214 protein-coding genes, 1 tRNA gene, 1 pseudogene and 1 riboswitch (1 of these 217 cut by a window edge) are annotated in these 228,061 nt (G+C 71.5%); of the genes and pseudogenes, 139 read left to right on the top strand and 77 right to left on the bottom strand.

The window, feature by feature from the left end; all coding sequences use genetic code 11:
* Together FH610_RS15710 and FH610_RS15705 are read left to right on the top strand one after the other, a co-directional pair.
* Positions 1–898, top strand: partial view of a chorismate-binding protein gene (locus FH610_RS15710; protein WP_139575161.1) — the 3' portion only. It extends 143 nt beyond the left edge of the window; 898 of the gene's 1,041 nt are visible here — the last part of the coding sequence; the start codon falls outside the window, past its left edge; its stop codon occupies positions 896–898.
* A 15-nt stretch (positions 899–913) separates the two neighbouring features.
* Positions 914–1,744: an aminotransferase class IV gene (locus FH610_RS15705; RefSeq protein WP_139575160.1), complete on the top strand. Its 831-nt coding sequence runs from the start codon at positions 914–916 to the stop codon at positions 1,742–1,744.
* A 4-nt stretch (positions 1,745–1,748) separates the two neighbouring features.
* On the opposite strand, the gene FH610_RS15700 is transcribed toward FH610_RS15705, so the two are convergent.
* Positions 1,749–3,128 carry an LVIVD repeat-containing protein gene (locus FH610_RS15700; RefSeq protein WP_240808989.1) on the bottom strand — a complete coding sequence of 460 codons (1,380 nt, stop codon included), beginning with the start codon at positions 3,126–3,128 and terminating at the stop codon, positions 1,749–1,751.
* 83 nt (positions 3,129–3,211) lie between these two features.
* Here FH610_RS15700 and FH610_RS15695 point away from each other — a divergent pair, with 83 nt between their 5' ends.
* Positions 3,212–3,826, top strand: a complete 615-nt coding sequence (locus tag FH610_RS15695) for a DUF305 domain-containing protein (protein WP_240808988.1) — start codon at positions 3,212–3,214, stop codon at positions 3,824–3,826.
* Here FH610_RS15695 and FH610_RS15690 read toward each other — a convergent pair.
* A complete protein-coding gene (locus FH610_RS15690; protein WP_139575157.1) occupies positions 3,823–4,239 on the bottom strand; it encodes an SsgA family sporulation/cell division regulator in 417 nt (138 codons plus the stop codon). The genes FH610_RS15695 and FH610_RS15690 overlap by 4 nt on opposite strands.
* A gap of 465 nt (positions 4,240–4,704) precedes the next feature.
* On the opposite strand from FH610_RS15690, the gene FH610_RS15685 reads away from it, so the two are divergent.
* Positions 4,705–4,776 (top strand) — tRNA-Val (locus FH610_RS15685).
* Positions 4,777–4,867: 91 nt separating this feature from the next.
* On the opposite strand, the gene FH610_RS15680 is transcribed toward FH610_RS15685, so the two are convergent.
* Entirely contained in the window at positions 4,868–5,386 is a 519-nt protein-coding gene (locus tag FH610_RS15680; protein WP_205825803.1) for a tyrosine-type recombinase/integrase, read from the bottom strand.
* Positions 5,387–5,541: 155 nt separating this feature from the next.
* A pseudogene (locus FH610_RS45475) lies at positions 5,542–6,130 on the bottom strand (replication initiator); the annotation flags it as partial.
* A 58-nt stretch (positions 6,131–6,188) separates the two neighbouring features.
* Between FH610_RS45475 and FH610_RS15670 the strand changes: the two are divergent.
* The 3 genes from FH610_RS15670 (at position 6,189) to FH610_RS15660 (ending at position 8,636) form a co-directional block, all read left to right on the top strand.
* The gene (locus FH610_RS15670) at positions 6,189–6,422 is read left to right on the top strand and encodes an NUDIX hydrolase (RefSeq protein ID WP_139575155.1); all 234 of its coding nucleotides are present in this window, start codon (positions 6,189–6,191) and stop codon (positions 6,420–6,422) included.
* A gap of 195 nt (positions 6,423–6,617) precedes the next feature.
* The gene (locus FH610_RS15665) at positions 6,618–7,043 is read left to right on the top strand and encodes a hypothetical protein (RefSeq protein WP_205825802.1); all 426 of its coding nucleotides are present in this window, start codon (positions 6,618–6,620) and stop codon (positions 7,041–7,043) included.
* Positions 7,044–7,394: 351 nt separating this feature from the next.
* Entirely contained in the window at positions 7,395–8,636 is a 1,242-nt protein-coding gene (locus tag FH610_RS15660; RefSeq protein WP_139575153.1) for an IS256 family transposase, read from the top strand.
* Between the two features lie 942 nt (positions 8,637–9,578).
* Here the strand turns inward: FH610_RS15660 and FH610_RS15655 are convergent.
* Positions 9,579–10,055: a hypothetical protein gene (locus FH610_RS15655; RefSeq protein ID WP_139575152.1), complete on the bottom strand. Its 477-nt coding sequence runs from the start codon at positions 10,053–10,055 to the stop codon at positions 9,579–9,581.
* A gap of 166 nt (positions 10,056–10,221) precedes the next feature.
* Here FH610_RS15655 and FH610_RS45210 point away from each other — a divergent pair, with 166 nt between their 5' ends.
* Both FH610_RS45210 and FH610_RS15645 read left to right on the top strand, forming a co-directional pair.
* Positions 10,222–10,350, top strand: coding sequence for a hypothetical protein (locus tag FH610_RS45210; protein WP_276607671.1), 129 nt, complete (start codon positions 10,222–10,224; stop codon positions 10,348–10,350).
* Positions 10,351–10,579: 229 nt separating this feature from the next.
* On the top strand, positions 10,580–11,854 hold the full coding sequence (locus FH610_RS15645; RefSeq protein WP_139575151.1) for a hypothetical protein: 1,275 nt from the start codon (positions 10,580–10,582) through the stop codon (positions 11,852–11,854).
* 51 nt (positions 11,855–11,905) lie between these two features.
* Here the strand turns inward: FH610_RS15645 and FH610_RS15640 are convergent, their stop codons facing one another.
* Positions 11,906–12,418 (bottom strand): isochorismatase family protein, encoded by a 513-nt coding sequence (locus FH610_RS15640; RefSeq protein ID WP_139575150.1) that lies wholly within the window; start codon positions 12,416–12,418, stop codon positions 11,906–11,908.
* A 110-nt stretch (positions 12,419–12,528) separates the two neighbouring features.
* On the bottom strand, positions 12,529–13,122 hold the full coding sequence (locus FH610_RS15635) for a TetR/AcrR family transcriptional regulator (RefSeq protein WP_139575149.1): 594 nt from the start codon (positions 13,120–13,122) through the stop codon (positions 12,529–12,531).
* Positions 13,123–13,370: 248 nt separating this feature from the next.
* Between FH610_RS15635 and FH610_RS15630 the strand changes: the two genes are divergently transcribed.
* The 3 genes from FH610_RS15630 (at position 13,371) to FH610_RS15620 (ending at position 14,905) form a co-directional block, all read left to right on the top strand.
* A complete protein-coding gene (locus tag FH610_RS15630) occupies positions 13,371–13,781 on the top strand; it encodes an organic hydroperoxide resistance protein (protein WP_139575148.1) in 411 nt (136 codons plus the stop codon).
* A gap of 136 nt (positions 13,782–13,917) precedes the next feature.
* Positions 13,918–14,493 carry a TetR/AcrR family transcriptional regulator gene (locus FH610_RS15625; RefSeq protein WP_139575147.1) on the top strand — a complete coding sequence of 192 codons (576 nt, stop codon included), beginning with the start codon at positions 13,918–13,920 and terminating at the stop codon, positions 14,491–14,493.
* Positions 14,486–14,905: a thioesterase family protein gene (locus FH610_RS15620; protein WP_205825801.1), complete on the top strand. Its 420-nt coding sequence runs from the start codon at positions 14,486–14,488 to the stop codon at positions 14,903–14,905. Before FH610_RS15625 ends, FH610_RS15620 begins: the two co-directional genes overlap by 8 nt.
* A 356-nt stretch (positions 14,906–15,261) precedes the next feature.
* Here FH610_RS15620 and FH610_RS45205 read toward each other — a convergent pair whose 3' ends face one another.
* Both FH610_RS45205 and FH610_RS15615 read right to left on the bottom strand, forming a co-directional pair.
* Positions 15,262–15,384 carry a hypothetical protein gene (locus FH610_RS45205; RefSeq protein WP_276607670.1) on the bottom strand — a complete coding sequence of 41 codons (123 nt, stop codon included), beginning with the start codon at positions 15,382–15,384 and terminating at the stop codon, positions 15,262–15,264.
* A 61-nt stretch (positions 15,385–15,445) separates the two neighbouring features.
* Complete coding sequence (locus FH610_RS15615) at positions 15,446–16,072, bottom strand: TetR/AcrR family transcriptional regulator (protein WP_205825800.1); 627 nt, start codon at positions 16,070–16,072, stop codon at positions 15,446–15,448.
* 98 nt (positions 16,073–16,170) lie between these two features.
* Between FH610_RS15615 and FH610_RS15610 the strand changes: the two genes are divergently transcribed.
* Both FH610_RS15610 and FH610_RS15605 read left to right on the top strand, forming a co-directional pair.
* A complete protein-coding gene (locus FH610_RS15610; protein WP_139575145.1) occupies positions 16,171–16,758 on the top strand; it encodes an NADPH-dependent FMN reductase in 588 nt (195 codons plus the stop codon).
* Positions 16,755–17,897 carry an erythromycin esterase family protein gene (locus FH610_RS15605; protein ID WP_139575144.1) on the top strand — a complete coding sequence of 381 codons (1,143 nt, stop codon included), beginning with the start codon at positions 16,755–16,757 and terminating at the stop codon, positions 17,895–17,897. Before FH610_RS15610 ends, FH610_RS15605 begins: the two co-directional genes overlap by 4 nt.
* Before the next feature lie 25 nt (positions 17,898–17,922).
* Here the strand turns inward: FH610_RS15605 and FH610_RS15600 are convergent, their stop codons facing one another.
* A complete protein-coding gene (locus FH610_RS15600) occupies positions 17,923–18,309 on the bottom strand; it encodes a winged helix-turn-helix transcriptional regulator (RefSeq protein WP_139575143.1) in 387 nt (128 codons plus the stop codon).
* Positions 18,310–18,412: 103 nt separating this feature from the next.
* On the opposite strand from FH610_RS15600, the gene FH610_RS15595 reads away from it, so the two are divergent.
* Both FH610_RS15595 and FH610_RS15590 read left to right on the top strand, forming a co-directional pair.
* Positions 18,413–19,036 carry an NAD(P)-dependent oxidoreductase gene (locus tag FH610_RS15595; RefSeq protein ID WP_139575142.1) on the top strand — a complete coding sequence of 208 codons (624 nt, stop codon included), beginning with the start codon at positions 18,413–18,415 and terminating at the stop codon, positions 19,034–19,036.
* A gap of 100 nt (positions 19,037–19,136) precedes the next feature.
* Positions 19,137–21,398, top strand: coding sequence for a catalase (locus FH610_RS15590; RefSeq protein ID WP_139575141.1), 2,262 nt, complete (start codon positions 19,137–19,139; stop codon positions 21,396–21,398).
* Between the two features lie 69 nt (positions 21,399–21,467).
* Here FH610_RS15590 and FH610_RS15585 read toward each other — a convergent pair whose 3' ends face one another.
* Positions 21,468–22,304: a helix-turn-helix transcriptional regulator gene (locus FH610_RS15585; RefSeq protein WP_139575140.1), complete on the bottom strand. Its 837-nt coding sequence runs from the start codon at positions 22,302–22,304 to the stop codon at positions 21,468–21,470.
* Between the two features lie 74 nt (positions 22,305–22,378).
* Between FH610_RS15585 and FH610_RS15580 the strand changes: the two genes are divergently transcribed.
* Together FH610_RS15580 and FH610_RS15575 are read left to right on the top strand one after the other, a co-directional pair.
* Positions 22,379–23,155, top strand: coding sequence for a dienelactone hydrolase family protein (locus FH610_RS15580; protein WP_205825799.1), 777 nt, complete (start codon positions 22,379–22,381; stop codon positions 23,153–23,155).
* 91 nt (positions 23,156–23,246) lie between these two features.
* Positions 23,247–24,596 (top strand): ammonium transporter, encoded by a 1,350-nt coding sequence (locus FH610_RS15575; protein WP_240808987.1) that lies wholly within the window; start codon positions 23,247–23,249, stop codon positions 24,594–24,596.
* A gap of 18 nt (positions 24,597–24,614) precedes the next feature.
* Here FH610_RS15575 and FH610_RS15570 read toward each other — a convergent pair whose 3' ends face one another.
* A complete protein-coding gene (locus FH610_RS15570; RefSeq protein WP_139575139.1) occupies positions 24,615–25,757 on the bottom strand; it encodes an ROK family transcriptional regulator in 1,143 nt (380 codons plus the stop codon).
* A gap of 105 nt (positions 25,758–25,862) precedes the next feature.
* On the opposite strand from FH610_RS15570, the gene FH610_RS15565 reads away from it, so the two are divergent.
* Genes FH610_RS15565 through FH610_RS15545 form a run of 5 tightly spaced genes read left to right on the top strand, consistent with a single transcriptional unit; the run spans position 25,863 to position 30,861 of the window.
* Complete coding sequence (locus FH610_RS15565) at positions 25,863–27,158, top strand: ABC transporter substrate-binding protein (RefSeq protein ID WP_139575138.1); 1,296 nt, start codon at positions 25,863–25,865, stop codon at positions 27,156–27,158.
* 3 nt (positions 27,159–27,161) lie between these two features.
* A complete protein-coding gene (locus tag FH610_RS15560; protein WP_205825798.1) occupies positions 27,162–28,109 on the top strand; it encodes a carbohydrate ABC transporter permease in 948 nt (315 codons plus the stop codon).
* On the top strand, positions 28,106–28,951 hold the full coding sequence (locus tag FH610_RS15555; RefSeq protein WP_205825797.1) for a carbohydrate ABC transporter permease: 846 nt from the start codon (positions 28,106–28,108) through the stop codon (positions 28,949–28,951). The genes FH610_RS15560 and FH610_RS15555 overlap by 4 nt, the downstream gene beginning before the upstream one ends.
* A 24-nt stretch (positions 28,952–28,975) precedes the next feature.
* Positions 28,976–29,977, top strand: coding sequence for an SIS domain-containing protein (locus FH610_RS15550; protein WP_139575137.1), 1,002 nt, complete (start codon positions 28,976–28,978; stop codon positions 29,975–29,977).
* Positions 29,974–30,861 carry an N-acetylglucosamine kinase gene (locus tag FH610_RS15545; RefSeq protein WP_139575136.1) on the top strand — a complete coding sequence of 296 codons (888 nt, stop codon included), beginning with the start codon at positions 29,974–29,976 and terminating at the stop codon, positions 30,859–30,861. The genes FH610_RS15550 and FH610_RS15545 overlap by 4 nt, the downstream gene beginning before the upstream one ends.
* 65 nt (positions 30,862–30,926) lie before the next feature.
* Here the strand turns inward: FH610_RS15545 and FH610_RS45200 are convergent, their stop codons facing one another.
* Both FH610_RS45200 and FH610_RS15540 read right to left on the bottom strand, forming a co-directional pair.
* Positions 30,927–31,061: a hypothetical protein gene (locus FH610_RS45200; protein ID WP_276607669.1), complete on the bottom strand. Its 135-nt coding sequence runs from the start codon at positions 31,059–31,061 to the stop codon at positions 30,927–30,929.
* A 23-nt stretch (positions 31,062–31,084) separates the two neighbouring features.
* Complete coding sequence (locus FH610_RS15540; RefSeq protein ID WP_205825796.1) at positions 31,085–31,726, bottom strand: TetR/AcrR family transcriptional regulator C-terminal domain-containing protein; 642 nt, start codon at positions 31,724–31,726, stop codon at positions 31,085–31,087.
* Positions 31,727–31,797: 71 nt separating this feature from the next.
* On the opposite strand from FH610_RS15540, the gene FH610_RS15535 reads away from it, so the two are divergent.
* Together FH610_RS15535 and FH610_RS15530 are read left to right on the top strand one after the other, a co-directional pair.
* Positions 31,798–32,046: a hypothetical protein gene (locus FH610_RS15535; protein WP_139575135.1), complete on the top strand. Its 249-nt coding sequence runs from the start codon at positions 31,798–31,800 to the stop codon at positions 32,044–32,046.
* Positions 32,043–33,002, top strand: coding sequence for a quinone oxidoreductase family protein (locus FH610_RS15530; RefSeq protein ID WP_139575134.1), 960 nt, complete (start codon positions 32,043–32,045; stop codon positions 33,000–33,002). Before FH610_RS15535 ends, FH610_RS15530 begins: the two co-directional genes overlap by 4 nt.
* A 108-nt stretch (positions 33,003–33,110) precedes the next feature.
* Here FH610_RS15530 and FH610_RS15525 read toward each other — a convergent pair whose 3' ends face one another.
* From FH610_RS15525 to FH610_RS15515, 3 genes are all read right to left on the bottom strand, one after another.
* On the bottom strand, positions 33,111–34,292 hold the full coding sequence (locus FH610_RS15525; RefSeq protein WP_139575338.1) for a cytochrome P450: 1,182 nt from the start codon (positions 34,290–34,292) through the stop codon (positions 33,111–33,113).
* A 135-nt stretch (positions 34,293–34,427) separates the two neighbouring features.
* Positions 34,428–35,516: a M20 family metallopeptidase gene (locus tag FH610_RS15520; protein ID WP_139575133.1), complete on the bottom strand. Its 1,089-nt coding sequence runs from the start codon at positions 35,514–35,516 to the stop codon at positions 34,428–34,430.
* A gap of 18 nt (positions 35,517–35,534) precedes the next feature.
* A complete protein-coding gene (locus FH610_RS15515) occupies positions 35,535–36,551 on the bottom strand; it encodes a LacI family DNA-binding transcriptional regulator (protein WP_139575132.1) in 1,017 nt (338 codons plus the stop codon).
* 201 nt (positions 36,552–36,752) lie between these two features.
* Here FH610_RS15515 and FH610_RS15510 point away from each other — a divergent pair, with 201 nt between their 5' ends.
* From FH610_RS15510 to FH610_RS15450, 12 genes are all read left to right on the top strand, one after another.
* Positions 36,753–37,733, top strand: coding sequence for a substrate-binding domain-containing protein (locus FH610_RS15510; protein ID WP_139575131.1), 981 nt, complete (start codon positions 36,753–36,755; stop codon positions 37,731–37,733).
* A gap of 17 nt (positions 37,734–37,750) precedes the next feature.
* Positions 37,751–38,530 carry an ATP-binding cassette domain-containing protein gene (locus tag FH610_RS15505; protein ID WP_139575130.1) on the top strand — a complete coding sequence of 260 codons (780 nt, stop codon included), beginning with the start codon at positions 37,751–37,753 and terminating at the stop codon, positions 38,528–38,530.
* Positions 38,527–39,540 carry an ABC transporter permease gene (locus FH610_RS15500; protein ID WP_139575129.1) on the top strand — a complete coding sequence of 338 codons (1,014 nt, stop codon included), beginning with the start codon at positions 38,527–38,529 and terminating at the stop codon, positions 39,538–39,540. The genes FH610_RS15505 and FH610_RS15500 overlap by 4 nt, the downstream gene beginning before the upstream one ends.
* Positions 39,537–40,607 (top strand): phosphotriesterase family protein, encoded by a 1,071-nt coding sequence (locus FH610_RS15495; protein ID WP_139575128.1) that lies wholly within the window; start codon positions 39,537–39,539, stop codon positions 40,605–40,607. Before FH610_RS15500 ends, FH610_RS15495 begins: the two co-directional genes overlap by 4 nt.
* 31 nt (positions 40,608–40,638) lie before the next feature.
* Complete coding sequence (locus FH610_RS15490; RefSeq protein WP_139575127.1) at positions 40,639–41,388, top strand: glutamine amidotransferase; 750 nt, start codon at positions 40,639–40,641, stop codon at positions 41,386–41,388.
* 1 nt (position 41,389) lies between these two features.
* A complete protein-coding gene (locus tag FH610_RS15485; RefSeq protein ID WP_139575126.1) occupies positions 41,390–42,331 on the top strand; it encodes a nucleoside hydrolase in 942 nt (313 codons plus the stop codon).
* Between the two features lie 41 nt (positions 42,332–42,372).
* Positions 42,373–43,314: a ribokinase gene (locus tag FH610_RS15480; RefSeq protein ID WP_139575125.1), complete on the top strand. Its 942-nt coding sequence runs from the start codon at positions 42,373–42,375 to the stop codon at positions 43,312–43,314.
* A 346-nt stretch (positions 43,315–43,660) separates the two neighbouring features.
* Positions 43,661–44,833, top strand: a complete 1,173-nt coding sequence (locus tag FH610_RS15475) for a YVTN family beta-propeller repeat protein (RefSeq protein WP_240808986.1) — start codon at positions 43,661–43,663, stop codon at positions 44,831–44,833.
* Positions 44,834–45,323: 490 nt separating this feature from the next.
* Entirely contained in the window at positions 45,324–45,806 is a 483-nt protein-coding gene (locus FH610_RS15465) for a hypothetical protein (protein WP_139575124.1), read from the top strand.
* Positions 45,807–46,139: 333 nt separating this feature from the next.
* Positions 46,140–46,289, top strand: a complete 150-nt coding sequence (locus FH610_RS44455) for a dienelactone hydrolase family protein (RefSeq protein ID WP_240808985.1) — start codon at positions 46,140–46,142, stop codon at positions 46,287–46,289.
* A gap of 283 nt (positions 46,290–46,572) precedes the next feature.
* Positions 46,573–46,986 (top strand): YchJ family protein, encoded by a 414-nt coding sequence (locus FH610_RS15455; protein WP_139575123.1) that lies wholly within the window; start codon positions 46,573–46,575, stop codon positions 46,984–46,986.
* Positions 46,987–47,317: 331 nt separating this feature from the next.
* The gene (locus tag FH610_RS15450) at positions 47,318–47,647 is read left to right on the top strand and encodes a hypothetical protein (protein WP_139575122.1); all 330 of its coding nucleotides are present in this window, start codon (positions 47,318–47,320) and stop codon (positions 47,645–47,647) included.
* Between the two features lie 191 nt (positions 47,648–47,838).
* Here FH610_RS15450 and FH610_RS15445 read toward each other — a convergent pair whose 3' ends face one another.
* Complete coding sequence (locus FH610_RS15445) at positions 47,839–48,144, bottom strand: hypothetical protein (protein ID WP_139575121.1); 306 nt, start codon at positions 48,142–48,144, stop codon at positions 47,839–47,841.
* Between the two features lie 443 nt (positions 48,145–48,587).
* On the opposite strand from FH610_RS15445, the gene FH610_RS15440 reads away from it, so the two are divergent.
* The gene (locus tag FH610_RS15440; protein WP_205825795.1) at positions 48,588–49,835 is read left to right on the top strand and encodes an ROK family transcriptional regulator; all 1,248 of its coding nucleotides are present in this window, start codon (positions 48,588–48,590) and stop codon (positions 49,833–49,835) included.
* Positions 49,836–49,985: 150 nt separating this feature from the next.
* Here the strand turns inward: FH610_RS15440 and FH610_RS15435 are convergent, their stop codons facing one another.
* Entirely contained in the window at positions 49,986–50,672 is a 687-nt protein-coding gene (locus FH610_RS15435) for an STAS domain-containing protein (RefSeq protein WP_338104550.1), read from the bottom strand.
* A gap of 119 nt (positions 50,673–50,791) precedes the next feature.
* On the opposite strand from FH610_RS15435, the gene FH610_RS15430 reads away from it, so the two are divergent.
* Together FH610_RS15430 and FH610_RS15425 are read left to right on the top strand one after the other, a co-directional pair.
* Positions 50,792–51,808 carry a chemotaxis protein CheB gene (locus FH610_RS15430; RefSeq protein ID WP_161628009.1) on the top strand — a complete coding sequence of 339 codons (1,017 nt, stop codon included), beginning with the start codon at positions 50,792–50,794 and terminating at the stop codon, positions 51,806–51,808.
* Positions 51,809–51,817: 9 nt separating this feature from the next.
* Positions 51,818–53,665 carry a CheR family methyltransferase gene (locus tag FH610_RS15425; protein ID WP_139575118.1) on the top strand — a complete coding sequence of 616 codons (1,848 nt, stop codon included), beginning with the start codon at positions 51,818–51,820 and terminating at the stop codon, positions 53,663–53,665.
* Positions 53,666–53,671: 6 nt separating this feature from the next.
* Here the strand turns inward: FH610_RS15425 and FH610_RS15420 are convergent, their stop codons facing one another.
* The gene (locus tag FH610_RS15420) at positions 53,672–54,526 is read right to left on the bottom strand and encodes an SAM-dependent methyltransferase (RefSeq protein WP_139575117.1); all 855 of its coding nucleotides are present in this window, start codon (positions 54,524–54,526) and stop codon (positions 53,672–53,674) included.
* Between the two features lie 155 nt (positions 54,527–54,681).
* Here FH610_RS15420 and FH610_RS15415 point away from each other — a divergent pair, with 155 nt between their 5' ends.
* Entirely contained in the window at positions 54,682–54,867 is a 186-nt protein-coding gene (locus FH610_RS15415; protein WP_139575116.1) for a DUF6343 family protein, read from the top strand.
* Positions 54,868–54,920: 53 nt separating this feature from the next.
* A complete protein-coding gene (locus tag FH610_RS15410; protein WP_139575115.1) occupies positions 54,921–55,802 on the top strand; it encodes a TIGR03619 family F420-dependent LLM class oxidoreductase in 882 nt (293 codons plus the stop codon).
* A gap of 22 nt (positions 55,803–55,824) precedes the next feature.
* Here FH610_RS15410 and FH610_RS15405 read toward each other — a convergent pair whose 3' ends face one another.
* Complete coding sequence (locus FH610_RS15405; protein ID WP_139575114.1) at positions 55,825–57,474, bottom strand: WD40 repeat domain-containing protein; 1,650 nt, start codon at positions 57,472–57,474, stop codon at positions 55,825–55,827.
* A 240-nt stretch (positions 57,475–57,714) separates the two neighbouring features.
* Here FH610_RS15405 and FH610_RS15400 point away from each other — a divergent pair, with 240 nt between their 5' ends.
* Complete coding sequence (locus tag FH610_RS15400; protein ID WP_139575113.1) at positions 57,715–58,188, top strand: nuclear transport factor 2 family protein; 474 nt, start codon at positions 57,715–57,717, stop codon at positions 58,186–58,188.
* Here FH610_RS15400 and FH610_RS15395 read toward each other — a convergent pair.
* Positions 58,160–59,107, bottom strand: a complete 948-nt coding sequence (locus tag FH610_RS15395) for an IclR family transcriptional regulator (protein WP_139575112.1) — start codon at positions 59,105–59,107, stop codon at positions 58,160–58,162. The two genes, FH610_RS15400 and FH610_RS15395, sit on opposite strands and share 29 nt — an antisense overlap.
* 88 nt (positions 59,108–59,195) lie before the next feature.
* On the opposite strand from FH610_RS15395, the gene FH610_RS15390 reads away from it, so the two are divergent.
* From FH610_RS15390 to FH610_RS15380, 3 genes are all read left to right on the top strand, one after another.
* Entirely contained in the window at positions 59,196–60,365 is a 1,170-nt protein-coding gene (locus tag FH610_RS15390; RefSeq protein WP_139575111.1) for a hypothetical protein, read from the top strand.
* A complete protein-coding gene (locus FH610_RS15385) occupies positions 60,365–61,141 on the top strand; it encodes an SDR family oxidoreductase (protein WP_139575110.1) in 777 nt (258 codons plus the stop codon). The genes FH610_RS15390 and FH610_RS15385 overlap by 1 nt, the downstream gene beginning before the upstream one ends.
* A 68-nt stretch (positions 61,142–61,209) precedes the next feature.
* Positions 61,210–62,361, top strand: a complete 1,152-nt coding sequence (locus FH610_RS15380) for a sulfotransferase family protein (protein WP_139575109.1) — start codon at positions 61,210–61,212, stop codon at positions 62,359–62,361.
* Between the two features lie 2 nt (positions 62,362–62,363).
* Here the strand turns inward: FH610_RS15380 and FH610_RS15375 are convergent, their stop codons facing one another.
* From FH610_RS15375 to FH610_RS15360, 4 genes are all read right to left on the bottom strand, one after another.
* Positions 62,364–65,342: a caspase, EACC1-associated type gene (locus tag FH610_RS15375; protein ID WP_139575108.1), complete on the bottom strand. Its 2,979-nt coding sequence runs from the start codon at positions 65,340–65,342 to the stop codon at positions 62,364–62,366.
* A 3-nt stretch (positions 65,343–65,345) separates the two neighbouring features.
* Positions 65,346–65,762 carry an effector-associated constant component EACC1 gene (locus FH610_RS15370; protein ID WP_205825794.1) on the bottom strand — a complete coding sequence of 139 codons (417 nt, stop codon included), beginning with the start codon at positions 65,760–65,762 and terminating at the stop codon, positions 65,346–65,348.
* Between the two features lie 143 nt (positions 65,763–65,905).
* Positions 65,906–67,402, bottom strand: coding sequence for a sugar ABC transporter ATP-binding protein (locus tag FH610_RS15365; RefSeq protein ID WP_240808984.1), 1,497 nt, complete (start codon positions 67,400–67,402; stop codon positions 65,906–65,908).
* A 66-nt stretch (positions 67,403–67,468) separates the two neighbouring features.
* On the bottom strand, positions 67,469–68,269 hold the full coding sequence (locus tag FH610_RS15360) for a DeoR/GlpR family DNA-binding transcription regulator (protein WP_205825793.1): 801 nt from the start codon (positions 68,267–68,269) through the stop codon (positions 67,469–67,471).
* A 342-nt stretch (positions 68,270–68,611) separates the two neighbouring features.
* Here FH610_RS15360 and FH610_RS15355 point away from each other — a divergent pair, with 342 nt between their 5' ends.
* From FH610_RS15355 to FH610_RS15335, 5 genes are all read left to right on the top strand, one after another.
* A complete protein-coding gene (locus tag FH610_RS15355) occupies positions 68,612–71,161 on the top strand; it encodes a PA14 domain-containing protein (protein ID WP_205825792.1) in 2,550 nt (849 codons plus the stop codon).
* 129 nt (positions 71,162–71,290) lie between these two features.
* Positions 71,291–72,364: an ABC transporter substrate-binding protein gene (locus tag FH610_RS15350; protein WP_139575106.1), complete on the top strand. Its 1,074-nt coding sequence runs from the start codon at positions 71,291–71,293 to the stop codon at positions 72,362–72,364.
* A gap of 88 nt (positions 72,365–72,452) precedes the next feature.
* On the top strand, positions 72,453–74,003 hold the full coding sequence (locus FH610_RS15345) for a sugar ABC transporter ATP-binding protein (RefSeq protein WP_139575105.1): 1,551 nt from the start codon (positions 72,453–72,455) through the stop codon (positions 74,001–74,003).
* Positions 73,996–74,946, top strand: a complete 951-nt coding sequence (locus FH610_RS15340) for an ABC transporter permease (RefSeq protein WP_139575104.1) — start codon at positions 73,996–73,998, stop codon at positions 74,944–74,946. The genes FH610_RS15345 and FH610_RS15340 overlap by 8 nt, the downstream gene beginning before the upstream one ends.
* Entirely contained in the window at positions 74,943–75,908 is a 966-nt protein-coding gene (locus FH610_RS15335) for an ABC transporter permease (protein ID WP_139575103.1), read from the top strand. The genes FH610_RS15340 and FH610_RS15335 overlap by 4 nt, the downstream gene beginning before the upstream one ends.
* Before the next feature lie 151 nt (positions 75,909–76,059).
* On the opposite strand, the gene FH610_RS15325 is transcribed toward FH610_RS15335, so the two are convergent.
* Positions 76,060–76,512 carry a winged helix-turn-helix transcriptional regulator gene (locus tag FH610_RS15325; protein WP_139575102.1) on the bottom strand — a complete coding sequence of 151 codons (453 nt, stop codon included), beginning with the start codon at positions 76,510–76,512 and terminating at the stop codon, positions 76,060–76,062.
* Between the two features lie 91 nt (positions 76,513–76,603).
* Between FH610_RS15325 and FH610_RS15320 the strand changes: the two genes are divergently transcribed.
* Positions 76,604–77,197, top strand: a complete 594-nt coding sequence (locus FH610_RS15320) for a dihydrofolate reductase family protein (RefSeq protein WP_139575101.1) — start codon at positions 76,604–76,606, stop codon at positions 77,195–77,197.
* Between the two features lie 51 nt (positions 77,198–77,248).
* Here the strand turns inward: FH610_RS15320 and FH610_RS15315 are convergent, their stop codons facing one another.
* Both FH610_RS15315 and FH610_RS15310 read right to left on the bottom strand, forming a co-directional pair.
* On the bottom strand, positions 77,249–79,495 hold the full coding sequence (locus FH610_RS15315; protein ID WP_139575100.1) for a glycoside hydrolase family 3 C-terminal domain-containing protein: 2,247 nt from the start codon (positions 79,493–79,495) through the stop codon (positions 77,249–77,251).
* A gap of 176 nt (positions 79,496–79,671) precedes the next feature.
* The gene (locus tag FH610_RS15310) at positions 79,672–82,029 is read right to left on the bottom strand and encodes a beta-xylosidase/alpha-l-arabinosidase (RefSeq protein ID WP_139575099.1); all 2,358 of its coding nucleotides are present in this window, start codon (positions 82,027–82,029) and stop codon (positions 79,672–79,674) included.
* Positions 82,030–82,336: 307 nt separating this feature from the next.
* On the opposite strand from FH610_RS15310, the gene FH610_RS15305 reads away from it, so the two are divergent.
* On the top strand, positions 82,337–83,380 hold the full coding sequence (locus FH610_RS15305) for a LacI family DNA-binding transcriptional regulator (protein WP_139575098.1): 1,044 nt from the start codon (positions 82,337–82,339) through the stop codon (positions 83,378–83,380).
* A gap of 491 nt (positions 83,381–83,871) precedes the next feature.
* Here FH610_RS15305 and FH610_RS45195 read toward each other — a convergent pair whose 3' ends face one another.
* Positions 83,872–84,219, bottom strand: a complete 348-nt coding sequence (locus FH610_RS45195) for an SDR family NAD(P)-dependent oxidoreductase (protein WP_276607668.1) — start codon at positions 84,217–84,219, stop codon at positions 83,872–83,874.
* Here FH610_RS45195 and FH610_RS15295 point away from each other — a divergent pair.
* On the top strand, positions 84,168–85,427 hold the full coding sequence (locus FH610_RS15295) for an MFS transporter (RefSeq protein WP_139575096.1): 1,260 nt from the start codon (positions 84,168–84,170) through the stop codon (positions 85,425–85,427). The genes FH610_RS45195 and FH610_RS15295 overlap by 52 nt on opposite strands.
* 9 nt (positions 85,428–85,436) lie before the next feature.
* Here FH610_RS15295 and FH610_RS15290 read toward each other — a convergent pair whose 3' ends face one another.
* Complete coding sequence (locus tag FH610_RS15290; protein ID WP_139575095.1) at positions 85,437–86,072, bottom strand: class I SAM-dependent methyltransferase; 636 nt, start codon at positions 86,070–86,072, stop codon at positions 85,437–85,439.
* A gap of 234 nt (positions 86,073–86,306) precedes the next feature.
* Between FH610_RS15290 and FH610_RS15285 the strand changes: the two genes are divergently transcribed.
* The 4 genes from FH610_RS15285 (at position 86,307) to FH610_RS15270 (ending at position 90,949) form a co-directional block, all read left to right on the top strand.
* Entirely contained in the window at positions 86,307–87,002 is a 696-nt protein-coding gene (locus FH610_RS15285; RefSeq protein ID WP_139575094.1) for a peroxiredoxin, read from the top strand.
* 165 nt (positions 87,003–87,167) lie between these two features.
* Positions 87,168–88,520, top strand: coding sequence for a D-arabinono-1,4-lactone oxidase (locus FH610_RS15280; protein WP_240808983.1), 1,353 nt, complete (start codon positions 87,168–87,170; stop codon positions 88,518–88,520).
* A 58-nt stretch (positions 88,521–88,578) separates the two neighbouring features.
* Positions 88,579–90,354, top strand: coding sequence for a glycoside hydrolase family 15 protein (locus FH610_RS15275; protein WP_139575092.1), 1,776 nt, complete (start codon positions 88,579–88,581; stop codon positions 90,352–90,354).
* Between the two features lie 124 nt (positions 90,355–90,478).
* Positions 90,479–90,949 carry an SPW repeat protein gene (locus FH610_RS15270; RefSeq protein WP_139575091.1) on the top strand — a complete coding sequence of 157 codons (471 nt, stop codon included), beginning with the start codon at positions 90,479–90,481 and terminating at the stop codon, positions 90,947–90,949.
* Between the two features lie 76 nt (positions 90,950–91,025).
* Here the strand turns inward: FH610_RS15270 and FH610_RS15265 are convergent, their stop codons facing one another.
* From FH610_RS15265 to FH610_RS45640, 6 genes are all read right to left on the bottom strand, one after another.
* The gene (locus FH610_RS15265) at positions 91,026–91,583 is read right to left on the bottom strand and encodes a DUF421 domain-containing protein (protein ID WP_139575090.1); all 558 of its coding nucleotides are present in this window, start codon (positions 91,581–91,583) and stop codon (positions 91,026–91,028) included.
* 107 nt (positions 91,584–91,690) lie between these two features.
* On the bottom strand, positions 91,691–93,313 hold the full coding sequence (locus FH610_RS15260; RefSeq protein ID WP_139575089.1) for an amidohydrolase: 1,623 nt from the start codon (positions 93,311–93,313) through the stop codon (positions 91,691–91,693).
* 14 nt (positions 93,314–93,327) lie between these two features.
* A complete protein-coding gene (locus tag FH610_RS15255) occupies positions 93,328–94,449 on the bottom strand; it encodes an extracellular solute-binding protein (RefSeq protein WP_139575088.1) in 1,122 nt (373 codons plus the stop codon).
* Positions 94,450–94,455: 6 nt separating this feature from the next.
* Positions 94,456–95,274 (bottom strand): ABC transporter permease, encoded by an 819-nt coding sequence (locus FH610_RS15250; RefSeq protein ID WP_205825791.1) that lies wholly within the window; start codon positions 95,272–95,274, stop codon positions 94,456–94,458.
* Complete coding sequence (locus tag FH610_RS15245) at positions 95,271–96,290, bottom strand: ABC transporter permease (RefSeq protein WP_205825790.1); 1,020 nt, start codon at positions 96,288–96,290, stop codon at positions 95,271–95,273. The genes FH610_RS15250 and FH610_RS15245 overlap by 4 nt, the downstream gene beginning before the upstream one ends.
* Entirely contained in the window at positions 96,287–97,414 is a 1,128-nt protein-coding gene (locus tag FH610_RS45640) for an ABC transporter ATP-binding protein (RefSeq protein ID WP_139575087.1), read from the bottom strand. Before FH610_RS45640 ends, FH610_RS15245 begins: the two co-directional genes overlap by 4 nt.
* A 167-nt stretch (positions 97,415–97,581) precedes the next feature.
* On the opposite strand from FH610_RS45640, the gene FH610_RS15235 reads away from it, so the two are divergent.
* Entirely contained in the window at positions 97,582–98,274 is a 693-nt protein-coding gene (locus FH610_RS15235) for a TetR/AcrR family transcriptional regulator (RefSeq protein ID WP_139575086.1), read from the top strand.
* 868 nt (positions 98,275–99,142) lie between these two features.
* Entirely contained in the window at positions 99,143–99,322 is a 180-nt protein-coding gene (locus tag FH610_RS15230) for a hypothetical protein (protein WP_139575085.1), read from the top strand.
* A 357-nt stretch (positions 99,323–99,679) separates the two neighbouring features.
* Here FH610_RS15230 and FH610_RS15225 read toward each other — a convergent pair whose 3' ends face one another.
* Positions 99,680–99,985 (bottom strand): NYN domain-containing protein, encoded by a 306-nt coding sequence (locus FH610_RS15225; protein WP_139575084.1) that lies wholly within the window; start codon positions 99,983–99,985, stop codon positions 99,680–99,682.
* A 330-nt stretch (positions 99,986–100,315) separates the two neighbouring features.
* Between FH610_RS15225 and FH610_RS15220 the strand changes: the two genes are divergently transcribed.
* The 3 genes from FH610_RS15220 to FH610_RS15210 all read left to right on the top strand — a co-directional run bounded on the left by FH610_RS15220 (position 100,316) and on the right by FH610_RS15210 (position 105,364).
* Positions 100,316–102,907 carry an MXAN_6230/SCO0854 family RING domain-containing protein gene (locus tag FH610_RS15220; RefSeq protein WP_139575083.1) on the top strand — a complete coding sequence of 864 codons (2,592 nt, stop codon included), beginning with the start codon at positions 100,316–100,318 and terminating at the stop codon, positions 102,905–102,907.
* A gap of 329 nt (positions 102,908–103,236) precedes the next feature.
* Entirely contained in the window at positions 103,237–103,959 is a 723-nt protein-coding gene (locus FH610_RS15215; RefSeq protein WP_205825789.1) for a GNAT family N-acetyltransferase, read from the top strand.
* Positions 103,960–104,274: 315 nt separating this feature from the next.
* A riboswitch (cyclic di-AMP (ydaO/yuaA leader) is annotated at positions 104,275–104,417 on the top strand.
* A 167-nt stretch (positions 104,418–104,584) separates the two neighbouring features.
* The gene (locus FH610_RS15210; RefSeq protein WP_205825788.1) at positions 104,585–105,364 is read left to right on the top strand and encodes a CHAP domain-containing protein; all 780 of its coding nucleotides are present in this window, start codon (positions 104,585–104,587) and stop codon (positions 105,362–105,364) included.
* An 85-nt stretch (positions 105,365–105,449) separates the two neighbouring features.
* Here FH610_RS15210 and FH610_RS15205 read toward each other — a convergent pair whose 3' ends face one another.
* The 3 genes from FH610_RS15205 to FH610_RS15195 all read right to left on the bottom strand — a co-directional run bounded on the left by FH610_RS15205 (position 105,450) and on the right by FH610_RS15195 (position 108,629).
* Entirely contained in the window at positions 105,450–106,079 is a 630-nt protein-coding gene (locus tag FH610_RS15205) for a DUF305 domain-containing protein (protein ID WP_139575081.1), read from the bottom strand.
* A gap of 74 nt (positions 106,080–106,153) precedes the next feature.
* Positions 106,154–106,813 (bottom strand): hypothetical protein, encoded by a 660-nt coding sequence (locus FH610_RS15200; protein ID WP_139575080.1) that lies wholly within the window; start codon positions 106,811–106,813, stop codon positions 106,154–106,156.
* Between the two features lie 43 nt (positions 106,814–106,856).
* On the bottom strand, positions 106,857–108,629 hold the full coding sequence (locus FH610_RS15195) for a M48 family metalloprotease (protein WP_161628008.1): 1,773 nt from the start codon (positions 108,627–108,629) through the stop codon (positions 106,857–106,859).
* A 334-nt stretch (positions 108,630–108,963) separates the two neighbouring features.
* Between FH610_RS15195 and FH610_RS15190 the strand changes: the two genes are divergently transcribed.
* Positions 108,964–109,758, top strand: a complete 795-nt coding sequence (locus FH610_RS15190) for an ArsR/SmtB family transcription factor (protein WP_139575078.1) — start codon at positions 108,964–108,966, stop codon at positions 109,756–109,758.
* A 366-nt stretch (positions 109,759–110,124) separates the two neighbouring features.
* On the top strand, positions 110,125–110,925 hold the full coding sequence (locus FH610_RS15185) for an IclR family transcriptional regulator domain-containing protein (RefSeq protein WP_139575077.1): 801 nt from the start codon (positions 110,125–110,127) through the stop codon (positions 110,923–110,925).
* 21 nt (positions 110,926–110,946) lie between these two features.
* On the opposite strand, the gene FH610_RS15180 is transcribed toward FH610_RS15185, so the two are convergent.
* The 5 genes from FH610_RS15180 to FH610_RS15160 form a co-directional block, all read right to left on the bottom strand.
* The gene (locus FH610_RS15180; protein WP_139575076.1) at positions 110,947–111,912 is read right to left on the bottom strand and encodes a quinone oxidoreductase family protein; all 966 of its coding nucleotides are present in this window, start codon (positions 111,910–111,912) and stop codon (positions 110,947–110,949) included.
* 158 nt (positions 111,913–112,070) lie between these two features.
* Positions 112,071–112,430, bottom strand: a complete 360-nt coding sequence (locus FH610_RS15175) for a hypothetical protein (RefSeq protein WP_139575075.1) — start codon at positions 112,428–112,430, stop codon at positions 112,071–112,073.
* Positions 112,427–113,290, bottom strand: a complete 864-nt coding sequence (locus tag FH610_RS15170; RefSeq protein ID WP_139575074.1) for a DODA-type extradiol aromatic ring-opening family dioxygenase — start codon at positions 113,288–113,290, stop codon at positions 112,427–112,429. The genes FH610_RS15175 and FH610_RS15170 overlap by 4 nt, the downstream gene beginning before the upstream one ends.
* A complete protein-coding gene (locus FH610_RS15165; protein ID WP_240808982.1) occupies positions 113,283–114,128 on the bottom strand; it encodes a citryl-CoA lyase in 846 nt (281 codons plus the stop codon). Before FH610_RS15165 ends, FH610_RS15170 begins: the two co-directional genes overlap by 8 nt.
* Complete coding sequence (locus FH610_RS15160; protein WP_139575073.1) at positions 114,121–115,302, bottom strand: CaiB/BaiF CoA transferase family protein; 1,182 nt, start codon at positions 115,300–115,302, stop codon at positions 114,121–114,123. Before FH610_RS15160 ends, FH610_RS15165 begins: the two co-directional genes overlap by 8 nt.
* Before the next feature lie 253 nt (positions 115,303–115,555).
* Between FH610_RS15160 and FH610_RS15155 the strand changes: the two genes are divergently transcribed.
* Both FH610_RS15155 and FH610_RS15150 read left to right on the top strand, forming a co-directional pair.
* Positions 115,556–117,016 carry an amidohydrolase family protein gene (locus FH610_RS15155; protein ID WP_139575072.1) on the top strand — a complete coding sequence of 487 codons (1,461 nt, stop codon included), beginning with the start codon at positions 115,556–115,558 and terminating at the stop codon, positions 117,014–117,016.
* 154 nt (positions 117,017–117,170) lie between these two features.
* Positions 117,171–117,758, top strand: a complete 588-nt coding sequence (locus tag FH610_RS15150) for a hypothetical protein (protein WP_139575071.1) — start codon at positions 117,171–117,173, stop codon at positions 117,756–117,758.
* A gap of 173 nt (positions 117,759–117,931) precedes the next feature.
* Here the strand turns inward: FH610_RS15150 and FH610_RS15145 are convergent, their stop codons facing one another.
* Together FH610_RS15145 and FH610_RS15140 are read right to left on the bottom strand one after the other, a co-directional pair.
* Complete coding sequence (locus tag FH610_RS15145) at positions 117,932–118,435, bottom strand: MarR family winged helix-turn-helix transcriptional regulator (protein ID WP_139575070.1); 504 nt, start codon at positions 118,433–118,435, stop codon at positions 117,932–117,934.
* Positions 118,436–118,554: 119 nt separating this feature from the next.
* Positions 118,555–118,962 carry a four-helix bundle copper-binding protein gene (locus FH610_RS15140; RefSeq protein ID WP_139575069.1) on the bottom strand — a complete coding sequence of 136 codons (408 nt, stop codon included), beginning with the start codon at positions 118,960–118,962 and terminating at the stop codon, positions 118,555–118,557.
* 238 nt (positions 118,963–119,200) lie between these two features.
* Here FH610_RS15140 and FH610_RS15135 point away from each other — a divergent pair, with 238 nt between their 5' ends.
* Entirely contained in the window at positions 119,201–119,380 is a 180-nt protein-coding gene (locus FH610_RS15135) for a DUF4236 domain-containing protein (protein WP_139575068.1), read from the top strand.
* Positions 119,381–119,447: 67 nt separating this feature from the next.
* Here FH610_RS15135 and FH610_RS44440 read toward each other — a convergent pair whose 3' ends face one another.
* On the bottom strand, positions 119,448–119,777 hold the full coding sequence (locus FH610_RS44440; protein ID WP_139575067.1) for a DUF3140 domain-containing protein: 330 nt from the start codon (positions 119,775–119,777) through the stop codon (positions 119,448–119,450).
* A gap of 1 nt (position 119,778) precedes the next feature.
* Positions 119,779–120,006 (bottom strand): hypervirulence associated TUDOR domain-containing protein, encoded by a 228-nt coding sequence (locus FH610_RS44435; RefSeq protein WP_139575066.1) that lies wholly within the window; start codon positions 120,004–120,006, stop codon positions 119,779–119,781.
* A 177-nt stretch (positions 120,007–120,183) separates the two neighbouring features.
* Between FH610_RS44435 and FH610_RS15120 the strand changes: the two genes are divergently transcribed.
* From FH610_RS15120 to FH610_RS15100, 4 genes are all read left to right on the top strand, one after another.
* Complete coding sequence (locus FH610_RS15120) at positions 120,184–120,408, top strand: type II toxin-antitoxin system HicB family antitoxin (protein WP_139575065.1); 225 nt, start codon at positions 120,184–120,186, stop codon at positions 120,406–120,408.
* Between the two features lie 245 nt (positions 120,409–120,653).
* Entirely contained in the window at positions 120,654–121,280 is a 627-nt protein-coding gene (locus FH610_RS15115) for a hypothetical protein (RefSeq protein ID WP_139575064.1), read from the top strand.
* 159 nt (positions 121,281–121,439) lie between these two features.
* Positions 121,440–122,099: a fasciclin domain-containing protein gene (locus FH610_RS15110; RefSeq protein ID WP_139575063.1), complete on the top strand. Its 660-nt coding sequence runs from the start codon at positions 121,440–121,442 to the stop codon at positions 122,097–122,099.
* Positions 122,100–122,879: 780 nt separating this feature from the next.
* A complete protein-coding gene (locus tag FH610_RS15100) occupies positions 122,880–123,632 on the top strand; it encodes a hypothetical protein (RefSeq protein ID WP_139575062.1) in 753 nt (250 codons plus the stop codon).
* A gap of 65 nt (positions 123,633–123,697) precedes the next feature.
* Here FH610_RS15100 and FH610_RS15095 read toward each other — a convergent pair whose 3' ends face one another.
* A complete protein-coding gene (locus FH610_RS15095) occupies positions 123,698–123,898 on the bottom strand; it encodes a transposase (protein WP_139575061.1) in 201 nt (66 codons plus the stop codon).
* A 154-nt stretch (positions 123,899–124,052) separates the two neighbouring features.
* On the opposite strand from FH610_RS15095, the gene FH610_RS15090 reads away from it, so the two are divergent.
* The 4 genes from FH610_RS15090 (at position 124,053) to FH610_RS15075 (ending at position 128,581) form a co-directional block, all read left to right on the top strand.
* Complete coding sequence (locus FH610_RS15090) at positions 124,053–126,230, top strand: amylo-alpha-1,6-glucosidase (protein WP_139575060.1); 2,178 nt, start codon at positions 124,053–124,055, stop codon at positions 126,228–126,230.
* 30 nt (positions 126,231–126,260) lie between these two features.
* Positions 126,261–126,716, top strand: a complete 456-nt coding sequence (locus FH610_RS15085) for a DUF6157 family protein (RefSeq protein WP_139575059.1) — start codon at positions 126,261–126,263, stop codon at positions 126,714–126,716.
* A 194-nt stretch (positions 126,717–126,910) separates the two neighbouring features.
* Positions 126,911–127,579, top strand: coding sequence for a dienelactone hydrolase family protein (locus FH610_RS15080; protein WP_139575058.1), 669 nt, complete (start codon positions 126,911–126,913; stop codon positions 127,577–127,579).
* Positions 127,580–127,603: 24 nt separating this feature from the next.
* A complete protein-coding gene (locus FH610_RS15075; RefSeq protein WP_139575057.1) occupies positions 127,604–128,581 on the top strand; it encodes an aldo/keto reductase in 978 nt (325 codons plus the stop codon).
* Between the two features lie 113 nt (positions 128,582–128,694).
* Here the strand turns inward: FH610_RS15075 and FH610_RS15070 are convergent, their stop codons facing one another.
* A complete protein-coding gene (locus FH610_RS15070; RefSeq protein WP_139575056.1) occupies positions 128,695–128,964 on the bottom strand; it encodes a hypothetical protein in 270 nt (89 codons plus the stop codon).
* Here FH610_RS15070 and FH610_RS15065 point away from each other — a divergent pair.
* From FH610_RS15065 to FH610_RS15055, 3 genes are read left to right on the top strand one after another with little or no spacing between them, the layout of a single operon-like run.
* Positions 128,945–129,685, top strand: coding sequence for a carotenoid biosynthesis protein (locus FH610_RS15065; protein WP_240808981.1), 741 nt, complete (start codon positions 128,945–128,947; stop codon positions 129,683–129,685). The two genes, FH610_RS15070 and FH610_RS15065, sit on opposite strands and share 20 nt — an antisense overlap.
* A complete protein-coding gene (locus FH610_RS15060) occupies positions 129,673–131,217 on the top strand; it encodes a phytoene desaturase family protein (protein WP_240808980.1) in 1,545 nt (514 codons plus the stop codon). Before FH610_RS15065 ends, FH610_RS15060 begins: the two co-directional genes overlap by 13 nt.
* Complete coding sequence (locus FH610_RS15055; protein WP_240808979.1) at positions 131,214–132,512, top strand: glycosyltransferase family 2 protein; 1,299 nt, start codon at positions 131,214–131,216, stop codon at positions 132,510–132,512. Before FH610_RS15060 ends, FH610_RS15055 begins: the two co-directional genes overlap by 4 nt.
* On the opposite strand, the gene FH610_RS15050 is transcribed toward FH610_RS15055, so the two are convergent.
* Positions 132,463–133,077 carry a glycerol-3-phosphate acyltransferase gene (locus FH610_RS15050; RefSeq protein WP_240808978.1) on the bottom strand — a complete coding sequence of 205 codons (615 nt, stop codon included), beginning with the start codon at positions 133,075–133,077 and terminating at the stop codon, positions 132,463–132,465. The two genes, FH610_RS15055 and FH610_RS15050, sit on opposite strands and share 50 nt — an antisense overlap.
* On the opposite strand from FH610_RS15050, the gene FH610_RS15045 reads away from it, so the two are divergent.
* On the top strand, positions 133,034–133,786 hold the full coding sequence (locus FH610_RS15045; RefSeq protein ID WP_240808977.1) for a spheroidene monooxygenase: 753 nt from the start codon (positions 133,034–133,036) through the stop codon (positions 133,784–133,786). The genes FH610_RS15050 and FH610_RS15045 overlap by 44 nt on opposite strands.
* A gap of 74 nt (positions 133,787–133,860) precedes the next feature.
* On the opposite strand, the gene plsX is transcribed toward FH610_RS15045, so the two are convergent.
* From plsX to FH610_RS15025, 4 genes are read right to left on the bottom strand one after another with little or no spacing between them, the layout of a single operon-like run.
* Entirely contained in the window at positions 133,861–134,922 is a 1,062-nt protein-coding gene (gene plsX, locus FH610_RS15040) for a phosphate acyltransferase PlsX (RefSeq protein WP_420813696.1), read from the bottom strand.
* A 1-nt stretch (position 134,923) separates the two neighbouring features.
* Positions 134,924–135,853, bottom strand: a complete 930-nt coding sequence (locus FH610_RS15035) for a phytoene/squalene synthase family protein (RefSeq protein WP_139575054.1) — start codon at positions 135,851–135,853, stop codon at positions 134,924–134,926.
* A complete protein-coding gene (locus FH610_RS15030) occupies positions 135,850–137,316 on the bottom strand; it encodes a phytoene desaturase family protein (RefSeq protein ID WP_139575053.1) in 1,467 nt (488 codons plus the stop codon). The genes FH610_RS15035 and FH610_RS15030 overlap by 4 nt, the downstream gene beginning before the upstream one ends.
* Positions 137,316–138,530 (bottom strand): polyprenyl synthetase family protein, encoded by a 1,215-nt coding sequence (locus FH610_RS15025; protein ID WP_161628007.1) that lies wholly within the window; start codon positions 138,528–138,530, stop codon positions 137,316–137,318. The genes FH610_RS15030 and FH610_RS15025 overlap by 1 nt, the downstream gene beginning before the upstream one ends.
* A gap of 175 nt (positions 138,531–138,705) precedes the next feature.
* Between FH610_RS15025 and FH610_RS15020 the strand changes: the two genes are divergently transcribed.
* The 4 genes from FH610_RS15020 to FH610_RS15005 all read left to right on the top strand — a co-directional run bounded on the left by FH610_RS15020 (position 138,706) and on the right by FH610_RS15005 (position 141,882).
* Entirely contained in the window at positions 138,706–139,725 is a 1,020-nt protein-coding gene (locus FH610_RS15020; RefSeq protein WP_240808976.1) for a MerR family transcriptional regulator, read from the top strand.
* Positions 139,726–139,850: 125 nt separating this feature from the next.
* Complete coding sequence (locus FH610_RS15015) at positions 139,851–140,372, top strand: RNA polymerase sigma factor (RefSeq protein WP_139575050.1); 522 nt, start codon at positions 139,851–139,853, stop codon at positions 140,370–140,372.
* Between the two features lie 2 nt (positions 140,373–140,374).
* Complete coding sequence (locus FH610_RS15010; RefSeq protein WP_139575049.1) at positions 140,375–141,355, top strand: YbgA family protein; 981 nt, start codon at positions 140,375–140,377, stop codon at positions 141,353–141,355.
* A gap of 29 nt (positions 141,356–141,384) precedes the next feature.
* A complete protein-coding gene (locus FH610_RS15005; protein ID WP_139575048.1) occupies positions 141,385–141,882 on the top strand; it encodes a TspO/MBR family protein in 498 nt (165 codons plus the stop codon).
* Between the two features lie 3 nt (positions 141,883–141,885).
* Here FH610_RS15005 and FH610_RS15000 read toward each other — a convergent pair whose 3' ends face one another.
* Positions 141,886–143,046, bottom strand: coding sequence for a pyridoxal phosphate-dependent aminotransferase (locus tag FH610_RS15000; protein WP_139575047.1), 1,161 nt, complete (start codon positions 143,044–143,046; stop codon positions 141,886–141,888).
* 56 nt (positions 143,047–143,102) lie between these two features.
* Between FH610_RS15000 and FH610_RS14995 the strand changes: the two genes are divergently transcribed.
* Complete coding sequence (locus FH610_RS14995) at positions 143,103–143,651, top strand: helix-turn-helix domain-containing protein (protein WP_240809005.1); 549 nt, start codon at positions 143,103–143,105, stop codon at positions 143,649–143,651.
* An 81-nt stretch (positions 143,652–143,732) separates the two neighbouring features.
* Here FH610_RS14995 and FH610_RS14990 read toward each other — a convergent pair whose 3' ends face one another.
* On the bottom strand, positions 143,733–144,239 hold the full coding sequence (locus FH610_RS14990; RefSeq protein ID WP_139575045.1) for a MarR family winged helix-turn-helix transcriptional regulator: 507 nt from the start codon (positions 144,237–144,239) through the stop codon (positions 143,733–143,735).
* 86 nt (positions 144,240–144,325) lie between these two features.
* Between FH610_RS14990 and FH610_RS14985 the strand changes: the two genes are divergently transcribed.
* The gene (locus FH610_RS14985) at positions 144,326–146,626 is read left to right on the top strand and encodes a phosphoketolase family protein (RefSeq protein WP_139575044.1); all 2,301 of its coding nucleotides are present in this window, start codon (positions 144,326–144,328) and stop codon (positions 146,624–146,626) included.
* Positions 146,627–146,762: 136 nt separating this feature from the next.
* Positions 146,763–148,739 carry a threonine--tRNA ligase gene (gene thrS, locus FH610_RS14980; protein ID WP_139575043.1) on the top strand — a complete coding sequence of 659 codons (1,977 nt, stop codon included), beginning with the start codon at positions 146,763–146,765 and terminating at the stop codon, positions 148,737–148,739.
* 157 nt (positions 148,740–148,896) lie between these two features.
* Here thrS and FH610_RS14975 read toward each other — a convergent pair whose 3' ends face one another.
* Positions 148,897–149,436 (bottom strand): Asp23/Gls24 family envelope stress response protein, encoded by a 540-nt coding sequence (locus FH610_RS14975; protein ID WP_161628006.1) that lies wholly within the window; start codon positions 149,434–149,436, stop codon positions 148,897–148,899.
* Between the two features lie 230 nt (positions 149,437–149,666).
* Here FH610_RS14975 and FH610_RS14970 point away from each other — a divergent pair, with 230 nt between their 5' ends.
* The gene (locus FH610_RS14970) at positions 149,667–150,263 is read left to right on the top strand and encodes an HIT family protein (RefSeq protein ID WP_139575041.1); all 597 of its coding nucleotides are present in this window, start codon (positions 149,667–149,669) and stop codon (positions 150,261–150,263) included.
* 36 nt (positions 150,264–150,299) lie between these two features.
* Here the strand turns inward: FH610_RS14970 and FH610_RS14965 are convergent, their stop codons facing one another.
* The 3 genes from FH610_RS14965 to FH610_RS14955 all read right to left on the bottom strand — a co-directional run bounded on the left by FH610_RS14965 (position 150,300) and on the right by FH610_RS14955 (position 156,600).
* Positions 150,300–152,450, bottom strand: a complete 2,151-nt coding sequence (locus FH610_RS14965; RefSeq protein ID WP_152313699.1) for a thioesterase domain-containing protein — start codon at positions 152,448–152,450, stop codon at positions 150,300–150,302.
* A gap of 170 nt (positions 152,451–152,620) precedes the next feature.
* Complete coding sequence (locus FH610_RS14960; protein ID WP_139575039.1) at positions 152,621–154,222, bottom strand: glycoside hydrolase family 10-like protein; 1,602 nt, start codon at positions 154,220–154,222, stop codon at positions 152,621–152,623.
* Positions 154,223–154,470: 248 nt separating this feature from the next.
* Complete coding sequence (locus FH610_RS14955; RefSeq protein ID WP_139575038.1) at positions 154,471–156,600, bottom strand: elongation factor G-like protein EF-G2; 2,130 nt, start codon at positions 156,598–156,600, stop codon at positions 154,471–154,473.
* A 268-nt stretch (positions 156,601–156,868) separates the two neighbouring features.
* On the opposite strand from FH610_RS14955, the gene pgsA reads away from it, so the two are divergent.
* From pgsA to FH610_RS14860, 19 genes are all read left to right on the top strand, one after another.
* Positions 156,869–157,474 carry a phosphatidylinositol phosphate synthase gene (pgsA, locus tag FH610_RS14950; RefSeq protein WP_139575037.1) on the top strand — a complete coding sequence of 202 codons (606 nt, stop codon included), beginning with the start codon at positions 156,869–156,871 and terminating at the stop codon, positions 157,472–157,474.
* The gene (locus FH610_RS14945) at positions 157,471–158,445 is read left to right on the top strand and encodes a phosphatidylinositol mannoside acyltransferase (protein ID WP_139575036.1); all 975 of its coding nucleotides are present in this window, start codon (positions 157,471–157,473) and stop codon (positions 158,443–158,445) included. Before pgsA ends, FH610_RS14945 begins: the two co-directional genes overlap by 4 nt.
* On the top strand, positions 158,442–159,575 hold the full coding sequence (locus FH610_RS14940; RefSeq protein ID WP_139575035.1) for a glycosyltransferase family 4 protein: 1,134 nt from the start codon (positions 158,442–158,444) through the stop codon (positions 159,573–159,575). Before FH610_RS14945 ends, FH610_RS14940 begins: the two co-directional genes overlap by 4 nt.
* Before the next feature lie 40 nt (positions 159,576–159,615).
* The gene (locus FH610_RS14935; protein WP_139575034.1) at positions 159,616–160,155 is read left to right on the top strand and encodes a hypothetical protein; all 540 of its coding nucleotides are present in this window, start codon (positions 159,616–159,618) and stop codon (positions 160,153–160,155) included.
* A 135-nt stretch (positions 160,156–160,290) separates the two neighbouring features.
* Positions 160,291–161,292, top strand: coding sequence for a DUF3048 domain-containing protein (locus FH610_RS14930; protein ID WP_139575033.1), 1,002 nt, complete (start codon positions 160,291–160,293; stop codon positions 161,290–161,292).
* Between the two features lie 107 nt (positions 161,293–161,399).
* Entirely contained in the window at positions 161,400–162,314 is a 915-nt protein-coding gene (gene pdxS / locus FH610_RS14925; protein WP_276607667.1) for a pyridoxal 5'-phosphate synthase lyase subunit PdxS, read from the top strand.
* Between the two features lie 222 nt (positions 162,315–162,536).
* Positions 162,537–164,231, top strand: coding sequence for an alkaline phosphatase D family protein (locus FH610_RS14920; protein WP_139575031.1), 1,695 nt, complete (start codon positions 162,537–162,539; stop codon positions 164,229–164,231).
* A 96-nt stretch (positions 164,232–164,327) separates the two neighbouring features.
* Positions 164,328–164,753 (top strand): MarR family winged helix-turn-helix transcriptional regulator, encoded by a 426-nt coding sequence (locus tag FH610_RS14915; RefSeq protein WP_139575030.1) that lies wholly within the window; start codon positions 164,328–164,330, stop codon positions 164,751–164,753.
* 66 nt (positions 164,754–164,819) lie between these two features.
* Positions 164,820–165,410, top strand: a complete 591-nt coding sequence (gene pdxT / locus FH610_RS14910; RefSeq protein ID WP_139575029.1) for a pyridoxal 5'-phosphate synthase glutaminase subunit PdxT — start codon at positions 164,820–164,822, stop codon at positions 165,408–165,410.
* 3 nt (positions 165,411–165,413) lie between these two features.
* A complete protein-coding gene (locus tag FH610_RS14905; RefSeq protein WP_139575028.1) occupies positions 165,414–166,166 on the top strand; it encodes a YebC/PmpR family DNA-binding transcriptional regulator in 753 nt (250 codons plus the stop codon).
* Positions 166,167–166,283: 117 nt separating this feature from the next.
* Positions 166,284–167,471 carry a GNAT family N-acetyltransferase gene (locus tag FH610_RS14900; RefSeq protein ID WP_139575027.1) on the top strand — a complete coding sequence of 396 codons (1,188 nt, stop codon included), beginning with the start codon at positions 166,284–166,286 and terminating at the stop codon, positions 167,469–167,471.
* 110 nt (positions 167,472–167,581) lie between these two features.
* Complete coding sequence (gene ruvC, locus FH610_RS14895) at positions 167,582–168,184, top strand: crossover junction endodeoxyribonuclease RuvC (protein ID WP_139575324.1); 603 nt, start codon at positions 167,582–167,584, stop codon at positions 168,182–168,184.
* A complete protein-coding gene (gene ruvA, locus FH610_RS14890; RefSeq protein WP_139575026.1) occupies positions 168,181–168,801 on the top strand; it encodes a Holliday junction branch migration protein RuvA in 621 nt (206 codons plus the stop codon). The genes ruvC and ruvA overlap by 4 nt, the downstream gene beginning before the upstream one ends.
* A gap of 114 nt (positions 168,802–168,915) precedes the next feature.
* Positions 168,916–169,965 (top strand): Holliday junction branch migration DNA helicase RuvB, encoded by a 1,050-nt coding sequence (gene ruvB, locus FH610_RS14885; protein ID WP_139575025.1) that lies wholly within the window; start codon positions 168,916–168,918, stop codon positions 169,963–169,965.
* 263 nt (positions 169,966–170,228) lie between these two features.
* Positions 170,229–170,585, top strand: a complete 357-nt coding sequence (gene yajC, locus FH610_RS14880) for a preprotein translocase subunit YajC (protein ID WP_139575024.1) — start codon at positions 170,229–170,231, stop codon at positions 170,583–170,585.
* Positions 170,586–170,674: 89 nt separating this feature from the next.
* The gene (gene secD / locus FH610_RS14875) at positions 170,675–172,423 is read left to right on the top strand and encodes a protein translocase subunit SecD (RefSeq protein ID WP_338104548.1); all 1,749 of its coding nucleotides are present in this window, start codon (positions 170,675–170,677) and stop codon (positions 172,421–172,423) included.
* Positions 172,423–173,469, top strand: coding sequence for a protein translocase subunit SecF (gene secF, locus FH610_RS14870; protein ID WP_139575023.1), 1,047 nt, complete (start codon positions 172,423–172,425; stop codon positions 173,467–173,469). The genes secD and secF overlap by 1 nt, the downstream gene beginning before the upstream one ends.
* Before the next feature lie 300 nt (positions 173,470–173,769).
* On the top strand, positions 173,770–174,276 hold the full coding sequence (locus FH610_RS14865; protein ID WP_139575022.1) for an adenine phosphoribosyltransferase: 507 nt from the start codon (positions 173,770–173,772) through the stop codon (positions 174,274–174,276).
* A gap of 278 nt (positions 174,277–174,554) precedes the next feature.
* Positions 174,555–176,735 (top strand): RelA/SpoT family protein, encoded by a 2,181-nt coding sequence (locus tag FH610_RS14860; protein WP_139575322.1) that lies wholly within the window; start codon positions 174,555–174,557, stop codon positions 176,733–176,735.
* A 176-nt stretch (positions 176,736–176,911) separates the two neighbouring features.
* Here FH610_RS14860 and FH610_RS14855 read toward each other — a convergent pair whose 3' ends face one another.
* Both FH610_RS14855 and FH610_RS14850 read right to left on the bottom strand, forming a co-directional pair.
* Entirely contained in the window at positions 176,912–178,141 is a 1,230-nt protein-coding gene (locus tag FH610_RS14855) for a DUF349 domain-containing protein (RefSeq protein ID WP_139575021.1), read from the bottom strand.
* A 59-nt stretch (positions 178,142–178,200) separates the two neighbouring features.
* Complete coding sequence (locus tag FH610_RS14850) at positions 178,201–179,049, bottom strand: peptidylprolyl isomerase (RefSeq protein WP_139575020.1); 849 nt, start codon at positions 179,047–179,049, stop codon at positions 178,201–178,203.
* Positions 179,050–179,318: 269 nt separating this feature from the next.
* Here FH610_RS14850 and FH610_RS14845 point away from each other — a divergent pair, with 269 nt between their 5' ends.
* The 3 genes from FH610_RS14845 to aspS are packed head-to-tail and all read left to right on the top strand — an operon-like array spanning position 179,319 to position 183,006.
* Positions 179,319–180,002, top strand: coding sequence for an MBL fold metallo-hydrolase (locus FH610_RS14845; RefSeq protein ID WP_139575321.1), 684 nt, complete (start codon positions 179,319–179,321; stop codon positions 180,000–180,002).
* A complete protein-coding gene (gene hisS, locus FH610_RS14840; RefSeq protein WP_139575019.1) occupies positions 180,002–181,258 on the top strand; it encodes a histidine--tRNA ligase in 1,257 nt (418 codons plus the stop codon). Before FH610_RS14845 ends, hisS begins: the two co-directional genes overlap by 1 nt.
* On the top strand, positions 181,255–183,006 hold the full coding sequence (gene aspS / locus FH610_RS14835; RefSeq protein WP_139575018.1) for an aspartate--tRNA ligase: 1,752 nt from the start codon (positions 181,255–181,257) through the stop codon (positions 183,004–183,006). Before hisS ends, aspS begins: the two co-directional genes overlap by 4 nt.
* 58 nt (positions 183,007–183,064) lie before the next feature.
* Here aspS and FH610_RS14830 read toward each other — a convergent pair whose 3' ends face one another.
* Complete coding sequence (locus tag FH610_RS14830) at positions 183,065–183,985, bottom strand: peptidylprolyl isomerase (protein WP_139575017.1); 921 nt, start codon at positions 183,983–183,985, stop codon at positions 183,065–183,067.
* Positions 183,986–184,200: 215 nt separating this feature from the next.
* Here FH610_RS14830 and FH610_RS14825 point away from each other — a divergent pair, with 215 nt between their 5' ends.
* The 18 genes from FH610_RS14825 to FH610_RS14745 all read left to right on the top strand — a co-directional run bounded on the left by FH610_RS14825 (position 184,201) and on the right by FH610_RS14745 (position 201,913).
* Complete coding sequence (locus FH610_RS14825) at positions 184,201–184,668, top strand: DUF2231 domain-containing protein (protein ID WP_139575016.1); 468 nt, start codon at positions 184,201–184,203, stop codon at positions 184,666–184,668.
* A 16-nt stretch (positions 184,669–184,684) separates the two neighbouring features.
* Positions 184,685–186,004 (top strand): replication-associated recombination protein A, encoded by a 1,320-nt coding sequence (locus tag FH610_RS14820; RefSeq protein WP_139575015.1) that lies wholly within the window; start codon positions 184,685–184,687, stop codon positions 186,002–186,004.
* Positions 186,005–186,131: 127 nt separating this feature from the next.
* Entirely contained in the window at positions 186,132–186,614 is a 483-nt protein-coding gene (locus tag FH610_RS14815; RefSeq protein WP_139575014.1) for a DUF948 domain-containing protein, read from the top strand.
* On the top strand, positions 186,611–186,880 hold the full coding sequence (locus FH610_RS14810) for a hypothetical protein (RefSeq protein ID WP_139575013.1): 270 nt from the start codon (positions 186,611–186,613) through the stop codon (positions 186,878–186,880). Before FH610_RS14815 ends, FH610_RS14810 begins: the two co-directional genes overlap by 4 nt.
* A 1-nt stretch (position 186,881) precedes the next feature.
* Positions 186,882–189,554: an alanine--tRNA ligase gene (alaS, locus tag FH610_RS14805; RefSeq protein WP_139575012.1), complete on the top strand. Its 2,673-nt coding sequence runs from the start codon at positions 186,882–186,884 to the stop codon at positions 189,552–189,554.
* Positions 189,555–189,561: 7 nt separating this feature from the next.
* Entirely contained in the window at positions 189,562–190,065 is a 504-nt protein-coding gene (gene ruvX, locus FH610_RS14800) for a Holliday junction resolvase RuvX (protein WP_139575011.1), read from the top strand.
* The gene (gene mltG / locus FH610_RS14795; RefSeq protein WP_139575010.1) at positions 190,062–191,096 is read left to right on the top strand and encodes an endolytic transglycosylase MltG; all 1,035 of its coding nucleotides are present in this window, start codon (positions 190,062–190,064) and stop codon (positions 191,094–191,096) included. Before ruvX ends, mltG (FH610_RS14795) begins: the two co-directional genes overlap by 4 nt.
* A 198-nt stretch (positions 191,097–191,294) precedes the next feature.
* The gene (gene mltG, locus FH610_RS14790; RefSeq protein ID WP_139575009.1) at positions 191,295–192,449 is read left to right on the top strand and encodes an endolytic transglycosylase MltG; all 1,155 of its coding nucleotides are present in this window, start codon (positions 191,295–191,297) and stop codon (positions 192,447–192,449) included.
* On the top strand, positions 192,446–193,285 hold the full coding sequence (locus FH610_RS14785; RefSeq protein WP_139575008.1) for a shikimate dehydrogenase: 840 nt from the start codon (positions 192,446–192,448) through the stop codon (positions 193,283–193,285). The genes mltG (FH610_RS14790) and FH610_RS14785 overlap by 4 nt, the downstream gene beginning before the upstream one ends.
* A gap of 8 nt (positions 193,286–193,293) precedes the next feature.
* Positions 193,294–193,470, top strand: coding sequence for a hypothetical protein (locus tag FH610_RS42860; RefSeq protein WP_161628005.1), 177 nt, complete (start codon positions 193,294–193,296; stop codon positions 193,468–193,470).
* Positions 193,471–193,604: 134 nt separating this feature from the next.
* Entirely contained in the window at positions 193,605–194,279 is a 675-nt protein-coding gene (infC, locus tag FH610_RS14780; RefSeq protein ID WP_276607675.1) for a translation initiation factor IF-3, read from the top strand.
* Between the two features lie 141 nt (positions 194,280–194,420).
* Positions 194,421–194,615: a 50S ribosomal protein L35 gene (gene rpmI, locus FH610_RS14775; protein WP_030504936.1), complete on the top strand. Its 195-nt coding sequence runs from the start codon at positions 194,421–194,423 to the stop codon at positions 194,613–194,615.
* A gap of 22 nt (positions 194,616–194,637) precedes the next feature.
* The gene (gene rplT, locus FH610_RS14770) at positions 194,638–195,018 is read left to right on the top strand and encodes a 50S ribosomal protein L20 (protein ID WP_139575007.1); all 381 of its coding nucleotides are present in this window, start codon (positions 194,638–194,640) and stop codon (positions 195,016–195,018) included.
* A gap of 71 nt (positions 195,019–195,089) precedes the next feature.
* Positions 195,090–195,923: a TrmH family RNA methyltransferase gene (locus tag FH610_RS14765; protein ID WP_139575006.1), complete on the top strand. Its 834-nt coding sequence runs from the start codon at positions 195,090–195,092 to the stop codon at positions 195,921–195,923.
* 96 nt (positions 195,924–196,019) lie between these two features.
* The gene (locus FH610_RS14760; protein ID WP_139575005.1) at positions 196,020–197,114 is read left to right on the top strand and encodes a sensor histidine kinase; all 1,095 of its coding nucleotides are present in this window, start codon (positions 196,020–196,022) and stop codon (positions 197,112–197,114) included.
* Positions 197,115–197,384: 270 nt separating this feature from the next.
* The gene (gene pheS / locus FH610_RS14755) at positions 197,385–198,485 is read left to right on the top strand and encodes a phenylalanine--tRNA ligase subunit alpha (protein ID WP_139575004.1); all 1,101 of its coding nucleotides are present in this window, start codon (positions 197,385–197,387) and stop codon (positions 198,483–198,485) included.
* Positions 198,485–201,055 carry a phenylalanine--tRNA ligase subunit beta gene (locus tag FH610_RS14750; RefSeq protein ID WP_139575003.1) on the top strand — a complete coding sequence of 857 codons (2,571 nt, stop codon included), beginning with the start codon at positions 198,485–198,487 and terminating at the stop codon, positions 201,053–201,055. Before pheS ends, FH610_RS14750 begins: the two co-directional genes overlap by 1 nt.
* A 195-nt stretch (positions 201,056–201,250) precedes the next feature.
* Positions 201,251–201,913 carry a response regulator transcription factor gene (locus FH610_RS14745; protein WP_240809002.1) on the top strand — a complete coding sequence of 221 codons (663 nt, stop codon included), beginning with the start codon at positions 201,251–201,253 and terminating at the stop codon, positions 201,911–201,913.
* A 4-nt stretch (positions 201,914–201,917) separates the two neighbouring features.
* Here the strand turns inward: FH610_RS14745 and FH610_RS14740 are convergent, their stop codons facing one another.
* Genes FH610_RS14740 through FH610_RS45470 form a run of 4 tightly spaced genes read right to left on the bottom strand, consistent with a single transcriptional unit; the run spans position 201,918 to position 205,266 of the window.
* Positions 201,918–203,144, bottom strand: a complete 1,227-nt coding sequence (locus tag FH610_RS14740) for a sensor histidine kinase (protein ID WP_139575001.1) — start codon at positions 203,142–203,144, stop codon at positions 201,918–201,920.
* The gene (locus tag FH610_RS14735; protein WP_139575000.1) at positions 203,137–204,507 is read right to left on the bottom strand and encodes an FtsX-like permease family protein; all 1,371 of its coding nucleotides are present in this window, start codon (positions 204,505–204,507) and stop codon (positions 203,137–203,139) included. The genes FH610_RS14740 and FH610_RS14735 overlap by 8 nt, the downstream gene beginning before the upstream one ends.
* Before the next feature lie 5 nt (positions 204,508–204,512).
* The gene (locus tag FH610_RS14730; protein ID WP_338104547.1) at positions 204,513–205,025 is read right to left on the bottom strand and encodes an ABC transporter ATP-binding protein; all 513 of its coding nucleotides are present in this window, start codon (positions 205,023–205,025) and stop codon (positions 204,513–204,515) included.
* A complete protein-coding gene (locus FH610_RS45470; RefSeq protein ID WP_338104546.1) occupies positions 204,916–205,266 on the bottom strand; it encodes an ATP-binding cassette domain-containing protein in 351 nt (116 codons plus the stop codon). The genes FH610_RS14730 and FH610_RS45470 overlap by 110 nt, the downstream gene beginning before the upstream one ends.
* Before the next feature lie 288 nt (positions 205,267–205,554).
* On the opposite strand from FH610_RS45470, the gene FH610_RS14725 reads away from it, so the two are divergent.
* Positions 205,555–205,800, top strand: coding sequence for a hypothetical protein (locus tag FH610_RS14725; RefSeq protein WP_139574999.1), 246 nt, complete (start codon positions 205,555–205,557; stop codon positions 205,798–205,800).
* An 8-nt stretch (positions 205,801–205,808) separates the two neighbouring features.
* Here the strand turns inward: FH610_RS14725 and FH610_RS14720 are convergent, their stop codons facing one another.
* From FH610_RS14720 to FH610_RS14700, 5 genes are all read right to left on the bottom strand, one after another.
* Positions 205,809–208,988 carry a penicillin acylase family protein gene (locus tag FH610_RS14720; RefSeq protein ID WP_139574998.1) on the bottom strand — a complete coding sequence of 1,060 codons (3,180 nt, stop codon included), beginning with the start codon at positions 208,986–208,988 and terminating at the stop codon, positions 205,809–205,811.
* A gap of 185 nt (positions 208,989–209,173) precedes the next feature.
* Positions 209,174–209,680 (bottom strand): Uma2 family endonuclease, encoded by a 507-nt coding sequence (locus FH610_RS14715; protein ID WP_420813693.1) that lies wholly within the window; start codon positions 209,678–209,680, stop codon positions 209,174–209,176.
* A 249-nt stretch (positions 209,681–209,929) separates the two neighbouring features.
* Positions 209,930–210,964: a polysaccharide deacetylase family protein gene (locus FH610_RS14710; RefSeq protein ID WP_139574996.1), complete on the bottom strand. Its 1,035-nt coding sequence runs from the start codon at positions 210,962–210,964 to the stop codon at positions 209,930–209,932.
* A gap of 335 nt (positions 210,965–211,299) precedes the next feature.
* Positions 211,300–212,403 carry a polysaccharide deacetylase family protein gene (locus tag FH610_RS14705; RefSeq protein ID WP_139574995.1) on the bottom strand — a complete coding sequence of 368 codons (1,104 nt, stop codon included), beginning with the start codon at positions 212,401–212,403 and terminating at the stop codon, positions 211,300–211,302.
* 197 nt (positions 212,404–212,600) lie between these two features.
* Positions 212,601–213,914 (bottom strand): MFS transporter, encoded by a 1,314-nt coding sequence (locus FH610_RS14700; RefSeq protein ID WP_139574994.1) that lies wholly within the window; start codon positions 213,912–213,914, stop codon positions 212,601–212,603.
* A 145-nt stretch (positions 213,915–214,059) separates the two neighbouring features.
* Between FH610_RS14700 and FH610_RS14695 the strand changes: the two genes are divergently transcribed.
* Positions 214,060–215,289, top strand: a complete 1,230-nt coding sequence (locus FH610_RS14695; RefSeq protein WP_205825784.1) for a serine hydrolase domain-containing protein — start codon at positions 214,060–214,062, stop codon at positions 215,287–215,289.
* Between the two features lie 4 nt (positions 215,290–215,293).
* On the opposite strand, the gene FH610_RS14690 is transcribed toward FH610_RS14695, so the two are convergent.
* Both FH610_RS14690 and FH610_RS14685 read right to left on the bottom strand, forming a co-directional pair.
* A complete protein-coding gene (locus tag FH610_RS14690; RefSeq protein WP_139574993.1) occupies positions 215,294–215,659 on the bottom strand; it encodes a nuclear transport factor 2 family protein in 366 nt (121 codons plus the stop codon).
* Between the two features lie 106 nt (positions 215,660–215,765).
* Positions 215,766–217,421 (bottom strand): class I adenylate-forming enzyme family protein, encoded by a 1,656-nt coding sequence (locus tag FH610_RS14685; RefSeq protein ID WP_139574992.1) that lies wholly within the window; start codon positions 217,419–217,421, stop codon positions 215,766–215,768.
* 192 nt (positions 217,422–217,613) lie between these two features.
* Between FH610_RS14685 and argC the strand changes: the two genes are divergently transcribed.
* The 9 genes from argC to tyrS all read left to right on the top strand — a co-directional run bounded on the left by argC (position 217,614) and on the right by tyrS (position 227,424).
* Positions 217,614–218,636, top strand: a complete 1,023-nt coding sequence (gene argC / locus FH610_RS14680) for an N-acetyl-gamma-glutamyl-phosphate reductase (protein WP_139574991.1) — start codon at positions 217,614–217,616, stop codon at positions 218,634–218,636.
* 28 nt (positions 218,637–218,664) lie between these two features.
* Positions 218,665–219,819, top strand: a complete 1,155-nt coding sequence (gene argJ / locus FH610_RS14675; protein ID WP_139574990.1) for a bifunctional glutamate N-acetyltransferase/amino-acid acetyltransferase ArgJ — start codon at positions 218,665–218,667, stop codon at positions 219,817–219,819.
* On the top strand, positions 219,816–220,769 hold the full coding sequence (gene argB / locus FH610_RS14670) for an acetylglutamate kinase (RefSeq protein WP_139574989.1): 954 nt from the start codon (positions 219,816–219,818) through the stop codon (positions 220,767–220,769). Before argJ ends, argB begins: the two co-directional genes overlap by 4 nt.
* A gap of 41 nt (positions 220,770–220,810) precedes the next feature.
* Positions 220,811–221,956 carry an acetylornithine transaminase gene (locus FH610_RS14665; RefSeq protein WP_240809001.1) on the top strand — a complete coding sequence of 382 codons (1,146 nt, stop codon included), beginning with the start codon at positions 220,811–220,813 and terminating at the stop codon, positions 221,954–221,956.
* Positions 221,949–222,956 carry an ornithine carbamoyltransferase gene (argF, locus tag FH610_RS14660; protein WP_139574987.1) on the top strand — a complete coding sequence of 336 codons (1,008 nt, stop codon included), beginning with the start codon at positions 221,949–221,951 and terminating at the stop codon, positions 222,954–222,956. The genes FH610_RS14665 and argF overlap by 8 nt, the downstream gene beginning before the upstream one ends.
* Positions 222,953–223,537: an arginine repressor gene (locus tag FH610_RS14655; RefSeq protein WP_139574986.1), complete on the top strand. Its 585-nt coding sequence runs from the start codon at positions 222,953–222,955 to the stop codon at positions 223,535–223,537. The genes argF and FH610_RS14655 overlap by 4 nt, the downstream gene beginning before the upstream one ends.
* Before the next feature lie 412 nt (positions 223,538–223,949).
* Positions 223,950–225,362 (top strand): argininosuccinate lyase, encoded by a 1,413-nt coding sequence (gene argH, locus FH610_RS14650; protein WP_139575318.1) that lies wholly within the window; start codon positions 223,950–223,952, stop codon positions 225,360–225,362.
* Positions 225,344–226,027, top strand: a complete 684-nt coding sequence (locus FH610_RS14645; protein ID WP_139574985.1) for a DNA-3-methyladenine glycosylase — start codon at positions 225,344–225,346, stop codon at positions 226,025–226,027. Before argH ends, FH610_RS14645 begins: the two co-directional genes overlap by 19 nt.
* A gap of 131 nt (positions 226,028–226,158) precedes the next feature.
* The gene (gene tyrS, locus FH610_RS14640; RefSeq protein ID WP_139575317.1) at positions 226,159–227,424 is read left to right on the top strand and encodes a tyrosine--tRNA ligase; all 1,266 of its coding nucleotides are present in this window, start codon (positions 226,159–226,161) and stop codon (positions 227,422–227,424) included.
* The last annotated feature ends 637 nt before the right edge of the window (positions 227,425–228,061 follow it).

The following is a 228,061-nucleotide window of genomic DNA, read 5'->3' as shown; positions in this document are numbered from 1 at the left end:
GGGGAAGGTCGTCTGCGCGCGGTTCGACACGGTGCGGCCCGCTCCGCTGCCTCCGCCGCGCGGCCCGTGGCGGGGACCCGCCCGCGACGCCTGGGCCACGTCCCTCGACCGGGAGGGATACGAGCGGGGCGTCCAGCGGATCAGGGACTACATCGAGCGGGGAGAGGTCTACCAGGCCAACCTCTGCCGCGTCCTGTCTGCGCCGCTGCCCTCGCCGGACGTGGACCCCCTCGCCCTCGCCGTACGGCTGGCCGAGGGGAACCCCGCGCCGTACGCGGCCGTCGTGGGCGTGCCGGGACTGACGGTCGTGTCCGCCTCGCCGGAGCTGTACCTGTCCAGGAGCGGCGCGGTGGTCGAGTCGCGGCCGATCAAGGGCACGGGCGTGACGGCGGACGATCTCCTCGACAAGGACTACGCCGAGAACCTCATGATCGTCGACCTCGTTCGCAACGACCTCGGCCGTGTGGCGGAGGTAGGCTCTGTGACTGTGCCCTCGCTGTTCGCGGTCGAGGAGCACCCCGGGCTCGTGCACCTGGTGTCCACGGTGCGGGCGCGGCTGGCCGGCGGCGCCGGCTGGCCGGAGATCTTCGCCGCCACCTTCCCCCCGGGTTCGGTGACCGGAGCGCCGAAGTCCTCGGCGCTGCGGATCATCAACGAGCTCGAACCGGAGCCCCGCGGGCCGTACTGTGGGGCCGTGGGTTGGGTCGACGCCGACCGGCGCGAGGGGGCGCTGGCGGTCGGCATCCGCACCTTCTGGATCGAGCACGACACGATCCGGTTCGGTACGGGCGCGGGCATCACTTGGGGGTCCGACCCCCTGAGGGAATGGCACGAGACCGAGCTCAAGGCCGCTCGGCTCATCGGCCTCGCGTCCGCGGGCGGGCCGCGACATCGGTAACGAACGGAGCAGGAGATGTCTGTACCCATCTGGGTGAACGGAGAGCTGTACGAGCCCGACAAGGCCGTGGTCTCGGTGTACGACCACGGGCTGATGGTCGGCGACGGCGTGTTCGAGACGGTCAAGGCGGTGAACGGGGAGTCCTTCGCGCTGACCCGCCACCTCGACCGGCTGGCGCTGTCGGCCAAGCGGATGGACCTGCCCGAGCCCGACCTCGCCGCGATCGCCGACGGCGTGCGCCGCTGCCTGGCGGCCGCGCCGAAGTGGCCGCTGGCGCGCATCAGGATCACCTACACCAGCGGCCCCGGACCGCTCGGCTCCGACCGGGGGTCAGCCGGCACGAACGCGATCGCCATCGTGGGCGAGCAGGCGCCGTTCCCCGCCACCGCCGACGTCGTCGTGGTGCCCTGGCCCCGCAACGAGCGCGGCGCGCTGTCCGGCGTCAAGAGCACCTCCTACGGCGACAACGCCAAGGCCCTGGCGTACGCCAAGGAGCGCGGCGGCGCCGAGGCGATCTTCGAGAACCTCGCCGGAAACCTGTGCGAGGGCACCGGGAGCAACATCTTCATCGTCACCGGCGGGCGCCTGATCACCCCGACGCTCTCCTCCGGCTGCCTGGCCGGCGTCACCCGCGCGCTCACCCTCGAATGGTGCGGCGGCGAGGAGGCCGACGTGCCGATCTCGGCGCTGTACGAGGCCGAGGAGGCGTTCCTCACCTCCACGACCCGCGACATCCAGCCGATCAGGGCCGTGGACGGGAAGGTGCTGCCGCAGGCGCCCGGGCCGGTCACGCTGGAGGCCATGAAGGTCTTCGCCGAGCGTTCGGCGGCCGACCTCGACCCGTGATCCGTCAGTAGGCGTGCTGGCTCTGGGCGTTGAGCTCCTTCAGACGCACGGCCTTGGCGGGATCGGTGCGGCGGTCGTCCAGGCGCAGCACGTCGAGGCCCTTGGTGATGTCGCTGGAGTAGATGTAGCCGTTGTAGTAGTAGGCCGACCAGGAGCCGCCGAGATGAAGATCCGGCGGCAGCGGCCCGCGCTCGAAGTAGGCGATCTCCCGGGGATGGGCGGAGTCGGTGAAGTCCCAGACCGAGACTCCGCCCATGTACCACCCCTGCACCATCACGTCGCGGCCCGGGACGGGCACCAGCGCGCCGTTGTGGGCCACGCAGTTCTCCTCGGCGCTCTGGACCCGGGGGATCTTGAAGTAGCCCTGGCGGACGAGCCTGCGCTCCGGCGTCAGCGTGTAGATCGCGTCCGCGCCCTTGGTCGCGCTGACCGAGGGCAGGCAGGTGGCGGCCATCCCGCCGCCCATCTCGTCGCTGAAGACGACCTTGGTGCCCTCGTTGTTGAACGTGGCCGAGTGCCAGATGGAGAAGTTCTTCTCGTCGCGCACGGTCTGCAGCAGCGTGGGATGCACCGGGTCGGAGATGTCCAGCAGGACGCCGTCGCCGAAGCAGGCGCCCGCGGCCAGGTGTTTGTCCGGGTAGACGGTGATGTCGTGGCAGCCGCCCGTCTCCTCCTCGCCCGCCGGCCTGCCCGCGAACAGCTCGGGCTTGGCCACAACCCGCGCCTTCCCGGGATCGGCGACGGGAACCTCCACGATCGAGATGTTCTGGTGGGGCGGCCGGCAGTTCGTCGTGTCCGGCTCCGGGCCGGGGGAGGAGACGTACAGGTAGACCGTCCCGGCGTCCCTGCCCGGCACGACGGCGTGCGTGTGGGAGCCGCACTCCGTGCGTACCGACTTCAGGTAGCGCGGGTGGGCCTTGTCGGAGATGTCGAAGACGCGGATGCCCTCCCACGCCCCCGCGGCCGCCGGGTCTCCGGCGTCGCTCGCGCAGGTGTCGTCGGTGCGGGGCTCGTCCACCGACAGGAACAGCAGGTCGCCGGAGACCGAGACGTCGTTCTGCCCGCCGGGGCACTCGACCCGGGCGACGGCCTTGGGGTGTTGGGGGTCGCCGATGTCGTGCACCGTGAAGCCCCCGTAGTTGCCCACGAACGCGTAGCGGCCCTGGAAGGCCATGTCGGTGCCCCAGTCGTCCGGGCCGTCGAACGGCGCGGCCAGGGGGACGTTGGCGACCAGTGTCATGTTGGGGCTGTGCCTGATCTCGTCCTGGGCGGGGATGCCGGTCGGGGCGGCCGCCGGGGACGGCGCGGGCTCGCCGGAGGCGCAGGCCGGGGCCAGGAGGAGGACGGACGCCACCAGCGCGGCCTTCAGCCTCGGTCTGCTCACGTCGCCCCCATGTCCGCGGATCATCGCCCACTATGGAAGTTATGTCGAGCCCGCGGCCGGTGTGGACCGGATTGGTAACGGTTGTGCTGGCAGTTGCGCCGGCGCTGGCCGCCTGCTCGCCCGAAGCCGCTCCACCGGCGCGCGCCGACGCCCCGGTGATCGTCCCCGGCGCCCCCGGACAGTCCGGTTCCGGGCCGGCCCGCTCACCGGCGGAGGCGGGGCCCGTGGCCGCGGACGTACGGTTCGCCGAGGCGATGATCCCGCATCACCGGCAGGCGCTGGAGATGGCGGGGCTGGCCGCGGCGCGGACCGGCGATCCGCTAGTGACGGCGGTGGCGGACCGTGTGGCGGACGGGCAGCGCCCGGAGATCGCCGTGATGGAGTCGTGGCTGCGGAGCCTGGGCCGCACCCCGCCGCCCGCGCACGACCACGGCACGGGTGATCACGGGATGAGCGGCTACGGCATGGCGAGCGAGGAGGACCTCACCCGGCTGCGTACGGCGCGGGGGCGCGCCTTCGACACGCTGTTCCTCACGCTGATGATCCGGCACCACGAGGGCGCGGTGGGCATGGCGGCACAGGAACTGCGCCGGGGACGGGACCGGGCCATGCGGGCGATGGCCCAGGACGTCGTCTCCGGTCAGCAGATCGAGATCGCGCGGATGCGGGGAATCCAGCGGAGGCTGGCTAGTCCCTAAGAGCTCCAAAGCATGTTGGTGAGCTCCTCGTCCAGGTCCATGAAGTCGGTCTCACGGCCGGCGGAGACGAGCTCGTAGGTCCGATGCAGGAACTCGGTGAGGGGGGCCAGGGGCACCTCGAACAGGGCCTGGCCGAAGGGCGAGGTGAGACTGATGTTGAGCGTCCGCTCGCCGTCCGAACGGGCCGGCCACACCTGGACGTCTCCGTCTCCCACGCGCCGCACGATGCCCACGGTCAGCAGCTCGCGGGCGAAGATCCACTCGACCGGCTCGTCATTCCCCACGTGGAAGGCCATCCGGATGGCGTACGGATCCTCGGCCGTGTAACTCAGGCCGGCGAGCAGGGGGACGGTCGTACGGTCGGGGACCACAAGCCGAAGGCCTAGCTCGGCAGAGACGGTGGTGCTGTTCATCGTCAGCCAAACCTTTTCGTCGTCGGGTCCCCTGTCAGGGGCTTTCACTGCGTCTTCACTGTGCGGTCGGGCCTCGCCGGGCGCTCGTGCTACGAGACGAACGAAGAGACCCGTAGGAAAGATTCCGCCTCCAGGCCCTTCTGTAACGCACATCACAGCTTGACATTCGGTCATCTACCAGCTCAAACATCACCAACAGGCTTGTCCTTACCTCTGCTTTGCGTGTCGGCGGGGCCGCGCCGGCGATGCCATTGCGGGCGAATGATCTCAGGTCGTGCGTATAGGTCGAGCATGGAGCATCACGATGCTATGACACCACACCCCCACGCCGGGGAGGGTCTGGCGAACCTTTCGAAGGTGTTGACGAAGGCGGGACGATCGAGCCGACCGGCCCGTGCTTTCGCCATCACCCCCTCGAGTGCGGTATGGTTTTCCCCGTCGGCGCCGCAAGGCGCAGGCGATCCCGGGCGATTAGCTCAGCGGGAGAGCGCTTCGTTCACACCGAAGAGGTCACTGGTTCGATCCCAGTATCGCCCACACGATCAAGGCCCGTCGGAGACACGTCTCCAACGGGCCTTTTCGCTGTTCAAAGCTTTGGCGCTAGCTCGGGCCGTCCTCGCCGTGGAGATCAGCGGCGAGGAGGATTGTCCGGTTTCTGAAGCAGATCTGGAGCAGAAGTCAGCGAGAAGTCAGCGAAGACCGCCCGAGCCCTGCCGTAGCGGTCGCGCGAGGAGTGCGTGTAACGGTTGAGCGTCGTGGACATCTGCTCGTGCCCGAGGAGGCGCGCCACGTCGTTCACGGGGACGCCGTCGGAGACGAGCCACGTGGCGTAGCAGTGGCGCAGATCGTGGAACCTCAGCCCCTCGGCCGCGTGCTTGGCGACGTGAGCCACGGCCTCCGTGCACAGCGAGCAGTTCGACGACGAAGGGCGGAAGGGGGACTTCCCGCCGGCCGGCCTTGGACTTGGGTAGGGCTTGTGCGTCACCGTGCCCGCCACCTCGACGGCCACCCGCTCCACCCGTACGGTTCCGGCGTCGAGGTCGACGGCGTCCCAGCGCAGGCCCATGCATTCACCCCAGCGAAGGCCGGTGTCGGCGGCGAGGCCGACGAGCGCCCGGTAGCGGCCAGGGACGTGGGGGAGTAGCACGGCCAGGTCCTCACGGCTGATGATCCGGTCGTCGCCCGCCTTGCGCCGCCGCTTGGGCAGCCGTACGGGTGGTCGAGTAGGTGCGGCTCTTGGTGGAGAAGTGTGCGGATGAGCCGGGCCGCGTGCTCGGAGACGCCCTGCTCGTGGACCGTGGGCAGGTCGTGCGGCTTGACCCGCCGGTCAAGCGTGCCGGAGGTCTCCGCCGCCTTGGTGGCGTACTTGGCGACGTAGGTCGCCACGGCGCGCCCGGACAGGTGATGTCCGTCGTGAAGCTCGCCGGGGTCGATCCGCCGTACGTCGACCTGATCGCTCCACACCAGGTGCCGGGTCGGCTGGCCGAGGTCGGGAGCATCCAGCCGTACGGCCTTGACGGCGGTGCGGATGGCGTCGCTGAGCAGGTCGACGGTGGCCCAGGCCGGAGGCGGGATGACGCCTTCGTCCTTGGCGGAGGACACCCGAACCATGCGGTCGAAGTCCTTGCGAGTGAGCCCGGCCGAGGCCGCCAGGTGGCGGCGCAGGTAGATCGTGAAGCGGCGCCACAGGTTCCCGGGGTGGGCGTTCCACGACACGCGGCCGGTGTAGTCGTAGGTGTCCGGGTCGAGGGGTTGGCCGATGCACGGGTCACCCGCGTCGTGCCGTTCGAAGCGGGCCCAAGCTCGGGGCGGTCAGGGTGGCGAACACACGTGGGTGGGTGCGGACGGTTTCGGGTACGCCCTTGTCTCCGCCGAGCAGGCCGGGGCGGATGAGGCGGAAGGTGTCGCGGCGGTAGACCTCGGCGCAGGCGGGGCAGCGGGCGGTCGCTTTGACCGGCGTCTACAAGAACATGGCCCGCGGCATCGTCGCCTTGGTCTTTCGCTGCAAGGCCACCGGCGGACAACTCTCCCTCAATAATGAGGTCCAGCGGTTTCATTGGGCTACGCCCGCCGAAGTGGCTGAAATGGTCACCGAAGCCTTCGCGGTGCGAGTGCTCGACGCCCTGCACGACCGCGCACCAGCGGTCAGACAGCACGACGGTGTGCATCTTGTCTACTCGTAGTGATATCCCGGCCCTACCCCCTCCGGAAGGGCGGGACCCGTCAATGGTCGCCTCGTCGTGCAATCTCCTCAGCAGATCACCATCCTGTGACGCAGCATCTTCACAGCGGACAATGCGGATTACAGCTACGGCCAGAATCCCGTGAAGACCCTCCGCGGGGGTACGTGATCTACTTCCTATGTGGGGAGCTCGAACATGGACTACCGCGGGTCTGGTTTCTGGGTGCACGACTATCAGGCAGAAGTGTGGCTGTACCTCCTGGCGCAGGAGGTCAAGACGATCCCCGAGCCTCCCGCATGGCTCGCTGGCGCCCGAACTGACTGGGAGATACAGGCCACGGCCGGCTTCATGGGATGCGTGTCCTCCTGCATGGACAAGCATCTCGGAACAGAGCCCGATCGCGTCGCACTTGCCCTTGACCTGTCGGAGCGAGTCCAGCGGCGGCTGCTCGCGTGGTCTCCGGCGATCCCGAAGGATCTGGCGAACTCCTTCGGCACGGGCGGCGAACAGGAGTCATTCAACGCGGACCTACCCACCGGCCCGCTGCTGGCATGCGGTCGTGCCTTCATCAGCCTGCTCCGCGGAGAGTTCCCATCCGGATACGACAGGTGGGCGCACTGAGATCGGGGTGCAAAGCATCAACCGAAGCTGCTGTGCCAAGCATCGAGGTAGGACAACCCGCAGGTCCAGTGTCTAGTCCCATGAGATCCAGCCGCGCCCGGCGCAAGCCCAGCAGACCGGCTCCTCCGGCTCATGGCCGGCCGTGACCGATGGCATCCGATGACCGAGGAACCGCGACCAGGTTGACGTACACGCGAGGCCGGCCTTGCCCCTCCGTCCCCCGGGGCCCGGGTTGCGTCCACGGAAGTGGTGTAAGAGTTTCCGCTGGTAGAGGCGTGGCGTCGTGAAATGAGGACGGCCATCGCGTGATCCTTCGTGATTGCGAAGTCAAGATCGAAGGAGAAGAAAGCGATGGCCGTGAACGACAGTGTGGACCCTGCCGCCTGGCTGGCGGAGCAGATTCAGGCGCAGGATCCGGATCTGTTGCGATCCATGGTGAAGACCATGGCTCAGGCGTTGATGTCGGCCGAAGCCGACAACCTGTGTGGGGCCTCCTACGGCGAGCGCAGCAGCGAGCGGACCAACTCCCGCAACGGTTACCGCAAGCGGGAGTGGGACACCCGCGCCGGCACCGTCGAGCTCGAGATACCCAAGCTGCGGCAGGGCTCGTACTTCCCCAACTGGCTGCTGGAACGCCGCCGCCGGGCTGAACAAGCCCTGATCAGCGTCGTCGCCACCTCCTACCTGCTGGGCGTGTCAACGCGGCGGGTGGACAAGCTGGTCGAGCAGCTCGGGATCGGCGGAATCTCCCAAAGCCAGGTCTCGGCCATGGCCAAGGTGCTGGATGAGCAGGTGGAGGCCTTCCGCACCCGGGCGCTGGACGCAGGCCCGTACACCTTCGTGTGGCTGGATGCCCTCACCCAGAAAGTCCGCGAAGGCGGCCGGACGGTCAACGTGCACGCCCTGGTCGCCACCGCGGTCAACGCCAACGGCCAGCGGGAGATCCTCGGGCTGGAGGTCACCTCACGTGAGGACGGCGCGGGCTGGCTGGCATTCCTGCGCGGCCTGGTGGCCCGCGGCCTATCCGGCGTTCAGCTGGTCATCTCCGATGCCCACCTCGGCCTGGTGGAGGCGATCGGCGCCACCCTGCCCGGCGCGTCCTGGCAGCGCTGCCGCACCCACTACCTGCGCAACCTGCTGACGACCGTGCCCAAATCGGCCCAGCCGTGGGTGGCCACCCTGGTGCGGACCATCTTCGACCAGCCGACCGCAGAGCAGGTGCGTACCCAGCACGCCTGGGTCATCGACGCCCTGGCGGCCAAGTACCCGGCCGCCGCTGACCACCTCGACGGCGCCCGCGACGACCTGCTGGCATTCGCCCAGTTCCCCAGGGAGATCTGGAAGCAGATCTGGTCCAACAACCCCCAAGAGCGGCTGAACAAGGAGATCCGCCGGCGCACCGACGTTGTGGGCATCTTCCCCGACCGCGCCGCCATCATCCGGCTCGTCGGCGCCGTACTCGCCGAGCAGACCGACGAATGGACCGAAGCCCGCCGCTATATCGGCCTGGACATTCTCGCCAAAGCACGCCTCCGCGTGATCTGCGGCGACACACCGAACCAGGAGCAACTCCCTGGCACCCTCACCGCTTAACCTGCAGAAACGGATCACGCGGTGGCAGACTCATACACCACCTCCGTGGACGTGACCCCGGCCCGCTGCCGCTCCGCGATGGGTCGACGGCGTACGAGGTGATCAGGGGCAGGGGTATGCGAAGGCCGGGCAACAGGGCAACATGTAGTGCCATGGGTTTCTGGGGAGCGCTTGTTGTCGCACGGTGTGACGTCCGGGTGCCCGAGTTGGAGGCGTTGAAGGGTTACGACGGCTATACCCACGAATGTAATCATCCAGCGGGCGGGTGGCAGGTCTGGCAATTGGACGCTGTGGACTCCTTGCCAAGTCCAAGAGTTCTTGCGCAGAACCTGGTTCAGGAAACTGGTGCACCCGCTCTTGTTGGTTTCGTGATGGACAGCGACTGTGTAGCGTTAGAGGCTTCCAGTCGTTCGACTGGTTCATGGTCAGCTTGCCTGGCCCCGCATTCCATGGCTGGATACCTCCGGGAGGACGGCATCGAAATGGGTCAACTGTTCCTCTCACCTGAGGAGGCGGCTGAGGCGGCAGTAAGGTGGGCGGCTGATGCGGGATATCACACTTCAACTGATCCGATTGCGGAGATCCTACGTCGTGAAGCAGACCCTCTCGCAGAGGATCTGTTCTTTGAATTGCTTGAGCGAGTTGGGCTTTCGTACTCGGATAGTAAGTGAGAGTGGGCAAAGGCCGGTACGGTCGCGAGCACATTTGCACCCTTCGTCGGCGGAGAGGGACCGGCCGGCTGGCGCAGGAGTCAGCGAAAAGTCAGCGAACCCCGTGATCCGGGACCGTCCGATCAGGCACTGGTCGGGACGGCGCCCGCACTAACGACACGCAATGGCGCTCGCAGAATCGCAGACGGAGGCGCAACCCGCGTTCACACCGAAGAGGTCACTGATTCGATTGAGGAATCGCCAAGACCTGTGGTGGACTAAAACGAGTTGGCTACCGGCGTTCCTCGGCGAGCCGGCGGTCGGCGGCGGTGCGAATACGTCGTGTCCTTCCATCGCCGGCGAGCAGCCGCAGAGCAGTCGGTGACGTCAGGATCTGCACAGCCGTGCGCTGGAACCAGTCGGAGGCGGCAAGGACATCCTCCGGCTTCCAAGGGGCGTTGACGGCGATCGACCTGAGCAACGTCCATTCGTACAGGCGGCGCCCGAGGAACCCCTGCTCTCCCACCTCGGTTGCCATGGTGTGGAACCAGTCGCCGAATCCGGGGTCGGTGAGCAACTGGTGTGCCCGTCGGTCCAGATGCCGGGCCACCGCCGACTGCGCCATCACCTCATCGGGATCGCGCAGGATCACCCGCACCATCTCGGCTTCGTCTTCTTGGCAGACATCCGCCAGCTGCTGAAGGTAGCGGTTGAAGCGCTGATGTTCGTCCTCGTCCGGCTGCTTGCCGGTGTCGCTCCAGCCGCTCACGCTGCGACTCCTTCGGGGCGTTCGACAACGCTCCCCACCTTTCCAGGTACCGTCCTGGTCCCGGCATTTGGTGATCACGTGTCAGACGCGCTCTAGGCGAGATTCATGTGGCGACCTGGACGGCGGCCTACGCCGGTTTCTCCGCCCGGAATTCTCCGTCGAAGGCGTGAGACAACGGCGCACCAAGTGGCGCAACGTGCTGACCGGGGAGCAGGGCAGCGTCATGCTCGCCGCGCTGGACGCGCGCCCGCCGAGTGGCATCGGCCACGTACGACTGCGTGAAACACCGCGGTAACGCCGTTTCTACGCCGTGTGCGGCTTCATGGAGTCGAGTGCGGCACGAAGGCACGACTTCGGCGACGGCCGTCCGGTCGACCAGGTCGAATACCACCTCACGTTCTCTCTGACGCAGAGGCCGACGCGCCGGTCTTCTGGCCGATTGACGCGATTCCGGAAAGGGGTGGATGCGATGCGCGATCGCGAACATACTCACGGTTGTCTATCCCCCGACCGAAGGGTGCGTCATGGGCTTCGAAGCAGGCTGGATCACCAATCCTCCGTACCCCGGAAGGCCCAAGGTCAAGAAGGCACTCCCCGCGTACGAGAAGGACGATACGGGTGGCCTGGGCGCCGCCTCGGACAACGACCTCGGGGCCTCCTTCGACTACGGCTTCATCGAGGTCGATCCGGAGGCGTGGCTGGAGGGGCCGGACCGCACTCTCTACGTGTGCGGCAGCTACCAGGGGCTCATGGAGTACTGGATCGAGCGTGGCGCCTTGGGCGACCCCGCCTACAAGGCAACCGCGGCAAGTATCGGCGAGAGCTACGCAGCCGAGGCCGAGGCACTACTTCCGTTCTGGGAGAGCAGGCGGGCCGAGTACGAGCCGGGCGAGCGGGGTGATCAGACCGTCACTCTGGGACGCATCCTGAAGGGCATCGACGACACCGGGCAGCAGGTCACTGTGCCGCCCGGGACCTATCTTTGCCGGGGCACCGAGTCGAGACAGATCCCCGGCGAGACACAGTTGTCACCCTTCAGCGTCTCGATCACAGTCGGCGGCAAATCCGTCCTGATCAACCCCGACACGCTGTCGGGGTACGTGGACGAGCACGTCGTCGAGGCCAAGAGCCTGGGGCTCGCGAACACGCTCAAGGCGGAGACCATCAGGGCACTCTTCGCGGAGACCAAGTCGCTCATCAGCGCCTACGTCCCACAGGACGAGTGGCTCCAGGACGAGCACGTGCACTACGTGACCTCCGACGAGATGGGAGCTGTCTTCGTGCTGGAGAAGATGCCCGCCTCGGCCGAGGCGGTGGAGGAGGCGCGGAGGAAGGACGACGATTTCTTCGAATACGGTGCGAACACCCCGGGCGTGTGCTTCGGCGACCACATCTTCATCCAACTCGACCAGCTCGGCATCGGAGTCGAATATCACGAGGCCGTGCATAGCCTGGCGCATCCGGCGACCCTGAAGATCCTCGGCTGGGGCTTCAACGAGGGCGCTACCGAATACTTCACGCGCATGCTGGTCGCCGGGGCCGGTGACAGCCACAAGCTGGTCCGCCCTAAAGAGCAGTACCAGTCCGAGCGTGAGGGGGTAGAGGCGCTGATCGACCTGGGCGTCTTCACCGCGGAAGACCTCGCCAAGGCCTACTTCGCGGGGCAGATGCAGGCCCTCTTCGCCAAGGCGGCGCAACGGCTCGGGAAGGGCTTCAGCCTGCAGGCGTACGCGCTGCACCTGCAGGGCGGGTACGCCTCCGCGGCACGGCAGACGCTGCAGGGCCTGCTGTCCCACTAGACATCCGTCTCGGCCGGGCCTGGAGCGCGCCCGGCCGCTTACTGCTTGCTCTCACTCCAGTGCTGCCACGACCTCGGCGGTGGTGCTGACAGTGGCGATGCGCGGGAAGATGTAGTCGAAGGCGAACTCATGGGCGTGTGCGTCGAGTGCGGTGACCGCGTCCTCGGGCAAAATCACCGTGAAGCCGAACTCGTCGGCGAAGCGCGCGGTCTGCTCGACGCCGAAGTTCGTGGCGATCCCGGTGATGATCAAGGTGTCGACGGCGTGCTTACGCAATGCCTCCTCCAACCCGGTGTTGTGAAATGCGCCCCAGGTGTGCTTCACGATCTCCAGGTCGCCGAGCACCCCTTCCACCAGTTCGCTGCCCGGTGGCTGCTCCGCAACGCCTGGCCGCTCGACCCGCACGGCGACGACGAGACCTCCTGCCTTTCGCACCGCGTCGGCCAGCGCGAGGGAGCGGGCGACCACGGCGGATCCGGCATGTGGTGCCGTGGGTTGCTCGACGATGCGCGTCATGAGATCGATAAGGAGCAATGCGGTGCGGCGAGGATCCGGTTTCTCCATGATCGGCATGGTAGCGATCCGGATTCGTTCACCTGATGGCGGTCGCCGTCGCTCCGGGCGGCCAGTCGTGGTGTCGACCGGCGGTTCTTGACCACGCGACCGTCCTGACCTCACGATGCGCTGGCGTGTGCCGGAATGTGCTGATCGATGAGGATGCGGGCGGCGGCGACGGAACGTGAGACAGGGCCGGAGGGGCCGAGCGTGGCCGCGTTGGCGTACAGGCCGGAGATGACGAGCATCAGCATGTCGGCCAGGGCGCCGGGGTCGGTGGCGCGTGCGGTGGCGGCGAGGGCGCGCAGCCGTTCGCGTAGCTGGTCGAGGTGGGCGACGGCCTCCCGGCGGCCGGGATGGTCGGGATCGCGATACTCCGCCGAGGTGTTGTAGAAGGTGCAGCCATGGGCGTCCGAGGTCCGGGCGGTCTCCTGAGCGTGTTCCACGATGGCCAGGAGTTGGCGGGCGGGATCGCCCTCATGGCGAGCGATCGCACTGTCGAGTTGTGACCAGGCATGGTCGTGCAACTCGCCCACCCATGCCTTCACCAGATCGTCCTTGCCGGTGAACTCGCGGTAGAGCACGCTCTTGCCGAGCCCCGTCTCCTCGACGATCTGCTGCATGCCCACGGCCCGCGCGCCCTGCTCGCCGAACAGGCGCGCTGCCGTCTGGAGGATGCGTCGCCGGGTGCCGGGGGCCGGTCTGCGCGTCACCGTCTGTCCTTCCCGTGTTGAGCAATCTTGGTTGACAGCCTACCGCCCTGCCCTCAGTATTGGGACCGATCGGTCCGGACCGATCGGTCCGTAAAGAGTGCCCGCTGCCGCTTAGCCGGCGCGCGCCATCGCCGCTGTGGCGGGGGCGGCTATCGGGCCGGCCTCTGAACGGTCACCGTCGTGACCCTGGCCGTCGCGCTGCTGCCGGCCCTGGGCGCGAGAACCCCGCAATCACGAAGGGAAAACCCATGCGGATTTACACTGCCACCGCCACCGCACAAGGCCGCGACGGCCGGGCGGTCTCCTCGGACGGCCGGCTGGACGTCCAGCTCGCCCTGCAGAAGGAGCTGGGCGGCAACGGCGACGGCACCAACCCCGAGCAGCTCTTCGCCGCAGGCTACGCCGCCTGCTTCGCCACCTCCATGAAACTCGTGGCGGGTACGCAGGGCCTCGACGTGTCCGACGCCTCGGTCACCGCGGAGGTCGGCCTGTCGCCCAACGGCAAGGGCGGCTACCAGCTGGACGCCGTCCTGCGCGTGGAGCTGCCCGGCGATCTCACCGAGGAGCAGGCGCGGAATCTGGTGGACGCCACCCATCAGGTGTGCCCGTACTCCAACGCCACCCGCGGCAATATGCCTGTCGAACTGCTCGTCGAGTAACGAGCCCCGACGTACGGCCCGGCCGGCGAAAGCCTGCCGGGTAGTACGTATCCCGCGTTCGATCGGCGCGGGGATGGACACGGTGGGCCGGCTCCGACCTCTTGTGTTCGGTTTACAGACCTGTCAGTATCCGACCATGGAAGATCGCCCGTTGAGTCCCAGCGGGGAGCGACTGCTGGAAGTGGCTGCCGAGGTCTACTACGCCGAGGGCATCCGAGCGACCGGTGTCGACACCCTGGTGGAACGAGCCCAGGTGTCCAAGCCGACGTTGTACGCCCAGTTCGGGTCGAAAGAGAACCTGGTGGCCGCTGTGCTCGACCGGCGCAGGCGATCGTGGCAGGCCGCCCTGACCGCCTTCCTCGCCGAATGCCGTGCCGATGACCCCAAGACGGTGCTGGCGGTCTTCGACTGGCTGGCGCGGGGACACGGGCGCGAGGGGTTTCGAGGCTGCCCGTTCACCAACGCCGCCGTCGAACTGCCCGATCCCGGCCATCCGGCCCGCGCGGTGATCTCCGCCTACAAGGACTGGCTGCGCCGGACCCTGACCGAACTGGCCGAGCGGGCCGGCCTGCACCGGCCGGAGGAGGTGGGTTACGCGTTGTTGCTGCTCATCGACGGCGCCAACGCCCGGGTGGTGGTCGACGACGACCGCCAGGCGATGCTCCGGGCCAAGGAGGCCGCGGCCCGGCTGATAGGAGTGGATGATGCGTGAGGTGCCGATCGGGCTGGAGCACGAGTTCACCTTCGAGATTCCGCACACCAAGATCGTCGCGGCGTTGTACCCCGAGTCGCCGGAGTTCGCGACCATGCCGCCGGTGCTGGCCACCGGATTTCTCGTCGGGCTGCTGGAGTGGACATGCGTACGGGCGCTGATGCCCTACCTGGACTGGCCGCGCGAGCAGACGGTCGGCACCCACATCGCCGTCAGCCATCAGGCGGCCACCCCGCCCGGCCTGAGCGTCACCTGCCACGCCCGGCTGAGCGGCGTCGACGGCCGGCGCCTGAGCTTCGAGGTGACCGCCCACGACGGCCAGGACCTGATCAGCACCGGAAGCCACGAGCGCGCCCTGATCGACGCGGCCCGCTTCACCCGGCATGTTCTGAGCAAAGGTGGCTCTCGATGAGCCGGATCTCCCTGACCCGCCTCCGTCGCTGAGGCATGACGGCCGATCCGGTGCATCACGCCGAGGACGACCCGGCGGGGATCTTGGGTGTGCTGCCGGAGCGGTGGCACGAGCTTCCTTAGCGAGCACCACAGCCTTGAGGGGCGGCTCAGCTCCCTCGGCGGCCGACACCGGGGGTGCCGTCGCTCTGGGGTTCGGCCGTTGTCGGGTGAGACGCTTGCCTGAGCGTAAGCGCGGCGACGACGGTGGCGCCCAGCGGTGCCCCGAGGCCGGCGACGACCGCCAGGACGAGCGCGATGAAGATCGGCGCCGGCACCAGCATGCGCCCGCGGCCGTGGCCGTCGAAGTGCCGGTGGTCATCGGTCCGCCTCGGTGGTCAGGTGCGTGAACAGTCCGGCCTGGATGCGGGTGGTGGCTCGACATGCCCAATCGGCGTCGATCTCCGGGCTCACGAGGGCGGCGTCGGTGTTGAACAGCATGCAGGGCCTCTTCCGCCGGTGCGGGCGGCTCGGGGTGTCGGTCCGGACCGGCCGGCCGTGCTCAGCGCTTGTAGCCGTAGAGGAAGGTGCGCACCCCCGCGGTGACCATCGCTCTGACCGCGTCCTCGTCCTGCAGGGCGGCTCGATCGGTCAGATTGTCGGCGGAGATGAGCAGCATCAGGTGCCCGGCGGCGCGCGCAGGATCATCGATCGCGAGTTCACCGCGCTCGGCGACGCGGCGTAGCCGTTCGGCCAGTTCCCGCCGGGTGCGGCCGGGGCCGCTGTCCTGCCAGAACGTGAGCGCGGCCGGCGGGATGTGCTCCACCTCGGCGTGTATCTGGCGGATGAGCGCGAAGTGCGGGGCCAGGTCGGAGGTCAGCAAGGAGAGCCAGGCCAGCCCGAAGTCGACCAGGTCCGTCTCCAGGTCGACGACCTTGCTCAGATGGCGGTCGATGATGTCGACCATGGTGTCGGCGACGCGCTGCGTGCTCTCCTGGATAACCGTCTGGAACAACTCGGCCTTGTCGGAGAAGTGGTTGTAGATGGTGCGGTTGGATACGCCTGCCTCGGCGGCGATCGCGTCCAGGCCGGCGCGGGTGTAGCCGTCACGGGCGAAGAGTGTCAGCGCCCCGGCCACGATCGCCCGGCGCTTGTCGGGCAGGCCGGCCGATTTCCTTCTCTCCGTCACGTTCGCTGAGACTACTCGGTTACACCGACGCTTGCATCGATTGCACCGATCGACGTAATCTCTGCATCGATCGGTGTAAATGGCGTCGAGGAGGCATCATGCCCAAGATCGGGATCATCGTCGGCAGCACACGCCCCGGCCGTCGCGGCCGCGCCGTGGCCGAGTGGGTCGCCTCGGTGGCCGCTCAGGAGCGTCCGACGGCCGACTTCGAGATCGTCGACCTGGCCGACTTCGCGCTGCCTCTGCTGGATGAGACACACCCGGCGGCATCCGGTCTGTACGGCAACGCGCACACCACCCGCTGGGCCGAGGTGATCGCCCGCTACGACGGGTTCGTGTTCGTCACACCCGAGTACAACCGCTCGATCCCGGGGGCGCTGAAGAACGCCCTGGACTTCATCTATGCGGAGTGGAACAACAAGGCGGCCGGCATCGTCGGCTACGGCCTGCACGGCGCGACGAGGGCCGCCGAACACCTCCGGCTGATCCTGGCCGAGCTGAAGGTCGCCACCGTACGCACCCAGGTGGCGCTGTCCCTGCACGACGACTTCACCTTCTCCGTCCCCACCGAGCCGGGCGTCCTCGCTCCCGGCCCGCACCAGCGCAAGACCCTCGCCGCCCTGCTGGACGACGTCGTGGTCTGGTCGCGGGCGCTTCAGCCGGTCCGCGAAGGAGCCCTGGCATGACCGCCGCACCCGGCCCTCTGTCCGAAACCGCCCTCGACGAGTTGGCGGAGGCGATCGCCGCCGGCGCGACGATCGCCGGGCTCGGGGAGTCCACGAGGTTCGCCCACGAGACCTTCGGCGTACGCGACGAGCTCTTCCACCGGCTGGTCCGCAGGCATGGTTTCCGGGCACTGGCTCTGCAGGACGACGCCGCAGTCGGTGCGACGCTCGACGCGTACGTCACCGGCGGCGCGGGCACGGCCGCATCCGCTCTCGAGAGCGCCTGGCGTCCCTGGCGCACCGCCGAGATGGCCGCGGCGCTCGACTGGATCCGCACATTCAACCAGGACCATCCGGACGACCCTGTCCGGATCCTGGGGGTCAAGCCCGCGCAGGCATGGCCCGACGACTACGACGCCGTGCTCGAACACGTCCGCCGCACGGCCCCACACCTGCTGGCCGAGCTGGCCTTCCACCTGGAGCCGATCCGTAGCGCCCACAAGATCGAAGAACATGTGCAACGCGCGCGAGGCCTGCACCCCGGCCGGCCCTTCGCGGAGCACGCCCGCGACGCGCTCGCGATCGTCGAGCGACTGCCCGGCGACGCCGTCCTGGCCAGAATGCGCCTCATCGTGGGCTTCCACGAACGCAGCGTCGCCGGACGGGACGACTACGCGGGCGACGCCCGGACGTGGGCGGAGACGATCAGCGATCATCGGCGCAGGACCGGCCACCGTGTGGCCTACTGGGACGGCATCGCGCACACCTCGGCGGCCCCGACGACCCTGGGCCTGGCTCCCCACCGCGGTCCCCGGCCCACAGTCGGCAGCGTGCTGCGCCAGCGCCACGGTGTGGGGTACGTCTCCGTCGCCATCGGCTTCCACCACGGCGATCTCGGCGTCGCCACCGTGCCGGAGCCGGACCCGAACTGGCTCGACGCCCGGCTGGACGCGGCCGGCCGCCCCGCCCAGTGGCTGGACCTGCGCTCCGGCGACCTGCGCCGCCGATGGGAGGGCCCCGCGAAGACACGCGTCATCAGCGGCGTTTACGACTCCTCTCGTGACGCCGCCGAACACCTCGCCGTCGCCTCGCTGCCCGACGCGTTCGATGTTCTCGTGCACCTGCGCCGCGTGTCCCCGGTGCGATGGCTGCCCGCGTAGCCCGGGTCGGCTTCCGCCGCCCGCGTCAGCCGGTGCGGTCGAGGCGGGCGGTGTCGTCGTACGACTCGCGGGCGTCGAGCAGTTCGTCCCAGTGCTCCGCCGCCCAGGCGCAGGCGGCCGCCAACGGTTCGAGCAGGCTGCGGCCGAGGGGGGTCAGTTCGTACTCGACATGCGGGGTGGCCTCGGCGTAGACGGTGCGCTTGACGAGACCGTCCCGTTCGAGGGACCGCAGCGATTGGGTGAGGACCTTGGGAGTGACGCGGTTCAGCGGTATGCGCAGCTCGGAGAACCGGCGCGGCCCGTGCTCGAGGCAGCGGATGATCAGCGGCGCCCACTTGTCACCGAATCGGATCGGATTGAGCGAGGACGGACACAGCTCGTCGAACATGTCGGCGGGCAGGGGTTCCCTCATGGCCTCACGATAGCCGGTATCCCGGTGGTAACCGCGGCTCCGGATAGCGTCCGGGGCATCGGCCGGGCACACGGGCTCCGGCCCTGGTGAGAGGTGGTTCGCCATGAACATCGTGGTCTTCGGCGCGGGTGGCCGGGCCGGGCGGCAGGTGGTCGCGGAGGCGTGCCGGCGCGGTCATGAGGTCACCGCCGTGGTGCGCGACCCCGCACGCCACAGCGACTTGGGCGACGTGCGGGTGGTGGCGGGCGACGTCACGGACCCGGCGAGCATCGAGCGTGCGGCCGCCGGGCACGACGCCGCCATCAGCGCCGCCGCGGACCTGTCCGTGGCACCGCACGACTTCTTCACCGCGTCGGCCCGCGCCCTGTCCACCGGCCTGGCGAAGGCGGGCGTACCCCGCCTGGTGGTGGTCGGTCTCGCGTCGGTCCTGCCCGGGGCGTCCGGTGCTCCCCTGATGGACGAGCCGGGCTACCCCAACGAGTACCGCGCCTTCTACCTGGGGCACGCCGCAGGCCTCGATGAGCTTCGGACCTGCGACCTGGACTGGGCGTATGTGGCACCCGCGGGCGACTTCGACCATGGCGGCACGCGCACCGGCCGGTACCTGCTCGCCGATCACGGCGACATGACCAGCCGGATCACGTACGCGGACTTCGCGATCGCGCTGCTCGACGAGGTCGAGGCGCCACGCCACCACCGCGCCGCCATCAGCATCCGGGAGGCGTGACAGCCCGGGCGTCCGGCGGCGCGGGCCGATGTTTCGGCCTCCTACCTGCGGGTATTGCGGCGCGGACCTGTCCGTGCCGCTCCATGGAGGAACTCGCCGAATGGATGCCAGCAAGCCTGCCAAGGCCGTCAAGGACGTCGTGGAGAACGCCGCCGAGAAGGTGGCCGACCTCCTGACGCCGGACGTTCCCGGCTCGCCGGGCAGTGCCCCGGCGACCGTCGAGGAGCCGGCGACGCCGCGCGACCCGCTGCCGCCGAAGAAGGAGCAGGGCGCTCCCGCGACCGTCACGCCGACCGGAGCGGAGACCGGCGCGCCCGCCACGTCGAAGGGCCAGCAGGGCGCCCACCTCACCACCGCGCAGGGGGCGCGGCTGCGCGACACCGACCACTCGCTGAAGGCGGGCGAGCGCGGCCCGACCCTGCTGCAGGACCACCACCTGCGCGAGAAGATCACGCACTTCGACCACGAGCGCATCCCCGAGCGCGTCGTCCACGCCCGGGGCGCGGGCGCCCACGGCGTGTTCGAGGCGTACGGCACCGCCTCGGCGGTGACCAGGGCCGGCTTCCTCAAGAAGGGGAGGAAGACCGACGTCTTCGTGCGGTTCTCCACCGTCCTCGGCTCGCGCGGCTCGGCCGACACGGTCCGCGACACCCGCGGCTTCGCGACGAAGTTCTACACCGACGAGGGCACCTTCGACCTCGTCGCCAACAACATCCCGGTGTTCTTCATCCAGGACGGCATCAAGTTCCCCGACGTGATCCACGCGGGCAAGCCGCACCCGGACAGGGAGATCCCCCAGGCGCAGAGCGCCCACGACACGTTCTGGGACTTCGCCTCCCTGCACACCGAGGCGCAGCACCACACCATGTGGAACATGTCCGACCGGGGAATCCCGCGCTCCTTCCGCATGATGGAGGGCTTCGGCGTCCACACCTTCCGGCTGGTCGACGAGGCCGGGGAGACGGTGCTGGTCAAGTTCCACTGGAAGCCCAAGCTCGGCGTGCACTCCCTGACCTGGGAGGAGGCGCAGATGCTCGGCGGCATGGACCCCGACTTCCACCGCCGCGACCTGTACGACGCGATCGAGGCCGGCGCCTACCCCGAGTGGGAGCTCGGCATCCAGGTGTTGCCCGACACCCCCGACCAGACGTTCGAGGGCATCGACCTGCTCGACCCGACCAAGATCGTGCCAGAGGAGCTCGCGCCGGTGCAGCCCATCGGGCGGATGACGCTCAACCGGACGCCCACGAACTTCTTCGCCGAGGTCGAGCAGGTCGCCTTCCACGTCGGCCACCTGCCGCCGGGCATCGACGTCACCAACGACCCGCTGCTGCAGACGCGGCTGTTCTCCTACCTCGACACGCAGATCACCCGGCTGGGCGGCCCGAACTTCGCGCAGATCCCGATCAACCGGCCGCACTGCCCGGTCAACGACATGCTCCGGGACGGTTTCCACCAGCACGCCGTGCACGCCGGGGTCGCGCCGTACCGGCCGAACTCCCTGGACGGCGGCAACCCGTTCGTCGCCGGTGACGCGGAGAACGCGTTCGTCGACACACCGGTCGAGGTCGCCCGGGCGAGGAAGGTCCGCGCCAACCCCGTCTCCTTCGACGACCACTTCAGCCAGGCCCGCCTGTTCTGGCTGAGCATGTCGCCCGTGGAGAAGGAGCACATCATCCGCGCCTACACCTTCGAGCTGGGCAAGTGCTACGAGCAGGCGATCAAGGAGCGTCAGCTCCAGTGCCTGGCGAACATCGACCCGGTTCTCTGCCGGGAGGTCGCCACCGGGCTGGGCCTGCCCGCGCCGGAGCCGGCCCTGCCGCTCGCCGACCCGGCGCCGAGCCCCGCGCTCTCGCAGGTGGGCAAGGAGTGGCCGGCCGACGGCCGCATGGTCGGCATCGTCGTGGACGACGGCGCCGACCTCGACGGCGTACGCGACCTGCGCAGAGCCGTGTTCGCCGCCGGCATGGTGCCGCTGCTGATCGCCCCGCACGGCGGGATGCTGGGCGACTCGCCCGTGCAGCGGACCTTCGCCACCGCCCGGTCGATCGAGTTCGACGCCCTGCTGGTGGCGGCCGCGCCGGCGCCGGCCCCCGACGCCCTGCCCGCGCGCGACGCCAAGGCGGGCGCCGGCGGCTCCGTCGCGGTCGACCCGCGGGTGACGCTGATGATCGAGGAGTGCTGGCGGCACGCCAAGGCGATCGGCGCCTGGGGCGAGGGCGCGAAGCTGCTCGCGCAGGCCGGAGTCTCCGGCACACCGGGCGTGGTCTCCGGTGACTCCGCCACGGAGGTCTTCACCGCTGTGCAGCGGCTGATGGCCGCCCACCGCGTCTGGGAGCGGTTCCCCGCCTCGGTGGCCTGACGCTTCACATCGGGCGTCCGCAGTGCCTCCTCCCTCGATTCAGGACCGGGGGAGGAGGACGCAGGGCCGCTACTCGGCGGCGATCAGCTCGGCGATCCGCGCCTGGTCGGCATCCGCGGCGAGGAAGGCGACGAGCTTCTGCTCGACGTCGTCGGCGGTGAGAAGGACGACGTGCCGCATTTCGAGCTCGCCGAGGAGCGGATGGCGCAGTCTCTTGGTGCCCGAACTCAGCGGCGCGATGTCGTGCCGCGGCCACCATGCGCGCACCTCCGGGCTGGCGGCCTTGAGCCGCGCGGTCAACTCCGCGAAGCCGCGGTCGCCGGGGTGGCGGGCGGCGGCGGAACGGTAGCGCGCGAGCTGCGCGGACGCCTCCTGCTCCCACTCGACGAAGACGGTTCGCGCGGCCGGGTCGGTGAACATCCACCAGAGCATGTTGCGGGCGTCGGGCGCCAGCAGGAGCCAGTCGGTCCACAGGGCGCGGGCGGCGCGGTTGGCCGCGAGCACGTCCCAGCGCCGTCCCGTGACGTAGGCCGGACACGGATCGAGCCGGTCGACGAGCGCCGCGACGGCGGGGGGAAGGGTCTCCCCACCGGACGCGACGACCGGTGGTGCGGCGCGGTGGACGAGTTCGTGCAGGTGCGCGCGCTCGGCGGTGCCGAGGCGCAGAGCGCCGGCCAGCGCGTCGAGGACCTGACGCGAGGGGCGCACGTCCCGGCCCTGCTCCAGGAAGGCGAGGTAGGTCGGGGAGATCGCCGCGAGCGTCGCGACCTCCTCCCGCCGCAGGCCGGGGGTGCGGCGCCGGGCGCCCGAGGGAAGCCCGACGTCGGCGGGGCGCAGGCGGTTCCTCCGGGAGCGGAGGAAATCGCCGAGCTCCCTCAGCCGCGCGGGATCGACGGCATCGGTCATGGTGATCCTGATACTGCGGTTACTAGCATGAACGTCCTGTGGTTACGCCTATGGGGTGACGTTAGCGTCGTCCCGTGACTACACGATCTTCGCGCGCTCCGCACCGGATCCTCACAGAGTCGGCTGAGGTGACCGTCGCCGACGGGTCACGGATGGGCGCCTTCCTCGCCCGCCCGGCCGGCCCCGGGCCCTTTCCCGGCGTGCTGGTGGCGATGGAGCTCTTCGGCGTCAGCGCCCACGTCCGCGACGTCTGCGAGCGGCTCGCCGCGGAGGGATACGTCGCGCTGGCGCCCGACCTCTACCACCGCGACGCCCCCGGGATCGAGCTCCCGCACGACGCGGCGGGCCGCGAGCGCGGCTTCGATCTGCTGCACCGGCTGACGCGGGATCAGGTGGTGCACGACGTGCGCGCCGCCATGGAGCACCTGCGTGCGCGTGGCTGCGTGCGCGTCGGCATGGTCGGCCTGAGCCTCGGCGGCCACGTGGCCTACCTCGCGGCCACCCGCCTGGACCTCGCGGCGGTGGCCGTCGCCTACGGCGGTTGGATCCCGGCCGCCGACATCCCCCTCAGCCGTCCGGAACCGACGCTCGCGCTGACCCCCGGCATCACCGGGCGCGTGCTGGTCCTCGTGGGCGCCGAGGACCGCGTCGTCCCGCCGGACCATCGCCGGATGATCGCGGACGCGCTGCGGGCCGCCGCCGTACGCCACGAGATCGTTGAATATCCCGGCGTCGGTCACGGGTTCCTCTGCGACCGCCGCGACACGTTCGACGCCAGGGCGGCCGATGACGCCTGGCGGCGCGTACGGGAGCTCCTGGCCGAAGAACTTGTCGAGCATGGCGTTCGGTGAGGAGCCGGTAACGCCCTCGCAATAAGAAACATCGCAGTAACACTCCCGAATACGCCATGAAACGGCCAACGGTGAGTCTCATGGTGCGCCCGTGGCGGAACCTGCGGACGACCACCGTGAGGAGTGTGAGGCGATCATGCCGGTGAAGGTAGATGGCGGTGCCACCGCCTGGCTCCTGGCCTGTACCGCGCTCGTCCTGCTGATGACGCCGGGCCTGGCCTTCTTCTATGGCGGGATGGTCAGGGCAAAGAGCGTGCTCAACATGATCATGATGAGCTTCGTCTCGATCGCCCTGGTCACCCTCGTCTGGCTGGCCGCCGGATACAGCCTGGCGTTCGGCCCCGACATCGGGGGACTGATCGGCGGCCTGGCCCACGTGGGGCTGCACGACATCACCACAGGGTCGGTCACCGGGCAGGTGCCGACGCTGCTGTTCGCGACGTTCCAGCTCACCTTCGCCATCATCACCGCGGCGTTGATCAGCGGCGCCATCGCCGACCGGGCCCGGTTCTCGGCCTGGCTGGTCTTCGTCCCGGTGTGGGCGCTCGCGGTCTACGCCCCCATCGCGCACTGGGTGTGGGGCCCCGGCGGCTGGATCCACGCCATGGGCACGCTCGACTACGCGGGCGGCCTGGTCGTGGAGATCACCTCGGGGGCCTCCGGGCTCGCCATGGCGCTGGTGCTCGGGCCGCGGATCGGGTTCAAGGCCGAGGCCATGCGACCGCACAATCTGCCCCTGGTGCTGCTCGGCGCCGGGCTGCTGTGGTTCGGCTGGTTCGGATTCAACGCCGGTTCCGCGCTGGCCGCGGACGGCACCGCCGCCGCCGTCTTCCTCAACACCCTGGCCGCGGGGTGCACCGGCCTGCTGGGCTGGCTGCTGGTGGAGCAGCGCCGCGACGGGCATCCCACCACGTTCGGCGTCGCCTCGGGCGTCGTGGCCGGGCTGGTCGCGATCACACCGTCGTGCGGCTCGGTCGACGTGCTGGGCGCCCTGGCGATCGGACTGGTCGCGGGCATGGTCTGCTCGCAGGCGGTCGGCTGGAAGTTCCGGCACGGCTACGACGACTCCCTCGACGTGGTCGGCGTGCATCTGGTCGGGGGCATCGTCGGCACCCTGCTCATCGGATTGCTGGCCACCCGCACGCTCACCGGCGCCGACGGTCCCCGGGGCCTGCTGTACGGCGGCGGGCTGGCCCAGCTGGGCAAGCAGGCGATGGCGGTCCCGGTGGTCGCGCTGTACGCCTTCGCGGTCACCTACGGGATCGGCAAGCTGATCCACCGGCTGATGGGTTTCCGGGTGAGCGAGGAGGACGAGGTGTCCGGCGTCGATCTGGCGCTGCACGCCGAGACCGCCTACGACCACGGCGTGCTCGATCACGCCGTCCGGCTGCGCACCCACCGCCCCGCGCCGGCGCAACCTGATCCGCGTCCCACCACCTGATCGGACTTCACCGGCCGTTCAGGCGTGGATCAAGCGGTGCAGAGCCTGCTCGCGGGCGAGCACGGCGGCGCCCTCGACGGTGGCCGTCGCCCCCAGACCGCTCCGGCGGATCTCGACGGGGACGGACAGGGTGCTCAGGGTCTCCTGGACGCCCTGCACGAGGAGCGGGTTGGAGCCCACCCCGCCGCCGAGGACCACCAGGCCGGGATCGATTAGCGCGACGACCGCGACGACCAGCCGCCCGACCTGCGTGGCGTGCTCGGTCACGGCGCGCTGCGCCGGCGGGCAGCCCTCGCCGGCCCGCTGGAACAGCTCCTCGGCGCTCGTGGGCGGGGCGCCCTCCGACGCCGGCCACGCGGCCGCCGTACGCAGCAGCAGGTGCTCTGCTCCGAGGAAGCGCTCCAGGCCCTCGGGGACGGGCTCCCGGCCGGCGTCCCACGGGAAGGGCAGGTGGGCGACCTCGCCGGCCCAGCCGGACGCCCCGCGCAGCAAACGTCCGCCGATGACCAGCGCCGCTCCTATCCGCACGCCCGCCTGCACGTACGCGAACTGCGCGGCGTCCTGCGCCACGCCGAGGTTCCCCTCGGCGACGGCCGCGCAGTTGACGTTGTTCTCCAGGAGCAGCGGAGCCGGGGGGAGGGACAGCGCCTTGAGCATGTCGTGCACCTCGGGCGACTGCGAGGCGGCGGCGGGGTCCCTGTCGGTCACGACGGTCGGGAGCGCGATCACGATCTGCCGCAGCGGCCCGCTGTCGCCGAGCCGCGGCAGCGTCTCGCGCAGAAGCGCGCCCGCGGCGTCGGCGCTGGCCGTCAGGTCCGCCGCGCCGGAGCGGGACGCCGGGGACGTGACGTCGCGGCTGACCCCCAGCAGCCGCTCGCCGCTCAGCGCGTGCGCGTGGATGCGCGTGCGGGTGACGCCGACGTCGACGCCCAGCACGTGACCGGCCCCCTCGCCGATGCGCCACAGCAGCGCCGACCGGCCGGTGTGCCCCTGGACGGAGCCGTCCTCGCGCACGAGGCCGAGCTCCTCGAGCTCGGACATCGCCGTGGAGACCGTGGGCTTGGACAGGCTCAGCGCCTGGCTGATCTGGGGCCGGGTGGCCCGGCCGCGCCGGGTGAGCTCCGCCAGCACCGCCCGTGCACTCGTGCTCAGTGATGTCATCCGGATCCCCGCAGCTCCCGCTTCCACTTGATCCTTTCGGATCTGCTCTTGACATATCCTAGCCTACTTCGTTAGGTAAATGACCTAACTAACTGGAGGCTGGTTATGCACTCGATCTCACGCCGGAGGCTCCTGAGCCTGCCGCTGGTCCTCGGCGCGGCCGCGGCCCTGCCCGGTTGCGCCGTGTCCGGGCCTTCCCGCGGCAGCGGCGGCTCCTCGGGCCCCGTCACGCTGAACGCCCTGTTCATGAAGCAGGCCAGCTACAGCGAAGACGACATCCGCGGCATGCTCGCGGCGTTCCAGAAGGCCCACCCGGACATCACGGTCCAGCCGACCTTCGTCGCGTACGAGGCCCTGCACGACAAGATCGTCATCTCGGCGCCGGCCGGCACGTACGACGTCGTGCTGATCGACTGCATCTGGCCGGCGGAGCTGGCCGGCAAGAACATGCTGCTCGACGTCACCGACCGCTACCAGCAGGCCTGGCTGGACGACATCCTGCCCGGCACGCTCGGCTCCATCACGTACAAGGACCGCAGGTACGGGATGCCGTGGATCCCCGGCGGGAAGATCTTCTTCTACAACACCCGGATGCTGAAGGACGCCGGGGTCGACGAGACGGCGATGTCGACCTGGGACGGCGTGCTCGAGGCCGCCAGGACGCTGAAGGCCAAGAAGGTCGTCGAGCATCCGCTGGTGTGGAGCTGGGCGCACGCCGAGGCGATGATCTGCGACTACGCGCAGCTCCTCGGCGCGTTCGGCGGCCGTTTCCTGGACGACGCGGGCAAGGCGGCCTTCCACCAGGGGGGCGGGCTGCAGGCGCTGGAGTGGATGAGGCGCACGCTCGACGAAGGGCTCAGCGCGCCCTCGTCGACGAAGCTCCTGGAGGACGACGTCAAGAAGGTCGTCGTCCAGGGCGACGCGGCGATCGCGCTCAACTGGGACTACATGTACAGCGAGTCCAACGACCCGAAGCAGTCGAAGATCGTCGGAGAGCTGAAGCCCGCGGTCAGTCCCAAGGGGCCGGGCGGTCAGGGGCCGGCGGTCGACGGGTCGATGGGCCTGTCGGTCACCGCGACCTCCAAGCACCCCGACGCCGCGTGGCAGCTCGTCGCCTTCCTGTGCGGGAAGGACAACCAGCTCCAGTACGTCGAGAGGTCGCTGCCGGTGTGGAACAGCGCCTACGAGGACCCGAAGCTCACCAGCGGGGCGCAGGCACCGCTGGTGGCGGCCGACAAGGCCCAGTACGGCTCGCTGATCGAGCGCCCCCAGGTCGTGCAGTACAACGCGGTGAGCCAGGAGATCCAGGCCGGGCTGCAGTCCTGCCTGGTCGGCGGCACACCCGCGGCCCAGGCGCTCTCCGACGCCGCGGCCAAGGTCGACCGCGTCATCGGGGGCTGACCGGTGTCCCTGACACTGCGACGCCCCGCGAGCACGGCGCCGCCGGCGGCCGGGGCGAGACGGGGGAAGGTCGAACGTCAGTGGCCGCTCGCCCTGGCGCTGCTGGCCCCGGCGATGATCGTCGTGTTCGGCGTCGTCCTGTATCCCATGGGCCGCACGCTGGTGCTCAGCCTCGTCGACGCCACCTCGGCGCTGCAGACCGCGTTCTCGTTCTCCGGGCTGTCGAACTACACGGCGCTGCTGTCGGACTCCGAGTTCTGGGCCACGGTGTGGCGCACCGCCGTGTTCACCGTCTTCTCCACGGCGGTGGAACTCGCGGTCGGCCTGCTGCTCGCGCAGTTCCTCAACCAGCGCATCCGCGGTCAGTGGTTCTTCCGCAGTCTCGTGGTCCTGGCGTGGGCGCTGCCCACCATCGTCAGCGCCAACATGTGGCGGTGGATCCTCCACCCCGAGTACGGCGCGCTCAACGGCCTTCTGATGAACCTGGGCCTGCTCGACTCGTACAAGGACTGGGTCGGCGGCCCGACGCAGGCGCTGTTCGTGGTGGCGCTGGTCGACGCGTGGAAGACCACGCCCCTCGTGGCGATCCTGCTGCTCGCCTCGATGCAGACCATCGGTGACGACGTCTACGAGGCGGCGGCCATGGACGGCGCGGGGGCGGTGCGCCGGTTCCTGTCCATCACGATCCCGATGCTCAAGCCGGCGATCGCGGTCGTCCTGGTGCTGCGCACCATCGAGGCGTTCAAGGTCTTCGACATCATCTACATCATGACCAGGGGCGGCCCCGACTCCGGGACCACCACGATCGCCTTCTACACCTACCTGAAGGCCTTCTCCAACCAGGAGTTCAGCCTCGGCTCCGCGGCCGCCTACCTCACCGTGCTGTTCATCTTCGTGCTCTCGCTGGTGTACCTGCGCATGCTCCGCACCGACTCGGGGGGAACGGCGTGAGACCCTCTCGCTTCTACCGCCCCTCGATGTACCTGTGCGGGGCGCTGCTGGCCGCCGTCGTCCTCGGGCCGTTCGCCCTGCTGCTGCTCGCCAGCGTGTCCCCGCAGGCCGGCCTGCTCGGCAAGCCGCCCGACCTGTGGCCGGACTCGCCCACGCTGGACCGCTACGCGGCGATCTTCACGCAGGCGGCGGGCGGCGTGGCGGGCGACTTCCGCGTGGTCCTGGTCAACTCGCTGGTCGTCGCCGGGTGCAGCGTCGCGGTGAGCCTGGTGACCGGCGTGCTCGGCGCCTACGCGTTCGCGCGGCTGCGGTTCCCCGGGCGCAGGCTGGTGCTGTTCGTCTTCATGCTGACGTACATGATGCCGCCGCTGGCCCTCGTGGTGCCCATGTACATGACCGGCGCCGCGCTCGGCCTGCTCGACACGCGGACCTCGCTCGTCGTGGTCTACTGCTCCTTCACCACGCCCTTCGTCCTGTGGCTGCTGTCCGGCTACTTCCGCGCCCTGCCGGCCGAACTCGAGGAGGCCGCCCGCATCGACGGGTGCGGCCGGGTCGGCGCGCTGATCCGGGTGGTGCTGCCGGTGGCGCGTCCGGGCCTCATCTCCGCGGGGCTCCTGGCGTTCCTCATGGCGTGGGACGAGTTCTTCTACGCGCTCATCTTCACCTCGTCCCCGGCGTCGAAGACGGTTCCCGTGGCGCTGGCCGAGTTCACCGGCCGCTACAGCCTCGACTTCGGCCTGATGGCCGCGGGCGGCCTGCTCGCCGCCGTGCCGCCGGTGCTCATCGCGCTGATCTTCCAGAAGCACATCACCCGCGGGCTGGCCGCGGGTGCTGTCAAGTAACCCTCGGTTGTGAGAGAAGGTTCGATGTCCCACGACATCTCCATGTCCGACGCGCTCGACCGGCAGCCCGAGGCGCTGGCCTCCGCGGTGCGCACCCTGCGCGAGCAGCTCACGGGCTCCTGGTCCGCGCCACGCCGCCCGCTGTTCGTGGCCATGGGCGCCAGCCACGCCGCGCTCGCGGCCTGCGTGCACCAACTGCGCGCGTACGGCATCTGGGCGAGCAGGGCCGGATACGGGGAGATCCCGGCGTCCGTCCCGGCCGCCGACGTCGACCTGGTGGCGGGGGTGTCCCAGTCGGGACGCAGCGCGGAGACGATCGACGCCCTGCGGGAGGTGGAGGCGGAGCGGCGGCTGGCTGTGGTGAACATCGCGGAATCGCCGCTGGCCGAACTGGCGGGCACGGTGCTGAGCTGTGGGGGAGTGCCCGATTCCAAGGTGTCCACCTCCGGTTTCACCGTCACGCTCGCCGCCCTCGGGATGCTGGCCGACACGTGGGCGCTCGGCGCGCCGGCAGACTCCTGGGAGTCCCTGGCGGACCACCTGGACGAGACCGGAAAGCGGGCGGATGACGCCGTGGACGGCCTCCTGGAGGACGTCGCGGAGAGCGTCGCGGCCGACGTCGTCGGCGCCGGGGCGTCGCTGAGCGCCGCCGAGGAGGGCGCGCTGATGCTGCGGGAGGCCTGCCGGCTTCCCGCCACGGCGTACGAGACCCGGCAGTATCTCCACGGGCCGATGGAGTCGGCCGGCCGCACCGCGCACATCGTCATCGGGGACGAGCGCGAGGCCGCGCTGGCCGCGCAACTGGCCGAGGCCGGCCACCGGGTGCTCTACGTGGGCCCCTGCGCGGCGCCGGTCCCGCACGTGGAGATCCCGCGACTCACCCCGGTGGCCCGCGCGATCGTCGAGAACAGCGTGCTCCAGCGGCTCGTCGCCAAGGTGGCCGCCGCGCGGAACGTTCCGGTGGGCGAGTTCCTGTTCTCGGTGAGCGACACGAAGGTGGACACCCTCGCCGCGGGGACCGCATGAGCCGCATGGCCGTCGGCGTCGACGTGGGCGGGACGAAGACCCACTGGCGTGCGGCCGGGGAGGAGGGCCACGTCGCGGACCGCGTCGTGCCCAGCGACCTGGGCTCGGACATGGACGACCTGGCCGAATGGCTGGTGTCGGACCTGCGCGAGTGGGGGGTGCCGTACGCCGCCCTGGGCGTGGGCGCGCACGGATGCGACAGCGCGTCCCTGTGCCGTAGGTTGCGCGACCTGCTGAGCGCGCGGCTCGCGGTCCCGGTGCGGGTGGTCAACGACGCCCACCTCCTGCCGCACGCGGCCGGCGTCCCCGGGGCGATCGGCGTGATCGCCGGCACGGGGTCGGTCGCCGCGGGCACGGGTCCCGGCGGCGAGCCCCTCCTCGCCGGCGGCTGGGGATGGGCGCTCGGCGACGAGGGATCGGCCGCCGGGCTCGTACGCGAGGCCGTGCGCGCCACCTGCCTGCGGCACGACGCCGGCCTCCCGCCCGACGAGCTGGCGCTGGGCCTGCTCGCGTCCTTCCACGCGGACGAGGTGCCGGGGCTGTCGCACGCGCTGACCCGCTCGCCCAGCGCGGAGGAGTGGGGCCGTCACGCTCCCGTCGTCTTCCGGGCGGCGCAGCAGGGGTCGGGCGTCGCGCTGCAGGTTATCGAGGAGGGGGGACGGGCGCTGGCGAAGCTGGTCGAGACGCTGATCTCCCGTGGGGCCTCGGCCACGGCGGTGGTCGCGGCGGGTGGGGTGCTCACGACGCAACCCCGGCTGTTCACCGCCCTGGCCGACGCGCTGGGCAAGAGCCACCCGGACCTCCCCGTCACGTTGCTCGACGCCGACCCGGTGGACGGCGCGGTGCGGCTGGCCCGGGAGCTCCTCGCCGCTCCGCGGGCCTGACCGGGCCCCGGGCCGCGGGGCGGGAGCGGCATGTCCGCCGCTCCCGCCCCTCGGCACGGACGGCATCAGTAGCGGTATCGGGTCTTGAGATGGCGCCACCAGTCGCGCGGCATCCACGTGTCGAACCCGGTGATCTGCGTCGCGGAGCCGGCGTTCATGATGAAGCAGCACACGCCGGTCGCGTCCAGTCGTACGCTCACTCGCCTGCGGCGCGGCTGACCGATCAGGACGTGGGGCCGGACTGCGCCGCAGGACCATGGACGATCTGTTCCAGGCAGTCGCGGAACAGATCGTCGACGGTGCGGCCAGGCTGGAAGTACTCGGTCACGCCGGCCATCACGGTGGGGTACGCCGCGGCGTACGCGGCCATGTCGAAGCCGTCCAGGGCGTCCGCGTCGGGGGGGCCGGCCTGTTCCTCCAGGACGTAGCCGACGGTGAAGCGCAACACCGTCAGCACGATCAGGCGAGCGTGCCGCAAGGGAATGCCCCGCTCGACCAGCGTGCTCATCGCCAGTTCGGAGATGGCGGCCATCTTGAGGGACAGCTGGGAGGCCGAGATGATCCGGGCTCCGTCCGGGTGGGCCAGCAACGCGCGCCGCAGCCGCTCGGCCAGGCCGATCAGCCAGTCCTGCCAGCGCTCCTCCGGCGCGGGCGACGCCGGCTCGGGGAACTGCTGCTCAAGAATCGCCTCTGCGATCGCGGTGACCAGCGCCGCCTTGTTCGGGATGTGCCAGTAAAGAGTCGGCGACTGTACGCCGAGCCGGGCGGCCAGTTTGCGCGTGGTCACGCCGTCGAGACCCTCGGCGTCGAGTAGTGCGACGGCCTCGGTGACGATCCGCTGCTTGTCCAGAGCCAATTCCGGCACCTCCCTTCCATACCCTATCAGTGATAGAGTTCTCTATCGGTGATAGAGAATCACCGTCAGAGGAGGCACCGATGAGACACCGACACTCGCTCCGCGACCTGCTGCACTGGGCGACCCACCGCATTCCGGGGGTTCCCGCGCATGCCGAGCGGCCGGCCGGGCACCAGGGCCAGGGCCGCCACGGCCACGGGTGGCGGCACTCGCCCACGCACCACCGTTCGCACCACCACGGGTTCAACCACTCTCCGGCCCGTCCGCCTCGCGTCCTGGCGGCGTGGCAGACGCGGATCGCCCGCTTGTTCGGTCAGGAGCTGGGATGAAGGCAGCGGTGCTCCACGAGGCCGGCGGCATCCCGCGCTATGAGGACTTCCCCGATCCGGTGGCCGGCGACGGCGAGGTGATCATCGACGTCAAGGCGGTCGCCGTCGAGAACGTCGACAAGGCGATCGCGGCCGGCACGCACTACGCCAGCGAGAAGTACATCGGCCGGTTTCCGGCGATCCCTGCCTTCGACGGCATCGGCGCCCTCCCGGACGGCACGCTCGTCGGGTTCGGCGACATCCGCCCGCCCTACGGCGCGCTCGCCGAGAAGGCCGTGGTGCCCCAGGGCTCCTACGTGCCGATCCCCGACGGCATCGACCCGGCCGTGGCGACCGTGATGGCCTCGGCCGTCACCGCGATGTCGATGAAAGCGGCCGCGGGGTTCGTTCCCGGGGAGACGGTGCTGGTGCAGGGCGCCACCGGGGTCGCCGGGCGGCTCGCGGTCAAGGTGGCCCGGCTGCTGGGCGCGGGCCGGATCGTCGCCACCGGCCGCGACGACAACCGGTTGCGAGAGGTGCAGGCCATCGGGGCCGACGCGGTGATCAACACCGCGGTCTCCGACGAGGCGCTGGCGCAGGCGTACCTCGACGCCAAGGGGGACGGCTACGACGTCGTCGTGGACTACCTGTGGGGCAGGCCCAGCGAGATCCTGCTGCGGGCGCTGGTGCCGCGGTCGTTCGCGTTCGGCAAGCCGACCCGGGTGGTCCAGATCGGCGAGTCGGCCGGCACTGAGCTCGCCCTCGCCGGGTCGAGCCTGCGCACCTCCGGCGTGGAGATCTACGGCGCGGCCAAGGGACTCGACCCGCAGACCATGAACGAGGCGTACCAGCAGATCGTGACGTGGACGCGGTCCGGCGAGCTCACCTTCGACGTGGAGAAGGTCCCGCTGAGCGACATCGAGACCGCCTGGCAGCGAACCGACCTCAAAGGCAGGCGACTCGTCGTGATGCCATGACCGGCCCGCGCCCACGACACACCAGCGATGATCACCGGTCAGCGTTCCGTCGCCTGGGCGCGCACATCGCGCGCCGGAGGGCCGGGTGCCTGGCGGTGAGCGAGACGCCTACCAGGCGATCGGCATCGTGGTCAGGCCGTGTACGACGGTGAAGGAGCGGAACAGGGGCTCGCCCGCCAGCCGCAGGCCGGGGAACCTGCGCAGCAGGGCGGGGAACGCGATGCGCATCTCCATGCGGGCCAGGGGGGCGCCGAGACAATGATGGACGCCGTGTCCGAACGCGACGTGGCCGATGACATCCCGGCGGATGTCCAGGTCGTCCGGGTTCGGGACGAGCCCCGGGTCGCGGTTGGCGGCGGGAAGGGAGCAGATGACGGTCTCGCCGGGGCCGAGGGTTTGATCGCCCAGCCGGACCTCGGTCGTGGTGATCTTGACGGTTCCGGAATGCACGATGCTCAACCACCGCAGCAGTTCCTCGACGGCGGCGTCCACGCGGTCCGGCTCGTCGCGCAGCAGCGTGAGCTGGCCGGGGTGCCGCAGCAGGGCGAGTGTGCCCAAAGACAGCATGTTGGCCGTGGTCTCGTGTCCGGCGAGCAGCAGCAGGGTGCCGATGCCGGTGAGTTCGGCGTCGCTCAACTCGTCGCCGTGCTCGCGTACGAGCATCCCGAGCAGGTCCTCACCGGGATCGTGCCGAATGGTCTTGATCAGGCCTGCGATGTACGCCCGAGCCTCCGCCGCCGCGGCCGCGCGTTCGTCCGGAGGCAGGGACACGTCCAGGATCCGCTTGGACGTTCCCTGGAAGCCGGCCCGGTCGGCGTACGGCACGCCCAGCAGTTCGCAGATCACCAGGGAGGGAACGGGGAGGGCGAAGTCCGTCACCAGATCGGCGGGTGGTCCGCCGCGCTCCATGGCATCCAAATGGTCGTCGACGATCTGCTGGACTCTGGGCTCCAGCCGGCGCATACGGCGGACGGTGAACTCGGCCGTGAGCATCCGGCGCAGCCGCGTGTGCTCGGGAGGGTCGGAGCCGAGCAGGTTGCCGGCGCGCATCGCGGCGGCCTCCTCCGCACTGGGCGGCGGTGCGCCGGGTGGCCGGAGCGGAGGCACGAGCGCGTTGCTGAACAGCTCGGGATGGCTCAGCACCGTACGGACATCCTCGAATCTGGTCACCAGCCAGGCGTCGGTGCCGAACATGGTGCGGATCCGGGCTACCCCCTCGTCGTCCCGCAACGCGGAGAGCTCCGGGACGGGATGGAATCCGTCCCGTCGCATGTGCAGGGGCGGGGACATGTCGCGCACGCGACCTCCTCGGGTCACCGGCAGTGTGATGATCGACTTGCCACAGTCCGACCATAACCGTCCGGTGTCCGCCGTGGACAATCGTGACACGACTGTGGCGGCCACGTCGCCGGGCCGGTCACGTGATCAGGCGAACCGGCCAAGGGCGGCGGTGTAGATCTCGACGGCCTCCTCGATCCGGTGGACCAGGCAGTACTCGTCGGTGACGTGCGCCTGCTCGGGCTCGCCCGGTCCGCAGACGACCGTGGGCGCCCCGCCACAGGCGGCGGCGAGGACCGAGGCGTCGGTGAAGTAGCTGGCCGCCGGGTGGTCGCCCGGCGCGCCCGCCCCCGCCTCGACCAGGGCCCGGACGAAGGGGTCGTCCGGCTCCGTCCAGATCGCGGGCAGGTCCACGAGCACGCCGAGGGTCGCCTCGTCGCCGAGCGCGGTCTGCAACCGCTCGCGGAGCCGCCCGTGGTCCTGGCCGGCGACGGTGCGCAGGTCGACGGTCGCGACGGCCAGGTCGGGCACGGAGTTCACGTTGATCCCGCCGCGTACCGTTCCCACGTTCACGGTGGACGGGCCGAGCCAGGGGTGGTCCGGCACCCCCGGATCGAACGTCTCGACGGCGCCGATCACGCGGGCGAGCTTGTAGATCGCGTTGTCGCCCAGATGCGGCATCGAGCCGTGGGCGGTCGTGCCTCGCGTCGTGGCCTCCAGCCAGAGCGCGCCCTTGTGACCGAGCAGCACCCGGTTGGCGGTCGGCTCGGCCACCAGCAGGGCGCGCGACCTGCCCACCAGGCCCGCGGCCACCATGCCGGCCGCGCCCTCGCAGCCGGTCTCCTCGCCCACGGTGAAGACCATCTCCAGGGCGGCCTTCGGCCCGGTGCCGCGCACGTGCCGCTCGGCGGCGACCACCAGCGCGGCGACGCCGGCCTTCATGTCGCTCGAACCGCGCCCGTACAGGCGGTCGCCGTCGATCTCCGCGCCGTGCGGCGCGTGCCGCCACGCCTGCCCGCCCAGCGGCACCGTGTCGAGGTGCCCGGTCAGCGTCACCGGTTCGCCCGTTCCCCAGCGGGCGACCAGCCCGGTGCGGCCGGGGGCGTGCTCGTGCGTGCGCACGGCGAAACCGGCGTCCGACAGCCGTCTCGCGAGGGGTTCGGCCACCGCGGCCTCGCCCCCGCCCACGGAGTCGATCCTGATCAGCTCGCGTGCCAGCTCGACCGCCTCGTTCACGCGGCCTCCTTCCCTCACTTACTCTGCGACGCCGGCCGCCACCGGCCGGCTGGTCTGCCGTACGACGAGCCTGGGAGCGATGGCGATGCGCTGCGCGGGCCGGGGGTCGCCGGCCTTGACCTGGCCGAGCAGGCGCACGGCCTCCGCCGCCATCTCCTCCACCGGCTGGCGCACGGTGCTGAGCGGCGGGTCGCACATCGTCGCGTGTCCCACGTCGTCGAACCCGACCACCGCCACGTCCTCGGGGACGCGCACTCCGCCGAACCGCAGCGACCGCACCAGGCCCACGGCGATCTCGTCGTTCGCGCAGACGACAGCGTCCGGCAGCCGGCCGGCGTCGAGCAGCCTGCGCCCGGCCTCGACGCCCCATTCGAGGGTGAACTCGCCCAGCAGCGGCGGCAGGACCTCCACGCCCGCCCGCGCCGCGGTGCGTTCGAACCCGCTGAGCCGCAACCGGGCGGAGGAGCTCACCAGCCGGCTGCCCGCGAAGACGACCGAGCGGGCCCCGCCCGCGATCACGTGATCGACCGCCAGGGCCAGCCCGGCCTCGTCGTCCACGCCCACCCAGTCGGCCCCGCCGCCCTCGATGTAGCGGTCGAGTTGCACCAGCGGCACCCGGCGGGCCGCGTCGAGCACCGCCGGGACGCTGGCCTCGATGTCGCACGGGCTGATGATCAGCCCGTCCACGCGCCGGGCCAGCAGGGTCCCCAGCCTGCGCGCCTCGACCTGCGGACTGTACTGGGACGCGCACAGCAGCAGGTCGGTGCCGGAGTTCTGCAGCTCGCGCTCCACGGCCTCGACGATCGTGGTGAAGAACGGGTTGCCGATGCCCGGGACGACCATGCCGATGGTGCCGGTGGTCTGGTCGCGCAGCGCCTTGGCGACCGCGTTCGGCTGGTAACCGAGCTCGGCGGCGGCGCGCGCCACCCGCTCGGCGATCTCGGGCGTGACCTTGCGCCGCCCAGAGAGGGCACGGGAGGCCGAGGCCACGGAGACGCCGGCCGCTCGTGCCACGTCGTGAATCGTCACGCCCATTGTGTAATCGATTTCCCTTGATCTTTGCCAACGATCGACCTTGACGACCGTTGTGATGCCAGGATCACAAGGAACGATAGAGGTTCTGTGAGGAAACCGCACCTTGACGGTGCTTTTTCGGTCCCACTAGCATGCCCGAAACTCGGGTAATCGATTACCCAACCGATCTCATCCCTCCCGGCCCCCCGAAAGGCTCATCTCATGGCTCGATCCACGAGACTCATCCGCCTGACAGCGGCGACGACGATCCTGGCCACCGGCCTGCTGGCGGCGGCCTGTGGCGGCTCGGACGACTCCGGCGCCTCCGGAGGCTCCGGCGGAGACCGGCCGCGGGTCGGAATCGTTCAGATCAACCAGCAGGCGATCTTCTTCAACGAGATGAACGCCGGCGCCCAGCAGGCGGCGAAGGAGGCGAACGTCGACCTCACGATCTTCAACGCCAACGACGACCCGGCCAAGCAGAACGAGGCCATCGACAACTTCGTCCAGCAGCAGTTCGACGCGGTCATCGTGGTCGCCATCGACGTCGAGGGCATCAAGCCCGCCGTGAAGATCGCCAAGGACGCCGGGCTGAAGGTCGTCGCCGTGGACGCCATCGTCGACTCGCCCGCCGTGGACACCCAGGTGGGCGTGGACAACGCGGCGGCGGCCCAGCAGGCGGGCGACTTCGTCAACAAGTGGGCCCAGGCGCAGGGCCTGAGCGCGCCGAAGATCGGCGTGGTGGGCGCGCTGAACTCCTTCATCCAGAACATCCGCAAGGACGACTTCAACAAGACCGTCGAGGGCGCCGGCGCGAAGATCGTGCAGACGGTCGACGGGCAGAACAAGCAGGAGGCCGCGATGACGGCCGCGGAGAACCTGCTCACCTCCCGGTCCGACATGAACATCGTGTACGCCACCGGCGAGCCGGCCCTGCTCGGCACGGTCGCCGCGGTGAAGTCGCAGAACGCGGGCGACCGGGTCAAGGTCTTCGGCTGGGACCTGACCAAGGAGGCCATCAGCGGCATCGACGAGGGGTTCGTCGCCGGAGTGGTCCAGCAGGACCCGAAGACCGAGGGCTACGAGGCCGTCAAGGAGGCCAAGGCCCTGATCGGCGGCGCCCAGGCGAAGAAGAAGATCGACGTGCCCGTGACGATCGTGACCAAGGACAACGTCGACCCGTACCGCGCCACGTTCAAGTGAGCGGCGAAGGGACTCGCATGACGGACCAGGAGGCGGGTCGCGTTGATCGAGTGGTCATGCGCGACATCCGCAAGCGCTACGGAATGGTCGACGCGCTGCGCGGCGTGACGCTGCGCGTCGGCCCGGGAGAGGTGGTGGGGCTCGTCGGCGACAACGCGGCCGGCAAGTCCACCCTCATGAAGGTGCTGGCCGGCGCCGTCGTGCCGGACTCCGGCGAGATCGTCTTCGACGGCCGGCCGGTCTCCTTCGCCAGCCCCAAGGACGCCCGCGAGCTGGGCATCGAGATGGTCTACCAGGACCTCGCGCTCTGCGACGACATCGACGTCGCCGGGAATCTGTTCCTCGGCAGGGAGCCGCGCAAGGCCGGCGGGATGATGCTCGACGTGCGCAAGATGCACGCGGACGCCCGTCGCCACCTCGACGCGCTGAACATCCGGATCCCGCTGACGGACATCCCCGTCGGAGGGCTGTCCGGCGGCCAGCGGCAGGCGGTCGCCATCGCCCGGGCGGTCACCTTCGGGCCCAAGCTGCTCATCCTCGACGAGCCGACGGCGGCGCTCGCCGTCGCCGAGGTCGAGACCGTCCTCGAACTGATCAAGACGGTCTCGGCGCAGGACGTCTCGGTGATCCTCATCACGCACCGCCTGCAGGACCTTTTCCGGGTCTGCGACCGGCTGTGCGTCATGTACGAGGGCACGCTCAGGGCCGACCTGGACGCCCAGAACACGAGCCTCGAACGGCTCGTGTCCGAGATCGTCGCCCACGACGAGGGAGAGAAGGAGGGGAGGCGACGGTGACCGCCACCAGGACCGGGACCAGCCAGCGGGTCGTCACCACCAGGTCGGCCCGGGCCAACGCCCACATCGGCCGGCACGCGCAGACGATCGCGATCGCGGTCGTGCTGGTGGTCCTACTGATCTTCTTCGCGTTCTCCGCCGACCGGTTCGCCACGACGGGCAACCTGCTCAACCTGTTGCGGCAGATCGCCCCCACACTGGTCGTCGCGACCGCGATGACCTTCGTGATCAGCACCTCCGGCATCGACCTGTCGGTCGGCTCGACGGTCGCGCTGTCCGGGTCGCTGCTCGCGATCGTGCTGCAGCACGGGTGGAACCCCACCCTCGCCCTGGTCGCGATCCTCGCGCTCGGCGCGCTGATCGGGTTCGTGAACGGGTGGTTCTCCTCCTACCAGAACATCCCGCCGTTCATCGTCACGCTCGCGATGTTGTCGATCATGCGGGGTACGGCGCTGCGCGCCACCGAGGGCTACTCGACCCCCATCGACGGAGACCTCTGGATCGTCCAGATCGGCCAGGGCCGCATCGCCGGGGTGCCCGTCCCGGCCATCCTCGCCGTGATCATCGCGCTCGTCGGATGGCTCGTCCTCACCCGGACGCCGTTCGGCCGCTACGTCATCGGCCTCGGCTCCAACGGCGAGTCGCTGCGCCGCACCGGTGTGAACACGCGGAAGGTCGGGCTGACCGTCTACGTGCTCACCGGCCTGGCGGCCGCGATCGCGGGCGTGCTGATCGCCACCCGCCTCAGCTCCGGCTCGTCCAACGCCGGCACCGGCTTCGAGCTGGAGGTCATCACGGCCGTCGTGCTCGGCGGCACCAGCCTCTTCGGCGGCCGGGCGAGCATGCTCGGCACGATCCTCGGCGCGCTCACGCTCGGCGTGATCGCCAACGGCCTGGTGCTGCTGCACGTCTCGCCGTTCTACGTGCAGATCGTCCAGGGCGGCATCCTGCTGCTGGCCATCTTCGCCAACAGCAAGGTGTGGGCGAGGTTCGGAGCGATAAGGAAATGACGTCCGCAGCCCGGCCTCCGGACGTGACGACCGTGCTCGGCCCGGTGTCCGCCGACGACCTCGGGATCACGCTCTGTCACGAGCACCTGCGCAACGACGGCGCCCGCGCCTGGCACCCCGCGCCCGAGGGCGACGCCGAGGGCGAGCTGATCGCCCGCGACCCCGTGCGGATGGAGTTCCTCGGCAGGCTCCGCAACGACCCCTACCTCTCCCGCGACAACGTGTCACTGGACGACACGGGGACCGCCATCGAGGAGGTGCGCAGGTTCGCCGAGCGCGGCGGGCGCACGCTGCTCGAAGTGACCCCCGAGGGGATCGGGCGGGCGCCCGCCGAGCTGGTCGCGATCGCCCGCGCCACCGGGCTCAACATCGTCATGGGCTGCGGTTTCTACCTGCAGAAGACCCACCCCGCCAGGGTCCGCTCGATGACCGCGGCGGACGTCGCCGACGAGATCGAGCGCGACCTGACCGAAGGCGTCGACGGGGGCGTGGGCGGCGTCCGCTCCGGAGTGATCGGCGAGATCGGCGTCTCGCCGGACTTCACCGCCGAGGAGGAGAAGGTGCTGCGCGGCGCGGCCCGGGCGCAGGCCCGCACCGGCGTGCCGCTCTCGGTCCATCTCCCCGGCTGGGTGCGGCACGGCCACCGCGTGCTCGACGTCGTCGCCGAGGAGGGCGCTCTGCTCGCCGGCACCGTGCTCTCGCACCTGAACCCCAGCGGGGCGGACCGCGACTACCAGGTGTCCCTCGCCCTGCGCGGCGCCTACCTCGGCTACGACATGTGCGGCATGGACTACCTCTATCCGGGTGAGGGCCAGTCCCCGTGCGACGAGGAGAACGCCGCCGCGGTGGCCTGGCTGGTCCGCGCCGGGCTCGGGGACCATGTCCTGCTCTCCCAGGACGTGTTCCTGAAGACGATGCTCGTCCGCTACGGCGGCACCGGCTACGCCCACATCCTCACGCACTTCGTCCCGCGCCTGCACCGGCACGGGCTGACCGCCGACGACACCACCCGGCTGCTCGCGGACAACCCGCGCGAGCTCTTCCTCGCCGCCGCGCGCGGCCGCTGATCACACACACGAACAGAAGGAGACGATTTCCATGACCCGCGTGCTGGTCGCCGGCGAATCGTGGGTGAGCCAGTCGACCCACTTCAAGGGCTTCGACTCGTTCACCACGACCACTTACCACACCGGAATCGATCCGCTGCGGGACGTCCTGGTCGCCGACGGCATCGAGGTCGACCACCTGCCCGCGCACGACGTGCCCGCGTTGTTCCCCGGCACGCCCGAGGCGCTGGCGGCCTACGACGTGATCGTGCTCTCCGACATCGGGGCCAACAGCATCCTGCTGCACCCGGCCACCTGGCTGGCCAGCGAGAAGACCGTCAACCGGATCGACCTGCTGGCCGACTGGGTGGAGCAGGGCGGCGGCCTCGCCATGGCCGGCGGCTACCTGAGCTTCCAGGGCTTCGAGGCGAAGGCCGCCTTCGCCGGCACGGCGGTGGAGCGGGTGCTCCCCGCCCGGATCTCCCGCTACGACGACCGCGTCGAGACCCCGCAGGGCGTGCCCGGCCTGCTCGCCGACGACGCGCACCCCATCGTGGCCGGACTTCCCGCCCAGTGGCCCGACCTGCTCGGCTACAACCGGTTCGCGCTGCCCGAGGACGCCACGCTGCTCGCGACCGTCGCCGGCGACCCCCTGCTCGCCGTACGGCAGGCCGGGGCCGGACGCACGCTCGCCTGGGCCTCCGACATCGCGCCGCACTGGTGCCCGGACGAGTTCGTCTCCTGGGACGGCTACCGCACCCTGTTCACCCGGGCGGTCCGCTGGCTCGCGAAGGAGCTCTGACATGGCGATCCCGGTGATCCTCGACTGCGACCCCGGGCACGACGACGCCATGGCCATCCTGCTCGCGGTGGCCCACCCGGCGATCGACCTGCGCGCGGTCGCGACGGTCGCGGGGAACCAGACGGTGGAGAAGACCGCGCTCAACGCGCGACGGATGCTGAGCCTGGCCGGCGTCACCGGCGTGCCGGTCGCCGCCGGCTGCGACCGCCCGCTCGCGGCGCCGCTGGAGATCGGCGACTACGTGCACGGGGAGAGCGGCCTGGACGGCCCGGCGTTCGGGGAGCCGAGCGTCCCGCTCGACCCCCGCCACGGCGTGGACCTCATCCACGACACGCTGGCGGCCGCAGCCGAGCCGGTGACCGTGGTGGCCATCGGCCCGCTGACGAACATCGCCACGCTGCTCCGCCGTCATCCGGAGGACCGCGAGCGGATCAGAGAAGTCGTGATCATGGGCGGCTCCACCGATCGCGGCAACCACACGCCGTACGCGGAGTTCAACGTGTACGCCGATCCGGAGGCGGCGGCGGAGGTGCTGGGCAGCGGCGTGCCGACGACGTGGGTCGGGCTCAACGTCAGTCACCAGGCGCTGGTGACCGCCGACGTGCTCGCCAGGATCGAGGCGCTCGGCACCCCGCTCGCCCGCGTCTGCGTGGAACTGCTCACGTTCTTCGGTTCGACCTATCACGAGACCTGGGGGTTCCCCGCTCCGCCGCTGCACGACCCGATCACGGTGGCGTACCTCATCGATCCCACGGTCCTGACCTACGAGCGGGTGGGCCTGCGCGTCGAGCTGGACGGCCGGCACACCAGGGGAGCGACCGTGGCCGACCTCCACCGCCGCACGGACTGGGAGCCCAACGCGAACGTCGGGATCGGACTGGACCGCGACCGGTTCTGGGATCTGATGATCGGCGCGATCGAGACGCTCGGCCGGGCCTCCTGAGCATCGCCGTAGCACTGACAGCCTGAAACAGGAGGAACGCCATGGAACCGAAAGGTGTCGTCGTCGTCGGGAGCATCTCCGCGGATGTCACCGCCTTCACCCGCCGCCTCCCGCGCCGGGGAGAGACCGTTCTCGGCGACGACGTCACCTTGGTCCTCGGCGGGAAGGGTGCGAACCAGGCGGTCGCCGCCGCCCGTGCGGGAGCGCCCACCTGGCTGGTCGGGTGCATCGGCACCGATCCGTTCGGCGAGATCGTCTCGTCGGCGCTGCGCTCCCACGGCGTGGCGCTGACGGAGGTCCGATCCGTCGGCGACCGCACGGGCGTCGCGCACATCAGGGTGGACGCGTCGGGCGAGAACGACATCGTGATGACTCCTCTCGCCAACGCGGACCTCAGCGCCGAGATGGTGGACGAGAGCATCAGGGCCGTGCGCGGCAAGGCGAGCGTGCTGCTCCTCCAGCTCGAGATCCCCGCGGAGGTCGCCTGTCACGCGGCGGAGGCGGGTGCGCGGGCCGGGCTGACCGTGGTGCTCGACCCCGCGCCCGCGCAGCCGCTGTCCGACCGGGTCTGGCCGCACGTCGCCGTCGTCACCCCCAACGAGAGCGAGGCCGCCGCGCTGACCGGGGTGGAGGTCGTCGACGTCGCGTCCGCCGAGCGGGCCGCGGCCTGGTTCCTCGATCGCGGCGTGCGGCACGCGCTCATCACGCTCGGATCGGCGGGCGCCCTGTCGGTCACCCCCGAGCGCACCCGGCACTTCCCGGCCTACCCCGTCACCCCCGTGGACACCACCGCCGCGGGCGACGCCTTCACCGGCTCCCTGGGCGCGGCCCTCGCGGCCGGCCTCGACACCGCCACGGCCATCCGCCGGGGGATGGCCGCCGGAGCCCTGGCGACCACCCTGCCCGGCGCCAGCCCCTCGCTGCCCGACCGCAAGGCGGTGGACGAACTGCTCGACGCCGTGGCTGAGGGAGCCGCCCGCTGAGGCGCCCCGGTCTCGAGAGCCGGCGGCGGCAGGCGTCCGCTGTCGGATCCGGGTGCACTACCGCAGGCCCGACCTCGAAGCCTGGCCACCTCAGCACATCCTCGTGATGGTCTATCCCGGCCGTGCGTGGAGCGCGCAGAAGCAGTCGTGCAAGAGCGCGCAAAGCCCGCGTGCAAGAGCAGGCAAAGCCGCCCTCGGACCGCACCCGGCGGGCGTTAGCGTCTCGCCGACCCGTCGCGCCGCTCCCGCGTGCGTCCGCGGCCGGTCGTGACCGTACGGGGGCCGGCCGGGCGCAGCCCGCCGCGACGAGGGGGCAGGCGTGGGACGAGCGCGTGGAACCGGTGCCGTGACCGTGGTGCTGATGATGCTCGGAGGGTTCGCCCTGGCCGGTTGTGGGGCGCGGCCGCCCGCACCGCGTGCCGAGCCGTCGGGGGCCGTGCCGTCGCGGGGCGCGAGCACCCCGCCGGCGTCCGCTTCGCCGTCGCCGGACGCTGCCGCGTCGCTCGAGGCGCGGAGCCGGGCTCAGGTCGACGTCTACGCGGCCGACCGGCCGGGGATGCTCAGCCCCGTCGTCAAGGGCTTCCGCTCCCTCGTGTACGTGCCCAACAGCGAGAGCGGCACGGTCGACGTCATCGACCCGGAGACCTACCGGATCGTGCGGCACTTCACGGTCGGGGCGCTGCCGCAGCACGTGGTGCCGTCCTGGGACCTCAAGACGCTGTGGGTGAACAACAACCGGGGCAACTCCCTGACCCCCATCGACCCCCGCACGGGCAGGCCCGGCCGCCCGGTGCCCGTGGAGGATCCCTACAACCTGTACTTCTCGCCGGACGGCAAGTACGCGCTGGTCATGGCGGAGCGCAACAACCAGCTCGACCTGCGCGACCCGCACAGCATGAAGCTGCTGCGCTCGCTGTCGCTGCCCTGCCGGGGCATCAACCACGGCGACTTCACCGCCGACGGCTCGGTGTTCCTCGCGAGCTGCGAGTTCAGCGGGGACCTGGTCGTGCTCGACTGGCGTACGCCGAGCGTGATCCGGCACATCCACCTGGGCCACATGAGCATGCCCCAGGACGTGAAGCTGTCGCCCGACGGCACCGTCTTCTACGTCGCCGACATGGAACGGCACGGGGTGTGGCTGGTGGACGCGGCGACGTACAAGGTCATGCGGTTCCTGCCGACCGGCCGGGGCGCGCACGGCCTTTACGTGAGTCGCGACTCGCGCCATCTGTACGTGTCCAACCGGGGCGAGGGATCGGTGTCGGTCGTGTCGTTCCGGAAGCGGAAGGTGGTGGACGTCTGGCGGATCCCCGGCGGCGGCTCGCCCGACATGGGCGGCGTGTCGGCCGACGGCACGAAGCTGTGGCTCAGTGGCCGCTACCACGGCGTCGTCTACGTCTTCGACACCCGGGACGGCAGGGTCGTGCGCACCATCCCCGTCGGCGCCGGGCCGCACGGGCTGTGCGTGTATCCGCAGCCGGGCCGCTACTCCCTCGGTCACACGGGCATCTTCCGCTGACCCGCTGATCTGCGTCGCGGGACGCTCCGACTCGCCCGGCTCGCCGGACTTCGGCGCGAACAGCAGCCTGAACGGCGAGGGCAGGAGCGGGGGAACGCTCGCCTACATCTGGAACCAGGCCAAGGACAAGGCGTGCCTGCGGAACGTCTCCGGCGCGCTGGTCGGCTCCTGCGCGTACAACTCCTCGAGGCAGGACTACAAGATCTGCTGACGCGGCCGGACCGGTGACCGGCCCCCGGCGGAGTACCGCCGGGGGCCGGTTCGTCCTCTCCGGTGCGGCGTGAAACATTCAGCGGCCACAGCGGGATTTCGACCGGGTTCGCCGCCCTCTCTGTCCTGGTTGTGGCGGAACGGCGTTCCCAAGGTCCCCTGGGGTGCGTCGTTTAACGCCTGACCGGATCCAGCCCCGCGATCGCCGCCCTGGATCGGTCCGTGAATGTCGCAATACCCTCCGGGCACTCGGCACTTCCTGCAACGGATGAGGTGTGAATTGACCGCACGCACGCGAGGACGTCGCCTGACGACGTCGATCGCCATGGCCATCGCGGCGATGGCCGTCGCGCTCCTGCCGCTCAGCCCCGCGCACGCGGCGTACGGCGCGGACCAGCCGGTTTACCTCCAGCTGGTGAGCAACGACGGCAACGCGACGCAGCTGGCCCTCCTGGACGGCACGGTGGCGTTCGACGACGGCAACACGAAGTACCGCTACTCGCTGCGGCTGTGCTGGCAGCACGCCTACCCCGCGCCCTACTTCCTGATCAACGTCAACGGCACGAGCTCGTCCTGGCCGACCCAGACCGGCACCACGTCCTATGCCGGGTGCCAGCAGGCGTTCCTGTACAGCGGCGAAGTGAACTTCGGCAGCACCGTCAGCAACGTCCGCTTCGACGTGACCGGAGGCTGGTTCGGCAGCAACGGCCAGTACCAGACGCGCACCAAGAGCACCGGCACCTACGACAACCCCTACAACTGAGCCGCCTCGGCGCGGCACGCGCTGACCTGGGGGACGACCCGGGGCCAGGTGAGGCGGGCTGAGGCCCGCGCCCGCGACGGCGGGGACGGTTGAACGGCGAGGTCTCCGGCAGGCGGTTCACGAAGGACCGCCGATGCCGGAGACCTCGTCGCCGTTCGGCGACGCGGCAGGCCGCGAGCTTCCGCCGGTCTCAGCCGCAAGTGCTCCGCCGGTGCGGTGACCAATACGGGCTGCGCGCTGTCGAACGTGCTGCCGCCGACCTCTTCCGTGCCGGCGGGCATGAGGTCGTCACGCCCGACCTGTACGCGGGTGAGGTCGCCACGACGATCGACGATGGGTTCGTCCTGGGCGGGCGCTGCCGTGCGGGTCTTCACCTATCCGGGTGTCGGGCACTTCTACACGGACGCGAGTCTGCGTGATCACGACGCGGAAGCGGCCGAGCTCACCTGGCGGCGGAGTTCGGACTTCCTGCGTCACCTGTGAGCCGCTGAGCCGGGCCCCGCCGGTTCGCGGATCGTCATGCGCGCCGGGGCGGAGAGCTTCGGCGTTCCCGCCCCGGCGCTTCCGAGGACTGCCTACCTGAGGTACGGCCCGTCGGCCCCGATCGTGCCCGGGACCGGGTTGCCGGGCAGGTCCAGCACGTAGGCGCGCATGTCGCCCTTGCCGTTCAGGTCGAACGACAGAGTTCCGCGCGGGCAGCCCCACCGCGGTGCCGGTCGCCGCGGTCGCGGAGCGTGCGCTCGGGCGGGGGCGATAGCCTCGCGGGGTGAGCCGTACCTCTCGTTCCCGCCGTGCGCCGCGCGCCGGCGAGCCCTGTCCCTGTGGCCTGCCGGCCGCCTACGGCGACTGCTGCGGCCGGTTCCACGCGGGGCAGTCCGCGCCCACGGCGGAGGCGCTGATGCGCTCGCGCTTCTCCGCGTTCGCGGCCGAGGACGAGGCGTACCTGCTGCGGACCTGGCATCCCTCCACCCGTCCGGCGCGGGTCGATTTCGACCGGGGCATGCGGTGGACCGGGCTGGAGATCGAGGCGGCCACCGGCGGGAGCCCGATCCACGCCGACGGCACCGTTACCTTCCGTGCCCGCTACGACTATCGGGGACAGCCCGGCGAGATGCGTGAGCAGAGCCGCTTCGTCCGCCACGAAGGCGCCTGGGTCTACCTCGACGCCGTCGGCGAATGAGCCCCGCGACGACCGGACCGAGACCCGGACTCGGCACATATGTTTGTCATTCCGGATTTATGCCGATAGTGGCATTTGAGGGCATGAACGTGTGATGTCCGTTCAGAAGGCATAGCGACAAAAAATGCGTCATCATCCATGCCGCGCTTGGCATGCGCGGGGCTGAGGCCATGGTGCGGGGTATGAGGCCATCGTTGCTTATGTCCGCGACGAAAGCCCATTGCCGCATGGCCTTGGTAGGTAGGTGCGTTTCACGATGTCTCGCCGCTGTACGTCCCGCTCCCGACCGTTTCGGGCTCTGACGGCCCGTCGCCTGACGCTGGCCACTCTCGTGGCCGCGATCGCGTGGAGCGCCGCGGCCCAGGAGGCGAGTGCCGGCGCGCAGTCCCTCGGTCGTGCTCCCATGAGGGTCACCGGCCACGGCGGAGGCGGGGGCCAGGTGGCGGCGGGTGGGACGGCCACGGCCCGGCAGCTCAAGTCGGGCAACGGCAAGTTCAACCAGAATCTCAACGGCGTGTTCGCCCCGACCTTCATGATCGGCCAGCAGCAGACCGGCATCACGAACGGCGGGCGCATCAGCACGCAGGGCGCCTTCTGCGGTCCCGGCCCGAGGAAGTGCAAGATCTGGCAGAACATGCCCATCAACGCCGGCGGCTGGTGATCGCGTTCGAATACGTACGGGCCGTGGATTCCGCGAATGCGGACCGCGCTGACTGATATGGCAATGATGCCGTAAGACGCCGCGCGCGCCGGGCGCGGGAAACCGGCGGGTCACTAGCCTGAAAAGGCCCGGGCGAAAAGGTGCCGTCCGGAGCATTGCGGCGGCGACTGGCGGGAGCGCGCGATGAAGTGTCAGCGGTACGGCGGGACGGCCGTGAGGAAGATCGGTCTCGGTCTGCTCGCCTGCGCGTCGGTCGTGGCGGCGCTGGCCGCCGCGGGCCCCGCCGCCGGGGCCACGCGCACCCATGGGCGGGAGACACCACGCCACCAGGAGTCCGGGCTCCGGCCCGCGCGGCCCGAGAGGGACGCCGCCCAGCCCGGGCTCACCGCCACGAGTCCCACGACCAACCGCGGTACGCAGCAGATCACCATCAACGTCGCGAACGGCGGGACCGGCATCCAGAACGCGATGTGCAGGGGTAACCGGGCGTGCGACATCGCACAGGCGCTCGGCACGCCCTACGCGGGCGCCTCGCCCGTCCCGGCCCCGGCTCCGCAGGCATCACCCAAAGCGAGAGCGGCCACCCGAGCGAGAGCGGCGACCGGTGCGGGAGCGGTGAGTCGTGGAGGGATGGGGACCCGTGCGGGAGCGGTGAGTCGTGCGGGAGCGGCACCCCGTGCGGGAGCGGCACCCCGTGCGGGGGCGGCGGCCCGGCATGCGGCGGTCTCCGCGGGCCGGCGGGGGACCGGCCTTCAGGCGGCACGGATCCTCGGGCGCGCGCTATCGGGGGATCAAGGCGAGCGGGCGCGCCGGTGAACGCGGGGCTCCGCCGCGTACGCCTCCGTTGGTAATCTCAAGGTGAGGAAGGGGCGGCGGCCCTGCCCTCCTGTCCACGGCCCGCCAACGAGGAACTCCTCCGAGTCGTCAGGATTTGCGCATCATGTCGAAAGCCGGTCGGTCCCAAGAGGAGATGCGCCGGCGCAACCTCGGCGATCTGCTGCGGCACGTGCACCTGGCCGGCGCGCTCTCCCGTTCCGAGCTGGCCGACCGGATGGGCCTGAACCGGAGCACCATCATGGCGCTGACCGCCGAGCTGTCCGCGGCGGGCCTGGTCAGCGAGGAGTTGCCCGGAGACACCGGCAGGGCGGGCCGGCCGTCGCTGGTGGTCCGCCCCGAGCGCGACCGTGCGCACGTGCTGGCCTTCGACGTCCGCGTCGACCGCCTGGTCGCGGCCCGGGTGGGACTGGGCGGTGAGATCCTCGACCGCCGGGAGGCGGTCAGGTCCCGCGCGGGCGCGGACCTGGAGGACGTCGTCGGCGTGCTCGCGGGCTTCGGCCGCGAGCTGCGGCGCGGCGCCCGGCCGGGCTCGGTGTGCGTCGGAGTCGGCGCGGCCTACTGCGGCATGATCCGGCCCGACGACGGCACGGTGCGGTACGGGCCCTATGTCGGGTGGGTGGACCAGGCGTTCGGCGTCGAGCTCGGCTCCCGCCTGGGGCTGCCGGTGCTCGTGGGCAACGAGGCCCACCTGGGCGCGCTGGCCGAGCGCGACCGCGGCGTGGGCCGCGGCTTCGACAACCTGATCTACCTGCACGGCGACGTCGGTGTGGGCGGCGGGATCATCGTCGGCGGCAAGCTGCTCGGCGGTGACGGCGGCTACGGGTGCGAGCTGGGGCACATGATGGTGAACCCGTACGACGGGCGGCCCTGCATGTGCGGCTCGCGCGGCTGTCTGGAGGCCGAGGTCGGCGAGCACGCCCTGATCGACGCCGCGGGCCGCTCGGGCGAGCTGAGCGGCCGCGAGGGCGTACGCGCGGTGGTGGAGGCCGCCGGACGCGGGGACGCGGCGGCCGAGGAGGCGCTGCACCGGATCGGCGACTGGCTGGGCATCGGGGTGGCGAACCTGATCAACCTCTTCAACCCCGGCATGGTGATCTTCGGAGGGATGCTGCGGGACGTGTACCCGGGCTCGGCGGCGCAGGTCGGCCACAGGGTGGAGGCGAACGCCATGGTCATCTCCCGGGAGCAGGTGCGGCTGCGGGTGTCGGCGCTCGGCGACGACGTCACGCTGGTCGGTGCCGCGGAGCTGGCCTTCTCCAGGCTCCTGGCCAGTCCCCTGGAGGTGCTCGCGGAGATGCGGCGCCGCACGGCACACCGGGCCGCGCCCCGGAAGCGCGCGCTGGCGCTCTGACGGCGCCGCGCCGCACGAGGTTGAGCGGCAGAGGGTTGAGCGGCAGAGGGTTGAGCGGCAGAGGGTTGAGCGGCAGAGGGTTGAGCGGCAGAGGGTTGAGCGGCACTGCTCAGCGGCACGCTTTCAGGTGCGCGCTTTCCCGTACACGGCTCAGCGGGCGGCGAACGTCTCGGCCTGGCGGCGGAAGCCGTCCGCCCTGACCCGGTGGGAGTCACCGTCGCAGGACAGGCCGGGACACGGCCGCTCCGCGAGCGCGTTGTGAAGGACCGCGAGGCGCTCCTGGGCGTCCGCCAGGCCCGTGCACAGCGACTGCGCCCTCTCGCGCATGGTCGCCACGTGCGTACGGGCCTGCTCGCGCAGCAGCCGCGAGTGCTCCAGCAGCGCCTCCCGGCCGCCCGGGTCCGACATGCGGCGTGCCGTATCGCCGGAGCGTACCGACCCCACCGGGCGCCGGCCCGGCTCTTCACGCCGGCCGGGCAGGAGCACGAGGCGCCGTTCCAGGGGCGCCACGGGCGCGGCGCGTACGACGGTCGGGCGTCCCGGCCGTCCCTCCGGCCACAGAAGCGCGAGCAGGCGGCCCAGGGGCCGGCTCGCCCAGACGATGAGACCTCCCGAGGCCGAGGCGGCGGCGGTGTGCACGCGCTCGAGCGCGCGCACCCCGGCGAGGTCGCAGAACTTCAGGCGGACCGCGTCGAGCACCAGGTGCACGCGGCCGTCCGCGAGCAGCGGCGCGACGGTCCCTTCGAGCTGCACGCAACTGAAAATGTCCATCTCTCCGCTGACGCTCACCACGGCGGAGTCCGATTCACGCTGTGTCACTCTCACCCACAGTTCCATGGGTGACCTCCTTACCCCGCCTGAGACGGGGAGACGGGCGGCGGGCGATCGAATTTCTTTTCCGAGCGCTCCGCATGACTCCCGCACTTCAAGGATATGGGGCGTTTGTGGGTGTGCTCATGCAGCGGGATGTCGTGGTCGTCGCCGCCTCCGCGGGAGGCATCGAGGCCCTGCGGACGCTGCTCGGCAACCTCCCGGCCGGCCTGCGGGCCTCCGTGCTCGTCGTCCTCCACATCTCGCCGCGGGCGGGCAGCGCCCTGCCGGGCATCCTCGACCGCGCGGGGCCGCTGAAGTCGGCGGCGGCGCAGGACGGCGAGCCGCTGCTGCACGGGCGCGTCTACGTGGCCCCTCCCGATCTCCATCTGCTGCTGGACGGAGAGAACGTCCGGCTGTCCCGGGGCCCCCGGCACAACGGGCACCGCCCGGCCGCCGATCCGCTGTTCATGAGCGCGGCGGCCTTCGCGGGGTCGCGGACCCTCGCCGTCGTCCTGAGCGGGACCCTCGACGACGGGGCACGGGGATGCGCGGAGGTGGAGCGCCGCGGCGGGCTGGTGGCCGTGCAGGACCCCGAGGAGGCCCCTTTCGACGGCATGCCGCGCGCGGCCGTCGCCGCGACGAGGCGGCCGATGGTGTCCTCCGTACGGGAGATCGCGCAGTGGATCGCGCGGGAATGCGAAGGAACCGCGTCTCCTCCACGGGAGACCGAGGTCGATCGTAAGCTCCGGCACGAGTTGGACGCGTTCTTCTCGGCAGGTGTGCCCGGCCCGCCCCCCGGCCGGTTCAGCGCCCTGAGCTGCCCCGACTGCAACGGACCGCTGTACGAGGTGGCATCGCCCCCCAACGGGCACTACCAGTGCATGGTGGGTCACGCCTGGTCGATGGAGAGCATGGTCGACGGGCAGTCGGAGGCTGTCGAGCGGGCCTTCTGGGTGGCGATCCTGCGGATCGAGGAGCGGCTGCGGCTCCTGACGCGGATGCTGGGCAACGCCGAGGAGCGCGGGCAGGCCCTGGTGGCACGCCGCCTGCGGCAGCAGACGGAGCGGGACCGGGACGCCCTCGAGACCCTGCGTCACCTGCAGAGCCGGATCGGCCGCGAGGCACCGGCCCCGGTCACCCACGGCGACGAGCGGCGATAGCGTGGACCCATGGTCACCAGCGAGGACCGCGAGTTCGACGACCTCCTGTTGATGCTCAAGGAGACCCGGGGGTTCGACTTCTCCGGCTACAAGCGCAGCACGCTGCAGCGCAGGGTCGCGCGGCGGCTGCAGACGCTCAAGCTCGAGACGATGGGAGAGTACCGCGACTACCTCGAGCTGGAGCCCGGTGAGTTCGCGATCCTCTTCGACAGCCTGCTCATCAACGTCACCGGGTTCTTCAGGGATCCGCAGGCCTGGCAGGTCCTGCGCGCGAGGGCGATCCCCACGATCTGCGCGGCCAAGGGCGGTGGCCGCGCGATCCGGGCCTGGAGCGCGGGGTGCGCCACCGGCGAGGAGGCCTACAGCCTCGCCATCGCCCTGGCGGAGGAGCTGGGGCTGGACGAGTTCCGGGAGCGGGTCAAGATCTACGGCACCGACCTGGACGAGAAGGCCCTGCACGGGGCCCGTACGGCGGTCTACGACGTGCGCAAGCTCGCCGACATGCCGCCCGAGCTGCGGGACAAGTACTTCGAGCCGGTGGATGCCGGGTTCGCGTTCCGCCGTGACCTGCGCCGCCAGCTCATCTTCGGCCGCAACGACCTCACCCGGGACGCCCCGATCTCCCGGGTGGACCTGCTGCTCGCACGCAACACGATGATGTACTTCAACGCCGAGACGCAGCTCAACATCGTCCGCAAGTTCCACTTCGCCCTCGCCGACCCCGGCTACCTGTTCCTGGGCAAGGCGGAGATGCTGCTCAACCACGGCGACAAGTTCGAGCCGGTGGACCTGCGCGTGCGCCTGTTCAGGAAGATCCCCCAGCCCGCGGGCGGGGCGCGGATCGGCTGGAACTCGCCGCCGCCCCACGCGGAGGAGAACACGCGGCTTCCGCGGCTGCAGGGCGCGGCACTCGCCTCCGGCCCGGTCGCCCAGATCACGCTCGACGCGTCGGGCAGGCTCGCCCTGCTCAACACCCGCGCCGAGGTCCTGTTCGGCCTGCAGCCTCGTGACGTGGGCAGCCCGTTCCAGGATCTCGAGGTGTCCTACCGGCCCGTCGAGCTGAGGTCGCTGATCGAGCAGGCCGAGCTGGACCTGCGTACGGTCGAGCTCCACGACGTCGCCTGGCAGCGCCCCGGCATGCAGGAGCCGAGCGTCTTCGACGTCGCCGTCGTCCCGCTCATGGACAGGACGGGCGAACTCGTCGGCGTCACGATCAACTTCCACGACGTCACCCGTTATCGGCGGCTCCGTGACGAGCTCGAACAGGCCAACAAGGAGCTCGAGCACGCGTACGAGGAGCTGCAGTCGCTGAACGAGGAGCTGGAGACCACGAACGAGGAGCTCCAGTCGACCAACGAGGAACTGGAGACCACCAACGAGGAGCTCCAGTCGACCAACGAGGAACTGGAGACGATGAACGAGGAGCTCCAGTCCAGCAACGACGAGCTCCAGCAGATCAACGAGACCCTCAACGCCCGGACATTGGAGCTCGACCGGGCCAACCAGTTCGTCGCCTCAGTGGTGCGCTCGCTCGGCGACGTGGTCGTCGTCGTCGACCGGGACCTGCGGGTGCTGCTGTGGAGCCCGGGGGCGGAGGAGCTGTGGGGGCTGCGCGCCGACGAGGCCCACGGCCGCGAGCTGCCCGCACTCGACATCGGCCTGCCCCTCGACCCGCTGCTGCCCGCGATGCGGCGCGTACTGGACGGCGACCCGGTCGCGGGCGGTCAGGCAGACCCGGCCAGCGTCGAGGCCGTCAACCGCCGGGGCCGGCCCGTCCGGCTCGCGGTCACACTGGCGCCGCTCCACGAGGACGACGCGTCCGTCGAGGGCCTGATCCTGGTCATGACCGGGAATTGACGCACGTCAGGGGCCGGGAACGAGGCCGACTCCGCCCAGGATGTCGCCACCCGGCATGCCGTTCCATTCGAACTCCACGGTCTCGGGCCGCCACCGGTCCAGCGGCACGACTCCGGGCTCCAGCACGTGGAGGCCGTCGAGGAAGCCGCGGACGTGGGCCGCGGTGCGAGGCACGATGCCGCCCGCGGTGGTCGCGGTGTAGACGTCCCTGCCCCGCCTGACCGCGTCCTCGTCAAGGTCGCCCTGAGTGATGTGGGAGACCACCAGGTGGCTGCCCGGGGCGAGCTTCTCGCGGAACGCGCCGACGACGCGCGCCGCCTCCGCGTCGTCGGTCACGAAGTGGAGGACGGCCAGCATGATCAAGGCGACCGGCCGGGTGAAGTCGAGGTGGGTGAGGACGCCGGGGTGATCGAGGATCGACTCCGGTTTCCGCAGGTCGCCGTCGATCACGATCGACCGGGGGTTGTCGGCGAGCAGGGCGCGTGCGTGGGCGAGCACGATCGGGTCGTTGTCGACGTAGACGACCCGGGACTCCGGTGCCTCGGCCTGCGCCACCTGGTGGACGTTCTCCTGCGTCGGCAGCCCGGTGCCGATGTCGAGGAACTGCCGGATGCCCGAGCGCGCCAGGTGCCGTACGGCCCGCACGAGGAAGGCGCGGTTGGTCCGGGCGACCTCGCGGGCGTTGGGCAGGATCGAGATGATCTTCTCGGCGGCCTCGCGGTCGGCCGCGAAGTTGTCCTTGCCGCCCAGGTAGTAGTCGTACATCCGGGCCACGCTCGGCGTGCCGGGGTCCACCACCCACGCGGGAGCCTGCTCCTCGTGCACGCTCCGCCCTCCACAGCTCGTGTCGGTCCGCTCCATGGGACGACGTCCATCCTAGGGACACGAGTGCCGTTTTTGACTGCCTGATCCGACAATCGGCAATGTCAGATGTCCTCGTACGCGCGCCCGTCACCGGCGCGCGTGGCACGCGGCTCCCGGCCGGGTAGGGGATCGATGCGGGGGGAGGTGACGGCATGGAGCCGCGCGGCGCCCTCGGGCTGCGTATGGTGCTGGCCACCTTCGGGCTGGCCGTCTGCGGCTTCATCGCGATCACGGCGTACGCGGCGGGGCGGGTCGTGCCGGCGCTCGTCGCGACCGTGCTCGCGATCGTGGCCGCGGCCGACTTCGTCGTGGTGGTCCGCCGGCGGGCCGGGCGGTGAGGAAGGATATCCGGGGCATTCAAAAATAGAACGCGTTCTCGTACGCTCCGGGTATGCGTTTCACCTATGCCGAGGCCATGACCGACCCGTCGTACTACCTGCCGCTCGCCCGGGCCGCGGAGGCGGCGGGGTACGCGAGCATGAGCGTGGCCGATTCCCTGGTCTACCCCCGGGAGTCGGACGCGAGGTATCCGTACACGGCGGACGGAGACCGGGAGTTCCTGGAGGACAAGAGCTTCATCGAGACGTTCGTCCTCATCGCGGCGATGGGGGCGATGACGTCGACGATCCGGTTCACGCCGTTCGTCCTCAAGCTCACGGTGCGTCCCCCGGTGCTGGTGGCCAAGCAGGCCGCTTCGGTCGCCTGGCTCACCGGCGGCCGGCTCGGCCTCGGCGTCGGGCTGAGCCCCTGGCCGGAGGACTACGCCGTGACGGGCGTGCCGTGGGCGCGGCGGGGCAGGCGCATGGACGAGGCCGTCGAGATCGTCCGCGGCCTGACGCGCGGCGGCTACTTCGAGTACCACGGCGAGTTCTACGACCTGCCGCCGGTGAAGATGTCCCCGGTGCCGGCCGAGCCGATCCCGATCCTGGTCGGCGGGCACAGCGAGGGGGCGCTACGCCGCGCCGCCAGGCTCGGGGACGGCTGGACGCACGGCGGGGGAGACCCGGCAGAACTGGACGCGCTGCTCGCCAGGCTCGCCGCGCTGCGCGCCGAGGAGGGCACCGCCGACCGGCCCTTCGAGATCCACGTGATCTCCCCCGACGCCTACAGCGTGGACGGCGTGAGGCGGCTGGCCGACAAGGGCGTCACCGACGTGATCGTCGGCTTCCGCAGGCCGTACGTGAAGGGGCCCGACACCGAGCCGCTGAGCCGGAAGATCGAGCACCTGGAGCGCTTCGCCGAGACGGTGATCGCCAAGGTCGATGGTTCGTGACCTCTCCGACAGCGAGGTCCGGTCACCCGGCTGCCGTCACCTTGAGCTGGTGCTTGGCCGCCGCATAGACAGTCGCCTGGTCCCCCTTCCACTCGGCCCCATAGGTGTACGTGCCGGCCTCCGCGGGTGTGTCCGTGAAGGCGAACGACCCGTCGGCGCCGGGGGACACCGTGGTGAGCACGATGGTCCTGGAGCCCATGCCGCTGGCGATCCTGCGATAGATCCGGACCACGGCATCGTCGTCGGCGGGAGGCCGGCCGAAGTCCAGCGTGCCGTGCATTTGAAGGGGAACGCCGACGGTTCCGTCCGTCGGTCCGGTCAAGGTGATGGACGTGGGGTGCTTGGCCAGTGTGACGGTCGCCGAGGCCGCGCTCCACCGGGTGTCCTCGGTGCCGTCCCAGAGCACGCGATAGCTGATCGTTCCGGCGACCGGGGGGATGTCGGTGAAGGTGAAGGCGCCGTCCGCGGAGGTCGTCGCCGCCGGGAGTGTCGCGATGGTGCCGTCGGGCAGCCGGCGGGTCACGGTGAGCGGCTTGGCGGCCAGCGCCGACCCGTCCGTCAGCGTGAGTCGGCCGGTCACGGTGAGCGGTTCGAGCGCGACCGCGTCGGCCGGGGCCATCATGGTCAGCGTGGATCCCGGAAGAGTGGCGCGGTCGAGTCGCCACAGTTTGAACCCGCAGGTGTACTGCGGCGCCGGGCAGCCGGACGAATCCCCCACCACGCCGTAGACGGTGTCACCCAGGAAGGCGAGAGTGCCCGGCATCACGCTTTGTGCCGGGCTTTGGTCGGTGTAGAGCTTCGCCGTCGTCGCGGTGTCGTACAGCTTGACCTTCTTGGAGAAGCGGCCGCTGGTGGCGACCTGCGTGCCGTCCGGACTGATGGCGACAACCGTGGGGCTGTCCCTGTCACCGCTCGGCTCGTCGGCGCCGTAGCTGCGGACCTTCGTCAGGGTGGTGGTGTCCCAGGCGTCGTACTGGGTCGGGAAGTCGAAGGCCGGGATGACCGTCGAGCCGTCGGGCGTGAGCGCCAGGTCGTAAAGGGCGCCGGTCATGTACGAGGAGAAGCGGTCGGGAATCTCGCCGCGCTTGACGGCGGCGGCTCCGCTCAGGTCGTAGACCTCGAGGTTGCCCGATGAGGTGCTCGTCTCGCCGACCACCAGCGTGTTCCCGGCGGCGGCGACCAGCGGGGCATCGCTCATCGGTGAGACCGGGAACCGGACCGGCTCCGGTGCCGCCGCCGACAGGTCGAGGCTGGCGACGCCGACATGGTAGGTCGTGTACGCGCAGCCGTAGCCGACCCACAGGCGGTCGCCGGTCAGGGACAGATGCGTCGGGCACCTGTCCTCGGCCAGGTCGAAGCGCCGGGTGACAGTGAGGCTGCCGGTGTCGATCTCGGCCACCTCGTTCGACCCGCGCAATGCCGCGTACAGCCGCGTGGCGTCCGGCGTGATGGCGAGGCCCGCCGCGCCGGACAGGCCGGTGACGGTGCCGATGAGAGTTCCCTCGGCATCGGTGACGGCGATCCGGTCGCCACCGGAGACGAAGATCTTGCCGCCGCCCGCGACCAGGTCGCCTGTCTGCGTGATGCCGATGTCCGTGAGAGAGTCGTCGGCCGAGGCCGCAGGTGCGGGAACCACGACGAGGGCGGCGGCGACTGCCGCGGCGCCGCCCAAGGCGAGAACCCGGCGTTTCAGTCGGGCGGTCGACGGCCCTTCACGATGTGCGTGCAGAATGGCCGCGCGTCGACCATGCGGATGTTTTCGAATTAGTCTGTTGATCATGACTGAGATGTAGCCACGTCTGTTCGGGAGCGGTCAAGTGAATTTGACATGCGTATTCTGCGGATCGTCATGTAGCGATCTCATTAGAACGCGTTCTTGCACGCCGTTCCGCGCTCGCGCATGCTGGGGTGTATGGATCTGATCGCGCTGGAGGAGATCCGCCAGACCAAGTACCGCTATCTGCGCTGCCTGGACCTCAAGCGCTGGGACGACTTCGCCGACACGCTCACCGGCGACGCCGTGGCGGCCTACGACAATCCGGTCGCCGGCGACCCGCTGCGGTTCGACGGGCGCGAGGCCATCGTCGGCTACATGCGCGCCAGCCTGGGACCGGAGGTGATCACGACGCATCTCGTGGGTCACCCCGAGATCGAGATCGACGGCGACGACGCGAGGGGCACCTGGTGCCTCGACGACACCGTGCTCATTCCACGCCACCGCCTGATGATCCGCGGATCCGCCTACTACGAGGACACCTACCGGCGCTGCTCCGACGGGCGCTGGCGGATCAGCGGCACCGGCTACCGCCGGACGTACGAGTACACGGTGTCCCTCGACGACCTGCCCAGTCTGCGGTTCACCGCGAACCGCTGGGCCGCGTCCTGACCTTCCCGGAGGCGGGGCGCGCCGCCGTTCCGCCGGGGACCGCGCCGCCGAGTTCCGCGGTGACGGCGTCGGCCGCGGCCACCAGCGCGGCGCCGCGCCGGGCGATCTCGGCACCGGTGACGGCGGTGCCGACATGCAGGGTGAGAACGAGTTCCTGCTCGCCGCCGGGGCCATAGGCGGGCGCGGCGACGAGGTTGACGGGATGCTTCTTGCGCGGGTTGAGGCCCGCGCCGAGGTAGACGCGCTCGCCCAGGCTCGACACCATCTCGCCGACCAGGGCGCGCACCTCCCGCGGCAGCTCGTACGCCGCCACCCCCGCCATCAGGGAGTGCAGGCGCATGCCGGCGGGGGTGAGGCTCTCCACGAGATAGCCCGCCGCCCGGCACTGCTCGACGACCGCGCGCAGGTGCTCGCGGTCCATGCGCACCGGCAGCGTCGGCTCCCTGGCCAGCCAGCGCTCCAGTTCCCGGTCGGGTCCCCACAGCACGTACATCAGCCCGACGGGCGGCGCGAACGGGTAACGCTCGCCCACCCTGACCGGCGGATCGCCGGGAGGGACGACCGCGTCGAGCACCATGATCTCGTCGCCGACGACGGCCGAGGCGGTGCAGGTGGCGTGATATCGCTCGGCCAGCGGCTCCAGGTGCCGCCGGGCCACGTCGCCGGCCAGGAAACCGCGCCGCGCCGCCCGCCCCGCCGCGATCAGCGCGGGACCGAGGCCGTACGTCAGGGTGGCGGGGTCGCGCACGAGATAGCCGGCGGCGACCAGTTCGGTGAGGATGCCCAGGCACGTGGGCTTGCTGATGCCCAGCTCGCGGGCGAGCGCGGACAGGCCGAGCCCGCGGCCGCCCGCCGCGACCAGATGGTCGAGCACGGCGACCACCCGCCGGGCGGGGGGAGAGCGCCGGGCCACGGCCATTGACCACTCCTAGAACGCGTTCTACTCTCGCGGTGGGAAAAGACTACCGCTTCGGTCCATATTTGTACCGCGTATCCGAGGGAGTCCGATGGCCACGGAACCGTTCGCCCGGGCGATCGCCGAGGCCGAGGAGATCATCCGCTCCGCGCCGCACGTGCGCACCGAGCAGGACCTGGCCGAGGGCCTCGACTACCTGGCGGGCGGCATCAAGGCGGCGTTGCACATGACGTGGGCCTACGACCGCGACTTCCCCTTCTTCGCCGCATCCACCGGCCCCTACGCCAAGCTCGGCCTGGACAACCCCGACACGCTCTACTTCCACGCCTACATCCGGGACGACGCCGAATACGTGGTCACCGGCCGTCGCGGCACCACGGCCGACCTGAGCTTCCAGGTGCTCAACGGCGACTACTCGCCCGCGCGGTCGCCCGACAGCCTCACCGCCTTCGACGACCGCGACATCGAGATCGCCCCCGACGGGTCGTACGAGCTGCGCTTCGGCCCGCCCGGCACAGGGGCCCGCTTCACGCTGGGGCCCGGCGCGGCGATGCTGATCGTGCGCGAGGTCTTCTCCGACTGGGACGCCGAGCGGCCCGGCGAGATCCGCGTCCACCGCGCCGACACGCTCGGGTCGGCGCCCCCGCCCCCGGACGCGGACACGATGGCCAGGCGCTACGAGGTGGCCGCGAGGATGCTGCTGGGGCGGCTGCGGACGTTCCTCGCGTTCCCGGAGCGGCACTACCTCACGCTGCCGGTCAACACGATGACCGAGCCGCGGCCGACGCCGGGCGGCCTCGCGACGCAGTATTCCTCCGTCGGCCACTACGACCTCGACGACGACCAGGTCGTGGTCGTCACCGTGCCCGCCGCGGGCCGCGACGTCGCGCCCTACCAGGGGTTCCAGCTCGGCAGCATGTGGTACGTCTCGCTCGACTACATCAACCACCAGACCAGCCTCACGGCCGACCAGGCCCGTCACGACCCCGACGGGAAGATCCGCTACGTGGTCGGCGAGCGCGACCCCGGGCTGGCCAACTGGCTCGAACGCACCGGGCACCGCCGCGGCTACCTGCAGATCCGCTGGCAGCGGCTCACCCGCCCACTCGGACCCGGGGACGGCCCCGAAGTGGAGGTGATGCGGTTCGAGGACCTGCCGTCCCGGCTGCCCTACCACGATCGGCAGCGGGTGAGCCCGGGGGAGTGGGCGGCCCGGATCGCCGCCCGGCAGACCGCCGTCGCCAGAAGGATGCCGGGCTGATGCCGCTGAAGGACCGGGTCGTCGTGATCTCGGGGGTCGGGCCGGGGCTGGGGCGCGGCCTGGCGCTGCGGTGCGCGGCGGCCGGGGCCGACGTGGTGCTGGCAGCCCGGGGCGAGGAGCGGCTGGCCGCGGTGGCGGAGGAGGTCGCGCGGCTCGGCCGCCGAGCGGTGCGGGTGCCGGCCGACGTCACGGACGAGGCGTCGCGGCGGCGGCTGGTCGCGACCGCGCTGGAGACCTGCGGCCGCGTCGACGGACTGGTCAACAACGCCTTCGCGATGCCGCCGATGACGGACCTCGTCGACGTGGACCTCGACGCGGTGCGCGCCGCCTTCGAGACCAACGTGCTCGCCGCGTTGCGGCTCACCCAGCTCTTCGCACCGGCGCTCGCCGAGCACGCGGGCTCGGTCGTGATGATCAACTCGGCGGTGCTGCGGCACTCGCGGCGCACCTTCGGGGTGTACAAGATGGCCAAGGCCAGCCTGCTCGCCCTCGCCCAGAGCCTGGCGACCGAGCTCGGGCCGCGCGGCGTGCGGGTCAACAGCGTCGCACCCGGCTACATCTGGGCGGACAACCTGAAGCGCTACTTCGAGGCACTGGCCCGGCGGCGCGGCGTCCCCGTGCGGCAGGTGTACGACGAAACGGCCGCCACGCTCGACCTGCGCAGGCTGCCCGAGCCCGACGAGATCGCCGACGCCGCGGTGTTCCTGCTGTCCCCGCTCGCGCGGGCGATCACCGGCCAGTGCCTCGACGTCAACTGCGGCGAATGGCACCACTGAGCAGTTTCGATCAGCACGGAGCAGTTCGATCAGCACCGAGCAGTTCGATCAGCCCGCGGAGGAGACCGATGAGCACGGGACGCGACGGCGTCGGCACGATCGAGGACCTGCACGCCTGGGCGAGCGGCGCCACCGGCCTGACCGACTTCGGGGACGACCCCTACCGCGACGGCCTCGGCGTGCTGCTCGAGTCGTACGCCCGGGACGCGGCGCTCACCCCGCAGGGCGCCCGGGCGGCCCGCGCGATGCTGCGCGGCGCGCTGACCGCCCGGCTGCGGTGCGAGGAGGCGTGGCGGCGGCACCCGGAGCACGCGGCCCTGCCCGTCGAGCGGCCGATCTTCGTCACCGGCCTGCCGCGCACCGGCACCACCGCCCTGCACCGGCTGCTGACCGCCGACCCCGCCAACCAGGGGCTGGAGCTGTGGCTGACCGGCTCCCCCCGGCCGAGGCCGCCGCGCGAGACCTGGGCGGGCGACCCGGAGTATCGGGCCGCCCAGGCCGCGTACGAGCGGCACCACGTGCGCCATCCGGAGTTCATGGGCGTGCACTACATGTCGGCGGACATGGTCGAGGAGTGCTGGCGGCTGCTCCAGCAGTCGATGCGGTCGGTCTCCTTCGAGTGCCTGGCCCACCTGCCCGCGTACTCGGCCTGGCTGGCGGCGCGGGACTGGACGCCCGCCTACCGGCGGCACCGGCGGATCCTCCAACTCGTCGGGCTGGGCGACCCCGGCCTGCGGTGGGTGCTGAAGAACCCCAGCCACCTGTTCGCCCTGGACGCGATCATGGAGGTCTACCCCGGAGCGCTGGTCGTCCAGACCCACCGCGACCCGGTCACCGCCATGGCGTCGATGTGCAGCCTCGCCGCGCAGGCGACCGCCGGATGGTCGGAGGCGTTCACCGGCGCGGTGATCGGGCGGGACCAGCTCGACCTGTGGAGCCGGGGCCTCGACCGCTTCCGCGCCGCCCGCGCCCGGCACGACCCGGCCCGCTTCTTCGACGTGCGCTACGAGGAGTTCGTCCGCGACCCGCTCGGCACGGTCGAGGCCGTCTACGCCCACTTCGGGCTGCCGCTCGGCGACGTCGCCCGTACGGCCATGGCGCGCCTGCACGAGGAGAGCCGCTCGGGGGAGGCCCGGCCGTCCCACCGGTACGAGTTGTCCGGCTTCGGGCTGACCGCCGAGGAGGTCGAGGCGCGCTTCGCCGGCTGCCCCGCCCGCTGACGTCAGCTCGGGCGGGGCGAGACAGGGGTGGAGAGAACGGCGAGGGCGCGGCCGGTGGCCGCGTCCCAGAGCCGGGCCGTGCCGTCGTAGCCGCCGCTCGCCACGACCTTGCCGTCCCCGCTGAAGGCGAGCGCGGCGACCTCCCCGGAGTGGCCCCTCAGGGTGCGGATCTTCCGGCCGTTCGCGGCGTCCGAGAGCACGATGGTGTGGTCGTACCCGCCGCTGGCCAGGATTGTGCCGTCCGGGCTGTAACACAGGGCGGTCACGTGTCCCAACGTGTGACCGCTCACGGTCGTCACGACATGACGGGTGGAGGTGTCCCAGATCAGGACCGTGGTGGTGGCCAGGCTGTTCGTCGCGATCGTCCGGCCGTGCCGGGGGCGGAAGGCGGCCACGGTGACGCCCGAGAGCGGGCCGCCGTCGCCGAACCGCCCGGTCAGGGCCCCGGTGGTGCGGGAGGTCTTCACGTCCCAGAGTTCGACGGTCCGGTCGAGGCCGGCGCTGGCCAGAGTCGTGCCGTCCGTGTCGAACGCCACCGCTTCGACGAAGCCGTTGTGGGAGTTCAGGACCTGACGGCTGTCGCCGGTCTCGGGGTTCCAGAGCCTGACCGTCGTGTCCACGCCACCGCTGGCCAGGATCGTGCCGTCCGGGCTGAACGCCAGCGCGGGGATGGCGCCGACCCCGGCCACGCTGGGGCTGGGGCCGGTGCCGAGAGTTTCCCGCCCCTGTGAGTGGCCGACCAAGGTGTTCTCGAGACGGCCGGTGGCGACGTCCCAGAGCCGGATCTTGTTGTCGCCGTGTCCCGTGGCCAGCGTCTTCCGGTCAGGGCTCAGCGCCATGGAGAAGATCCCGCTGTCGTGCTCCTCCACGATGGAGCCGGGGATCATCCGCATCAGGCGGCCGGATGCGGGATCCCACACCCGGGCCTGCGGTTCGAGGTAACTGGCGGTGATCAGGAGATCGTCCAGGAAGAGCACAGAGGTGACCGCATCGTTGCCATGGGTGGAGGAGGAGGCGCCGCCCTGCGAAGCGAGCGAGGCCGCCCACTTCGTGACGGCCGCCGAGGCCACCGCGAACCCGGCGAGAAGCAGCATGCGCCGCGTCAGCATGCCCCGTCCGGCGCGGAGCGGGTAGGAGTCCCGCTGACGGAAGTACGAGGCGATCCTCATCAGTTCGACGTAGACGACCAGCTCCGGCAGGCCCAGCAGGGCGCCCCGGGTGAGGAGCTCGGCCAGCCATATCACGGGCAGGATCCCCACCGTCGCCGCCGCCCACGCGGGCCACAGGGAGATCCGCCAGGCCGCCACGGCGAAGAGCGTCACGCCGAGCAGGACGACGAACAGGAACAGGATTATCCAGATGTCTCCGAACAGTCCGGTGCGCGCCGCGACGGGCGGCCCGGCGACCGTCGCGACGAGCAGCCCGGAGATGCCGAGCTGGAACGGCAACCGCCGACCCGGGCTCAGGCCGGCGCGGACCAGACCGGTGCGTGCCGGGACGAATCCCCAGAAGGCGGCCACCAGAGCCGCCGGCGAGAGCAGCCAGCTTCCCGCCGCGATGCTGACGGACGTGTCGTACGTGGGGGAGAAGTCTCTGTTCCCGTAGGTGATCGCGCCGACCAGCGCGGCCACGCCGAACAGCGTGTTCAGGACGGCCGCCGCCGCGGATCCGGCCAAGGCGAGCGTCGGCCGGCCTGCCGTCACCCGTCCGGACACCGGCTCTCCGGAGGGTGGGGACGCCTCCGGGGAGGACCTCTCGGCCACCGGGAAAACCGCCTGACGACCAGGCGCGGCGGCGTGCTCTTCGGCGACAGGGACACGAGGGGGCACAGGCGGCGGCCCGGAGGCCTCCGGCGGGGTGAGCGCGTCCGCCCGCGACGAGGCCGGTGCCGTCGCGGTCGCCGCCGTCGTCGCAGCGGAGCCGCCGGTCTCCGTTTCGGGCGACTCGGACGGTGCCGCCGGTGCGGCGGGCGCGGCCGGTTCGGGTCGCTCCGGGGGTTCGGTGGGCTCGGGTGGTTCCGGTGATGCGGGCGGGTCGGCGCCGAGGGCGCGCAGCCTGGCGGCGGCGGCCGCCGAGACCATGCGGCTGTCGTCGTCGGCCAGCCGCAGGAGCGCCTCGTGCACCCGGGCCCTGACCAGGCTATTGCCGACCCGGTAGAGGTGGTCCAGCGTGTCCACGGCGTTCAGCCGGTCCCCGGCCATGGGGCTCGTGAGGGCGTGGCCGACGTGCGGAGGCAGCGACCAGTTCACGTTCCGGGCGATGACGGTGCGGCCTTCGACGTTGTCCTGGCGCTTGGGCCGCTGCTGCGGCATCTCGGCCACGACGCGGTCATAGACGTAGCCGTACAGTTCGTCGAGCGTGATGTCGCCGTCGCCGTCCAGGTCGGCCCGGCCGGTGCGCAGCCCCTCCACCAGGTGCCGGGTGAACACCGATCGCGGAGCCTCTCCATGCACCCGGTCGCCCTCGAAGGCGTACTGGGTGGCGTCGGTGGCGGTGAGGACGGTGCGGCCGCGCCCCCGGAACTGGTCCAGCGCGTGCACGTCGTCACCGGCCTTGGCGAGCCGTCCGGCCGGGTAGGCCCCGCTGTAACAGCAGTCGAGGATGAGGACCTTCCGGCGTGACGCGCATCCCTCCATCGCGTAGTCGATCTGCTCGCCGGATATGGCGGTGAAGATCAGACTGTCCCGCCGGGTGTCGCGCATGGCCAGGTAGAGCCGGCCGTCGTCGTCCTTGAGGCCATGACCGGTGAAGTACAGCAGCGTCAGGTCGTCGCCGCGCCGGTCGCGGTACAGGTCGGCGATGGCCTCCCCGACCCGGTGATTCGGCTCGTTCACCAGCGTGGTGACCTCGAAGCCGCCGATCTCCGGATCCCGGAGCACGGCGGCGAGTGTCTCGGCGTCGTGGGCCGGAGCCGTCAGGCGACGCAGATCCGCGTCGTCGTACAGGTAGGTGGCGATCAACAGCGCCAACCGGCGGCCCATGCGCTATCCGCCCGAATGCCGCCGGATGAAGGCGCCGATCAGCTCGCGCCGCTCGGCGGCCGTGGCCCGCTCGAGTTCGAGGGAGTCGCCGTCGACGGTGACCACGATCCGGTGCCGTGCCGACTGCCGGTCGAGCCAGTCCTGCAGCATGCCGACCAGCGAGGTGAACACGCCGCCGGAGGCGCTGAAGGCCACCAGGAGCGCGCCCACAGTGACCGGGTCGGGGCTTTTCGCCCCCTCGGGCGCCGGGCCGCCGGGCGCCGTCCGGATCGACTCGACGCCGACCTCGCTCAGCTCCCGGCGAAGCCTCCGGGTGAGCCGGTCGTGCAGGTCGGCGTCCATGTCGGCGTGCACGTCCGCGTCCGGCAACAGCTCCACGCGCATGCCGATCAGGCCGCCGGCCTCCGGACTTCCGTTCATCCCCGCTCCCTCGCCCGCGCCGCGCGGGCGGAGCCCGTGTGTCGCCCTGCTATCGTCGCCCGCCCCTGCTGCCGTTACAACACGCGCCGTTACACCATGCCCTTGCTGGAGCACGCGGCGGCCACCGGTTCTGAGGCGAGGGGTCAGCCCGCGGCGAGCGCTCCCATGATGCGGTCCTCGCTGATCTCGGGCCCGGCCAGCTCGCCGACGACCGCGCCGTCACGCAGGACCACGACGCTGTCGCAGTTCTCCACCAGTTCCGACACGTCGGAGGAGATCAGCAGGATCGCCAGCCCGTCCACCGCCAGGTCGTCGAGGAGCGACCGCATGGCCAGCTTGGTCGCGATGTCGACACCCCGGCTGGGCTCGTCGAGCAGCAGCACCTTCGGGTGCATCGCCAGCCAGCGGGCCAGCAGCACCTTCTGCTGATTGCCGCCGGACAGCTCCCCGGCCGCCTGCCGGGGCGAGACGGCCTGGATGCCCAGCCGCCGCATGAACGTGGCGACGATCCGGTCCAGGTGCGCGTCGGAGACGATCCCCGCGCGGGACAGGCGGGGGAGCGCGGCCAGCGCGATGTTGTCGCGGACCGACAGGGTCGGCACGATGCCCTCCACCCGGCGGTTCTCCGGCACGAGCCCGACACCGGCGCGGATCGCGTTCCTGATCGACCACTTGCCCGCGGGCGCGCCCGCGATCGTCACCTCACCGGCGTCCACGCGCAGCGCGCCCGCGATCGCCTTCGCGGTCTCGCTGCGCCCCGCGCCCCGCAGGCCGCCGAGGCCGACCACCTCCCCCGTACGCAGGGCGAGGGAGACGTCGCGGAGCACGTGGCGGCGGGTCAACCCCCGGGCTTCGAGCAGGGGCTCGTCGGCGGGCGCGCCTGCGGACTCGCCGGTGACGGCGGCGTCCGCCCCCTCGGCGTGGAAGGGCCTGCCGAGCAGGAGCGAGACCAGCCTGCGGCGGTCGAGGCCGGCGAGCGGCCCTGTGTGCACCACCCGCCCATCACGCAGCACGGTCACCCGGTCGCAGATCTCGTAGAGCTCGTCGAGCCGGTGGGTGACGTACAACACCGCCCGGCCCTCGTCGCGGAGCCGGGAGATCGTGCCGAACAGGACGTCCAGCTCGTCGCGCTCCAGCGCGGAGGCGGGCTCGTCCATGACGACCAGCCGCGCGTCCGCGGACGCGGCCCGGGCCAGGGCGACGAGCTGACGCGCGCCGTCGCCGAGCGAGCCGAGCGGCCGGCGCGGGTCGGCGCGCAGGCCGTAGAAGGACAGCAGCTCGGCGGCCCGTGCGTGCATGGCCGCGAAGTCGATCAGGCCGAGGCGTCCGCGCGGCTCCCGGCCGAGGAACAGGTTGGCGGCGATGCTCATCGTGGGGACGAGCCCGGCGTCCTGGTGGATCGTGGCGATCCCGAGCCGGGCCGCCTCGGTGGGGGAGGAGAGGGCGATCTCCTCCCCGAGGTAGCGCAACCGGCCGGCGTCCGGCCTGCACACCCCCGAGAGCACCTTGACCAGTGTCGATTTGCCCGCGCCGTTTCCGCCGACGAGCGCGTGGACCTCCCCGGCCCGCAGGGCCAGGGTGACGTGGTCGAGCGCGGGCGCGCCTTGAAAGCTCTTGCAAATACCTGCGGCCTGCAGCACGGTTGCCTCCGCCTCGAATGGTGAGCCCGGCAGGAAACAAACCCGTAACGAGGCCGTCACATTCGATCAAATGTGGGCAACGTGCAGGCGTACGCCCTTGCCGCCCAGCTCGTCGAGCACGTCGCGCGGGGCGGCGTCGTCGGTGACCAGGTGGTCGATCTGCTCGGCGGACACGGTCTGCACCATCGCGTCGATGCCGATCTTGGTGTGGTCGGCCAGCACGACGACCTCCTCCGCGGCGGCGGCCAGGGCCTGGTCGACGCAGGCGACCTGCATGTTCGGGGTCGACAGCCCGCGGTCGGCGGTGAGCCCGTTGCCGGAGATGAAGGCCCGGCGCACGCGCAGCCCGGCGAGGGACCGCTCGGCCGCGCTGCCGACGAGGGCGAGGATCGGCCCGCGCAGCGTGCCGCCCGTCAGCATCACCTCGATGCGCGGGGAGTTGGCGAGGGCCTGGGCGACCAGCAGCGAGTTGGTGACCACGGCGAGCTCGGCGTGCCTGCTCAGCCTGCGGGCGAACTCCTGGGTGGTGGTCCCTGGGCCGATGACGATTGCGTCCCCGTCCTCGACCAGCGACGCGGCCAGGTCCGCGATGGCGGACTTCTCCGCCGAGGAGAGCGTCACCTTCTGGACGTAGCTGGCCTCCCTGTTCAGGTCGCCCGGGAGGGTGGCGCCGCCGTGGTGCCGGTTGAGCAGGCCCTCCGACTCGAGCGCGCGCAGGTCGCGGCGTACGGTGACCTCCGACGACTGCACCGCCTGGGCGAGCTCGCGCAGCGAGACGGCGCCGTTGGCCCGCACCAACTCCAGAATGCGCTGGCGGCGCTCGGCCGCGAACACGGGCCGGCGCCCGTCGCTGTCCGTGTCGACCACGCCCCCACCCTCCGCTGTGACCGGATCCGATCATAGTCGACCAGCCAAAGCGCCGCACCGCTGACCGGAAATGAACGAATTTGATCCGATCTCTTGACCGGATAGCGTCCGCGGTGCTTATTTGAGGGCGATAACCGACTCGATCCTGTCCGAAACTGATCGGTCCCGTTCGGAAGGTGCGTTCCCCGCGTGCCCCACGTCCGCGGGTCCGATCTCGACCCTCCCCCCACGTCATGGCAGGTGGTCGCCGGCACGCCGTGCGGAGCGCACCGCCGCGCCGGCCGCACGCGGCCACGCCGTACGGCGCGTCCGCCCGCCCCCTGCCCGCAGGAAAGGATCCCTGTGAGAAAGCCCATCCTCTTACTGCTGGCCGTCGTTCTCGGCGCCGTCTGGCAGGTCGCGGGGCAGGGCCCCGCGACCGCCGCCGGCGCCGAGCGGCACGGCCTGCGCGGCGACTACTACCTGTCCTCGGCAGCAGGGAAGTTCGACTTCGCCCAGCTCAAGGCCACGGTGATCGACCCGGATCTCGAGCTGCCCGACCTCAACCCGGTCTTCACCTCGCTGACCGGGCGGGAGGACGACGTCACCGTGCGGTGGACGGGCCGCATCCAGCCCGCGTACTCCGAGGCGTACACCTTCTCGGTCATCGGTGACAACGGCTTCCGGCTCTGGGTGGACGACACGCTCGTCGTCGACCACTGGGTGGACGACTGGGACAAGGAGCAGACCGGCACCCCGATCACGCTGCAGGCCGGCCAGAAGTACGACATCAAGGTCGAGTATTTCGAGCACTTCGGCGGCGCCAACCTCCACCTGCGCTGGCAGAGCGCCAGCCAGCCCAAGCAGGCCGTGCCGGCGGACGCGTTCTACCTGCCCGAGGGCTTCGACCCGCCGGGGCCGGCCGGCGCCGCCGTCGACGCGGCGGGCGACACCGCCACTCTCGACTTCGGCGACACCGCGCTCGCGGCGCTGCCCGCGGGCGCCGCCGAGCACTTCGGCCTGACGGTGGCCGGCACGAAGTGGCAGGTCGCGTCGGCCGCCCTCGACGGGACCACGAAGGTCACGCTGAAGCTCGCCTTCCCCATCCCGCGCCTGGCCGCCGACATCCGGGCCTCCTATGACGGCAAGGGCGGCCTCGCCAAGGCGGACGGCACCGCGATCGAGGCGTTCACCTGGGTGCCGGTGTCCAACGGGTCCACCTATGTGCTGAAGACCCGCTGGTCCGACAAGGTGGACGCGAACAACCCGCTGCCCGACTACCCGCGCCCCCAGCTCGTCCGCGACCGCTGGCAGAACCTCAACGGCACCTGGCAGTTCGCCGCCGCCAAGGAGGGTGAGGCGCCGCCCTTCGGCCGCGACCTCGGCGAGCGGATCGTCGTGCCCTACCCGGTGGAGTCGAGCCTGTCCCGCATCGGCCGCCACGAGGACCGCATGTGGTATCGCCGCACCTTCGAGGTGCCGGCCTCCTGGAAGAAGGACCGCGTCCTGCTCCACCTCGACGCCGTGGACTACGAGTCGGTCGTCTACGTCAACGGCAAGCAGGTCGGCACCCACAAGGGCGGCTACGACAGGATCACCGTGGACGTGACCGGCGCGCTCACCCGCAAGGGCCCGCAGGAGCTGGTCGTCGGCGTGACCGACCCGACCGACAACGGCCGCCAGCCCATCGGCAAGCAGCGGCTCAACCCGGGCAGCATCTGGTACACCCCCGCTTCCGGCATCTGGCAGACGGTCTGGATGGAGCCCGTCGACAACACCCACATCGAGGCCGTGGACACGATCCCCGAGGTGCTCGGGCAGTCCCTGCGGGTGAAGGTCAGGGCGAGCGGCGACGCCACCGCCGTCGTCACCGCCCGCGCCGGCAAGCGCGTCATCGGCAAGGTCTCCGGCCCGACCGGCAAGGAACTGGCCGTGCCGATCCCGGACCCCCACCTCTGGTCGCCCGACGACCCGTACCTGTACGACCTCACGGTCGAGCTCAAGGGCGGCGACAAGGTGGAGAGCTACTTCGGCATGCGCTCCATCTCGGTCGGCAGGGTGAACGGCACGACCCGGGTCCTGCTCAACGGCACGCCGGTCTTCCAGTTCGGCCCGCTCGACCAGGGCTACTGGCCGGACGGCATCTACACCGCGCCGACCGACGAGGCGCTGCGGTATGACCTGGAGCAGACCAAGGCGCTCGGCTTCAACATGGTGCGCAAGCACATGAAGGTGGAGCCGGACCGCTGGTACGCCTACGCCGACAAGCTCGGCCTGCTCGTCTGGCAGGACATGCCGTCGATGTTCGGCGCGGCGAGCGCGGCCGACAAGACGCAGTTCGAGAGCGAGCTGAAGGAGATCGTCGACGAGCACCGCAGCAGCCCGTCGATCGTGATGTGGGTGCCGTTCAACGAGAGCTGGGGCCAGTACGACATCTCCAGGATCGCCGACTACGTGAAGAGCCTGGACCCCTCTCGGCTCGTGGACAACATGAGCGGCATCAACTGCTGCGGCGCCCAGGACGGCGGCAACGGCGACGTGATGGACTACCACATCTACCCCGGACCCGGCAGCCCCGGTAAGCCCGGCTTCTTCCGGGCGTCGGTGCTCGGCGAGTACGGCGGGCTCGCCCTGCCGGTGATCGGGCACACCTGGACCGGCGGCGGCTGGGGCTACGCGGTCGAGGCCGACGGCGAGTCGCTGACCAAGCGCTTCCTGGAGATGGACGACGCCCTGCGCACGCTGCACGCCTGCAACGGCCTGAGCGCGGCCGTCTACACCCAGACGACCGACGTGGAGACCGAGATCAACGGCCTGATGACCTACGACAGGGCCGTGACCAAGCCGGACGTCAAGCGCTTGCACGACGCCAACACCGCGCTCACCGGAGAGATCCTCCCAGCCTGCGCCTGACCCGCTCGGCACAGCGGCGGCCCGGACGGCACATCCGGGCCGCCACCCCCCACCCCCCACCCCCACGGCGTGTCGTCCTCCTGACCGCCGGACGCGCCGTGGCACCCCCCGATCAGAAGAAGGATCACCATGAAGTCATATCCCCGCACGGCCGTCGTCGCCCTCGCCGTGCTGCTCGGCGCGGCCGGCTGCGCCAAGTCGGAGGAGACCCCGGCCGCCGCGGGCCCGAGCGCCGCGGCGTCCGCGCAGCAGCAGGTGGTGCAGACCCCGGCGGACTCGGCCGGCCCGACCTGCACGCTCGACCAGTTCGGCGGCACGAAGTTCGACCTGAAGACCGCCACGGTCGGCTTCTCCCAGTCGGAGAAGGAGGCCAACCCGTTCCGCATCGCGGAGACCAAGTCCATCAAGGACGAGGCGGCCAAGCTCGGCATCGCCGACCTCAAGGTCACCAACGCCCAGTCGCAGTTCTCCAAGCAGATCACCGACGTGCAGCAGCTCATCGCCCAGGGCGTGAAGCTGCTCGTCATCGCGCCGCTGAACTCCGACGGCTGGGAGCCGGTGCTCCAGCAGGCCGCCGCCAAGAAGATCCCCATCATCACGGTCGACCGCAAGATCAACGCCAATCCGTGCAGCGACTACCTGACGTTCATCGGCTCGGACTTCTACGAGCAGGGCAAGCGGGCCGCCGACCAGATGATCAACGCGCTGAGCGGCAAGGGCAAGGTGGCGATCCTGCTCGGCGCGCCGGGCAACAACGTCACCACCGAGCGCACCAACGGCTTCAAGGACCGGATCAAGGAGAAGGCGCCCGAGATCCAGATCTCCTTCGAGCAGACCGGTGAGTTCGCCAGGGAGAAGGGCCAGCAGGTCACCGAGCAGCTCATCCAGTCCAACCCCGACATCAACGGCATCTACGCCGAGAACGACGAGATGGCGCTGGGCGCGGTGACCGCGCTGAAGGGCGCGGGCAAGGAGCCGGGCGCCATAAAGATCGTCTCGGTCGACGGCACCCGCAGCGCCGTCCAGGCCATCGCCGACGGCTGGCTGCACGCGGTCGTCGAGTCCAACCCCAGGTTCGGGCCGCTCGCCTTCGAGACCGCGCAGAAGTTCCTTGACGGCCAGCCGATTCCGGACAAGGTCATCATCTCCGACCGCGAATACGACGGCTCCAACGCCGAGTCGTCCCTCGGCGAGGCCTACTGACCTGCCACAGCCCGTCACGGACGCCCGCGTGCGTCCCGGGCCTCCGCACGCACTCGCGCGCGGAGGCCCGCGCGAGGAAGGGAACTCATTGAGCCAGTCCGTTGCACCGGTGCTCGAGGCCAGGCAGATCAGCAAGCGCTTTCCCGGCGTGGTGGCCCTCGACGGGGTGTCCATCGCCCTCCTCCCCGGCGAGGTGCACGCCCTCGTGGGCGAGAACGGCGCGGGCAAGTCCACGCTGATCAAGGTCTTCACCGGTGTCCACCGCCCGGACGGCGGCGAGCTGATCTACAACGGTTCGCCGGTGGCCTTCGGGACGCCGCTCGACGCCCAGCGCGCCGGGATCTCGACCATCTACCAGGAGGTCAACCTCGTCCCGATGATGAGCGTGGCCCGCAACCTGATGCTGGGGCGCGAGCCGCGCGGCCGCCTGGGCGTCATCGACACCGCCAGGATGTACGGCGAGGCGGAGCGGATCCTCGCCGGATACGGCGTCGTCACCGACGTACGCCGCCCGCTGCGCACCCTCGGAATGGGCGTCCAGCAGATGGTCGCCCTGGCCAGGGCCGTGGCGATCGACGCCCGCGTGGTCATCATGGACGAGCCCACCTCGTCGCTGGAGCCGCGCGAGGTCGAGACGCTGTTCTCGGTGATCAGGAAGCTCAGGGACGACGGCATCGCCGTCGTCTACGTCAGCCATCGCCTCGACGAGCTGTACGAGGTGTGCGACCGGGTGACCGTGCTGCGTGACGGCCGGGTCGCGCACACGGGCCCGCTCGCCGAGCTCGAACGGCTGAAGCTCATCGCCCTGATGCTGGGCCGCGACCTCGACGAGGTCAGGACCGGCGGCCTGACCAGGTTCTCCCGTGACCGCCGCCACGCCCGGGAGCGGGACGGCGCCGCGCCCGCCGTACGGGCCGAGGGGCTGACCCGGCGGCAGGTGCTGCGCGGGGTGGACGTCGCGGTGTGGCCGGGGGAGGTCGTCGGCCTCGGCGGGCTGCTGGGAGCGGGCCGAAGCGAGACGGCCAAGGGCATCGTCGGCGCGCTTCCGCTGGACGCGGGCCGGGTGCTCGTGGGCGGCCTGCCTCTGCGCACCGGCTCGACCACGGCGGCGATCAGGGCCGGGGTCAGCCTGCTGCCCGAGGACCGCAAGGCCGAGGGCATCATCCCGGCGCTGTCGGTCAGGGAGAACATCGCGCTCGCCGCTCTGCCGTCGCTGTCGCGCGCCGGCGTCGTCTCCGACGCGAAGATCGACAAGGTCGTCGAGGTCTTCATGCGCCGGCTCAGGATCAAGGCGGCCTCGCCGCACCAGCCGGTGCAGGAGCTGTCCGGCGGCAACCAGCAGAAGGTCCTGCTCGCGCGGTGGCTCGCCATCCGGCCGAAGATCCTCCTGCTGGACGAGCCCACCCGCGGCATCGACGTGGGCGCCAAGGCCGAGGTGCAGGCACTCGTGGACGAGCTGGCCGAGGAGGGCCTGGGCGTGTTACTGATCTCGTCTGACCTGGAGGAGCTGGTGGAGGGCGCCGACCGGATCCTGGTGCTGCGCGAGGGCGCCGTCGTCGGCGAGCTGTCCGGCGACGACGTCACGGAGGACAAGATCATGGCGTCCATCGCCGAACGAGGAGCGGAGTCCGATGGCTGAAGCGGTCGCACCGCCCGGGCGGCGGGTGCTCGCCTGGGCCCAGGAGTACGGCGTCTACGCCGCGGTCGGCGTCCTCCTGCTGTTCAACGTGCTGTTCACCCCCCACTTCCTCGACGTGGCGAACTTCCGCACCCAGCTCGTGCAGGTCGCCCCGATCGTGATCGTGTCGCTCGGCATGGCGCTGGTCATCGGCACCCAGGGCATCGACCTGTCGGTCGGCTCGGTCATGTCGCTGGCCGCCGCCCTCGTCGCCCTCTACCTCGGGTACGGCGCGTGGCCCGCGCTGCTGGTCGCCCTCGTCGGCGGCGCGGTGGCCGGGACGGCGGGCGGCGCGCTGGTCGCCTACGTCGGCGTGCAGCCGATCGTGGCCACGCTCGCGCTGCTGGTCGGCGTCCGGGGCCTGGCCAACGTGCTCGTGCCGCAGCTCGTCGAGTTCCGCAACCCCGACCTGATCGCGCTCGGCAGCAGCTCGCTGTCCGGCGTGCCGGTCATCGTGGTCATCGCGGCCGTGCTGACCCTGCTGATGGCGTTCCTGGTCCGCAGGACGACGTTCGGCAGGCAGGTGGTCGCGATCGGCGGCAACCGCGCGGCCAGCGAGCTGTCCGGGCTGCCCGTCCGCCGGGTGCTGCTGCTGGTCTACGTGATCTCCGGGGTGCTGGCCGCGCTGGCCGGGGTGCTCGCGACCGCGCGGCTGCAGGCGAGCGATCCGACCTCGCTCGGCCTGTTCATCGAGCTGTCGGCCATCACGGCGGTGGTGGTGGGCGGCACGCCGCTGAGCGGCGGACGGATCCGGGTGCTCAGCACGGTCATGGGCGCGCTGCTCATGCAGCTGCTGTCGGCCACTCTCATCAAGCACAACCTGCCGCAGTCGTGGACGCAGATCGTGCAGGCGGTCATCATCCTGGCCGCCGTTTACGCCACCAGGGAGCGAGGAACCCGATGACCGGATCGCCCGGACGCGAGCAGGTGAGCCGCGTCCTCCAGCAGCACGGCGCGCTGATGGTGCTGGCGGCGCTGGTGGTCGTCGGCAGCGTCGCCTTCGACTCCTTCGCCACCGCGGGCAACGCCGCAAGCGTCCTCGTCTCCTCCTCCTTCACCGCGATCATCGCCATCGGCATGACCTTCGTGATCATCAGCGGCGGCATCGACCTGTCGGTGGGGTCGCTGTTCGTGTTCGGCGGGGTCCTCGCGGCGTACGGCTCGCAGTATGGGTTGTTCGTCGCGCTGGTGCTGCCGCTCGCCGCGTGCGGGCTGGTGGGGCTCCTCCAGGGGCTGCTCATCGCCAGGACGGGGATGGCGCCGTTCATCGTCACCCTGGCCGGGCTGCTGGGCGTGCGCGGGCTGATGCTGGCGATCTCCAACGAGGGCGCCACGACCTACCTCGTGAAGGACTCGGCGTTCGCGCGGCTCGGGCAGGGCGGTGTGTTCGGCCTGACCTGGCCGGTCTACATCACGGCGCTCCTCGCGGTGGCCGCCATGGTCCTGCTCCAGCGGACGGCCTTCGGCCAGAACGTCTACGCGGTCGGCGGCAACGAGCCGGGGGCCGCGCTGATGGGCGTGCCGGTGGCCCGGACGAAGGTCTACGTCTACCTCATGTCGGGCCTGCTCGCGGGCCTCGCGGGGGTGCTGAACGCGGCCCGGCTCTCCTCCGGCGTCACGATCCTCGGCATCGGCCTGGAACTCGACGTGATCGCCGCGGTGGTGATCGGCGGCACGCTGCTGACCGGGGGAGCGGGCGGCATCACCGGCACGATCGCCGGCGTGCTGCTGCTCGGGGTGATCCAGAGCCTGATCAACCAGGTGGGCAACCTGACGTCGGCCTTCCAGCAGGTGGTCAGCGGCCTGTTCCTCGCCCTGGTCGTGGTGGCCCAGCGGCTGCTCGGCAGAGCCCAGCGGCTCGGCTGACCGGCCTGCCTGCCCCGGCTCGTACCGCAACTGCCCGAGCCCGTACGCCGCGAGCGCGCGGACATGAGCCGCCTGCTCATCGTGCACGTGCCGGCCGAACACGAACGCGTGCTGCACGAAGGAGGCGACCCCGTCCGCGGGCCCGCCTCGGTCAGACGGCCGCGCCCGGGCCCGGCAGCGGATCCACGTCGCCGCCGTGCATCGGCTCGCCGCAGTGGGCACAGCGCAGCTCGGCATGGCTGATCTCACCGCACGCGTGATGGCGGTAGAGCACCGGAGGCCCGGCCTCGCCCGCGAGCCATCGGTCCCCCCAGCTGGTCATGACCATGAGCAGGTCGACCAGCTCGGCGCCCTTGGTCGTCAGGTGGTACTCGTAGCGCGGCCGCCGGTCGTAGGGGCGGCGCTCGAGCACGCCCTGGTCGACGAGGTAGGTGAGCCGCTCGGTCAACACCTTGCGCGAGATCCCGAGGTCGGCCTGGAGCTGGTCGAACCGAGTCATGCCCACCCACACATCGCGCAGGATCAGCGGCGACCACGGCTCTCCGATCACGTCGAGGGTGCGCGCGATGGAACAGGCCATCTCCCCGAACTTCGTGCGTTGCATGAGAACAGTCTAGCAATCGGAGTTCCCTCAAGGAACTTGGGCTGTTACTCTCATGGAGTCTCTTCAGGGAACTCAAAAGGGAGTCGGCGAGATGAGCAAGGTCTTCAGCGCCCACGCGGTGTCGGTCGACGGTTACATCACCGGGCGCGACCCGGGCGCCGGGCGCGGGCTGGGCGACGGAACGACGCTGTTCGACTGGTACTTCGACGGCGACACGCCCAGCGGGGTGTTCGACGGGTTCACGTTGAGCGGGCCCAGTGCCCGGATCTTCGACACCCTCGCCGGACGTGTGGGTGCGGTCGTGGCAGGGCGCAACACCTACGAGGACTCCGACCGTTTCGGAGGCGGCAGCCCGCACCCGATGGCCCGGCTGTTCGTCCTCAGCCATCGGGCGGCACCCGAGATCGGCGAGACGCAGACCCTGATCACCACCGGCATCGAGGACGCGGTCGCGGCGGCACGCGAGGCCGCCGGGGGCAAGGACGTCGCCCTCATGGGCGGCGGCGTGCTGACGTCCGCGCTGGAAGCGGATCTGGTCGACGAGCTGATCCTCCACCAGGTGCCCGTTCTGCTGGGCGCCGGTCACCGCTTCTTCCAGGAGCTCCCGAAGCACGTGCGGCTCCGTCTGCTGGAGGCCGTCCCGGCCCCCGGCGTGACCCACCTCCGCTACGAAGTGGCCCGATGACCCTCGTAATCACCGTTCAATCCGCTTCAGCCCACACCGACGCCCGCCGGCTCACGCCGCGGCGCCGTCCGACCCGCCCAGTTCCACCAGTTCCCGAAGGGTCGCGTGGGGGATGTCGATGCCGGCGAAGGTCAGGAACCGTCCCATCGGCATCGACGAGGCCATCCGCAACCCGTTCTCGTCGTCCTCCTCGGGCCGCGCGCCCTTCCCGCCGCTGAGGACCCGCAGGAGAGCCGGCCCGGCGAGCGGGTGCGAGAGCCACTCGCCGAGCGTCGAGTCGAGCGACACCACGGGGACGAGGGAGTCGCCGTCGAGACTGATCGTCGTCTCGGCGACGACGGACGAGGCGTTCTCGCCGATCTGGATCGTGTAGTCGCCCTGCGCGACGACCCACCGGCCGAGCGGGACGTCGTAGTACGCGAACGCCCGCCGGTCGAGAGGAAGGGTGATCGTGCGCGACTCGCCGGGGGCGAGGGAGACCTTCCTGAAGGCCCGCAGCTCCCGAACGGGCCGCCGTACGGGACCCGCGGCGGTGGACACGTAGACCTGCACCACGTGCTTGCCCGGCCGATCGCCGGTGTTGGTCACCCTCACGGTGACGGTGGCCCTGTCGTCGCCCGTGCGAACGACCGTGAGGCCGCCGATCGCGAACGTCGTGTAGCTCAGGCCGTGGCCGAACGGGTAACGCACGGGCAGCTCGACCGTCTCGTAGTAGCGGTAGCCGACCATGACGCCCTCGCCGTAGCGCACGTGCCCGGCCTCGCCGGGGAAGTTGAGGTAGCTCGGCGTGTCCTTCAGCCGCATCGGGATGCTCTCGGCGAGGCGCCCGGAGGGGTTCACGACGCCGAAGAGGAGGTCGGCGACGGCGGAGCCGCCCGCCTGGCCGAGCAGCCAGCCCTCCAGCACGGCGTCCACGTCGTCGTGCCAGCCCTCCAGAGAGACGACGCCGCCGTTGGACAGGACGACCACCGTACGGCGGGCCGCGGCGGCGACGGCGCGGATCAGCTCGACCTGGACGGCGGGCAGGTCGATCGTCTCCCGGTCGAAGCCCTCCGACTCCTCCCGCTCGCCCAGGCCGGCGAAGACGACCGCGACGTCGGCGGAGGCGGCGGTCTCGGCCGCCGCCTCGCGAAGCTCCCGCGCGTCGCCCGATCCGTCCAGCGAGAACCCCTGGGCGTAGGCGACGTCAGGGGCGAGGGCGCGGATCGCGTCGAGCGCCGCGTCGACCCGGGTGGCGTTGATGTGGGAACTGCCGCCGCCCTGGAACCGGGGCCTGACGGCGAACTCGCCGATCACGGCGATGCGGGCTTCCGCCGAGAGGGGGAGCGTGCCGTCCTCGTTCTTGAGCAGCACGGCGCATTCGGCGGCGAGTTCGCGGGCGAGCGCGTGGTGGGCGTCGGTCTCGAACGCGCCGGAGACGCCGCCGCGGCGTTCGGTGAGGGCGACGACGCGGCGCACGCTCGCGTTCACGACGGCCTCGTCGAGGTCGCCCGCGCGGACCGCGTCCACGATGCGCCGGTCGCTCGCGCCGCCGGTCCCCGGCATCTCGAGGTCCAGTCCCGCGGCCAGCGCGGCGACGCGGTCCTGGACCGCGCCCCAGTCGGAGACGACCACGCCGGTGAAGCCCCACTCGCGGCGCAGGACGTCGGTGAGCAGCCACCGGTTCTGCGAGGCGTGGACGCCGTTGACCCGGTTGTAGGAGCACATCACGGTGGCGGGCCTGGCCTGGGTGACCACCCGCTCGAACGCGGGGAAGTAGATCTCGCGCAGCGTGCGCTCGTCCACGTCGGCGCTGACCCGCATGCGCTCGGTCTCCTGGTTGTTGGCGGCGAAGTGCTTGACCGACGCGCCGGGTCCCTCGGCCTGCAGCGCGGCGACGTGCGCCGCCGCCAGGACGCCCGAGAGCAGGGGGTCTTCCGAGTAGTACTCGAAGTTGCGCCCGCACAGCGGCGAGCGCTTGATGTTCACGCCGGGGCCGAGCACGACCGCCACGCCGAGGGCCCGGCCCTCCCTGCCGACGGCGGCGCCGATCCGGGCGGCCACTTCGGGGTCCCAGCTCGACCCGACCGCCGCCGCGGGCGGGAAACAGGTGGCGGGGATGCTCTCGTTGATGCCGAGGTGGTCGGAGCCGCCGGCCTCGCGGCGTACGCCGTGCGGCCCGTCGCACAGCGTGATGGACGGAATCCCGGCCTCCTCAAGCGGCTTGGTCGTCCAGAAATCCCGGCCCGACAGCAGCGAAGCCTTCTGCTCCAGGGTGAGCGCGTTGAGCGCGAGCGCGTCGAGGTCGGTCCGGGCCATCGGGGAGGCTCCTTTCACGGGGGTGGTTCACATTGTTTCCTGCCCCAGAGGGGAGCAGCGGCGGACAGGAGCGGTGGGGCATGTCTTCCCCCGGCCGGGGGCTCGGGGGTCGCCGAGCGCGGCGGCGGGAGGCGGTGCGGCGGGCGGCCCGGCCGCCCGCCGCACGCGCGTCACGGTCAGGAGGCCGGTTCCGGCACCCGCGCGTGGGTGGTGAGCCGCCGGGCCCGGCCGAGCACGACGGTGTCGCCGGTCAGCAGGATCTCCGATCGCAGGGGGCGATCGGCGGCGGACGGGCCGGCGGTGAGCGCGATGACGCCCGGTTCGACGATCCTGCGCAGGCCGGGGTCGGTGTAGGAGAAGGCGTCGGCGGGGATCTCGAAGACCACTTCGCGGGTCTGTCCGGGCGCGAGCGGCACCCGGGCGAAGCCGACGAGCTGCGCGACGGGACGGGCCACCTGCGCCACGGGGTCGGAGGCGTACAGCTGCACGACCTCCTCCGCCGCCCTGGCGCCGGTGTTGGTGACGGTCACCCGCGCCTCGACCGTGCCGTCCGTGGGGCACCGATCCGCCGAGGTCGCCATCGCGTCGTAGGTAACCGTCGTGTACGACAGCCCGTGGCCGAAGGGGAAGGCCGGGGTCGGGTCGGACACGGAGATGCCGTCGGTGCGCAGCCCCAGGGGCGGCTGCAGATAGGTGGAGGGGTTGACGAAGGGGGATCCGGGGATCTGGACGGGCAGGCGGCCCGAGGGCTCGACCCGGCCGCTGAGCACCCCCGCGATCGCCGTGCCTCCCTCCACGCCCGGCAGGAACGCCTGCAGCGCGGCGGCGGCACGGTCGGCGTAGGCGCCGATCGCGTACGGGCGGCCGGACACCACGACCAGGACGGCCGGCGTGCCGGTGGCCAGGACCGCCTCGACCAGCTCCGGCTGGACTCCGGGCAGGGCGAGGTGGGCGGCGTCGCAGCCCTCGCCGGAGGTGCCGTTGCCGAACAGCCCGGCCCGGTCGCCGACGAACAGCAGCACGAGGTCGGACTGTCCGGCCAGGGCGGCGGCCTCGGCGATGCCCGAGGTGTCGTCGCCCGACACGTCGGTGCCCCGCGCGTAGTGCAGGTCGGCGTCGGGGAACTCGGTCCGCAGGAGGTCCAGGACGGGCGCGATGGGCAGGCCCATGCCGTGGTCGGGGAAGCGGTCCAGGACGTGGTTGGGGAAGGCGTAGCAGCCGAGCAGGGTCTGCGGGTCGTCGGCGCACGGGCCGATGACGGCGATGCGGGCGGTCGTCCCGGAGGCCAGCGGCAGCGCGCCGGTGGGGTTGCTCAGCAGCACGACGGAGCGTTCGGCGACGGTGCGGGCCAGGTCGCGGTTGCGGGGGCTGTCCAGGTCGACGTCGCCGGCGTCCTCGGGGACGAGGGGGCCGTCGCCGAGCAGGCCGAGCTCGATCTTCTGCCGCAGCACCCGGCGCACGGCCTCGTCGACCAGGGCCTCCTCCACGTGGCCGGCCCGCACCTGCTCGACCAGGCGGGTGCCGTAGCCGACCGTCTCGGGCAGTTCGACGTCGATGCCCGCGCGCAGCGCGATCGCGCCGGCGTGCGCCTCGTCGGCGGCGACGTGGTGGTTCATGGCCAGGAACGGCACCGCCCAGTAGTCGGCCACGACCGTGCCGTCGAATCCCCACTGGTCACGCAGCACCCCGCGCAGCAGGCCGGCGTTGGCGCCGACGGGCACGCCGTCGATGTCGGTGTAGGAGTTCATGACGGAGCGGGCGCCGCCGTCGCGAATCGCCGTCTCGAACGGCGGGAGGATGACGTCGGCCATCTCGCGGGGGCCGATGCTGACCGGGGCGTGGTTGCGGCCCGCCCGGGAGGCGGCGTATCCGGCGAAGTGCTTGAGCGTCGCGATGATCCCGGCGTTCTCCAGGCCGCGCACGTAGGCCGCGCCGATCTGACCCACCAGGTAGGGGTCTTCGCCGAGGGTCTCCTCGACCCGGCCCCACCGGTAGTCGCGCACGACGTCGAGGACCGGCGACAGGCCCTGGTGGACGCCGACGGCGCGCAGGTCGTCGCCGATGGCCACGGCCATCCGCTCCACCAGCGCGGGGTCGAAGGTCGCGGCCCAGGCCAGCGGGGTGGGGTAGGCGGTCGCGCCGTAGGTGGCGAACCCGGTCAGGCACTCCTCGTGCGCGATGGCGGGGATGCCGAACCGGTTGGCCGCGATCACCTGCTCCTGCAGCTTCCGCAGCCCGGCCGCCCCCTCCGCCGGGCTCACCGGCGCCGTGCCGTACACCCGGGTCAGATGGCCGACCCCGTCGCGCATCCGGTCGGCGAGGTCCGCGCCGTCCTTCATGAACAGGTCCTGCAGCGGCGCGACGTTGCCGCCTGTCCCCTCCGAGCCGGCGGGCGAGATGTCGACCCACACCGATCCGAGCTGGGCGACCTTCTCCTCCAGCGTCATCTCGGCCAGCAGCGCGTCCACGCGCTCGTCGAGAGGCCGGTCGCCGTCCCGCCAGGGCGCGAGCCCCGGCGCGTCTACGAATGTCATGACATCCCTTGCTTGTCGATCCGTCGCGTGGGCCTCGGCCCCGGAAGACGCCGTACGGGACCCAGGTGACGATCGGCCCGGCCGTACCCGCGCCGCGGCGGCGGCAGACGGCGGTACGCGAGCAACCGCATCGAGCGCCCCCTGCTCATCCGAACTGTCGTCTGAAACTGTGGTCCGAAAGTTTCCGAATCAGGACCGATAGTTTATGTGGACTCTAGGCCGGGGCGTTGGAGGCCGTCAAGGATCGGGCGGTGAGACATCCGAAACATTCGGGTTCGTGTCCGAAAGTTCGGGCTAAACTGCGGCCATGACGACGACCAGGGAGCCGACACCGCCGGACCGCACGCCCTCCCGGCCGCTGACCATCGCCCAGATCGCCGAGCTGGCGGGGGTGTCCCCCGCGACCGTCTCCAAGGTCGTCAACGGCAGGTCCGAGGTCGCCCCCGAGACCCGCGCCCTGGTCGAGGACCTGATCCGCGAGCACGGGTACCGCCGGCAGAAGAAGCGCCCCACCGCGGCTCCTCTCATCGAACTGGTCTTCAACGAGCTGGAGGGCGCGTACGCGATGGAGGTCATCAAGGGGGTCGAGCAGGTGGCGCGCGAGCACGGCCTCGCGGTGGTCGTCTCCGAGTTGCAGGACCACCACCCTCCCGCCAGTGGCTGGATCGAGGGGGTGATAGGCCGCCGTCCCTACGGCGTGATCGTGGTCTTCTCCGGCCTCACCCGGGCCCAGCACGAGCAGCTCAGGACCCGGGACATCCCCGTGGTGCTGGTCGATCCCACCGGCGATCCCGGGCACGAGCTGCCCTCGGTGGGCGCGGGCAACTGGAGCGGCGGTCTGTCGGCCGCGCGCCACCTGCTGGAGCTGGGACATCGGCGCATCGCCCTCATCACCGGTCCCCCCCACGCCCTCTCCAGCCGCGCGCGGCTCGACGGGTTCCGCGCGGCCATGGACGCCGCGGGCGTGCCGACGGATCCGGAGCTCGTCCGGCAGGGCGACTTCAGCGCGGAGGACGGCCTGGCGAACGCCCGCTCCCTGCTCGCGCTGCCCCGGCCCCCGACCGCCGTGTTCGCCTTCAACGACGCGCAGGCCATGGGCGTGTACCAGGCGGCCCACGAGATGGGGCTGCGCATCCCCGACGAGCTGAGCGTGGTCGGCTTCGACGACCTGCCGATGGCGCAGTGGCTCATCCCCGCGCTGACCACGGTCCGCCAGCCGCTGACCGAGATGGCCGCCGCGGCCACGACCATGGTGATCGCCATCGCCCGCGGGGAATCCCCGCCGCAGAACCGCCTGGAACTCACCACCGGCCTCGTCGTGCGCGGCAGCACCGCCCCGCTCGTGGCGTGACCTTCTCGTGACCTGAAGTTTCGGAACACAGACAGAAATTCTGGCGCCGGGGCCCTTCCTCCGGCTCCTGGCGCCCGTGGCCGGCGGAGCCGGCCGCGTCCCTGTTCGGCTGAGGCGCGGTGAGGTGCGCCGCGGGTGCGGGCTGTTCGCGCTGGAAGTTCCAGGTTCCATGCCCCGCGAAACCCCCCTGCTGTCATGGCGGGCGAGACGACCGGGCATCCTGGTCCCGACATGCGGGACGTGTGGGCGGTCGCGTCACCGGGCGGACGCGCGTGAGCGCTCAGCCGGTACGGGCCTGTTGACCGGTCCCCCTCCCGGCGCGCATTTCTTGACAGAAACATTCGGCGCAAAGCCTAAATATTTCTGCTGCCGTCGGTGCTCGTCGAGGGGTCCCGAGGGGTGACTCGTCCCCTGTGCGTAGCGAAGGCGGGCGCTCGTCCGCTCGCCGAGTCGTGCGAGCAGGCGAGGGCCGGGCGCCCGCTGGCGTGGGTTTACACGGTCGTCCCGCCCGAGACGTCGAGACGGCGCCCGGTGATATAGCGGCTGTCGTCGGAGGCCAGGAAGGCGACGGTGTCGGCCACGTCCTGCGGGGTGCCCAGTCGCCCGAGGGGCGTCTGCGACGACAGCCAGGCCAGGGCCTCGCCGACCAGGCGTCCTTGGTGCATGTCGGTGTCGATGACGCCGGGGGCCACGATGTTGACCGGAACCGCGGCCCGCTGCGGGCCTCGCAGGCAGCCAGAGTAAAGTACCCCGAATGTTCTATATGCCCAGATCGGCGAGGTAGAGGGTGGCGGGGGTACAGGCAGTTCTGAAGCGTGTCGCCCTCGACACCCGGCCACTGAGCATTCCCGCGTACCGGCGGCTGCTGGTGGGGCAGGGCGTCTCCTTCATCGGCTTCCAGCTCACCTCGGTGGCCGTGAGCGGGCAGGTGTACAACCTCACGGGGTCGTCCCTGTGGGTGGGCCTGCTCGGGCCGGTGAGCCTCGTCCCGCTGGTCGTCTTCGGCCTGTGGGGCGGCGCGGTCGCCGACGCGATGGACCGCCGCCGGCTCCTGCTGGCCGGCTCGGTGGTGGCCTGGCTGTCCACCGTCGCCCTGCTGCTGCACGCCTGGTCGGGGCTCGGCAGCGTCTATCTCATCCTCGGCGTCATCGCCCTGCAGTCGATCGGCTTCGCCGTCACCTCGGCCACGCGCGGGGCGATCATTCCCCGCATCGTGCCCACCGAGCGGGTCCCCGCGGCCAACACCCTCAACTTCCTCGTCAGCAGCATCGGCACGGTGGTCGGGCCGCTGCTGGCCGGGGTGGTGCTCGCCAAGGGCGGGTACGCCACCGCGTACCTCATCGACGCCGTCCTGTTCGGCGCCGGCTTCTACGCGGCCGTACGGCTGCCGACGCTGGCGCCCGTCGGCGAGATCTCCCGGCCGGGCCTGCGCTCGGTGGTCGACGGGCTCAGATACGTGGTGAGCAGGCCCGTCGTGCTCATGTCGTTCGTGGTCGACATCATCGCGATGGCGTTCGCGATGCCGAGGGCGCTGTTCCCGGAGATGGCGGCCGAGCGCTTCGGCGGATCGGCGGTGGCGTTCGGCTGGCTGTCGGCGAGCATCGCCATCGGGGCGGTCGTCGCGGGCGTCTTCTCCGGCTGGGTCGGCCGCGTACGCCGCCAGGGGGTGGCGCTCACGCTCGTGATCGCCCTGTGGGGTGTGACGGTGGCCGCCGCGGCGCTGGCGCAGCCGTTGTGGCTGGTGGTGGCGCTGCTGGCGATCGGCGGCGCGACCGACCTCGCCTCCGCCGTCTGGCGGCAGACGATCCTGCAGACCTACGCCCCGGACGAGATGCGCGGACGCCTGCAGGGGGTGTTCATGGTCGTCGTCGCGGGCGGGCCCCGCCTGGGCGACCTGCGGGCGGGCGCCACCGCGGACGCCTTCGGGCTCGTGCCCTCCTGGGCGGGCGGCGGCCTGGTGTGCGCCCTGCTGGTCCTGGTGACCGGTTTCGGCGTGTCCGCCTTCCGGCGGTACGACGCCCTGGCGAGCCGCCCGGACACCCGCTGAACCCCAGCCTCAGGACCGGGCCTCGCCGCGTACGCAGAAGGAGATGGGGCTGCGGACGCGGGCGGGGAAGACGAAGCGCTCCAGCGACTCGACGGTGAAGCCGGCCGCCTCGACGGCCGCCACGCTGTCGCGGCCCGTGTGGCAGCCGCCGGTCAGGCACGGCCACACGGTCGCGTCCAGCAGGTCCTGCGCCCTGGCCCAGCCCGTGGGCCCGGCGCGGACGTGTTCGAGGAAGCGCAGCCGCCCGCCGGGGACCAGCACGCGGCGGATCTCCCGCAGCCCGGCGACGGGATCGGGCAGCGAGCACAGCACGAACGACACCACCGCCGCGTCGAACCCGCCGCCGGCGGCCGGGAGCCGGTCGGCCAGGCCGGCGACGACCTCGATCCGCGCCCGCGCTTCACGGGCCGCCTGGCGGGCGACCACCCGCAGCCGCGGTTCGGGCTCGACGGCCAGCACGCCGGTGACGGACGGCGGATAGTGGGTGAAGTTCAGCCCGTTGCCCGCGCCGACCTCGATCACCCGGCCCGACAGCCCCGCCACCAGCGCCTCGCGCCGCCCGGACATGCCCTGCCGGTCGAGCACCTGGCTGAACCACGTGTAGAAGCGGGCGAACAGCGGATGGCTGACCCCGGTCGTCGGCATGGCGTCCCCCTTCCCGTCCCTCGTTCATTCCCGCCCGGCGCGGACCCTCATGACCTGCGGCATTACCGAATCGGGGCGAAACAGTCGTGGTCGCCACCGGTCTTCGCGGGTACGGGCCCGGTGGACGACGCGGTGAACGAACGCGTGGACGCCGCGACGAGAGCGGCGCGCATCCGCGCCGGCACTCGCGGGCCGGCCCCACTCCGGGCGGCGTGACGCGGAAAGGAAGCGACCATGACCTCTGCCGCGACCTCTGCGGTGAACCCCACGGCGACGCCGGAGGCGGAACCCACCCGGCTTCCGCTCATCGGCGACAGGGCGCCGGACTTCGAGGCCGAGAGCACCCACGGGCCGGTCCGGCTCGCCGACTACGCCGGGCGGTGGCTGGTGCTGTTCAGCCACCCGGCCGACTTCACCCCGGTGTGCACCACCGAGTTCGTCGCGTTCGCCGAGCTGGCGGAGGAGTTCGCCGCCCGCGACGTCGCCCTGCTCGGCAACTCGGTCGACTCCGTGCACAGCCACCTCGCCTGGACGCGGGCGATCGAGGACAGGCTCGGCGTGAGGATCCCCTTCCCGATCATCGCCGACCTCGACACGCGGGTGTCCCGCGCGTACGGCATGCTCCACCCGAAGGCGTCGGCGACGGCGGCGGTCCGCGCGGTGTTCGTGATCGACCCGGAGTCGGTCGTCCGCGCGATCCTCTACTACCCGATGAACGCGGGGCGGATGGTCCCCGAGATCCTCAGGCTCGTGGACGCGCTGCAGACGGCCGACCGTGACGGTGTCTCCTGCCCGGCCAACTGGCGGCCGGGCGACGACGTGCTGCTGGGCGCGCCGAAGACCCAGGCAGAGGTGGAGGCGAGGCTGGCCGACGAGCGGCTCAAGCTCGTCGACTGGTATCTCGCCAGCCTCCCCGGCCGCGGCGCCTGACCCGTACGCCCCGCAGAGTTCCGGTCAGCGGGAGCGGAGGTCCGCGCGTGCCCAGGACAGAGCCCCTGCCCCGCGACGCCACCGGGAAGGTGAACCGCACGCAGGTGGGCATCTGACGGGCACGCGGGCGCGATGTTCCGGTAGAACTCCTCTGTGACTCATTTGGTGACAAACTGGGCAGGCAACATCACCTTCGGGGCCGCGGCGGTCGAGCGGCCCTCCTCGGTCGAGGAGGTGCGCGCCCTGGTGGCGCGGAGCGAGAAGGCCCGCGTGCTGGGCAGCGGCCACTCCTTCAATCACATCGCCGACTCCCCGGGCGCGCTGATCTCGCTCGACGCGCTGGCGCCGGAGATCGAGATCGACGGCGGGTCGTCCACGGTGCGGGTCGCCGCGAGCGTCCGGTACGGCGAGCTGGGCCGCCGTCTGCACGACAAGGGCTACGCCCTGCCCAACCTCGCGTCCCTGCCGCACATCTCGGTCGCGGGCTCCTGCGCGACCGGCACCCACGGCTCGGGCGACGCCAACGGCGGTCTCGCCACCGCCGTACGCGCGATCGAGATGGTGACCGCGGACGGCGACCTCGTCACGCTGAGCCGCGACGCGGACGGCGACCGGTTCGCCGGGGCCGTCGTCGCGCTGGGCGCCCTCGGCGTCGTCGTCGCCATGACGCTCGACGTCGTCCCGTCGTTCGACGTCCGCCAGCGCGTGTACGAGGGCCTGCCGGCCGAGGTGCTGGACGACCAGTTCGACGCCGTCATGTCCGCCGCGTACAGCGTCAGCCTGTTCACCGACTGGCGGACCTCCCGGATCAACCAGGTCTGGGTGAAGGAGCGGGCCGGCACGGCCGACGCGGACCCCGCCGAGGCGGCGGCGGTGAGCGGGCTCGCGGGGGACGCGGCCGCGGGCGGCCTGGAGGGGGCCACGGCCGCCGGAGGGCTCTACGGCGCCGAGACGGGCGGCGGCTTCTTCGGGGCGACGCCGGCCGACGGCCCGAGGCACCCCGTGCCCGGCATGTCCGCGGTGCACTGCACGGCCCAGATGGGCGTCCCCGGCCCCTGGTTCGAGCGCCTGCCGCACTTCCGGCCCGACTTCACCCCCAGCAGCGGCGAGGAGCTCCAGGCGGAGTACATGGTGCCCCGGCGGCACGCGGCCGCGGCGTTCCGCGCCCTCGACGGGATCCGCGACCGCATCGCCCCGGTCCTGCAGATCTCCGAGATCCGCACGATCGCCGCGGACGACCTGTGGCTGAGCCCGAGCCAGGGCCGCGACACCGTGGCCTTCCACTTCACCTGGATCAAGGACACCGCCGCCGTGACGCCCGTGCTCACCGCGATCGAGGAGTGCCTGGCGCCGTTCGGCGCAAGGCCCCACTGGGGGAAGCTGTTCACCCTTCCCGCGGACGTCCTGCGCTCCCGCTACGAACGCCTGGACGACTTCGCGGCGCTGGCCCGGCACTACGACCCGCGCGGCGTCTTCGCCAACGAGTTCGTCGAGCGGTACGTCCTCGGCCTCACCTGATCGCCGGGTTCGTCCCCTGATGACCGGGTAAGTCCCCGGGGATCAACGGGGGAGGACGATGCGCATCGAGGACTACGCGCTCATCGGCGACATGCACACGGCCGCCCTGGTCGGCCGCGACGGCTCGGTCGACTGGCTGTGCCTGCCGCGGTTCGACTCCGGAGCCTGCTTCGCGGCGCTCCTGGGCGGCCGCCCGGCGGGACGCTGGCTGCTGGCCCCGGCGGGCGAGGGGACGTGCACCGGGCGCCGCTACCGCGACGGCACGCTGGTCCTCGAGACGACCTGGGACATGCCCGGCGGGTGCGTTCGGGTCCTCGACTTCATGCCGCCGCGCGGGGAGGCGCCCGACCTCGTGCGGATCGTGGAAGGCGTGCGGGGCCGGGTGGAGATGCGTACGGAACTGCTGCTGCGCTTCGAATACGGCGCCGTGATCCCCTGGGTGCGGCATCGTGAGGGAGAGCTGGCCGTCGTCGCCGGTCCCAACGCCGCCTGGCTCCAGTCGCCCGTCGAGCTCACCCACGACTCCCGCCTCCGCGGGACGACCGCCTCCTTCACCGTCGCGGCGGGAGACCGGGTGCCGTTCGTGCTCACCTGGCAGCAGTCGTGGCAGGGCCGGCCGCGGCGGCTGGAGGCGGGCCAGGAGCTGGCCGCCACCGACCGGCTGTGGAAACAGTGGCTCGGCCGGTGCGGCTACCAGGGGAGGTACGGCGAGGCCGTGGGCAGCAGCCTCCTCGCGCTCAAGGCCCTCACGTACGCCCCCACCGGCGGCATCGTCGCGGCGCCCACGACCTCGCTGCCCGAGCAGATCGGCGGCCCGCGCAACTGGGACTACCGCTACAGCTGGCTGCGGGACGCGTCGTTCACCCTCCAGGCGCTGATGGGCGCGGGATACGCGGACGAGGCGACGGCCTGGCGCGACTGGCTGCTGCGGGCCGTCGCCGGAGACCCCGCCGACCTGCAGATCATGTACACGGTCGACGGCAGCAGGCAGATTCCCGAGTGGACCGTCGACTGGCTGCCGGGATACGAGGGCTCGCGGCCGGTGCGGATCGGCAACGCCGCCTCGCGGCAGTTCCAGCTCGACGTGTACGGCGAGGTGATCGACTGCCTCTACCAGGCCAAGGAGGCGGGCCTGCGGCCGGACGAGGAGGCGTGGGACCTGCAGTGCGCGCTCATGGAGTATCTGGAGGGGGCGTGGCGGGAGCCCGACAACGGGCTGTGGGAGGTGCGCGGCCCGCGCCGCGACTTCGTCCACTCCAAGATCTTCGCCTGGGTGGCGGCGGACCGCATGGTCCGCTCGGTCGAGACGCGGGGCCAGGACGGCCCCGCCCGCCGCTGGCGCGCCCTGCGCGAGGAGATCCACCGGGACGTGTGCGCGCACGGCTACGATCCCGGCCGCAACACCTTCACCCAGTTCTACGGGTCGAAGGGTCTCGACGCCGCGCTGCTGCTCATTCCCCGGCTCGGCTTCCTGCCCCTGGACGACCCTCGCGTTGCGGGCACCGTCGACGCCGTGTGCCGCGAACTGACGGAGGACGGCCTCGTCCTGCGCTACCGGCCCGAGGCCGACGACGTGGACGAACTGCCGGGCGGGGAGGGCGTCTTCATCGCCTGCTCCTTCTGGCTCGCCCACGCGCTCGCCCTGCTCGGCCGGCGCGAACGGTCGCGGCGCCTGTTCGAGCGCCTGCTGTCCCTGCGCAACGACGTCGGCCTGCTGTCGGAGGAGTACGACGTCCGCAAGGGGCGTCAGGCCGGCAACTTCCCCCAGGCGTACAGCCACGTCTCCATCGTGAACGCGGCCCAGGCGCTGGCCCCGCCGGTGCCATCTGACTGACAGATATCGTCCATCTGTTTCCTGCGCATCTCGCGACCTCCCCTCCGCCACCTGCGGCGTTGGATGATGCAACCGAGGGGTCCGGGTCTTCGCCCGGCCCGTCTGGGAGAAGAGGTGACGCGACATGGTGCGACCAGGTCTGGCACGCCGCCCGGACGTGACGGAGCTGCGCCAGACGTACGACCGCGCGGGATCGACCGCTCCCGCGCAGGTCATGGACGGAGTGACGTTCCTCGCCGGGGTCTATCTCGCCATCTCGCCGTGGATCGTGGGCTTCAGTGGTCTCGGCGCTCTGGCGATCAACAACCTGATCGTCGGGCTGACGGTCGCGGCGCTCGCGATGAGCTGCGCGTCCGCCTTCGGCCGCACGTACGGCATGAGCTGGGTGGTGCCGGTGCTCGGCGTCTGGACGATCATCGCGCCGTGGGTGATCCGCGGCCAGCCGGCGACCACGGCGACCATCTGGGACAACGTGGTCACCGGGGCGATCATCTTCCTGTTCGGCCTCGGCGCGCTGGCGTTCGCCGCGAACTACCGGCAGCACGAGCACGGCCGCCCGCGGCGGGGGGTCGGCGCACCGGGCGGCGAATGGTAGCCGCCGTGCCTCGGCAGGCGGCGTACGGCGGGTGACCGGCGGGGGAGGGCTCCTTCGCCCCGCCGTGTCCACCCCGTCACGCGTGCGGCGGGCGCCGCAGCCCCTGGTGGGTGACGTCGCCCACGGGGTGATCCTTCGTGACGACGCTCACCGCCCCCTTCGGCTCGAAGATCACGTATCGGACCGAGGAGAGCGAGGCGACGCCGTGCTGGCGCAGGATCACGTACAGGTCGGGCTCGGTGAGCCCGCACCGCCGCAGCTGCCGCCGCTGGATCTCGCCCTCGTCCACCAGGATCCGGGGCTCGTGGTCGAACCAGTGCGGTGACGGGGACCGCAACCGCACCTGGGTCACGACGGCGTGGACGACGATCACCGTGAGCAGGGCGGCGGCCCCGGTGAGATACGAGGTGTCGGACGCCGTCGCGGTGCGGCCCACGATCGCGCCCACCGCGACCGCCGCGACGAAGTCGAACGGCGACAGTTCGGCGATCATGCGGCGCTTGGTGAGGCGCAGCCCGGCGACGGCGGTCGCGTACAGGAGCAGTGTCTTGACGGCGACCCAGCCCAGATCGGCGACCTGCCCGAACAGCAGGAACACCCCGGGCGGCGGCGAGAGTACGGACAGCGGGGACATGGCTTCCCTCCAATGTGGAGGCGCGACGGCGCATCCCGTCGCGCCGTCCTCTCGCCGGCCCTTCCCCGCCTTCCGGCCGCCATCCCCGAGTGCGGGGCAGAACCGGGTCAGGCCGCGTACACCTGCCGTCCCGCGACGTAGGTGAGCACCGCGCGGGCCGCCGCGATCTCCTCGACGGGCGCCGCGAACGGGTCGCGGTCCAGGACGACCAGGTCGGCGAGCATGCCCGGGGCGATGGTCCCGGTCTCGTCGAGGTGGTTCACCCTGGCCGAGCCCGCGGTGTAGGCGGTCAGCGCGGTCGCCAGGTCGAGCGCCTGTCCCGGGAGGAAGGGCGCGGTGCCGCTCTCCCTGGCCCGGTTCACCGCGACGTGGATGCCCCAGATTGGGTCGGGGCTGCTCACCGGCCAGTCGCTGCCCATGGCGAGCGGCGCGCCGGCCCGGTGCAGGGCCCCGAACGGGTACTGCCACGCCGCCCGCTCCTCGCCCAGGTAGGGAATGGTCAGCTCGTCCATCTGCGGCTCGTGGCAGGCCCAGAACGGCTGCATGTTGGCGGTGACGCCCTCCTCGGCGAACCGGGGGACGTCCTGCGGCCGCACGACCTGGATGTGGGCGACGTGGTGGCGGTTGCCCGACGGGCCGTTGGCGGCGCGCGCGGCGGCGACCGCGTCCAGCGCGGCGGTCACCGCCCGGTCGCCGATCGCGTGGAAGTGGACCTGGAAGCCCTCGGCGTCCAGCACCGTCACGTAGCGGGGCAGTTCGGCGTAGTCCACGAAGCCGATCCCGCGGTTGCCCGTGAGGCAGCCGCACCCGTCGAGGTATGGCTCGTGCAGGGCGGCCGTGAAGTTCTCCGCCACGCCGTCCAGCATGATCTTCACGCTCGCGGCGGCGAACCCGCCCTCCGCGGTCCGGCGGCCGATCAGGCCGGGGATCTGCTCGGCGCCGCGCTCGCGGTCCCACCACAGCGCGCCCCGCACCCGGGCGGTGAGCCGCCCGGACCCGGCCACGTCGAGGTAGACGGAGGTGACGTCGCGGTGCCCGGCGTAGTCGCCGAGGATCGCGTCCTGCCACGCCGTGATGCCCAGCGAGTGCAGGTGTGCCTGGGCGACGAGGAGGGCCTCCACGTAGTCCTCGTGCGAGGTCTCCGACAGGTGCGGCTCGACCAGCGTCATCGCGCCCTCGTGCAGGGTGCCGGTCGGTTCGCCGGCCGCGTCGCGCTCGATGCGCCCGCTGGCCGGGTCGGGGGTGTCGCGGGTGATTCCGGCCGCGCGCAGCGCCGCCGAGTTCACCCACGCGCTGTGGTGGTCCCGGTTCGGCAGGAACACCGGGCGGTCGGGCACGATGGCGTCGAGGTCCTCCTTCACCGGGGTCCCGCCGGGGAAGGCGTCCATCGACCAGCCGCCGCCCGTGATCCACTCGTCGTCCGGACGGGCGGCGGCGTAGGCGGCGACGGCGTCCAGGTAGCCCCGGCGGTCGGTGATCGCGGACAGGTCGCAGCGCAGCCGTTCAAGGCCGCCCATCACCGGGTGCGCGTGCGCGTCCTGGAAGCCGGGCGCGAGCAGCCGGCCCGCCAGGTCCACGACCTCGGTCCCGGGCCCGCGCAGGTCGCGTACGTCATGGTCGTCGCCGACGGCGACGACCCGGCCGTCCCGCACGGCCACCGCCCGCGCTCGCGGCGCGGCGGGGTCGGCGGTGAAGACGTGGCCGTTCACGAACAGCAGGTCCGCGTGCATCTGTCGTCGTCCTTTCAGCTCTTGAAGTCCGTCCAGACCTTGTCGTAAAGATCCAGGGCGGTCTGGGAGCAGGGCGGCACGGGCTGCGCGAGCGCGGCCTTGTCCGCGGGCGGATTGATCGCCGGATCCTTCGCGAGATCCTTGTCCATGTACGCGTCCGAGCCGGTGACGGCGTTGGCGTAGCCCACGAAGTTGGTGGCCTCGGCGGCGTTCTTCGGGTCGAGCATCCAGTTGATGAAGATCTTGGCGTTGTCGACGTTGTGCGCGCCCTTCGGCACGGCGAAGTTGTCCTGCCACAGCGGCAGGCCCTCCGAGGGGTAGACCCAGGTGATGCCCTTGTTCTTCACCGAGGCCCGGTGGAAGGCGCCGTTCCACATCATGGCCAGCGTGGTCTCGCCCGACGTCATCCGGTCGATCTGGCCGTCGGAGCTGATCACCTTGAGCTTGCCCTTGACCCCGGACAGCAGCGCCTGCACCTTCTGGTAGTCGGCCGGCGTCTCGCTGCACGGTTTGGCGCCGACGGCGCGCAGCGCCGCGGCGACGACCTCGTTGGAGTCGTTCAGCATGCCCATGTTGCCGCTCGCGCCGGCCGGCGGGTTGAAGAACTCCGCCCAGCTGGTGACCTTGCCGCCGACCTTCGCCTCGTCGACCGCGATGCCCGTGGTGCCGTGCATGTACGGAGCGGTGAACGTGCGCCCCTGGTCGAAGTACACGTCGTCGAACTCGGGCTCGATGTTCTTGCCGTTCGGGAAGGTCGCGGTGTCGATCTCCTGCAGCAGGCCGAGCTGGACCATCTGCTGCACCATGTAGTCGCTCGGCACGATCACGTCGTAGCCGGTGCCGCCGGCCTGCAGCTTGGCCAGCAGCCCCTCGTTGGACTCGAAGGTGTCCAGGTGCACCTTGATCCCGGTCTCGGACTCGAAGCGCTTGAGCAGCTCGGGGGAGATGTAGTCGGTCCAGTTGTAGAGGTTCAGCTCGCCGCTCCCCTTGGCGGGGAACGCCGCCGAGCCCCCGGAGGAGGAGCCGGAGCCCGATGACGTGGCGGTGCCGGTCGAGCCGCCGCCGCAGGCGGCGAGCGCGAGCACGCCCGCCCCGAGCAGGGCCGTGAGGGGGAGGAGCCGGTGCTTCGAAACCATGTGCGGTCAGCCTCTCTTGCGGCCGGCGAAGTACGCCGCCGCGAGAACGAGCAGGGAGACGAGGAGGATCAGGGTGGACAGCGCGTTGACGGCCGGGGTGATGCCGACGCGGAGCATGCCGTAGATGTAGATCGGGAGCGTGGTGGTGCCCGGTCCGGCGACGAAGAAGGTGATCAGGAAGTCGTCGAGGGAGACGATGAAGGCCATCAACGCGCCCGCGACGACGCCGGGGGCCAGCAGCGGGAGGGTGACCCGGCGGAACACCCGCCAGGGCGAGGCGCCGAGGTCGGCGGCGGCCTCGAACACCCGCTGGTCCATGTCGGCCAGCCGGGCCCGGATCGGCAGCAGCGCGAACGGCACGCAGAACGCGATGTGGGCGAGGGTCACGCTCGTCATGCCCAGCGGCACGTCGAGGAAGGCGAACATCGCCAGCGTCGCGACCGCGAGCACGATCTCCGGCAGCACCAGCGGCGCGCCGGCGACCAGCATGACCGCCCCCCGCGCCGTACGGCGCAGCGCGGCCAGGCCGAGGGCGATGCCGATGGCGAGCACGACCGAGCAGACCGTGGCGACGGCGGCGACCTGGAGCGAGGTCGTCGTCGCGTTCCTGATGTCGGCGTTGGCCACCACGTCGCCGAACCAGTGGAGGCTGAAGCCCTCCCAGATCGTGGCGATCCTGCCGGTGTTGAACGCGTACGCCACGACGACGAGCAGGGGGAGGTAGAGGAAGACGAGCAGCAGGACCGAGACCGTCGCGAAGGCGGGGAAGCGCCGCAGGTCGACGCGGCGGGTGCGGTTCGCTTCGCGGTTCGCTTCGCGGTTCACAGCAGGCTCGCCTTCTGGTCGCCGCGGCGACCCGCCAGCGCGAACCCCATGAGGGTCAGCAGGGTGAGGGCCAGCAGGGCGACCGCCACGGCCGAGCCGAGCGGCCAGTTGCGGGAGGCGCCGAACTGCTGCTCGATGAGGTTGCCGATCATCAGCGACTTGCCGCCGCCGAGCAGTTGCGGCTGGAGGAACGCGCCGAGCGACGGGATGAAGACCAGCACCACCCCCGCGACGAGCCCGGGCCGAACGGCCGGGTAGACGACGCGCCGCAGGACGGTGAGCCGCCGGGCGCCCAGATCGTAGGCCGCCTCGGCCAGGCGGAAGTCGAACTTCTCCGCGCTGGAGTAGACCGGCAGGATCATGAACGGCAGCGACACGTAGACCAGCCCGACGGCGGTGGCGAACGGCGTGTAGAGCAGCCCGATCGGCGTGCCGAGCAGGTCGCTGACCGGCCCGTTGTCGTTGAGGATCAGCACCCAGGCGTACGTCCGCACGAGCGTGTTCGTCCAGAAGGGGATCGTGACGGCGAAGACGAGCAGCGCCCGCGTGCGCGGCGACCTGGTGGCCATCCACACCGCCATCGGGAAGGCGAGCACGGCGCAGCAGACGGTCGTGAGCGCGGCGAGCCAGATCGACTGCCAGAACACGCCGATGTAGCGGGGATCGAAGGTCTTCGTGCCGTCGAGCTGCGTGTCGAACAGCAGCCGGACATAGGAGTCGACGGAGAACGGCCCGGCGACGCCGACGCCGAACCTGCCGCGCGACATGAACGAGTAGGCGACCACGACCACCAGCGGGGCGCCGACCAGGGCCAGCAGGAAGAGCGTGCCCGGCAGCACCGAGGACCGGGCGCCCTGACCGGCAGGCCGGTGGACGCGGCGGGCTCCGGAGGCGGCCGCCCGCCCTGGCCGGGCCCGTGCGGTCCCGGGGGCGGCCGAGGCCGCCCGGTCGTCTGCCGGATCCGTCGCCGGATCGTCTGCGGGGGTCGGTGCGGTCCCCGGCGTGAGCGGCGTCACGAGGCCACCGCCCAGCCGCGTCCAGGCAGCACGTCCAGGCCGACCCGTTGTCCGGGTCCGGGGAACGCGGCGCCCACCGGCAGCCGCACCACCACGCGCTCGCCGCCGGCGAGTTCGGCGCCGACGCGAACGTCGCTGCCGACGTAGACGGACTCGCGTACGACGCCGTGCAGCGGGGCGTCCTCACCCCCGACCACCAGGTGTTCGGGGCGCAGGGCGATCGTCACCTCGCCTCCGCCTCCGCCTCCGCCTCCGCCTCCGCCTCCGCCCGTCCCGCCCGTGCCGCCCGTGCCGCCCGCGCCGCTCACACGGTCGGCGGGGAGCACCTCCCCGCCCTTGAGCCGGTAACCTGCGTCGGTGCGCTCGGCGGTCAGGAAGCTGGTCTCGCCGATGAAGTCGGCGACGAACCTGTTGGCCGGCCGCTCGTAGACCTCCTGCGGCGTGCCGATCTGCGCGACGGTGCCCTCCTGGAACACCGCGAGCCGGTCGCCGAGCGAGATGGCCTCCTCCTGGTCGTGGGTGACGAAGACGAAGGTCACCCCCGTCGTCTGCTGGATCCGTTTCAGCTCCGTCTGCATGCCGCGCCGCAGCTTGAGGTCGAGCGCGGCGAGCGGCTCGTCGAGCAGCAGCACCTCGGGCCGCTTGGCGAGCGCCCGGGCGAGGGCGACGCGCTGCTGCTGGCCGCCGGACAGCTGGCCGGGCCTGCGCCTGCCGTGCTCCGGCAGGCGTACCAGTTCCAGCGCCTCGGCCACGAGCGGGGCCGCCTGCCTGCGGCTCATCCCCTCCATCTCCAGGCCGAAGGAGACGTTCTCGGCCACGGTGAGGTGGGGGAACAGCGCGTAGCTCTGGAAGACGGTGTTGACCCGGCGCTTGTACGGCGGGAGCACGTCCAGCCGCTCTGAGCCGAGCCACACCTCGCCCTCGTCCGGGTACTCGAGACCGGCGATCGTGCGCAGGAGCGTCGTCTTGCCGCATCCCGAGGGGCCCAGCAGGACGAAGAACTCCGCGGGCTCGATCACCAGGGAGACGTCGTCGAGTGCCGTGACGATCCCGCCCTCCGGCGCCGGGAAGCGGCGCGTGACTCCCTTGATCCGAAGCCCGTCATGAGACGCCGCTGAAGCCATGGGCGACCTCCGAAAGAGCAGCTGAGCGGCCTCGGCAGAGGGCGGGCCGCGAATGGGTGGGGAAAGAGAAGCACGACGTAAACGGCGTTGTCAACGGTGATGACAACGCTTCCCGTGTTGTGAAGAATGTGTCGCGACGGTCACGTCTCACTGAGGAGAATGTGCTCATGCCCCCACGCCGTACCGTCGCGCTCTCCCAGGAGCGGATCGTCGCCGCCTGTCTCGAACTCGTCGAAAGCGGCGGCCCGGGCGCCCTGACGTTCCGGAACATCGGCCGGCATCTCGGCGTGGACGCGACGGCGGTCTACCGGCACTTCAGGGACAAGGACGACCTCGTGCGGGCACTGGCCGACCGGCTGTACGAGGAGGCGCTGGACGGGTTCGCCCCCGGCGAGGACTGGCTGGACACGGTGCGGGACGCGGCCATGCGCGTCTACCGGGCCTTCGCCGGCCACCCCCAGGCCGCGGTGCTGGCGGCCAGCAGGTCGACCCGGCGCGAGTCCGAGATAAACGCCATCGAGGTGCTGCTCGACGCGCTGCGCCAGGGAGGCTTCGAACCGCCGGAGGCCGCGCGGTACGAGCGTGCTCTCGGCGACCACGTCCTGGCCTGGGCGGCCTTCGAGGCGTCGTTCGTGATGCTCCCGTCCGAGGTGCGCGAGGGCGACGCCGGGGCGCCGCTGGTCTACGCGGCGCAGAGCCGGGACCGCTATCCGCGGCTCGCCGAGTGTGCCCCCCACCTGCCGCCCGTCACGGTCCCCCAGTTCGAGACCGCGCTGGAGATCTTCCTCGTCGGCCTGCGCACGCTCGCCCCCGAACGGCCCCCCAAGCCGGTCGGCGCGGAGCCCGCCGGCCAGGACTGAGCCGGCGCGTCACGGACCACCGCCGTATGCCGGCGGCGGGCGGTAGCGTGGCGCGTCGTGTCGAGAAGATCGCGTTGGTGGTGGACCGTCGCTCTGGTCGTGTCGTCGGCCGGGCTGGCCTACGACCTGCCCCTGACGAACACCCGCTTCGCCTGGTTCTCGTTCGGGTACTGCCCGGCGCGCGATCTCTACGACTCCGCGGCGGCCCTGTGGCGCCGGCCCGCGCATACCTCCCGCTGGCGTGGTACGCGGGGCTTCCCGGCATCGTCCTCGCGTTCCTCCTGCATTGGGCCGCCATCAGGAGGGGGCGTGCCCGCGCCGGGCGCATACTGGCGCGCGTCGCGTTCTTCTGCGACGCACGCGCGGGCGGTCGTTTCCGGAACGTCTCCGACCGCGACCTGATCGCCTACGGGCGCGCCGTGTGCGACGCCTACCGGCAGGGCGGCTCGGACGAGTACTTCGTCGCCGCCATCTGCCCGCCGGTCGAGGCGGACCTGCGGAAACAAAAAGCGGCCGAGGGCGCCGAATTCCAAGCGCGGGAGGCGGCGGACCAGCGGGTGTGCGACGCGGCCCGGCACCGGCCGCTGACCAGGCCGGTACGCGTCACGAGGACACGGATGGGCACCGACTACGGGGTGATCGAGTCTTCCGAGACGGAGGACGCGTTCGACGACGATCTGCTGAGGTCGATGGCGGCCGGCGATCTCGTCGCCGCCGTCCTGGGGCATTTGATCATTCTGACCCACTCCGACTTCGACAACTGCCCCGACGGCGGAGCTGTACCGACGGCGGCCTCCGGTCGAGGTGAAGGGCTGGGAGCGCGTGGTGGAGATCGGCTACGAGAGCCCGACCCGGTCACATCGGGCTCATGGACCCCATGGTCGGCGAGAGCGACCTGCCCAACCTCGCCTTCCGGGGCAAGGGCCGCTACCGCGTCCGGGTGCACTACAGGAAGCCGGAATGGGAGGCGGGCACGCCCCAGCACCTTCTGATCATGATTTATCCCGGCAGCGGGCGCCGGACCGTCGAGTACCTCCCCAGATCCTGAACGCGGCAAAGCTGATGTCAGCCGCTCCACTTTTCGGGGCGCCGGTAAATTCTTCGATCTACACCAGGAACGGACTCAGGGAGTAGCGATGCTCGTAGATGCCTCTCGGGAATCGCAAACGAAATCACCTGCTCCGAGAAATCATGCTTCGGGCCAACGCGACCGGGCGGACAGGCGATCATCACCTGCCGTGTGGGGGCCAGTTGTAGCGACGCTTCGATCGCAGGACAGAAATCAGTGTCAGTCGACATGAGGAGTGACATGTCGCCATAACCGGACGCCGCGTCGACGGTCATAGCCACCGCCAGCGCCACATCCGTCAACTTCTCCTCGTACGTGTGGAATGTCTGGGCAGGATCACAGGCGCACGTCCATCGGGAACCGCAGTCTCTGCACCGCGCGGTTTTCTTCTTGAAGTGGCCGCGAAATGATCTCCACTTCCGGTCGGTAGGCGGCAAGGGCGGCAAGGTAGGTCTCCTGCCTCAGCGCCGCGTCAGGTTCGCCCTTGACGATCGCGGTGAAGTACCTGACCTTGATCACTACATCGTGCCTGCGGAGCTGTCGTACCAACTCGACGACATCGAGCCACAAGTACGCGCGACCGTACTTGCTCTTCAACCCGTGGTACAGGTTGAAGCCGTCGACGTACGCGACCACGTCCACCCGCAAGCTCCTCCCGGCATTGGCCAACCTGGCCGATCGTAGCTAGCATGGAGCCACACGAAGTTGGTTACGGCCAACTGGGCGGCCCCGCAAGGGGCCGCATTTTTTGTTGCCGTCCCATAGGCGGTCACGGGCGTCGCGGTCGCCGGCCCTGGCGTACGGGGAAAATGGGACGACACAAGATCGGGCGGCGGGCTAGGGTGTCGGGTCAAGGGGCGGCTCCTGGACGTGCTTCCTTCTCGATCTTTTAATCGCTTTAGTGCGTCCGTTCTCCGCCCCGTCTCACTTTCCCGGTGCCCGTCCAATCGCTCGTACACAGGGAGGATGCCCGTGGACCGGCTGGCGGAGCTGCTGCTGCGGCAGCGGCTGGTCGCCCCCGACCTTCTCGTCCCCGTCGTCGAGCGGGAAGCCGCCGCCCCGGGCCCCGAGGGCTCCGGCCGTTCGTCGCGCTCGTCCCGCCGGGAACGGCCCCTCGCCGCCGTCGCCGACGGGCTGGTCGCGCTGGAGGCCGACCTGCTCCAGCTCGGGCATGTGCTGAGCGTGCCGCTGCGTGCCCGGCTGGCCGAGCTGGACGCCGGGGATCTCGGGCAGGCGGGCCGCGCGCTCGTCTCCGCCCTGTCGGCCCAGCTGGGCGGGCGCGTCGTGCACACGCCGCTGTTCCGCCGCTTCCCGGAGTCGGTCCCCGCCGACACGGTGGAGCTGTTCGTCCGCAGGGTGTTCTCCGTGCTGCTCCAGCGGCCGGAGCAGCCGTGCGTGCTGTGCGGGCAGGTCGCCGCCGTCCATCCGGTGTCGCCGTGCGCGCACCTCGTCTGCCGTGCGTGCTGGGACGGCGCGGACTACAGCGCCTGCCCGATCTGCCATCGCCGGATCGACCCCGGCGATCCCTTCCTGCGCCCGGCCGACGACGTCTACGCCCCGGCCGTCAGGTGGAGCGGCCGGGTGCCGGAGACGCTGACCCTGCTCGGGCTGTGCGACGACCCCGCCGCCCGGGCCCGCGACCTGCTGGGTCCGCTGCTGTCCCGGCAGGCGGCGCCGCGCGCGGAGGACAGGGCGGTCGTCGCCGAGATCGTCGATCGCTTCTGGCCCGCGTCGGCCGGCTGGCTGCCCGAGCGGATCCCGGCCCGCGAGACCCGTGCCGTCGTCCTGGCGGCGGCCGTACGCCACGGCGACCTGGCCCTGCTCACGCGGCACGCCGACACGGCGACCGACGTGCTGCGGCTGCTCCACGCCCTCATGGGCGGCGACCCCGCGTTGCGCGCCCGCCTCCCGCGCCGCACGAGCCTGTCCCGGCCGGTGCGCCGCGCGCTCCTCGCCGCGCTGGATCGGCAGGCGCTGCCGTACCTGATCGAGGACCTGCACCGCTACCCCGCGCAGTGGCGGCACATGGCGGAGGTGCTGCACCCGCACGAGTTCCACCGGCGTCACCCGGACGCGGCCCTGGCGTTCGCCGTGCTGCGCGGCACCCCGCTGCGGAAGGGCACACCGATGGCGGACGTCCTGCTGGAGCGCGCGGCGGCCCACGGGGACCTGCTGTCGTTCGACGGTGTACGGCTGCGCGCCCGCACGTTCGCGGGGCGGTTCGAGGCCGCGCTGCGGACCGATCCCCGCGAGGCCCTCGCCCTGCTGGCGCGCCGGCCGGGAGAGCTGCTGCGGCGCACCGCCGATCTCGCCCGCCGCCTGCCCGCCGCCGACCTCGCCGAGGTCCTGCGCGCCGCCGCACCGCACGTCTCCCCGGCCGTGCTGATCGCCACCCTGGGCCAGTTGCGCACCCCACCGGGCGGGACCCGCATGTTCCTGCCGCGCGGGGGAGCGGCGCGGATCTGGGCCGAGCCCGACGCCCGCGAGGAGCTCGCCCCCGAGACCGTGGCCGCCCTGTCCGCCGTGCTGACCGGCGAGATGCTGCGCCGGGCCGCCGCGCTGCCGCCCGTCGAGACCGCGCTCCTGGACGAGGAGCTGGCCGACCTGCTCGCGCCGGAGGCCGAGCGGTCCGCCTCGGCCGCGCTGGTACGGCTGCCGCGCGGCAGCGTCCGGCCGCTCCCGGACGGTGCGCGGATCCGGCTGTTCCTGCACTGGGCGGAGCCCGCGGATCGCGTGGTCGACCTGGACCTGTCGGTGGCGGTGTTCGACGCGCGGTGGGAGTTCGTCGGGCTGTGCGACTACACGAACCTGCGGCTCGGCGCGAGCGCCGCCGTCCACTCCGGGGATCTGACCTCCGCGCCCGAGCCGCTGGGCGCGTCGGAGTTCGTGGACCTCGACGTGGCCGCGCTGCGCGCGACCGGCGGCCGGTACGCGGTGCCCGTCGTGTTCAGTTACAACGACGTGCCGTTCGACGAACTGGCCCGCGGTTTCGCCGGGTTCATGGACGATCCGGACGGCCTGTTCGACCCGCTCGCCGTACGGCAGCGCTTCGACCTGACCGGCCCGGCCAAGATCCTCGTCCCGCTCGTCGCCGACCTCTGGTCGCGCACGATGCGCTGGGTGGACCTCAACGTGTCCGCGTTCGGCGGGTTCCACAACGTGTACGAACACGAGGAGCAACTCGCCCGTCTGGGCGCGGCCGCCGAGGACGCCTACGGTCTCGGCGAGCGCGTGACCCTGTGGGAGGTCGCCTGCTGGCACGCCGCCGCCCGCGCCCGCGAGGTCGTCGTACGGCACCGCGACGGCGCCGTGAGCCGGCACGCGCGTCGTCCCGGCGAGGACGCCGCCGCCTTCGCGTCCCGCCTCGGCGTACGGCAGGCGGCCGATCCCGCGGCGGAGGCCGGTGCGGCGGAAGCGGGTCTCGCCGTGGTGCTGGAGGACGACGTGCGGGTGAGCGAGGGGGCACAGGTCTACGCCCTGCACCCTGCCCGTCTCGACCCCGCCGTGATCCGCCCTCTCGACGCCTCCGACCTCGTCGGCATGCTCGCCCCCGCGATGCGCTGACCGGCCGGAAATAAAGGTTTGCGCGCTCACTGACCGCGTGGGAAAGTGAGCGTGCTTCACACAAGTAACAGCGAAGGAATGAAGCCTATGTTCTCGGCGTCCCACAGCGGCCGCCGTCGGCACTGACCGATACGCCTCCCGCGTCATCGGCTCACTGCCTTCACCGTCTCACGGCGGCCCCACGTGACGGTGCCCTGTGCACCTTCTCCATCCCGTCCGGGATGGCTTCAGATGCGAGTTCACCCTCCGCTCCGCGCGGCGGGCGAACCGCTCCATCTTTCATTCGTGAGGTCGATATCACCGTGGGCATCGATGTCCAGAGTTTCGCCGTGGCCAACCTTCGCCGCCGTCCCGAGGTCGTCGAGATCGGGGGCTTCGTCCTCGGCGTGGAGCCCGGCACCACCAGCCCGTACGTCAACTACGCGACACCCCTGCCCGGCGCCCGGCCGGGCGGGCGGGACGTCGCGGCGCTGATCGGGGCGTTCCGCGAGCGCGGGCTCAAGCCCCGGCTCGAGTTCGCCCCGGACGCCGCGCCCGCCGTGGAGCCCGCGCTTCGCGAGGCGGGGTTCGCCGTCGAGGCGGTGCACGACTACCTCGTCTGCATCCCGGCCACGCTGACGAGGCCGCGAACCGCTCTCCCGGTGGAGACGCCGTTGACGGACGAGGACTACACGGCGATCGACGCCGCCCTGGCGGAGGCGTTCGGCGGGGAGTTCGCCTCGTCGCCGGAGGGCGCGGCCCGGCTGCGCCGTACGGAGGAGAGCGGCGGCGCGGTCCGGTTCGTCCGGGCGCCCGGCGGCGGCTGCGCGGGAGCGGCCATGTGCTCCGCTCCGGCCGTGGAGACGTCGGAACTCGCCGGCGTCGGCACCCGCCCCGGCTTCCGTGGCCGGGGCATCGCCGCCGCGGTCACCGCCACGCTCGCCGAGGCGATGCTCGCCAGGGGAGCACGGTCGGTGTGGCTGGAGTACGGCGGCGAGGGATCCCGCCGGGTCTACGAACGCGTCGGCTTCCGGCCGGCCGGCACCCGCCTGTACATGTCGCTCGAAGTCTGACGCGCGCCGTCTGATTCGCGCCGTCTGATTCGCGCCCGGCGGGGGACCGCCGCCCGCCGGGCGCGACGGCGTGTCCGGGGGACGGCCGCGCCTGGTCGGGTCGTCTTCGACCCGCCCCGCCGGACGGGCGCTCATGCCCGAACGGCGCGGTGTGGCGCATCTCACCGCGGGCGGCCCGCGACGGTGAGGACCTGCGGAAGCACGGAACGGCGGCGGCCAGAATGATGCCCTTTGCCGGGTTTTTGGTCGTGTCTTACTTGTTATCTATTAAGCTTCCCGTGTGTCTCGCCGGTGAGCGGTCCTCAACCCGAGGACGACCGGCGACCGCCGAATCCCGGAAGTCATCGATCCCGGGAACCGGGGACCCACGTCTCTTGGGGTGAATCCGGACCATCCGGTAGGGCTACTCCTGGCCCGAACCCGTCAGCTAACCCGGTAGGCGGCCAAGGAGAGGAGAGCGCGTGGAGTGTCGGCTCCACCTGCCCACCCGGTCCGCGTCGTGTCGCCGGACCACATGCCCGCCCTGGAACGTCTCCAGGCTTCCGGGGTGATGGCGCGCCCGTGACGGGCTGCCACATTTCCCGTTTCTGATTCCGCCCCGCCGCGGCCGTGTCCTCGGACGGTCATGCCGTCATGCCGCCACGCCCCGCGGGCCGGTCCGTCATGTCTCGAAGCGCGCCATGAGGAGCCTCCGATTTCCACCGATCCGATAGCTCGACAGCTGCTCGACGCCGTCCGCCCCGAACTGGGCTACCGCGAACGAGCCGGGAAACACACGAAGTTCGGCGAGTGGTACGCCGACAACATCGCCAAGGACTCCGACTTCAAGACCGCCCCCTGGTGCGACATGTTCGTCTCCTGGGCGGCGGACCGGGCCGGGGTGCAGGGCCACGTCGGCGAGTTCGCGCTGACCACACGGCACGCCAAGTGGTTCAAGGAGCACCACGCCTGGAGCGACAAGCCCGAGCCGGGCGCCGTGGTCTTCTTCGACTGGTCGGGGTCCAAGAAGATCGGCGACATCGACCACGTCGGCATCGTCGAGAAGGTCGCCGGCGGGAAGGTCCACACGATCGAGGGCAACGTCGACGGCGTGTGGCTGAAGCGCAAGGTGCGCGACAAGAGCAAGATCGTGGGGTACGGCCTGCCGCGCAAGGTCAAGGTGGCGCCGACGGCGCCGGTGACGATCCAGCCCGTGGCGGCCGTCAACGCGAGCGTCCAGCGCGCCGCGGCGCCCACCACCAGGAACATGGCGGCCACGCAGGGCAAGTCCCTCGACGTCGTGTGGTCGCCCGGCGACGCCGTCCTGCCGGCCGGTCTGCTATTCGCGGTGGTCTCCACCGCCGTGACCGGGCTCCGGTTCAAGGCCGCGGCGGCGACGTCCGGCGGACGGCACCGCAAGCGATGACCTCCCACGACGACCCCCCACGGTGACGTCCCGCCGCCTTCCCGGAGCGGCGGACCGCCGTGGCACGTCGTCGGCTCGGGCCGCCTTAACCCAGCAGGCCCTTCATCTCCCTGATCTCGGCCGACTGGCTGGAGACGATGGACGCCGCCATCCGCCGGGCCGGCTCGTAGGCCCCGGTGAGCAGCTCGTCGCGCGCCATGGCGACGGCGCCCTCATGGTGCCGGATCATCATCGTGAGGAAGGCCCGGTCGAAGGCCCGTCCGGACAACCCCGCGAGACTCCGCATGTCCTCGGGGGACATCATTCCGGGCATGGCGTGGTGCCCCGGCGCGGGGCTCTCACCGGGCACCCGCTCGCCCCAGGCCGTGAGCCAGCGGCTCATCGTCCGGATCTCGGGAGCCTGCGCGGCCTCGATCCGCCGGGCGAGCCGCGCGACCCGGGCGTCCGCCGCGCGGCCCTCGGCCAGCCGACCCATCTCCACCGCCTGACGATGATGCGGGATCATCATCCGGGCGAACATGACGTCCTGGTCGTTGTGATCGGCCGCCGGTGTCGTGCCGGCAGGCCCGGTGAGCCCGGTGAGCGCGGTGAGCGCGGCGGGTGAAGACGATGCCCCGGGCCAGGCGGCGGAGCCGTACGCGCCGCCCAGGCCGACCAGCAGATCGGCCGTAAGCAGGGCCGTCAGCAGGGCCGCCGGCAGGACACGTCCCTTCATAGGCCGACACCTCCGTACGCCCGGGCGTGGTGGGGTCCTGGATTGTCGTACCCCGTCCCGCCGGAACGTTCCCGTTAGCCGAACGTGATCCGGAACCGGTAGTTGTCGCCGTAGGTCGAGCCGCGGATGGTGAACGCCGCGCTCCCCGAGCTCACTCGGCCCGATACCGTCGCCCCGGCGTTGACGGCGTAGAGGAAGGGGGACGTGCCGAGATTACGGCAAGGGACGATGGTCTTCTCTCCGTAGAAGTGGTTGAACGTGGCCCCCTCGGCGCGATGGCTGTCGACCAGCTTGCCGGACCAGGAGGTGCCCGATCGGCCGGTGACCCAGTAGCCGAGCAAGAGGTTCGGGTCGCGTACGTTGCCGCCGAGATCGCGGGCCGACGCGGTGACGACGTGGGCGGAGCCGAATTGGAAGGATCCGACGGCTCCGATGTTCCCCACGTAGAACTCCCAGTAGAAGGGATTGCGCTCGACCCGGCCCGCGGCGGACTTGGGTGGGCCGGTGATGAATTTCGCGGCCATCCTGTATCGGCTGGTGCCGATGAACCGGTGCTCGCCCGAGAGGGGACCTCCGCAGTAGTCGTATGAGTCGACCACCACGGTGGCGGTGCCGCGATAGATCTGTAGCGCGGACTGCGCGCCGGTCGCCGGGCCGGCCGGGATCACCGCCCCGAGCACCGCGGTCACCGACACGGCAGCCGCTGATCCGCGTTTCCGTGCTTTTCTGCTCATGGAGAATTCCCTCCTTGTCGTACCGTCGATCAAGGGCCGTGTTTCAGATGAAACTCGTCATATAGAGCGCCAGAGGAAGGACGGCGGCCAGTGCATAGGGAGCGAACTGAGAATTGCGATCGCCGGCGTGTCGTGTCCGTACGATCCACGGCCAGACGACCAGCAGCACCGTGCTCCCGCCCAGGAGGAGCCGGTCGAAGGCGAGCCCTTTGACGATGCTCTGGAACACGTGGGCGATCGCGGCGCCGATGTCCTCACCGGTGAGCATGAACGCGGGCAGAGCGAGGGCCGACACCAGCACGAGCCGGACGACGAAGGTCGCCGGCCACGCCACGGCCAGCCCCGTGAGGCCGCAGAAGCGCCCCCCGGCGACCTTTCGGCGCAACGCGGCCGGCGGGTGGGTGAGCACTCTGCTGACACGTCTCAGCCGGCCGCCGGGAAGGGTCCGTTCGAGGGCCAGTGCCCGGATGAGCGCGTCGGCGCCACACTGCCGGACCGCCAGCCGATCTGCGCCGAGTTCCGCCAGCCACAGCGCCACGACCGGCAGGAGCAGCATCCTCGGGACGACGGCGGCGTGGACGAGGAGCTGCCCGGTCAGCAGGCGCCCGGCCGCGCCTCCGAGCGTGACGTACAGGGTGATCGGCAGCAGCCCGACCACTACAAAGATCGGGCCCCAGACGCGCACCAGCCAGGTGAAAGGGCTCGCGAGACCGACGACGTGGTGATCGCGTTGACGACGGTGGGCGATCTCGTGCAGCAGCACGGCCTCGGCCGCTTCGGGGTCGGCCCGCCACAGGACGGTGAGCGGGAGGAATACGGCGATCCGCGCCTGCTTCCAGCCCACCGGATAGACGCGCGCCGTCATGCGGTTACTCTCGCTGAACCTGATCTCGACGGAAGGGTCCTGCCGCCGTACGAACGCGGCCATCTCCTCGATGACCGGGTTGTCGCTGACTCTCAGATCGTGCCGCCGCTCCACTCTTCTTCCGCGGAACCCCGGCAGCAGCAGGCTCGCCATCGCCCCGAGCAGGATCAGTGCAGGGAAGAGCTGGGCGATGCTCGCGACGCCGAGCACGATGCCCGCCGTGCGGGCGACGCCCATAGGGCTGTTCGTGATCAGGGTCCTGTAGTCGGTGGCCTGGCGGATCCAGTCGCCGATCAGCCCGGGCACTCCGACCAGAAGGTAGGCGATCAGGTAGAACCAGAGCCACGGCGGCAGCATCCAGGAACGCGATGGCCCGCCGAGCCGGTGTTCCGGCAGAGGCAGCGCCGGGGACGTGGCCAGAAGAGCGGCGAGCAGCGCCTGGATCTCCTCCGGTGTGTTGCCCGGTTCGAAGACCGTCTCCAGGAGCCGGTAGGTCTGTTGCTCGGCCCTCTCCCTGCTGAGACCGTGAGCGATCAGGCGCTCCGTCAGGACGGCGATCACCTGGTCGAGCAGGCGCCCCTGGTCGGGGTTCATCTGGGCAGGCGACGAGGGGCCGCCGGTGGCGGCGGTTCGCTCAAGCGAAGGGGTTCTGCCGCTACGCCGCGACTCGATGAGGGCGTACACGGCGAGGGTGTTCCCGATCATTCCGTCCGCGAGAAACGTGTGCAGGTGATCGGCGGCGGCGCGCAGCGCGTCGAGAATGGCCGGGAGCTCGCCTATTCCCGCGCCGGACGCGAATCCCCCGGTTTCACCGCCGTCTCCGGTGGTGAAAAGACGGCGGCGGCGTTCCCCGCCTTCGGCATAGGCGGCGCCGACCTCTGCCGCGAAATCGATCTCATGAGGTGTCAGACGCTCTGCGAGGCGCCGGGACCACGCTCCGACGAGTTCCACGGAATTCCTCCACGGGACGGCGGGAACCTCACCGTAAAAGACCATTGCCGTCCGGCCAATGACGTGTGCATACACGGTTGGTCACGCCCTGTGTCGATTCGGATATGGTGGCGCCAATAATGGTGGCCGGGACGGCGAATGACCGACTAATTCCAAAGCGCGGCATAAAGATAGAACATCACTTGATGCCGTATTCACCCCCTTTGTAGTGAAATTCGAGGCGGTGCCCTGTCCGCTGAGCGCCCCGCGGGTGGCGGGGGGAGGCGTTGACATGCAGCCTTGTGGCTGCATATGGTTCATGCAGCCACAAGGCTGCATGTTCGGGATGGGGAAGATGGACGAGGTGTTCAAGGCGCTGGCCGACGTCAGCCGCCGCCGGTTGCTTGACAGCCTGAACGCCCGCAACGGCCAGACGCTGCGTGAACTGTGCGCGGGGCTGGACATGGCGCGGCAGTCGGTCAGCAAGCACCTGGCGGTGTTGGAGGCGGCGGACCTCGTGACCACGGTGTGGCGTGGCCGGGAGAAACTGCACTACCTCAACGCCGTGCCCATCAACGCCATCGCGGACCGCTGGATGAGCAGGTTCGACCGCGAGCGGGCCCGTGCTCTCGCCGATCTCAAGAACGCATTGGAGCAGGAACCGATGGGCAACCCCGAGTTCGTCTACACCACCTACATCAGGACCACGCCTGAGCGGCTGTGGCAGGCCCTGACCGACCCCGGCTTCACCCGGCGCTACTGGGGCCTGTCCTTCGACAGCGACTGGCGAGCGGGGGCGCCGATGACGTGGCATCAGGGCGGTGTGGCGATCGCCGATCCCGAGCAGGTCGTCATCGAATCCGAACCCGGCCGCCGTCTCTCCTACACCTGGCACTCCTTCACGCCCGAGTGGGCCGAGGCGGTCGGTTTGGGGGAGGACGTGCTCGCCAGGCTGAAGACGGAGCGCAGGTCGCGGGTGACGTTCGAGATCGAGCCGGTGGGGGAGACGGTCAAGCTGACAGTCGTCCACGACGGCTTCGATCCCGGCAGCACCGTGCGGGAGATGGTCGGCGAGGGCTGGCCCCAGGTGCTGTCCGCGCTCAAGACCCTGCTGGAGACGGGCGAGCCCCTGCCGGCAGGGAGCGCCTGACGCGCGGGCCGCACCCCGCCCCGCCCTGCCCGGCCGCCGCGAGCGGCCCTCGCCCTCTCGACCCTCCCGCTCGTCCTGGCCGGCCTGCTCGGCACGGCCCTGGTCGCCCGCCCGCGAGCGCCGCCTCGCCGGCCCAGGTCGGCTCGTTCAGACACTTCTCGCCGTTCTGTCATGGCGCCGTCAGGGCGCCACTCGAACGGACAGGAGTCCGCTGGGCGGTCATGTCGAGGACGTGTCCTCGCCTGCCGCCCCGTTACGGCGATGTGAAGCTGGGCATCTCGGACTACGCGAACCGCCGTCAGGCGGACAGCGAACCGCGAGCAGGGTCTAAAGTTGACTCGGCGAGTTCGAGCGGAAGAGGCGTTCATGGCACGAGGCGACACCGGACCTGACTTCATCGAGGCGCTCGCGCGCGGCCTCGATGTCATCAGGGCGTTCCAGCCGGGGCGCCCGGTCATGTCCCTGACCGAGGTGGCGGCGGCGACCGGCCTGGCCCGGCCCACGGCGCGGCGCATCCTGCTCACCTTGCAGGAGCTGGGATACGCCCGCTCGGCGCAGGGCGGCTTCGCCCTGACCCCGCGGGTGCTCGAACTCGGCGTCTCCTACGTCCGCTCGATGGGCCTGTGGGAGGTGGCCCGGCCACACCTGGAACGGCTGGTCGCCCAGACGCACGAGTCGTCGTCGGTCGCCCAGCTCGACGGGTCCGACATCGTGTACGTCGCCCGCGTGGCCGTGCCGAAGATCGTCGCCCTGTCGGTGCAGATCGGAACGCGGTTCCCCGCGATGCAGACGTCCCTGGGCAAGGTGCTGCTGGCCGCGCTCCCGCCGGACGAGCTGGAGCGGGTGCTGGCCGAGCCGAGCCGGTCGGGCATCGAGCCGCGCTGGCGGCCCGATCCGCAGGAGCGCGACGCCATGCTGCGCGAGGTGCGGGCGAAGGGCTGGGCGCTGACCGACGAGCAGCTCGCCCTCGGGATCCGGTCGGTGGCCGCGCCGCTGCGCGACGGCTCCGGCGCCGTCATCGCGGCCGTGAACGTCAACAGCCACGCCGCCGAGACCTCGCTGGAGAAACTGACCGAGGAGCACCTGCCGCTGTTGCTGAAGACCGCCGGGGCGATCAGCGCCGACTGGGCGCTCTACGAGTCGGTCCCGCAGGTCACGGCCTCCTAGGAATCCGCGGGTCACGACTTCCTAGGAGGCCGCCCCGGGGATCAGGACGATCCTGCCGGAGGCGGTTCCGGCCGCCTGACGCCGCCACGCGGCGCCGGCCTCCTCCAGCGGAACCGTCTCGTGGGCGACGGCCAGCCGCCCGAGCGCGGCCTGCTCGGCGACGAAGACGATCGAGGCGGCCCGCTGCTCGGGGGTCAGCTCGTTGTTGGTGTATCCCAGCAGCCGCAGCGACCTGCCGCGCAGCGTGGAGGACTCGATGGGGCAGGTCTCGTCCGCAGAGGAACCGAGGTTGACCCACCGGCCTCCCTGGCGCAGGGCACGGGCCGCGGCGGCCGCCGCCGGACCGAAGAGCGGGTCGAGCACCAGGTCGGCGGGCCCGTCGCAGGCCTCGGCGAAGCGGGCGGCCAGCGTGGCGACGTCGCCGGTGTCGAGCGCCACCACGGCGTCCGCGCCCGCCTGCCGGGCCCGTTCGCGGGCGGCGGGGGAGCGGGCGCCCGCGACGACCCTGCGGGCACCGGCGATGCGCGCGATCCGCACGGCGGCCTGCCCGACGACGCCGCCCGCCCCGAGCACCACCACCTGCTCGCCGGTGGCGAGCTCGCCGCGCCAGGTCAGCGCCATGTGCGCGGCGACGGCCGACAGCCCGAGCGCGGCCACCGCGACCGGGTCGGCCTCCGCCGGCAGTTCGACGAGGTCGCGCGCGGGCACGGCCGCCACCTGCGCCATGCTGCCGTCTCCGGGGGCCATTCCGGCCGAGGTCGCGAACCACACCGGCCGCCCGTCCGCGACGCCGGCCCCCTGCACGCCCGGCACGTACGGCGTGCGCGGCCTGCCGAAGTAGGACGTGCCGGTCGCGCACAGCAGGTCGAGCGGCGTGACGGGCGCGGCGCCGACCTCGACCAGCGTCTCGCCGGGCCCGGCGACGGGCACGGGCAGGTCGGCCACCAGCGGCGGCCTGCCGGGTTCCACGATCTGCGCTGCCCGCATGTTCCACCTTTCGCCGAAGCACATCTCGCTGAAGCACACCTTGCTGAAGCACATCTCGCTAAGGCGCATCGTCATCGGCGGCAGCCGCCGGGCACGCCCCGCACGGCGTGCCCGGCGCCTCGCCGCCCGGCCCGCCTTCGGGAGGCGGGCAGGTCCGATCACGTCGCGATGTCGGGGTACGGCATCGTCATGTGGGCCAGCCGCCGGGCGTACTCGGTCTGGAAGCCCATCGGCTCGTGGTCGCGCTCGAACATCGCGATGAACAGCGTGAGCGTGAGGAACGGGTGCGCGCCCAGCTCGAACAGCCGGGGGTAGTCGTGGCCGGCCAGGGCCTCGCGCTCGGCGTCCTCGAAGCGCAGCCAGGTCGAGGCCTCCCCGCCGTGACAGCTCAGCAGCCGGTTGGCGTGCTCGGCCTCCCACCACTCCACCGTGCCCCGGGGGTCCTCGCGGTAGCGCTCGACCAGTTCCGGATCGCGGTCGACGGTGAACAGGAACTTGTTCAGCAGGTACTTGCTCACGCCACGCCTCCGTTGGGGTACCAGGTGAAGTAGGCCTCCATGGTGTGGAACAGGTCGTAGGTGTCGACGTAGTCGGCCTTGGCGCCCTCGCCGGCCACGCCCATCATCAGCATGAAGTCCATGAAGCCGTGGGTGGCGTTGCCGGGCAGGTGGAGGCTGTCGAGGGTGACCTCCGACAGGCAGCCCTCGATGTCGCCGGAGGAGATCCACTCGACCGCCTTGCGGTCGAACTCGGGATCGGGCCCGTGCGGGCCGAACTGGCGCGGCCCGCCGAGCTCCAGCGACAGGTGCCCGGTGCCGATCACCGCCACCCGCCTGTCCGCCGGCCACGACTCCACCAGCTCGCGGATCGTACGGCCGAACTGCACGAACCGCTTCGGCCGCGGCAGCGGCGGGGCGAAGATGTTGGTGTAGATCGGCACGATCGGCAGGTCGTTCTGCGGCCGCAGCGTGATGATCGGGCACGTGATCGAGTGGTCGATCCGCAGCTCGTTGGAGAAGGCCAGGTCGAAGCCCGCGTCCAGGCCCTCCCGCAGGATGTACGACGACAGGTCCTCCTGACCGGTGAAGAACATCCGGGGCAGGCCGAACTCGCGCTCCTCGTTGTACCAGTTCGCGTCGTAGAAGGGCGCCTTGCCGACGAGGAACTGCGGCATGTTGTCGAGCCAGAGCTGGTGGAAATGGTCGGAGCCGACCATGACCAGCACGTCGGGCCGCGCCTTCGTCAATGTCTCCCGGAACGCCTCGACCTTGCGCACCCACTCGTCGGCGAACGGCGGGCGGTCCTCGCCGGTGGCCGTGCTGGCGCGGTAGTAGAACGGATGATGGGTGGACGCGATCACCGCGACCAGTTCAGCCATGCGAACCTCCAGTGGCGTCAGGGGCGTAGGGCTCGGGATCGACGGACCGGTTGTTGAGGTCCACCGACAGGAAGATCTCGTTCGCCACCGGGCGGCGCAGCTCCTCGGCGAGCTGGCCGATCAGGCCCGCCGTACGGGCGAGCAGGGCGAAGCCGCGCAGCAACTCCAGCGGCAGGCCGAGGTCGGCGAGCGCCGCGCCGCAGACGCCCGCGCCGTTGAGCGGCAGCTTCTTGCCCAGCACCTCGGGATGCACGCGGCCGATCGCGGCGAACAGCGACAGGTGCGGCCCGAACAGGTTCTCCTCGGCGGCGATCTCCAGCAGCCGGGGGGTGCGGGGGTCGCCCTCCTTGTGCACGTGGTGGCCGAGGCCGGGGATGAACCGCCGCGCCTGCCGCCGGGCCCGCACGGTCTCCAGGGCCAGCGCGTCCCAGCCGGCGTCGTCCGACGGCGGCGGCCCATCGTGCGCCGCCAGGACATCGTGCAGGAACCGGCCGCAGTCCTCGGTCACGCCGAGGAAGCGCGATCCGCCGCCGAGCAGCCCGGCCGCGAGCGCGCCCTGGATCGAGTCGGGCGCCGACAGGTACGTCAGCCGGGTGACGATCGCGGTCGGGGTGAACCCGTGGTCGGCCAGCGCGGCGAGCACGGCCTCGAACACCCGGGTCTCGCCCGGCGTGGGCCGCCGCTGAGCGGCGAGCCAGAACGCGAGCTCGCCGAAGCCGACCTTCCCCATCACGTCCTCGGCGAGGTCGCAGCCCAGCAGGGTGATCGACCTGAGCGAGGACGCCCCCAACGCCGTGGGATACGACGGCCGCTCGATCATCTCCGGCCCGTCAGACATCGTCGTCCTCCTCCTGAGTCAGCCATTCGCGCAGCTCGTCCCCGTGCTCGTCCAGCTCCGGCGGCGGCAGCCGGTAGGCGGCGGGGGTCGCGGAGAACCGGATGGGGTGGCGGGTGGTCGGGACCGCGCGGTCGCCCTCGCCCACCGCCACGATCGGGTCGAGCCCGAAGCGCTCGGCCATGGCGAACCCGCCGTCGATGGTGTTGATCGGCCCGCACGGCACCCCCGCCGCGACCAGCAGCTCGAACCACTCGAGCGCGCCGCGCGTGGCGAGCCGTCCGACCAGGATGGGCCGCAGTTCCTCGCGGCGGGCGGTCCGGTCGGCGTTGCGCGCGAAGCGCGGGTCGTCGGCGATCTCCGGGATGCCGAGCACCTCGCACAGCTTGCGGAACTGGCCGTCGTTGCCGGCCGCGACGATGATGTCGTTGTCGGCGGTGGGCAGCGGCTCGTAGGGGAAGACGCTCGGGTGCGCGTTGCCCATGCGGTAGGGGACGACACCGCCGGCGACGTACGCGGAGCTGTGGTTGACCAGGCCGGTGAGCGCCGAGGACAGCAGATTGACCTCGACGTGCTGGCCCTGCCCGGTCGCGTCGCGGTGGCGCAGGGCGGCGAGGATGCCGATGGCGGCGTGGTTGCCCGCCATGACGTCGAAGACCGAGATCCCGGCACGGTAGGGCGGGCCGCCGGGGTCGCCGGTGAGGCTCATCAGCCCCGACATGGCCTGCACCATGAGGTCGTAGCCGGGCACGTCGCGGCCCGCGCCGGAGCCGAATCCGCTGATCGAGGCGTACACCACGCCGGGGTTGGCCGCGCTCACCGACGAGTAGTCGAGGCCGTACTTGGCGAGCCCGCCCGGCTTGAAGTTCTCCACCAGCACGTCGGCGCGGCGGGCCAACTCCCGGGCCACCTTCGCGTCGCCGGAGTCCCGCAGGTCGAGCGCGATCGACCGCTTGCCCCGGTTGACCCCCAGGTAGTACGTCGACACGTCGCCGCGCACCGGCGGCATCCAGGTGCGCGTGTCGTCTCCCTTGGGTCCTTCGACCTTGACGACCTCGGCGCCCATGTCGGCCAGCAGCATCGTGGCGTACGGCCCGGCCAGGACCCGCGAGAAGTCGGCCACCAGCACGCCGGACAGCGGCCCGCCTCCCCGCTCGGGCGCGGTGTCGTCTGTCATCCGGCTCCCCCTCCTTGGTGTTATCGAAGTGTCCGCTGAACGGACATAAGTCCGTGAGGCCGATTCTGGCACAGGCGGTCCACTCGTCAAATGCTCGCCCGGCTCTTCGTGGTAGGACGAGGCGGGAAACCCATGGTTGACAGCAGGGGCGGTGCTCGGGAAAGTAGCAGCGGAAGCAGTGCTGACCGTATAGCGGACAATTGTTCGCCGTCGCTGAGCGCGCTCGGCCAGTGGGAAGGTGAGGAGTTCGACGATGAACGAGCCGACCGATTTCGGACCGGACCGGCCCGTGCTGCTGCGCGGCGGCACGGTGCTGCCGATGGACGACGGGCACAGCGTGCTCCCTCGCACCGACGTCCTCGTCGTCGGCGACCGGATCGCCGAGGTGGGGCCCGACCTTCCCGCGCCGGAGGGCGCCGTCGTCGTCGACGCCACCGGCGGCATCGTCATGCCCGGCATGATCGACACTCACCGGCACATGTGGCAGACCGCGATGCGCGGCTACGGCGCCGACTGGACGCTGACGCAGTACTTCGTCTGGTACTACCTCGAGTACGGCAAGCTGTGGCGGCCCGAGGACGTGCACGCGGGCAACCTGCTGGCCGCGATCGAGGCGATCGACGCCGGCGTCACCACGGTCGTGGACTGGTCGCACGGGCTGCGGACCGTGGACCACGCCGACGCGGCCGTGGACGCGCTGCACGCGGTGCCCGGCCGGTTCGTGCTGGCCTACGGCAACATCCAGGCACCTCCGGCCGAGTGGACCGGCGCGCCGGAGTTCCGCGACTTCGTCCGGCGCCGCATCACGGGCGACGACATGCTGGGCTTCCAGATCGCCTTCGACGTCACCGGCGACCCCGCCTTTCCCGAGAAGCCGGCCTTCGAGGTGGCCCGCGAGCTCGGCGTCCCGGTCACGACCCACGCGGGTGTGTGGGGCGCGACCAGCGACGACGGCATCCGCCTCATGTACGAGCACGGCTTCATGACGCCCGAGACGGTCTACGTCCACGCCGCCTCGCTGTCGGCGGACTCCTACCACCGCATCGCCGCCACCGGCGGTTCGATCTCGGTCTCCACCGAGAGCGAGCAGAGCGCGGGCCAGGGCTACCCGCCCACCTGGGCCATCCGCGCGCACGACATCCCGGTCTCCCTGTCGATGGACACCAGCGTCTGGTGGAGCGGCGACCTGTTCTCCGCGATGCGCACCACGCTCGGCGCCGACCGTTCCCGCGAGCACATGGAGGCGCACGCCAGGGGGGAGACGATCACCCACTGCAGCCTCCGTGCCGACCAGGTGGTGGACTGGGCGACGCGCGGCGGCGCCCGCGCCATCGGCCGGAGCGACGACCTCGGCAGCGTCGAAGCGGGCAAGAAGGCCGACATCGTGCTCATCAAGAACGACGCCTCGCCCGTGTCGTTCCCGCTGCTCAACCCGTACGGGCACGTCGCGTTCCAGGCGCAGCGCGGCGACGTGCACACGGTCCTCGTGAACGGCCGCGTGGTGAAGCACGAGCACCGTCTGGTCGGCGTGGATCTCGTCGGGGCCCTCGCCGCGGCGCGCCGCGAGGTGGAGCGGACCGTCGAGTACCTGCGCTCGACGCTGGGCGAGGAGGCATGGCAGAAGGGGATGAACCCCGACATCCCCGAGACGAAGATCCTCGACAACCCCTACACGTACACCGACTACCACAGCGCCGCGACGCACAGCCGTTGACGTGGTACGCAGGGCGCGATCGAGGGAAACCCTGGGAGATTCATGATTGTTTGCAGGTATTTGTGAGATTAGGACACCAGCGGGGTTAATGTGGGCAGCCACCTGCGGAAGCCGTGGAGGTTTCCCCCGAAACGACCGCTGGGAGTTGTCTCACATGCAAGGGCGCGTCCCGTCACAGACGAGCCAGGATGATCGGTTCCGGCAGGAGATCCTCTCCAGCGAGGAGGAGCCGCCCCCCACGACCAAGAGCAGGAAGCCCGTCGTCATCGCCGCCGCGGCCCTGGTGGCCGTGCTGGCCGCCGGGGGAGCGGGCTTCGCGCTCCGCGGCGGCTCGGGCCCCGCGGACCCGCCCGCCGCGGGCGGCGTTCGGCAGTCGGCCCCCGCCCAGGACGGCGGTTCCGCTGATTCCGCCGGTGACGACGCCGGTGCCGCCACGGAGGGCCCGGAGGACCAGGGCTCAGGGGACCAGAGTTCAGGGGAGCAGGGCGCGATCGGGTCCGGCGGGGACGGCTCCGGCGGAGCGCAGGCGCCCGGCGGGGGCGGCGCGGACACCGCCTCCGGCTCCTCCGGCGGCGGCTCCTCCTCCGGTGGGAAGAGCGCGGGCCGGGCCGGGACCGGCTCGTCGGGCAAGACGGGCGGGGCCTCGAAGGGCGGTAGCGGCCAGGACCAGGGCGAGGTGCCGTCGGGCGCCGACGGAGCCCCCGGGCTCATTCCCGGTGCCTGCGCCGCCTCCGGCTGCTGATCGCGGGCTGACCCGCTGGGGCCCCGCGATGGGCCCGCAGGGCGCCGGGACCCGCATCACGGACGCGACACCGGAGGCCGGCCTGTCCGCCGCGGCAGGGCCGTCAACGCGGCGGCCGGCGGCGCGGCCGCCCCGGCCGACGTGTGCGCGCTGAGCAACCGTGTGCGGCGTGGTCAGGAGGACGGGCCGGGCCAGCCGAGCGGGAAGGCGATGCGGGCGGGCGGTTCGCCCGCCGCGTCGTTGAACTCCCGCATCGCGGTGATGAGGGCCTGCCGCCGGCACGCCGGCATCCGCGTGAGGATCGCGGCGATCTCCTCCTTGCGACGGGCGGTGACCTCCTCCACGATCCGCCGTCCGTTGTCGGTCAGCCGCAGCAGGGTCTCCCGCCGGTTCTGCGGATTCACCTCACGCTTCACCAGGCCGGCGACGGCGAGGCGGCCCGCCATGCGCATGGCGGTCGACGGATTGACGCCGAGCCTGTCCGCCAGCGTCACCAGCTTGGTCTCGCCCTGTCCGACCACCAGCAGCATGCGGAACTGCGGCAGGGTGACCTTGTCCTCCGCGGCGGCGAGGGATCGCGCTGAGATCGCGACGAGCACACGCGAGGCGGTGAGCACGGCGGCGGTGACGGCCTCCAGGTCGTCGCCGGTCGGCTCCTCGTCCGCTTCCTTTGCCATAGGAACCGTTTTTACACGGTCCCTCTCGCGGCCATGTCATCGCATCGGCAAACGTGCGGCGGGCGCGGGCGAGGCCGCGCCGTGAGGACGCCGTGAGGACGCCGCCGGGGCGGACGTGCTCAGCCGAGCGAGGCCAGCAACTCGTTGCAGGCCTGGGCGCAGCGGCGGCACGCCTCGGCGCAGACCCGGCAGTGCTCGTGCATGTGGGCGTGCAGGCCGCATTCGTCGCCGCAACTGCGGCACGCCTGCGCGCACGCCTCAAGCTGGGCGCGCGTCAGGTTCGCGTCGTAGCCCGTGTGCCGTGACAGCACCCGGCCCGTCGTCGCGCAGATGTCGGCGCAGTCGAGGTTGGTGCGGATGCAGCGGACCAGTTCCGCCACCGCGTGCTCGCTCAGGCAGGCGTCGGCGCAGGCCGTACAGGTCTGCGCGCAGTCGAAGCAGGCCTCGATGCAGTTCGCGAGCACCTGCCTGTCCACGCCGCCGAGGTCGGCGGGATAGGTCTCCAGCATCACTCCGGCGTGTCCCATGGCGTCGCTCCTTCCGGTCTTGGGCGGGCGTCCCCGTGAGGAGCCGGAGATCCCGCCGATGAGTTCGGGTCCGTTGAGCCCCGGCGCCCGGCCGGCGATCCGATCGCGTTCCTGACGGTCGAAAGGCTCATTGCTGGCCATACCCGGCGGCACGGTCGTAAACGGAAGATCCGGTCGGCCGGTGTGCTGATCGTCTTCCGGGGTAGTCGCGAGGGCACGGAAAATTCATGGAGGAAGCATGGGCTGGAGCTACCGAAAATCGATCAAGATGGGACCGTTCAGGCTCAACCTCTCGCGCGGCGGCGTCGGTCACAGCTTCGGCGGACGCGCCTTCCGCGTCACCAAGGCGGCGGACGGGCGCCGCACCCTCACCGTGAATCTGCCCGGCGGCTTCCACTGGAAGAAGACGCTCAACTAGAGCGGCAGGAGACGGCCCGGCGGGCGCGACCCCCAGGCGCGCCCGCGGCCCCGCCCTTCCGAGGGCCCTACTTCATCGGGTCGTGGCCCCAGTTCATCAGCGAGTACCGCCAGCGAGTCTCCCGCACGTCACCGGAGGGACGCTGGGCCAGGTGCCGGTGGACGTACCCGACGACCTTGCGCATGTGGGCGTAGTCCTCGTCGTCCAGTTCGCTCTTGTGCTTGCGGAGAATGGCCACGATGTGCCGGCCGGACTCGTGACCCGTCGACTCGCCACCGTCCGGCTTGTCGCCGACCTCCTTCGACCGCTCCTCGCGCAGCCATCGCTCCAGTTCGGCCGCGGACATGTTGACCGCCTCGCCGAACTCGGCCGCGGTCTGTCTCCTGTCGGCGGTCACGTCAGTCCTTCGGATGCAGGGCCGACGGCTTGTGCACCGCCGTCCCGCCGCTCTTCTCACTGCGCACGAGGAACTGCGGGTCCTCGGGTGAGGCGGCCACGGTGCGGCCCGCCTCCTCCGTGCGCTCGGTGATCTTCTTCTCGACCTTGCCGACCGCCTCGCCGCCGTGGCTCTTCCAGGTGACCTCGTCGCCCACCGACGGCTCTTCCTTCTTGTCTTTCTCGCCCATGCGCCCGGCCCTACCCGAGGAAACGCGCCTTCCTCTCTGCGGCACGTCGGCATGCCTCCCTATCAGGCAAAATTCGGGCGCGAAGCGCGTGCGGGCCGGGGCCGCCGGGGTGGGAATCTCCGTACTGTTGCCCGCGCGCCGGGATTACCCCGGTCCGCCGCCGCGCACGGTGGGAGCATGGGACGGACCGTGCGGCTGACCGCGACCGTCACCGCCGAGGACGGTGGGCTGTACTGCGCGCGGTGCGTCCAGGTCGAGGTTGCCTGCGAAGGGCACACGGTCGACGAGGCGCTCGACCGCCTGCGGCACGCCCTGGAGCACTACTTCCAGCGCCGGCCCGTGCCGCACCCGCCCCCGCATCCGCCGATCGTGGTGCCGATCGAGGTGAGCCTGCCGGACTGAGCCCGGCGCGCTCCTCACCCGTGGGGCCCCGCGGCGTCGTGCACGGACGAGGGCGTCTTCGGTGGTGTCCCACGCCGGCCTCCTCGGGCGGCGTACCCAGGTCCCTTGCGGGCGCGATGGGATCTTTGCGGGGTGAAGCGCCCGATCGCCATGCTTGACCGGACATTGGTCGTCGGATGCGTGATCACTCCCCGGTGCGGCGCTTACCGTCGTGCTCGTACCATCGATGACCTCGGGGGAGTCTCATGCCTCTCTGCACAGCCGTACTGGCCGCCGCCCTGCTCTCCGGGCCGGCCGCCGTGCCGCCGGACCCGGCCCCGCCCGGGACGAGGGCAGCCACGGACGACAACAACGCCGCGCCGGCGTCCGCGGGCCGGCCGCAACTCGCGCCGCTGCCCGGAATGGCGCCCCAGGCCGGGGAGTTTCCGTTCACCCTCCCCCAGGCGCCGCCCTGGATGGCTCCCAGCGGAATGGACGGCAGGCGCGACGACAACGCCGCCGCTTCCCGATCGCCGGCCGGGGCGAGCGAGTCCGGAGCCTCCGGCGCGTCCGCCAGGCCCGGCGCGGAGACCGGACGGCCCTCCGCGACGGCGGGCGACAGGGCGGATGACGGGACAGCCGGAGGAGATACCGCGACCAGGTATGTTCCGGTGATCGATCCCAAGACGCGCGACGTCTTCATCCAGCCCGTCTTCACTTCCGGCAAGCCAGGACAGGCGCCGCAGCCGTTCACCTTCGGTCCGGTGCAGGGGGTCCAGTCGACCAGGACCTATCCGCTGCCGAGGGCGGAGCAGAAGACGGCGCAGCCGAAGACGGCGCGCCAGAAGACGACCACACGGCCCCGCCGGCATCAGCGGCCGAGCGACTGGTGAGCCCGCCCCAGACGGCCTGATGGAAGAGGCCCGTGTGACCGGCCCGTCTGAACGGCCCGCCACGCCGGTCCTGAGCCGGTGTGGCGGGCTCTTCCGGTGTCGCCGTCCGCAGGGGTCGCCACCCAGCAACGACCTTTCCACGACTAAGGAAACACGATCATGAATACCCGTCTGCTCGCCCTTGCCGCCCTGACCGCGGCGCTTTCGATGTCCGCGGCGTGCGGCAGCCAGGGCGGCGGCAGTCCCGCGGCTCCTGTCGCGGCCAACGAGACCGCCACGGACATGACCAGCGAGACCCCCAGCGCCGAGGCGAGCGAGAGCGCCACCGCGTCGGCGTCGCCGTCGGTCTCCGGGTCGCCCGTCGGGGCGGGCTGCTCGTCGCTGCCCGCCTCGGGCAAGGGCAGCCCCGCCGAGCTGGCCAAGGTGCCGGTCGGCACCGCGCTCTCCGACATCCCGTCGCTGTCCACGCTGGCGCGCGTAGTGAAGAAGGCCGGGCTGGCCGAGACGCTCAACTCCGCCCAGGACATCACGGTGTTCGCGCCCACGAACGACGCGTTCAGCAAGATTCCGAAGAGCCAGCTCGACCAGCTGATGTCGAATCGCAAGTCGCTCAGGGGACTGCTGGCCTACCACGTGGTCAAGGGACGCAAGGCACCGGCGGACATGCACGGCCAGCTGAGCTCCCTCGAGGGGCGCAAGCTCACCGTCTCGGGGTCCGACTCCAGCCTCAAGGTCAACGACGCCGCTGTGACCTGTGGGAACATCGCGACGAGCAACGCCACTATCTACCAGGTCGACAAGGTCCTCATGCCGAGGTAACCGGCCGTCGTCCCGCGACAGCTGTGACGGGGGTGAGCCGCTCGCGGCTCACCCCCGTGCCGTTTCCCCCTCTTCCCCCCTCTATCCCTGCGGTCGGACACGTCACGGGTTCGCCTGACCCGGGAAGACGGTCACGGCCGGGACGGCCGCGTGTCCGCGGCCACCGCCTCCCGGAGCGATCCGCGCCACCAGCTTCGCCGTGCCCGGTTGCACGCCGCGTTCCTCGAGCGCTTCACGGATCGCGGCGGTGACGGCCGCGAGCTTGCTGCGCTCGCGCTCCTGGAGCTCCTCGCTGTCGCCCTGCCCGACGGGCAGACGGTGAAGACCGCGGGCCTGCCCTCCGGCGAGCTCCTCGCCGCGCGGCGGGCGAGCGAAGCGCCGAGCGTGACCGTCACCTCCGCCCTGGCCCCGACCGCCCCGGCCGTCCGGGCGGTGCTCCCCCTCCTCGGGACGCTGCTGTCCGTCCCGGCACTGCGACGCCTCGCCGTCCGGGGGATGGCCCGCATGCCACGCCTACACGCCGGCTGCCGCCTTCGGCCCCGGCCTCGCCACGGCCGTCGGGGGCGTCTTCATTCTCGGCTGAGGGCAGATCACTACTTGGCGCCGCCCCGTGTCACCTGCGCCCTGTAATCGGCGGAGCAGGGGTGGCCTGGGGGTCTATGTCCTGAAGCGGCTGATCCTCTTATTTGACCGGACACTGAGCATCGGGTCCGTGATGGCCCGGCATCGTGCGCTTACCTTCGTTCTTGTACCGTCCACAGGATTTCGGGGGAAATTCTCATGCCTATATGTACAGCCGTACTCGCCGCGGCTCTCCTGTCGGGTCCCGCTCCCGCGGACCCGGCTCCGCTGTCCGCCAAGGAGCCGATGTCGCCCGGCAAGCAGATCGCCGCCATGGCGATGAACCACCCGGAGGAGCCCGACTTCGTCGCGTCCAAGGCCCTGGACATTCTGGACAAGGGTGCGAAGGTCGGCCCGTTCTTCCCGGCGAACGACGAGGCCGAGAACCGGGCGAACGGACCGGCGGCGAACGGCCAGAGCCCCAAGGGCTCGATGACCGGCAGGCAGGCGCCCGCCGGTGGCACGGCCGACAGCCGGCAGGCCGGCACGCAGCCGGCCGGAGGTCCCGCCGGAGGCAACTCGCTGGCCGGCGTCCCGGTGGTGGGCGGCAGGCCCGCCGGAGGCCCGATGAACGGGAACCAGGCGAACGGATCGCAGCCGGGCTCCATGTTCACGATGCCCGCCACCGGAAAGAACAACAGCCAGCGCTCGCCGCAGGACGTCTTCCTTCACCCCACGTCCAACCAGCCGACGTACACCAAGATGTCCGGCAACGACTTCGGCCGTAAGCCGTCGAGCGCGAAGACCGACGACGAGGACGCCGGCGCCTGGGCGCGGCCGCTCCAGGGCTGGGGCATGCCGAAGGCCGGCAAGGCGAAGCCCGCCGTCGCCAAGGCCAAGCCCAAGGCCCAGGTCAAGGCGCAGCCCAAGGCGGCCGCCGGCGACTTCTGGAACATGCCGGGCTGGGACTGAGCGCCCGCTCCGCGGTGAGGCGACGCGGTGGCGCGACGGAGGGGTGAGCCGGTCAGGCTCACCCCTCATCCTTGTCCGCGAGCCCTGGCGGCGTGACGCAGGTCGACGACCTCCACCAGGTCGGCGAGATCGACGTGGGCCGCCACCTCCGCGACGGAGGCGCAGTAGCCGATGTGGTAGCCCAGGTGCCGTACGCGCAGCAGCGGGCGGCCCTCGATGACGATCGAGTCCACCTCGTGCCCCTCCGAGCTCACCCACCTGCGCATGCCGGAAGAGTAGGAAACGGGAGGTCATAGGCGGGTAAAGGGCCCTCTTGACCACTCGATGCGGATATAAGACTGCAAACTCAGCGAAAACCGGCTCGACCTGGGGGTATGAGGGCAACCGTCGGGACCGAGGGACCGGGCCGGGGTGATCGGGATGACGGGCGGGTGGACGTTCGAGGGGCAGCCCAGCGCCATTGGCGGTGGCGCCATGACGCTCGTGGCCGGGGGATCGTTCTGCGTGTCGGCCCGCAGCGGCGACATCTTCCCCGGATCGGCACACGGGATCTACTACGCCGACACCCGGCTGCTGTCCCACTGGGAGCTGCGCATCGATGACGGGCCCATCGAGGAACTGCAGGTCCTGCCGGGCGAGCCGTACCACGCGACGTTCGTCGGCCGGGCCAAGCCGCGGCCGGGGCAGGCGGAGAGCACGCTGCTGGTCGTGCGCGACCGGTACGTCGGCGGCGGGCTGTCGGAGGACCTCACCATCCGCAACATGTCCCATGAGCCGGCCGGCTGCATGGTGACCCTGCACGTCGGCTCCGACGTGTGCGACCTGTTCGAGGTGAAGACCCACCGGGTGCACTGGGTGGCCGACGTGACGACCGCGGCGGAGGAGCGGTCGCTGCGGATGTTCTCGGTCAGCAAGGGCAGGGGGGTGCGGGTGGTCGCCAAAGCCGACGGCACCCCGGTGCTGCCGGTGCTCAACCCGCGCCTGATCATCTTCCGTGTGGTGGTGCCGCCGCGCGGCGAGTGGACGGCCTGCGTGCAGGCCAACCCGATCATCGACGGGGCCGAGACCGAGCCGTGGTACTCGGAGAAGCGGCTGTCGCCCGCGCTGGTCCGGCGGGCGGGACAGTTGTTCGAGTGGGACAGGCGCCTGCCCAAGGTGACGACGACCAACACCGCCCTGGCGGGAATCCTGCGCCAGTCCCACAACGACCTCGGCGCGCTGCGGCTGTTCGACCCCGAGCATCCCGAGCTGCCGCCCACCGTCGCCGCCGGGGCGCCCTGGTTCATGACGCTGTTCGGCCGCGACTCGCTGCTCACCGCGTGGATGGCCCTGGCGCTCGACCCCGAACTTGCGCACGGCACGCTGACCCGGCTGGCCGCCCTGCAGGGCACCAAGATCGACCCGTTGACCGAGGAGGAGCCCGGGAAGATCATGCACGAGCTGCGCTACGGCGCCAGGCAGGACGACACGTCGTCCGGCGGGCACGCCTACTACGGCTCGGTCGACGCCAGCCCGCTGTTCGTCATCCTCCTCGGCGAGCTGCGCCGCTGGGGCCTGCACCGGGCGGCGGTGGAGCGGCTGCTCCCGCACGCGGACGCGGCGCTGGAGTGGATCGAGCGGTACGGCATGCGTGACGGGTTCCTGTGGTATCAGCGGAAGACCGACCAGGGCCTGCTCAACCAGGGCTGGAAGGACTCCTTCGACGGCATCAACTTCGCCGACGGCACGATCGCCCGGCCGCCCATCGCCCTGGCCGAGGTGCAGGGGTACGTCTACGCCGCCTGCATCGCCCGCCACTACTTCGCCAAGGAGGCGGGCGACACCGAGACCGAGCGGCGCTACCGGGAACGGGCCGCCGAGCTGCGCGCCCGGTTCAACGAACGGTTCTGGCTGCCCGACCGCGGCTACTTCGCCGTCGGTCTCGACCACGAGGGCCGCCCGATCGACGCCCTCGCCTCCAACATGGGCCACTGCCTGTGGTCGGGGATCGTCGACCGCGACAAGGCCGCGGCCGTGGCCGAGCACCTGCTGTCGCCCCGGATGTTCACCGGCTTCGGCATCCGCACCCTCGCCTCCGACATGGGCGCCTACAACCCGATGAGCTATCACAACGGGTCCGTCTGGCCGCACGACAGCGCGCTCGTGGCGTCCGGGCTCATGCGCTACGGATTCGTGGAGGGGGCCCAGCGCGTCGCCACCGGCCTGTTCGACGCCGCCCGCGCCTTCGGCGACCGGCTCCCCGAGCTCTTCTGTGGGTTCGACCGCGGGGAGTTCCACGTGCCGGTGCCGTACCCGACCTCGTGCTCACCGCAGGCATGGGCCTCGGCCACCCCGATCCAGCTCATACGGCTCCTGCTCCGCGTGGACCCGTGGGTGCCGCACCGCAAGGTGTGGATCGCGCCGGTGCTGCCCAGGGGGTTCGGGCACCTACGCATCTCCGGCTTTCCGCTCGCGGGCGGGCGAGTCGACCTGGAGGCTCGGGAGGACAGCGGCGAGGTGTACGTGAGCGGCCTGCCCGAGGAGGTGCGCCTCATCGCCGAGGCCCGCCCGCCTGCCGCCTTCGGCAAGCCTTCCGGAGGCGCGCCCGGAGCGGGATGAGCCGTCGATCTCCTGCTGCATAGTGGAGACATGGCCGAGGACCTGAACTACTACTCGACGCTCATCGCGGTCGCCGACGACTGCCCGGTGACCGCCGCGGAGGTGCCCGGGGCCCGGGGCGGCAAGCCCACTGTCGCCGTCCTCCAGTACGAGCTGATCTCCGGCGCGCCGTACGGCATGACGCAGGAGGACGTGCTGTTCGAGACCTGGCTGCGCCGCCAGGACCTGCCGGAGGACCTGTCCGCCGAGCGGCGCGCGGAGCTCAGGAAGGAGTTCTTCTCCCGTTCCCAGGCGTGCCTGAGGGCGTCACCGCTGCCGAAGAGGTACGGCTGGGGGCTGCTGTTCGACCGGGACGGCCGCATCGCGCTGTGTCCCGTGGAGTCGGAGGAGTACCGGCGCCTGGTGGTCGGCGCGTTCCGCGGCGCGCAGGCCGGGGAGGACGGCGGCGTGCGGGTGCTCAAGGCGATGCGCTCACGTCGCTCCTGACGTCGCGATGCTCACGCCGCTCCTGACATCACTGCTGATGCCGCCCGTTCCGCACGCGGAGGCCACGTCGTCCCCGGTTTGCCTCGACCGGCCGGGGGTACGCCACACGGTTGTCCAGTGCCGTCCCGGTTGTGCAGCACCATCCTGGTTGTCCAGTGCCGCTCAGCAGGGCGCGGCCGAGGGGGGCGGGCGTCATGAGCGAGGTCGAACTCAGCGTGCGGATCCCGGTCGGCGATGTCGTGCTCGACGCCGACGTGGCGGTCCCCCGGGAGGCCCGGGGAGCGGTGTTGTTCGCCCACGGCAGCGGCAGCGGCCGGCACAGCCCGCGTAACCGGTATGTCGCCAGGGAGCTGCAGCGGGCCGGGCTGGCCACCGTCCTGGCCGATCTGCTGACGGTGGAGGAGGAGCGCGTCGACGCGGTCACCGGCCACCTGCGCTTCGACATCGGCCTGCTCGCCGATCGGGTGGGCGCCCTGGCCGACCGGCTGCCCGAGGACGAGGTCGTCGGCGGTCTGCCCGTCGGCCTGTTCGGCGCGAGCACGGGCGCCGCCGCCGCGCTCGTCGCCGCGGCGACGCGGCCCGGCGGTGTCGCCGCGGTGGTGTCCAGGGGCGGCAGGCCCGACCTCGCCGCGGGCGCGCTGCGCTCGGTGCGCCAGCCGACGCTGCTGATCGTGGGGGAGCGCGACTCCGTCGTCCTCGACCTCAACAGGGAGGCGATGCGGGCGATCACCGCGCCGGTCCGGCTGGAGATCGTGCCCCACGCCACGCATCTGTTCGAGGAGCCGGGCGCACTGGAGACGGTCGCGCGGCTCGCCCGCGACTGGTTCCTGCACCACCTGGCGGGTGGAGCGGCCTCCGCCTGAGCTGCCCCGCTACGATCTGACCTCATGGAACAGCGCGTGTTGGGCAGGACGGGCAGGCAGGTCGGCGTCGTCGGACTGGGAGCTTGGCAGCTCGGGGCCGACTGGGGCGAGGTGAGCGAGGCCGACGCGTTGGCCACGCTCGACGCCGCGGTCGACGCCGGGACCACCTTCATCGACACGGCCGACGTGTACGGCGACGGCCGCAGCGAGAAGGTCATCGGGAAGCTGATCAAGGAGCGGTCCGGCCTGACCGTGGCCACGAAGATGGGCCGCAGGGTGCAACAGACGCCCGACGTCTACACGCTGGACAACTTCCGCGCCTGGACCGACCGCTCCCGCGCCAACCTGGGTGTCGACACGCTCGACCTGGTGCAGCTCCACTGCCCGCCGAGCGCCGTCTTCGACACCGACGAGGTCTTCGACGCGCTCGACACGCTGGTCGCCGAGGGCCGCGTCGCCGCGTACGGCGTCAGCGTGGAGACGGTGGCCGAGGCGCTGACCGCGATCGCGCGCCCCGGCGTGGCCACCGTGCAGATCATCCTCAACGCCTTCCGACTGAAGCCGCTGGACGAGGTCCTGCCCGCCGCGGAGAAGGCCGGAGTCGGCATCATCGCCCGGGTCCCGCTGGCGAGCGGCCTGCTGTCGGGCAAGTACGGCCCGCAGACCGTCTTCGCCGAGGACGACCACCGCAACTTCAACCGCCAGGGTGAGGCGTTCGACGTCGGCGAGACCTTCTCCGGCGTGGAGTACGGCGTGGGCCTCCAGGCGGTCGAGCGGCTGCGCGGCCTCGTGCCCGAGGGCATGACGATGGCGCAGTTCGCGCTGCGCTGGATCATCGACCAGTCCGGGGTCAGCGTCGTGATCCCCGGCGCCCGCAACCCCCGGCAGGCCGAGGCCAACGCGGCGGCGGCGCAGTTCCCGCCGCTGCCGGCCGAGACCCACGACGCGGTCCGCCAGGTCTACGACGACCTGGTCCGCCCGCAGGTCCACCACCGCTGGTGACGACCTGGCCGGTATCGCGGGGGCGTTCCCGGCGGCCGGCCGTAGCCGATCTCCACCGGCCGCACCCGTGTGGGGCCGAGCGCATCCGATCAGGGGGATGCGCTCGAATCACCCTACGTGGAGACGTGGGAGACCACCCGGAAGAGCGCGGCGAAGAGCGCGGCCGAGGCTGACGGCACGCCACCGGAGCGGCGCGGCTCGCGGCCGCCCCTGCGGCGGGCGAGCGGGCCGGAGATCTCCGGTCCGTCACCTGGGCCGGAACCGCCGAAGGCACCGGGCGCGTCGCGGTCGCCCCGGCGGCGGGGGAGGGGGACGCCGGCGGACGCGCCGCGCCTGAGGGGTGCGTGGCCGAACGCGGCCGGCGTGATCGCGTTGGCCGCCATGGTGGCCGCCCAGATCGCGACGGGGCTGCGGCCCCAGGACCTGCGCCTCACCACCGCGGTCGTGGTCCTGCTCGCGGTGAGCGCACTCGCCTTCGCGGCGGCGGCGCACACCCCGCGCAGGGCGGCGGGCGCGTTCGCGGCGGCGGTGGCGGCCGGTTACGCCGCCGAGTGGATCGGCACGAGGACGGGCCTGCCCTTCGGCGACTACCGCTACACCGACGCCCTGTGGCCGCGGCCTGGGGGCGTCCCGCTGATCGTCGCCCTCGCCTGGGGCGGCATGGGCCTGGCCGCCCACGCCGTCGCCCGCAGCGTGGCGCCGCGCGGCCGGCTGACGCCGATCCTCACCGGAGCCCTGGCGCTCACCGCGTGGGACCTGTTCCTCGACCCGCAGATGCTCAGGCTCGGACTGTGGGTCTGGGCGGAGCCGGGACCGTACCGGGGCGTGCCGCTCGCCAACTTCGCCGGCTGGCTGGTGGTCTCTCTCCTGGTCATGGTGCTTCTCGACCGCGTCACGGGCCGTGCCGCCACGAACCGGCCCGTGAGCGGCGCCGAGGCGGCGGGGACGACCGGGCTCGTCGCGCTCTACACGGTCATGGCGATGATGGAGACCGTCGGCTTCGCCGCGGTCTTCCGGCCGCCCGATCCGTTCGTGGCCGCCGCCGGAGGGCTCGCGATGGGCGCCTTCGCCCTGCTCGCCTGGGGGCGCGCGTGCCGGAGGTGATCGTGGTCGGGGGCGGCGTCGGCGGCATGGTGGCCGCCCTGCTGCTCGCGCGGGACGGGCACGACGTGCGGATCTACGAGCGGCTGCCCCGGCTCGGCGGCAAGCTGGCCGAGCACAGGCGGGACGGCTTCACGTTCTCGATCGGCCCCTCACTGCTCACGCTGCCCGGCCTCTTCCTGGACCTCGGCGTGCCGCTCGACCTGCTCGAACTCGACGAGCTGTGCCGGTATCGCTTCGCGGACGGCTCGACGCTGTCCACCTGCCGCGACCCGGAGCGTACGGCGGAGGCGGTGGACCGGCTCGCGCCGGGCGAGGGCCCCAACTGGCGGGCCTTCCATCGCTGGGCCGCGCGCTGCCTGGACGCCTCCACACGCACCTTCTTCGCGGGACCGCCGTCCGGGCCCGTCGTCGAGCCGCCGTTCCGGTCGGCGGGTCAGCGGTCCGGTGATCGCCCGGGCGGACCGGCGGGCGGGCGGCCGAGCGGTCCTCTCCCGCGCCCCCGGCTGGGCGACCTGCTCGCGGTCGCGCCCGGCCGCACCCTGCATGCTCTGGCGGCCCGGTTCTTCCGGGACGCCCGCCTGCGCCAGTACGTCGACCGCTACGCCACCTACGCCGGGTCGAACCCCTACCGGGCGCCCGCCGCCCTGGGCTGCGTCCCCGCCATCGAGCACGGCGACGGCGGGTGGTACGTGCGGGGCGGGCTGCCCCGCCTCGCGGACGCGCTGGCCGCGTCGCTGGACAAGGCGGGCGTCGAGATCCGTCTGGAGACCGAGATCACCGAGGTCATCGCCGATGCGGAGCGGGTCGGCGGCGTCCGCACGGCCCTCGGCGAGGCGGTCAGGGCCGACATCGTGATCGTCAACGCCGACGCGGCCTCCCTCTACGGGCGGCTCCTGCCCGACCGCGCCCGCCTGCGCCGGATCGCCCGGCTGGGCCTGTCGTCGTCCGCCTTCCTGATGCTCGCCGCCGTCGAGGGGCGGACCGAGGGCCTGCCGCACCACTCGATCGTGTTCTCCGCCGACTACCGGCGCGAGTTCGGCGACATCTTCGACCGGCGGCGGCCGCCGGAGGACCCCACGGTCTACATCGGCTGCCCGGCGGTGGCCGACGCCACCCAGGCTCCCGCCGGCGCGGAGAGCTGGAGCATGCTGGTGAACGTCCCCGCCGGCGACCCCGGGCGCTGGCCCACGCCGCCGGAGGCGTACGCGGAGCTCGTCCTCGACCGGCTGGCGAGCCGGGGGCACGACCTGTCCGGACGGCTGCGCTTCCTCGACCTGCTGACCCCGGCCGACCTGCGCGACCGGTACGGCGCGTGGGGCGGGGCGATCTACGGCGGCGCGTACGGCGGCCCGCTCGCGCCCTTCCGCCGTCCCGGCAACCGGGGGCCGCGGCGCGGGCTGTACCTCGTCGGCGGGTCCGCGCATCCGGGGGGCGGGCTGCCGCTGGTGGCGATGGGCGGGCGCATCGTGGCCGCGTTGGCGCGCAGGGACTTCCCGCGTTCCACGCGGCGGCCGGAGGAGGCGAGACGGTGAGGGCCGGGACGGCCAGGACGGCCACCACGGGCAGGACGGCCAGGTCGGCCAGGTCGGCCGGGCGCCCGCGGCCCGGGGTCGCGGCACGGCTGCTCGCCGCCGCCCAGGCCGTCGCCGCAGTCGTCGTGCTGGTGCGGCTCGCCCGCGGCCGTCGGCGCCTCCCCCCGCTCGCCGCGCCTGAGCCGGACACGTCTCCGGACACCCGCGCGCGCGGCGGCTCGGCGGCGTGGACCGGCCACGGCGGAACCCGGGGGGGTGGAAGTCCGGAGATCTCGGTGGTCATCCCGGCGAGGGACGAGGAACGGCGGCTCGGCCCCTGCCTGCGGGCGGTGCTGGCCGATCCCGCCGTCACCGAGGTGATCGTGGTGGACGACGAGTCCTCGGACGGCACCGCGCGGATCGCCGCCGCCCGCGGGGCGACGGTGGTGCGCGGACGTCCCCTGCCGGACGGCTGGGTGGGCAAGCAGTGGGCGCTGCACCAGGGGCTGCGGGAGGCACGCGGCGAGATCGTGGTCACCCTGGACGCCGACACCCGGCCCCGGCCCGGCCTGTTCGGCGCGCTCGACGCCGCCCTCGGGGATCACGACCTGGTCAGCGCGGGCCCGCGTTTCGTCTGCGACGGCCTCGCCGAGCAGGCGCTGCACGCGTCGTTCCTCGCCACGCTGGTCTACCGGTTCGGCCCCATCGGGCCCCCGGCCCCGCCGCCGCCCCACCGGGTGGTGGCCAACGGCCAGTGCCTGGCCTTCCGCCGGGAGGCGATGCGGCGGGCCGACGGCTTCGCCCGGGTACGCGGCCACATGACCGACGACGTCGCCCTCGCCAGGACCCTGGCCGCAGACGGCTGGAGGGTCGGCTTCCTCGACGCGGGGGGCCTGCTGGAGGTCGACATGCACGAGTCGGCGGCCGAGGTGTGGCGGGAGTGGGGGCGTTCGCTGCCGCTGCGCGACGTCACCCGCCCCGCCTGGCAGGCGGCCGATCTCGCCGTCGTCTGGCTCGCCGCCGCGTTGCCGGCGCTCCGCCTGGCCGCCGGGCGGCCGACCCGGCTCGACCTGACGCTGCTCGCCGTACGGGTGCTGCTCACCACCGCGCTGCGGCGCAGCTACGCCCGGCCGGGCGCGGGCGTGCTGCTGTCGTTCCTGCTCGACCCGGCCACGGCCGTACGGCTGACGCAGGCGACGCTGCGGCCCGTCAGGACCTGGCGGAGCCGCGCCTACAGCCTCGGCCGCCCGGCCTTCGCCGATGCCGTCACGCGCGGCGCGCGGCCAGCGCCGCCTGACCGAAACGCACCCCGATGAGGCACATCAGCGCACCGGTCGCGGCGACGTGGCCGATCGGCGCGAACGGCAACTGCAGCAGCGGGATCGCGAAGACCCCGGCCCTGGCCCCGATCGCGAACGACCGCGTGAGCAGGAACGTCACCGCCAGCAGGGCGAGCGCGAGCACGAACGCGGGCGGGCAGATCACCGCGATGCCGCCGGCGAAGGTCAGCACCGACCGCCCGCCGCGGAACCCGGCGAAGACCGGCCAGGCGTGCCCGATCATCGCGGCCCCCACCGCCAGGTATGCGGCCGTGGCGCTCGGGCCGGTGACCACTCCCAGCCCGGTCGTGTGCGCGCCCGCGGCCAGCAGCCCGAGCAGCCCGGCGAGCACGCCCTTGGCCGTGTCCCCGGCGAAGACCGGCACGGCGGCCCGGTGGCCGAGCCGTTCGCGCACGTTCCAGAAGCCGGGGTTGCGGTCGCCCACCTCCCGGGGATCCACGCCCCGCCGCCCCGCGGCCAGCACCGCCACCGGGATCGAGCCGAGAAGGTAGCCGCCGATGAGCGACACCAGCATGGGGACGAGCGGCGGGAGCGTCGTCACGTTCCACCTCCAGAGATACGCCGGCCGGGGGGCGATGCGACACATGGCCTTCGACCGCCCGGTGCTGCGCCGCACCGGGGGCCTGCTGTTCTGGCGGCTGCTCGGCACGGGCCGGGGGGCGTCGACGACCCTCGGCGCCGACCTGCGCCGCTGGGCGCTGCTCGCCGTCTGGCGGGACGAGCGGGGGCTCGAGGAGTTCCTGGCACGCTCGCCGATCCCCGCGAGGTGGCGGCGCGAGGCGATCGAGACTTGGCACGTACGGCTCGTGCCGACCGCCTCGCGCGGGCGCTGGAACGGCGTCGAGCCGTTCGCCCCCGTGACCGGCGGCCCTGACGGCGAGCCGCACAGCGGTCCGGTGGCGGTGCTGACCCGCGCGTCGATCCGGCCGTCGCGGCTGCCGGCGTTCTACCGGTCCGCACCCGCCGTCGACCGGTCGCTGCGGGCCCAGGAGGGCTGCCTCGCCTCCGTCGGGCTGGGGGAGTGGCCGCTGGCCAGGCAGGCGACCTTCTCCCTGTGGCGGGACGCCGCCGCTGTACGCGCGTTCGCCTACGCCGGGCGGGCGCACCGCGAGGTCGTCGAACGGGTCCGCGCTCACGACTGGTACTCGGAAGAGCTGTTCGCCCGGTTCATCCCGTACGCGAGCGCGGGCACCTGGGACGGCGCCGACCCCCTCGCCGGCCCCTTCGCCGGCCCCTTCGCCGGTCCGTGAGCAGCCCCACGGGCCACTGGGGCGTCCTCGTGAGCTGGAACGTGAGCCGGAGCCGGGTCCGGCCGCGCGGGAGGTCACCGCCCGGGGCGGATGGCGAGACGGTCGCCGAGGCGGGCCACGACCTCGCCCTCGGCCAGGTCGCGCGCCACCACGCAGGCCCTGGCGATGGTCGCGGCCCGGGAGGAGCCGTGCGCCACGACGACGGTGCGGGTGAGCCCGAGCAGGGCCGCGCCGCCGTGCGTCTCGGGGTCGTAGCGTCGCGCCACCCGGCCGAGGTCGGCGGATCCGGCCACGCCCTCCGCCGCCGCGAGGGCGAGCGTGGCGCGCACGGTCCCCTCCACGTTCTTCAGCAGGACGTTGCCGGTGAAGCCGTCGGTGACGATCACGTCGACGGCCCCGGTGAGCACGTCGCCGCCCTCGACGTTGCCGTGGAAACGCAGCGGCATGCCGCGCAGCAGGATCTCGGCCCGGCGGGTCAGCCGGTTGCCCTTGCCGGGCTCCGCGCCGATCGACAGCAGCCCGACGCGGGGGTCGGCAACGCCCAGCACGAGCTGCGCGTACGACGCCCCGAGCAGTGCGAACTGGGCGATCATCTCGGGCGTCGGGTCCACGGTCGCGCCGGCGTCGATCAGCACGGTGGCCCCGCCCGCCGTCGTCGGCAGCGCCACGGCCAGCGCGGGGCGCAGCACGGCGGGCGCGGTGCCCAGCCGGTCGACCGCGCAGGCGACCACGGCCCCGGTGGACCCCGCCGACACGAAGGCCGGGCCCGCTCCGTCCCGCACGAGATCGAAACCGACGGCCAGGCTGGAGCAGCCCATGCGGACCGCACCCGCGCCCCGCTCGGTCATCGGCACGACGTCGGCGGCGTGCGCGACGTCGATCTCGCCCGCCGCCCCGGCCCGGGCCAGTTCCCCGCGTACGACTCCCGCCTGGCCGACGAGAACCACCGGCACGCCGTGCTCCCGCCACGCCTCGACCGCCCCCCGCACGATCTCCGCGGGCCCGTGGTCCCCGCCCATGGCGTCCACCACGACCGGCCGGGACATCACGTCCCGCTCGCGGGCGGGGATCCTCGGCCCGGGGACCGGACCGGCGCCCGGCGCGGCGTCCTGTCCGGGATCCTGCTCGGGATCCACGTCAGGCCACCTCCACACGGCGCTCGGCCTGCGCGGCGGCACGCGCGGCGAGCAGGTGCCGGGCGAAGATCACGAGCCTGCGCCGCCGGGAGACCCTGGCCCGCCTCACCAGCACGTCGTGCCCGGCCGACTCGACCTCGTCCAGGATGCCGCCGTACAGCTCGTACGCGGCCCTGATGCACGGCCGGGACGACGGCGCGAGCAGCGCGATTCCGTCGCGGGCCCGCCGGTAGTGGTCGCGGGCACGGTCGCACTCGTAGGCCACCAGCTCCCGCACCGCCGGCGTGGCGTAGGGCGCGGCCAGGTCGGCCTCGGTCACGCCGAACTTGTCGAGGTCCGACAGCGGCAGGTAGACGCGGCCCCGCGCCAGGTCCTCGCGGACGTCGCGGATGAAGTTCGTGAGCTGGAAGGCCAGCCCGAGCTGGCGGGCGGGCTCGCGGGCCCGCGCCTCCTCGCCCGGCAGGGCCTCCAGCACCGGCAGCATCATCGTCCCGATGACCGCCGCCGATCCCTCCATGTATCCCAGCAGGTCGTCGTAGGTCGCGTAGCGGTCTACGGTGAGGTCGGCGCGCATGGACGCGAGGAACGCCCGCACGTCGGCCTGGTCGATCCCGAACGCCCGCACCGTGTGCGTGAACGCGGGGAGCACCGGATCGTGGACGCGCTCGCCGTCGAGCGCGGCGGCGAGCCGGGAGGACAGGCGCTCCAGCGCCGCGGCCCGGTCGCCGGTCAGCGCGAGCGAGTCGACGATCTCGTCGGCGTAGCGGGCGAAGCCGTACAACGCGTGGACGTGCGGCCGTTTCCAAGCGGGAAGCAGGCGGGTGGCCAGGTAGTACGAGCGGCCGTAGCTCGCGTGCAGCCTGCGGCACCGCTCGTAGCCGGCCGTCAGCGTCGCGGCCGGCGCCGGGGATGGCGTGCTCAGCGTGCTCATGGGGCGCTCTCCAGGATGCGTTCGGCGGCCAGACGGCCGGAGATCAGTACGGGCGGCACCCCGACCCCGGGAGCCGTGTACATGCCGGCGAAGTGGAGGCCGGGGACCCGCCGGGCCGCGCCGGACGGGCGGAACCACGCGGTCTGGGTGAACCGGGCGTCGAGCGCGAAGGGCGTGCCGGCCGCGTGGCCGCGCCGCCGCCAGGCGGGGGGATCGAACACCAGCCGGGGCGCGCCGGACAGGTCGCCGTACCCGAGGCCGGCGAGCCGGCCCACCATGCGGTCCACGAGACGGGGGGTGAGGGTGGTCCAGTCGGCGCCGCCCCGGGTGTTCGCGGTGGGTTCCAGCACGCTGAGCACGGCGGGGCCGCCGTCGGCCGGGCACGTCACCAGCAGGCTCGGGTCCGGCTGCGGCCCGCCCGCCTCCAGGGCCGCGAACGTCGTCTCCCACTCCCGCCCGAAGTGCAGGGTGTGGTGAGCCTGCCCCTCCGGGCGCCGGTCGAGCGCGAAGTGCGCCACCAGGCAGGAGGGGGAGAAGCGGGGCCGCCGCAGCCGCCAGTCGGCCGCCTCCTCAGGCAGCAGGCCGTCGCCGTCCCGCCGGCCGTGCGCCCGGACGAGGTCGCAGGCCACCACGGCGTGCCGGGCGGCGAGCCGTTCGCCGGTGCCGAGGCGGACGGCGACCACCCCCGCCCCGTCGGTCTCGATCCGCGTGGCCCGCACGCCGTATCGGAAGACCGCCCCAGCCTTCTCCGCGGCGGCGGCCATGGCCCGGGGGACGGCGTGCATGCCGCCCTCCCGGGGGAAGTAGACCCCGCCGACCGTGTCCATGTGGGCGATCACTGCGTACACGCCGAGGGCGCGGCGCGGCGACAGGCCGACGTACAGCGCCTGGAAGGTGTGCGCCCTGATCAGCCGCTCGTCGGTGAGGTGACGCCGCACGAGCCCGTCCAGCCGGCGGAAGCCGCCGAGCGCGGCCAGCCGTGCCAGCGCGTACGGCCGGGCCAGCGCCCGCAGCCGGGTCATGTCCCGGTCGATGAACGCGCCCCACTCGGCCTCGAACATCTCTCCCAGCAGGTGCCGGAACCGCCGGTAGCGCCCGGCCTCCGCGGGCCCGCACAGCGCCCGCACCTGCTCGGTCATCGCGTCGGCCCCCGCCACCACGTCGAGCCGCGATCCGTCGTGGAAGGTCAGCCGGTAGTACGGATCGAGCCGCCGCAGTGGCAGCCAGCGCTCCAGGTCCTGCCCGGCGGCGGCGAAGGCGTCGGCCAGCACCCCCGGCATGGTCAGCACCGAGGGGCCGGTGTCGAAGCGGTGGGAGCCCAGGGTGGCCGTGCCGCAGCAGCCGCCGGGCACGTCGGCGGCCTCCACGACCGTCACCTCACGGCCCGCCCCGGCCAGGCGCATCGCGGCGGACAGGCCGCCCAGCCCGGCGCCGATCACCACGACCGGCCCGCCCGCGGTCATCAGCCCGCCCCGCCGGCAGCCGGCTCAGCGGAGCCGGCCAGAGGAGCGGGGCCGGGCTGGGAAGCGGGGCCGGACGAGGCCACGCGGCCGGCTTGATCGGGCGAAGCCGCGGGGCCGGGCTGGGCCAGGCGGCGGGCGAGGCCGAGCAGGGCCGCCCGGGCGTCCGCGGGCATGTCCGCCCCGGACAGCGCCTCGCCCGCGGAGTCGGTCAGGCCGCGGATGCGCCGCTCGACCGCCTCCAGTGCGCCGGTCGCGACGATCACCTCCCGGGCCGCGGCCAGGTGGTCCGGCCGCGCCTCGCCCGTCCCCGGCAGGGCGTCCAGCAGCGCCGCTCCCGGGCCGTCCGCGCGTTCGCGCGCCAGCGTCAGCAGGTAGGTCCGCTTGCCCTGCAGCAGGTCGGCCCCGGCGGGCTTCCCGGTCCGCGCCGGGTCGCCGAAGACGCCGAGGACGTCGTCGCGGAGCTGGAACGCCTCGCCCAGCGGGAGCGCGTACGCGCTGAGGACCCGGCGCAGCCCGGGCTCGCCTCCCGCGATGGCGTGACCGAGGTGCAGCGGCCGTTCCACCGTGTATTTGCCCGACTTGTACGTCGAGATCAGCAGTGCCTCCCGGCGGTCGCCGCCACCCCGGGCGGCGCAGGTCAGGTCGAGGTACTGCCCGGCGACCAGCTCCACCCGCAGCTGGGTGAACACCTCCAGGGCGTCGGCCAGCCTGCGGCGATCGGCAAGCAGCGCGGAGTCGGCCCAGGTGAAGGCGAGCACGCCGAGCAGGACGGCGGCCGACTCCCCGAACCGCCGCGACGACCCGGCCCAGCCGAGCTCCCGGTGGCGCTCGGCGAGCGCCAGGTGGGCGGTCGTCCGGCCGCGCCGGAGGGGCGACTCGTCCATCACGTCGTCGAGGATCAGCGCGCACGCGTGGAGGAGCTCGATCGAGCAGCCCGCCGCCAGCACGGCCCCGAGGTCGTCGGGCGAGCCGCCGGAGGCCCGGTGGCCCCAGTACACGAACGCCGGCCGCAGCCGCCTGCCGCCGCGCGCGACGAAGTCGGCGAGGTGACGCTGCAGCACCTCCCGGTCGTCGGCCCCCAGGAAGGACAACCGGCTCATCTCGCGCCGGAGCAGTTCGTCCAGGGCGCGGTCGAACAGGTCGGAAAGGTGGCGATCGAACGGCTCCCGCGTCTCGTCCCGAACGCTGCCGGTCTCGCGGGTCAACGTCAGCATGCCCACTGCTCCTTCGATCGTTACGGTGATCGGCGGCGCCGTCAGTAGAGTTTTCGCGCCCGCCCGCTCCGGCGGTTGCATCCGTGCCGGTGGCCCGAGCCGAAACAAGGTCAGGGGCGGGCACGGGCGCCGCGCGCGGGCCGCGGCGACGACCGGATGGACACGGGGTGAGCACGTGACGCGCGAGGACGGGTCGGGGGCCGGTGAGAACGCGGCCGCCGAGGAGGAGCCGGGCTACGGCATCGGGGCCGTCTCCCGGCGGCTCGGCGTGCCCGCGTCCACGCTGCGCACATGGAACCTCAGGTACGGCATCGGCCCGAGCAGGCGCAGCCCCGGCGGGCACCGCCGCTACGACGACGCGGACCTGCGCCGCCTGGAGGAGATGAACCGGCTGATCCGCGCCGGGATGCCGCCGGCCGACGCCGCCAGGCAGGCGCTGCGGCCGAGGCCCGCACCCGGGGAGCGGGCGGCGTCCCCGGCAGGGGAGGGAGCCGCCGCGCCACCGGAGTCGCCCGGACGGCCCGAGTCCCCCGGGCCGTTCGAGACCTCGGTGCCGTCCGCCTCCGCCGTACGCCCGGCCGCGGAACCCGGATTGCTGTCGGCGGTGATGCTGGCCCGCGCGGTGACGGCGCTGGACGCCGCGACCGTGAACGCGGGACTGGACACGGCGCTGGCCGCGCACGGCGTGGTGTGGACGTGGGAGCGGCTCGTGCTGCCGGTGTTCGCGGCCGTCACCCGCAGGCAGCAGGACACCGGAGCCGGGATCGACGTCGAGCACCTGTTCTCCGACCGGCTCCAGGCCGCGTTGGCGCGGTTCTCCGCGCGTGCGCCCTCGCCCGTGCATCCCCGTCCTGTCCTGCTGGCCGGTGCGGAGGAGGAGCAGCACGCGCTGCCGATCCACGCGCTGGCCGCCGCGCTCGGCGTGCTCGGGGTGGAGACCCGCGTGCTCGGCGCGCGCACGCCGTACACCGCCCTGGCGGACGCGATGCGCCGCCTCGGTCCCGCGGCGGTGTTCGTGTGGTCGCAGATGCGGGAGACGGGCGATCCGGCCCCGCTGGCCGGTCTGCCGGGGCTCCGCCCCGCCTGCCGCGTCGTGGTCGGCGGCCCCGGATGGTGGGAGGGCCTGCCCACGCACGTCGTCCGGGTGAACACGTTTCGTGACGCCATCTCGGCGGTAATGACCACTCTGCGGTGATTCGGCCCTCTTTGACGCATTTTTGATCCAGCATTCGGCCCCCATGGTTGTCCGTTGCCGACGCGGGCAGCTATGAATAGCTTTTGAATAAGTTTTCCGCCCAGTCTTCTGCCCAAGGGGGGCCGATGGAGGAGACCCTGGAGTTCCGCCTCGCCGCGGGGGACACGGGAGCGCTGGGGGAGTGCTACCGGCTGCATTCGCCGGCCGTGCGCTCCTACCTGCGCAAATTCGTGCCGCCTCAGGACGTGGAGGACGTCATGCAGGTCGTCTTCACCGAGGTGTGGCGCTTCCGGCACCGCTTCGACCCGGGCCGCAGCCTGTCGGCCTGGCTGTTCGGCATCGCCCGCAACCGGGCGGTGGACCACCTGCGGGCGCGTGCGCCGGCGACGGTGCCGCTGGAGGCGGTCCCCGACCCGGCGGGGCGCGACGGCCGGCTGGACGGCGACGAGTTGGCCGACCGCGACCGGATCCGCCGCGCGCTGGCCTCGCTGCCGCAGGTGCAGCGCCAGGCGATCGAGCTGGCCTACTACGGGGACCTGACGCAGCGGGAGATCGCCGAGCACCTGCGGGTCCCGCTCGGCACGGTCAAGGCGCGTACGGCCCGCGGCCTCCACCGCCTGTCCACCCTGCTGCGGCCGGCGGCCTGATCATGGGGCCTGCGGAAGGGATCAGGCCCAGGGTGGCCGTGTCGAGCTGCCTGCTCGGCGCTCCCGTGCGGTTCAACGGCGGCCACAGCCGTGACCGGTTCCTGACCGCGGAGCTGGCGGAGCACGTGGACTGGGTGCCGGTCTGCCCCGAGATCGAGCTCGGCCTCGGCGCCCCGCGCGAGACGCTCCGCCTGGAGCGCTCCCCCGGCGGGCCCCGGCTCGTCACCCGCCGGACGCGCGAGGACCTGACCGCGCCGATGACCGCTCTCGCCGCCGATCGCTCGGCCGGTCTGGCCGACGTCGACGGGTACGTGTTCAAGGCGAGGAGCCCGAGTTGCGGGCTGCACGGAATCCCCGTGTACGCCGAGTCCGGCGCCGCGGCCGACCGGCGCGGGAAGGGCGTCTTCGCCGCCGCGCTCACCGCGGCCCGCCCGGAGCTGGCCGTCGAGGACGAGGGCCGGCTGCACGACGCCGTGCTGCGGGAGGCGTTCGTCGAGCGGGTCTTCGCCTCGGCCCGCCTGCGCGCCCTGCTGACCGGCGACTGGCGCCCACGCGACCTGGTCGCCTTCCACACCCGGCACAAGATGCAGATCCTCGCCCACGCGCCCGCGGCGTACCGCGAGATCGGGCGGCTCGTGGCCGCCGCGGGCGAGCGCCCACGGGAGTCGCTGGCCCGCGAGTACGGCCGGGCGTTCCGCGCGGCCCTCGCCGCCAAGGCCACGGTGGGGCGCCACGTCAACGTCCTGCACCACTGCCTCGGCATGATCGGCCGGGAGCTCGACCCGGTCCGCCGGGCCGACCTGGCCGAGGTGATCGCGTCGTATCAGGCCCGCAAGGTCGCCCTCGCGGTGCCGCTCGCCCTGCTCAGGCACCACGCGAGGGGCGCGGGCGCCCAGTACGTCCACGCGCGGTACGTCCGCGACCAGACCTACCTGTCCCCGTATCCCGACGCGCTGCGCCTGCGCAACCACATCCCCGCATGAGCGCGGACCACGGGGAAGAAAGAGGACGCATGAGACGCACATCGAAGAAGACGCTGCTGCGCACGGCCCTCGCCGTGACGGCCACCGCCGCGGTCGGCGGCCTGTCCACCGACGCCCGCTCCGGCTGGTACGTCCGGCTGCGCAAGCCCTCCTGGCAGCCGCCGCCGCAGGCGTTCGGCCTGGTCTGGACGCCGTTGTACGCGACGATCGCCTACGCCTCCGCCCGGGCGCTGTCGTACGGCGACGACGGCTCCCGGCCGGCCCTGCGGCGGGCGCTCGCCGCGAACCTGGCGCTCAACGCGGCCTGGCCGCCGCTGTTCTTCAAGGCCCGCAACCCCCGTCTCGCGCTCGCGGAGATCCTCGCGCTCAACGTGTCGAACGCGCTGCTGACCCGCCGCCTCCTCCGCCAGGACCGCACGGCCGGGCTTCTGCTGCTGCCGTACGCCGGGTGGACGGTCTTCGCCACCGCACTCAACGCCGCCATCGCACGGCACAACCCGAAAGCTCAGCGGAACCCCAAGGTCTGAGGGTCAGCCGATCGCGCGGCGGAAGCGCTCGCCGAGCCCGGCAAGCCGTTCGACCGGCTCGTTGGCGAACACGAGCCGCAGGTAGTGCGCCCCCGACGGGCCCCAGCCGTCCATGGGTGTGGCGGCGACCCTGCCGCGCTCGAACAACAGCAGGGACAGCTCGGCGGGCGTCAGCCCGAGCGGGCGGGTGTCGACCAGGGCGGACCAGCCGCCGTGCGGCGGGACGACCGGATAGCCGGCCAGTTCGCGGAGGACGGCGTCTCCGCGGCGCGCCCACACCGCGGTGGCCGCCGCCACGTCCGCCTCGGCGTCCGGTGCGTCCAGGGCGGCCGCCACCGCCTCCTGGGCGATCCCCACCTGACAGACGACGTTGGTGAGGCCGACCAGGCGGATGTCGGCGAGGACGGCGGCCGGCCCCACCACCCAGCCGACCCGCCAGCCGATGAGTCGCAGCTCCTTCGACGCAGAGCCGACGGTGATCGTGCGGCCGGCCAGGTCGTCGCGGGCGGCGGGGTGGCTCGGCGGCCGGCCGTCGAAGCGGATGCGCTCCATCGCGGCGTCGTAGATCAACCAGGCGTCGTGCCGCTCGCAGGCGGCGGCGAGCGCCGCCCAGTGGCGGTCGTCGAGCACGAGCCCGGTCGGCATGAGCGGGCTCATCATCAGCACCGCGGCGGTCCGTCCGGTGACCGCCGCGGCCAGCTCCTCCGGGTCGAGCGTCCAGCCCCCGGCCGTGGCCCTGGCGGGCACGAAGCGGGGGACGCCGCCCGCCAGCCGCACCCGGTTGACCAGCCCCGCGTAGACGGGGTCGCACAGCACGACCTCACGCCCCGGCTCGACGGTGGCGAGCAGCGTGTTCAGCACGCCGTTGAGCCCGCCCGCGACGCTGACGCACTCGGTGCCCGGGTCGTACGTACGCCCGGCCATGCGGCCCACATGCGCGGCGGCGGCCGCACGCAGGGAGCGGCGGCCCTGGAACGGCAGGTAGCTGTTGGCCGCGTCGTCGTCGAGGGCGGCCCGGGTCGCCTCGATCGCGACGGCGGGCGGCCGGAGGTCGGTGTCCAGGTTCTCCAGCCGCAGCAACTCCGGATCGTCCGACGCGTCGGCGGCGTCGCCGACGACGTCGACCCCGATGCCGGGGATGTCGCGGAGCCGGGACACGGTCATGGGAACTCCGTTCGTTATGTTGATATCGGCGTACCACTATGCTGATACACGTGAACATGGCGCAAGTGGTCGGCGACAACGTCCACCGGCTGCGGAACGCGGCCGGCATCTCCCTGGCGGACCTCGCGGCGGCGGGCGGGGTCAGCAAGACGACGCTGCACGGCATCGAGCAGGGCGCGGGCAACCCCACCCTCGGCACGCTGTGGGCCCTCGCCGCCGCGCTCAAGGTCTCACTGGGGGAGCTGATCGAACCGCCGGCTCCCGTCGTGGAGGTCGTGCGCGCGGGCGACGAACGGCCCGCCGTGACCGGCGACGCCGTGGGCGCCCGCCTGCTGCACCGCATCCGGCTGCGCGGCACCGTGGAGGTCTACGCGATCGAGGTGGCCACCGATGGGCAGGAGTCGCAGCCCCACCTGCCCGGCGTCGAGGAGTGCCTGGTCCTCACGGACGGCCGGATCACGGCGGGGCCCGCCGACGCGCCGGTGGACCTGGCGGAGGGCGACTCGCTGCGGTTCGAGGCCTCCCGGCCCCACGTCTACCAGGGCCACGACGAGCGCAACCGGGCCGTGCTGCTCATGCTCCACCCCGACCCACCCGGAACCTGACCCGCTCCCGCGGGCGGGCGGCCCACGGCGCCGCCGGTCACGGCGCGGACGGTCCGTCCGAGACCGCCGAGGGTGCCGGATTCACTGGGCGGCGGCGTCGAGTGCGGGGGGACGCCCGGCCTCCGCGGCCCTCTGGTACTCGATGGCCGACAGGATCGTGTCGAGGATCTCGCCGAACTGCCGCACCTGGCCGGGGGTGAGGGGGTCGAACAACACCCGGCGGACCTCCTCGACGTGGCCCGGCGCCGCCTCCACGAGAGCGGCGAAGCCCTCGTCGGTGAGCTCGGCGACGGTCGTGCGCCGGTCCTCCGGCCGCTTGAGCCGCCGCACCCAGCCCTTCTCCTCCAGCCGGGAGACGGCGTGGGACAGGCGGCTGACCGAATACTGGAGGATGGCGGACAGCTCCGTCATCGTCATGGTCCGCCCGGGCGACTCGGAGAGGACCACAAGGATCATGTAGTAGGCGTGCGGCATGCCCGAGTCGCGCTGCAACTGCCGTTCGAGGGCCTCCTGCAGCAGCTGGCTCGTCCGCAGGTAGGAACGCCAGGTGTGCTGCTCCTCCTCGTCGAGCCATCGGGTGCCGGACATGGCGCCAAGACTACAGTCGGTGGGCACGCTGTTTTGTGGGCGAAAGACCCTGGTTCGGCCGCCGCTGCTGGGAAAGTGTCAGGGGCATGGACGCATACGGGAACATCGACGCCTACTGGCGGGCCGCGAACTACCTGTCCGTCGGCCAGATCTACCTGATGGACAATCCGCTGCTGACCGAGCCGCTCAGCCCCGAGCACGTCAAGCCGCGGCTGCTCGGCCATTGGGGCACGACGCCCGGGCTCAACTTCTGCTTCGCCCACCTCAACCGGATCATCCGGGAGCGCGGCCAGGACATGATCTACATCGCCGGCCCCGGTCACGGCGGCCCGGCGGCGGTCGCCCACGCGTGGCTCGAAGGCACCTACACCGAGCGCTACCCCCACGTCACCCAGGACGCCGAGGGCATGCGCAGGCTCTTCCGCCAGTTCTCCTTCCCCGGTGGCATCCCCAGCCACGTCGCACCCGAGACTCCGGGCTCCATCCACGAGGGTGGCGAGCTCGGCTACGCCCTCTCCCACGCGTACGGCGCGGCCTTCGACAACCCCGGACTGGTGGTGGCGTGCGTCGTCGGCGACGGCGAGGCCGAGACCGGCCCGCTCGCCACCGGCTGGCATTCCAACAAGTTCCTCAACCGGGACACCGACGGGGTGGTCCTGCCGATCCTGCACCTGAACGGTTACAAGATCGCCAACCCGACCGTGCTGGCCAGGATCCCGGAGGGTGAGCTGGTCAAGCTTTTCGAGGGGTACGGCTATCGACCGCACATCGTCTCCGGCCAGGAACCGGCGGAGATGCACGAGCTCATGGCCGCGACCCTCGACACCGTCTTCGACCAGATGGCCGACGGCGGCCCGCTGCCGATGATCATTATGCGTACGCCGAAGGGCTGGACCGGGCCGCGCGAGGTCGACGGGCTCCCGGTCGAGGGCACGTGGCGCGCCCACCAGGTGCCGCTGACCGACGTGCGGAACCGGCCCGACCGGCTGGAGGCTCTGGAGGAGTGGATGCGCTCCTACCGGCCCGAAGAGCTGTTCGACGCCGACGGACGGCCGATCGAGACGATCACGCGGACCGTCCCGGACGGGCCGCTGCGGATGAGCGCCAGCCCGCACGCCAACGGCGGGGAACTGCTGCGCCCGCTCACGCTGCCCGACTTCCGGGATTACGCGGTCGAGGTCAAGGCGCCGGCCAGCGCCTCCAGCGAGCCGACCCGCGTCCTCGGGGCGTTCCTGCGCGACGTCATCGCGGCCAACCCCACGAACTTCCGGCTGCTCGGCCCGGACGAGACCGCCTCCAACCGCCTGTCCGCCGTCTTCGAGGCGACCGACAAGGAGTGGGAGGCCGCCCTGCTGCCCACCGACGAGAACATCGGTCCCGGGGGCAGGGTCATGGAGGTGCTCAGCGAGCACCAGTGCCAGGGCTGGCTGGAGGGCTACCTGCTGAGCGGCCGCCACGGGCTGTTCAACTGCTACGAGGCGTTCATCCACATCGTGGACGCGATGTTCAACCAGCACGCCAAGTGGCTGGAGTCCTCCCGCAAGATCCCCTGGCGGCGGCCGGTCGCCTCGCTGAACTACCTGCTGTCGTCCCACGTCTGGCGCCAGGACCACAACGGCTTCAGCCACCAGGACCCCGGCTTCCTCGACGTCGTCGTCAACAAGAAGGCCGAGGTCGTCCGCGTCTACCTGCCGCCGGACGCCAACACCCTGCTGTCGGTCGCCGACCACTGCCTGCGCTCGCGCGACTACGTCAACGTCGTCGTGGCGGGCAAGCAGCCCGTGCTCGACCTGATGAGCATGGACGAGGCGATCGTCCACTGCACCCGCGGGCTGGGCATCCTCGACTGGGCCTCCACCGACGAGGGCACGGATCCCGACGTCGTGCTGGCCTGCGCCGGTGACGTGCCCACGCTGGAGACCCTGGCCGCCGTCGCGCTGCTCCGCGAGCACCTGCCCGAGCTGCGGATCCGGGTGATCAACGTGGTCGACCTCATGCGGCTGCAGCCGGCCTCCGAGCATCCGCACGGCCTGCGCGACGCCGAGTTCGACGCGCTGTTCACCACGGACCGGCCGATCATCTTCAACTTCCACGGCTACCCCTGGCTGATCCACCGCCTGACCTACCGGCGCAACGGGCACGAGAACCTGCACGTGCGCGGCTACAAGGAGGAGGGCACCACCACCACGCCGTTCGACATGGCGATGCTCAACGACATCGACCGCTTCCACCTGGTGATAGACGTGATCGACCGGGTGCCCGGCCTGGGCAGCAGGGCGGCCCACCTGCGCCAGCGGATGGCCGACGCCCGGCTGCGCGCCCGCGCCCACACCCGCGAGTTCGGCGAGGACCCCGCCGAGATCCGCGACTGGACGTGGCCGTACTGATTCCCGGGAGCGGGCGCGGCGCATCACCGCCATTAGGGGGCGACGGCACCGGTAGCATCGGATGCGACCGGAGCCGCCGCCGCGCGTGCGCGCGGCCACCGAGATCCATGCATCGACCCTGTCCTAAGGAGCCACCGTGTCCGCCGCCCTTGAGATACGCATCACCCTCGCCGGAGCCGAGCGCGTGGTGGCGGCGGGTACGACGGCCGGGGAGGCGCTCGGCGCCGACGGCAGGTCGGTGATCGCCGCCCGGATCAACGGCGAGCTGCGCGACCTGGCCGCCGAGGTCGCCGAGGGCGACGTGGTCGAGCCGGTCGCGATCGACAGCTCCGACGGCCGGGCCATCCTGCGCCACTCCACCGCGCACGTCATGGCCCAGGCCGTCCAGGAGATCTTCCCCGAGGCCAGGCTGGGCATCGGCCCGCCGGTCGAGAACGGCTTCTACTACGACTTCGACGTCCGCGAGCCGTTCACCCCCGACGACCTCAAGCGCATCGAGAAGCGCATGCGCGAGATCGTCAAGCAGGGGCAGACCTTCCGGCGCCGTCCGATCGGCGACGACGAAGCCCGCGAGGAGCTCGCCGCCGAGCCGTACAAGCTGGAGCTGATCGGGCTCAAGGGCGGCGCGGCCGAGTCCACCGAGGGCGCGAGCGTCGAGGTCGGCGGCGGCCAGCTCACCATCTACGACAACCTCGACCCGAAGACGGGCGAGCTGTGCTGGAAGGACCTGTGCCGGGGGCCCCACCTGCCGAGCACCCGGGTCATCCCGGCGTTCAAGCTCATGCGGTCGGGCGGCGCCTACTGGCGGGGCAGCGAGAAGAACCCGCAGCTCCAGCGCATCTACGGCACCGCCTGGGAGTCGCGGGAGAAGCAGGACGAGTACCTCCACTTCCTGGAGGAGGCCGAAAAGCGCGACCACCGCAAGCTGGGCGCCGAGCTCGACCTGTTCTCCTTCCCGGACGAGCTGGGCTCGGGCCTGCCGGTCTTCCACCCGAAGGGCGGCGTCATCCGCCGGGTCATGGAGGACTACTCGCGCCGCAGGCACGAGGAGGCGGGCTACTCCTTCGTGAACACCCCGCACATCACGAAGGAGAACCTTTACAAGATCTCCGGCCACCTCGACTGGTACGCCGACGGCATGTTCCCTCCCATGGAGCTGGAGGGCGCGCGCTACTACCTCAAGCCGATGAACTGCCCGATGCACAACCTGATCTTCAGGGCGCGCGGACGGTCCTACCGCGAGCTGCCGCTGCGGCTGTTCGAGTTCGGCACGGTCTACCGGTACGAGAAGTCGGGCGTGGTGCACGGCCTGACCCGAGTACGCGGGCTGACCCAGGACGACGCACACATCTACTGCACGCCCGAGCAGATGCGTGACGAGCTCAAGTCGCTGCTGCGGTTCGTGCTCGATCTGCTGCGCGACTACGGCCTCGACGACTTCTACCTGGAGCTGTCCACCAAGGACCCGGAGAAGTACGTCGGCAGCGACGAGGTGTGGGAGGAGGCGACCGAGACGCTGCGCGAGGTCGCCGAGTCCGAGAACCTGGAGCTGGTGCTCGACCCGGGCGGCGCGGCCTTCTACGGCCCCAAGATCTCCGTGCAGGCGCGGGACGCCATCGGCCGCACCTGGCAGATGTCGACCATCCAGCTCGACTTCAACCTGCCCGAGCTGTTCGAGCTGGAATATCAGGCCGCCGACGGCACCAGGAAGCGGCCCGTCAAGATCCACCGGGCGCTGTTCGGGTCGATCGAGCGGTTCTTCGGCGTGCTGGTCGAGCACTACGCGGGGGCCTTCCCTCCGTGGCTGGCCCCCGTGCAGGTGGTCGGCATCCCGATCGCCGACGCCCACGTGCCATACCTGCAGGACGTCGCCAAGCGGCTGCGCGAGGAGGGCATCCGGGTCGAGGTCGACGAGAGCGACGACCGCATGCAGAAGAAGATCCGCAACGCCCAGAAGGCCAAGGTGCCGTACATGCTGCTGGCCGGCGACGACGACATCGCCGCGGGTGCGGTCTCCTTCCGTTACCGGAGCGGCGAGCAGAAGAACGGCGTGCCGGTCGAGCAGGCGGTCGCCGAGATCGTCGACGCGGTCCGCCGCCGCATCCAGGTCTGACCCGTCATCGTCTCGAACGCGGGCGGCCCCACCTGGGGCCCCCGCGTTCTCGCTTCTCCCCGGCAGCACGAGGTGAATCTCCCGGGCCGCGGGGGAAGTCCTCCGGCCGCACTGGGTTCTCCGGCTGCGCTGGCTTCTCTGGCTGCGCTGGGCCGGCTCAGGCGGCCGGGGCGTCTCTGGTGGGGGAGTCCTGACCGGGGAGGCGGACGTCGTCGACCGTCACGTTGACCTCCACCACACGCATGCCGAGCATCCGGCTCACCGACCGGGCGACGTTGACCTTGACCTCGGTGGCGACGTCCATCACCACGTGGCCGTACACGATGACGATGGTCACGTCGACCGAGACCCGCTGGTCCTGGATCCTGGCCTGCACGCCCTGCGTCGCCCGCTTGGTCCCCACGCCGATGCGGTCACGTACGGATTCGAAGGCGCGTTCGAGGTCGCCACCCAGGTCGGCGACGCCGGGGATCTCCAGGGCGGCCAGCGCGGCCACCTTCTCCACCACCTCGTCGGCGACCTTGATCCGGCCCTTGAGGACGTCGGCGGTCGGCGCCTCGGGCCTCGGCGTCCGCAGGGGGAGCTCCGGCGCCGCCGGGTCGGCCGCCTCCAGGCCCGCCGGGTCGTCGAGGCTCCCCTCGGCGTACGCGTCGGTCTGCTCTTCCACTCGCTCCTCGACGGCGGCGGTCTCGCTCATGTGACGGCTCCTCGCAGGTGGGGCGTCCGGCAGGTGCATTCTGCCCGATGATCGAGCGGGCCGCCCGGTGTCCGCGGATATCGGTGGGCCGTCGGTCGCGGCCCCGGTGGTCGTCGGCCCGGTGATCGTGGGCCTGGTGGTCGTCGGCCCGGTGATCGTGGGCCTGGTGCAACCCGGCCGGTGAGAGGAGATCCGCGAGGTCATATGCTGCTGCCAGTGCCCAGTACCAAATGCAACAGTGCGCAGGGACGACGGGAGCGGAGGAGATCGCGGACGTGGATTCAGAGCCGATCGAGCAGCCGGGCGCCGGGATTCCCGACAGCTTCCAGCGCCTGTGGACCCCGCACCGGATGGCCTATATCAAGGGCGAGAACAAGCCCAGCGGGTCCGGCGCGGATGACGGCTGTCCGTTCTGCGAGATTCCCAAGCTGTCCGACGAGGACGGGCTGATCGTGGCCCGGGGATCGGCCGTGTTCGCCGTGCTCAACCTCTATCCGTACAACTCCGGGCACCTGATGGTCTGCCCCTATCGGCACGTGTCCGACTACGCCGACCTCGACGGGCCCGAGACGGCGGAGCTGGCCGACTTCACCAAGCGCGCGACGCAGGCGCTGCGCAAGGCGAGCGGGGCGCAGGGCTTCAACGTCGGCATGAACCTGGGCAGTGTGGCGGGCGCGGGCATCGCCGCCCACCTTCACCAGCATGTCGTGCCCCGGTGGGGCGGCGACACCAACTTCATGCCGGTGGTCGGGCGCACCAAGGTGCTGCCGCAGTTGCTGCGAGACACGCGTGACCTGCTCGCCGACGCCTGGCCCGCCGCCTCCTGACCGCTCCTCGCCCAAGAGCCGGTCGCCCGAACGGTGTCAGGCCGCCGCGGGGCTCGGAGGCAGGCCGGGCGATCCGGCGGCCGGGACCGGCTCGCCGTGCTGCAGGGCGCGGATGCCCGCGCTGAGGACGAGTGGCACGGCCAGAGCCAGGGCCATGGACAGCACCGCGGCCCCCGAGTCGTTGACGAGCATGCCGACCAGGCCGCTCACGAGCGCGCCGAGCAGGCCCGCCCTGAGCATGGGCGCCCGTTCGAACGCGATCGGCAGGACGCCGGCGCTCGCCGCCCCCGGCCGCAGCAGCGCGAAGACGAGGAACGCGAACGCGGCGATCACCACGGGCATCAGGTTGGGGCTGAGCAGCGTGGAGAGCATGGCCCCGAGCTTGCGGGAGATCACCGGCAGGAACGTGCCGTCGGCCACCTGCCCCACGAAGCGGCCCAGGTGCGTCTGGCTGGCCGGGGGGCGCAGGTAGTCGAGGTAGGCGATCGCCATCACCAGAACGCCGCCCGCGGCGCAGAACGCACCCAGCTTGACGATCGACACCCGCCTGCCCGCCACGATCAGGGCGGTGACCGCGATGCCGGGAACGAAGGCGATGACGCCGCCGAAGTCGCTGCCCACGCCCGGCCAGCCGTCGAGCAGCATGGCGAAGGCCCCGAGCGCGGCGACCAGGGCCACCGCGACGGCCTTGCGGCCCGCCCTCACCAGCCGATCGGCGGCGGCCGTGGTGACGAGCAGCACGGCCGTGGCGAGCAACGCGAAGGGGATGTTCCCCAGGCCGTAGTAGCGGGCGCCGACCACGCCCGTGTAGCCCATCAGGCTGTTGAGCTGCAGGGGCGTGCCGGTCAGCAGGTCGCCGAGCAGCACCGCCGCGGTCACCGCCGCGATCACGGTCAGCGGCCCGAGCACGCTCCGCCGCCACGGTCCCGCGAGGGCCGCCACGGTCAGCGCCGCCGCGATCGCCGCGATCGAGGCGAAGAGCGTGACCGCGGGCTGTGCCGCACGGGCCCACGGGGTGAGGTTGACGAGGTAGGTCGACACGGGGATCGAGGCGAGCGCCACGGCGGCGGCCCGCACCGCGGGCAGCCCGTCGCGGCGGCGCAGCAGCAGGAACGCGGTGACGTAGAAGACCACCTGGAGCACGGCGAGCGTGGTGAAGAAGACGCCTGTCGTGTCGCGGATCGTCTGCCCGGCGACGTCGGCGGTGCGCAGGGCCGCCACACGCTCGTCCAGGTTTCCACCCGTCGCATGGGTCTCGACCGGCACGCCGACGACGGCCGGGGGAGCGGCCACCCCGGTCCTGGCCAGGATCGTGGCGGTGAGATCCGGGAGGATGATCATGTCGTCCCTGTGGGTGGACCGGGCGCCGAGCGTCCGCGCCGGTCCACTGCCGAGCCCACTGCCGAGCCCACTGCCGGGGCCGTGCAGCATGGCGGTCCTGAGGTGGGGGACGGAGCCGTGGTCGGAGAGCCCGGCGACCAGCACCGTCGCCGATCCGAGACGCGGCAGGAACGAGCCCAGCTTCGCGTCGGCCGCCCGCGCCGCGGCCCGCCGCGCGTCCGCGGACAGGCGCTCGGGCACGTCGCTAAGCCGGTCGCCGGAGACGTAGGGCGCGACGAGGTCGGGGATCTCCACGGCGACCACGTCGCCGCGCGACCACTGCGTGACCTCGGCGGGCGAGGGGGCGTAGGCGTCCACCCGGCCCTCGCGGTCGGCCAGCGCGAGCGCCGCTCCCGGGCCGACGGCCATCGTCGTCCGCCCGGCCGCGTGCAGGGCCTGCCCGAGCGTGCCCGCCTCGCGCTGCTCCCGCACCTCCCACAGCCAGGAGAACTCGGGGACCACCGCCCCCTCGCCGTCGGCCTTGGGCGTGGGGGCCATGCCGCACGCTCCCCCCACCGCCGACCGCACTCCGGCCGAGACCGTGAGCCAGGCGTCGTACGGGCAGGTGTCCTTGCGCACGGCCCGCACCGACAGGGAGCCGAGGGCGGAGTCGCCGGCGAGCCGCCAGAGGTTCGGGGTGTCGGCCGGGGTGACGTCGCTCCACATCAGCCCGGGGATTCCGACGAGCACGACCCGTTCACCGGCCGCCGTCGCCGGTCCGGCCGCGAGCCCGGCGGACGCGGCCGCCGCGGGAGCGGAGGCCACGACCGCGACGCCGAACACGACGGCGACGACCGCGCGCTTCACCCACGTGCCTCTCACCGGCGACCCCCCCGTCCCAGTACGCGCGGTCCCAGTACGCGCGGTCCCCGTACGTGATCTTGAAAAAACTCGCGACCACGCTATCGGACACGCCGACGTCCGCGCAGCAATCCGCGACGACCCGTCCCGACGGAGGGGAGGGCCCCGGCCCGGGGTCAGGCCGCCCGGGTCGCGGGGCTCTCGTTGCCGAGGCGGTCGACGGCGGTGACGTAGTAGGCGCCCGGGTCGCCGGCGGCGTACGACGGAGCCTGGGAGGCCGGCACGACGGCCACCAGGTTGCGCGCGTCCGCCGTGGCGCAGGAGGCGTCCTGGCCCGTCACCCGGTAGATCCCGTATGACTGGGCGCCCGGCTGGGCCTGCCACGTCAGCGTCCCGCCGGCCGCCTTCACCCCGCGCGGGGCCGCGGGCGCGGACCCCTGCCTGAGCATCGGCGGCAGCGCCGGGTGGGCGTAGTGGCTCTTCACGATCCGGTCGAGCACGCCCAGCGGGTTCTTCACCAGTTGCGCGGCGCTGAAGTAGACGTCGCCCGAGATCTCCGGATACTTGCGGTTCAGCGTGAGGTGGGCGGGCAGCTCGCTCGCCTTGGTCCAGGCCGGGGTGTCGGCGGCGCCCACCCGGTAGAGCGCCTGACCGATGTAGAGGTCGACGTCGGTGCCCTTCACCGCGTCGGCCCACCACTTGGCGAGCACGGAGTAGTCGGCAGCGGGGAATCCCCGGGGCCAGTAGAGCTGGGGCATCACGTAGTCGACCGAGCCCGCCTTGATCCACGCCCTGGCGTCCGCGTAGATCGAGTCGTAGGCCGACATGCCCTTGGTGGCCGAGCCCGCCGGGTCCTCGGCCTTGTTGCGCCAGATGCCGAACGGGCTGATCCCGAAGACGGCGTACGGCTTGGCCGTGTGCACCGCCTGCGAGACCTGGGCGACCAGCTGGTTGACGTTGCGCCGCCGCCAGTCGGCCAGCGTCAGGCCCTTGCCGTACTTCTTGTACGCCGCCTGGTCGGCGAACCGCGTGCCCTGGCCGGGGTAGGGGTAGAAGTAGTCGTCGAAGTGGACGCCGTCGACGTCGTAGCGCTTGACGACGTCCGTCACGACCTTGGTCACCCAGTCGCGCACCTGCGGCAGGCCGGGGTTGTAGTACAGCTTCCCCTCGTGCTTGACGGTCCAGTCGGGATGCAGCAGCGCCGGGTGCCCGGCGGGCAGCTTCGAGGAGGCCGAGTCGGCCGCCCGGTAGGGGTTGAACCACGCGTGGAACTGCAGGCCGCGCTTGTGGGCCTCCTCCACCAGGAACGGCAGCGGGTCCCAGCCCGGGTCCTTGCCCGCCGTGCCGGTGAGCCACTGGGACCACGGCTCCATCGACGAGCGGTAGATCGCGTCCGAGGCGGGCCGCACCTGGAAGAACACCGCGTTCAGACGCCGCATGACGGCGTTGTCGAGGATCTTCACATATTCGGCCTTCTGCCGGTCGGGCGACAGCCCCGATTTCGACGGCCAGTCGAGATTGTGCACCGTGGCGATCCAGACGCCGCGAAGCTGGCGCTTGGGGTATTTCACGCTGGTGGCGCAGGTGTCCGCCGCCGTGAGCGTCTCCGCGTCGACGTGCTGCCGCGTCGCCTTCGGCACCGCCGTGCGGCCGGCCTTTTCTGCGCCGACCTTCTCGGCCTGGGCGCCGGGGCCGAACGTGTAGGCGGCTCCGACGGCGACGGCGGCGATGACGGTGGTCGCGATCAACGGGCGGACGACCTGTCTCCGCTCGGTCACGTGGCTACCCCTCCGATTTGCCAGTAAGTCCGGCCATAAGTCTTACATCGGCAAAAGAGCGGTTTAGCCAGAAAAACGAAATGAACTTGTGATGCGGATGTGACGCGGGGCACCTCCTGGGGCTCCCCTTACTCCGGACGTGCGAAACCCGGCGTCGGCGACGGTGTGCGTGAGCTGCGAAGACCCCGGCGGACGGGAGGCGGGCCGCCGGGGTCTCCAGATCGCTCGGAATCGCTGCGATCGGGCCGCTACTCGCCCGCCGCGGCCACCTTGTCGGCGAGGTGGGCGGGCAGGGGCTCGTACCGCAGGAAGGAGCGGCTGAACGTGCCCGCCCCGTGGGACAGCGACCGCAGGTCGATCGCGTACCGCGTGATCTCCAGCTGCGGCACCTCGGCGCGCACCAGCGTGCGGCCGGTGCCGACCGGCTCGGTGCCGAGCACCCTGCCGCGGCGGGAGGACAGGTCGGACATCACGGCTCCGACGTACTCGTCCGACACGAGCACCGACACCTCGTCCACCGGTTCGAGCAGGTGCGTCGCCACCTTGGACGCGGCCTCCTTGAGCGCGAGCTGACCGGCGATCTGGAAGGCCATGTCGGAGGAGTCGACCGAGTGCGCCTTGCCGTCGTAGAGCGTGACGCGCACGTCGACCATCGGATAGCCGGCGACGACCCCGCGCTCCATCTGCGCCCGCACGCCCTTCTCCACGGACGGGATGAACTGCCTCGGCACCACGCCGCCCACGATCTTGTCGACGAACTCGAACCCGCCGCCCGACGGCAGCGGCTCGACCTCGATGTGGCAGATCGCGTACTGCCCGTGGCCGCCGGTCTGCTTGACGTTGCGCCCCAGGCCCTGCGCCTTTCCGGCGAACGTCTCCCGCAGCGGCACGCGCAGGTCGATCTTCTCGACCTCGACCCCGTGCCGCTTGGCCAGGCGGTCGAGCAGGACGTCGGAGTGCGCCTCGCCCATGCACCACAGCACGAGCTGGCGGGTCTCGGCGTTGTTCTCCAGCCGCAGGGTCGGGTCCTCCGCCACCAGGCGGCTCAGGGCCTGGCTGAGCTTGTCCTCGTCGGCCTTCGACCTGGCCCTGATGGCGACCGGCAACAGCGGTTCCGGCATGGTCCACGCCTCGACCAGCAGCGGGTCGTCCTTGTCCGAGAGCGTGTCGCCCGTCTCGGTCCGCGACAGCTTGGCGACCGCGCAGATGTCCCCGGCGACGCACTTGCCCACGGTCCGTTGCGACTTGCCGAGCGGCGACGACAGCGCGCCCACCCGCTCGTCGACGTCGTGGTCCTCGTGCCCCCGTTCCGCCAGGCCGTGACCGGAGACGTGCACCGTCATGTCCGGTCGCAGCGTGCCGGAGAAGACCCGGACCAGGCTGATCCGTCCCACGTACGGGTCGCTCGTGGTCTTCACGACCTCGGCCACGAGCGGGCCGTCCGGATCGGCGGTGATCTCCCTGCACGGCTTGCCGTCGATCGAGGTGATCTTCGGCAGCGGGTGCTCCAGGGGCGAGGGGAAGCCCTGCGTGACGATCTCCAGCAGCTCCAGCATGCCGACGCCGGGCGCCGTGGCGAGGACCGGGTAGAAGCCGGCCCGGGCGACCGCCTTCTCCAGGTCGTCGATGAGCACCTTGGTGTCGATCGTCTCACCGGAGAGGTAACGGTCCATCAGGGACTCGTCCTCGCTCTCCTGGATGATCCCCTCGATGAGGTCGCCGCGGTACTGCTCGATGAGCGCGAGCTGGTCGGCGTCCGGCTCCCGCTCGGTCCGGCGCCCGCCGCCGTAGTCGAACAGCCGCTGCGACAGCAGGCCGAGCAGCCCGGTGCCGTCCACCGGCAGGTAGAGCGGCGCCACGCCGTCGCCGAACGCGTCCTGGCAGGTGGCGAGGACCTCGTCGAAGTTGGCGCGCTGATGGTCGATCTTGGTGATGACCACGGCTCGGGGCATCCCGACGAGCGCGCACTCCTCCCAGAGCATGCGGGTGAGCCCGTCCACGCCCTCGGCCGCCGAGACGACGAACAGCGCCGCGTCGGCCGCGCGCAGCCCGGCCCGCAGGTCGCCCACGAAGTCCGCGTACCCCGGGGTGTCGAGAAAATTGATTTTGATGCCGTTGTGGACGACGGGGGCGACCGACAGGTTCACGGAACGCTGCTGGCGCACCTCCACCTCGTCGAAGTCGCTGACCGTCGTGCCGTCCTCGACCCGGCCGGGACGCTGGATGGTGCCCGTCTCCGTGAGGAGCGCCTCGACCAGCGTGGTCTTCCCGGCCCCGGAATGGCCGACCAGCACGACATTGCGCACCATGTCCGGCCGATCGGCCGCGGGTGCCCTGCCCGCGGCCCCTGTTGTCGCGCCGGTTGATCTTTCGGCCACATCGCCTCCCGAATCTCTGAGCGGTCGGGATGGGCACGTGGCACGCACCCCGCGCCGGCCGCTCGTGCCGTCGCTGTCCGCGCCCGGGGGCCTCGCCCTTCCAGGACCGTGCGGCGGCTGACACGGCGGTTCACCTCCGTGACATCTCCGCGCGGTCCTGCGGGCGCGTGCTCTTCACCCTTTACCCATGTGGCGCATATCACAAGACTTTTCGGCGGAATGTGCTTGCGAGGTGCGGCGGCGCTGGATGGCCTACGATCGGACGGCGATGTTGAACATCCTGCGTCCCGCCGTCACCCGAGTCATGACCCCGCTGGGGCGAGCCCTCGCCCGCTGGGGGATCTCGCCCGACGTGATCACCACGATCGGCACGCTCGGAGTGGTGGTCTCGGCTCTCGTCTTCTACCCGCTCGGGCATCTGTTCGCGGGAACGCTCGTCATCACGTTCTTCGTGCTCGCCGACCTCCTGGACGGCGTGCTGGCCCGGATGACGGGCAAGGGGAGCACGTGGGGCGCCTTCCTGGACTCCACACTCGACCGTCTCGGCGACGCCTCGATCTTCTCGGGGCTGATCCTCTACTTCGTCCTCAAGGACGAACCCGAGATCGTCCTCGCGACAGTCGCGCTCTTCTGCCTCGTCGCGGGAGCATTGGTCTCCTACGCCAAGGCCAGGGCCGAGGGCCTCGGCATGACCGCGAACGTGGGCATCGCCGAGCGTGGGGAGCGTCTCGTGGTCGTGCTCGTCGCGGCCGGCCTGTCCGGCCTCGGCGTGCCGTACGTCCTGGCGGCCGGGCTCTGGCTGCTCGCCGCCGCCAGCGCCGTCACGGTGGTCCAGCGGATGGTGCACGTCTACAGACAGGCGGTGGTCAGATGAAGGGCACGGTCGGCCCACCCCCCGGGCGGCCCCCGCGACCCGGCGCGGCGCCGCTCGCCGACCGGCTGGTCGCGGCGGCGTACACCGTCGGCTGGGCCGTGGTCCGATATGTGCCGGAACGGCTGGCCGCCTGGTTCTTCCGGGTCCTCGCCGACCGGCTGTGGCGCAGGCGGGGCAAGTCCGTGCTCCGCCTGGAGGCCAACCTGGCCCGCGTCGTCGGCGGCGACCCCGGCGACCCCGGCGTACGCGACCTCAGCCGGGCCGGAATGCGCTCCTACTTCCGGTACTGGATGGAGTCGTTCCGCTTCACGACCTACACCCGCGGGCGCATCCTCGACGGCACCCGGGCCACCGGGGGCGAGCACATCTTCGACAACCTCGCCCGGGGCAGGGGAGTGGTGATCGCGCTGCCCCACATGGGCAACTACGACCTCGCCGGGGCCTGGCTGGTCCACATGGGCCACCGCTTCACCACCGTCGCCGAGCGGCTGAAGCCGGAGTCGCTGTTCGAGCGCTTCGTGGCCTACCGCGAGCAACTCGGCATGGAGGTGCTGCCGCTGACCGCGAGGGACGGCGGCAGCGCCATGGCGTTCGGCACGCTCGCCAAGCGGCTGCGCGAGGGCAAGCCGGTCTGCCTGCCCGCCGAGCGCGACCTGACCGCCTCCGGCGTCGAGGTCGAGTTCTTCGGCGCCAGGACGCGCATGGTCGCCGGACCCGCCGTGCTGGCGATCCAGACGGGCGCCGCGCTGCTGCCCGCCGTGCTGTGGTTCGACGGGGACGGCTGGGGCATCCGAATCCACGAGGAGATCCCGGTCCCGACCGAGGGGACGCGGGAGGAGAAGGTCAGGGTGATGACCCAGGCCTTGGCGGCGGTGTTCGAGAAGGGCATCGCCGAGCACCCGGAGGACTGGCACATGCTCCAGCGCCTGTGGCTCGACGACCTGGAGCCCCGCGCCGGGGCCGAGTCGTGAACGTCGGCATCGTCTGCCCGTACACCTGGGAGGTCCCCGGGGGCGTGCAGGCGCACATCAGGGACCTCGCCGAGGCGCTCATCGACGACGGGCACAAGGTGTCCGTCATCGCCCCCGCGGCCGACGACGCCGAACTGCCGGCGTACGTGACCCCGGCGGGCCGCGCCGTGCCCGTGCCGTACAACGGGTCGGTCGCGCGCCTGGCGTTCGGGTTCCTGTCGGCCAACCGGGTGCGCAAGTGGATCAGGGAGGGCGGGTTCGACGTGCTGCACGTGCACGAGCCCGCCGTGCCGTCCCTCGGGGTGCTCGCCTGCTGGGTCGCCCGCGGGCCCATTGTGGCGACGTTCCACGCCTCCTACGAGCGGTCGCGGGCGATGTCGGTGGCCGCGCCGATGCTGCAGAGCGCGCTGGAGAAGATCACAGGCAGGATCGCGGTCTCCGACGCCGCCCGCAAGACGCTGGTGGAGCACCTCGGCGGCGACGCGGTGCTGATCCCGAACGGCGTCACGGTGCGCAGGTACGCCGAGGGCGAGCCGCTGCCGGGCTGGGGCCCGGACGGCAACGTGATCGGCTTCCTCGGGCGGATGGACGAGCCGCGCAAGGGTCTGGCCGTGTTGCTGGAGGCGTTCGCCCTGCTGGCCCCCGAGCGGCCCGCGCTGCGCCTGCTGATCGCCGGCCCCGGCGACCCCGACGACGTGCTCGGGCGGGTGCCCAGGCAGTACCGGGACAGGATCGGGCTGCTCGGCATGGTCAGCGAGGCCGACAAGGTGCGCGCCTACCACTCAGTGGACGTCTTCTGCGCGCCCAACCTGGGCGGGGAGAGCTTCGGCATCGTGCTCACCGAGGCCATGTCGGCCGGGGCGCCGATCCTCGCCAGCGACATCCCCGCCTTCCGGCGGGTGCTGGGCGAGGGACAGGCGGGTGCGCTGTTCACCACCGGGGACTCCGCCGCTCTGGCCGGGGAGGCTGCCCGGCTGCTCGACGACGCCGAGCGGCGCGCGAAGCTCTCCGACGAGGCCCGCCAGGCGGTGTGGAAGTACGACTGGTCGACGGTCGCGCGGGAGGTCGTGCGCGTCTACGAGACGGTCGCCCACGCCAGCGCGGGCGTGGTGGAGGACGTGCTGCCATGACGATCCGCAGTGACCGGGCCGCGTACGGGGAGGTGCCGGCGTGACCACGACCCTGATCCTCGTGGCGGCCGTGGTCGTCGTGCTGTTCGCCGTCTACGTCTCCTGGCGGGCCGGGCGGCTCGACCGTCTCCACATCCGCCTGGAGACCGCGCAGGCCGCGCTCGACGCCGCGCTGCTGCGCCGCGCCGCGGTCTGCCTGGAGCTCGCCGGCTCGCGCATCCTCGACCCCGCCACCTCGCTGGTGCTCGCCGCGGCCGCCCACGAGGCCCGTACGGCGGGGCCGGACGAGCGCGAGCACGCCGAGAGCGACCTGTCGAGGACGTTGCGGGCGGTGGTCGACCAGGAGCGGTTCCGGGAGAAGCTGGCCGAGCATCCCGCGGGGGCGGCGCTGCTGGAGGAGCTGGACACGGCCGTCGCGAAGGTCGTCTACTCGCGCCGGTTCTACAACAACGCCGCCGGCGTCACCCGTACGGCGCAGCGGCGCTGGCTGGCCCGCAGTCTGCGCCTGGCCGGGCACACCGATCCGCCCCGTTTCTTCGACATCGACGACGAACCGCCCGAATCCCTCGCTACTGGATAGTCACTTTTTGTCGGGCATTTCGGTCTGATCCCGGTAAGCTCATGCCGTTTCATTGCCATGCTGGTCAACGGGTCTGCGTGGGCCGGGTCCGTCGTGCCTGGCGGCGGGGGCTCTCCACCGGGAGGAGCGGGTACGGTGCGGGCAGGGATCGGCTTCACGCTGGCCATGGCGGTCATCCTGACCGGAGCCGCGTGCTCGGGCGACGACAAGCCCGCCGCCCAGTCTCAGGACGCGAGCCCGCTGGCGTCCCCGTCGCCGACGCCGCCTCCCGAGCATCCGTTCACCGGCCGTCCCGTCGCCGCCCGCAAGCCGGTCCTCGCCGTGAAGATCGAAAACACTCACGCGGGCAAGCCGCAGATGGGCCTGCGCAGCGCCGACGTCGTCTTCGTCGAGCAGGTCGAGGGCGGGCTCACCCGGCTCATGGCGATCTTCTCCTCGAAGCTGCCCGCCCAGGTGGGGCCGGTCCGCAGCGCCCGCATCTCCGACCTGCACATCCTCCCGATGTTCGGCAAGCCCGCTCTGGCCTACTCCGGCGTGCAGACGAAGATGATCCCCTTCGTCCAGAAGGCCTCGCTGTTCGACGTGTCCGACAGCCGGGTCCCCGGCGCCTACACCCGCGCGGCCGGGCGGGTCGCGCCGTACAACCTGATCGGCAGCCCCAGGAAGCTGCTGGCCAAGGCGCCGCAGGCGAGCAAGGCGGACGACATCGGCTTCGTCTTCTCCGACGAACCGCCGACCGGGGGTACGCCGCAGAAGAGCGTCAGCGTCCGCTATCCGGCGGCCCGCTTCACGTTCGCCTGGTCGGCCGCCCAGAAGCGCTGGCTGGTGACGCAGGACGGCGAGAAGGACATGGCGGCGGAGGGCGGCCAGCAGGGCGCCCCGACGATCGTCATCCAGTGGGTGAAGACCGACCGCTCGGAGTTCCACGACTTCACCGGCAGCTACACCCCGCTCGTGCACACGGTGGGCAAGGGCACCGGCGTCGTGCTCAGGGACGGCCAGGCCTACCGGGTGAAGTGGTCGCGCGCCTCGGAGAAGGAGGGCACCACCTACACCATGGCCGACGGCACGCCCATGCCGTTCGCCCGCGGCCAGGTCTGGGTCGTGCTCGCCTCGCGCAAGCCCGTCGCACCATGATGGACAAAACGCCTGATCCACTCTGACAGATGGGTGCGTCGGGTGCGGGATCGGCCAGCGCCTACCATGGAGGGGATTCCGTAGGCCCGCCGTCGTGAGGTATCACCGTGTCCAGCAGCACCCCCGAAGTCAACGAGACCACCGCCGTCGGCACCGCCCGCGTGAAGCGCGGCATGGCCGAGATGCTCAAGGGCGGTGTCATCATGGACGTCGTCACCCCGGAGCAGGCCAAGATCGCCGAGGACGCCGGAGCCGTCGCCGTCATGGCGCTGGAGCGCGTCCCCGCCGACATCCGCGCCCAGGGCGGCGTGTCCCGGATGAGCGACCCCGACATGATCGAGGGCATCATCGGCGCCGTCTCCATCCCGGTGATGGCCAAGGCCAGGATCGGCCACTTCGTCGAGGCCCAGGTGCTCCAGGCGCTCGGGGTCGACTACATCGACGAGTCCGAGGTCCTCACCCCGGCCGACTACGCCAACCACATCGACAAGTGGCAGTTCACCGTCCCCTTCGTGTGCGGGGCCACCAACCTCGGCGAGGCGCTGCGCCGCATCACCGAGGGCGCTGCGATGATCCGCTCCAAGGGCGAGGCCGGCACCGGCGACGTCTCCAACGCCACCACCCACATGCGCAAGATCCGGGGCGAGCTCAAGCGCCTCACCTCGCTGCCCGAGGACGAGCTGTACGTCGCCGCCAAGGAACTGCAGGCGCCGTACGAGCTGGTGGCCGAGGTCGCCAAGACCGGCAAGCTGCCGGTGGTGCTGTTCACCGCGGGCGGCATCGCCACCCCGGCCGACGCCGCGATGATGATGCAGCTCGGCGCCGAGGGCGTGTTCGTCGGCTCGGGCATCTTCAAGTCCGGCGACCCCGCCAAGCGCGCCGCCGCCATCGTCAAGGCCACCACGTTCTACGACGACCCCGACGTGATCGCCAAGGTCTCGCGCGGTCTGGGCGAGGCGATGGTCGGCATCAACGTCGACGACATCCCCGCGCCGCACCGCCTCGCCGAGCGCGGCTGGTAGACACTTCCTGAGACCAGGGGACGGACGCCCGGCTGGGACATCCCAGCCGGGCGTTCTTGCTGTTTGCGGACTTATGCCGGATTTGGGGCGCCAGACGTGGGGTGACGGTGCGGTGATGTCGCCTTTCGGGGGACCGATATCGTTCCGTCGATCTTTACTCTCCTGTCACGATCGATCGTCAGGCTGCGGGCGTCCCGCCTCTGATCGTCACAGGGAGCCCAGTTGCCCGGCCTCGATCGTCGTTCCTTCCTCGTCACCGGACTCGCCGCGGGCGCCGTCGCGGCGATACCCGCCGCCGCCTCGGCGGCCCCCACACCCGCGCCCACGCCGGAGGCGGCGGGCGAGCTCGCCTCCCGCGGCCTGCGTTCCGACCCGTTCACGCTCGGCGTGGCCTCGGGCGACCCCGACCACACCGGCTTCGTGATCTGGACCCGCCTCGCCCCGCAGCCGCTGGCCGAGGACGGGCTCGGCGGCATGCCGCAGCGGGCGTTCGCCGTGCAGTGGCAGGTCTACGCCGACGAGCGCTGCCGCCGCGTGGTGCGGGCGGGCGTGGCCGAGGCGAGCCCGGAATGGGGACACAGCGTCCACGTCGAGGTGGACCACCTGGAACCCGGCAGGGAGTACTGGTACCGCTTCCGCGTCGGGCCGTACGTCTCACCGGCCGGCAGGGCCCTGACCGCGCCGCACCCGCTGTCGTTCGGCGGCCCGCTGACGATGGCCTTCGTGTCCTGCGCGCAGTACGAGCACGGCTACTTCACGTCCTACCGCCGCCTGGCCGAGGACCACCCGGATCTGGTCCTCCACCTGGGGGACTACCAGTACGAGTACACCAAGAACACCTACGTCGCCGCCGGCGGCAACGTGCGCGACCACGAGGGGCCGGAGACGACGACGCTGGCGAACTACCGCCAGCGGCACGCGCAGTACAAGACCGACCCCGACCTGCAGGCCGCGCACGCCGGCGCGCCGTGGCTGGTCGTCTTCGACGACCACGAGGTGGACAACAACTGGGCCGACGAGATGCCGGAGCACCCGGAGGAGCAGCCCACCTTCCTCGAACGCCGGGCCGCCGCCTTCCGCGCCTACTACGAGAACATGCCGCTGCGCCGCAACTCGGTGCCGCGCGGCGTCGACATGCGGCTCTACCGGCGGGTCAGGTGGGGGGCGATGGCGAACTTCCACATGCTCGACACCCGGCAGTTCCGCGACGACCAGGGCTGCGGCGACGGCTACAAGGACTGCCCCGAGGCGGTCGACCCGGCCCGCTCGATCATGGGCTTCGAGCAGGAGGCGTGGCTGCTCGACGGGTTCCGCCGGTCGCGGGCGCGCTGGGACGTCATCGGCCAGCAGGTCTTCTTCGCCCAGCGCGACAACAACGCCGGGCCGGCGAAGATCACCAGCCAGGACGCCTGGGACGGCTATGTCGCGTCGCGGCGGCGTGTCACCCAGGGCTGGATCGACGCCGGCGTGCGCAACCCGGTCGTGCTCACGGGAGACGTGCACGCGCACTGGGCGAGCGACCTGAAGCTGGACTACGACGACCCGACCGGTCCCACGGTCGGGTCCGAGCTGGTGACGACCTCCATCAGCACCACCGGCGACGGGGCCGACTCCGACCCGGCGGCGCACCCGTTCCTGAAGATCAACCCCCACCTGAAGTTCTACAACAACCAGCGCGGCTACGTCCTGACGAAGATCGACAGGGACGCGCTGACCGCCGACTTCAAAGTGGTGCCCGTCGTCTCGGCCCCCGGTTCCGAGGTGCGCACCAGGGCGACGTTCGTGATCGAGGACAGGGTGCCCGGCGTGCAGCAGACCTACCTGCGCCCGCTCGACCCCTCGATCGCGGCGCGACGGGAGATCACGGCCGAGGACATGGTGGAGGAGACCGTGCGGCAGGAGACCGAGCGCCCCTGACGGCGCGCTCAGGTGCGCCGAGCGGGCGGCGTCCCCTTTACGGGGGCGCCGCCCGCTTCGGCTGCGCCGGACCGGCCACCGTTATGGTGACCTGCTATGACGACCGACGACACCGGACGGCTCGCCGAGAACCTGTCACGCGAGCTGCGCCACATCGTGATGCTGCTGCGCCGTACGACGGCGGGGCAGCCGGTCACCGCCCAGCAGTACTCCGTGCTCGGCTCCCTTGAGGACGGCGCGTGCCGGATGACCGACCTGGCCGAGGAGCACGGCGTGCAGCTGCCGACGATGAGCGTGCAGGTCAACCGCCTGGAGGAGGCCGGTCTCGTCACGCGGGGCACCGACGCCTCCGACGCGCGGGTGCGCACCGTCGAACTGACGGGTGAGGGCCGCGACCGCCTCCGGGCCGTACGGCAGGCCAGGATCGCCTACCTGTCCGGCCGGCTGGGCGCGCTGACCCCCGAGGAGCGCACGGCCATCGCCCGCGCCCTCCCCGCCCTGGCCAAGCTGGGCCGCTCCTGATTTATCGTTTTGGGCGCGTAAGACCGTGGCCATACCCTGAACAGGGTCACCACAGGAAGGGAAAACGTGACGTCCGCACCCAAGATCGGCGTGCTCGCCCTGCAGGGCGACGTGCGCGAGCACATCCGCGCTCTGGAGGAGTCGGGCGCGACCGCCACGCCGGTGCGCAGGCAGGAGGAGCTCGCCGCGGTGGACGCGCTGGTCGTCCCGGGCGGGGAGTCGACCACGATGTGGAAGCTCGCCACCATCTTCGAGCTGCTCGAACCGCTACGGCTGCGGATCAAGGAGGGCATGCCCGCCTACGGCTCGTGCGCCGGGATGATCATGCTGGCCGACCGGATCGAGGGCGGCATCGAGGGCCAGGAGACGCTCGGCGGCATCGACATGGTGGTCAGGCGCAACGCCTTCGGCCGCCAGGTCGACTCGTTCGAGGCCGATCTCGACTTCGCCGGGCGCGGGACGATCAGGGCCGTCTTCATCCGCGCGCCCTGGGTCGAGTCCGTGGGGCCCGACGTGGAGGTGCTGGGCCGCACCGAAGCTGGGGATAGGATCGTCGCGGTCCGACAGGGACCGTTGCTCGCGACGTCCTTCCACCCGGAGCTGACCGGCGACGCGCGAGTGCACTCGTATTTTGTCGAAATGGTGAGGGAGCTCTAGGCGATGTCCGGCCACTCCAAATGGGCGACGACGAAGCACAAGAAGGCGGCGCTGGACTCCAAGCGCGGCAAGCTTTTCGCCAAGCTCATCAAGAACATCGAGGTCGCGGCCAGGACCGGCGGGCCCGACCCGGACGGCAACCCCACGCTGTTCGACGCCATCACCAAGGCCAGGAAGAACTCGGTCCCGATCGACAACATCGAGCGGGCCCGCAAGCGCGGCGGCGGCCTCGAGGCCGGCGGCGCCGACTGGCAGACGATCATGTACGAGGGCTACGCCCCCGGCGGCGTCGCGGTCCTCATCGAGTGTCTCACCGACAACCGCAACCGCGCGGCGTCCGAGGTGCGCGTGGCGCTGACCCGCAACGGTGGCTCGCTCGCCGACCCCGGCTCGGTGTCGTACATGTTCAACCGCAAGGGCGTCGTGATCGTCCCCAAGGGGTCGCTGACCGAGGACGACGTGCTCATGGCCGTCCTCGACGCGGGGGCCGAGGAGGTCAACGACCTCGGCGAGAACTTCGAGGTGATCTCCGAGGCCTCCGACCTCATCCCCGTGCGCAAGGCGCTGCAGGACGCGGGCATCGACTACGAGTCGGCCGAGATGAGCTTCGTCCCGACGCTCAACGTCCCGCTGGACGAGGACGGCGCGCGCAAGATCTTCAAGCTCATCGACGCGCTCGAGGACAGCGACGACGTGCAGAACGTCTGGGCGAACTTCGACGTGAGCGACGAGGTCATGGAGAAGGTCGAGGCCTGACGCCGGAGGCGGGCGCGGGCCCCGGCCCCGGGTCGGCGGAGAGCCTCGGCCCCGGCTCGGCGAGGGGGCGGAAAACCGGTGGCAGAGGCCGCCGGAGCCCGCATAGCTTGGCCGGTTGTGGAAATCCGTCATCTCACGAGCGACGACCTGGACGCCGTCCTCGACAACCGCAGGCGCGCCTTCGGCCCGCTGTCCGGCGGCGGCGCCGAGACCTGGCGCAAGCTCGTCTCCCCGATGCTGCCCGAGGGCCGTTATCTGGGCGCCTTCGACGGCGCCCGCCTCGTCGGCACGGCCAGGATCAACCCGTACGTCCAGTGGTGGCACGGCCGTCCCCTGTCCATGGGCGGCGTGGCGGGTGTGACGGTGTCGCCGGAGGACCGCGGCAGGGGCGTGGGCCGGGCGCTCACGCATGCGGCCATCGAGCGCTGCGCGGAGCTCGGCCACGCGGTCTCCGCGCTCTACCCGGCCACCACGCCGGTGTACCGGAGCGCGGGCTACGAGCACGCCGGCGTGCTCCAGCGGATCACCGTGCCCGCCGAGGCGCTGCGTACGCTGGGCGGCCCCGGCGGCGCGGCCGGCGCGGTCAAGCTGCGGCGCATGGGCCCCGCCGACGCGGCCGAGCTCGTGGCCCTGATCGGCGGGGTGCACGCCGCCACCCGCGCGAGCGGGCCGCTGTGCTTCGACGAGCGGACCTGGCGGCTGTGGCTGGAGGACGACGACGACTTCTGCTACCTGGCCGAGGACGGGTTCGTCGTCTACCGGTGGAGCGACGGGGACATCGAGGTCGACAACCTGCTGGCGGGGTCGGAGGCGACGGCCAGGGCCCTGTGGTCGATGGTCGGCAGCGCCTCGACCGTCGCGAAGTCGGTGACCGCCTGCGTCGACCCCGCCGACCCGGTGCTCTGGATGCTGCGGGAGCGGTCGAAGGACGAGGTCACCCAGACCCGGTGGATGTTCCGGCTGATCGACCTGCCCGCCGCGGTCGAGGGGCGCGGCTTCCCCGCAGGGGTCCGCGTCGAGACCCCCGTCGAGGTGACCGACTCCCGGCGCCCGGGCAACGCGGGCACGTGGGTCCTGCGAGTGGACGGCGGCGCCGGCTCCGTGACGAGGCGCGACGCGGCGCGTGGTGAGGGGGCACGCGAGGACGCGACGCGGCTCACGATCGGCGGGATGTCGGCGCTGTTCGCCGGCGTGCCCACGGCCACGCTCCGCCGCGCCGGCCTGCTGAGCGGCGGCTCTCCCGACGCCGACGACGCACTGGACGCCGCGTTCGGCTGCGCCGCGTACATGATCGACTACTTCTGACGCGCCCGCGCGGCCGCTGATCGCGATAGAGTGACCGACCGAACAGATGTTCGGCGCAGCGGCGGCCGCGCCGCCGGGATCAGGGAGGCGTGCCGGTGCGGTTGCCCCAACTGCGGGTGATGGGCGTGGACCCGGGGCTGACGCGATGCGGTCTCGGCGCCGTGGAGGGCCGTCCCGGCGCGCCGCTGAGCCTGCTGTCGGTCGGGGTGGTCCGCACCCCGGCCGACGACGACATCGGGTCCCGGCTGGTCGTCATCGAGGCGGAGATCGAGCGCTGGCTCGACGAGATCAGGCCCGACGCGGTCGCCGTCGAGCGGGTCTTCGCCCAGCACAACGTCCGTACGGTCATGGGGACGGCCCAGGCGTCGGCCGTCGCGATCGTCTGCGCGGCCCGGCGGGGGCTGCCGGTCGCGCTGCACACGCCCAGTGAGGTCAAGGCCGCCATCACGGGCAACGGCAACGCCGACAAGAAGCAGGTCGGCACGATGGTCACCCGGCTGCTGCGGCTCGACGCCATGCCCAAGCCCGCGGACGCGGCCGACGCGCTCGCCCTGGCCATCTGCCACGTCTGGCGCGGCGGCGTGCAGCACCGCCTGGCCGACGCCCTGGCCCGGGCCCGTTCCGGGGGTGCGGTCCCCGCGGGCTCTGGTAGGACTGGGAGGCCCGGCGAAGTCGCGGCCGGGCGTCCGGACCGGGGAGGGAGCACGCGGTGATCGCATCCGTTGCGGGGCAGGTGGCGGCGATCGGAGCCGACAGCGCCGTGGTCGAGGTGGGCGGCGTCGGGATGCTCGTCCACTGCACCCCCGGCACCCTGGCCGGGCTGCGCGTCGGCGAACCCGCCCGGCTGTCGACCTCGCTCGTCGTCCGCGAGGAATCGCTCACGTTGTACGGCTTCGCCTCCGACGACGAGCGCACGGTCTTCGAACTGCTGCAGACGGCCAGCGGGGTAGGGCCGCGACTGGCCCTGGCCATGCTCGCGGTCCACGCGCCCAACGCGCTGCGGGTCGCTGTGGCGAGCGCCGACATCAAGGCCCTGACGATGGTGCCCGGCATCGGCCAGAAGGGCGCGCAGCGCATCGTGCTCGAACTCAAGGACAAGCTCGGCACCCCGGCGGCGGCCGTCGACGCCGCGATCAACGGCGCGGCGGCGGCGCCCGTCTGGCGCGATCAGGTCCATGCGGGACTGGTCGGGCTCGGCTACTCGTCCAGGGACGCCGACGAGGCGGTCGCGGCGGTCACCGCGGAGGCCGAGGCGGAGGTCGCCGCCGGTCGCACCCCGCCGGTGGCCGCGCTGCTCAAGTCCGCTCTGCGCGCGCTGAGCGTGCGGTGACCTCGTGAAGGGCCGCGCCTCGCCCGCAGTGCGGGGCGCGTGGCGGGCTGATGGTTCGATGAAAGTTTCACCGGGAAGCGGACGGATCCCGGCAGGTCGAGCGGATGGTGTCGAGTGAGCTTCGAGCGGGATCTCGTGTCGCCGGAACCGGAGGGCGACGAGCGGGCGATCGAGGCCGCGCTGCGCCCCCGGCGCCTGGACGAGTTCATCGGACAGGGCCGGGTGCGCGAGCAGCTGTCGCTGGTGCTGGAGAGTGCCCTGCGCCGCAACCGCCCGCCCGACCACGTCCTGATGAGCGGCGGCCCCGGGCTCGGCAAGACGACGCTCGCCATGATCATCGCCTCCGAGCTCGGCGCGCCGCTGCGGATGACCTCGGGCCCGGCGCTGGAGCGCGCGGGCGACCTCGCCGCGATCCTGTCCACGCTGACCGAGGGCGAGGTCCTGTTCATCGACGAGATCCACCGCATGGCCCGCCCGGCGGAGGAGATGCTCTACCTCGCGATGGAGGACTTCCGGGTGGACATCGTCGTCGGCAAGGGCCCCGGCGCCACCTCGATCCCCCTCGACATCGCCCCGTTCACGCTGGTGGGGGCCACCACCCGGGCGGGGCTGCTGCCCGCGCCGCTGCGTGACAGGTTCGGCTTCACCGCCCACATGGACTTCTACGAGGTGGCCGAGCTGGAGCAGGTGCTGCGGCGCTCCGCGCGGCTGCTGTCGGTGGAGCTGCCGGACGAGGGCGCCCACGAGATCGCCCGCCGCTCGCGCGGCACGCCCCGCATCGCGAACCGCCTGCTCCGGCGGGTGCGCGACTTCGCCGAGGTCCGCGCGGAGGGCGTGATCAACCGGGAGGTCGCGGCGGCGGCGCTCAACCTCTACGAGGTGGACGCCGAGGGACTGGACCGGCTCGACCGGGCCGTGCTCGACGCGCTGCTGCGCAAGTTCGGCGGCGGCCCGGTGGGCCTGTCGACGCTCGCGGTGGCCGTGGGGGAGGAGCCGGAGACCGTCGAGGTCGTGGCCGAGCCCTTCCTGGTGCGGCAGGGGCTGCTGGCCCGCACCCCGAGGGGCCGCGTCGCCACCGCCACCGCCTGGGCGCACCTCGGCCTGACTCCGCCTCCTGACGCCGTCGGTTCCGTGGCGGTGCCCACGCTCTTCGACGACGCCTGAGCGCCCCTCCCGCCACGCTTTGCGCCGGCGCGGCGGATGGAAGCGGAAACCAGGGCAAAGAGGTAACAGACCGATTGCGAAGCCCATGAAACGGGAACTTTCCTGCCCGTCGAGCCGTGGGTTCGTTGCCGGGCTTCTGCGGGCTCGAATACACTGCGTGGCTTGACTGGCCGCACACGCGAGAAGTCGCGGTGGCCCGCGTGTGAAGCGCACAAGACCTCCGGCGTCAGGCCGGTTCATCACGTTACGGAAGGGTGGCCCCCGTGGGTAACAACCCGCTTGGGACGTTCCTGCCACTGATCTTGCTGGTAGTGGTGTTCTACTTCCTCCTGATCCGCCCCCAGCGCAAGCGGCAGCAGGAGCAGGTCCAGATGCAGAACTCCCTCACCCCGGGCGTCCGGGTCATGACCACGACAGGACTGTTCGCGACGGTCGTCGCACTCCAGGACGACGACGTCGTGCTGGAGGTGGCCCCCGGCGTCGAGACCCGCTGGGCCAAGGCGGCGATCGGCAGGGTGCTCACTCCCGTGGACGAGGTGACGGACGAGGAGGCCGAGGAGACCGTGACGGACGGTTCCGACACGGGGAACGGTGACGATACGAGCACCAAGCAGTCCTGAGTAGGCTGATCACAACCTTTCGACGAAAGAACTGACCTCCAGTGGCCCCACCGACCAGTAGCCAGAGCAAGCCTGGACGCACACTCCTGTTGCTCCTTGCGCTCATCCTCGTCATGGGCGCGACGGTCGCCCTCCAGAAGGCGTTCGTCCCCAAGTTCGGCCTCGACCTCGCGGGCGGCACCACCGTGACGCTCACGCCGGTCATGGCGAACGGGAAGACGCCGTCGCAGGAGAGCCTCGACCGAGCCGTGACGATCATCCGGCAGCGCGTCAACGGCACCGGCATCTCCGACGCCCAGGTCGCGAAGTCGAACGACAACATCGTGATCCAGATCCCGGGCGCGGGCCGTGACGAGGCGCTGCGGCTGGTGTCGACCACCGCCGAACTGCGCATGCGGCAGGTGCTCGCGGTGGCCGCCGCCACGAACCAGCCGGCTCAGGTGCCCACCGCGGCTCCCACGCCCAGCGGGTCGGCGGCGGCGACGACGCCCGCGGCCACTTCGAAGGCGTCCACGCCGGCCAGGGAGAGCGGGGCCCCGAACGGCAACGCGTCTCCGGCGGGCCGTGCCCTGTCGAAGGCGCTGACCGCGCCGTCGCCGGAGCCGAGCACCTCGACGAGGGCCACGACCCACCGCAGGGCGGGCGCAGGGACCGCCCGGGCGAACCACAGGGCCAAGGCCTCGCCCTCGGCGGCTCCCAGCCCCACGCCGACGGCCGCTCCGCAGGACACGGGCGACCCACTGGCCGGTCAGGACACCAGCGGCATCGACCCGGCGCTGCTCGCCGAGTTCCGCACGATCGACTGCACCGCGAAGAACCGCGGCCAGGGCGCCGTCGACGACCCGAACAAGCAGATCGTCGCCTGCAGCGACGACGGCTCGGCGCGGTACATCCTGGACAAGGCCGCGGTGCAGGGCACCGAGATCAGCGGCGCGCAGTCGGGCACCGACCCCACCACCGGTGAGTGGATCGTCCAGGTCGACTTCAAGTCGAAGGGTGCCACCCAGTTCGCCGACATCACCCGGCGCATCACCAGCCTGCCGGCCCCGCGCAACCAGCTCGCCAACGTGCTGGACGGCGTCGTCATCGTCGCTCCGACGATCGAGGAGGCCATCCCCGGCGGCAGCGCCCGCATCTCCGGCAGCTTCACGCAGACGACCGCCACCGAGCTGGCCGACCAGCTCAAGTACGGCGCGCTGCCGCTGAAGTTCCAGCAGAGCTCGGTCGTCTCGGTCTCCTCGACCCTCGGCCAGGACCAGCTCAACGGCGGCCTCATCGCCGGCGCGCTCGGCCTGATCGTCGTCATGATCTACCTGCTGCTCTACTACCGCGGCCTGGGGCTCATCGGCATAGCCAGCCTCTGCGTGGCCACCGTGTTCACATACCTGACGGTGGACGTGCTGAGCCACAACGCAGGCTTCCGGCTCTCGCTGCCGCACATCATCGGTCTGGTGGTCTCGATCGGCATCACCGCGGACTCGTTCATCGTCTACTTCGAACGGATCCGCGACGAGATCAAGGAGGGCCACCGCACGCTGCGGTCGGCGGTGGAGGTTGCCTGGCGGCGCGCCCGGCGCACCATCCTGGTCGCCGACGCCGTCATGTTCATCGCCGCGGTGGTGCTCTTCTTCCTCGCGGTCGGCGACGTGGCCGGCTTCGCGTTCGCGATGGGCCTGACGACGCTCATCGACATCGTGGTGGTGTTCCTGTTCACCAAGCCGCTGATGTCCCTCATGGCGCGGTTGCGCTTCTTCTCGAAGGGCCACAAGCTGTCCGGACTCGACGCGGAGCGCATGGGCCGCACCAGCCCCGCCGAGCAGACCCTGCAGGAGGCGTGATGCCGGGCGTGATCAGCCGCCTCTACCGCGGCGACATCAACATCGACTTCGTCGGCAAGCGCAAGATCTGGTACGGCCTGTCGGTGTTCCTGCTGGCCGTCTCCATCCTGGGCCTGGCGCTGAACGGGCTGAACCTGGGCGTGGAGTTCCGCGGCGGCTCGGTCTTCGACTTCACGCGCACGCCCGGCTCCAGCATCGAGCAGGTCCGCGAGACCGTCGCGGACGCCGGGGTCCACCAGGTCATCGTGCAGGAGGCCGGCCCGAACTGGCGGGTCACCACCGAGAGCCTCAAGGGCGACGAGGTGACCAAGGTCCAGAGCACGATCGCCAAGAAGTACGGCGTCACGGAGGACCAGGTCAGCTCGCAGGTCATCGGCGCGACCTGGGGTGGCGAGGTCTCGCAGAAGGCCTGGATCGGTCTCGTGGTCTTCATGATCGCGATCATGCTGTACCTGTCGGTGGCCTTCGAGTGGCGGATGGCCCTCGCGGCGATCGTCGCCCTCGTCCACGACCTCGTGATCACCGCGGGCGTCTACGCCTGGTCGGGCTTCGAGGTCACCCCGGCGACCATGCTGGGCTTCCTCACGATCCTCGGTTACTCGTTGTACGACGCGGTCGTCGTCTTCGACATGATCAAGGAGGTCACGGGCAAGCTCGGCACGAGCGCGAAGATGACCTACACGCAGGCCGCCAACAACGCGCTCAGCCACACGCTGATCCGGTCGCTCAACACCTCGCTGGTGGCGATCCTGCCGGTGGCGGCGATCCTGTTCATCGGCACCACGCTGCTCGGCGCCGGCACGCTGAAGGACCTGTCGCTGGCCCTGTTCGTCGGCATGATCGTCGGCACCTACTCGTCCCTGTGCGTGGCGACGCCGATCCTGGTCACGCTCAAGGAGCGGGAGCCCAAGTGGCAGGCCCTGGCCCAGCGGGTGCACGCCAAGGAGGTCGCCGCAGCCAAGGCCGCCCGTACGGCCAAGGAGACCGTCTCCGCCGGCTCGCAGAACGTCGCCACGACGGCCACGGAGAAGCGCAAGAAGCGCTGATCCCGGCTCGTCGCAGGCGCCCCCGGAACCCGCCCGGTTCCGGGGGCGCTTTCGTGTTCCGGTCTCCCTGTCGGTGCCCCTCCCGCCGATCTTTGCCCCGTCACGTCGCCCAGAGCGGCACCTCGCCGCGTTGTCGCCCCCACCCGCGGAGATTCCTCGCGAGCTCGGAATCTGCGCGGGGCCCGGGAAGACCGCCCGTAGCCTCCGGCGACGAGCTCCTCCTCCGCCTTGCGATGCACCACTCTGGACACCGCTCCGTCCGGGCGGATCTCGCCGGTCGCGGCACTAGGCTTGGGCGTCGTGACTGACTGGACGGCTCTTATCAGGGATGTCCCGGACTACCCCAAGCCGGGCATCCTCTTCAAGGACATCACCCCGCTGCTGGCGGACCACGCGGCCTTCACGCAGGTCGTGGGCGAGCTCGGGGACGGCCTGGCGTTCGACAAGGTGGTCGGCATCGAGGCGCGGGGCTTCATCCTCGCCGCGCCGGTGGCCTACCGCAGCGGCGCCGGGTTCGTACCAGTGCGCAAAAAGGGCAAATTGCCCGCCGACACGTACGAGGCGTCCTATGATCTCGAGTACGGCTCCGCGACGATCGAGGTGCACGCCGACGCCTTCGACCCCGGCGACCGGGTCCTGATCGTGGACGACGTCCTCGCCACGGGCGGCACGGCCCGGGCGGCCGTGGAGCTGGTCAGAAGGACGGGCGCGGAGGTCGTGGCCGTGTCCTTCCTGATGGAGCTGTCCTTCCTCTCCGGCCGCGACCGGCTGCCGGGCCTGGACGTCCGCACCCTGCTCGCCGTCTGAGCCGCGCGGGCCGGTCAGGGGCACGCGGCCGAGAGTGCTGTGGCAGCACGGATACACTGTGGAATCTGGACTCGACGTGAGGAGTCTGTGTGCCCCGTGATGTGGTCGTGCCCGACAGCGCGCGGGTCGATCGCGGAGTGATCTCCCGCGACGCCCCCGAGCCCGTCGCAGACGTGCCCCCCGACGCGGCGCGCGACCCCGCGGCGGTCCCGGAGGACAAGCCGGCGTCGCCGGCCACGCGACGGAGGCTCGCCCGTTTCGGGGGGCAGTGGGGTGCCATGAATCCGGTGTTGGAACCGCTCTTCAAGACGGTCCGTGCCACTCATCCCAAAGCAGACCTGCGGCTGATCGAGCGCGCGTACGACGTCGCCGCCTATCACCACCGCGATCAGAAGCGCAAGAGCGGCGACCCGTACATCACCCACCCGCTCGCGGTGGCGACGATCCTGGCGGAGCTGGGCACGGACGACGAGACGCTGTGCGCCGCCCTGTTGCACGACACCGTCGAGGACACCGCCTACAGCCTCGACGAGTTACGAGCCGACTTCGGCGACAACATCGCGTTGCTCGTCGACGGCGTGACCAAGCTCGACAAGGTGAAGTTCGGCGACGCGGCGCAGGCCGAGACCGTGCGCAAGATGGTCGTCGCGATGTCGCGCGACATCCGCGTGCTGGTGATCAAGCTGGCCGACCGGCTGCACAACATGCGGACCATGCGCTACATGCCCGAGCACAAGCGTCAGCAGAAGTCCCGCGAGACGCTGGAAATCTTCGCGCCGCTGGCCCACCGGCTCGGCATGAACACCATCAAGTGGGAGCTGGAGGACCTCGCGTTCGCCATGCTCTACCCGAAGCGGTACGACGAGATCGCCCGGATGGTGTCGGAGCGCGCGCCGCGCCGCGACCTGTTCCTGCACGAGGTCATCGAGAAGGTCTCCGCCGACCTGCGCGAGGCGAAGATCAAGGCGACCGTGCGCGGCCGGCCCAAGCACTACTACTCGATCTACCAGAAGATGATCGCCAAGGGCGTGGCCTTCGACGACATCTACGACCTGGTGGGCATCCGCGTGCTGGTCGACACGGTCCGCGACTGCTACGCCGCGCTCGGAACGATCCACGCCCAGTGGAAGCCGGTGCCGGGGCGGTTCAAGGACTACATCGCCATGCCCAAGTTCAACATGTACCAGTCGCTCCATACGACGGTCATGGGACCCGAGGGCAAGGCCATCGAGCTCCAGATCCGCACGCGGGCCATGCACAACCGCGCCGAGTACGGCGTGGCCGCGCACTGGAAGTACAAGGAGGAGATGACCGGCGCCGGCGCCGGCAAGGTCAAGCAGGTCAACGACATGGCCTGGCTCCGCCAGTTGCTGGACTGGCAGAAGGAGACCTCCGACCCCGGGGAGTTCCTGGAGTCGCTTCGCTTCGACCTGTCGGTCTCGGAGGTGTTCGTCTTCACCCCGCGCGGCCAGGTGATCGCCCTGCCCGAGGGCGCCACCCCCGTCGACTTCGCGTACGCCGTGCACACCGAGGTCGGCCACCGATGTATCGGCGCGCGGGTGAACGGCAGGCTGGTCCCGCTGGAGTCCCGCCTCGGCAACGGCGACACCGTCGAGATCTTCACGTCGAAGTCGCCGGACGCCGGGCCGTCGAGGGACTGGCTCAAGTTCGTCAAGAGCGGCCGGGCCCGCAACAAGATCCGCCAGTGGTTCACCAAGGAGCGCCGCGAGACCGCCATCGAGGCGGGCAAGGAGGCGATCGGGCGGGCCATGCGCAAGCAGGGCCTGCCGCTGCAGCGCCTGATGTCCGGCGAGGCGCTGCTGGCCCTGGCCAGGGACCTGCGCTACGCCGACGTCTCGGCCCTGTACGCGGCCGTCGGCGAGGGACACCTCACCGCACAGTCGGTCGTGGACAAGCTCGTACAGGCCCTGGGCGGCGTCGAGGGGGCCGAGGAGGACATCGCCGAGGCCCAGGTCCCCACGCGGCTCAAGGGCCGTCTGAGGGCCAACTCGAACGCCGGCGTGATGGTCGCGGGCGACCCGGACGTGTGGGTCCGCCTGTCGCGCTGCTGCACCCCGGTTCCGGGGGACGAGATCGTCGGGTTCGTCACGCGGGGGCACGGCGTCTCCGTGCACCGCACCAACTGCCCCAACGTGGAGCAGCTCAACGCCCACCCCGACCGGCTGGTGGAGGTCTCCTGGTCGCCCGGGGACGACTCGGTCTTCCTCGTCGCCATCCAGGTGGAGGCGCTCGACCGGCCCCGCCTGCTGTCGGACGTCACGCGGACCCTGTCCGACCAGCACGTGAACATCCTGTCGGCCTCGGTGACGACCAGCCGCGACCGGGTGGCGATCAGCAAGTTCACCTTCGAGATGGGCGACCCCAAGCACCTCGGCCACGTGCTCAAGGCGGTGCGCAACGTCGGGGGCGTCTACGACGTCTACCGCGTCACCAGCTGACGGCCTCAGGCCGGAACCACGGCCCGGCGAACCGATGGCGGAGGCCGGCACCACGGCCCGGCGGGCCGATGACCGGACGGCCCCTGCCCGGCGGCGGGGCGCGTCCTCACGAAGCGGCGGCGGACATGCGAATCCCGGCGTGCCACGAGGTCACGCCGGGACGCGCTGGAAGCGGGTCAGGAGAACTCGGCGAGCGTCCGCTCCGCCTCCTGGAGCCAGGAGCGGCGGGCGGACAGGGCCTCCTCCGCCTCCTTGACATCCTTGTCCCGGCCGGCCGTCTGGGCCTTGGCCAGCCGCGTCTCCAGCTGGTCGATGGACCTGCGGAGCTGGTTGACCGTGTCCTGGGCGCGGGCCCTGGCCTCGGGGTTGGAGCGCTTCCACTCGGTGTCCTCGGCCCTGCGGACCGCGTCGTCGACCTTGCGCAGCCCGCCCTCCAGGCGGTCGCGCTGGTCGCGCGGCACCGGGCCCGCGGCCTCCCAGCGCTCCAGGATGCCCCGCAGCGCCGAGCGCGCGGTACGCGCGTCGGTGACCGGCAGCAGCTTCTCGGCCTCGGCCAGCAGGGCCTCCTTCACCTCCGCGTTGGCCGCGAAGGAGGCGTCCCGCTCCGCGAACACCGCCGAGCGGGCCTGGAAGAACTGGTCCTGGGCGCCCTTGAAACGCGCCCACAGCTCGTCCTCGACCTCACGGGAGGCGCGCCCGGCGGCCTTCCACTCGCGCATCAGCTCCCGGTAGGCCGCCGCGGTGGCGTTCCAGTCCGTCGAGTCCGCCAGCGCCTCCGCCTCGCTCACGATGCGCTCCTTGGTGCCGCGCACCGCGTCGCGCTGCTGGTCGAGCGAGGAGAAGTACGCCTTGCGCCGCTTGGCGAAGGCCGTACGCGCCGTGGACAGCTTCTTCCACAGCGTCGCCTCGGTGGCCCGGTCGACCCGCTCGGCGGCCTTCCACTCCTCGACGAGCTGCCGCAGCCGCTCGCCGCCGGACTTCCAGTGCGTCGTCTCCTCGGCGATGCGCTCGGCCTCGGCGACGATGCGCTCCTTCACTTCACGCGCGTGCGCCCGGGCCTGGTCGCGCGCGGCCCGCAGCTCCTCGCGCCGCTTGCCGACCAGCTCGGTCAGCGCCGTCAGCCGGTCCTGCAGCGAGCCGAGGTCGCCGACCGCGTGCGCCTCGGCCACCGACTCACGCAGCTTGACGATGCTCGACTCGGCCTGGGCCGGCGCGAGGTCGGTGCCGCGCACCCGCTGCTCGAGGAGCTGCACCTGGCCCGCCAGCTCGTCGAACTTCCGGCGGTAGTAGGCCAGTGCCTCCTCCGGCTCACCGGCCTGCCAGGACCCGACGGCCCGTTCTCCCTCAGCCGTACGCACGTAGACGGTGCCGTCCTCGTCTACCCGGCCCCACGGGTCGGTGCTCACCGTGTCCTCCCGCACTTGAATCAGCCTCCAGGGCTCGATGTGCCCTTGGTTGTATTACGTCAGCTCTTGCTGGTGATTGTCACGTCTTTGATGACCACGGGCTGCTTCGGGGCACCAGTGCCGTCCCCGCCGGCACTGGGGATGACGCCCTTCTTGGCGACCTTGTCCACGATTTCGAGTCCTTTGGTCACCGTACCGAAAGGCGTGTAGTCGGGCGTCAGTCCGGTGTCCCCGAACACGATGAAGAACTGGCTTCCGTTGGTGTTCGGGCCGCTGTTCGCCATCGCGAGCACGCCCCGGGTGTACTTCGCGCCCGCGAGGTTCTCGTTGGCGAAGCGGTAGCCCGGGCCGCCCTGGCCGTCGGTCGGGTTCTTGCCGTCGGCCTTGGCCAGCGGGTCGCCGCACTGCAGGATCGGGAAGTCCGTGCCCATCCGGTGGCACTTCGTGTTGTCGAAGTAGTCCTTGGAAGCCAGGAACTTGAACGAGTTGACCGTGCAGGGCGCCTTCTCGCTGTCCAGCCTCGCGACGATGTCGCCGAGGTTGGTCCTGATGGTCATGGTCGCCGGGGCGGTGCTCACCTTCTCCGGCGGCGCGCCGACGTTCTTGACCTGGCCGCTGCCCTCGTCGGCGACGTAGCCGCAGGTGCCCTTGACCGGGTCGTACGGCTTGGGGTCGGCCACCGCGGGCTTGATGCTCGCCGACGGCGACGCGGCCGCGGTGGCGTCGCTGTCGTCGCGGCCGAGGAGGGTCGTCGCCGCCACCACGCCGCCGATCACCACCACCACGGCCGCGGTGGTGCCTATGATCGCGTTGCGCCGCGACTTCTGCTCGCGCTCCACGCGTGCCTGCAGCTGCCGTTCGTAGTGCTCCCGGGCCAGCTGCTTCTGCCGGTCCTTGCCGGTGACCACTTCGACCTCCCGACTCGTCCTGTTTCCCATGGTCGTACGCCCGGACGCGATCTCGCCGGCGCGTGCCCGCCGCACCCGGGAGGTGCTCCGGGAACGGCGGCCTGTTCTATAGCATCCGGCTCGACTGCTCCAAGAATGACTATTGAGGTGGGCGAATCGTATCGGCTGACGGGTATTGGTTCGCAGCCTGCCGACCCGCACCGGTACCCTTCGGTTACATTCGCTCGCGCAATCCTTGATTGATCCGTAGAGACGCAGAGGCCGCTTCCGTGCTCGTCGCCGGGTTTCCCGCAGGGTCGTTCCAGACCAACTGTTACGTCGTCGCTCCCGCAGCAGGCGAGGAGTGCGTGGTCATCGACCCAGGTCAGGATGCCGTGGAGGATCTCGACGCGCTGCTGCGCGAGCACCGGCTGAAGCCGGTCGCGGTGCTGCTCACCCACGGCCACATCGATCATGTGTGGTCGGTGGCCCCGGTGTGCGGCGCCCGCGACGTGCCCGCGTGGATCCACCCGGAGGACCGCGATCTGCTGTCGGACCCGGCGAAGGGATTCCCGCCGCAGGCGGGCCAGGCGTTCGGCGGACTGAAACTTTCCGAGCCCGACGACGTGCGGGAGCTGGCCGACGGGGCCGTGCTGTCGCTGGCCGGGCTCGAGTTCACGGTCGAGCACAGGCCGGGCCATACCTGGGGGTCGGTGACGTTCCGGGCGCCCGTCGAGGACTCCCAGGTCCTGTTCGCGGGCGACCTGCTGTTCGCCGGCTCCATCGGCCGTACCGACCTGCCCGGCGGCGACTACGCCGCCATCCTGCGCAGCCTCGCCAAGACGCTGACGCTGCCGGACGAGACCACGGTCCTGCCCGGCCACGGACCTCAGACGACCATCGGCCGCGAGCGCGCGACCAACCCCTTCCTCAGGGACGTCGCGCCGCACGCCGGCCCGACCAGGGGATTGTGATGACCTTTCAGGCGCCCAAGGGCACCTTCGACTGGATGCCCCCGCGTTCGGAGTGGGCTCTCGCCGTACGGGACGCCCTGGCCGCGCCGGCCCGCCGCGCCGGCTACGGCTACATCGAGACGCCGGCCTTCGAGGACACGGCGCTGTTCTCGCGCGGCGTCGGCGAGTCGACCGACATCGTGACCAAGGAGATGTACACGTTCACGAGCCGGGGCGGCCAGTCGCTGACACTGCGCCCCGAGGGCACCGCGAGCGTGATGCGGGCCGTGCTCGAACACGGCCTGTACGGCGGGCCGCTGCCGATCAAGCTCTGGTACTCGGGCAGCTACTTCCGCTACGAGCGGGCCCAGGCGGGGCGCTACCGCCACTTCTCCCAGGTGGGGGCGGAGGCCCTGGGGGCCGAGGACCCGGCGCTCGACGCCGAGCTGATCGTGCTGGCGATGGACGGCTACGCCTCGCTGGGCCTGCGCGGCGTCCGGCTGCTGCTGAACTCGCTGGGCTGCAAGGAGTGCCGGCCGGCCTACCGCGCCGCGCTGCAGGACTTCCTGCGCGGCCTGGACCTCGACGAGCCCACCCGCAACCGGATCGAGATCAACCCGCTGCGGGTGCTCGACGACAAGCGCCCCGAGGTGCGCGCGCAGCTGGAGAACGCGCCGCTGGTCACCGATCACCTGTGCGGGGCCTGCAAGGCCTACCACGAGGAGGTCAGGGGCCTGCTGACGGCCGCCGGCGTGGCGTACGAGGACGACCCCCGGCTCGTGCGCGGCCTGGACTACTACACGCGCACGACCTTCGAGTTCCTGCACGACGGCCTGGGCGCCCAGTCGGCGGTCGGCGGGGGAGGACGCTACGACGGGCTGAGCGAGCAGATCGGCGGCCCGGCGCTGCCGAGCGTGGGCTGGGCCCTCGGGGTGGACCGCACGGTGCTGGCGATGGAGGCCGAGGGCCTGCTGGCCGAGCGCCCCCGCGGCGTCGAGGTGTTCGCCGTGCCGCTCGGCGAGGAGGCCAGGCGGCGCGTGTTCCCGCTCGTGAGCGAGCTGCGCCGGGCCGGTCTCGCGGTCGACATGGCCTTCGGCGGCCGTGGCGTCAAGGGCGCGATGAAGGCCGCCGACCGCAGCGGCGCGCGGTACGCGCTCATCCTCGGCGACCGAGATATCGAGGCGGGCGCCGTGCAAGTGAAGGACCTGACCACAGCCGACCAGACCGCGGTTCCGCTCGCGGAGGTCGTCGAGTTCTTGAAGGGGAAACTCTCGTGATCCGCACCCACGAGGCAGGCACGCTCCGCAAGGAGCACGCGGGCCAGAAGGTGACGCTCGCCGGATGGGTGGCGCGCCGGCGCGACCACGGCGGCGTGGTCTTCATCGACCTGCGCGACGCCTCCGGCTCGGCCCAGGTGGTCTTCCGGGAGGAAGACCACGCCCACGACCTGCGCGCGGAGTACTGCGTGAAGGTCACAGGCGAGGTACGCCAGCGCCCGGCCGGCAACGAGAACCCCGATCTGCCCACGGGTGAGATCGAGGTCGTCGCCTCCGAGGTGGAGGTGCTGAGCGAGTCGGCGCCGCTGCCGTTCCCGATCGAGGGCAGCGCGGGCGTGTCGGAGGAGGCGCGGCTGAAGTACCGCTACCTCGACATCCGCCGCCAGCGGATCGCCGACGCGCTGCGGATGCGCTCGCAGGCGACCTACCTCGCCAACGAGGTCATGCGCGAGCGCGGGTTCGTCTACGTCGAGACCCCGAACCTGACCCGCTCGACGCCCGAGGGGGCCCGCGACTTCCTGGTGCCCGTACGGCTCCAGCCGGGCAACTGGTATGCCCTGCCGCAGTCGCCGCAGCTGTTCAAGCAGCTCCTCATGGTCTCCGGCCTGGAGCGCTACTACCAGCTCGCCCGCTGCTTCCGCGACGAGGACCTGCGGGCCGACCGGCAGCCCGAGTTCACCCAGATCGACATCGAGATGTCGTTCGTGGACCAGGACGACGTGATCGAGCTGGGCGAGGCGCTCATCGGGCGGATCTGGAAGGAGACGCTCGGCTACGAGCTGCCCACGCCGCTGCCCCGGATGACGTACGCCGAGGCGATGGCGCGGTATGGCTCGGACAAGCCGGACCTGCGCTTCGGCGTCGAGCTGACCGACCTCACGGACTACTTCTCCGGCACCTCGTTCCGCGTCTTCCAGGCGCCGTACGTGGGCGCGGTCGTGATGCCGGGCGGCGCCTCGCAGACCCGCAGGGAGCTCGACGCCTGGCAGGACTGGGCCAAGTCGCGCGGCGCGCGTGGCCTCGCGTACGTGCTGGTGCAGGAGGACGGCACGCTGGGCGGCCCGGTGGCCAAGAACCTCTCGGAGACCGAGCTGGGCGGCCTCGCCGGGGCGACCGGCGCCAAGCCCGGCGACGCGGTCTTCTTCGCGGCCGGCGCGCCCGCGGCCTCCCGCGACCTGCTCGGCGCGGCCCGCCTGGAGATCGGCCGCCGCTGCGACCTGATCGACGAGTCGCAGTGGTCGTTCCTGTGGATCGTCGACGCCCCCATGTTCGAGGAGGACGGAGAGGGCGGCTGGACCCCGGTCCACCACCCGTTCACCTCCCCGAAGCCGGAGTGGGCCGACACCTTCCAGGACAACCCCGGCGAGGCCCTGGCCTACGCCTACGACATGGTCTGCAACGGCATGGAGATCGGCGGCGGCTCGATCCGTATCCACCGCGCCGAGATGCAGCAGCGCGTGTTCGACGTGCTCGGCATCTCCAAGGAGGAGGCCGAGAGCAAGTTCGGCTGGCTGCTCGAGGCGTTCAAGTACGGCCCGCCGCCGCACGGAGGCATCGCCTACGGCTGGGACCGCGTCTGCATGCTGCTGGCGGGCGGTGAGTCGATCCGGGACGTGATCGCGTTCCCGAAGACGGCGTCCGGCTACGACCCGCTGAGCGGGGCGCCCACCCCGATCAGCGTGGAGCAGCGCAAGGAGGCCGGCGTGGACGCCACGCCGAAGGCCGACAAGCCCGAGTCCGCGCAGTAGAACGCGAGACGGCCCCCGCGACACCGGTCGCGGGGGCCGTCCTGTGTCCGGGGGCCGGTCAGACGATGGCCACGTCCTTGATCACGACCTTCTTCTTGGGGGCGTTGGAGCCCTCGCCCCGCACGTCGGCCGTGGGGTCGCCGTTGAACGGGATGATCCCGCCCTTGGCGATCTTGTCGATGACGTTCATCCCCTTGCTCACCACGCCGATCATCGTGAAGGCGGCGCCCGCTGCGGTCAGCTGGGAGTTCTCGTCGGTGAAGGAGATGAAGAACTGGCTGCCGTTGGAGTTGGCGTCCTCCGTGGCCTGCGCCAGCCCGACGGTCCCCCGGACGAGCGGCATGCCGCCGAGGTTCTCGTCGTCGAACAGGTAGCCGGGGCCGCCCGAGCCGTCTTCCTTGCGCTTGCCGTTGCCCGTGGCCAGGGGGTCGCCGCACTGCAGCATGCCGAGGCCGACGGTCTCCACCGTCGCGAGGCGGTGGCAGACGGTGTTGTCGTAGAAGTTCTTACTCGCCAGGAACGCGAGCGAGTTCACCGCGCACGGCACGTCCTTGGTGGCCAGGTCGATGACGATCTCACCCTGGTTGGTCGTGATGATCATCTGCTTGGCCAGGATGACCCTCCTGGTCAGCTTGCTGGGCGGGAAGCCCACGTTCTTCGACGGGGCGCCCGTGTCGTCCTTGCGGTACTGGCAGGTGACCTGACGCAGGTCGGTGGGCCTGGCCGTCGGCGTGGGGCCGGCCAGCTCGGTGTGCTGCACCTTAGGACCCTCGGAATCGGAGGCCGAGGGTGAGGCCGAGGGAGTGGCCTTGGCTGTGTTGTCGGCCGAGCCGTCACTGCAGGCCGCCAGGCTGCCCGCCAGCACGAGGAGCCCCAGCCCGGCGCCGAGGGTGCCACGCAGGCGGCGACGGGGGGTGGTCGCGCGCCCGGCCGTGCTCACGTGCGAAGCCGGTTGCTTCTGCCGATCAGTGTCGGTCACCGCTATGCCTTCCCTTTCCCCTTTTATTACGACTGAGGCGCCACTCTATCCGTGATCCCGTCGGCTTCGTGTAAAGCAGGCGTCCCAGGGGTATCACGACAGTTTGCGCTCATCTTGCTCTCAGATCCGCCTGGGAACCTCCTGCTCAGCGAATCCGTATACCGGGGGACGGCCCGCAAACCGCGCCCCGGCCGCCGTCTCAGGAGCGATGCACGATGTTCGACCAGGTCTTCGGACTCCCGGCCCATGCCCTCCTCGTCCACGCGGCGGTGATCTTCGCGCCGCTGCTCGCGGTGCTGTCGATCGCCTACGCCGCGCTGCCCCGCCTGCGGCACAAGCTCGACTGGGCCCTGGTGGCGACCGCCGTGGTGGCGCTCGGCTCGGTGTTCGTGGCCAAGGAGAGCGGGGAGGCGCTGGAGCACCGGATGTTCCAGGGCCACCCCTCTGACACGATCGAGGTCCACAGCGGGCTCGCCGAGATCCTGGTGCCGGTGACCGCGGTGCTCACCGTCGTGTCCCTGGTGATGGTGTGGCTCACCCGGGCCCGCCGCGCCCCCGAGGGCGCCGGCTCGCGGGCCCTCGTCCTGGTCGTGTCGGCCGCCGCCGTGATCCTCGCCCTGGCCGTGGGCTACTACGTCGTACGGACCGGGCACACGGGCGCGACGGCCGTGTGGAGCGAGTGACGGTAGTGTCGGCGATGTGGAGAGCCTGTTCGACTCGGCCGCCGAGGAGGCGCACCGGGGCCAGGAGCCGCTGGCCGTGCGGATGCGGCCGCGCTCGCTGGAGGAGGTGATCGGCCAGCGGCACCTGCTGGGGCCCGGCACGCCGCTGCGCCGGCTGGTGGAGAGCGACGCCCCGATGTCGCTGTTCCTGTGGGGGCCCCCGGGCACCGGCAAGACCACGCTGGCGTACGTCGTGGCGGGCGCGACCAAGCGGAGGTTCGTGGAGATCTCGGCCGTCTCCGCCGGGGTCAAGGACGTGCGCGCCGCCATCGACCAGGCCCGCCGCGAGCTCGGCATGACCGGCAGGCAGACCGTGCTGTTCGTGGACGAGGTCCACCGGTTCAACAAGGCGCAGCAGGACGCGCTGCTGCCCGCGGTGGAGAACCGCTGGGTCACGTTCATCGGCGCGACGACGGAGAACCCGTTCTTCTCCGTCATCTCCCCGCTGCTGTCCCGTTCGCTGCTGCTCACGCTGGAGCCGCTGGCAGAAGACGACGTCCGCGCCGTCCTGGAGCGCGCGGTGGCCGACCCGCGCGGCCTCGGCGGGCGCGTCACGCTGCACCCCGACGCCCTCGACCAGCTCGTACGGCTGGCCGGCGGCGACGCGCGGCGCTCGCTGACCTACCTGGAAGCCGCCGCGATGCTGGCCGACGAGGTCACGGCGGAGGTCACGGTGGAGGTCGTGGAGAAGGCCGTCGACAAGGCGGCCGTGCGCTACGACCGGCAGGGCGACCAGCACTACGACGTGGTCAGCGCGTTCATCAAGAGCATGCGCGGCTCGGACGCCGACGCGGCGCTGCACTACCTCGCCCGGATGGTGGAGGCGGGGGAGGACCCGCGGTTCGTCGCCCGCCGGATCGTGATCTTCGCGAGCGAGGACGTGGGGATGGCCGATCCCACGTGCCTGCAGGTCGCGGTGGCCGCCGCTCAGGCCGTGGAGTTCATCGGCCTGCCCGAGGGCAGGATCAACCTCGCTCAAGCGGTCATCCACTGCGCGCTGGCGCCCAAGTCGAACGCCGTCGTGAAGGCGATCGGGGCGGCCTCCGACGACGTGCGGCGCGGTCTCGTGGGCCGCATCCCCGACCACCTGCGCGACGCCCACTATCCGGGCGCGAAGAAGCTCGGCCACGGCAGGGGCTACCAGTACCCGCATGACTTCGAGCACGGCCTCGTCCGCCAGGACTACGCGCCCGAGGAGTTGCGGGAGCGCCGCTACTACGAGCCGACCACGCACGGCGCGGAGGCGCGGTTCGCCGAGCGCTGGGCGAAGATCCGGAGCTTCCTGCGCGGCGGCTGAGCACCGCCGATCTGCGCTCCGGTGTGTGTGATGGGGAGCAGCCCAAGTGTGTGGTGCGGAACGGCGGGCAGGTCGTTCGCGGTAAGGTCTTGCCATTCCAGCTCCGTTGATCTAGGGAGATCGGCACATGCTTACCGCGGGAGAGCTGGCGGGCCTCGTGGTCGCCATTTTCTGGGTGATCCTGGTCTGCTTCATGGTCGTCGTGCTGGTCAGGCTGGCCAGACTGCTGACCGAGACCCGCAAGTCGGTGGCCGAGCTGAGCGACCGCATCGCCCCGCTCCTCGACGACATGAGCCAGACCGTCTCCGAGGCCAACCGGCGGCTGGTGGCGGCCGAGGAGATCACGGACAACATGCGTGACGTCAGCGGCAACATGGTCAAGATCACCGGGGTGGCGTCCACGCTGTTCGCCGGTCCGGTGCTCAAGATCTCCGCCTTCAGGGACGGCTTCCGCCTGGCGCTGGCCCGGCGCGCCGCCCGCAGGGTCCCGGCCCGGCGGGTCGCCCGCGGCGGCCCCCGCACCGGCCCTCGAACCGGAGACAGGATCAGCGAGCGGCACGCGGCCGAGCGCGCCGTGGAGCGCCGGGCGATCGGGAGGGGACGCGGATGATCCGGCGGCTCTTCTACATGTCCCTGGGCGCGTTCCTCACGGTCTGGACCATGCGTAAGCTTCAGTCGTTGCGGCCCGACCACGTGGCCAGGCGCACCGCCGACCGCGCGGTGACCCTCGCCGACCAGCTCAGGGACTTCGCCGGCGAGGTGCGTCACCTGGCGGCGAGCAGGGAAACCGAGTTGCGTGCCGAGCTCGGGCTCGACACGGTTGATGGAACCACCACCGGCAAGAACAGAATCTACGACGTAAAGGACGGCCGCTGAAATGGAGTCGGCAGAGATCGCGCGCCGCTTCCTGCGCTTCTTCGAGGAGCGCGGGCACACAGTCGTGCCCTCGGCCAGCCTGGTCGCCGAGGACCCGACACTGCTCCTCGTGAACGCGGGGATGGTCCCGTTCAAGCCCTTCTTCCTGGCGCAGCAGACGCCGCCGTACCGGCGGGCGACGAGCGCGCAGAAGGTCATGCGCACCCTCGACATCGACGAGGTCGGCAAGACCACCCGGCACGCCAGCTTCTTCCAGATGCTCGGCAACTTCTCCTTCGGCGACTACTTCAAGGAGCAGGCGATCCCGTTCGCCTGGGAGCTGCTGACCCGGTCCGAGTCCGAGGGCGGCTTCGGCTTCCCCGAGGACCGCCTGTGGGCGACCGTCTACCTGGACGACGACGAGGCCCAGAACATCTGGCACCGCAAGGTGGGCCTGCCGCTCGACCGCATCCAGCGCCGCGACCTCGCCGACAACTACTGGCACATGGGCGTGCCCGGGCCCGGCGGGCCGTGCTCGGAGATCTACTACGACCGCGGCCCCGAGTACGGCCGCGAGGGCGGGCCGATCGCCGACGAGAACCGCTTCCTCGAGGTGTGGAACCTCGTCTTCATGCAGTTCCAGCTCAGCAAGGTCCGCAGCAAGATCGACTTCGACGTGGCGGGCGAGCTGCCGGCCAAGAACATCGACACCGGCATGGGCCTGGAGCGCATGGCGGCGATCCTGCAGGGCGTCGACAACATCTACGAGATCGACACGACGTACAAGATCCTCGACACGGCGGCCGAGCTCACCCGGTCGCGCTACGGGCGCGACAAGCGCGCCGACGTGTCGCTGCGGGTGGTCGCCGACCACATGCGGGCGGGCGTCATGCTCGTCGGCGACGGCGTGCTGCCGTCCAACGAGGGCCGCGGCTACGTGCTGCGCCGCATGCTGCGCCGCGCGATCCGCAACCTCCGCCTGCTCGGCGCGGGCGAGGAGCGGCACATGCACGCGCTCACCGCCGTCACCATCGACGTGATGGGCGAGCAGTACCCCGAGCTCAAGGCCGACGCCGCCAACATCCACACGGTCATCGACGCCGAGGAGGCGTCGTTCCTCGGCACGCTCCGCACCGGTACGGCGATCTTCGACGTCGCGGTGGAGGAGAGCAAGCGCAAGGGCGCCGCGACGCTCAGCGGCGACCAGGCGTTCCAGCTCCACGACACCTACGGCTTCCCGATCGACCTCACCCTGGAGATGGCGGCCGAGCAGGGCCTCCAGGTTGACGAGGAGGGCTTCCGCCGGCTCATGAAGGAGCAGCGGGACCGGGCCAAGGCCGACGCCGCGGCGAAGAAGACCGGCAACGCCGACATCTCGGTGTTCACCGGCATCCTGGAGAAGTCCGGGAAGGTCGACTTCCTCGGCTACGACCACACCACCGCCGAGGCGAACGTCATCGGCCTGCTCGTCGACGGCGCGTCCGTCCCCGCGGCGGGCGCGGGGACCACGCTGGAGGTCGTGCTCGACCGCACCCCGTTCTACGCGGAGGGCGGCGGTCAGCTCTCCGACCAGGGCCTGATCCGCACCGGCGGCGCGGAGATCGAGATCGTGGACGTCCAGTCGCCGGTGGCCGGCCTGGTCGTGCACCGCGGCAAGGTGCGCACCGGCGAGGTGCGGGTCGGCGACCAGGCGCAGGCCGACATCGACCTGGAGCGGCGCCGCGCGATCTCCCGCAGCCACACCGCGACCCACCTGGTCCACCGCGGGTTCCGCAACGCCCTCGGCGAGTCGGCGGCCCAGGCGGGCTCGGAGAACTCCCCGGGCCGCTTCCGCTTCGACTTCACCGCGGCCGGGGCCGTCTCCCCGTCGATGCTGCGCGACGTCGAGGACGAGGTGAACGCCGTCCTGATCAACGACCTCAAGGTCAACGCGTTCTACACCAGCCAGGCGCAGGCCCGTGCGATGGGCGCGCTCGCGCTGTTCGGCGAGAAGTACGGCGACGAGGTCCGGGTGGTCGAGGTCGGCGACTACTCCCGCGAGCTGTGCGGCGGCACGCACGTGGCCAGCTCCGGCCAGCTCGGCCTGGTGAAGGTGCTGGGCGAGTCGTCCATCGGCGCGGGCGTGCGCCGTGTGGAGGCGCTCGTCGGCCTCGACGCGTTCCGGTTCCTGGCCCGCGAGAGCGTGCTGGTCGCCCAGCTCAGCGAGCAGCTCAAGACCCGCCGCGAGGAGCTGCCCGAGCGCATCGAGGGCATCGTCACCCGGCTGCGCGCAGCGGAGAAGGAGCTGGAGAAGGTCCGCTCGGCCCAGGTGCTCGCGGTGGCCGGCGAACTCGCCGCGCAGGCCCGCGACGTGCAGGGCGTCTCCGTGGTGACGCACCGCGCGCCTGATGGCACCTCCGCCGACGACCTGCGTAAACTCGCCCTCGATGTGCGCGGCAGGTTCCCTGGCGACCGCGCCGCGGTCGTCGTCGTCTCCGGCGTCCCCTCCGACCGGCCGGTCGTCGTCGCCGCGGTCAACGAGGCGGGACGCGAGCGCGGCCTGAAGGCGGGCCGGCTCGTCGGCGTCGCCGCCAAGGCACTCGGGGGTGGCGGTGGCGGCAAGGACGACGTGGCCCAGGGCGGCGGCACGCGGCCCGAGGCGATCGGCGACGCGCTTCGCGCGGTTGAGGAGGCCATCTCCTCCGCGGTGGCGTGAGCGGCCGATGAGGCACGGCGTCAGGATCGGGGTCGACGTCGGCTCCGTCCGCATCGGCGTGGCCCGCAGCGACCCGTCGGGTCTGCTGGCCACGCCGGTGGAGACCGTACGGCGCGGCCGCGGCGACCTGGCGAGGATCACGGAGATCGCGACCGAGCACGAGGCGATCGAGATCGTGGTCGGGCTGCCCACGTCGCTGTCGGGCAGGGAGAGCCACGCCGCCGGGGCCGCGCGCGAGTTCGCCGCGCGACTGGCCGCCCGGGTGGCTCCGGTCCCGATCCGGCTGGTGGACGAACGGCTCACCACGGTCAGCGCCCAGCAGGGCCTGCGTTCCAGCGGCGTGAAGGCCCGCAACCAGCGTGACGTGATCGACCAGGCGGCGGCCGTCGTGCTGCTGCAGGCCGCGCTCGACGGCGAGCGGGCCACCGGCAATCCCCCCGGCAGACCTCTCGAACCACCGCGGCCCGGCACCGGGCCAGGTGAGGAAGCGAGCGGCGGGACCGCACGGTGAAGCGGACCGCGGCCGCCGTGGCCGGGGGTCTCGCCCTGGTCGCGGTGGCGGTGGCGTACGGCGTGCACCAGGTGGTCGGGCAGTCCGACAAGGCCCCCGACTACTCCGGCGGCGGCTCGGGCACGGTCACGGTCGAGATCACGCCGGGGGCGAGCGCCGCCGAGATCGGCGAGACGCTGGAGCAGGCCGGCGTGGTGGCCAGCGCCCAGTCGTTCGTCGAGCAGGTGATCACGCGCTCCAAGGAGAGCGGCCTGCACCCGGGCCGTTACACCCTGCGGCGTCGCATGGGCGCCGCCAGCGCCCTCGATCTGCTGCTCTCGCCCGCGAGCAGGGTCGTGCGCACGGTCACCGTGCCCGAGGGGCTGCGCACGAGCGAGGTGCTGCGCACGCTCGCGGACCGGACCGGCATCCCCCTGAAGGACTTCGCCGAAGCCGTCGCCGAGCCCCGGCGCCTGCGCCTGCCCGTGTACGCCGAGGGGGCGGCCGAGGGCTTCCTGTTCCCCGCGACGTACGAGATCGAGCCGGGGATGACCGCCGTCGATCTGCTCAGGAAGATGACGGCCCGGTTCCGCGTCGCCGCCGCGAAGGTGAAGCTGGAGGAGCTGGCTCCGCGCGTGCGGCTCACGCCCAAACAGGCGGTGACGGTCGCCAGCATCGTGCAGGCCGAGGGCGGCGTCCCGGCCGACTACCCCAAGATCGCCAGAGTGGTGTACAACCGTCTCGCGCGCGGCGCGAAGCTGGAGATGGACAGCACGGTCAACTACGCGCTCAACCGCCACACCCTCAAGGTCAGCACCCAGGACACGCGGGTCGACTCGCCGTACAACACCTACGCGCGCCCCGGGCTGCCGCCCGGCCCCATCGGCAACCCGGGAGAGAGCGCGCTCGCGGCCGCCCTCCACCCCGCCGAGGGCGCGTGGTACTGGTTCGTGACCACAGATCCTCGGCGTAAAATCACCAAATTCACTGACAAAGAGGCTGAGTTCAGGAAATATCGGGAGGAGCTGAACAGGTATCTCGGGACGAACTGATCGTTCCCCGGGGCATCCGCGCGGCGCCGCCCGCGGGGTTCCGGAGCGCGCCCGGTGCGTCCGCACGGCCCCGCCGCCCCCGGGCGGGGCTCCATATATCGGGAACGCCCCCCGCGGAACCCCCTGTCCCGAACCCCCTCGGTTTGGCACACTCGCTTGACGGGAGGCCTCTCGTACCGAGAGATTGGCCAGCGCACTATGAATGATCTGGACATGGACTTCCTGCTCGGCGCCGAGGACGACGACGGTTCTCCCCGGCGCCGGCCCCCTGGCAGCCGGACCCAGCAGCGGCGCAGCCGCAGACGCCGCAAGAAACAGCGGCGCAAGGGCAGGGTCGCCACGCTGTTCGCCGTCGTGATCATCGTCGGGGTCCTCGGCGGCCTCGGCTACTTCGGGTTCACCTGGGCGCGCGGCGTGATGATCCCCAAGGACTTCACCGGGGAGGGGCGCGGGGAGGTCGTCGTCGAGATCGAGGAGGGCGCGAGCGCCACCGACGTCGCCCAGATGCTGGAGGACCAGGGCGTCGTGGCCAGCGCCCGGGCGTTCATCAACGCCATCGGCGCAGCGGGCAAGAGTTCCTCGCTCCAACCGGGTCAGTACGAGATGCGCAAGGGCATGTCCGCCGAGTCCGCCCTGGCCCTGCTCGACCCCAAGAACCGGGTGCTCAACCGGCTGACGATCCGCGAGGGACTGCGGCTCAGCAAGATCTACGAGGAGCTGTCGACCGCCACCGGCAAGCCGGTCGAGGACTTCAAGAAGGCCGCCCGCACCGACATCGGGCTTCCCTCGTACGCCAAGGGCCGTCTGGAGGGCTTCGCGTTCCCTGCCACGTACGAGATCAGCAGCAAGCTCACCCCGCAGCAGATCCTCACCAAGATGGTCGACCGGTTCAACCAGACCGCGGATCGGGTCGACCTGGAGGCACAGGCGAAGCAACTCGGCTTCAGCGCCAGGCAGATCATCATCATCGCCAGCATCGTGCAGGCGGAGTCCGGCAGCGCCGAGGACATGCCGAAGGTCGCCAGGGTCGTCTACAACCGGCTGACCTCCAACCCGCAGATGAAGCTGGGCATGGACAGCACGGTCATGTACGGCCTGAACAAGTACGGCATCGCGGCCTCGCACGCCGACCTGGAGAGCACCTCGCGGTACAACACCTACAAGTACTTCGGCCTGCCGCCCGGCCCGATCGCCAACCCCGGCGACCACGCGATCGAGGCCGCGCTGCACCCGGCGGACGGCAACTGGCTGTACTTCGTGACGGTCGACCCGAAGCGGGGCATCACCAAGTTCACCGACAAGGAGACGGAGTTCTGGAAGCTCCGCGACGAGTTCAACAGGAACAACAAATGACCGTGACCGGCCGCCGGGCCGCCGTGCTGGGCTCCCCGATCGCGCACTCGCTGTCCCCGGTGCTGCACCGGGCGGCGTACGCGGCGATGGGCCTGGCGGACTGGCGCTACGACGCGATCGAGTGCGGCGAGGGCGGGCTGGCCGACCTGGTCGGCGGGCTCGGCCCGGAATGGGCGGGGCTGTCGCTCACGATGCCGCTCAAGCGCGCCGTGCTGCCGTTGCTCGACACCGTCTCCGAGCTCGCCGTGGCGGTCGGCGGCGCCAACACGGTGGTGTTCCGCGACGGCGCGCGCCACGGCGAGAACACCGACGTGTACGGCATCGTCCAGGCGCTCGCGGAGGCGGGCGTCCCCGCGCCCGCCTCGGCGGTGATCCTCGGCGGCGGCGCCACCGCGGCCTCGGCCGTCGCCGCCCTGCGGGAGACGGGCCTCGCGGAGGTCACGCTGGTCGTGCGCGACCCGGCCCGCGCGGGAGAGACCCTGAGGGTCGCCGAGCGCCTCGGCGCCACGGTGACCGTGCGTTCCTTCGGCGACTTCGACCCCGCGGCCGACCTGGTCGTCTCCACGCTGCCGTCCGGCGCGGCCGACGCGCTGGCCGAGCGGGTCGCGACCAGCCTGCCGGAGAAGGCGGCCCTGTTCGACGTGGTCTACGCGCCCTGGCCGACGGCGCTGGCCGCGGCCGTACGCGCGCGGGGGCGCACCGTGATCGGCGGCTTCCCGATGCTGCTGCACCAGGCGGTGCGGCAGGCCGAGCTGATGACCGGCCGCGCGGACGTGCCGGTGGAGGCGATGCGCGCCGCCGGCGAGGCCGAGATCGCCCGGCGCGCGGCCACCTGAGCGGCACCGTGACGGCCCCCGTGGTGGCCCCCGTGGTGGCCCCCGTGGTGGCCCCCGTGGTGGCCCCCGTGGTGGCCCCCGTGGTGGCCCCCGTGGTGGCCCCCGTGGTGGCCCCCGTGGTGGCCCCCGTGGTGGCCCCCGTGGTGGCCTTGGAATACGTCGGTGGGCCTTCGGGTTTGTGGTAACGTAGGAACTCGATCGGTCCGGCATGAGCTGGACGCGCAAGCGGAGGTCCTCCTCCCACCTGCTTCGCCGAAAGGCGGACGGGTCCAGGATCACACCGGAGTTTTCGGCAGGAGAGCTCAGTGACCCCGCATGCGTGACGTGCGGGGTTTTGTTTTTTGCTCCGCGCGGTCGAGACAAGCGGAAGTCTTTTGGAGGTCCCATCAGCACCGAGCCCCGCATCAACGACCGTATTCGCGTGCCCGAGGTGCGCCTCGTCGGCCCGAACGGCGAACAGGTCGGCATCGTCTCCATCGGCGACGCACTGAAGCTGGCGCAGGAGAGCGATCTCGACCTGGTGGAGGTTGCGGCCACGGCCCGCCCGCCCGTCTGCAAGCTCATGGACTACGGCAAGTTCAAGTACGAGTCGGCCATGAAGGCGCGCGAGGCCCGCCGCAACCAGGCGCACACGATCATCAAGGAGATCAAGCTCCGGCCGAAGATCGACCCGCACGACTACGAGACCAAGAAGGGTCACGTCGTGCGCTTCCTGAAGGCGGGAGACAAGGTCAAGGTCACGATCATGTTCCGGGGTCGCGAGCAGTCCCGGCCGGAACTGGGCTTCCGGCTCCTGCAGCGCCTCGCCGAGGACGTGACCGACCTGGGGTTCGTCGAGTCGCAGCCGAAGCAGGACGGTCGCAACATGATCATGGTGATCGGGCCGCACAAGAAGAAGGCCGAGGCGAAGGCCGAGAAGGCCGCCGCAAAGGCCCGCGGCACCGACCAGCAGGAGGCGGAGCCCGCCGAGGAGCAGGCCGCGCAGCCGCAGTGACGCCCGCCTGAACCACCAGGCGGGGCGCCGAAGACGTACACGGAAACCGAGACCGGGGCGGTCTCGCGGAGTAAGGCAGGCCGCCGGCCCGGGTTACCGGCCTGGGCCGTCGGCACGGACGAAAGAGGAGAGACGGCTGAGATGCCGAAGATGAAGACGCACAGCGGTGCGAAGAAGCGGTTCCGGCTCACCGGATCCGGCAAGGTTGTCCGCCGCCGCGCCAACCGGCAGCACCTGTTCGAGCACAAGCCGTCCACTCGCACGCGCCGTCTCGAGGGTGTCGTCGTCATGTCCGACGCCGACACCAAGAAGATCAAGAAGCTGCTCGCGAAGTAACGACCCGGGGAGATAGAACAACATGGCACGCGTGAAGCGGGCGCTCAACGCCAAGAAGAAGCGCCGGGTCGTCCTCGAGCGGGCGAGCGGTTACCGCGGGCAGCGGTCGCGGCTCTACCGCAAGGCCAAGGAGCAGATGCTCCACTCGATGACCTATGCGTACCGGGACCGCAAGGACAAGAAGGGCACGTTCCGCCGGCTGTGGATCCAGCGGATCAACGCCGCCGCCCGCGCGAACGGCATCACCTACAACCGGTTCATCCAGGGCCTGCGCCTGGCCGGCATCGAGGTGGACCGCAAGATCCTCGCGGACCTCGCGGTGAACGACACGCAGACCTTCGCCACGCTGGTCGAGTCCGCCAGGAAGGCGCTCCCGTCCGACGTGAACGCGCCGGTCGCCTGACACCTGCGCAAAGACGAGGGCTCGCCGCCTGCGGCGGGCCCTCATTCACGTCGAGGGGGAACAAGCGGGGCATGGCGGAGCTCACCAACATCAAGTCGCCGCGCGTCAAGGCGGCCCGCAGGCTGACCAAGCGGGCTTTCCGGGACCGCGACCGGGCGTTCCTGGCGGAGGGGCCGCAGGCGGTCCGCGAGGCCCTCGCGCTCAAGGACGTCACGGTCGAACTGTTCACGACGGTCGAGGCGGAGACGCGGCACGCCGACATCGTGGCCGCCGCCCTCGCGGCGGGCGTCCCGGTGCACCGCGCGAGCGGCGAGGTCATGTCGGAGCTGACCCAGACGGTCACCCCGCAGGGCCTGCTGGCCGTGTGCAGGTTCGTGCACGTCCCGCTGGCCGAGGCGGTGCCGCGGGGGGCCCGGCTGGTGGCGATCCTCGCCCACGTGCGCGATCCCGGCAACGCGGGCACGGTCCTGCGTACGGCCGACGCCGCGGGCGCCGACTCTGTGGTGTTCACCGACGCGTCGGTGGACCCGTACAACGGCAAGTGCGTGCGGGCCAGCGCGGGCAGCCTGTTCCACCTGCCGGTCGTGACCGGCACTCCCGTGGCGGACGCCGTACGGCACGCGCGGGAGGCGGGGCTGCGCGTGCTCGCGGCCGACGGCGCGGGCACCCGGACGCTCGACGAGGTCGCCATGGACGTGCCCACCGCCTGGCTGTTCGGCAACGAGGCGTGGGGCCTGCCGCCCGAGCTCCTCGCGCTGGCCGACGAGGTGGTGCGCGTCCCGATCTACGGGCGGGCGGAAAGCCTCAATCTCGCCACCGCTGCCGCGGTCTGCCTGTACGCCTCCGCGCGCGCTCAGCGGCAGACCTTACATTCCGTGGAAGATCCCACTACCCCCGCGCTCTGAGGCTGCTGCCGAGCCCGGGAAACCCGCTATTGTCGGCGAAGGAGTCGCGCAGGACGCGGCGGCGCGCGCAGTTCCGGAGCTCGAGGAGGCGGTCTCGTGCGAGGTGACGACACCCCCGGCGGCGCCCTTGAGGGGGACGCCGGAGGGCGGGTGCGCATCGACGTCGACGACCTTCCCGACGGCCTCGTCGCCACCGACGCCGACGGCGTGATCCTGATGGTCAACCGGGCCGCCGAGCGGCTGACCGGGGTGACCCGCGAGGCGGCGGTGGGCAGGCTCATCGGCGACGTGCTGCCGATGCGCGACCAGGACGGCCGTGACTGGTGGAAGTGGCTCGACCCGCAGGGCGGGCTGTCCATCCGCAGCCGCCAGCCGGAACGGCCGCTGCACCTGCCCGGCCGCCAGGAGATGCTCGTCGCCGCGCGCTTCGTCCGCACGCCGCCGCGCGGCGGACGCGTGGAGCGCGTCGTGATCACGCTGCGCGACGCCTCGGCGCGCGCCCGGATCGAGCGCAGCCGTGCCGACCTGGTCTCGACCGTGGCCCATGAGCTGCGCTCGCCGCTGACCAGCGTCAAGGGGTTCACCGCGACGCTGCTGGCCAAGTGGGAGCGCTTCACCGACGCCCAGAAGCGCGTCATGCTGGAGACGGTCAACGCCGACGCCGACCGGGTGACGCGGCTGATCACCGAGCTGCTCGACGTCTCGCGCATCGAGTCGGGCAGGGTGGAGATCCACCGCCAGATCGTGGACGTGCCGGCCCGGGCCCGTAAGATCATCGCGGGCCGGGTGGCGGCGGGGGAGCCGGAGGACCGCTTCCGGCTGGAGGTCCTCGGCGAGCTGCCGGAGATGTGGCTCGACCAGGACAAGATTGACCAGATTCTCGCGAATCTGGTGGAAAACGCGGTGCGCCACGGACGCGGTACGGTGACCATAGTGGTGGAGCCGGTCGAATGGGGTGTGGCGGTGTCGGTGCGGGACCAGGGTGAGGGCGTGGCGCCCGAGCTGGTCGGCCGCGTCTTCCGCCAGTTCTGGCGGGGAAACGGCCGCCGCCGCGGGGGGACCGGCCTCGGGCTGTTCATCGTCAAGGGCCTCGTCGAGGCCCACGGCGGCACCATCAGCGTGCAGCGCGCGCCCGGCGGCGGCGCGGAGTTCCGATTTACCTTGCCCACCGGCACCCCTGACTTCGCCTGAGCCTTTTCCACAGGCCGATCGCGCGAAGGACGGCCCGGTGGGCTGATCGGACGGGTGCCCTGACCGGCAAGATTTGCCCGGACGGAGCGGTGTCCAGAGTGGTGTATCGCAAGGCGGAGGAGGAGTCGATAACAGCGTTATCGGCGACGACGACAACGCCGCGAGGTGCCGCTCTGGGCGACGCGACGAGGCAAAGATTGACGGGATGGGCACTAAACTGACCACGCTGAGCGCAGGGCGCTCGCAAGCCCCTGGATACGGAGCTCTCTCTTGTCGAACACCTATGACCCGGTCGAGGTGACGCCGCTGCACGCCGACGAGGTCGCGCGGGCGCAGGCCGACGCTCTCGCCGCCATCGCCGCGGCGCGCGACCTCGACGATCTGAAGCAGGCCAGGCTGACGCACGTGGGCGACCGCTCGCCCATCGCGCTGGCGAACCGTGAGATCGGCGCGCTGCCGCCCGCCGCGCGCGCCGAGGCGGGCAAGCGGATCGGCGCCGCCCGCAAGGCGATCGGCGAGGCGCTCGCCACGCGCCAGGCCGAGCTGGAGGCCGAGCGGGACGCGCGGGTCCTCATCGAGGAGACGGTCGATGTCACGCTGCCCTGGGACCGCGCGCCGCGCGGCGCCCGACACCCGCTGACCACCTTGCAGGAGCGCATCGCCGACGCGTTCGTGGCGATGGGTTACGAGGTGGCGGAGGGGCCCGAGCTCGAAGGCGAGTGGTTCAACTTCGACGCGCTGAACATCGCCCCCGACCACCCGGCCAGGTCGGACCACGACACGTTCTTCGTGGAAAGCGTCGACTCCGGGAAGGTGCTGCGCACCCAGACCTCGCCGGTGCAGATCAGGGCCCTGCTGTCGCGCCCGCTGCCGGTGTACGTGGTCTCGCCGGGCAAGACCTTCCGCACCGACGAGCTGGACGCCACGCACACGCCGGTCTTCCACCAGGTCGAGGGCCTGGCGGTCGACAAGGGGCTGACGATGGCCCACCTGAAGGGCACGCTCGACCGGTTCGCCGAGGTGATGTTCGGCGCGGGGATCACCACCCGCTTCCGGCCGCACTACTTCCCGTTCACCGAGCCGTCGGCCGAGCTCGACCTGCGCTGCTTCGTCTGCCGCGGCTCCTCGGCGGTGCCGGGCAACCCGCCCTGCCGCACCTGCAAGTCGGAGGGCTGGATCGAGTGGGGCGGCTGCGGCATGGTCAACCCGCGCGTGCTGCTCGCCTGCGGCGTCGACCCCGCCGTCTACTCGGGATTCGCCTTCGGCATGGGCGTGGAGCGGACGCTGATGTTCCGCCACAACGCCGAGGACATGCGTGACATGGTCGAGGGCGACATCCGGTTCACCCTGCCGTTCGGAATGGAGGTCTGATGAAGGTCCCGCTTTCATGGCTGCGGGAGTACGTCGATCTCCCCCCGGTCACCGCCCAGGAGGTGGCCGACCGGCTCACCGCCGCAGGCCTCAAGCTGGAGGCCATCCACTCGCACGGCCACGAGATCAAGAACGTCGTGGTCGGCCGGGTCCTCGAGTTCGAGGAGCTGGCCGGGTTCAAGAAGCCCATCCGGCACTGCAAGGTCGAGGTGGGGGAGGCGACGCCGCGCGAGATCGTGTGCGGCGCGACGAACTTCTCCGAGGGCGCCGTGGTCCCGGTCGCGCTGCCCGGCGCGGTGCTTCCCGGCGGTTTCGAGATCGGCTCCCGCAAGACCTACGGGCGCCTCTCCGACGGCATGATCTGCTCGGAGGCCGAGCTCGGCATCGCCGAGTCCTCCCCGGGCATTCTGCTGCTGCCGCAGGACACCCCGATCGGCGCCGACGTGGTCGAGCTGCTCGGCCTGCGTGACGACGTGCTCGAACTGGAGGTCGCGACCGACCGCGGATACGCCCTGTCGATCCGCGGCGTCGCGCGTGAGGCGGCCATCGCGTTCGGCGTGCCGTTCCGCGACCCGGCCGCGAGCGAGGCGGAGTCCGGGGGCGGGGAGTCCTGGCCCGCGGCGATCGCCGACCCCACCGCCTGCGACCGGTTCGTGCTGCGCTCGGTCACCGGCTTCGACCCGGCCGCCGAGTCTCCGCTGTGGATGCGGGTGCGGCTGGCCCGCGCCGGCATGCGCTCGGTCTCGCTGGCCGTCGACATCACCAACTACGTGATGCTGGAGCTCGGCCAGCCCCTGCACGCATTCGACCGGTCGCGCCTGTCCGGCCCGATCGTCGTACGGCGGGCCCGGCCGGGGGAGACGCTGGAGACGCTCGACCACGTGGTGCGCACGCTCCACGACGAGGACATCCTCATCACCGACGACTCGGGCCCGATCTCGATGGCCGGCACGATGGGCGGCCTGCACACGGAGATCTCCGAGACCTCGACCGACATCGTCATCGAGGCGGCGCACTTCTCCGCCACCGGCATCGCCCGCGAGTCGCGGCGGCACAACCTCGTGAGCGAGGCGTCCAAGCGGTTCGAGCGCGGGGTCGACCGCGAGCTGCCCCTGGCCGCGTCGTGGCGTGCCGTCCAGCTCCTGGTCGAGTTGGGCGGGGCCGTCGCCGGTCCCGGAGTGACCCACGCCCAGGTGGAGGTCTCGCCGGTGCGGATCACCATCCCGGCCGACCACCCCAGCAGGGTGGCGGGCGTGACGTACGAGCGGGAGAGCGTGATCCGCAGGCTGGAGCAGATCGGCTGCGTGGTGACGGAGGGCGCCGCCCCCGCCGCGACGGCCGGGCACGGCGTCGCGGCCACCGGCGTGCTCGCCTCCGGCGACCTCGCCGACCGGCTGGCCGTCCACGGCGACGACCTGATCACGGTCACGCCGCCGACGTGGCGCCCCGACCTGACCGACCCGAACGACCTCGCGGAGGAGGTCATCCGGCTTGAGGGGTACGACCTCATCCCGTCGGTGCTGCCGCCCGCTCCGGCCGGGGGCGGGCTGACCGAGGCGCAGCGGCTGCGCCGCCGGGTGGGCGGCGCCCTGGCCCACGCGGGATACGTGGAGGTGCTCGCCTACCCGTTCATGGGGCCGCGCGACCTCGACAATCTGCTGCTGCCCGAGCAAGACCCACGCAGGCGGGCGACCCGGCTGGTCAACCCGCTCAGCGAGGACGAGCCGTACATGCGGACCACGCTGCTGCCGGGCCTGCTGAAGATCCTGGTGCGCAACGTGGGCCGCGGCTTCGCCGACGTGGCGCTGTTCGAGTCCGGGCTGGTCTACCGGCCCGAGCCGCAGGCCCCGGCGACGGCTCCGGTCCTCCCGGTCGACCGCAGGCCCACGGAGGAGGAGCTGGCGGCGATCGAGACGGCGCTGCCGAGGCAGCCGCTCCGGGTGGCCGTGGTGCTGGCGGGTGAGTTCGAGCGCTCCGGCTGGTGGGGCGAGGGCCGGCAGGCGTCCTGGGCGGACGCCATCGAGGCGGCCCGCACGGTCGCGCGGGCGGCGGGCGTGGAGCTCGGCGTCCGGGCCGATCAGCACGAGCCGTGGCATCCCGGGCGGTGCGCCGCGCTGACCGTCACCGACGCGGAGACCGGCGAGCCGGTGCTGGTCGGTCACGCCGGCGAGCTGCACCCCCGGGTCGTCGAGGCCTACGGGCTGCCGCCGCGCACCTGCGCGATGGAGCTGGAGCTGTCGCTGCTCAGCCCCGACGGGCCGGCGCAGACGCCCGCCGTGTCCGCCTACCCGGTGGCCACGCAGGACGTCGCGCTGACCGTCGCCGCCTCCACCCCGGTCGCCGAGGTCGAGGCCGCCCTCCGGGCCGGGGCGGGCGAGCTGCTGGAGTCGATCCGGCTGTTCGACGTCTACACCGGCCCGCAGGTGGGCGAGGGCAACAAGTCCCTGGCGTACACGCTGCGATTCCGGGCGCCCGACCGCACGCTCACGGTCGAGGAGACCACGGCGGCGCGCGACGCCGCCGTCGCCCTCGCCGCCGAGCGCACCGGAGCCCAGCTCCGCGGCGCCTGAGCATGATCGCCTGAGCGGGTGCCGGCACGGTGTGAATCGACACGGTGCCGGCACCCGCCGCTGTATGCGCCCAGGTCTACTGGTATGACGAGTCGCGAACAGACGGCCGGTTGCGCCCGGGGGAGTTCTCCCGCGCTTCGCGGCCACAGCACCGAGCAGCGCCGGCCGTCGGCCGGGTCCGATAATGGCGTCGTGATGGACAGGCGGCTGCGCGTGGTACTGGCCGAGGATTCCGTCGTGCTCCGTGACGGGATGGCCGAGTTGCTCGGCGTCCGGGGATGCGAGGTGGTGGCCACCGCCGGGACGGCGCCCGAGTTGCTCGCCGCGGTGGTCGAGCACCGGCCCAGCGTGGCCGTGGTGGACATCCGGATGCCGCCGACGCAAACCGACGAGGGCATCCGTGCGGCCGTGGAGATCCGTGCGCGGATGCCCGAGGTCGGCATCCTGGTGTTCTCCCAGCACGTCGAGATCGCCGCGGCCTCCCGGCTGCTGGCGGACGGCGCGGCGGGCATCGGGTATCTGCTGAAGGAACGCGTCGCCCGCACCTCCGAGTTCGTGGACGCGCTGCACCGGGTCGCCGACGGGGGCACGGCGCTCGATCCGGAGGTGGTCACCCGGTTGGTGCGCGGTGGAGGGCGCAGCCGGGTGGACACTTTGACGCCACGCGAGCGCGAGGTGCTGGAGCTGATGGCGCAGGGCCACTCCAACCGTTCCATCGCCACGCTGCTGGTCGTGTCGGAGCGGGCGGTGGAGAAGCACGTCGCCGCGGTCTTCACCAAGTTCGGCCTGCCGGCGACAGACGCCGACAACCGGCGGGTGAAGGCCGTCCTCACCTACCTGGCGGAGAGCGGAAGCTGATCTCTCAGCACAGACGAGCCGGCAGCTCGGCGGTGACCACTGTGGGCCCGCCGGGCGGGCTGTCGATCCGCAGGACGCCGTCCACCGCCGCGAGCCGCCCGGCCAGACCGGTCAGGCCTGTGCCGGCGCCGAGCGCCGCGCCGCCGCAGCCGTCGTCGCGCACGGTCAGGCTGACCCGGCCGTCGGCCGCACTGACCGCGAGTTCGGCCGAGCGGGCGTCGCTGTGCTTGGCGACGTTGGTAAGCAGCTCGGCGGCGCAGAAATAGACCGCGCGTTCGACTGCCTCGTCCGGGCGTTCCCGCAGGTCAAGGCTGACGGTAACCGGCAAGGGCGTAGTGGCGGTGAGCTCCGGCAACGCCTCGCCGAGGCCATTGTCCAGCGCCGCCGGATGAATGCCCCGCACGAGCCGTCGCAGCTCGGCGATGGTGTCGTCGGTCTGGCCTCGGGCACGGTCCACCAGGGTGCGCAGCCGCCCGAGGTCCGGGCCCTCGGCGGGAACGAGGGCGTCCTCGGCCAGCGAGAGGGTGATGGCCAGGGCGACCAGCCGCGCCTGGGTGCCGTCGTGCAGGTCGCGCTCAAGACGGCGAAGCCGGTCGGTGTTCTCCGCCAGGAGGGTGGCGCGGGCGGTCTCCAACTCCCGGACGCGCCGCTGGGCACGGGCCGGGCCGAGCAGCGACCGGGCGAGCCGCCGGTCGACCCCGGTCAGCGCCCGGACCACGCCGGGCACCGCGGACAGCAGAAGCAGGCCCAGCGCGACGGAGGCGGCATCCATCCAGGTGATCGATCGCGGGCCCGGTTCCAGCAGGCGGCCCCAGAGGGGAAAGCCGATCAGCCAACCGCAACCCGGGGGAAGCGCCGCGGCGGCGGCGAACCCGAGCACGCCGAGCGGCAACCGTAGCACCAGATACAGCAGCGTCCGCCAGGCGACCGGATCGGTGAGCACGACACGGCCGCGGGCGACCAGGCCCACCGGGCGGGGCAGCCCGTCCGGGGCTTCGACGCGCTCGCCGAGCAACTGCTGGAGCAGCCACCGGTGCAGTGCGCCGAGCCCACGCGCGCCCAGCAGCGCGGCGGTCACGAACGGCAGGCCGAGCACCGTGAGCGAGAGCAGCGCTCCCGCGTACACAACGGCGAGTGCGTAGACGGCGCCGAGCACCGCGAGCGGCAGCCCGACGACGGCGAAGGCCCATTCGCCACCCCGCACGGAGAAGTACCGGCGCCGGTCAGCCACGGCCACCTCTCACCAGCTCCGCCGCCGGGCCGTGAATCGCCGCCAGGCCCGTGGCCAGGATGCACGGAACGGTCAGCGCCGCCGCGCCCGCGGCGATCCACCCGCAGGCGGCCATCGGGACGGACGGCACCACCGAGCCGGTCACCGCGGTGCTGAACGCCGCCGACGCCGCGCCCGCGACCGCCGTGCCGAGCAGCACACCCACCGCCGCGGTCAGCACCGCCTCCGTGGTCAGCATGCGCAGCAGCTGCGACCGGGTGGCGCCGACCAGCCGCAGCAGCGCGAACTCGCGGCGCCGGTCGGCGGTCACGGCGACCAAGGTGTTGACGGTGGAGACGGCGGCGAAGCAGGCCAGCAGCGCCAACTCGGCCTGGCGCAGCCAGACGTCCGTGGCGGAGGCGACACTGGTCGCCGTCCCACTCGCGCTGTGCTCGGCGGTACGCGTCATGATCACCATGGTGCCCGAGAGTCCCACGAGCAGTGCGACCGGCACCACGGCGGACGACAACCGCCGCGCGTATCCCCGCAGGTTGGCGTCGGCCAGCCACCCCGCACCCGGCGCCAGAGGTCGTACCGGCGCGCCCAGCGCGGCCGCCAGGACGCGCGCCGCGAGCGGCCCCGCCAGGGCGACCGCGATCAGCAGCACCAGAGCACCGAGTAACGCCGCCTGCCCCGCTTTGTCCGACTGCTCCGGCGGCCGCGTCGCGGCCAGTCGCAGCAGTAGGACGCCGCCGACCAGGGCGCCGATTCCGGCGAGCAGGCGTGGCTCACCCGTCCGCCCCTGTTCGGCCGAGCTCGCGGTGAGGGCGGCCGCGGGCGCGATCGCGGTGATCCGCCTGGCGGCGACAGCCGACGCCGCCAGGCCGACGGCGAGCGCGGCGGCCAGCGCGACCAGCATCGGCACCGGTGTCCCCGGCACCCGCACGCCCGGCGCCGCCATTCCCCGCCGCTGCAACTCGGTGAGGAGGCGACGGGCCGCCGCCGCGCCGGCGCCCCATCCCGGCGCGGTCACCAGCAACGTCGTCGCGATGACCTGGCCGCGGACCAGCCGCCGTGTCTGACGGGGTGTCGCCGCGATCGTGCGCAGCAGGGCCAGCTCACGATGCTGCTGACGCACCGCGAAGCCCAGCGCGTTGACCACCACGAAGAACGCGACGAGCACGGCGATCTCACCGAAGACTCCGGCGATCACCACCAATCCGGGCCCGGCGGTCGCCCCGGGGGTGGCCGCCGAGGCCATGACATCGGTGGCGAACAGCGAGCCGAACAGCGTCATGGTGGCGACGGCGAGGAAGAGCGCGACCGCCAGGCCGATGAAGGCCGCCGGACGCCGACGCATCTGCCCGAGGGCGATCGCGGCCATCACGCTCACCCACCCAACCGGCTCAGGCGTTCGCCGACCTGGGCGGCGGTGGGCCGGTCAAGCTCGTTTACCACCACGCCGTCGGCGAGCAGCAGCACCCGGTCCGCGTAACCGGCGGCCACCGGATCGTGAGTCACCATCACGCAGGTCCGGCCGTCCCGGTCCACACCGGCCCGCAGCAGGGCGAGGATCTCGTGGCCGGTGGCCCGGTCGAGCGCACCCGTCGGCTCGTCGGCGAAAAGCACCTGAGGGCGGGTGAGTAGCGCCCGGGCGATCGCCACCCGCTGCTGCTGCCCACCGGACAGCTGGCCGGGCCGATGCCGCTCTCGCCCGGCCAGCCCCACCCGGTCGAGCGCGTCCAGCACCCGGCCCCGGTCAGGCGGCTCGCCGGCGAGCCGGCCGGGAAGCTCAACGTTCTGCGCGACCGTCATCGCCGGCATCAGGTTGAACGCCTGGAACACGAACCCGACCCGGCTGCGCCGCAGCTCCGCCAGCCGGCGCTCCGGCAGCCGGGACACCTCTGTAGCGCCCCACCAGACCCGAGCCCCGAGTGGGCCGGTCCATCCCCGCGAGGCAGTGCAGCAAGGTGGTCTTGCCGGAGCCCGACGGCCCCATCACCGCCGTGAACGTGCCGGGTGCGAAGGCCACCGACACCCCGCGCAACGCCCGCACCCCGGCAGCCCCGCGCCCGTATTCACGATGCAGGTTCTCCGCGCGGGCGGCTGTTCCCACCTCGATATCTCTCGTGATCTCCGCCATGCCCTCATCCTCGGCGAGCGGCAAACGGCGATCGATCGTGCCCGCCCCCGAACTCGGAGTTCGGGAAACCGAACCCCGGTCACCACCAGCACGCCTGTCCTGTCCCGGGCCGCCGACACCTCGCTACTTTGCGGCTCGCCGTGTTCTCGGGGATTCTGGACTTGTGCGCCCGGCGCCGTGGAGAGACGGCGCGGGCCGACTGCGGTGTTCACGCCCGGCCGGCTCGGGATCCGCTGGGCGGTGTCGACCGGTGGGTGACGGGGCGACCTGTCTGTTTGCGGAGGAGCGGTGCGTCACCTGCTGGTGTTCCCCGAGCGGGACAGCGCGGAGGAGTCCGCCGAAAGCGTGGCCGAGCTGTTCCCGGCACTCGGCGTTCCCGGCATCGTCCGCGAGTTGCTCGCGGGCGAGGACGACGCCGAGGACGCCCAGTGGGTGGTCGTCGTGGACGACCCGGACGGCGCCCTCGGCCCGGCCGACCTCGCCCGGCTCGACGCCCTCGCCGAGGAGGGCGAGGGCTGGCGCGAGCCGGGCTGACCGTCGTCCTACGTGCCGTACACCTCGAAGGAGTACAGCGAGTAGCCGTAGCCGGTGGCACGCTTGACGCCCTGCATCCGCACGTACCGTGCGCCGGCCGGCGCGAACGTGACGTTGTCCACGCCGCCGTCGCCCGTGGTCGTCTGGGCGACGGTGGTCCACGCGGCGCCGTCCTGCGAGGTCTGGATCCGGTACGACGAGCCGTAGGCCGTCTCCCAGCGCAGGATCACCCGTCCCACGGTCTTCGCCGAGCCGAGATCGACCTGGACATACTGGTTGTCGCTCCACCCGCTGGCCCACCGGCTGGCCGGGTCCCCGTCGACGGCCTTCGCCGCGCTGTTGGAGCCCTGGGTGCTGGACGCGCTCGCCGTACGGCCCAGGGCGAGATCGGTCACGTCGTCTCCGCGGTGCGCGGGGAACGAGACGACCTGCTGGTAGGTCGGCCGGTTCTGCCAGGAGATCAGCGAGTGCTTGACGCCTCCGAGCGGCGACTGCCGGACGGCGTCGGCGCACCACTGGTCGCCCGCCGAGCAGGAGTCGTCACCCGGGTAGGTCGTCGCCGCCGGTTCTGCCAGCGCCGCCGACAGGCTGTCCAGCAGGACCGTACGGCAGGCCGCCACGGTCGCCCCGCAGTACTTCGCCGCCAGGGGAGCGGCCACCGGGTCGCCCAGCACGGCCCGGATGTCCTTGTCCACGTAGCCCCACCACCCGTACTGGAACGACGACCCCTTGTGGGCCTGGGCCTCGTTGGCCGATCCGGGCAGTGAGGAGACGTCGCCCTGCTGGTGCCCGGACGGCGACTCGTTGATCTGCAGCGCGTTGACCAGCGCCTGGTAGAGCCCGTCGCCCAGCCCGGGCCGGAACTGCGCCCGCACCAGCTTCGGCCACCACGCGTCGAAGATCCGGATGGCGTCGGCGTGCGCGTAGGTCTTGCTGCCCTTGGCGGTCTCCTCCCGCTTGGCGCCCGCGGCGGCCCAGGCGGACAGCTTGGAGACGGCCGAGGCCAGTGCGGGATCGGAGACGGACGCGCTGTCGATCACGCGCAGCAGCTTGGGCAGCACCTTCCACCCGCGCAGGTCGGTCGTCGCGGCCGACGCCATGATCTTCACGACCCCGGCGCGGTCGAGGGTGCCCGAGGACAGGGCCGCCTTGACCGGCGCGTCGAGCAGGTCGGCCCGGTGGACCGCGCCGAAGCTGAAGTTGCCGTCGGCCGCGCCGAAGTCCTTGGCCTGCTTGTTGTTCCAGCTCACGAAGTAGTCCTGGTTGACCGCCTGGGGGTGCGCCGAGGGCGGGACGTAGGACGCCGTGTTGGCCGCCGGGTCGAAGCCGCTCCACTCGTGGGCGGCGTTGCCCGTCATGGGCAGGTTCGGGTCGGACAGCGCCGACCGCACGGGGACGTTGCCGGACATGAAGTACGCCGCGTCGGCGGAGTTCACGTAGAACCAGTTGAACGCGAAGCCGATGGTGGAGGCCGAGTTGCGGAAGGCCGCCGCCGAGCCCATCTCTGCCGGGTCGTTGAACATCTGGAAGCCGATGGCGGAGTCCGCCTCGTGCTGATAGGTCGAGCGCAGCGCGGTGAACGCCGTCGGCACGCCGCCGACCGTGCCCCGCCAGGTGACCAGGCCATACTTGGTCCGCTTGACGACCAGGTCGTACGACCCGGCGGCGGTGGAGTCGGCCGTGTTGGGTTTCCAGGAGTTGGTCTTCTTCAGCGTCTCCATCGGCGTGCAGACGCCGTGGTAGAGGTAGTGGTCGCTGGAGATCGTGGGCGTGCCGCCGTTCGGGTCGCACAGCGTCACGGCGTACGTGTCGGTGATGTCCTCGGCGGCGGAGGTGGCGCTCCAGGCGTAGTCGGTGCCGCGTCCGAGCAGCACGTAGAGGTTGAGCCCGGCGAAGGCCGCGCCGCGCGCCCGGATGCCGGGCCCGGACAGCTCCTCCAGCATGAGCAGCTGCGGCGCGAAATAGCCGGTCTGCGGGCCGAACACGGCGATCGGGTGGCCGCCGGTCGCCTTGGCGGCCGAGACCACGATGGCGTTGGACATCTCCGGCTTGGAGTTGTCCACGGTGAGCCCGGTCAGTGCGCTCTTGACCTGCGTGGTCGCGGACGTCGCGGTGCCGGTCTCGTTGGCCGTGATGTCGACCGGCATGGTCGTGCCCGCGTCGGGCAGCACCACTCCGGTCGCGCCGGCCGGGGCCGTCCCGAAGGGGAAGCTCTGTCCGCTGTGCAGGGTCAGCACGGTCTCCGGGTCGTTCTGCGAGCGGAGGGCCGCCCACACCCGGTCACCCTCGGTGGCGCCGTACTTCGCCCGAGCGGCCACGCGTACGAGGGCGGACTGCATCTCGGCGCCGCCGCCACCGCCGAACAGACCGCCGATCACGCCGGAGATCGCGATCAGGTCGGTCATCCGGAAGTCCTCCGGGCCGCCCTTGTTCGTGATCGCGTCGAGGTGGCCGGTGAGCACGTACTCACCCGGGCAGTCGCGGTTGGCCATGCAGTGGTCGATGTACGCGTTGATCCCGGCGACGTAGTTCTGCACGTCCGCGTAGAGCTGGGCGCCCCGGGTTCCGGCCGTCTTCAACCGGTCGATCTGGGCCTGGAGGTCGGCCTCGGTGTAGGGGGAGTTGCGCCAGACGCTCTGCTCCAGCTCCCTGTTGCCGGCGGCGCCACCGGCGAACGGCGTCAGCTCGCCCCGGCCGACGTGGCGCATGAGGTCCATCAGCCACAGGCGGTCCTGCGCGCCGGCGTATCCCGCCCCGAACATGGTGCCCTCGCGGGTGGTGCCGGTGACGTGCGGGACGCCGGTGGCCTTGTCGCGGACGATGGTGACGTCCGAACGCGGGCTGACCGTGCTGTCGACCTGGTTCGCCGGCACGCCGAACGCGCTGTCGTTGAAGAACGCGGAGATCTGCTCGTCGGTCAGGCCGGTGTAGCCCGAGACGAGGTCGGCGTACTTGCCGAGCTGGTCCTTGCTGTGGGCCGGGTATGTGCCGAGGGTCTGGTTGCCCAGGATGTCCACGAGTGTGGCGTTGCCGTTCTGGCCGGGCGGCAGGACGTCCGCGCACTGGCCGAGGCAGTAGTCGTCGGGCGGGTAGTAGGGGGCCGCGGCGGCCGGCGCCGCCGGCAGGCCGACGGCGACGAGGGCCAGCGCGGCGGCAGCGGTGATCGCCCGTCGAAGGCGCGCGTGCATGGGGGAACTTCCCTTCGCGGTGTCGGGGGGTGAAGGGACCGAAGGTGGTGCTGTTCACGCGCGTGAATGTGAGCGATGCTCAACTCTGGACGATACGCGCGGGTAACCAGAGGATCAATGGGTGAATGTCCGGCAGCGGCGGCAGCCCCGCGTCCGCTCTGCCGCCGGTTTCGCGAAGGCGAAGGTCAGAGAGCGTCGATCTCGGTGAGGTCGATGTCGATCTCGAAGGGCACCGACAGCTTGAGCCGGTCGTGGTAGATCCCGGTCAGCGCGTACGACGTGGTTGCCGGGTCGAGTTCGTAGACGTAGACCGTGGGCCGGTCGGACTGGTTCTCGATCCGCCAGAAGTGGGCGATCCCCGCCTCCGCGTAGAGTTGCGGCTTGCGCTTGCGGTCCCGCTCCTCCGAGTCCGGCGAGACGACCTCGACGACCAAGAGCACGTCACTCGCCTCGTACGCGGTCTCACTCGTCCCCTGCACCGCCTCGGCGCGAAGGATCACTAGATCGGGCTCGGGCCTTTGGCGAAGCCCGAGGACGACACTCATCTCACGGCGCACGCGCAGGTGGGCCGGGCAGAACCGGCGCAGTTCCCGCTCCAGCAGGAACAGCATCAGGCTGTGAAAGGAGGCTTGGGGGCTCACGAAGACCAAGCTTCCATCAATCAACTCTGTGTGCGCAGGAAGTTGCGGCATGTGATCGAGGTCGGCCGCCCTGAAGCCTTCCGCCGGAGGGAAGATCCAACTGGGGAGACCGTGCGTGTCACTCAATGGCGCTTCGCTCCATGCCTCTGCCGTCATGCGCTCACCGTAGCAACGCATAAGCGTCTTGCGATGTGTTTCCCCGCCGGCCCGGTGCCCGAACACTCCTGCGCTCGCAGAGCGGCGAGCGGCCCAAGGGGGTGCGGCGCTCCCCCGGAAGAGCGCCGCACCCCTAGGCGGAGGTCAGCCGGCCTGGCAGGAGACGGACGGCCAGGTCCAGTTGCCGTTGTGCTGGATGGTCACGCCCCAGTTGTTGCCGCTGCCGTTAGGCTTCGCGGTCAGCACTTGGGCGCTGGGATAGCTGGCGCTGATGTTCCAGGTTGCGATGATCTTGGCCGGAGAAGGGACGGTCATCGTCACGGTCCAGTTGCTGGAGCCGCTGACCGAGACGTTGAGGTTGTACCGGTCGCTCCACTGCTGACCCGCGGACAGCGTCGCGGTGCAGCTGCCGCCGCCGGGGTTCGTGGGCGTGACGGTCGGCTGGCTGGTCGGGCCGCCGCTGCCGCCGTCGGGGGCCACGGCCCGGCCGGTGGACGGTGAGATCATGCCGGCGCACAGGTTGCGGCTGCGGAGGTTCGCCGCGATCTGCGAAATGGCCTGGACCGTCGTCGAGTACTGGTCGTGCATGAGGATGATCTGGCCGTTCTGGAGCCGGCTCGCGGCCTGCACGATCTGGGCGGTGCTGGCGCCGTTCCAGTCCTGGGAGTCGACGTCCCAGATGATCTCTCTGAGGCCGAGTTGCTGCTCGACCGACTTGAGGGTCGAGTTGGTCTCGCCGTACGGCGGGCGGAAGAGTTTCGGTGCGGAGCCGGTGGCCTGCTGGATGGCCTGCTGGGTCCGCTGGAGTTCGGACTGGATCTGTGAGCTGCTCATCTGGGTGAGGTGGGGGTGGGTGTAGCTGTGGTTGCCGACCCACATGCCCGCGTCGATCTGGGCTCTGACCAGGGAGGGGTTGTTCTGGGCGTTCTGTCCGATGTTGAACATGGTGGCGCGCAGGCCGTTGGCCTTCAACGTGTTCAGCAGCGTGGTGGTGTTGCTGGGGTTGGGGCCGTCGTCGTAGGTCAGGCCGACGTATCCGGCACTGCAGTCCGCCGCCTGCGCGGGCGCGGCCGACAGGGCCACGGCCGCGAGCGCCGCGGTGACGACGCTCGCGATCGCGGCGGCGAGGGTCTTGCGTAAGCGGGGACGTCGTCCGAGGGGCACGGCGCTGTCGGCCATCTCTCGCTCCTTCGATCGGGGGGGAGGGCCGGACGGCGCCGTTCACCGGTAGGTGAGCGCCGCCCGGCCCAGGGGTTCGCCGGGCATCATTCTGAGGAACGACGCTGAAACATGTCAAAGAATCGCAGAAATGTTTCAGAGATTGATCCGCCGATGTGCTCGTTGAACTGCCGAAATATCGGATGAAGATTTCATGGCGGGAGTGTTCGGTAGGGGCGATCCGCATGCTTCCGGGCAGGGCCGCACCTCGAGACGCGACGGTCGTACAGCGGTGACGCGAGCTCTCCCCGCCGTACGACCGGGGTGTCGGGCGGTTGCCGCCGCGGTTGTGCGTGTCAGGACGCGCTGCAGGTCAATGTCGGCGTGGCGGCGGTGCCGTTGGCGACGAAGCCGAAGGTGGTGGAGGCGCTCGCGCCCAGGCTGCCGTTCCACGATTCGTTGCGCACGCTCACGGAGGAGCCGGAACCGGACTGCAGGCCTCCCCACAGCTGGCTGATGGACTGGGAGCCGGGCCAGCTCCAGGTGACCGTCCAGCCGCTGATCGCCGAACTGCCCGCGCGTACCGTCACATTGGACTGGAATCCGCCGCCCCAGGAGTTGACGGTTTGCATGGTCGCCGTGCATGCGCCGGTTCCCGCCGTGGGAGTGACCGTGGGAGTGGGGCTGGGACTGGGGGACTGCGGGCTCGACGGGGACGGGGACGGGGACGGGGAGACCGGGCCGCCGCCGTCGGGGGCGACCGCGCGGCCGGTGCTCGGGGAGATCATGCCGGCGCACATGTTGCGGCTGCGGAGGTTGGCCGCGATCTGCGGGATGGCCTGGACCGTCGTCGAGTACTGGTCGTGCATGAGGATGATCTGGCCGTTCTGCAGCCGGCCGGCGGCTTGGACGATCTGGGCGGTGCTGGCGCCGTTCCAGTCCTGGGAGTCGACGTCCCAGATGATCTCCCTGAGGCCGAGCTGCTGCTCGACCGACTTGAGGGTCGAGTTGGTCTCGCCGTACGGCGGGCGGAAGAGTTTCGGTGCGGAGCCGGTGGCCTGCTGGATGGCCTGCTGGGTCCGCTGGAGTTCGGACTGGATCTGCGAGCTGCTCATCTGGGTCAGGTGTGGATGGGTGTAGCTGTGGTTGCCGACCCACATGCCCGCGTCCACCTGGGCCCGGACCAGGGAGGGGTTGTTCTGGGCGTTCTGTCCGATGTTGAACATGGTGGCGCGCAGGCCGTTGGCCTTCAACGTGTTCAGCAGCGTGGTGGTGTTGCTGGGGTTGGGGCCGTCGTCGTAGGTCAGGCCGACGTAGCCGCCGCTGCAGTCGGCCGCCCGCGCGACCGTGGCGGACAGGGCCACGGTCGCGAGCGCCGCGGTGACGACGCCCGCGAGCGCCGTGGCGACCGCCTTGCGTAAGCCTGTACGTCTTCCGATGGGCACGGCGTTGTCGGCCATGTCTGTTCCTCCTGTCAGGGACTCTGATCGGACACCGGGAACAGGCCTGGTGGCACATCATGGCGCCGCCCGGCCCGGAGGTTCGCCGGGGGGATCATTCTGGGAAGCGCCGTTGAAACATGTCAAAGATCTGTAAGAAATATTTCAGCGAGGATCGGCCAAGCGTGGGTCGCGCTGCCGGAACGCCGATGAACCTTTCACGCCGTCGCAGACTCCGGCGGGCGGAGAGCGAGCGCGTGCTCGTCGGTCCTGGCGTCGTACCGCCGGAATTTGGGCAACACGGCGGCCATCAGTCCGACCGCGGCCAGGCAGAGCAGTCCGCCCGCCCCCAGGGAGAATCGGGTGCCGCCCAACTGGGCCATGAACCCGGCCCGCGCGTCGCCCAGCATCGGCCCGGTCGAGTAGGACAGCAGCTCGATCCCCGCCAGCCGTCCGCGATAGGAGTCCGGAATCGTCTGGTTCCAGATGGTGCCGCGGAACAGGCCGCTCACCATGTCGGCGCCGCCGGCGACGGCGAGGAACAGGAAGACCAGCCAGATGTCCGGCATCAGGGCCGCCAGCGCCACCGCGACGCCCCACAGGGTGGCCGAGACGATGACGGCGAGCCCGTGCCGATGGACGTGGGCCGTCCAGCCCGAGGTGAGTGAGGCGATCACCGCGCCCACGCCGCCCGCCGCGTACAGCACTCCGACGGCCTTGGACGCGCCGAGGTCCTCGGCCAGGAAGGGGAACAGCGCCGTGGAGCTGGCGAAGGCCATCGCGGCGATGTCCACGAGATAGGTGCCCATCAGGTCCGGCCGTCGCAGCGCGTACCGTACGCCTTCCAGCAAGGAACGCAGTGACGCGGGGGTGGGCTCGTCGGCGCGGGGGACCGTGCCGAGCCTGATCAGCAGCGCGAGGGACAGCAGGAACGTGGCGACGTCGACGCCGTAGGAGGCGGCCGGACCGAGCGTGGCCACGATGAGACCGCCCGCGGCCGGCCCCGCGATCATGGCGGCGTTGCGGACCAGGCCCTGCACGGCGAACGCCGCAGGCATCCGGTCCAGCGGCAGCACCCGGTTGATCAGGGCCTGCTCGCTTGGCCCGCGTATGCTGCCGAGCCCGGCGGCCAGCGCCCCTGCGGCGTACAGCACCCACACCTGCGGCCGGGGCAGCAGCGCGTTGACGAGCAGGAGCACTGAGGAGAGGCACAACCCCAGCTCGCTGAGTATCACGATCATGCGCCGGTCGTGCGCGTCGGCGATCGCGCCGCCCCACAGGCCGCACGCCACCATCGGTACGAACTCGGCCATGCCCACCAGGCCCACCGCGACGTAGGACTCGGTGAGCTGCTTCATCTGGTAGGGCACGGCCACGGTCGTGACGACCGTGCCGAGCATCGTGATCAGCCCGGAACCGAGCAGGAGGCGGAAGTCGCGGAACTCGCGCAGCGGGCTGAGATCCAGCCTCAGCCGGCGGGCGAGGGACACGAGGGAACGGGCAGGAGCGTCCGGCACGACGAGCCATCTCATCCGGTCGGTCCCGGAAGAGGCAACCCGTTTTCCGGGCCGTTCCGCCCTCCACGCCGCGTGACGGTGCGGGCGTGGAGGGAATGCTGGACCTGCGGCTCGGCCGGCGCGCCCGAAGGGACGCCCGGCCCCGGCGGAGGGAGTCGGCATGGGCGTCATCCGGTGCCGGACGATCACACTTCGCCTCCTGACCGTGTCGGCTCTCCTCCTGGGCGCGGCTCCCGTCGCTTCCGCGCCGGGAGTGGCCGACCCCGGGCGGCGACCGCGTGACGCGGAGGCGGCGCTGGGCGCCGTGCTCGACCGGGCGGTGAGCGAGGGGTCTCCGGGCGCGCTGGCCCAGGTGTCCCGGGCGGGCCGTACGACGACGGTCACGCGCGGATTCGCGGACACCGGAACCCGGCGCAGGCCCCGGGCGGACATGCGGTTCAGGATCGGCAGCACGACCAAGACGTTCGTCGCCACCGTCGTCCTGCAACTGGTCGCCGAGGGCCGCCTCCGCCTGGACGACACGGTCGAACGGTGGCTGCCGGGGCTGGTCACCGGCAACGGCAACGACGGACGGGCCATCACCGTCCGAATGCTGCTCAACCACACCAGCGGGCTGTTCAACTACACGAAGGACGACCGCGTGCCGGAGGGGCTCGAACGCGATCCGCTCACGACCTTCACGCCGCGCCGGCTGGTGGGGTACGCGCTCAGCCACCCTCCGGTGTTCCGGCCCGGGACGTCCTGGGAGTACTCGAACACCAACTACGTCCTGCTCGCGATGATCATCAAGCGGGTGACCGGGCGCGCGTACTCCACCGAGATCACCACACGCGTCCTGCGCCCGCTGGGCCTGCGCGCCACCTACTTCCCCGGCACCTCGCCGGACGTCCGCGTCCCCTTCATCCACGCGTACAGCAAGGACGGGCTCTCGCGTTTCAACCCGTCCTGGGCCTGGGCCGCAGGTGAGATGGTCTCCACGGTCGGCGACCTGAACCGCTTCGACTCGGCGTTGCTGTCCGGGCGCCTGCTGCCCGCGCCCCTGATGCGGGAGATGCTCACCCCGGTGCCGAAGTCCGACGTCTTCCATGGGCCCGGCCCCTACCGCTACGGGCTCGGCGTCATGATGGTCACGTTGCCCTGCGGCGTCACCGTGTACGGGCACGGCGGCACGATCTTCGGCTCGCTCACCTGGATGGCCGGCACCCGTGACGGCCGCCACACGCTGTCCTTCGACCTGAACGGCGACAAGGTGAACCAGGGGGAGCTCACCACGGCGGCGAACATCGCGGAGTTCTGCCCGGCGACCCCGGTCCCCTCGCAGCCGTCGGCTCCGAGGGGCACCGGGCTCCCGCAAGTACCGGGCTCCGAGGGGCACCGCGCTCCGGGGTGACCGATCAGGCGGGGACCTTGTCGAGGAAGCCGTACACGTTACGGATCCGGCCGTCCTCGGCGAGCGCCATGACGTCGAAGCCGATCACTACGGGCTCGGCGGCGCCTTCCGGGCCGAGGTGCCAGGTGAAGCGCGCGATGTCGCGGTGGCCGTCCACGGGCCCGCCCAAGGCGAACACGAACCCGGGGAACATCTCCTGCGCTCCGGCGATCACCGCGGCGATCCCCTCGTGCCCGGTGACGGCGGCCAGCGGGTCGGTGTAGCCGCCGTCCTCGGTCCACAGCTCCGCCACCGCCTTCGCCCTGGCGTCGGCGTCGCGCTCGTTCCAGGCGGCGATGTAACGCTCGGCCAGGGCGGTGTAGTCGGTCATTGTCCACTCCTTCGGGGATGTCTTCCGTGTGACAGGTGAACGGTGTCACGGAGCCCCGAGGAGAGGCGATTACGCGGGAGGTAACCCGTGCCCCTCCCGCGATCTTTCAGAGGCCCAGCGTCTCCTTGCGCAGGTGGGTCTTGAGCACCTTGCCGCCGGGGTTGCGCGGCAGTTCTGCCTCCCTGAACCAGAACCGCACCGGCACCTTGAACGCCGCGATGCGGCCGCGCAGGAACTCCTGGAGCTCCTCGCCGGTGGCGCCGGCGCCCTGCTGGAGCCGTACGACCGCGCCGACCTGCTCGCCCAGCTCGTCGTCCGGGATGCCGATCACGGCCGCGTCGTCCACCGCGGGGTGCTCGAACAGGGCGGCCTCGACTTCGGCGCAGTAGACGTTCTCGCCGCCCCTGATGACCATGTCCTTGGCGCGGTCGACGATGTAGACGTAGCCGTCCTCGTCGATGCGGGCCAGGTCGCCCGTGTGCAGCCAGCCGTCCACGAACGTCTCCGCCGTGGCCTGCGGGCGGTTCCAGTAGCCCATGATCACAATGGGCCCGCGCATGCACAGCTCACCGACCTCGCCGGGCGGCAGCTCGGCGCCGAGCGGGTCGCAGACCTTGACGTCCACGACGGCGAGCGGCAGCCCGATGCTGTCGGGCTTGGCCAGGTAGTCCCCGCCGCTGTTGTAGATCGCGAGCGCCGTCGTCTCGGTCATGCCGTAGCCGTTGGCGGGCGTGCGGTTGGGGAGCGACTCGGTGATCCGCTCCAGCAGCTTCGGCGGGGCCGGGGCGCCGCCGTACGAGACGGAGCCGAGCGAGGAGATGTCGTGCTTGTCCAGGTCCGGGTGCGACAGCAGCTGCCAAGCGTTGGTCGGCACACCGCTCATCACGGTGACCTTCTCGCGCTCGATGAGCTCCAGGGCCCGCTTGGGGTCCCACTTGTACATCAGCACGAGCCCGCCGCCGCTGAACATCGTGGTCATCAGTACGGCGAAGCACCCGGTGACGTGGAAGAGGGGCACGGTCAGCAGGGTGATCCTGCGCTTTTCCGCCGCCGCGGCCACGTCCCTGCCGGCCATCGCCACCGTGCGCATCATCGCGTACGCGACGGTCATCGGCGCCTGGCCGAGGTTGCGGTGGCTGCCGAGGGCGCCCTTGGACCTGCCCGTGGTGCCGGAGGTGTAGAAGATCGTGGCAGGGTCGTCGGGGCCGACCTCGACCTGCGGCAGCGTCACGTCGGCGCGGACCTCGCCGAGGACCTCGGCCCAGTTGGCCCCCTCGCCGCGGGTGACGATCATGGGCAGGCCGCTGCCGGCCATCCGGGCGGCGCGCTCGCCGTCGGCGATCACGACCTTGGCGCCGGAGTCGCTCAGGCCGTAGTCCAGCTCCTGCTCGGTCCACCAGGCGTTGAGCGGCACGGCCACCGCCCCGGCGGCGAGCACGGCGGAGAAGGAGACGATCCACTCGGGGTAGTTGCGCATGGCCACGGCGACGCGGTCGCCCTTGCGCACGCCGTAGTCGTCCACCAGGCGGTTGGCGAGCGTCGCGGCCAGCCGGAAGTGCTCCTCGTATGTGATGCGCTCGTCCTCGTAGACGACGAACACCTTGTCCCCGTGAAACCGGGTGATCTCCAGGAGGGCCCGGAAGGACGCCGGAGCGTGCTTCCACGCCCGGATCTTGTGACCGCCGACCTCGACCTCTTCCATCTCGAAGAGCTGCCCGGGCGCCGTGAGCTGGGCCTGGACCTGTTCGTTCGTGATCGTCATGCTGGCGCACTCCCGGATTCGTTCGTTAACCGGAGGTTTCACGATACCGACCGGTAGGTACGTCGGCTAGATGTCCATCCTTCGGAACGCTGCTTGCATGCTCATGCTTTGCGATGCATACTCTCTACACCAGCAAGAACATGAGGTCCGATGCATGATCATGCAGGGATCGCGAAGAATCGGGGGACGCGGATGAGGGCGGCGATCGCCGGAGCCAGCGGCTACGCGGGAGGAGAGCTGCTCCGTCTGCTGCTCGGACACCCCGCCGTCGAGATCGGCGCGCTGACCGCCGCGTCCAGCGCGGGCACCAGGCTCGGCGCCCACCAGCCCCACCTGCCGTCACTGGCCGACCGGGTGATCGAGCAGACCACCCCCGACGTGCTGGCCGGTCACGACGTCGTCTTCCTCGCCCTCCCGCACGGTCAGTCGGCCGCGGTCGCCGCCGAGCTCGGCGACGGCACGCTCCTCGTCGACTGCGGCGCCGACTTCCGGCTGACCAGCGCGCAGGAGTGGACAGCATTCTACGGCGGCGTCCACGCCGGCACGTGGCCCTACGGCCTGCCCGAGCTGCCCGGTCAGCGCGAGGTCCTGCGCGGCGCCCGGCGCATCGCCGTCCCGGGCTGCTACCCGACCGCCGCGACGCTGGCGTTGTTCCCCGCCTTCGCGGCCGGGCTGGCCGAGCCCGACGTCGTGGTCGTCGCCGCGAGCGGCACCTCCGGAGCCGGCCGGGCGCCCAAGACCCACCTGCTCGGCAGCGAGGTCATGGGCTCGGTCAGCGCGTACGGCGTGGGCGGGGTGCACCGGCACACTCCGGAGATGGAGCAGAACCTGTCGGCGGTCGCAGGACGGCCGGTCCGGGTGTCGTTCACGCCGACCCTCGCGCCGATGAGCCGCGGCATCCTCGCCACCTGCACGGCTCCCGCCGCCTCAGGTGTCACCCCCGCCGCGGTCCGGGAGGCGTACGAGACGGCGGTGAAGGACGAGCCGTTCCTCCACCTGCTGCCCGAGGGGGTCTGGCCGGCGACCGCGATGACGGTCGGGGCCAACACCGCGGTCCTGCAGGTCACCCTCGATGAGCGGGCCGGGCGGATCGTCGCCGTCGTCGCCATCGACAACCTCACCAAGGGGACCGCGGGCGGCGCGATCCAGAGTGCCAACCTCGCTCTCGGCCTTCCGGAAGAAGTCGGTCTTCCCACCAATGGAGTCGCCCCGTGATCAAGATCGTCCCCTGTGAGGAGCGCGCATGAGCGTGACCGCACCGCTGGGCTTCCGCGCCGCAGGAGTCGCCGCCGGAATCAAGAGCGGCGGCGCCCGCGACCTGGCCCTGGTCGTCAACGACGGCCCCTCACGTGCCGCGGCCGGCGTCTTCACCCGCAACCGCTTCAAGGCCGCGCCCGTCCTGTGGTCGGCTCAGGTCCTCGGCGGCGGCCGGGTGAGGGCCGTCGTCCTCAACTCCGGCGGCGCCAACGCCTGCACCGGCCCGCTGGGCTTCCAGGACACCCACGCCACCGCCGAGAAGGTGGCGGAGGTCCTGGACGACTCCGCGGCGGAGATCGCGGTCTGCTCCACCGGACTGATCGGCGAGCGGCTGCCGATGGACGCGCTGCTCGGCGGCGTGGGGACCGCGGCCGCCCAGCTCAGCCGTGACGGCGGCCTGGCGGCGGCCGACGCGATCCGGACCACCGACACCGTCAGCAAGATCTCCTTCCGCCGCGGCGAGAACGGCTACATGGTGGGCGGCATGGCCAAGGGCGCGGGGATGCTCGCGCCCGCGCTCGCCACGATGTTGTGCGTGCTGACCACCGACGCCGACCTCACGTCCGAGGAACTCGACACGGTGCTGCGCAGGGCGACCTCCGTGACGTTCGACCGGCTCGACACCGACGGCTGCATGTCGACCAACGACACCGTGCTGCTGCTCGCGAGCGGAGCGTCGGGCGTGCGCCCCGACCTCGCCGAGTTCGAGAAGGTCGTCACCGCCGTCTGCGCGGACCTTGCCCGGCAGCTTCTGGTCGACGCCGAGGGCGCCTCGAAGGCGATCTCCATCGAGGTCGTCGGCGCGGCGTCGGAGGAGGACGCGGTGGCGGTGGGCCGTTCGGTCGCCCGCTCGAACCTGCTCAAGTGCGCGATCCACGGCGAGGACCCCAACTGGGGCCGGGTGGTCAGCGCGGTCGGCACCACCGACGCCGTGTTCGACGCCGAGCGTGTCAACGTGGCGGTCAACGGCATCTGGATCTGCCGCGGCGGCGCGGCGGGAGACGACCGCGCCAAGGTCGACCTGCGGCCCCGCGACGTGACCATCACCATCGACCTGTCCGCCGGCCCGCACACCGCGACCGTGCACACCACGGACCTCACGGCGGCCTACGTGCACGAGAACTCGGCGTACTCGTCATGAACGTCAGGCGGAACGGCGCCCTGGACAAGGCGCACACCCTGATCGAGGCGCTGCCCTGGCTCGCGCGCTTCCACGGCGCGACCGTCGTCATCAAGTACGGCGGCAACGCGATGACGGAGGAGCACCTGCGGGCCAAGTTCGCGGCCGACGTGGTGTTCCTGCGCTACGCCGGCCTGCGGCCGGTGATCGTGCACGGCGGCGGCCCGCAGATCCAGTCGCATCTCGATCTGCTCGGGATCGACAGCCACTTCGTGTCCGGGCTGCGGGTGACCACACCCGAGGCGATGCAGGTCGTCCGGATGGTCCTGGTCGGCCAGGTCAACCGCGACGTGGTCGGACTGATCAACGGGCACGGGCCGTTCGCTGTCGGCATGTCCGGCGAGGACGCCCACCTGTTCACCGCCGAGCGCAAGCACGTCGTCGTGGACGGCGTCAAGGTCGACATCGGCCAGGTTGGAGAGATCGTCCGGGTCGAGGCCGGCGCCGTGCGGGCCCTGCTGGACGACGGCCGCATCCCGGTGGTGTCGTCCGTGGCCCGTGGGGAGGACGGCGGGATCTACAACGTCAACGCCGACACCGCCGCAGCCGCTCTCGCCGTGGCGCTCCAGGCGTCGAAGCTCATCGTCCTCACCGACGTCGAGGGGCTGTACGCCGACTGGCCCAACAGTGAGGAGGTCGTCAGCCGTATCGGCGCGTCCGAGCTCGCCGCGTTGCTGCCTTCGCTGTCCAGTGGCATGGTGCCGAAGATGGAGGCATGTCTGGCAGCCGTGCGCGGAGGCGTCCCACAGGCCCACGTACTCGACGGGCGGGTGCCGCACGCGCTGCTGCTGGAGGTCTTCACCGACGAGGGCATCGGGACGATGGTCGAGCCCGACGACGCCGTCCCGCCGGTGCGAGGCGGGATCGGAACGACGGCGGACGGCGCCGTGAACGGGGAGGGTGCCAGGTGACCACCAACGACGAACTGCGCGGACGTTTCGAAGCGGCGTTCATGCGCAACTACGGGGTGCCGCCGGTCGCCATCGCCCGCGGCGAGGGCTGCGCCGTCTGGGACGTGGACGGGCGCCGCTACCTCGACCTCATCGGCGGCATCGCGGTGACCTCGCTCGGCCACAACCACCCGGACCTGGTCGAGGCCGTGTCCCGGCAGGTGGCCACTCTCGCGCACACCTCGAACCTGTTCCTGCACGAGCCCGAGGTGCTGCTCGCCGAGAAGCTGCTCGCCCTGCTCGGAGAGCCGGCGCGGGTCTTCCTCTCCAACTCCGGCACCGAGGCCAACGAGGCGGCAGTCAAGATCGCCATCAAATACGGCAAGACGCACGGCCGCGGCTACATGGTGGCGACGGAGAACGGCTTCCACGGCCGCACGCTCGGCGCCCTGTCACTGACGGGCAAGCCCTCGATCCGCGACCAGTTCGGGCCGTTCCCGCTCGACGTCCGGTTTGTCCCGTACGGGGACGCGGACGCGCTCAAGAACGCGGTGACCGAGGACTGCGCCGCGGTCTTCCTGGAGCCCACGCAGGGTGAGGCGGGTGTCATACCGCCGCCCGACGGCTACTTCCGCACCGCCAGGGAGATCTGCTCCTCTGCGGGGGCACTGCTCGTGGCCGACGAGATCCAGTCCGCCATCGGCCGCGCCGGGCACTGGTTCGCCCACCAGGCGGAGGGGGTCGTCCCCGACGTTCTGACGCTGGCCAAGGGCCTCGGCGGAGGCCTGCCGATCGGAGCCTGCATCGGCTTCGGCGAGGCCGGTGAGGTCTTCGCCAAGGGCGACCACGGCTCGACCTTCGGCGGCAACCCGGTCTCGTGCGCGGCGGCGCTCGCGGTGCTGAACACGATCGAGCGCGACGGACTGCTCGGCAATGCCGTGAATGTGGGGGCGCTGCTGTCCGAGGGCATCGCCGCCGTGCGGCATCCGTTGCTCAAGGGGATCAGGGGACGCGGGCTCTGGCTGGCCGCCGTGCTCACCGCGCCGAAGTCGGCGCAGGTGCAGGCGGCGGCGCAGGAGGCCGGTTTCCTGGTCAACGCCCTTCAGCCCGACGCGGTACGGCTCGCGCCGCCGCTTGTCATCACCGAGTCCGACGTGCAGACCTTCCTCGACGCGCTGCCCGGCATCCTGGAGGCCGCAGATGCCTGAGAACGACCCCGTGAACCCCGTCACCGGCCCGGACCCGGCGCGAGTCAGACAGGGCGCGGACCCGGCGCGAGTCAGGCACTTCCTGCGGGACGACGACCTGTCGCCGGAAGAGCAGGCGCAGGTGCTCGACCTCGCCGAGGCGATGAAGAAGGACCGGTTCGGCTACCGGCCCTTCGAGGGCCCCCGCACGGTCGCCGTGCTGTTTGACAAGCCGTCCACCCGCACCCGGGTCTCCTTCACGGTCGGCGTCGCCGAGCTGGGCGGCCAGCCTCTGGTCATGGACCTCGGCACGTCGCAGATGGGACGCGGAGAGCCGATCGAGGACACCGCGCGGGTGCTGTCCCGGCAGGTCGCGGCGATCGTGTGGCGGACGGCCGGCCAGGAGCGCATCGAGGCGATGGCGGCCCACTCCTCGGTGCCGGTGGTGAACGCGCTGACCGATGAGTTCCACCCCTGCCAGATCCTCGCCGACCTGCAGACGATCAGGGAGCACAAGGGCTCGCCGCGGGGCCTCACGCTCGCCTACCTCGGCGACGGCGCCAACAACATGGCCCACTCCTACCTGCTGGGCGGGGCCACGGCCGGCATGCACGTCCGGATCGGGGCGCCGGTGGGCTACCTGCCCGACGCCCTGGTCATGGAGCGGGCTGCCGAGATCGCGGCGGCCACGGGCGGATCCGTCACGGCGGTGAGCGATCCGGAGGCCGCGGTGGCCGGAGCGCATGCCGTCGCGACCGACACCTGGGTGTCCATGGGCCAGGACGGCAAGGACGAGCGGGTCGCGGCCTTCGCCTCCTACCAGGTGTCCACGGCCCTGCTCGACCTGGCGGACCCGGACGCGATCGTGCTTCACTGCCTCCCGGCGTACCGGGGGTTGGAGATCGCCGCGGACGTCATCGACGGGCCGCAGAGCGTGGTGTGGGACCAGGCGGAGAACCGGCTGCACGCCCAGAAGGCGCTGCTGCACTGGCTGGCGACGCGGGGTGCGGAGGGGTCGTGACCATCCCGCTGACCAAGGCGGCCCGGCACGCGCGCATCGTGGAGCTGCTGACCAGGCACAAGGTCCGCTCACAGCCCGAGCTGGCCAAGCTCCTGGCGGAGCAGGGAGTGGAGGTCACCCAGGCCACACTCTCCCGCGATCTCGACGAGCTGGGCGCGCTGAAGCTGCGGGCCGACGACGGCACGCTGGTCTACGCGCTGCCCGGCGAGGGCGGGGGACGGATACCGCTCTACCGGACCGGTGCCGCCAACGGCTTGCCGGAGAACCCCGACGCGCGGCTGCGGAGAATCGCGGAGGAGCTCCTGGTGTCGGCCGAGGCGTCGGCCAACCTCGTGATCCTGCGCACGCCGCCGGGAGCGGCACAGTTCCTCGCCTCGGCCATCGACCACGCGGGCTGGGAGTCGATCCTCGGCACGGTGGCCGGCGACGACACGATCCTCGTCATCAGCCGTGACCCGACCGGGGGGCAGGCGCTGGCGGAGACCCTGCTCAACCTGGCAACCCGCCGCCCGCCCGACGTGAGCAGGCACAAGCTCGCCGCGGAGGTCCGCGACCACGGCAGTGAGAAGCAGGAACCATGACGTGCCGGGCCCACTCGCGGGCGGACTCGGCACGTCGGTGGCCATCTCCTGCCTCATCGGGAGGGCCGGCGCGCAGGCCGTCGGAGAAGGCCCTGCCGATCGACGTCAGCAGGAGATCGCCGTACTCGATGGACCACAAGGAAATCGCGGCCGCGCGGGACGCCCGCCAGGCCTGATCCACCCGGCATACGCCCCGGTTCCGGTGCAGGGACCGGGGCGTCCGTCGGCTAAGGTCGCGGATTAGTCCCGCAGAAGGATCCGCGTGAAGGATTCGCGCCGAAGGTTCATCCGAGAAAACCGGAGAAGGCGCAAGGATCTCCATATGACGGCCCCGGGCGGGAACGGCGCACGGTCATCTTTTCTGCAGGGACTTGAATATCGGAGGGAGAAGACGGTGGCGGACAACAAGCCGATGCGGCTCTGGGGTGGCAGGTTCGAGGGGGGACCCGCGGACGCCCTCACGCGCCTGTCGGTGAGCGTGCAGTTCGACTGGCGGCTCGCGCCGTACGATCTGCTGGCCTCGCGCGCGCACGCGCGCGTGCTGCACCGCGCCGGGCTGCTGACGCAGGAGGAGCTCGACCGCATGCTGGGCGCGCTCGACGACCTCGACCAGGCGTGCCGCAAGGGGGAGTTCCGCCCCACCGTGGCCGACGAGGACGTGCACACGGCGCTGGAGCGCGGCCTGCTCGAACGGCTCGGCTCGCTGGGCGGCAAACTCCGCGCCGGCCGCAGCCGCAACGACCAGATCGCCACCGACCTGCGCCTCTACCTGCGTGACCACGTCCGCATGATCGTCTCCCGGCTTGTCGAGCTGGAGACGGCGCTGATCAGCCAGGCCGAGGAGAACGCCGACGTCGCCGCCCCTGGCATGACGCACCTGCAGCACGCCCAGCCCGTGTCGTTCGGCCACCAGCTTCTGGCCCACGTCCACGCGCTCACCAGGGACGTGGACCGCCTCCGGGACTGGGACAGGCGCGCGGCGGTCTCGCCGCTCGGCTCGGGCGCGCTGGCCGGGTCCTCCCTGCCGCTCGATCCCGCCGCCGTCGCCGCCGAACTCGGGTTCGACGCTCCCGCGCCGAACTCGATGGACGCGGTCGCCGACCGCGATTTCGCGGCCGAGTTCCTGTTCTGCGCGGCGCTGATCGGTGTGCACATCTCGCGGCTCGGCGAGGAGATCGTGCTGTGGGCTTCGCAGGAGTTCCGGTGGATCGAGGTGGACGACGCCTATTCCACCGGTTCGTCGATCATGCCGCAGAAGAAGAACCCTGACGTGGCCGAGCTGGCCAGGGGCAAGAGCGGCCGGCTGATCGGTTCGCTGATGTCGCTTCTGACGACCCTCAAGGGCCTGCCGCTCACCTACAACCGCGACCTGCAGGAGGACAAGGAGCCGGTGTTCGACGCGGTCGACACCCTGCTCCTGGTGCTTCCCGCCGTGTCGGGCATGGTCTCCACGATGCGTGTGAACAAGGCCAAGTTGGAGGCGAGCGCGCCCGACGGCTTCGCCCTGGCCACCGACCTCGCCGAACTGCTGGTCCGCCGCGGGGTGCCGTTCCGCGAGGCGCACGAGGCCGTCGGCCACCTGGTGGTGTGGTGCCAGGTGAACGACAAGGACCTCGGTGAACTCACCGACGACGAGCTGGCCAAGGTCTCGCCGCACTTCGCCGTCGACGCGACCGGTGCGAGCGTCCGTGACGTGCTGAACGTGCACGGCGCGCTGGCCGCCCGCAGCGCCTTCGGCGGCACCGCGCCCGACCGGGTCCGCGACCAGATCGCGAACCTCCGGGACGTCGTCGACGGTCAGGCGGCATGGGCGAACGAGAGCTGATCGAGGACGTCGCGGGCGCCCCGCTCGGCCGCGACTTCTTCGACCGTCCTTCCGACGTGGTCGCGCCCGACCTGCTCGGGCGCGTGGTCGTGCACGGGTCGGTGGCGGTTCGGCTGAGCGAGGTCGAGGCGTACGGCGGACCGGGGCAGGACCCGGCCTCCCACACCTACCGGGGGCGCACGCCGCGTAACTCGGTCATGTTCGGGCCGCCGGGGCACCTCTACGTCTACTTCACGTACGGCATGCACTTTTGCGCCAATCTTGTGTGCATGCCCGCGGGCACCGGCGCGGCCGTCCTGTTACGCGCCGGGGAAGTGATCGCGGGTGTGCACACGGCGCGCATCCGGCGCCTGCCGCACGCCGACGGGCCGGACCTGGAGGGGTTGGTGCGGCGTGTCCCGGACCGCGACCTCGCGCGTGGACCAGCCCGGCTCACGGTGGCGCTCGGCCTGGTCCGGGAGCACAACGGAACGGACTGCTGCGTGGGCGGGCCGATCCAGGTGCACGAGGGCCGGCCCGTGCCGTCCGGCCAGGTCAGGACAGGTCCTCGCACCGGCGTGTCGGCGGGCGCCGAGACGCCCTGGAGGTTCTGGATCGACGGCGATCCCACTGTCTCGCCATACCGCGCCCACGTTCCCCGGCGCCGAGGCCGTGCCACGAGCTGACGCGCAGGTAAGAAGTGGCGATAAGGTTCCGTGATCAGGCAGGCTTGTACGGAAGCCCGTACATCCACCATCGATAAGCGAAAGCCACGACCGTGACCGCAACTTCAGGCAACCTCGTGCCGACGTCGGAGATGGCTGACATCCTCGACGAGCTCGAGTGGCGCGACGTGATCGCGCAGACGACCGACATCGACGCGCTGCGCAAGGCGCTGGCGGACGGTCCTATCACCGTATATGCGGGCTTCGACCCGACCGCACCCTCGCTGCACGTGGGCAACCTGGCCACGCTGCTGATCTTGACCCGTTTCCAGCGGGCGGGTCACCGGCCCATCGGCCTGGTCGGAGGGGCCACCGGTTTGATCGGCGACCCGAGCGGCCGCAGCACCGAGCGGGCGCTGAACTCCAGCGACATCGTCGCCGAATGGGTTGCACGAATTCGGGTGCAGGTCGAGAAGTTCCTGTCCTTCGAGGAGGGACCGACAGCGGCCACGCTGGTCAGCAACCTCGACTGGACCGCGAACCTTTCGGCGATCGATTTCCTCCGGGACGTCGGTAAGCACTTCCCCGTCAACCGCATGCTGGCAAGGGAGTCGGTCTCCGCCCGGCTCGCCGGCGAGGGGCTCAGCTACACCGAGTTCAGCTACCAGATCCTGCAGGCCAACGACTACCTCGAGCTGCACCGGCGGCACGGATGCACGTTGCAGCTCGGCGGCAGCGACCAGTGGGGCAACATCACCGCGGGCGTCGACCTGATCCGCCGGGTCGAGGGAGCTCATGTCCACGCGCTGACCGGCAAGCTGATCACCAAGGCCGACGGCACGAAATTCGGAAAGACGGCCGGCGGCGCGGTCTGGCTCGATCCCGCGCTGACCTCGCCGTACGCGTTCTACCAGTACTGGCTGAACGCCGACGACCGGGACGTGGTGCGGTTCCTCAAGGTCTTCACCTTCCGGACGCGGGAGGAGATCGACGAGCTGGAGAAGGCCGTGGCCGAGCGGCCGGCGGCTCGCGAGGCGCAGCGCGCCCTGGCCGAGGACCTGACCACTCTGGTCCACGGTTCCGACGAGTTGGCCCGAGTGATCGCCGCTTCGCGCGCCCTGTTCGGGCAGGGTTCGCTGGCCGAACTCGACGCCCGCACGCTGGAGTCCGCGCTCGCCGAGGTGCCCAAGGCGGTCGTGCCCGCCCTGGGGGCGCCGTACGTCGAACTGCTCGCGCAGAGCGGCCTGGTGGAGTCGAAGTCCGCGGCGCGCCGGGCCGTCAAGGAGGGCGGCGCGTACCTGAACAACACGAAGATCACCGACGAGGAGTACGTGCCCTCGACGGACGACCTGCTGCACGGCCGATTCCTCGTGCTACGCAGGGGCAAGAAGACGGTCGGCGGCGTCGAGGTCGCCTGACCTGCCACGTTGGCTTCGGCGCTGTCTGACCATGGCACTGGGCAGCCGCCTCGGTCCCGGACCGGGGCGGCTGTTTTATGGCCAAGAGTTGTTGTGACGTAGGTAACAATCACATGGCGTGGAGGGTGGCCGACGCCGGAAGTGCCCGTCTGACCTAGGGTTTCGGCCATCTCAGCGTGATTTGACGGCCGGGTCGGCGTTGCCTAATGTTTTCTTCGCCCCCGGGGAGCGCGGGACGCCGACAGGCGGCCGGTCCCGACGGGCAAGCCACTCTGACAACCATCCAGACGAGGCGTCCGCGTCGAGTCCGGGTCGTTCGTGGCGCGGCCAGACCGAAAGGTTTGACGCGAAGCGGCCGAGGGTTTAGTATGGAGTGGTTGCCCCGAGAGGGGTGGTCACTCTAACAAGAGCATCGGCCGAGATCGTATGGCCATCCAGGTCTGCGGTGCGGCGATCGTCGTAGAGTCGGCCGAACGGAAGTCATCGCTCTGGATCTCGGGACTCCTCGCGGGGTTTCGGGTGATGGTGGTCGCGTCCGTTTCTTGAGAACTCAACAGTGTGCTAAAAGCCAGTGCATGAATCATGCATGACCCCGTCATAGCGGCACTCTTGTGGTGTCGGTGACGGATTCCTTTGA

Origin of the sequence: Microbispora catharanthi (assembly GCF_006334915.2) — a bacterium.
GTDB lineage: Bacteria > Actinomycetota > Actinomycetes > Streptosporangiales > Streptosporangiaceae > Microbispora > Microbispora catharanthi.
Note: the sequence above shows the minus strand (reverse complement) of the source record. Positions and strands in the feature narration are given on the sequence as shown.

Coding starts and splice junctions, on each gene's coding strand:
- FH610_RS15705 (WP_139575160.1), top strand. CDS start 914: ATGTCTGTACCCATCTGGGTGAACGGAGAGCTGTACGAGCCCGACAAG.
- FH610_RS15690 (WP_139575157.1), bottom strand. CDS start 4,239: ATGAACAGCACCACCGTCTCTGCCGAGCTAGGCCTTCGGCTTGTGGTC.
- FH610_RS15665 (WP_205825802.1), top strand. CDS start 6,618: ATGGACTACCGCGGGTCTGGTTTCTGGGTGCACGACTATCAGGCAGAA.
- FH610_RS15660 (WP_139575153.1), top strand. CDS start 7,395: ATGGCCGTGAACGACAGTGTGGACCCTGCCGCCTGGCTGGCGGAGCAG.
- FH610_RS15645 (WP_139575151.1), top strand. CDS start 10,580: ATGGGCTTCGAAGCAGGCTGGATCACCAATCCTCCGTACCCCGGAAGG.
- FH610_RS15640 (WP_139575150.1), bottom strand. CDS start 12,418: ATGGAGAAACCGGATCCTCGCCGCACCGCATTGCTCCTTATCGATCTC.
- FH610_RS15630 (WP_139575148.1), top strand. CDS start 13,371: ATGCGGATTTACACTGCCACCGCCACCGCACAAGGCCGCGACGGCCGG.
- FH610_RS15625 (WP_139575147.1), top strand. CDS start 13,918: ATGGAAGATCGCCCGTTGAGTCCCAGCGGGGAGCGACTGCTGGAAGTG.
- FH610_RS15620 (WP_205825801.1), top strand. CDS start 14,486: ATGCGTGAGGTGCCGATCGGGCTGGAGCACGAGTTCACCTTCGAGATT.
- FH610_RS45205 (WP_276607670.1), bottom strand. CDS start 15,384: ATGCTGTTCAACACCGACGCCGCCCTCGTGAGCCCGGAGATCGACGCC.
- FH610_RS15610 (WP_139575145.1), top strand. CDS start 16,171: ATGCCCAAGATCGGGATCATCGTCGGCAGCACACGCCCCGGCCGTCGC.
- FH610_RS15605 (WP_139575144.1), top strand. CDS start 16,755: ATGACCGCCGCACCCGGCCCTCTGTCCGAAACCGCCCTCGACGAGTTG.
- FH610_RS15600 (WP_139575143.1), bottom strand. CDS start 18,309: ATGAGGGAACCCCTGCCCGCCGACATGTTCGACGAGCTGTGTCCGTCC.
- FH610_RS15595 (WP_139575142.1), top strand. CDS start 18,413: ATGAACATCGTGGTCTTCGGCGCGGGTGGCCGGGCCGGGCGGCAGGTG.
- FH610_RS15590 (WP_139575141.1), top strand. CDS start 19,137: ATGGATGCCAGCAAGCCTGCCAAGGCCGTCAAGGACGTCGTGGAGAAC.
- FH610_RS15585 (WP_139575140.1), bottom strand. CDS start 22,304: ATGACCGATGCCGTCGATCCCGCGCGGCTGAGGGAGCTCGGCGATTTC.
- FH610_RS15570 (WP_139575139.1), bottom strand. CDS start 25,757: ATGACATCACTGAGCACGAGTGCACGGGCGGTGCTGGCGGAGCTCACC.
- FH610_RS15565 (WP_139575138.1), top strand. CDS start 25,863: ATGCACTCGATCTCACGCCGGAGGCTCCTGAGCCTGCCGCTGGTCCTC.
- FH610_RS15550 (WP_139575137.1), top strand. CDS start 28,976: ATGTCCCACGACATCTCCATGTCCGACGCGCTCGACCGGCAGCCCGAG.
- FH610_RS15545 (WP_139575136.1), top strand. CDS start 29,974: ATGAGCCGCATGGCCGTCGGCGTCGACGTGGGCGGGACGAAGACCCAC.
- FH610_RS15535 (WP_139575135.1), top strand. CDS start 31,798: ATGAGACACCGACACTCGCTCCGCGACCTGCTGCACTGGGCGACCCAC.
- FH610_RS15530 (WP_139575134.1), top strand. CDS start 32,043: ATGAAGGCAGCGGTGCTCCACGAGGCCGGCGGCATCCCGCGCTATGAG.
- FH610_RS15525 (WP_139575338.1), bottom strand. CDS start 34,292: ATGTCCCCGCCCCTGCACATGCGACGGGACGGATTCCATCCCGTCCCG.
- FH610_RS15515 (WP_139575132.1), bottom strand. CDS start 36,551: ATGGGCGTGACGATTCACGACGTGGCACGAGCGGCCGGCGTCTCCGTG.
- FH610_RS15510 (WP_139575131.1), top strand. CDS start 36,753: ATGGCTCGATCCACGAGACTCATCCGCCTGACAGCGGCGACGACGATC.
- FH610_RS15505 (WP_139575130.1), top strand. CDS start 37,751: ATGACGGACCAGGAGGCGGGTCGCGTTGATCGAGTGGTCATGCGCGAC.
- FH610_RS15495 (WP_139575128.1), top strand. CDS start 39,537: ATGACGTCCGCAGCCCGGCCTCCGGACGTGACGACCGTGCTCGGCCCG.
- FH610_RS15490 (WP_139575127.1), top strand. CDS start 40,639: ATGACCCGCGTGCTGGTCGCCGGCGAATCGTGGGTGAGCCAGTCGACC.
- FH610_RS15485 (WP_139575126.1), top strand. CDS start 41,390: ATGGCGATCCCGGTGATCCTCGACTGCGACCCCGGGCACGACGACGCC.
- FH610_RS15480 (WP_139575125.1), top strand. CDS start 42,373: ATGGAACCGAAAGGTGTCGTCGTCGTCGGGAGCATCTCCGCGGATGTC.
- FH610_RS44455 (WP_240808985.1), top strand. CDS start 46,140: ATGGGTTCGTCCTGGGCGGGCGCTGCCGTGCGGGTCTTCACCTATCCG.
- FH610_RS15445 (WP_139575121.1), bottom strand. CDS start 48,144: ATGTCGCACGCCCGGTTACCCCTGCACATCGCGTTCTGGATGCCGGTC.
- FH610_RS15440 (WP_205825795.1), top strand. CDS start 48,588: ATGTCGAAAGCCGGTCGGTCCCAAGAGGAGATGCGCCGGCGCAACCTC.
- FH610_RS15435 (WP_338104550.1), bottom strand. CDS start 50,672: ATGGAACTGTGGGTGAGAGTGACACAGCGTGAATCGGACTCCGCCGTG.
- FH610_RS15430 (WP_161628009.1), top strand. CDS start 50,792: ATGCAGCGGGATGTCGTGGTCGTCGCCGCCTCCGCGGGAGGCATCGAG.
- FH610_RS15425 (WP_139575118.1), top strand. CDS start 51,818: ATGGTCACCAGCGAGGACCGCGAGTTCGACGACCTCCTGTTGATGCTC.
- FH610_RS15420 (WP_139575117.1), bottom strand. CDS start 54,526: ATGGAGCGGACCGACACGAGCTGTGGAGGGCGGAGCGTGCACGAGGAG.
- FH610_RS15415 (WP_139575116.1), top strand. CDS start 54,682: ATGGAGCCGCGCGGCGCCCTCGGGCTGCGTATGGTGCTGGCCACCTTC.
- FH610_RS15410 (WP_139575115.1), top strand. CDS start 54,921: ATGCGTTTCACCTATGCCGAGGCCATGACCGACCCGTCGTACTACCTG.
- FH610_RS15400 (WP_139575113.1), top strand. CDS start 57,715: ATGGATCTGATCGCGCTGGAGGAGATCCGCCAGACCAAGTACCGCTAT.
- FH610_RS15395 (WP_139575112.1), bottom strand. CDS start 59,107: ATGGCCGTGGCCCGGCGCTCTCCCCCCGCCCGGCGGGTGGTCGCCGTG.
- FH610_RS15390 (WP_139575111.1), top strand. CDS start 59,196: ATGGCCACGGAACCGTTCGCCCGGGCGATCGCCGAGGCCGAGGAGATC.
- FH610_RS15385 (WP_139575110.1), top strand. CDS start 60,365: ATGCCGCTGAAGGACCGGGTCGTCGTGATCTCGGGGGTCGGGCCGGGG.
- FH610_RS15380 (WP_139575109.1), top strand. CDS start 61,210: ATGAGCACGGGACGCGACGGCGTCGGCACGATCGAGGACCTGCACGCC.
- FH610_RS15375 (WP_139575108.1), bottom strand. CDS start 65,342: ATGGGCCGCCGGTTGGCGCTGTTGATCGCCACCTACCTGTACGACGAC.
- FH610_RS15370 (WP_205825794.1), bottom strand. CDS start 65,762: ATGAACGGAAGTCCGGAGGCCGGCGGCCTGATCGGCATGCGCGTGGAG.
- FH610_RS15350 (WP_139575106.1), top strand. CDS start 71,291: ATGAAGTCATATCCCCGCACGGCCGTCGTCGCCCTCGCCGTGCTGCTC.
- FH610_RS15340 (WP_139575104.1), top strand. CDS start 73,996: ATGGCTGAAGCGGTCGCACCGCCCGGGCGGCGGGTGCTCGCCTGGGCC.
- FH610_RS15335 (WP_139575103.1), top strand. CDS start 74,943: ATGACCGGATCGCCCGGACGCGAGCAGGTGAGCCGCGTCCTCCAGCAG.
- FH610_RS15325 (WP_139575102.1), bottom strand. CDS start 76,512: ATGCAACGCACGAAGTTCGGGGAGATGGCCTGTTCCATCGCGCGCACC.
- FH610_RS15320 (WP_139575101.1), top strand. CDS start 76,604: ATGAGCAAGGTCTTCAGCGCCCACGCGGTGTCGGTCGACGGTTACATC.
- FH610_RS15315 (WP_139575100.1), bottom strand. CDS start 79,495: ATGGCCCGGACCGACCTCGACGCGCTCGCGCTCAACGCGCTCACCCTG.
- FH610_RS15310 (WP_139575099.1), bottom strand. CDS start 82,029: ATGACATTCGTAGACGCGCCGGGGCTCGCGCCCTGGCGGGACGGCGAC.
- FH610_RS15305 (WP_139575098.1), top strand. CDS start 82,337: ATGACGACGACCAGGGAGCCGACACCGCCGGACCGCACGCCCTCCCGG.
- FH610_RS15290 (WP_139575095.1), bottom strand. CDS start 86,072: ATGCCGACGACCGGGGTCAGCCATCCGCTGTTCGCCCGCTTCTACACG.
- FH610_RS15285 (WP_139575094.1), top strand. CDS start 86,307: ATGACCTCTGCCGCGACCTCTGCGGTGAACCCCACGGCGACGCCGGAG.
- FH610_RS15275 (WP_139575092.1), top strand. CDS start 88,579: ATGCGCATCGAGGACTACGCGCTCATCGGCGACATGCACACGGCCGCC.
- FH610_RS15270 (WP_139575091.1), top strand. CDS start 90,479: ATGGTGCGACCAGGTCTGGCACGCCGCCCGGACGTGACGGAGCTGCGC.
- FH610_RS15265 (WP_139575090.1), bottom strand. CDS start 91,583: ATGTCCCCGCTGTCCGTACTCTCGCCGCCGCCCGGGGTGTTCCTGCTG.
- FH610_RS15260 (WP_139575089.1), bottom strand. CDS start 93,313: ATGCACGCGGACCTGCTGTTCGTGAACGGCCACGTCTTCACCGCCGAC.
- FH610_RS15255 (WP_139575088.1), bottom strand. CDS start 94,449: ATGGTTTCGAAGCACCGGCTCCTCCCCCTCACGGCCCTGCTCGGGGCG.
- FH610_RS45640 (WP_139575087.1), bottom strand. CDS start 97,414: ATGGCTTCAGCGGCGTCTCATGACGGGCTTCGGATCAAGGGAGTCACG.
- FH610_RS15235 (WP_139575086.1), top strand. CDS start 97,582: ATGCCCCCACGCCGTACCGTCGCGCTCTCCCAGGAGCGGATCGTCGCC.
- FH610_RS15230 (WP_139575085.1), top strand. CDS start 99,143: ATGGACCCCATGGTCGGCGAGAGCGACCTGCCCAACCTCGCCTTCCGG.
- FH610_RS15210 (WP_205825788.1), top strand. CDS start 104,585: ATGCCGTCATGCCGCCACGCCCCGCGGGCCGGTCCGTCATGTCTCGAA.
- FH610_RS15205 (WP_139575081.1), bottom strand. CDS start 106,079: ATGAAGGGACGTGTCCTGCCGGCGGCCCTGCTGACGGCCCTGCTTACG.
- FH610_RS15200 (WP_139575080.1), bottom strand. CDS start 106,813: ATGAGCAGAAAAGCACGGAAACGCGGATCAGCGGCTGCCGTGTCGGTG.
- FH610_RS15190 (WP_139575078.1), top strand. CDS start 108,964: ATGGACGAGGTGTTCAAGGCGCTGGCCGACGTCAGCCGCCGCCGGTTG.
- FH610_RS15185 (WP_139575077.1), top strand. CDS start 110,125: ATGGCACGAGGCGACACCGGACCTGACTTCATCGAGGCGCTCGCGCGC.
- FH610_RS15180 (WP_139575076.1), bottom strand. CDS start 111,912: ATGCGGGCAGCGCAGATCGTGGAACCCGGCAGGCCGCCGCTGGTGGCC.
- FH610_RS15170 (WP_139575074.1), bottom strand. CDS start 113,290: ATGGCTGAACTGGTCGCGGTGATCGCGTCCACCCATCATCCGTTCTAC.
- FH610_RS15165 (WP_240808982.1), bottom strand. CDS start 114,128: ATGTCTGACGGGCCGGAGATGATCGAGCGGCCGTCGTATCCCACGGCG.
- FH610_RS15160 (WP_139575073.1), bottom strand. CDS start 115,302: ATGACAGACGACACCGCGCCCGAGCGGGGAGGCGGGCCGCTGTCCGGC.
- FH610_RS15155 (WP_139575072.1), top strand. CDS start 115,556: ATGAACGAGCCGACCGATTTCGGACCGGACCGGCCCGTGCTGCTGCGC.
- FH610_RS15150 (WP_139575071.1), top strand. CDS start 117,171: ATGCAAGGGCGCGTCCCGTCACAGACGAGCCAGGATGATCGGTTCCGG.
- FH610_RS15145 (WP_139575070.1), bottom strand. CDS start 118,435: ATGGCAAAGGAAGCGGACGAGGAGCCGACCGGCGACGACCTGGAGGCC.
- FH610_RS15140 (WP_139575069.1), bottom strand. CDS start 118,962: ATGGGACACGCCGGAGTGATGCTGGAGACCTATCCCGCCGACCTCGGC.
- FH610_RS15135 (WP_139575068.1), top strand. CDS start 119,201: ATGGGCTGGAGCTACCGAAAATCGATCAAGATGGGACCGTTCAGGCTC.
- FH610_RS44435 (WP_139575066.1), bottom strand. CDS start 120,006: ATGGGCGAGAAAGACAAGAAGGAAGAGCCGTCGGTGGGCGACGAGGTC.
- FH610_RS15120 (WP_139575065.1), top strand. CDS start 120,184: ATGGGACGGACCGTGCGGCTGACCGCGACCGTCACCGCCGAGGACGGT.
- FH610_RS15115 (WP_139575064.1), top strand. CDS start 120,654: ATGCCTCTCTGCACAGCCGTACTGGCCGCCGCCCTGCTCTCCGGGCCG.
- FH610_RS15110 (WP_139575063.1), top strand. CDS start 121,440: ATGAATACCCGTCTGCTCGCCCTTGCCGCCCTGACCGCGGCGCTTTCG.
- FH610_RS15100 (WP_139575062.1), top strand. CDS start 122,880: ATGCCTATATGTACAGCCGTACTCGCCGCGGCTCTCCTGTCGGGTCCC.
- FH610_RS15095 (WP_139575061.1), bottom strand. CDS start 123,898: ATGCGCAGGTGGGTGAGCTCGGAGGGGCACGAGGTGGACTCGATCGTC.
- FH610_RS15090 (WP_139575060.1), top strand. CDS start 124,053: ATGACGGGCGGGTGGACGTTCGAGGGGCAGCCCAGCGCCATTGGCGGT.
- FH610_RS15085 (WP_139575059.1), top strand. CDS start 126,261: ATGGCCGAGGACCTGAACTACTACTCGACGCTCATCGCGGTCGCCGAC.
- FH610_RS15080 (WP_139575058.1), top strand. CDS start 126,911: ATGAGCGAGGTCGAACTCAGCGTGCGGATCCCGGTCGGCGATGTCGTG.
- FH610_RS15075 (WP_139575057.1), top strand. CDS start 127,604: ATGGAACAGCGCGTGTTGGGCAGGACGGGCAGGCAGGTCGGCGTCGTC.
- FH610_RS15070 (WP_139575056.1), bottom strand. CDS start 128,964: ATGGCGGCCAACGCGATCACGCCGGCCGCGTTCGGCCACGCACCCCTC.
- FH610_RS15045 (WP_240808977.1), top strand. CDS start 133,034: ATGAGCGACACCAGCATGGGGACGAGCGGCGGGAGCGTCGTCACGTTC.
- FH610_RS15035 (WP_139575054.1), bottom strand. CDS start 135,853: ATGAGCACGCTGAGCACGCCATCCCCGGCGCCGGCCGCGACGCTGACG.
- FH610_RS15030 (WP_139575053.1), bottom strand. CDS start 137,316: ATGACCGCGGGCGGGCCGGTCGTGGTGATCGGCGCCGGGCTGGGCGGC.
- FH610_RS15025 (WP_161628007.1), bottom strand. CDS start 138,530: ATGCTGACGTTGACCCGCGAGACCGGCAGCGTTCGGGACGAGACGCGG.
- FH610_RS15015 (WP_139575050.1), top strand. CDS start 139,851: ATGGAGGAGACCCTGGAGTTCCGCCTCGCCGCGGGGGACACGGGAGCG.
- FH610_RS15010 (WP_139575049.1), top strand. CDS start 140,375: ATGGGGCCTGCGGAAGGGATCAGGCCCAGGGTGGCCGTGTCGAGCTGC.
- FH610_RS15005 (WP_139575048.1), top strand. CDS start 141,385: ATGAGACGCACATCGAAGAAGACGCTGCTGCGCACGGCCCTCGCCGTG.
- FH610_RS15000 (WP_139575047.1), bottom strand. CDS start 143,046: ATGACCGTGTCCCGGCTCCGCGACATCCCCGGCATCGGGGTCGACGTC.
- FH610_RS14995 (WP_240809005.1), top strand. CDS start 143,103: ATGGCGCAAGTGGTCGGCGACAACGTCCACCGGCTGCGGAACGCGGCC.
- FH610_RS14990 (WP_139575045.1), bottom strand. CDS start 144,239: ATGTCCGGCACCCGATGGCTCGACGAGGAGGAGCAGCACACCTGGCGT.
- FH610_RS14985 (WP_139575044.1), top strand. CDS start 144,326: ATGGACGCATACGGGAACATCGACGCCTACTGGCGGGCCGCGAACTAC.
- FH610_RS14975 (WP_161628006.1), bottom strand. CDS start 149,436: ATGAGCGAGACCGCCGCCGTCGAGGAGCGAGTGGAAGAGCAGACCGAC.
- FH610_RS14970 (WP_139575041.1), top strand. CDS start 149,667: ATGCAACAGTGCGCAGGGACGACGGGAGCGGAGGAGATCGCGGACGTG.
- pgsA (WP_139575037.1), top strand. CDS start 156,869: ATGTTGAACATCCTGCGTCCCGCCGTCACCCGAGTCATGACCCCGCTG.
- FH610_RS14945 (WP_139575036.1), top strand. CDS start 157,471: ATGAAGGGCACGGTCGGCCCACCCCCCGGGCGGCCCCCGCGACCCGGC.
- FH610_RS14915 (WP_139575030.1), top strand. CDS start 164,328: ATGACGACCGACGACACCGGACGGCTCGCCGAGAACCTGTCACGCGAG.
- FH610_RS14905 (WP_139575028.1), top strand. CDS start 165,414: ATGTCCGGCCACTCCAAATGGGCGACGACGAAGCACAAGAAGGCGGCG.
- secF (WP_139575023.1), top strand. CDS start 172,423: ATGCCGGGCGTGATCAGCCGCCTCTACCGCGGCGACATCAACATCGAC.
- FH610_RS14860 (WP_139575322.1), top strand. CDS start 174,555: ATGAATCCGGTGTTGGAACCGCTCTTCAAGACGGTCCGTGCCACTCAT.
- hisS (WP_139575019.1), top strand. CDS start 180,002: ATGACCTTTCAGGCGCCCAAGGGCACCTTCGACTGGATGCCCCCGCGT.
- FH610_RS14825 (WP_139575016.1), top strand. CDS start 184,201: ATGTTCGACCAGGTCTTCGGACTCCCGGCCCATGCCCTCCTCGTCCAC.
- FH610_RS14815 (WP_139575014.1), top strand. CDS start 186,132: ATGCTTACCGCGGGAGAGCTGGCGGGCCTCGTGGTCGCCATTTTCTGG.
- FH610_RS14810 (WP_139575013.1), top strand. CDS start 186,611: ATGATCCGGCGGCTCTTCTACATGTCCCTGGGCGCGTTCCTCACGGTC.
- alaS (WP_139575012.1), top strand. CDS start 186,882: ATGGAGTCGGCAGAGATCGCGCGCCGCTTCCTGCGCTTCTTCGAGGAG.
- ruvX (WP_139575011.1), top strand. CDS start 189,562: ATGAGGCACGGCGTCAGGATCGGGGTCGACGTCGGCTCCGTCCGCATC.
- mltG (WP_139575009.1), top strand. CDS start 191,295: ATGAATGATCTGGACATGGACTTCCTGCTCGGCGCCGAGGACGACGAC.
- FH610_RS14785 (WP_139575008.1), top strand. CDS start 192,446: ATGACCGTGACCGGCCGCCGGGCCGCCGTGCTGGGCTCCCCGATCGCG.
- rpmI (WP_030504936.1), top strand. CDS start 194,421: ATGCCGAAGATGAAGACGCACAGCGGTGCGAAGAAGCGGTTCCGGCTC.
- rplT (WP_139575007.1), top strand. CDS start 194,638: ATGGCACGCGTGAAGCGGGCGCTCAACGCCAAGAAGAAGCGCCGGGTC.
- FH610_RS14765 (WP_139575006.1), top strand. CDS start 195,090: ATGGCGGAGCTCACCAACATCAAGTCGCCGCGCGTCAAGGCGGCCCGC.
- FH610_RS14750 (WP_139575003.1), top strand. CDS start 198,485: ATGAAGGTCCCGCTTTCATGGCTGCGGGAGTACGTCGATCTCCCCCCG.
- FH610_RS14745 (WP_240809002.1), top strand. CDS start 201,251: ATGGACAGGCGGCTGCGCGTGGTACTGGCCGAGGATTCCGTCGTGCTC.
- FH610_RS14735 (WP_139575000.1), bottom strand. CDS start 204,507: ATGGCCGCGATCGCCCTCGGGCAGATGCGTCGGCGTCCGGCGGCCTTC.
- FH610_RS45470 (WP_338104546.1), bottom strand. CDS start 205,266: ATGGCGGAGATCACGAGAGATATCGAGGTGGGAACAGCCGCCCGCGCG.
- FH610_RS14720 (WP_139574998.1), bottom strand. CDS start 208,988: ATGCACGCGCGCCTTCGACGGGCGATCACCGCTGCCGCCGCGCTGGCC.
- FH610_RS14715 (WP_420813693.1), bottom strand. CDS start 209,680: ATGCCGCAACTTCCTGCGCACACAGAGTTGATTGATGGAAGCTTGGTC.
- FH610_RS14710 (WP_139574996.1), bottom strand. CDS start 210,964: ATGGCCGACAGCGCCGTGCCCCTCGGACGACGTCCCCGCTTACGCAAG.
- FH610_RS14705 (WP_139574995.1), bottom strand. CDS start 212,403: ATGGCCGACAACGCCGTGCCCATCGGAAGACGTACAGGCTTACGCAAG.
- FH610_RS14700 (WP_139574994.1), bottom strand. CDS start 213,914: ATGAGATGGCTCGTCGTGCCGGACGCTCCTGCCCGTTCCCTCGTGTCC.
- FH610_RS14695 (WP_205825784.1), top strand. CDS start 214,060: ATGGGCGTCATCCGGTGCCGGACGATCACACTTCGCCTCCTGACCGTG.
- FH610_RS14690 (WP_139574993.1), bottom strand. CDS start 215,659: ATGACCGACTACACCGCCCTGGCCGAGCGTTACATCGCCGCCTGGAAC.
- FH610_RS14685 (WP_139574992.1), bottom strand. CDS start 217,421: ATGACGATCACGAACGAACAGGTCCAGGCCCAGCTCACGGCGCCCGGG.
- argC (WP_139574991.1), top strand. CDS start 217,614: ATGAGGGCGGCGATCGCCGGAGCCAGCGGCTACGCGGGAGGAGAGCTG.
- argJ (WP_139574990.1), top strand. CDS start 218,665: ATGAGCGTGACCGCACCGCTGGGCTTCCGCGCCGCAGGAGTCGCCGCC.
- argB (WP_139574989.1), top strand. CDS start 219,816: ATGAACGTCAGGCGGAACGGCGCCCTGGACAAGGCGCACACCCTGATC.
- FH610_RS14665 (WP_240809001.1), top strand. CDS start 220,811: ATGCGCAACTACGGGGTGCCGCCGGTCGCCATCGCCCGCGGCGAGGGC.
- argF (WP_139574987.1), top strand. CDS start 221,949: ATGCCTGAGAACGACCCCGTGAACCCCGTCACCGGCCCGGACCCGGCG.
- argH (WP_139575318.1), top strand. CDS start 223,950: ATGCGGCTCTGGGGTGGCAGGTTCGAGGGGGGACCCGCGGACGCCCTC.
- FH610_RS14645 (WP_139574985.1), top strand. CDS start 225,344: ATGGGCGAACGAGAGCTGATCGAGGACGTCGCGGGCGCCCCGCTCGGC.
- tyrS (WP_139575317.1), top strand. CDS start 226,159: ATGGCTGACATCCTCGACGAGCTCGAGTGGCGCGACGTGATCGCGCAG.